The organism is Pseudomonas sp. 8209 (genome assembly GCF_028682105.1).
GTDB classification, from domain to species: domain Bacteria; phylum Pseudomonadota; class Gammaproteobacteria; order Pseudomonadales; family Pseudomonadaceae; genus Aquipseudomonas; species Aquipseudomonas palmensis.
The window spans coordinates 168,124-394,978 of sequence record NZ_JANIAH010000005.1 but is presented as its reverse complement, the minus strand read 5'-3'; the positions used below and the strand labels follow the sequence as shown (position 1 = coordinate 394,978).

The window sequence follows — 226,855 nt, the reverse complement described above, 5'->3', positions numbered from 1 at the left end:
ATTGGACGAGAACACCATCCCGATCTCTCCTTGTCGTTATCCACAATCGGGGCAGCAGCCCCCCAAACCCCCCGCTGAAATTGCGGGGGAACCAGATCAAACGCATCGCGGGTCAAGCCCGCTCCCACAGGGATTGCGGTCGTTGCTACTTCTTCTGTTCTGCCTGCGGGTCGTAGACGCGCGTCAGGTCGCCGCCCAGGCGGAAACTCTTGAACGGCTGCATCGCGTGCTTGCGCTTGAGCGCATCGGCGTCGCACTGGTACAGGCTGCACCACGGCTCAAGCCAGGCGTATTTGCTGTCGATCTTCAGATCGTCCATGTCCTGCTTCTGGCCATTGCGCGCCTTGAACGCACTCGGGTCTCTGGCCCCGGACAACACCCGCTCGCCCAGGCGCTTGAGCGCGCCGTTGTTTTCCGGGCGCAGGTCCACGCCGTTGGCCTGGGCGAAGCTGGCGATCATCGACAGCGGCGGCAGTGCGTAGTTGTGGTACGCCAGGGCGCGCTGCTTGCGCTTCATCTCGTTGGGCAGAAAGCCCTGCGCATCGACCTGGTTGGCACCCACGCGGTACTCCTTCACGGCCCAGTCGAACAGGTCGCGGCGATCGGTCGCCACCGCCGTGGCCATCACCGACCAGGCGGCCCAGTACGAGTGGTTGTTGATCTTTTCCAGCGGCAGGTCGCTCCAGTCCTTGACCGTCTGCTCGGCCAGGCGCGCGAACCATTTCTCGATCTGTTCGGCCTGGGCCTGGTGCGCCGCCAGTGGCTGTGCGTTGGAGAACTTCAGGCGCAGGTATGCCGAGCTCAGGCTGCCCAGCGCCCATTTGCGCATCGACTTGCCGGTGTGGTTGTAGTCGGTGGACATCAGCGCATCGGCCTGCGCCCAGGTGCCCAGCCACTGCAGGGTGCAGTCCAGCTGCTGCGGGCGGCCGTCGCGCATGTACTGCATCACCTGCTTGCTGACCCCGCGCTCCAGCGTGGTGATGCTGGCGGTGGAGTCGCGAAAGGCCTGTTCGGATGCCTTGTTCAGCGTCGCGCGGGCCTTGTCCGAGCCTTCGTACTTGCTGCGAAACTGCAGCGCGCCGGTGTAGGGCTTGGGCACGGCCTCACAGGTGAAGTCGTTGGGGCTGGTCTTGGGTTTCTCGATGCCGGCGTAGTAGCCCTGCGGCGGGACCAGCCCGCCGGCCTGCACCGCCGGGCCGAACAGGGCCAGGGCGAGCAGGGCGGGGGTGGCAAGGGTGCGGATGGATGTCATGTGCGCCTCACAGGCCGGCCTGGGCAGCATGCTGCCCGGCGCCGGCGATCGGGTTGCGTGTACACAGCCTGGCCTGGACCTTCTGGCTGCCGCTTTCGGGACCCTGCACTTCCACCGCGAGCAAGGTCTGGTTGGCCCAGTCCTCGTCCTCGCGCAGTTGGAAGGCGAAGCGTCCGTCGGTGTCGGAGGTTTCGGGTTTTTCGATCTTCAGGTCCTCGTGACGACCATTGAGGTACCACAGGGTGGCCTGCAAGGTCTTGACCGACTTGTCTTCGAACTGGATGTCCAGTTGATGACGGCCGTTGACCAGGTTCTTGATCACGCCGTTCTTGCCATTGACCAGCAGCTCGTTGGTGCCCGGCTTGAGCGAGGTGCTGACGCTCATCTGCGCAGGCTTGCCTTCGCAGCCGTTGTCGAGCAGGGCGAGCATCTGGCGCCAGATGGTTTCCTGGTCCAGGCGGTACAGCGGCGAGAACTCCCACACCAGGATCTTGGGCGGGTTGTTCTGGAACTCTTCGCTGCCCAGGTACTGGATCATCGAACCTTCCAGGCCGCCACCGGGGAACGCGACGTTGAGCACGTCGGCGCCGATGTACTGCTGCAGAAAACCCGAGAAGTTGTAGTTCTTGCCGCTGTGGCTGGTGCCCACCAGGGTGATCTGCGGGTTGCCCGAGTCGCCGAACAGGTCGTCGCCGCCACTCTCGCCCTTGGGCTCGGTGACGAACTGGTCCATGTACTGCACCGCGTAGCTGGTGCCGCACAGTTGGCCGGCGACGTTGTGCAGGGTGCCGGTCTTGCCCATGCGGCCGGACGGGTGGCTTTCGAATTCACGCCGCGGGATGTCGGCGAAGGCCGGCATGCTGTGCACGGTGTCGGCCACGATTTTTGCCGCACGCTCGGCGCCATAGGGCGTCCAGTGCTGGTCGCCGCGGAAGTAGAAGTCCTTGCCCTGCTGCGCGGCCGGCAACTGTTCGTTGGTCAGCGGCGACAGGTCGGGCACGTTGTAGCCCATTTGGGCGAAGCGCTTGAGCATGGCCTGGTAGTTGCGCAGGGCCTTCTCGTAGTTGAACGCGGCCTTGTCGGCCGGGTTGAGCATGTTGCGGTTCACCAGGCCACGGGTGGGCTGGTACACCACCACCAGTTCCACGCCGCGCGCCTTGAAGGCATCGTGCACCTGCTGCAGGCGTTTGTAGCCGGCCGGGGTGGTGGTGAACTCGGTGCGCAGGTCTTCGCGGGTACGGAACAGCCAGTCGCCCTGGGCTTGCACCAGGGTGGTGAAGTTCTGCTGGTAGCGGGTGGTGTAGCGGCTGGCATCGTGGGCTTCGGGGCACAGTTGGCAGCACGGCTGGGCGGTGAAGCTGGGCGCCTGCACCTCGTCGGCACGCACGCCGTTGCTGATCGCCAGCAGCGCCGCACTCAGGCCAAGCAGTTTCATCAGATGTGGGGTCATGTCAGGTTTCCTCAATCCGCCATGTCGGTCTGGCGTTCGACCGGGTCGATCAGTACGGCTTTGCCCTGGCGCACCATCAGGTCGAGAATCTCGTCCTGGCGATCGCCCAGCACCCCGGAGAAACTGATGCCGCTGGACTTGCTCGGGGCCAGCATCGACACCCGGTACAGCTCCACGCTCAGGGGCGAGTCGATCGACAGCGGGCCGCTGCCGTTGGCCGCCAGTTCACCGCCCACCACGATCAGCGACACCTTGGTGTCGAATGGGTCCAGGTCGATGTCGCGGTCGGTATCGGACAGGTCCTTGATGTGCCCGTACACACCCACCAGGCCGTTGGCCATGGCGAGGTTTTCGTACAGGCGGATGTTCACGCTGTTGCGCACGCGGATGCCGTGGCGACGGTTGCTGATGACCTTGTTGCCCCAGATCAGGTTGTCGCCGCTTTCGTACAGGGTGATGCCGTCGGTGTGGTTGCGGTAGATCTCGTTGTAGGCGATCAGGTTGTTGACGCTGTTGCGGTCGATCACCACGCCCGAGAGCTTGTTGTCGTAGCTCTTGTTGTTGATGATCCAGCTGTCGTTGACCTCGCGCGAGACGATGATGCCGTGCTTCTTCTTGGTGCCATGCACGGTGTTGCCGGCGATGATCAGGCGGTGCGAACGGTCGTGGGGGTCGATGCCGTACACGATGTTGTCGCGGTAGGTGTTGTCCTTGACCACGAAGTCGCTGGTCTCGTAGCAGTAGAAGCCGTACCACATGTCGCTGAACTCGGAGCCGATGATCCAGCCGGTGGGTTCGGGGCGGCCCATCTGCTTGGCCATGTTGGGCGTGTACTGCGAAATGCTCACGCCGTAGGACTTGCTCTGGGCATAGCCGAAGCTGGCCATGCGGGTGTTGACGATGTAGGTCTCGGTGCCGCCCCACGAGAGCAGGAACGGGCGAAATTCCTTGGGTGTGCGGAAGGTCGCCGGGCCGTTGTCCTTTTCGCGCCAGCCGGTGACGCGGGTGTCGCTGACGAACAGCTTGCCGTCGTTGACGATGAACGCACCGCCTTCCTGGGACAGGCGCAGTTCCTTGACCTTGGCATCGATCTCGAGCACGCCCTTTTGCCCCACCACGATCGGCAGGCGCGACAGGTATACCCCCGGCGCGGTTTCACGCAGGTACTGGGCCGGCACGTGCTTGCTCAGCTCGGTGAAGTCGACATGCCCGTCATCGACGAAGATCGCCTGCGGGATGCCGTGCTGGCGGGCTACCCATTCGGCCATCTTGTTGTCGCCGCCGATGAACTCCTTGAGGGCGTCTTCCTGCAGCATGCGGCGTACCGTGACCTTGCCCTTGCGTGCACGCTGGATCTTGGCCTGCACCGCTTCGGCGGTGTAGCCGCTGAGGTCGGGCAGGGTCGGCGCCGGGATCTGCAACGGCTCGATCGGCGCGCTGCTGACGGTGTAGGTCTTGGCGTGCTGCAGCTCTTTGGCCGGGCTGGCCACGGGCAGGCCGTTGGCCAGGGCGATGCTGCTGGCCAGCAGCAGGCTGCCGGCGATCAGCGTGTTGAGCGGGTAAAGGTTCATGTCAATGCACTCCAGGCATCAGAAACGCCAGATCACGTCGATGAAGGCGCGGTGCATGTACGAGTCCGCTTCCTTGCCATAGGCGTCGCCTGGCTTGAACACCCCACCGCGAAAGCGCACCAGTGCCGACGGTTCGTCGATCGACTGGCTCAGCGCGGCCGGCAGCAGGCCCTGCTTGAAGTACTTGGTGACCACCAGGTCCATCTCCTGGCCGAGGTCTTTTTCGCCCTGGATCAGCGGGCGGTTGATGCCGTCATCATCGACCACTGCGTTGATGCCGCTGCTGCCGATGTTCTGCTTGCCGTCGACGCGCCAGAACTTGTGGTACACCAGGCTTGCGTCGTAGTCGTCGCGCAGTTGCCAGGAGGTGAACAGGGTGGCGGCCTGCAGGTTGCCCAGCTCGCCACGGAAGGCCTCGCCGAAGCGGTGTACACGCGAGCGGGTGCCGGTGAAGTTGGAGCGGTTGCTCTCAAGGCCCGTCTGTTCGAAGTTGCCCGAGCCGTCGCTGCCACCGCCGCCGCTGCCGCGGGCATAGGCCGCGCCGACCTGCCAGTTGGGGTCCAGGCGCAGGCGGATGCCCAGGTCGGTGGCCCAGGCGTTGACATCGCCGCTCTGCTTTTGCGTGGCCAGCTGGTCGCCGTTGGCCAGGGTGGTGGCGCTCAGGCGATCACGGTCGCCGGTGAGCCAGGTGACGCTGCCCCAGTAGTTGACGGTGTTCTGGTTGCGCCAGTTGTAGGCGTCGCTGTTGGCCTCAAGGCCCAGCCAGGTGAGGTCGCCGTTGCGGGTCTTGTCCAGCGGGTCGAGGGTCTCGCCCGGGTTCTTCAGCTTGCCGTCGTCGTGGGTGTGGTGCGCGCGCAGGCCGACCCAGTGGCCGGGGGTCCATTGCGCGGCCACGTCGCCGTAGACGTGCAGGCGGTCCTTGTCTTCGGGGGCCAGGTCGGTGAGGTCGGTGCGGTACTCGCTGAAACGCTGGGCCACGCCGGCGTTGGCGCGCAGCAGGGTGGTGTCGAAGGTCCAGTTCAGCGCCTCGATGTTGGTGTCGCGCCACATGCCGTCGTCGCTGCGCAGGCGCTGGCGGCCCAGGCGCAGCTGCTCGCCGGGGTAGGCGGTCAGGCCGCTGTAGCCGACCCAGAACTCGCGCATGGCCAGGTAGCTCTTGTCCTGCTCGCGGCCGCTGGCGCGGCGGGTTTCGACCTGGCTGTCGTCGTCGGCCTGGCGCAGGGTGTCGGTGTCGATGGTGTCGGTGGCGGTGACCGCCTGGCCCATGGCGTAGGCGCTCCAGTTGCCGCGTTCGCCATACACCCAGGGGCGCAGGTCCAGGCCCAGGCCGTTGACGTCGCCGCCGGAGCGGGTGCCCAGGTCGCGGTCATCCTCGGACTGGCCGGTGACTTTCACTTCCAGGCCGAAGTTCTTCTCGGCGGTCATCGCGGCCAGGGTCGGGCACGACCAGAGCAGGGCACAGCCCAGGCCCAGGCCGGCCTTCATCCACGGGTTGAGTGTCATAGGGATTCCTCGCCGTCTTGTTCGGTGGTGTCCTGCAGGGCCTGCATGGCCTGGGCGCCGGGGCCCTGGCCCATGGCGCCACGGGCCTGGCGCTCCTGTTGCAACAGGCGCTGGGCCTGGGCCTTCTGCGGGGCGGATAGCTGCTGGTCGAGCTCGCCGGCCATCGCCGTCGATTGCTCGCTGGGGTTGGCCTGCGCCAGTTGCGCGAACACCCAGGCGTTGACCAGGTCCTGGCGAATGCCGCGACCTTCGCTGAACAGCTGGGCCAGCGCGTAGTCGGCGCTGAGCTGGCCGCCACGGGCGGCGCGCAGCAGGTGATCGACGGCTTTCTGCGGTTCGACCTGGCCCAGATAGCCACGGCGGTAGAGCTGGCCGAGGTAGTAGTGGGCGCTGATTTCGCCGGCATCGGCGGCGGACTGCAGGTGCGTCTCGGCTTTTTTCGCGTCGGCCGGCACGGCCTTGCCTTCGTAGTAGAGGCGGCCCAGCAGCAGCTCGGCGCGCGGTTGTGCGGCCTCGCGGCCCTTGTCGATGTAGGCCAGCAACTGGTCGCTGTCGCCCAGCTCGGGGAAGCTGTAGAGCAGTTGCGCCAGGCTGACCCAGGACGCGGGGTTGCTCGGTGCGACCTGTTCGAGCAGGGCCTGGGCGGTTTTCTCGTCGGTCTGGCCCAGGCTGGGGTCGGCCAGTACGCGGGCCACGCTGTCGACCCGGCTGGCCGGTACCGCACCGCGGGCATAGGCGGCCTTGAGCTGGTCGATCAGCGCGGCCTGTTGTTCGGGCTGGGCACGCTTCTGGTACACGCTGGCCAGTTCCACATAGCAGATGTCGGTGCTGGCCAGTGCGGCCTTGCAGATACGTTCCACCTCGTCCAGGTGCTGGTCGTAGGTGTTCTGGGTACGGTACAGCAGCACCTGGGCCAGGCCCGCCTCGGGGTAGCCGGCGGCGCGCCATTGGTCGATCTGCTGCTGGGCATCGACGTCGGGGAAACTCTGCGGGTATTGCAGGTAGAGCATGGCCAGCGGGATCAGGGTGTTGCTTTCGCCGGCGGCGAAGGCCTGCTTGAGCAGGCCCTGGGCCTCGTGGCGCTCGGCCTCGCTGCTGTCGGGCTTGGCCACCAGCAGACGGCCGAGGCGGGCCTGAGCGCGGGGCGAGGTGCGGGCGGCGGCGCGGTAGGTGGCCTCGGCCTGCCTGAGCTTGGCCGGGTCACCGGTTTCGACCTGGATATCGGCCAGGCCTACCTGGGCCTCGCTGTAGCCCAGGTCGGCGAGTTGCTGGTAGTTGCGCTCGGCCAGGGCGGTGTCGCCGCGCTTGAGGGCTTCGTTGGCCAGGCGCTGGTCGGGCAGGCCGGCGCAACCGGCCAGGCTGATGGCCAGGGCCAGTGCACCCATCGGTAGGAGCCGGCCTTGCCGGCGAAGGGGGCTGCACGATTCGCCGGCAAGGCCGGCTCCTACAGGGATCGCGGTGTGTTGGGTAGTCACCGGCATGTCCTCTTCAAAGCCCACGGGCCACGGCCTTGTCGATCAGCCAGTCCATCGACGGGCCCCGGTCGCTGTTGACCGACACCGGGCGCCCGGCCAGCTCGCTGGGCATCGGCGCATCCGGCTTGATCTGCACGCGAATGTCCGAAGACAGGTCGTCGCTGTTCTGGCTGGTGCTGCTGACGATGCGACCCTGGCGCACGTCGTCTTCGCCGGCCACCTGGAAGTTGACGCGGGTGCCGGGTTGCACTTCGTCGAACTGGCGGTAGCTGAAACGGGCCTCGATGATCGGGTTGGTGGTGCGCGGGATCAGCTGGAAGATCACTGCGCCCTTGCTCGCGTATTGCCCGTCATCCACCAGTTGCCTGGCCACCACGCAGTCGCACGGGCTGGTGAGGGTGCCGCTGAGCTGCTTGCCGAACAGTTCCTCGACCCGCGCCGGCTCCAGTTGCTGGTCGTCCAGGTGGCCCTTGAGCAGGTCGAGCATGCTGGTGTTGAACGAGGCCAGCGGCGCGCCCTTGACCACCGGGCCGTCCGCCTTCACCAGGCTCTGCACGGTGCCGTCGCGCGGCATGGTGACGTTGGTGGTGGGGACGCTGACCACCCCGGCCTCGGCATGGCTGACGAAGTACAGGCCGTACACCGACTTGGCGATGAACCCGAACGCGGCCACGCCGACCACGAACACGCCGAGGCTGAAGGTGACCGCACGCAGGCGGCCGAAGGCGCTCAAGCCGCCGCCGGTGTCCTTCTGCTTGCGCGCCTTGGTGAAGTTGTCGCGTTGCAGGGTGCTGAGCACGTCGCCGATGCTGATCAGCTCGCCCGACAGGTGCGAGGTGATGATGTGGCGCAGGGTGGCGATGTCGCGCTGTTCCAGGTTCTGGAACTGCACGCCGGTACGACCGTCGGCGACGTTGTGCGAGCGCACCTGGAACTCGATGTCGATGGCCAGGCCCAGGTTGTCGACCACGAACTGCAGGCGGCCGCGCACCACTTCGCCGACCTTCAGCGGGTGGCGGGTGTAGAAGCTCAGGCCACCGGCCGAGAGGTCCTCGACCTTGACTTCGAGGGTCTCGCGGTTGGCCCCCAGGTAGCGCAGCTTGGCGGGGATCTTTACCCGGGCGTGCTGACGCTGGGCTTCGGACTCATGCACGACATTGGCATTCACGGCGGTATTCATGGCGATATGTTCCTGTTTTATTCCGTAGGGCGGCGGCTCACACGACCATGAACAGCACAGCGACGAAGATGCTGGCTGCCGAGAAGGTCATGGTCCGCGAAGACCAGGTGTTGAACCATTGTTGAAAGCTCGCGAGGTCGCGTTTGAGCGCAGTGGGCTGGCGGGTCCAGGACTGCTTGTCGAGGCGGAAGAACACGTAGATCTTCATGATTGCGCCGACGATCTGGTTGTAATAGAGAATCAGCGGGTAGGCCGGGCCGATGGCATGCCCCGAGCACATCAGCATCAGGGTCAGGATCAGGCGGGTGATGCCGATCCACAGCAGGTACACCAGCAGGAAGGCAGGGCCGAACTTGAGGCTGGCGATCAGCGCCACGGTGAGCCCGAGCAGGCTGGTCCACATCGACACGCGCTGGTCGAACAGCACCACGCTGGTGAACAGGCCGAGGCGGCGAACGCCCAGGCCCAGGGCGCGGGAGTTCTGGCGCAGGTTGTTGCCGTACCAGCGGTACATCAGCTTGCGGCTGGCCTTGATGAAGCTCTTTTCCGGCGGGTGCTCAACCGTGTTGATCGCCGCATCCGGCACGTAGAACGTGTCGTAGCCCAGGCGCATGAGGCTGAACCAGCTGGACTTGTCGTCGCCGGTGAGGAACTTGAAGCGGCCCAGGCGCCAGTGCTGCAGCGAGTCGTTCTCGACGTCCTTGATGAACTCGGGGTTGGTCACCACGGCGGCGCGGAACACCGACATGCGCCCGGTCATGGTCAGCACGCGCTTGGACAGGGCCATCGAGCACATGTTGATGTGGCGCTGGGCAAAGCGCAGCTTGTGCCACTCGCTCATGATGTAGCCGCCGCGCACTTCGCAGAATTCGTTGGTGGTCAGGCCACCGACATTCGGGTAGAGCTTGAACCAGGGCACGGTCTTGGCTACCACGCCTTCGCCGAGCACGGTGTCGCCGTCGATCACCGCGACCACTGCGTTCTCGTCGGGCAGGTGGCGCGAGATGGCGCGAAAGCCGTAGGCCAGGCCGTCACGCTTGCCGGTGCCGGCGATGCGCACGAAGTCCAGGGCCACGCGGTCGGGCGGGTTGAACTTGGCCCACAGGCTTTTCACCAGCAGTTCGTCGCTCATTTCCACCAGCGAGCAGACCACGGTGGTGGGGTAGCCGCAGTCGATTGCCTCGCGGATCACCGAGCTGTACACCTGCGCGGTGGTCAGGGCGTCGATGCGAAAGCTGGTGACCATCAGGTACACGTGCGACGGGTCGGCCGCGCTGCCCAGTTTGCGCACCTTGCGTCGCAGCATCGGGTAGACGATGTAGAGGAACAGCATGCCCCGCACGAAGTGCGTGGCACCCATGGAATAACGCCAGATTCCGACAGCGCCGATAAGGAAGATGAAGTCCTTGGAGTCGGGGTCGAAAACGGTCTTGGGCAAGGCCAGGGCGATCAGCATGAGCAGGCTCACGTAGAACAGCCATCCGGCGACCTGTAGCAGGCCGTGCTTGAGCCTTTGCATGGTGTGCATCCGTAGCGAATGAATGGGAAGGAACTGCACGGGGCTGGGGCGACCCCGTGCAGTGGCTGCTGTTACCAGCAGATGCCTTCGGTGCGGCTGGTGGGGCAGGTCGGCTTGCCCATGAAGCCGACCAGGTCGATGACCTGCTTGCCGGCCGGGGCCTGTTGCGCCAGCGCACGGAACTTCTCGTCGCGGTTACCCAGCACGATCACGTCGGCGTGGTTGATCACCTGCTCGAAGTCGGCGTTGAGCAGGGACGAGACGTGGGGGATCTTCGACTCGATGTAGTCCTTGTTGGCGCCGTGCACGCGGGCGTACTCGACGTTGCTGTCGTAGATGTTGAGCTCGTAGCCCTTGCCGATCAGGCGTTCGGCCAGTTCCACCAGCGGGCTCTCGCGCAGGTCGTCGGTGCCGGCCTTGAAGCTCAGGCCCAGCAGGGCAACCTTGCGCTTGTCGTGGCTTTCGATGATGTCGAAGGCGTTCTGCACCTGGGACTCGTTGCTGGTCATCAGCGAGTTGAGCAGCGGCGCCTTCACGTCCAGGCTGCCGGCCCGGTAGGTGAGGGCGCGCACGTCCTTGGGCAGGCACGAGCCGCCGAAGGCGAAGCCTGGGCGCATGTAGTACTGCGACAGGTTCAGGGCCTTGTCCTGGCACACCACTTCCATCACTTCGCGGCCATCGACGCCGCAGGCCTTGGCGATGTTGCCGATCTCGTTGGCGAAGGTGACCTTGGTGGCGTGCCACACGTTGCAGGTGTACTTGATCATCTCGGCCACTTCGATGTCCTTGCGGATGATCGGGGCGTCGAGCTCTTCGTAGAGGGCCTGCAGCACGTCGCCGCTGGCGCGGTCGAGTTCGCCGATGACAGTCATCGGCGGCTGGTCGTAGTCCTTGATCGCGGTGCTTTCGCGCAGGAACTCGGGGTTGACCGCCACGCCGAAGTCGACGCCGGCCTTCTTGCCCGAGCAGTCTTCGAGAATCGGGATCACCACGTTCTTGACGGTGCCCGGCAGTACGGTGCTGCGCACCACGATGGTGTGGCGGCTGCTCTTGTCGCGCAGTACCAGACCGATTTCGCGGCACACCGACTCGATGTATTCCAGGCCCAGGTCACCGTTCTTCTTGCTCGGCGTACCGACGCAGATCATCGACACGTCGCTGTCGCGAATGGCCTGGGCAAAATCGGTGGTGCCCCGCAGGCGCTGGTTGGCAATGCCTTGCTGCAACAGGGCTTCGAGGCCCGGTTCCACGATGGGGGATTTGCCCTGGTTGATCAGGTCGATCTTGGTCGCCGATACATCCACGCCGATCACTTCATGGCCCCGGGCGGACAGGCAGCCCGCACAGACCGCACCTACATAACCCAAACCAAAGATGCTGATACGCATCGCATTCACCTCATGTGTTTATCATGTCGGCGCACAACTAAGCGCCAGACCGGGTTGGTTGACCAGCAAATTCAGGGTGCACGGAAGTATCACGGTTAAACCGCTAACTGCCGGCAGGCAAATTAAATTGGAGTGCGAAAAATAAACGGCACTCAAGTTGGCGGCTAATGGCCATTTACATTAGGGGGTGAGCCCTGGACGGTATCCGTCTTTATTGCAGTACCCACTGCGCGTACTGCTGTGCTTGTTATTTCAAGTGGATTAAATCCTTTGAAATCAACCACTAGGACGATTTTTAAGGGTGCTCTCTCCTGGCTTGGACGCGTAATCTTGTCGAACAATTGCGCGGACAAAAAAGTGCTTTCAAAACTTCCTGATACTGTCCATTTGTCATGTACGTCATCTCTCACATACGTCACGAGATAATCCGTACCGGTGGTATGAGCGAGCCTCAAGGGGATAAGTTCCAGGCTCGCCCGAGTCGCCGTGAAGGATTTTTTAATATTTCAACAGTTGACGATACTTTCACTTTGATAGCACACGGCAGTTTCGTCCCGTGTCTGTAGGGCAAACTTGGAGGGGGATGTTTTTATGCCAGCATGAAAAAAAATTTCAGGATATTTCGTCAGAAAACTACGAACGGTCTTATGACGTTTGGCGATAGGGCTAGAGGGGGTGGTTTTTTGGCGCCACGGGATTGGCGCCTGGCAGGCTGTGAGGACGCCATCGCGAGTCAAGCCCGCGCCCGCAAGGATTCAGGTGATCCCGGGGGGAGCGGGGGGACCCGCGATGCTTTCTACTCGGCCGGGTGGTCGCGCAGGAACACCAGGTTGTCCGGTTTGGACTGCTCGGCACTGTAGTAGTAGCCCTGCACGTCGAACTGCTTGAGCCGCTCGGGGTCGTCGATGCGCTCCTGGGTCACGAACCGGGTCATCATGCCCCGCGCCTTCTTGGCATAGAAGCTGATGATCTTGTACTGGCCATTCTTGAAGTCGCGAAACTCGGTGTTGATCACCCGCGCCTTCAACGCGCTGCGCTTGACCGCCGAGAAGTACTCGTTGCTGGCCAGGTTCAGCAGCAGGTCGTCGCCTTGTTCGGCCAGCGCCTGGTTCAGCCACTCGCTGATGCGCGTGCCCCAGAAGGCGTAGAGGTCCTTGCCGCGGGCGTTGGCCAGCTTGGTGCCCATCTCCAGCCGGTAGGGCTGCATCAGGTCCAGCGGACGCAGCAGGCCGTACAGCCCCGACAGCATGCGCAGGTGCTGCTGGGCATAGGTGAAGTCGTCTTCGCTCAGGCTCTGTGCATCCAGGCCGGTGTACACGTCGCCCTTGAACGCCAGCAGCGCCTGCTTGGCGTTGGCCGGGGTGAAGTTCGGGGTCCAGCTGCCGAAGCGCGCGGCATTGAGGCCGGCCAGCTTGTCCGAGAGGTACATCAGGTCGCTGATCTGCTGCGGCGAAAGTTCGCGCAGTTGCAGGATCAGTTCCTGGGAGTCGTCCAGGTATTGCGGCAGGGTGTGCCGCTGGGTAACGGGCGGGGTGTCGTAATCGAGGGTCTTGGCGGGTGAGATCACCGTCAGCATGAGGTCGGCTCCTTGAATCGTGGCGTCGATTCTACGGGCGGGGGGCGCCGATCTCCAGCTATCGCGCCAATAGCCAAGACCCTGGCGGCGCTTGGCGCTATAGTGCGCGGCGAGAAAATGGAGAGTGTGATCGTGCGCATAGCCCTTCTTTTACTGGCCGGCCTGCTGAGCACGCTGGTGCACGCTGCCCCGATCGAGCTGGCCCGGTTCGACCGCAGCGTGTGGCCCGAACAACTCGACAGCCCGGCCCTGTTCGATGTGGCCTCGCGTGCCGAAATCCTCAGCTTTGCCCGCGTGCTGTATGACAGCGAGGCCCTGAGCGAGGCGCAGCTGGCCGAGCGCCTGAACCTTCGCCAGGTCAACCTGGTGACGCTGAATGCCTTGCGTCAGCGCCTGTGGCAGCGGCTGTGGCGCAACTATGACCTGGCCCAGCAGAGCTGCGAGCAGGACGCCTCGTTCTGCTACGCCATCGACAGCCTGCCGGACCTGCGCCAGCAGGCGGGCAAGTTCAGTGTTGCAGACGATTCGTTCTACGCCGGTTGGGCGCAGCCAAGCCGGCGTTTTCACGAGTACTACCTGAACGAGCAATTGCGCAAGGCGGCGCTGTTTACCCAGACCTCCAGCGAGGTGGAGCGGTTTTCCGACCAGGAGCGCGATGGCCAGGCACTCAACGACCGGCTGTTCGTGATCAGCTTCGATGGCGGCCCGGGGCCGGCTACCGAGGCGCTGACCGACTACCTGCGCCGGCAGAAGCTTGGCGGGCTGTTCTTCGTGGTGGGCAAGAACCTGCAGGCGCGCCGCGACCAGACCTCGGCCGCAGCGCTGCAGCAACTGTATGCCGGGCAGTGCGTGGGGCTGCAGGGCTGGCAGTACAGCTCGCATGCGCAGTGGACCGGCTGGCAGGACTCGGTGGTCTCCAGCCGGGCACTGGTGCAGAGCAGCCTGCCCGAGGCATTCGTGCCGCTGTTTCGCCCGCCCTACGGGCAGCGCCGCGCCGACAGTGCGGCGTTTTTCGCCGGCCAGCAGCTGCAGGTGATGTTGTGGGATATCGACGCCCAGGACCAGGCCGGGTTGAATGCCGAGCAGTCGGCGCAGCGGGTGCTGAGCCTGATGCTGCTGTGGCGCCGCGGGGTGATCCAGTTTCATGACGGCCAGCCCAGGGCCCAGGCGGCGATCGACTGGTTGCTGCAGCACACGGCCCAGAGCGGGATTGGCTGGGGCAACTGCCGGGAATTTGCCGAAACCCCGTAATCGCTGGGCGCGGCGGCACCCGGCGGAAAAAATCGCCAGGCGTTCATCGGGGTTTGATCATTAACTGTAGTGGTGCTTGCGGCTCACGCCAAGGGCTTGACCGCACAACGAAAAATAAACTTCAAAAAAACGTAAAAACGCTTTTTATCGTCACGGGTTTTGCGGTATCAAGAAGTCAGACCGCCGAACCCTGCAGCACAGGTGGCGTACTAATGGCCCCTCCTTTGTTCGCAGCTTCCCTACCGTAACGACGCGGCCAGGGGGAGACCGGCGGTCACTTCGCGGCGCAGCACCGCCCAGGTATTGCGTCGTCTGGCCCCTACAAAGGTGACCGAGTATGGATGATCAAGGACGTAACGTTTCTTCCAACCAGCCAATCCTTTACGTGCTCGATACCAATGTTCTGATTCACGATCCGAACGCCTTGCTGAATTTCGAGGAACACCACGTCGCGCTGCCGATGACCGTGCTCGAGGAGCTCGACAAACTCAAGACCGGCAAACACACGATCGCCGCCGAATGCCGCCAGGCCATTCGTCTGATCGACCAGACCCTGGGCGATGCCACGCCCGAGGATGTCGAGCAGGGCGTACCGATCCAGCGCGGCAAGAGCGGCCCCAAGGGCTTCCTGTCGATCCTGATGACCCCACGCGCCGAACCCAACCGGCTGCTGCCCGAACACCTCAACGACAACATCATCATCAACCAGTTGCTCGAGCTGCGTAGCCGGCGCAAGGAACTGGACGTGGTGCTGGTGACCAAAGACATCAACATGCGCCTCAAGGCCCGCGCCTGCGGTATCGCCGCCGAGGACTACAGTACCGATCAGCTGGTCGACGACGTTTCGTTGCTGCCCAAGGGCTACCATTCGGTCAGCGGCTCGTTCTGGGACCGCGTCAACAAGGTCGAGACCCGCCAGGAGCGCGGGCGCACCTGGCACCGCGTGCAGCTGGCCGACAACCTGCCGGCGGTTCACATCAACGAGTTCATCATCGACGAGCAGGGCTTCGTCGGCTGGGTCAAGGGCATCCGTGACAGCGAGTTGCTGCTGCTCGACCTGCATCAGGAGCCACTGCTGCACCAGGAAGCCTGGGGCCTGAAACCGCGTGACATCCATCAGGGCCTGGCGCTGTTCGCCCTGCTCGACCCCGACATCCACCTGGTCAACCTCACCGGTGCCGCAGGTTCGGGCAAGACCATCCTGGCACTGGCCGCAGCCATCGAGCAGACCATGGTCAGCAAGCGCTATCGGCGCATCATCGCCACCCGCAGCGTGCAGGGGCTGGACCAGGAAATCGGCTTCCTGCCGGGCACCGAAGCGGAAAAAATGGAGCCCTGGCTGGGGGCGATCACCGACAACCTCGAAGCCTTGCACATGGACGACGAGAACACCCATGGCAGCGTCGAGTACATCCTCGAGCGTGTGCCGTTGCAGTTCAAGTCGCTCAACTACATCCGCGGTCGCAGCTTCCAGCAGAGCCTGATCCTGATCGACGAATGCCAGAACCTCACCCCGCACCAGATGAAGACCATCATCACCCGTGCCGGGGCCGGTTCCAAGGTGATCTGCCTGGGCAACCTGGCGCAGATCGACACCCCTTACCTGTCCGCCACCAGCTCGGGCCTGACCTACCTGACCGAGCGCTTCAAGGACTTCCCCAACGGCGTGCACATCACCCTGCAGGGCGTGCCGCGTTCGGTCCTGGCCGAATACGCCGAATCCCACCTGTAACCCCTGCCACCGGGCGGCCTTGTGCCGCCCGGTTTTTTCCGCTGCCTAATGTTGACCCCTGGGTTTACAATCGGTGCTCCTGATCAGGAGTAACCCTGTGCTGACTCATCTCGATTCCCAAGGTCGGGCCAACATGGTCGACGTCACCGACAAAGCCGTCACCTCGCGCGAGGCGGTGGCCGAAGCGCGGGTGCGCATGCTCCCGCAAACCTTGCAGATGATCGTGGCTGGCGGCCACCCCAAGGGCGACGTGTTTGCCGTGGCGCGCATTGCCGGCATCCAGGCGGCGAAGAAGACCAGCGATCTGATCCCGCTGTGCCACCCGTTGATGCTCACCAGCGTCAAGCTCGAGCTGACTGGCGAAGGCGACGACACGGTGCATATCGTGGCGCGCTGCAAGCTGGCCGGGCAGACCGGCGTCGAGATGGAGGCCCTGACGGCCGCCAGTGTGGCGGCGCTGACGATCTACGACATGTGCAAGGCGGTGGACCGGGGCATGACCATCCACAGCGTGCGTGTGCTGGAAAAACTGGGCGGCAAGAGCGGGCACTACCAGGTGGAGGCGCCATGAACATCGACGTGGTGTATTTCGCGCGGTATCGCGAGGCGCTGGGCAGCGACGGCGAACGCCTCGACGGGCTGTTCGACAGCGTCGACGATGTGCGCAAGGCCCTGCTGGCACGCGGGGAGGGGTACGCGATGCTGGGCGAGCAGAACCTGATGTGCGCGCGCAACCAGGAGTTGTGCAGGCTCGAGGAGCCGGTGGCCGACGGCGACGAAGTGGCGTTCTTTCCGCCCGTGACCGGGGGCTGAGGTGGGCGTTCGAGTGCAGGCCGGCGCGTTCGACCCCGGCGCCGAGACCAATGCGATGCACGCGGCCAACGTCGGGGTGGGCGCGGTGGTGTCGTTTGTCGGCTATGTGCGCGACTTCAACGACGGTCGCGAGGTGGCGGGGATGTTCCTGGAGCATTACCCGGGCATGACCGAAAAGGCCCTGGCCAAGATCGTGCTGGAGGCCGAGCAGCGCTGGCCTTTGCTCAAGGTCGAAGTGCTGCACCGTATCGGCGCATTGCAGCCGGGTGAGCCGATCGTGTTCGTGGGGGTAGCCAGTGCGCACCGGCAGGCGGCGTTCCAGGCGTGCGACTTCGTAATGGACTATCTCAAGACCCGCGCGCCGTTCTGGAAGAAGGAGCAGACCGGCGAGGGGCCGCGCTGGGTCGAGGGGCGCCAGAGTGATGCGGACGCGGCGGGGCGTTGGTAGACGCCCCGCCGGCAAGGCTGGCTCCTGCAACGGTGCGGTGCCGCGAATCGGTTGAAAATTAATACACAAAAGTCCAGTATGGAATTATAAGTACAAAATAGTTCCAGGCTGCCTTGTGCCCGCCGCTTTTTCCTCTGTCTTGCAACACACCCCAACAACGAGCGAGAGAGACCGCTGATGAAAACCCCATCCCTGTTGGCTGCGCTGGCGTTGAGCCTGTTTGCCGCCGCCCCGTCGTTCGCCGCTGAAAAGACCCTGCGCATCGGTATCGAAGCTGCCTACCCACCGTTCGCGTTCAAGACCGCCGACGGCGCTATCAGTGGCTTCGACTACGACATCGGCAACGCCCTGTGCGCGCAGATGCAGGTCAAGTGCCAGTGGACCGAACAGGAATACGACGGCCTGATCCCGTCGCTCAAGGTCAAGAAGATCGACGCCGCCCTGTCGTCGATCACCATCACCGAAGACCGCAAGAAGTCGGTGGACTTCACCCACAAGTACTACTTCACCTCCGCACGCCTGGCCATGAAGGCCGGCAGCCAGGTCGATGACGACTTCGCCAACCTCAAGGGCAAGCGCATCGGCGTGCAGCGCGCGACCACCACCGACCGCTATGTGACTGCGGAACTGGTGCCCAAGGGCATCGAGATCGTGCGCTACACCAGCAACGAGGAAATCTTCATGGACCTGGTGGCCGGTCGCCTGGACGGTGTGTTCGCCGACACCATCCCGCTTGAACAGGGCTTCCTGGAGACGCCCAAGGGCAAGGGTTACGGGTTTGTCGGGCCAGAGCTGAAAGACCCCAAGTACGTGGGTGAGGGCGCCGGGATCGCGGTGCGCAAGGGCAACGCCGAACTGGTGGCCCAGCTGAACGCGGCCATCGACGCCATTCGCGCCAATGGCGAGTACCAGAAGATCCAGGCCAAGTACTTCAAGTCCGACATCTACGGCGACTGACCGTCGCCTGCCCGAGGCCTGAGTTCGTTCAGGCCTTGAGCTCCTTGAGGTGCTTGTACACCGTGGCCCGGCCCATGTTCAACACGTTGGCCACGTAGTTGGCGGCGCTCTTGCCGCGAAACGCACCCTCGGCATGCAGGGCCAGCACCAGTTCGCGCTTGTGGTCGCGATTCAGGTTGCTCAGTGCCAGCTGGCGCTCGCGCAGCCAGCTGTTGAGAAACGTGTTGATGCGCTCCTGCCAGTCATCGCGAAACAGCGCGTCGGGCTGGGCGATCAGCCGGGTGGGCGAGAGAAACAGGTCCAGCGCCGCCTTGGCGTTTTCGAACATCGAGATGTTCAGGTTGATGCACAGCACGGCCTGCGGCTTGCCCTGGCCGTCGCGCAGCACGGTGCTGAGCGAGCGGATCTTCTGCCCGTCCCAATTGAGCTTTTCGTAGGGGCCGATGTTGGTTTCGTCGGTACCTGCCTCGAACATGTCTTCCAGGGCCGCATCGTCGCCGATCTCGCGCTTGGACAGGTTGTTGGCGATGTAGTCGATTTTCTGGCTGCGCAGGTCGTGCAGCACCACCTCGGCGTGGGGGAAGAACAGCGTGGCGATGGCGTCGGCAATCGCGCGAAAGTTGCTCAGGGCGGGGTCGTGGGGCGGTATCGGCATGCAGGCGGGCTCCAGGCGGTGTCAGCGCCCTAGGCGAAGGGCGCTGGGAGTGTGCCGCAAACGCGGGCGGGCGTCACCCGTGCAGGCGGTACAGGGCGTTGGCCAGGGCGATGTCTTCCAGGCCCAGGCCGATGGAGCGGAAGAAGGCATGGCGCTGGTAGGTCGGGCGCGGCGCCTGCTCGCTGAGCAACTGGGCCAGGTCGCCGATGATGGCGTCGGCCTGCCAGCCGTGCTGCTCGCTGGCGATGCGCATCTCGCCGGCCGAGCCGGGGGTGGTCAGGCGGTAGTCGCAGTACACGTCCATGTCGGTCAGGCACTCGGGCGGCACTTCGTGGGCGCGTACCGCGTTGGTGCTGATCGAGGTGATCAGGGCCGGCTTGCTCAGCTGGCGCGGGTCGATCACAGGCTTTGCCGACGAGGTGCACAGCATGATCACGTCGGCGTCGTGCAGTGCTGATTGCAGGTCGTCCACCAGGCTCAGGCGCGGGTCGAGTGCACCGAGGGCTTCGCGCTGCTCGGCGCTTTTATCCTTGAGGCCTGGCGAGTGCAGGCGGATGTCCTGCCAGTCGCGCACGCCGCGTACATAGTGCAGGTGGGCCTGGGCGATGGGGCCGCTGCCGATCACGGTCAGGCGCCTGGCGCTGGTGGGGGCCAGGGCGTCGACCGCGACGGCGGTGGTGGCAGCGGTGCGTGCGGTGGTCAGTTCACCGGCGTCGCACAATAGCAGTGGCTGGCCGCTGTCCATGGACATCAGCAATGTCCAGGCGGTGATCAGCGGCGCGCCTTCGCGCACGATGTAGGGCGAGGTCTTGACGCCGTAGACGCGGTCTTCGGCGAGCACCCCGCCGTAGTTGATGAAGTCGCCCCTGCCGGCCGGGAACTCCACCAGCTGTTGCGGCGGCTGCACGGCCTGGCCGGCGGCCAGGTCACGGAACAGCTTGCGCAGGATCTGCGGCACGTCCACCTGCGCGAGCAGTTGGCGGGCCAGGGGCTGGTCGATCACGCGTGGGGTAGACATGCGGCGCTCCATTTGAACTATTTTGTCTATTATGGACAAATAGTTTAATTGCGCCAACCCTATCGCGGGTCGAGCCCGCCCCCACAATCATTACTGTTGTCGCTGTGGGAGCGGGCTTGACCCGCGATGAGCCAGCCCGGTCAACGCAAAAAAAAACGCAGCCGGCGAGGGCTGCGTTTTCTGTCCATCAATCGACTCAGTGATGCTTGCGCGCCACCGGCTTGAGCAGCTCGGTCGGCGGGGTCTCGCAACTGATCTTGCGCCCCAGCAATGCCTCGATACCCGGCAACTGGTACGAATCGTCCTCACCGGCGAAGCTGATCGACACGCCACTGGTACCCGCACGGCCGGTACGGCCGATACGGTGCACGTAGTCGTCCGGGTCTTCGGGCAGGGTGAAGTTGATCACGTGGCTGATGCCGTCGATGTGGATCCCGCGACCGGCCACATCGGTGGCCACCAGCACGGTGACCCGGCCTTCGCGGAAATTCTCCAGGGTCTTGATGCGCTTGTGCTGCGGCACATCGCCCGACAATTGCGCGGCATTCACGCCGTCACGCACCAGGCGCTCCTCGATACGGCGCACCTCGTCCTTGCGGTTGGCGAACACGATGACCCGCTCCCACTTGTTCTCGGTCACCAGGTTGTACAGCAGCTTGTACTTGTCGGCACCGGCTACCGCATACACATGCTGCTCGACGGTTTCGCTGGCAACGTTCTCCGGCTCGATCTCGACGATGGCCGGGTCGGTGGTCCACTGTTGCGCCAGGTTCATCACGTCTTCGGTGAAGGTGGCCGAGAACAGCAGCGTCTGGCGCTCGCTCTTGGGCGGGGTCTGGCGGATGATCTGGCGAACCTGCGGGATGAAGCCCATGTCGAGCATGCGGTCGGCTTCGTCCAGCACCAGCACCTCGACCATGTCCAGGTGCGCTTCACCGCGCTGGTTGAAGTCCAGCAGGCGACCCGGGGTGGCCACCAGGATGTCGCAGTGGCGTGCCTCAAGGGCCTTGAGCTGCTTGTCGAAGTCCATGCCACCGACGAACGTCATCACGTTCAGGCCGGTGTACTTGGTCAGCTCGGCGGCGTCCTTGGCGATCTGCACCACCAGTTCGCGGGTAGGGGCAATGATCAGCGCCCGCGGCTCGCCCATGTAGCGCTCTTTGGGCGGCGGGGTCTGTTGCAGCTGGCTGATGATCGAGATCAGGAACGCGGCGGTCTTGCCGGTGCCGGTCTGGGCCCGGCCGATCGCATCCTTGCCACGCAGGGTGAAGCCCAGTACTTCGGCCTGGATCGGCGTGCAGTACGGGAAACCCAGGTCGTGGATGGCATGCATCAGCTCGGGCGAGAGCTTGAAGTCGTGGAAGCGGGTCTTGCCCTCTTGCGGTTCCACCACAAAGTCTTCCAGTTTCCAGGTGCTGGCCTGGGGTTTTGGCTTGCGCTCGCGGCGCGGCTTGGCCTCGACCGGTTTGCTCGCCGGTTGCTCCAGGGGTTTTTCCACCGGCTTTTCGGCGCGCGCTGGCGCGGCGGCTTCGGTCTGAGCCTTGAGCGGCGCGGCGGGAGCCGGGGCCTTGGGTGCTGCGGGCGGCTGCACGGTAGCAACGCTTTCGGTGGCGAGTTGCTCAACCTCGCTCTTTCCGAACATCTTCTTGAGTGCTTTGAGCACGGTCATCTCATCAATTGGTTAAGGAATGTACGCCGGCCAGTGTAATGCAAGATTCGGGCGCGGCGTAGTGGATTGCTCCGACAACTACAGGCAAGGCGTTTTTTAGCGCAGACGCTCGATCAGCCAGGCGCCGATGTCCTGGATTTCCTCGGGCAGCACGGCGTGTTCCATCGGGTATTCCTTCCACTGCACGGTGACGCCCCAGCTGTTCAGGTACTCGAAGGCGGCACGCCCCATGGACGGGATGACCACCGGGTCGTACACGCCGTGCAGGCACAGCGCGGGAATGCGCTGCTGGCTGGCGCTGAGCACGGTGCTGTCGGTGAAGGTCGGGGCGTAGGTGGAAAGGGCCATTACCCCGCCCAGCGTCTCCTGCCACTTTACATAGGCGGTGTGCAGAACCACTGCACCGCCCTGGGAGAAGCCGGCCAGGATGATGCGCGACAGGGCGACGCCCTTGGCCTGTTCCTGCTTGATCAGGTCGATGACTGCCTGTGCCGAGGCGTCGAGTTGCGCTTCGTCGATGGCGCGTGCACCCGGCGTCAGCGCCTTGATGTCGTACCAGCTGGGCATGGCGTAGCCATTGTTGATGGTGACTGGCTGGGTGGGTGCCTGCGGCATCACGAAGCGCGTGCTCAGCAGCACTTCCTGCAGGGCTTCGGCCACCGGCATGAAGTCATAGCGGTCGGCGCCCAGGCCATGCAGCCAGATGACACAGGCGTCGGCGGTTTTCTGGGGTTCGAGAATCAGGGGATTGGTCATGACTGCTCCGAAAAAGTGCACGCAGGCCGGGGTGCGTGCTTGAAGAAAGGCATCGCTGGCGTTGCGTGCAAGGCTGTCACAGAACAGTCGGTTGTGCCAATCACCCGCCGCACGCAGTGCTGCGCCGATGCGGCGTCAGGCCGGCGCGGCCAGGGGTCAGTCCTCTTCCTTGGGCGCGGGTGCAGGCGGTGGACGCAGGCCGATCTCGGCGATCAGCTTCAGCGGCTTGCCGTTGCGCACCACTTCGATGGCCACCTTGTCGTTGGGCTTGATCCGCGCCACCTGGTTCATCGAGCGCCGGCCATCGCCGGCCGGTTCGCCATTGATGCTCAGAATCACGTCACCCAGCTGCAGGCCGGCCTTCTGCGCCGGCCCGTCGCGGAAGATGCCCGCCACCACGATGCCTGGCCGGCCCTGCATGCCGAACGACTCGGCCAGCTCCTGGCTCAGCGGTTGCACCTCGATACCCAGCCAGCCGCGAATCACCTGGCCATGCTCGATGATCGACTTCATCACCTCCAGCGCCAGCTTGGTGGGGATGGCGAAGCCGATGCCCTGCGAGCCGCCGGACTTGGAGAAGATCGCGGTGTTGATGCCGGTCAGGTTGCCATTGGCATCCACCAGCGCGCCACCGGAGTTGCCCGGGTTGATGGCCGCGTCGGTCTGGATGAAGTCTTCGTAGTTGTTCAGGCCCAGCTGGTTGCGCCCGGTGGCGCTGATGATGCCCATGGTCACGGTCTGGCCGACGCCGAACGGGTTGCCGATGGCCAGCGCCACATCACCGATGTGGATGTTGTCCGAGCGCCCGATGGTGATCGAGGGCAGGTTCTTGAGGTCGATCTTGAGCACGGCCAGGTCGGTTTCCGGGTCGCTGCCGATCACCCGTGCCAGGGTCTCGCGGCCGTCCTTGAGCGCCACCACGATCTGGTCGGCGCCGGAGGTCACGTGGTTGTTGGTCAGCAGGTAGCCCTCCGGGCTCATGATCACCGCCGAGCCCAGGCTCGATTCCCAGCGCCGCTGCTTGGGCAGGTTGTCACCGAAGAAGCGGCGGAACTGTGGGTCTTCGAACAGCGGGTGCGCGGTCTTGTTGACCACCTTGGTGGTGTACAGGTTGGCCACTGCGGGGGCCGCATTGCTCACCGCATCGGCATACGACACGGGGCCCTGCATCAGCCGCGTGGTCTGCGGCGCCTGCTGCAGGTTGACGTCCTGGCTGGGCAGGCCGACCCATTGGGGAAATTGCTGGATGACCAGCAGGGCGATCAGTACGCCGGTGACCAGTGGCCAGGCAAAGTAACGCAGAGCCTTGAACATGAGATGGATCCTGGGAGGTGGCCAGAGCCGATGCCGCAGTGGGGAGTAGATGAACGCGCGCGATCATACTGCGGCAAGGCCCGTGCAGGAACTGCTAAATCACGTCGAGCCATGACGGTCATGGCGCCGCGCCCCCGGGCAGTTGCCGTCGGTTTCCCCAAAAACGGTCGACGGCTCATAATGGCGGCCATTATACGAGGCCTTGTGCCACGCTGAACCGCTGAATTGAGGAGTCTTTGCATGGCTGTTGCCCTGAGCACCCTGGTCGAGGAAGCCGATCGCTACCTTGGCAGCGCAAAAATCCAGGACTACTGCCCCAACGGCCTGCAGGTCGAGGGCAACCCGCAGGTGTCGCGCATCGTCACCGGCGTCACCGCCAGCCAGGCATTGCTGGACGCTGCGGTCGAGGCGGGCGCCGACCTGGTGCTGGTGCACCACGGCTATTTCTGGAAGGGTGAGAACCCCTGCATCACCGGCATGAAGCAGCGCCGCCTCAAGACCCTGCTCAAACACGACCTGAGCCTGCTGGCCTACCACCTGCCGCTGGACCTGCACCCCGAGGTGGGCAACAACGTGCAGCTGGCGCGCCAGCTGGACATCACCGTCGAGGGCCCGCTGGACCCGGCCAACCCGCGGGTGGTGGGCCTGGTGGGCTCACTGGCCGAACCGATGTCGGCGCGGGATTTCGCGCGCAAGGTCAGCGACGTGATGGGCCGCGAGCCGCTGCTGATCGAAGGCGACGAGGTCATTCGCCGGGTGGGCTGGTGCACCGGCGGCGGCCAGGGCTACATCGACCAGGCGATTGCCGCAGGGGTCGACCTGTACTTGAGCGGCGAGGCGTCGGAACAGACTTTCCACAGTGCTCGCGAGAACGGCATCAGCTTCATCGCCGCCGGCCACCACGCCACCGAGCGTTACGGGGTGCAGGCGCTGGGCGATTACCTGGCACGTCGATTCGCTCTGGAACACCTGTTCATCGACTGCCCGAACCCGATCTGAGGCTAAAACGCCAAGGCATATTCTTATACTGTTTCGTTCTAGTAGCCTGCCTAAATAGAATCGGGTGCTGTGATAAAGTGGCCCGCTCGAACACGGCCCGCTGGCCGTCCATAAGATTGATTTTCCGTGAGTAGCCATGGTCGACAAGCTGACGCATTTGAAACAGTTGGAGGCGGAGAGCATCCACATCATTCGTGAGGTGGCCGCCGAGTTCGACAACCCGGTGATGCTGTACTCGATCGGCAAGGATTCGGCCGTGATGCTGCACCTGGCACGCAAGGCCTTCTTCCCGGGCAAGCTGCCGTTTCCGGTGATGCACGTCGACACCCAGTGGAAATTCCAGGAGATGTACAGCTTCCGCGACAAGATGGTCGAGGAAATGGGCCTGGAGCTGATCACCCACGTCAACCCCGATGGCGTTGCCCAGGGCATCAATCCGTTCACCCACGGCAGTGCCAAGCACACCGACATCATGAAGACCGAGGGCCTCAAGCAGGCGCTCGACAAGCACGGCTTCGACGCCGCCTTCGGTGGCGCGCGGCGCGACGAAGAGAAGTCGCGGGCCAAGGAGCGCGTGTACTCGTTCCGTGACAGCAAGCACCGCTGGGACCCGAAGAACCAGCGCCCAGAGCTGTGGAACGTGTACAACGGCAAGGTCAACAAGGGCGAGTCGATTCGCGTGTTCCCGCTGTCGAACTGGACCGAGCTGGATATCTGGCAGTACATCTACCTCGAAGGCATCCCGATCGTGCCGCTGTACTTTGCAGCCGAGCGCGAAGTGATCGAGAAGAACGGCACCCTGATCATGATCGATGACGAGCGCATCCTGGAGCACCTCTCGGATGAAGAGAAGGCTCGCATCGTCAAGAAGAAAGTGCGTTTCCGTACCCTTGGCTGCTACCCGTTGACGGGCGCGGTGGAGTCGGAGGCCGAGAGCCTGACCGACATCATTCAGGAAATGCTCCTGACGCGCACTTCCGAGCGCCAGGGCCGCGTCATCGACCACGATGGCGCAGGTTCCATGGAAGACAAGAAACGTCAGGGCTATTTCTAAGTTAGGGTCAGACCATGTCGCACCAATCCGAATTGATCAGCGAGGACATCCTCGCCTACCTGGCCCAGCACGAACGCAAGGAACTGCTGCGCTTCTTGACCTGCGGTAACGTCGACGACGGCAAGAGCACCCTGATCGGGCGCCTGCTGCACGACTCCAAGATGATCTACGAAGACCATCTGGAAGCCATTACCCGCGATTCGAAGAAAGTCGGCACCACCGGTGACGACATCGACCTGGCATTGCTGGTCGACGGCCTGCAGGCCGAGCGCGAGCAGGGCATCACCATCGATGTGGCCTACCGCTATTTCTCCACGGCCAAGCGCAAGTTCATCATCGCCGATACCCCGGGCCACGAGCAGTACACCCGCAACATGGCCACCGGTGCGTCCACCTGCGACCTGGCGATCATCCTGGTGGACGCGCGCTACGGCGTGCAGACCCAGACCCGCCGGCACAGCTACATCGCTTCGCTGCTGGGCATCAAGCACATCGTCGTGGCCGTGAACAAGATGGACCTCAAGGGCTTCGACCAGGACGTGTTCGAAGGCATCAAGGCCGACTACCTGAAGTTTGCCGAAGCCATCAACATGACCCCCAGCAGCCTGCACTTCGTGCCGATGTCGGCGCTCAAGGGCGACAACGTGGTCAACCGCAGCGAGCGTTCGCCGTGGTACACCGGCCCTGCGCTGATGGAAATCCTCGAAACCGTGGAAGTGGCGGCCGACCGCAACTTCACCGACCTGCGTTTTCCGGTGCAGTACGTCAACCGTCCCAACCTGAACTTCCGTGGCTTTGCCGGCACCCTGGCCAGCGGCGTGGTACACAAGGGCGACGAGATCGTGGTGCTGCCGTCGGGCAAGAGCAGCCGCGTGAAGTCCATCGTCACCTACGAAGGTGAGCTGGAGCAGGCCGGCCCGGGCCAGGCCGTGACCCTGACCATGGAAGACGAGATCGACATCTCCCGTGGCGACCTGCTGGTGCATGCCGACAACGTCCCGCCGGTGACCGACCAGTTCGACGCCATGCTGGTGTGGATGGCCGAAGAGCCGATGCTGCCGGGCAAGAAATACGACATCAAGCGCGCCACCAGCTACGTGCCGGGCTCGATTGCCAGCATCGCCCACAAGGTCGATGTGAACACCCTGGAACAGGGCGCTGCGAGTGCGTTGCAGCTCAACGAGATCGGCAAGGTCAAGGTGAGCCTGGACGCTCCGATCGCGCTGGACGGCTACGACAGCAACCGCACCACCGGCGCGTTCATCATCATCGACCGCCTGACCAACGGCACCGTGGGCGCGGGCATGATCATCGCGCCACCGGTACTGCCTCACGGCAGCACCGGCCAGCATGGCAGGCAGGCCCACGTGACCACCGAGGAGCGTGCCTTGCGCTTCGGCCAGCAGCCGGCCACCGTGCTGTTCAGCGGCCTGTCGGGCGCGGGCAAGAGCACCCTGGCGTATGCCGTTGAGCGCAAGCTGTTCGACATGGGCCGTGCGGTGTACGTGCTCGATGGGCAGAACCTGCGCCATGACCTGAACAAAGGCCTGCCGCAGGACCGTGCCGGGCGTACCGAGAACTGGCGTCGTGCTGCGCATGTGGCGCGTCAGTTCAACGAAGCGGGCTTGCTGACCCTGGCCGCGTTCGTGGCACCGGATGCCGAAGGCCGTGAACAGGCCAAGGCGCTGATCGGCAAGGAGCGCTTGCTGACCGTTTACGTCCAGGCTTCGCCGTTGGTGTGCCGTGAGCGTGATCCGCAGGGGCTGTACGCGGCCGGTGGCGACAACATCCCGGGCGAGAGCTTCCCGTATGACGTGCCGCAGGATGCGGACCTGGTGATCGACACCCAGAGCGTTGGCGTGGAAGAGGGCGTCAAGCAGGTACTGGAACTGCTGCGCAAGCGTGGCGCGATCTAAGCGCTGCTGCTGAATGAAAAGCCCGCGATGGTGAAGGCCATCGCGGGCTTTTTTGTGGCGGCTGGCCGCTTCGCCGGCAAGACCGGCTCCTACGGTGAGCGCAAGGCCATGCAGGAGCAGGCCTTGCCGGGGAAGTGCCCAGCGGACACGCCGCTTCAAATATGCTTCTGTGCCACCGGAATCACCCGCTTCTCCTTCACCGCCTTGAACGAGAAGCTCGAATAGATCTCCTTCACCCCCGGCAGCCGCTGCAGTACCTCGCGGGTGAACTCGCCGAACGACTCCAGATCCCGCGCCAGAATCTCCAGCAGGAAGTCATAGCGCCCGGAGATGTTGTGGCACGCCACGATTTCGGGGATATCCATCAGCCGCTGCTCGAATGCCCGGGCCATCTCCTTGCTGTGCGAATCCATCATGATGCTGACGAAGGCGGTCACTCCGAAGCCCAGTGCCTTGGGTGACAGGATGGCCTGATAGCCGGTGATGTAGCCCGACTCCTCCAGCAGCTTGACCCGCCGCCAGCACGGCGAGGTGGTCAGGGCGACGCTGTCGGCGAGCTCGGCCACGGTCAGTCGGGCATTGTCTTGCAGCGCGGCCAGCAGTGCGCGGTCGGTACGGTCGATGGCGCTAGGCATGTCTTGCCCTCCATAGCCTGTTCTTGTTGTTTTTATGTCAGTGAGCGGCGCTTTTCGTAGGCGTATTTGGAAAAATTTAAGCCGGTCTGTGGAATAAGCTTATAACAAACCACAAGAGGCGGTTGCCATGCACGGCTCCAACAAGCTCCCAGGATTTGCCACCCGCGCCATTCACCATGGCTACGACCCCCAGGACCACGGCGGCGCACTGGTGCCACCGGTCTACCAGACCGCGACGTTCACCTTCCCCACCGTGGAATACGGCGCTGCGTGCTTTGCCGGCGAGCAGGCCGGGCATTTCTACAGCCGCATCTCCAACCCCACCCTCAACCTGCTGGAAGCACGCATGGCCTCGCTGGAAGGCGGCGAGGCCGGGCTGGCGCTGGCCTCGGGCATGGGGGCGATCACGTCCACGCTATGGACACTGCTGCGCCCCGGTGACGAGGTGCTGCTGGGCAACACCCTGTACGGCTGCACCTTTGCCTTCCTGCACCACGGCATCGGCGAGTTCGGGGTCAAGCTGCGCCATGTGGACATGGCCGACCTGCAGGCACTGGAGGCGGCCATGACGCCGGCCACCCGGGTGATCTATTTCGAGTCGCCGGCCAACCCCAACATGCACATGGCCGATATCGCCGGCGTGGCGAAGATTGCACGCAAGCACGGCGCGACCGTGGTGGTCGACAACACCTACTGCACGCCGTACCTGCAACGGCCACTGGAGCTGGGCGCCGACCTGGTGGTGCATTCGGCCACCAAGTACCTGAGCGGCCATGGCGACATCACTGCTGGCATTGTGGTGGGCAGCCAGGCACTGGTGGACCGTATACGTCTGCAGGGCCTCAAGGACATGACCGGTGCGGTGCTCTCGCCCCATGACGCCGCACTGTTGATGCGCGGCATCAAGACCCTCAACCTGCGCATGGACCGCCACTGCGCCAACGCTCAGGTGCTGGCCGAGTTCCTCGCCCGGCAGCCGCAGGTGGAGCTGATCCATTACCCGGGCCTGGCGAGCTTCCCGCAGTACACCCTGGCCCGCCAGCAGATGAGCCAGCCGGGCGGCATGATCGCCTTCGAACTCAAGGGCGGCATCGGTGCCGGGCGGCGGTTCATGAACGCCCTGCAACTGTTCAGCCGCGCGGTGAGCCTGGGCGATGCCGAGTCGCTGGCGCAGCACCCGGCAAGCATGACTCATTCCAGCTATACCCCAGAGGAGCGTGCGCATTACGGCATCTCCGAGGGGCTGGTGCGGTTGTCGGTGGGGCTGGAAGACATCGACGACCTGCTGGCCGATGTGCAACAGGCACTCAAGGCGAGTGCCTGAACCCGTCACGGATGAGGTCAATGCAATGGTGGCAATGATGAACCTTGTGCCTGGCGACGGCGTGCCCGGTGACAGCGACCCTGGCGAAACTGCAGAGTGGCTGGAGGCGCTGGAGTCGACCCTGGCGCACTGCGGCCCGGCCCGCGCGCGGTTTCTGCTCGAACAGTTGGAGGCGCATGCCCGCGAACTGGGCCTGGAGCGTGGTGCCCAGCCGTACTCGGCGTACCGCAACACCCTGTCGCTCGAACATCAGGGCGCCTACCCGGGCGATCTGGAACTGGACGAGCGCATCACCAGCATCCTGCGCTGGAATGCCCTGGCGATGGTGGTGCGTGCCAACCATGCCTACGGTGACCTGGGCGGGCACATCGCCAGTTACGCTTCGGCCGCAGAGATCTTCGAGGTGGGGTTTCAGCATTTTTTTCGCGGCGAGGAGGGCGGCGAGCAGCGCACGGCCGACCTGGTGTTCTTCCAGCCGCACTCGGCGCCCGGCATCTATGCCCGGGCCTTTCTTGAAGGGCGCCTGAGCGAGGCTCAGCTGGCCAGCTATCGGCAGGAGGTCGCAGGCGATGGCCTGTGCTCCTACCCGCACCCGTGGCTGATGCCCGACTTCTGGCAGTTTCCCACCGGGTCGATGGGCATCGGCCCGCTAAACGCCGTGTACCAGGCGCGCTTCATGCGCTACCTGCAGCACCGCGGCCTGGCCGATACCGCGCAGCGCCATGTGTGGGGCGTGTTCGGCGATGGCGAGATGGACGAGCCCGAATCCATCGCCGGGCTGACGCTGGCGGCCCGTGAGCAACTCGACAACCTGACCTTCATCGTCAACTGCAACCTGCAGCGCCTGGATGGTCCGGTGCGTGGCAATGGCCAGATCATCCAGGAGCTGGAGTCGCTGTTCAGCGGCGCCGGCTGGAACGTGATCAAGGTGTTGTGGGGCTCGGAATGGGATGCGCTGTTTGCCCGCGACAGCGAGCACGTGCTGCTGCGCCAGCTGGCGGCAACCCCCGACGGCCAGTTCCAGACCCTGGGGGCCAATGACGGCGCCTACAACCTCGAACACTTCTTCAACCAGCACCCGGCCTTGCAGCGCCTGGTCGAGCACATGAGCTCGGCCGAGATCAACGCGCTCAAGCGCGGTGGCCATGATTTTCGCAAGCTGTATGCCGCCTTTGCCGCCGCCAAGGCGTGCAAGGGCCGGCCGACGGTGATCCTGGCCAAGACCAAGAAGGGCTACGGCATGAGTGCGGCCGGCGAGTCGCGCATGACCGCGCACCAGGCCAAGAAGCTCGACGTGCAGGCGCTGCTGGCCTTCCGTGACCGCTTCCACCTGCCCTTGAGCGATGCGCAGGTGGAGCAGTTGCAGTTCTACCGGCCGGACGAAAACAGCCGGGAGATGCGCTACCTGCGCGAGCGGCGCAATGCCCTGGGCGGCAGCCTGCCGTCGCGGCGGCCCCAGGCGCGCACGCTGCCGGTACCGGCGCTGGAGGTGATGGGCGGTTTTGCGCTGCACGCCGAGGGCAAGGAGATGTCCACCACCATGGCTGCGGTGCGCATGCTCGGTGCCTGGCTCAAGGCCCCGGAACTGGGGCCGCGGGTGGTGCCGATTGTCGCCGATGAAGCGCGCACCTTCGGCATGGCCAGCCTGTTCCGGCAGATCGGCATCTACTCGCCCCATGGGCAGCGTTACGAACCCGAAGATGCCAGTTCGCTGCTCTCCTACAGGGAGTCGCGCGATGGTCAGTTGCTGGAGGAGGGCATCACCGAGGCCGGGGCCCTGTCGTCCTGGGTAGCGGCGGCCACCTCCTATGCGGTGCATGGCGAGCCGATGTTGCCGGTGTACATCTATTACTCGATGTTCGGCTTCCAGCGGGTCGGCGACCTGATATGGGCGGCGGCCGACCAGCGTGCACGTGGCCTGCTGCTGGGGGCCACGGCAGGGCGCACCACCCTGGGCGGCGAAGGCTTGCAGCACCAGGATGGCTCGAGCCTGGTGATGGCGGCCATGGTGCCCAACTGCCGCGCCTGGGAGCCGTGCTTTGCCGGCGAACTGGCGGTGATTCTGGAACACGCGGCGCGGCGCATGTTGGTGGAGCAGTGCGACGAGTTTCACTATGTGGCGGTGATGAATGAAAGTTATCCACACCCCTCCCTGCCACCTGAGGCACATGCGGCAGTGTTGCGCGGGATGTACCGGTTTGCCGAACAGCCGGTGGAGCATGCCCTGGGGCGGGTTCGCCTGCTGGGCTCCGGGGCGATCCTGCGCGAGGTGATCGCCGCGAGCGAGCTGCTGGCGGCGGACTGGGGCATCGCCAGCGAGGTGTTCAGTGTGACCAGCTTCAGCGAACTGGCGCGTGATGCACGGGATGTGCAGCGCGGGCAGCGTCTGGGGCTGGGTGGCAGCAGCCATCTGGCGCAATGCCTGGTGGGAGATGCGCCGGTGATTGCCGCAACTGACTATGTACGTGCCTGGCCGCAATTGATTGCCGAGTACGTGCCGGCGCCGTACGTGACGCTGGGCACCGACGGCTTCGGGCGCAGCGATACGCGCCAGCGGTTGCGCCAGTTCTTCGAGGTGGACCGCTTCAGTGTGGTGCTGGCCAGCTTGCAGGCGCTGGTGGATGACGGGCTGCTGGAGGTCGATGTGATGGCGCAGGCACGGGCCAGGTATCCGGCGCTGGATGCGGCGGGGCCCTGGTATCGTTGATGTGAGGGGATGAAAAAAGGGGCCGGTGATCGGCCCCTTTTTTCTTTGTGTAAGATGGTTGGGTGTGGCATTCGCCGGCAAGGCCGGCTCCAGCAGGAGCGCGCCATGCCAGTGACGGGGCCGCTGCGATCAGCGCTTGAGCCCGTAATGCTCATCCAGCATGCCCGGGGTGTTCGGTGCCTTGGGCGCGTAGTCGCGTGGCACTTCGGTGTCCTTGGGCGGGGTCAGACGGTCACGCGGGCCCTGCGCCTCGGAGTGCAGTGCGGCCAGCAGGCGCTGACGGGTCTGTTCGTCCAGGGCCAGACGGTTGGCGCCTTCGGCCAGGTGGTCCTGCACTTCCTGGTAGCTCTGGGTCAGCTTCTTGACCAGCGCCGCGGTGCTGTTGAAATGGGTCACCACTTCACTCTGATAACTGTCAAAACGTTCCTGGATATCGTCCAGCTGCCGCTGGGTGCTGCTCGGGGCGGCATTGGGCAAGAGGCGGGCGACCAGGAAACCAACGACTACACCCACTACCAGGGCCAGGGTCGGCAACAACCAAACTAAGAGCGAGAGTTCCACGAGTCCTTCCTCTATAAACGGCTTTGCTTTACGTTAACGGCTCGGACCTGCGCTGTATACCGCGAGCGATCGCAAATATCTCAGACAGAATCATCAGCTAGACGAGTCGACCCCTCCAGAGGTCACGGAGTTCACCCTTGCTTATCCGCGAAACCCCCGTATTCATCGATGGCCCGGCTGGCCAGCTGGAAGCCCTGTACCTGGACGTGGCAGACCCTCGCGGCATCGTCCTGCTGTGCCACCCCAACCCCGTGCAGGGCGGCACCATGACCAACAAGGTGGTGTCGATGCTGCAGCGCACCGCACGCGATGCCGGCTACATCACCCTGCGCTTCAACTACCGCGGTGTAGGCCAGAGCGCTGGCAGCCATGACATGGGCAGCGGCGAAGTCGACGATGCACAGGCCGCTGCAACCTGGCTGCGCGAAAAACATCCCGAATTACCTTTGACGCTGATGGGCTTCTCCTTCGGCGGCTTCGTCGCGGCCAGCCTCGGCGGCCGGCTCGAAGCCCAGGGCGTCACGCTCAAGCACCTGTTCATGGTAGCCCCGGCGGTGATGCGCCTTGGCGGTACCGACGGCCTGCCGCAGGCCGGTGCCTTGAGCGTGATCCAGCCCGAAACCGACGAGGTGATCGATCCGCAGATCGTCTACGCCTGGTCCGATGCACTGGCGCGCCCCCATGAGCTGCTGAAAGTGGCAGAATGCGGTCACTTTTTTCACGGCAAGCTGACCGACCTCAAGGATCTGGTGCTGCCACGCCTTTCGAACTGATACAAGCCTGATAAGCGATTACCCATGACCACTCGTATCCTTACCGGTATCACCACCACGGGCACGCCGCACCTTGGCAACTATGCCGGTGCCATCCGCCCGGCGGTCCTCGCCAGCCAGCAGCCGGGCGTCGACTCGTTCTACTTCCTGGCCGACTACCATGCGCTGATCAAGTGCGACGACCCGCAGCGCATCCAGCGCTCGCGCCTGGAAATCGCCGCCACCTGGCTGGCCGGCGGCCTGGACCCGGAACGCGTGACCTTCTACCGCCAGTCCGACATTCCCGAGATCCCCGAGCTGACCTGGCTGCTGACCTGCGTGGCGGCCAAGGGCCTGCTCAATCGCGCGCATGCCTACAAGGCCTCGGTGGACAAGAACCTGGAAAGCGGCGAAGACCCGGATGCGGGCGTGAGCATGGGCCTGTACAGCTATCCGGTGCTGATGGCGGCGGACATCCTGATGTTCAATGCCAACAAGGTGCCGGTGGGGCGCGACCAGATCCAGCACGTGGAAATGGCCCGTGATATCGGGCAGCGCTTCAACCACCTGTTCGGCCAGGGCAAGGACTTCTTCGCCATGCCCGAGGCGCTGATCGAGGAAAGCGTGGCCACCTTGCCGGGCCTGGACGGTCGCAAGATGTCCAAGAGCTACGACAACACCATCCCGCTGTTCACCAGTGCCAAGGAGATGAAGGACGCGATCTCGCGCATCGTCACCGACTCGCGCGCGCCGGGCGAGGCCAAGGACCCGGACAACTCGCACCTGTTCACCCTGTTCCAGGCCTTTGCCACCGCCGAGCAAGCCGAAGCCTTCCGCAGCGAGCTGCTGCAGGGGCTGGGTTGGGGCGAAGCCAAGCAGCGCCTGTTCCAGCTGGTCGACGGCCAGTTGAGCGCGCCGCGCGAGCATTACCACCAGCTGATTTCCCGCCCGGCGGACCTGGAGGATATTCTTCTGGCCGGCGCGCAGAAGGCCCGCAGGATCGCCACGCCGTTTCTTGAGCAACTGCGCGAAGCAGTGGGCCTGCGCTCGTTCCGCAGCACGGTTCAGGTCAGCGGTGAAACCAGGAAGAAGGCGGTCAAGGCGGCACGCTTCGTGAGCTTCCGTGAAGAGGACGGCAGCTTCCGCTTCCGCCTGCTGGCAGCCGACGGCGAGCAGTTGCTGCTGTCGCGCAGCTTTGCCGATGGCAAGGCGGCCGGCGCGGTGAGCAAGCAGTTGCAACTGGGCCAGCCGCTGGATGTACGTGACGAAGGCCTGGGCTTCAGCCTGTGGCTGGAAGGCGAGTGCGTGGCCGACGGCCCGCAGTTCGCCGATGCCACGGCGCGCGATGCCGCCATCGAGAGCCTGCGCGCTGCCTTGCAGCCCCAGCAGGACTGACCGTCAATCGCAAGTCTGATTGCCATTACCCGGGGCCGTCGCTACAGTGACGGCCCGCTTTTGTTGCCTTGCTAACGAATTATGACGCCCCTAGAACGATATCAAGCAGATCTGAAACGTCCCGAATTCTTCCATGACGCGGCGCAGGAAACAGCGGTGCGTCACTTGCAGCGCCTGTACGACGACCTGGTCGCGGCGCACAACAGCAAGCCGGGTGTGTTCGGCAAGCTGTTCGGCAGGAAAGAGCAGGCGCCCGTCAAGGGCCTGTATTTCTGGGGTGGGGTAGGGCGCGGCAAGACCTACCTGGTCGATACGTTCTATGAGGCGCTGCCTTTCCCGCAGAAGGTGCGTACGCACTTCCACCGCTTCATGAAGCGCGTGCACGAGGAAATGAAGACCCTCAAGGGCGAGAAGAACCCGCTGACCATCATTGCCAAGCGGTTCTCCGACGAGGCGCGGGTGATCTGCTTCGACGAGTTCTTCGTGTCCGATATCACCGACGCGATGATCCTTGGCACCCTGATGGAGGAGCTGTTCAAGAACGGCGTGACCCTGGTGGCCACCTCCAACATCGTGCCGGACGGCCTGTACAAGGACGGCCTGCAGCGTGCGCGCTTCCTGCCGGCAATTGCCCTGATCAAGCAGAACACCGACATCGTCAACGTCGACAGCGGCGTGGACTATCGCCTGCGTCACCTGGAGCAGGCCGAGCTGTTCCACTTCCCGCTGAATGAAGCGGCCCACGAGAGCCTGCGCAAGAGCTTTCGCGCATTGACGCCGGAATGCACCCAGGCGGTGGAAAACGACGTGCTGATGATCGAGAACCGCGAGATCCGTGCGCTGCGTACCTGCGACGACGTGGCCTGGTTCGACTTCCGCGAACTGTGCGACGGCCCGCGCAGCCAGAACGACTACATCGAACTGGGCAAGATCTTCCATGCGGTGCTGCTCAGCGGCGTGGAGCAGATGGGCGTGGCCACCGACGATCTGGCGCGTCGCTTCATCAACATGGTCGACGAGTTCTACGACCGCAACGTCAAGCTGATCATCTCGGCTGAAGTGGAGCTCAAGGACCTGTACACCGGCGGGCGCCTGAGCTTCGAGTTCCAGCGTACCCTGAGCCGCCTGCTGGAGATGCAGTCCCACGAGTTCCTGTCGCGGGCACACAAGCCTTAAATCGCGTCACTGCTGTCGCGGCTCACGCCCGTTCCCACAGAGGTTTGCAGCGAACCTGTGGGGGCGGGCGTGACCCGCGATAGGCCCTCAGGCCTCCTGCATGAATTGCTGCCGATACTGGTTAGGCGACAGCTCCGTGTGCTGTCTGAACAATCGCGCAAAAAAGCTGGCGTCGTCATAGCCCACCTCGTAGCTGATGGTCTTGATGCTCTTGCGCGTCCCCGACAGCAAGCCCTTCGCCGTCTCGATCCGCAGCCGTTGCAGATAATGCAGCGGCTTGTCCCCCGTCGCACTCTGGAACCTGCGCATGAAGTTGCGGATGCTCATGCCATGGTTGCGTGCCACGTCCTCGAAACGGAACTTGTCGGCGAAGTGTTCCTCCAGCCACTGCTGGATCTGCAGGATGATCAGGTCCTGGTGCAGCTTCTGTCCGCCAAAGCCCATACGCCCCGGGGTGTAGTTGCGTTGCACCTCGTAGAGGATGTCGCGGGCCACGGCCTGGGCCACGTTGGCCCCGCAGAAGCGCTCGATCAGGTAGATGTACAGGTCGCAGGCCGAGGTGGCGCCGCCGGCGCAATAGAGGTTGTCGGCATCGGTGAGGTGCTTGTCCTGGTTCAGCGACACCTTCGGGAAGCGTTCGGCGAACTGGCCGAAGAAGCGCCAGTAGGTGGTGGCCTCCTTGCCATCGAGCAGGCCGGCCTCGGCCAGCCAGAACACGCCGCTGGCCTCGCCGCACAGCACCGCGCCTCGGGCATGCTGCTCGCGCAGCCAGGGCAGTACCTGGGGGTAGCGCTGGCACAGGGCATCGAAGTCGTCCCAGAACGCCGGCAGGATGATCACGTCGGCCTGCTCGAGGCCGCTGTCCACCGGTAGCTGCACGCCGCTGAAGCTCTGCACGGGCAGCCCGTCGGGGCTCACGAGGCGGGTTTCGAACATCGGTTGCAGGCCCAGGCCCAGTTGCTTGCCATAGCGCAGGCTGGCCAGGTGGAAGAAATCCTTGGCCTGCATCAGGGTCGATGCGAATACCTTGTCGATGGCCAGGATGCTGACGCGCCGCAGCGATGCGGTAGGTTGGGTAAACATCATTGTCGTTATTCTTATAGGGTAGAGTGGTCAATCACCGGCTGGATCGTCTTATTTTTTGGCGATTGTGTCTACCCTCGGTTCCCGCAGCGGGCTGCGGGAACCGTTGCAGCGCTTTACGGGGCGGGGTTGGGCTGGTCCTGGTGGATCGCATCGATGGCGGCCAGCAGCTCGTCACCGAGCTTCAGGCTGGCGCTTGCCAGGTTGCTGTCCAGTTGCGCCAGCGAGGTGGCGCCGATGATGTTGCTGGTCACGAACGGCTGCTGGGTCACGAAGGCCAGGGCCATCTGCGCCGGGTCCAGGCCGTGCTCGCGGGCCAGGGCCACATAACGGCTGCACGCGGCGACGGTCTGCGGGTTGGAATAGCGCGAGAAGCGGTTGAACAGGGTCAGGCGGCCGTTTTCCGGGCGCGCGCCGTTCTCGTACTTGCCCGACAGCATGCCGAAGGCCAGCGGCGAGTAGGCCAGCAGGCCGCACTGCTCGCGGATGGCGATTTCCGCCAGGCCCACTTCGAAGCTGCGGTTGAGCAGGTTGTACGGGTTCTGGATCGAGACCGCACGGGGCCAGCCGCGGCTTTCGGCCAGTTGCAGGAACTTCATGGTGCCCCACGGGGTTTCGTTGGACAGGCCGATGTGGCGGATCTTGCCTGCCTTGACCTGCTCGTCGAGCACTTCGAGGGTTTCTTCCAGCGGCGTGAAGTGGTCCTGGGGCAGGTGCTGGTAGCCCAGCTTGCCGAAGAAGTTGGTGCTGCGCTCGGGCCAGTGCAGCTGGTACAGGTCGATCCAGTCGGTCTGCAGGCGCTTGAGGCTGGCGTCCAGGGCCGCCACGATGTGCTGGCGGTTGTGCTTGAGCTGGCCGTCGCGAATGTGGCTGATGCCGTTGCCGGGGCCGGCCACCTTGCTGGCCAGGATCCAGTCGGCGCGATCGCCGCGCTGGCTGAACCAGTTGCCGATGATCTGCTCGGTGGCCGAGTAGGTTTCCGGGCGCGGTGGCACCGGGTACATCTCCGCGGTATCGATGAAATTGATCCCGGCCGCCTTGGCCCGTTCGATCTGGGCGAAGCCCTCGGCCTGGTCGTTCTGCTCGCCCCAGGTCATGCTGCCCAGGCACAATGCACTCACGTTGAGGTCGGTGCGACCCAGCTGGCGATACTCCATGACGATCTCCACGGCAAAAGAAGCATAAAAGCAGGTTGATATTTTTTCTGCAATCTGGATAATTCTGCACCTCTCTCAGCAGTGGAAGTGATGCCCCGCCGCCGAAGAATCTTGCCGAGTATTGGACGTGCTGACCCGAGCCCCCGATAGCGTCCGTATCCGGCTGCCTTTGACCTTGTCAAAGTACGCACTATTCAGTAAGATCTGCCGTCTTAAAATTGCGGGACGGCCCCTGAGGCTATAAAGAATGAAAACTTTTACTGCTAAACCGGAAACAGTAAAACGCGACTGGTTCGTCGTTGACGCTGCTGGCAAGACCCTGGGTCGTCTGGCCACTGAGATCGCGAGCCGTCTGCGTGGCAAGCACAAGCCAGAATACACCCCTCACGTTGACACCGGCGACTACATCGTCGTGATCAATGCCGAGCAGGTACGTGTTACTGGTGCCAAGACTTCGGACAAAATGTACTACTCCCACTCCGGTTTCCCGGGCGGCATCAAGGAAATCAACTTCGAGAAGTTGATCGCCAAAGCGCCTGAGCGCGTGATCGAGACCGCGGTAAAGGGCATGCTGCCTAAAAACCCGCTGGGTCGCGACATGTACCGTAAGCTGAAAGTCTATGCGGGCGCTGTACACCCTCATACTGCTCAGCAGCCCCAAGAACTGAAGATTTAACGGAATAGTTCATTATGTCGGCGACTCAAAATTACGGCACTGGCCGTCGCAAGACTGCAACCGCACGCGTTTTCCTGCGTCCGGGTACTGGCAGCATCTCCATCAACAACCGCTCCCTCGAGACCTTCTTCGGTCGTGAAACCGCGCGCATGGTAGTTCGCCAGCCGCTGGAACTCACCGAAACCACCGAGAAGTTCGACATCTACGTCACCGTCATCGGTGGTGGTGTCAGCGGTCAAGCGGGCGCTATCCGTCACGGTATCACCCGTGCACTGATGGACTACGACGAAACCCTGCGTGGCGCTCTGCGCAAAGCTGGCTTCGTTACCCGTGACGCTCGTGAAGTCGAGCGTAAGAAAGTGGGTCTGCGTAAAGCACGTAAGCGTCCTCAGTACTCCAAGCGTTAATTCGCTTCGGCGTTCAAAAAAAGCCCGGTTCCTGGTGGAACCGGGCTTTTTTTATGTCTTGAATAAAAGGGGCTGCCGACCCTGTGTGACAACTTGCCGCATAGACGCAGGTCAAGTGCTATAAGGGATACAGCCTTTATGCCGGGTAATAACCTTGTCTTCGATGGGTCTTTTCATTACCATGCGGCAAATTTTTAGCAGTTCGAAATTTATTTTTAGCAGTTCGAAATTTACTTAGTAGATGCCTGTTGCAACAGGCCACAAAGCTGATGGGAGAGGACTGAATGAGCAATGACGGCGTCAATGCAGGCCGGCGTCGCTTCCTGGTAGCAGCCACGTCCGTGGTGGGTGCTGCAGGAGCGGTGGGGGCTGCGGTCCCGTTCGTAGGGTCATGGTTTCCCAGTGCCAAGGCGAAAGCTGCCGGTGCACCGGTCAAGGTCAACATCGCCAAGGTGGAGCCCGGCCAGCAGATGATTGCTGAATGGCGCGGCCAACCCGTGTTCATCGTCCGCCGCACCGAGGAGATCCTGGGCAACCTGAAGAAGATCACCGGTGAGCTCTCCGACCCCGAGTCCAAGGCGTCGGAGCAGCCGGCCTACGTCGACCCGTCGAACCGCTCGATCAAGCCGGAAATCCTCGTGCTCGTCGGCCTGTGCACCCACCTGGGCTGCTCGCCGACCTTCCGTCCCGAAGTGGCGCCTGTCGACCTGGGTCCCAAGTGGGTGGGTGGCTATTTCTGCCCATGCCACGGCTCCCACTACGACCTCGCCGGCCGCGTCTACAAGTCCCAGCCAGCGCCGCTCAATCTGCCAGTGCCACCGCACTCGTACGAGTCGGATGACATCATCGTCGTCGGCGTCGATCAGGAGAACGCGTGATGAGTAAGTTCATGGACTGGGTTGACGCCCGCTTCCCCGCCACCAAGATGTGGGAAGATCACCTGAGCAAGTACTACGCACCGAAGAACTTCAACTTCTTCTATTTCTTCGGCTCCCTGGCCCTGCTGGTCCTGGTCAACCAGATCGTGACCGGCGTGTGGCTGACCATGAGCTTCACCCCTTCGGCCGAAGAGGCGTTCGCCTCGGTCGAATACATCATGCGTGACGTCGAATACGGCTGGATCCTGCGCTACCTGCACTCCACGGGTGCGTCGGCGTTCTTCATCGTGGTCTACCTGCACATGTTCCGTGGCCTGCTCTACGGCTCGTACCAGAAGCCACGCGAGCTGGTATGGCTGTTCGGCATGCTGATCTACCTGGCGCTGATGGCAGAGGCCTTCATGGGCTACCTGCTGCCCTGGGGCCAGATGTCGTACTGGGGTGCCCAGGTGATCATCTCGCTGTTCGGCGCCATCCCGGTCATCGGCGGCGACCTGACCCAGTGGATCCGTGGCGACTACCTGATCTCCGGCATTACCCTGAACCGCTTCTTCGCCCTGCACGTGGTGGCCCTGCCGATCGTGATTCTCGGCCTGGTGGTGCTGCACATCCTGGCGCTGCACGAAGTGGGTTCGAACAACCCGGATGGCGTGGACATCAAGAAGAAAAAGGACGAGAACGGCATTCCGCTGGACGGCATCCCGTTCCACCCGTACTACACCGTCAAGGATATCGTCGGCGTGGTGGTGTTCCTGTTCGTCTTCTGCATGATCGTGTTCTTCTTCCCGGAAATGGGCGGCTACTTCCTGGAGAAACCCAACTTCGAACAGGCCAACGCGTTCAAGACCCCGGAGCACATCGCCCCTGTGTGGTACTTCACGCCGTTCTACGCGATCCTGCGTGCGGTACCCGACAAGCTGCTGGGCGTGATCGCCATGGGTGCTGCGATCGCGGTGCTGTTCGTGTTGCCATGGCTGGACCGTAGCCCGGTCAAGTCGATGCGCTACAAGGGCTGGATGAGCAAGGCCTGGCTGTGGGTGTTCTGCATCTCCTTCGTGATCCTGGGCGTGCTCGGCGTGCTGGCGCCAACCCCGGGCCGCACCTTGCTGTCGCAGGTATGTACCTTCCTGTATTTCGCCTACTTCATTCTGATGCCGTTCTACACCAGGCTCGAGAAGACCAAACCGGTTCCGGAAAGGGTGACTGGCTGATGAAAAAGCTATTTGCAGTATTGCTCCTGGCAGTGATGCCTTCGCTGACCTTCGCCGCCGAACACGGCGTGGAACTGGACAAGGTCGACATCGACCTGACCGACAAGGCCGCCATGCAGGACGGCGCACGGACCTTTGCCAACTATTGCATGGGTTGCCACAGCGCCAAGTTCCAGCGTTACGAGCGTGTCGCCGATGACCTGGGCATCCCGCACGAGCTGATGCTCGAGAAGCTGGTGTTCACCGGCGCCAAGATCGGCGACCACATGAACATCGGCATGCAGCCGGCCGACGCCAAGGCCTGGTTCGGTGCGGCGCCGCCCGACCTGACCCTGGTGGCGCGGGTGCGCGGCACCGATTGGCTGTACAGCTACCTGCGGGCCTTCTACGAGGACCCGTCACGCCCTTGGGGTGTGAACAACAAGGTCTTCCCCAACGTTGGCATGCCAAACGTGCTGGTGGGCCTGCAGGGGCGTCAGGTGGTCGGTTGCAAGCAGATCCAGACCGTGGTCGAGGGCAAGAAGCAGTTTGACCCGCTCACCGGTGCCCCGCTGACCCACGAAGCGTGCGATCAGCTGACCATCGTGCCGAAATCCGGTACCCTGACCGACGAGCAGTTCGACGAGAAGGTCAAGAACCTGGTGACCTTCCTGGCCTACTCGGCCAACCCGGTCAAGCTGCAGAGCCAGCGCATCGGCACCTACGTGCTGCTGTACCTGGCCTTCTTCTTCGTGTTCGCCTACCTGCTCAAGCGCGAATACTGGAAGGACGTGCACTGATCACAGGGTAAAATCTGTTAGTTTAACGCGCGCCCTGGGGTCCCTCTGCAGTATGGAGGGCCCCCAGGGCGCGTTTGCATTTGTAATTTCATAAGTTCAACACGCGAGGAGGACCCCCATGGGCGTGACCAATCGGTTAGCCTGCTACTCCGACCCCGCTGATCATTATTCTCATCGGGTGCGCATCGTTCTCGCCGAGAAAGGTGTCGGCGTCGAGATCATCAGTGTCGAAGCCGGGCGCCAGCCGCCCAAGCTGCTGGAAGCCAACCCGTATGGCAGCGTACCGACCCTGGTTGATCGTGACCTGGCGTTGTATGAGTCGACCGTGGTGATGGAATACCTCGACGAGCGCTACCCGCACCCGCCGCTGTTGCCGGTCTACCCGGTGGCGCGTGCCAACAGCCGCCTGCTGATCCACCGTATCCAGCGTGACTGGTGTTCGCTGGTGGACCTGATTCTCGACCCGCGCAGCAAGGAGCCTGCCCGCGTGCAGGCGCGCAAGGAGCTGCGCGAGAGCCTTACCGGCGTTTCGCCGTTGTTCGCCGACAAGCCTTGTTTCCTGAGTGAGGAGCAAAGCCTGGTGGATTGTTGTCTATTGCCCATACTGTGGCGTTTGCCGGTATTGGGTATCGAACTGCCGCGGCCAGCCAAGCCGCTGCTCGATTACATGGAGCGTCAGTTTGCGCGGGAAGCCTTCAAGGCCAGCCTGTCCGCCGCTGAACGCGATATGCGTTAGGTTTTAAGGAGCCGTTGATGAACTCCAGTCGTCCGTATCTGGTGCGAGCCTTGTATGAGTGGATCGTGGACAACGATTGCACGCCGCACATGCTGGTCAATGCCGAGTACCCTGCGGTGCAGGTGCCTCAGGGCTTCGCCAGCGATGGCCAGATCGTTTTGAACGTGTCGCCCAATGCTGTGCGTCACTTGCACATGGATAACGAAGCCGTGAGCTTCGAGGGGCGTTTCGGTGGGGTTGCCCACACGCTGTACGTGCCTGCCGGCGCCATCCTGGGTATCTATGCCCGTGAGAATGGCCAGGGCATGGTGTTCGAACTCGAGCCGCCACTGATGGAGGATGACGACCTCGAGGACGAGGGCGTCGAGCCGGATGATGACGGCCCGCCGAGTGGCGGGCAGCCGCCGCGGCCAAGTGGGCGGCCGAGCCTGAAAGTGGTGAAATGAAAAAAGGCGACCTTGCGGGGTCGCCTTTTTTTGGGCCTGTGTGCTTACAGGTCGGTGATGGTGCGCACCTGATCCTTGTTCACACGGGTGCGTTTGCCGTCGAGCTGCTGGAACTCGTAGAAGCCGGAGCTGCGTTCGAGTTTCGGCGCGTCGACCGCCTGGAACTCACGGCCGTCATTGAGGGTGATCAGGCTTGGGGTGGAGCAGCCGGCCAGGGTGGCGAAGGTAGCGATCAGCAGGGTGGCGAACAGGCCGTTCTTCATGGGTATTCCTGTGGGGTGTCGGTGGGGGTTGCGGTGCGCCGGCGGCTTCACGCCCTTCACCGGCGAGGCCGGCGAAGGGTGTGAAGCCGCGGTCAGTCGATGTATTCGAACAGCTTGACGATCTTCTGCACACCCGACACGCCTTGCACCAGGTTGGTGGCCTGATTGGCTTCCTGCTGGGTCAGCAGGCCCAGCAGGTAGACGATGCCGTTCTCGGTCACCACCTTGATGCGCGAGCCGGGGATGTTGCTGTCGGTCAGCATCTGGGCCTTGATCTTGGTGGTCAGCCAGGCGTCATTGTTGCGTGCCAGCAGCGAGGAGGGCGGCAGCACCTGAAGTTCGTTGTGCACCTTCTTGACCCGCTGCACCTGACCGGCGGTCTGCTCGGCCAGGCTCTTGAGGTCGGCGCGCGGGGTCTGCCCGGCCAGCAGCACGATGCCGTTGAAGCTGGTGACGACGATGTGCGAGTTCTTGTCCAGGTCCGGGCTGGCCTTGGCCACGTTTACCGCTACCTTGGTTTCGATCAGCGAGTCGTCGATCTTGCTGCCGAATGTGCGGGTGCCGCGATCGTCCTCGATCGGGTTTTCGCGGCTGGCAGTAATCACCGAACTGCAGCCGGTGATGCTCAGGCACAGGGTCAGGGCCATCAGGCCAAGGCGATTAGGGGTCATTCTTCACTCCCGAACAATTGGCTGTCGATCAAGTCGCAAAGGCAGTGGATCGCCAGCAGGTGGACTTCCTGGATGCGTGCGGTGACGGTGGCCGGTACGCGAATCTCCACATCTTCGGGCAGCAGCAGCGAGGCCATGCCGCCGCCATCGCGTCCGGTCAGAGCTACGACAATCATTTCGCGATCATGTGCGGCCTGGATCGCCTGAATGATGTTCGCCGAGTTGCCGCTGGTGGAAATCGCCAGCAGCACGTCGCCCGGTTGGCCCAGGGCGCGGATCTGCTTGGAGAAGATCTCGTTGTAGCTGTAGTCGTTGGCGATCGAGGTAATGGTCGAGCTGTCGGTGGTCAGCGCGATGGCCGGCAGGCTCGGGCGCTCGCGCTCGAAGCGGTTGAGCAGTTCGGACGAGAAGTGCTGGGCATCGCCCGCCGAGCCGCCGTTGCCGCAGGCGAGCATCTTGCCCTCGTTGAGCAGCGCGTTGACCATCACCTGACTGGCTTGCTCGATGTGTGGTGCAAGGACTTCCATCGCCTGTTGCTTGGTGTTGATGCTGGCCTGGAATAGCTGGCGAATTCGGGATTGCATGTCCATCTGTGTGACCTTAAGTGGGGCGGCTGGTCGGGCGTGTCGCAACGTCTTGAAGACCCTGCGGCACATGACTGTGCAGCCCGCGAAACAAAGAGCAAAAAAGTTGAGTGGGTAACGGATGCATCAAGCGGGGCGGGTTCAACTGTCGAAAGCGTTCTTCAGCCAGTCGAGCGGTGTGCCCGAGTGGCCGCGGCCCTGCAGGGCAATCACGTCGAAACGACAGGGCTGGTTGGCCCAGCGCGCCTCCTGCTGCAGAAAATACTGGGCCGCTAGCACCAGTTTTTGCTGTTTGCGGGTATCGACGCTGGCCAGTGCTCCGCCAAAGCCCGCGTGCAGCCGGTAGCGGACTTCGACGAATACTACTGTATCGCCGTCAAGCATGACCAGATCAAGCTCGCCGCGTTTGCATCGCCAGTTCTGCGCCAGCAACTGCAGGCCCTGCGCCTGAAGGTAATGCAGGGCCTGCAGTTCGGCCACGATACCTGCGGCCTGGCGAGAACCGTCGGGCATCAGCGCGGGGTGTCCGGCAGGCGCTTGACCTGACCGCCGGTGAACTCGGCCCATGGCAACTGGCGTTCGATGCGTTGGTTGGCGTTCATGCTCAGGCTGCCGGACAGGCCTTCGATACGGTTGTCCGGCAGTGCCTTGAGCTGGCCCAGGCGCGGCGCGAGGCTGTAGGCATCGGCACCCATCGCGTACAGGCGGCCGATGCTGCCAGCCGCTTGCGGCCACTGGCGTACCACCTGCTGGCGCAGGCTGTTGCCGGTGTCGAGCAGCCACGGCGTTTCGCAGAAGCGAATGCCGTTCATGTCGTTGTACTCGTTGACGTTGCCGCTGGCGCTGTACACGTTGGAGGTGGCGTACACCGGTACGTCACCGGCGTACTGGAAGTTCAGTGTCGGCTTGATCTGCTGGGCCTGGGTCGGGGTTGCGGCCAGGAAGATGAAATCGATGTCCTGGCGACGCGATGGCTGTGCCGAGACACTGCCGCCCACGGTGCTCTGCAGGCTCTTGGCGCGGCCTTCGCTCTGGCGCAGCTGGAACAGGTCGGCGATCTGCTGGGCCAGGGCTACCGGCTGCGACACGTGGGCAGCGGCAATCAGGGTGCCGCCCTTGGCTTCCCAGTCCTGGCGGAAGGCCTTGAGTACGCGATCGCCCCATTCGCCGCTCGGCACCAGGGCCACGGCACGACGCATGCCGTCGGCCTGGGCGCGGCGCGAGACTTCGCGGGCTTCGTCTTCGGCGGCCAGGCCGAACTGGAACAGTTGCGCCGGGCCGGTCTGGCCGGCGTCGCTGTAGTTCAGTGCCAGGGTGGTGATCGGCAGTTGCGGGTAGGCGCTCAACTGCTTGACCAGGTTCTTCTCGAGCGGGCCTACCACCAGCTGGACGCCGCTGGCCTGGGCCTTGCGGTAGAAGTCATCGAGCGAGGTCAGGCGCGAGCTGTCGAAGACTTCGACCGAAGGCGGCTTCTGGCCGGCCTGCTGGGCCTGGAAGTGCGCCGCCATGAAGCCGTCGCGCAGGGCGCGGGCGACACCTGCCAGCGGGCCTTCCTGGGGCAGCAGCAGGGCGATCTTGGTCAGCGGCTGGCTGGCCAGTTCCTTGAGTTTGAGCAGGGGCTGTGGCAGTTGCACGGCGGCAGGGTGGCCGGCGTGCTGGTTGCGCCAGCTTTCGATGGCGGCCTGCTGCTGTTCGAGGGTGCCGGCGCTCTTGACGGCCAGGGCCAGGCTGGTCCAGCCGGCCATCACGTCGGTGCCGGTGCCTTGCAGTTGTTCGGTGGGCAGGGCGGCAACCAGGTTCCAGATGGCCTCGTGGTTGGCACTGGCGGCGGCGCCGCTGAGCAGGGGAGCCATGGCGACGCGCTGTTGCGCGGCAGCCAGGGTCTGGCCATCGGCTTCCAGGGCGGCGGCGTGCACGCTGCGGGTGCGCACCTGAAGCTCGGGCGGCAGTTCGTCCAACCGGGCCAGGCTCGGGTGGCTCAGGGCGGTGAGGGCGGCCTTGGGCTGGTTGCGGCTCATCGCCAGCTCGGCGCCAAGGGTGCTGGCGAACACTTGCTGGGCCGGCTTGAGGGTATCTAGCGGCACCTGCTCGAGGATCCGCGAGGCCCGTGCGAAGTCTTTCTGGTGGTAGGCCAGGTCAGCGGCGCTCAGGCGCAGCAGTGCAGCCTTTTCAGGTGTCTTGCTGGTGGCGGCCTGGTCGAGCAGTTGCTCGATGCTGGCATCCGGAGTGCGCGGCAGCTCACCCAGGCTGGACGAGGGCGAACTGGCGCAGGCTGCCAGCAGGGCAGCGAGGCAGAGGGCTGAGAGCAGCCGCAGGCAAGCGATCATGTAAAAATCCTGTTACTCGATCAAATTAACCTGCAATTGTACCCAAGCGCTGGCCGGGGCGCGATCTTGCTGGCGTTAATCCTTCAATATAGGTCGCCCTGCGCAGGCGTGCCGCCGCTGTGGGTAACGCATTGTTGCCGCCTTACGGGCTACAATGGCGCTTTGTTCTCTATTTACAGGTGTGTGCTGTGACCGATGCTCCAGGTGCTTCCAATTCCACTGCCGGCAAGCTTTTCGTGGTGGCTACGCCCATTGGCAACCTGGATGACATGAGCGCCCGGGCCTTGAAGGTGCTGCGCGAGGCGGCGCTGATCGCGGCCGAGGACACGCGCCACTCGGTCCGCCTGCTGCAGCACTTCGGCATCAACACGCCGCTGGCCGCCTGTCACGAGCACAACGAGCGCGACGAGGGCAGCCGCTTCATCACGCGCCTGCTGGCCGGCGACGATGTGGCGTTGATCTCCGATGCCGGTACGCCGCTGATCTCTGACCCGGGCTACCATCTGGTGCGCCAGGCGCGAGCGGCGGGCATCGATGTGGTGCCGGTACCGGGCGCCTGCGCACTGATCGCGGCGTTGTCGGCGGCGGGCCTGCCGTCCGACCGGTTCATCTTCGAGGGTTTTCTGCCGGCCAAGGCGGTAGGTCGCCGCGCGCGCCTGAGCCAGGTCAAGGAAGAACCCCGTACGCTGATTTTCTATGAGGCGCCGCACCGCATTCTGGAGTGTCTGCAGGACATGGAGGCGGTGTTTGGCGGCGAACGGCCGGCGTTGCTGGCTCGTGAGCTGACCAAGACCTTCGAGACCCTGAAGGGGCTGCCCCTGGCCGAGCTGCGCGCGTTTGTCGAAAACGACAGAAATCAGCAGCGTGGGGAGTGCGTGGTGCTGGTGGCGGGCTGGACCGCCCCGGACAACGAAGAGGCCGTGAGCAGCGAAGTGATGCGCGTGCTTGATCTTCTGCTGGCAGAGATGCCGCTCAAGCGTGCGGCAGCCCTGGCGGCTGAAATTACCGGGGTGCGGAAGAATGTTTTGTATCAAATAGCGTTGGAAAAACAGAAAGACCACTAATGTCATAGTGATATTATTTGTTTTATCGCTTGTTCTCGGGCCCCGCTGCCGTTAACCTTTGCGGCGGAGAGTCGATTGGACAGTCGCTGCCTTCTTTTGTTCCGCAAAAGAGGGGGGAGGAAAGTCCGGGCTCCATAGGGCGGAGTGCCAGGTAATGCCTGGGGGGCGTGAGCCTACGGAAAGTGCCACAGAAAATAACCGCCTAAGCACTTCGGTGCCGGTAAGGGTGAAAAGGTGCGGTAAGAGCGCACCGCACGGCTGGCAACAGTCCGTGGCTAGGTAAACCCCACTCGGAGCAAGACCAAATAGGGTTCCATATGGCGCGGCCCGCGTTGGAACCGGGTAGGTTGCTAAAGGCGTCCAGTGATGGCCGTCGTAGAGGAATGACTGTCCTCGACAGAACCCGGCTTACAGATCGACTCTCCACCTTTTCCCTTCCTGCTTGATTCGATAGCAGATGTGTTCTGGTAATACCAAAAAAATCTTACTCTTCATAAATCACTTTAACTTTGCACTCTATCCGTTTGAGTGAATTTGCCTTTCCCCGTCAAAACCCCTCTCGTTTCTCCTCTTTGTATCGCCTTGTTGCTCTAAATCGCCGATCTGTAAGGGTTTTCCTTATAAGCGCGCCTTGACGGTGTGGTGGGCGGATTCCTATAGTGTGCGCAAGTGGCGGAAAGTGGCATGAAGTGGGTTTTCAGACACAAAAAAGCTAACATTTAGGGAAGTGCAGCCGTGTTTCGCGGAGCCAACGCAATCAACCTCGACGCAAAAGGCCGTCTCGCAATGCCGAGCCGGTACCGTGACGAGCTCGATTCGCGCAGTTCCGGGCAGTTGATCGTGACGATCGACGCGGTTGATCCCTGCTTGTGCGTGTATCCGCTGGATGAGTGGGAACTGATCGAAGCCAAGCTGCGTGCCTTGCCGTCGTTACGCGAAGAGAACCGTCGCCTGCAGCGTCTGCTGATCGGCAATGCGGTGGATCTGGAGCTCGACGGCAGTGGGCGTTTCCTGGTGCCACCGCGTCTGCGCGAGTACGCCAAGCTGGACAAGCGGGCGATGCTGGTGGGGCAACTGAACAAATTCCAACTGTGGGACGAGGACGCCTGGAACGCTGTTGCTGCAGCTGACCTGGTGGCCATTCAACAACCGGGCGCGATGCCTGATGAACTGCGTGATCTGATCCTGTGACTATAGATAGTGGCTTCAAACACATCACCGTACTGCTTGACGAAGCCGTCGAGGCTCTCGCCGTACGCGCCGATGGCTGCTATCTGGATGGCACCTTCGGGCGTGGCGGGCACAGTCGGCTGATTCTCCAGCACCTGGGGCCGCAGGGTCGGCTGCTGGGGTTCGACAAGGACCCACAAGCGATTGCCACCGGGCAAGCGCTGGCGGCCGAAGACGGCCGCTTTGTCATTGTGCAGCGCAGTTTCGCCGAGCTGGGCGCCGAAGTCGCCGAGCGGGGCCTGTCCGGCAAGGTCAATGGCATCCTGCTCGACCTGGGCGTGTCTTCGCCGCAGCTCGATGACCCCGAGCGCGGCTTCAGTTTCATGAACGACGGCCCGCTGGACATGCGCATGGACCCGAGTCGTGGCGTCAGCGCCGCCGAGTTCATCGCCACCGCGCCGGCCGAAGAAATCGCCCGCGTGTTCAAGGAGTACGGCGAAGAGCGTTTCGCCAAGCGCATGGCCAACGCGGTGGTCGCCCGTCGCGAGCAGCAACCCTTTACCCGTACCGCCGACCTCGCCGAAGTGCTCAAGGTCGCCAACCCCGCGTGGGAAAAGGGCAAGAACCCCGCCACCCGTGCTTTCCAGGGGCTGCGCATTCACGTCAACAACGAGCTGGGCGACCTCGAAGCCGGGCTCGAGGCTGCCCTCGACACGCTCGAGATCGGTGGCCGTCTGGTGGTCATCAGCTTCCATTCGCTGGAAGACCGCATCGTCAAGCTGTTCATGCGCAAGCTGGCCAAGGGAGAGGCCGACAACCTGCCGCGCAACCTGCCGGTACAACACAAGCCCTTCGAGCCCAAGATCAAGGTCTATGGCAAGGCGCAGTTCGCCTCCGAGGCCGAGCTCAAGGCCAACCCGCGCTCGCGTAGCGCGGTCATGCGTGTGGCGGAGAAGCTGCGTTGAGCAGGCTTTTTGCCAAGCCTTTGCCAGGCGGCAGCTTCCTGATGCTGCTGCTGTTCATTGGCGTGCTCGTTTCGTCGGTGGCGGTGTCCTACAGTGCGCACTGGAACCGCCAGTTGCTCAATACCCTGTACGGCGAGCTCAACGAACGCGACAAGGCGCAGGCCGAGTGGGGCCGGTTGATTCTGGAGCAGAGCACCTGGACCGCCCACAGCCGCATCGAGAACCTGGCCAGCGAACAGCTGCACATGCGCATTCCCGCCGCTGACGAAGTACGGATGGTGGCGCCATGATGAAACTTGAAGGCGCACTCTACCCGTGGCGGTTCCGCGTTGTGGTCGGCCTGCTGGTGATCATGGTGGGGGCCATTGCCTGGCGTATCGTCGACCTGCAGGTGGTCGACCGCGACTTCCTCAAGGGGCAGGGCGATGCCCGCAGCCTGCGTCACATTCCGATTCCTGCGCACCGCGGGCTGATCACCGACCGCAACGGCGAGCCGCTGGCCGTGAGTACGCCGGTCACCACCCTGTGGGCCAACCCCAAGGAAATGCAGGCTGCCAAGGACCGCTGGCCGGCGCTTGCCGCCGCGCTCAAGCAGAACCCGCAGCAACTGGCCGAGCGCCTCGAACAGCAGGCCAACAAGGAATTCATCTACCTGGTCTGCGGCCTTACCCCGGAGCAGGGCCAGGTGGTGCTCGACCTCAAGGTGCCCGGCGTGTACGGCATTGAAGAGTTCCGCCGCTTCTATCCCGCCGGCGATGTCGCTGCGCACATGGTCGGGTTCACCGACCTCGACGATCACGGTCGCGAGGGGGTGGAGCTCGCCTACGACGAGTGGCTGGCCGGGGTGCCCGGCAAGCGGCAGGTGATCAAGGACCGGCGCGGCCGGCTGATCAAGGACGTACAGGTCACCAAGAACGCCAAGGCCGGCAAGACCTTGGCGTTGTCCATCGACCTGCGTCTGCAGTACCTGGCCACCCGCGAACTGCGTAACGCGATTGCCGAACAGGAAGCCAAGGCCGGTAGCCTGGTGATCATGGATGTGAAGACCGGCGAAGTGCTGGCCATGGTCAACCAGCCCACCTACAACCCCAACAACCGCCGCAGCATGTTCCCGGCGGCGATGCGCAACCGCGCCATCATCGACGTGTTCGAGCCGGGCTCCACGGTCAAGCCTTTCTCCATGAGCGCCGCCCTGCAAAGTGGGCGCTGGAAGCCGACCGACAAGGTCGAGGTCTATCCGGGCACCCTGCAGCTGGGCCGCTACACCATTCGTGACGTGTCCAGGAGCGAAGGCCCGATCCTCGACCTGACCGGCATCCTGATCAACTCCAGTAACGTGGGCATGAGCAAGATCGCCTTCGATATCGGTGGCGAATCCATCTACCGCGTGATGTCGCAACTGGGCCTGGGCCAGTACACCGGCCTGGGCTTCCCAGGCGAGCGTGTCGGCAACCTGCCCAACCACCGCGAGTGGCGCAAGGCCGAGACCGCGACCCTGTCGTACGGCTACGGCCTGTCGGTGACCGCGTTGCAGCTGGTGCATGCCTACGCCGCGCTGGCCAACAACGGCAAGATGGTACCGCTGAGCATTCTCAAGGTGGACAAGACCCCGGAAGCCACCCAGGTGGTGCCCGAGGATACCGCCAAGACCATCCAGGGCATGCTGCAGCAGGTCATCGAAGCGCCACGTGGCGTGTTCCGTGCGCAGGTGCCTTCCTATCACGTGGGCGGCAAGTCGGGTACGGCCCGTAAGGCCACCGTCGGTTCCAAGGGCTACACCGAGAACGCCTACCGCTCGCTGTTCACCGGCTTCGGCCCGATGAGCGATCCGCGCTATGCCATCGTGGTGGTGATCGACGAGCCGAGCAAGGGTGGCTACTTCGGCGGCCTGGTATCGGCGCCGGTATTCAGCAAGGTCATGTCCGGCACCCTGCGACTGATGAACGTGCCGCCAGACAACCTGCCGGCTCCTACTCCACAGCAGCAGGCCGGTGCTGCGCCCGCCAAGGGAGGGCGCGGTTGATGTCGATGCCATTGAGTAAGCTGTTTGCCCTGAGCGGCAACAACGACCCGTTGATCCGTGAACTGACCCTGGACAGCCGCAAGGTCCGCGCCGGGGACTTGTTCCTGGCGGTGCCGGGTGCGCGTGTCGACGGCCGCGAGCATATTGCCGATGCGCTCAAGCGCGGCGCGGCAGCCGTGGCCTATGAAGTGCAGAACACCACCGTGCTGCCGATCACCGATGTGCCGATGATTCCGGTCAAGGGCCTGATTGCCCAGCTGTCGGATATCGCGGGGCGCTTCTATGGCGAGCCGAGCCGCCAGCTCGAGCTGATCGGCGTGACCGGCACCAACGGCAAGACCAGCGTCACCCAGCTGGTGGCCCAGGCGCTCGACCTGCTGGGCCAGCACTGCGGCCTGATCGGCACCCTGGGTACCGGCTTCTATGGCCAGCTGCAAAGTGGCCGGCTGACCACGCCAGATCCGATTGCCGTGCAGTCGACCCTGGGCGACCTGAAGAAGGCTGGCGCCAAGGCCGTGGCCATGGAAGTGTCCTCCCATGCGCTGGAACAGGGCCGGGTAGCGGCACTGGCCTTCGACATCGTGGTAATGACCAACCTGTCACGCGATCACCTGGACTACCACGGCAGCATGGAGGCCTACCAGGCCGCCAAGGCGCGCCTGTTCGCCTGGCCCGACCTGCGTTCGCGGGTGGTCAATCTGGACGATGCCTTCGGGCGTGAGCTGGCGGCGCAGAAGGGTGATTCGCGTCTGATCAGCTACAGCCTCGTCGACCCTGCCGCCTCGCTGTACTGCCGCGAAGCGAAGTTCGACGACGATGGCGTGCGTGCGGTGCTGGTGACGGCACAGGGCGAGCATATGCTGCGCAGTCGCCTGCTCGGGCGCTTCAACCTCAGCAACATGCTGGCCGCGGTCGGCACGCTGATGGCGATGGATCATCCGCTGGACGAAATTCTCAAGGTCACGCCGCAGCTCGAAGGCCCCGTAGGGCGCATGCAGCGCCTGGGCGGTGGCAGCAAGCCGTTGGTGGTGGTCGATTACGCCCACACCCCCGATGCCCTGGAAAAGGTCCTCGAAGCCCTGCGTCCCCATGCGCAAGGCAAGCTGCTGTGCCTGTTCGGCTGCGGCGGCGACCGCGATCGCGGCAAGCGCCCGCTGATGGCCGAAGTGGCCGAGCGCCTGGCCGACCGCGTGCTGGTCACCGACGACAACCCGCGCAGCGAGGCGCCCCAGCAGATTTTCGACGATATCCGCCCAGGCTTCGCCCGGGGTGAAAGCGTCGAGTTCATCGCCGGCCGTGGCCCGGCGATTGCGCACCTGATTGCCACCGCCGCTGCCGACGACGTCATCGTGCTGGCGGGCAAGGGGCACGAGGATTACCAGGAGATCAACGGCGAGCGCCATGACTTCTCCGACCTGGTCGAGGCCGAAAGAGCCCTGGCAGCCTGGGAGGCCCCGAATGCTTGAGTCAATGTCCCTCAGCCAGTTGGTAGCGCCGCTGCAGGGCCGCCTGCATGGCCAGGATGCAACCTTCGATGGCGTCAGCATCGACAGCCGCGCGATCACCCCTGGCCAGTTGTTCGTCGCCCTGGCCGGGCCGCGTTTCGACGGTCACGATTACCTGGACGAAGTGGCAGCCAAGGGCGCCGTCGCGGCGCTGGTGCAGCACGAAGTGCCGGGCAGCAACCTGCCGCAACTGGTGGTTGCCGATACCCGCCTGGGCCTGGGCCAGTTGGGGGCGCTCAATCGCGCCGCCTTCGACAAGCCGGTTGCTGCAATCACCGGCTCCAGTGGCAAGACCACGGTCAAGGAGATGCTGGCCAGCATCCTGCGCACCCGCGGGCCGGTACTGGCCACCCGTGGCAACCTCAACAACGACTTCGGCGCACCGCTTACCCTGCTGGAGCTGGCCCCGCACCATACGGCCGCGGTCATCGAGCTGGGCGCCTCGCGCATCGGCGAAATCGCCTACACCGTCGGCCTGACCCGGCCGCAGGTGGTGATCATCAACAACGCCGGTACTGCTCATGTGGGTGAGTTCGGCGGGCCGGAGAAAATCGTCGAAGCCAAGGGCGAGATCCTCGAAGGCCTGGGCCAGGATGGCGTGGCGGTATTGAACCTGGATGACAAGGCGTTCGGCATCTGGAAACAGCGCGCCGGCCATCACCCTGTGATCACTTTCGCCCTGGCCAATGCCGACGCAGATTTTCATGCCACCGACATTCGTCACGACGAACGCGGCTGCCCCGGTTTCGAATTGCGCAGCCCGCTGGGCAACGCCCGCGTCCAGCTCAACCTGCTGGGCACTCACAATGTCAGCAACGCCCTGGCCGCCGCGGCTGCCGCACAGGCTTTCGGCGTGACACTGGAAGGCATCGTCGAGGGTCTTGACGCGGTGCAGCCGGTCAAGGGCCGCACCGTGGTGCACATGGCGCCCACCGGTGTGCGCGTGATCGACGACAGTTACAACGCAAACCCCACCTCCATGTGCGCTGCCGTTGATATACTCGCCGGCTTTTCCGGGCGTACCGTCCTGGTGCTCGGGGATATCGGCGAATTGGGCCAGTGGGCCGAGGAAGGGCATCGGCAGGTCGGCGCATACGCCAGGGGCAAGGTTGCAGCACTTTATGCCGTGGGCCCGATGATGGCCGAAGCGGTCAAGGCATTTGGCACCGGGGCCCATCATTTCGCCACTCAAGCTGACTTGATCGACGCCGTTCGCGTCGAGCAGGCCAACAACACCACCATTTTGATCAAGGGTTCGCGCAGCGCTGCGATGGAAAACGTCGTGGCGGCCTTGTGCGGTTCCAGCGGGGAGAAACATTAATGCTGCTGCTGCTGGCTGAGTATCTGCAACAGTTCTACAAAGGCTTCGCGGTCTTTCAGTACCTGACCCTGCGCGGGATTCTGGGTGTACTGACCGCGTTGTCGCTGGCCCTGTGGTTGGGCCCCTGGATGATTCGTACCCTGCAGATTCGCCAGATCGGTCAAGCCGTGCGCAATGACGGCCCGCAATCGCACCTCTCCAAGTCCGGCACCCCGACCATGGGCGGTGCGCTGATTCTGTCCGCCATCGGCGTGAGCACGCTGCTGTGGGCCGACCTGACCAACCGTTATGTGTGGGTGGTGCTGATCGTCACCCTGCTGTTCGGCGCCATCGGCTGGGTCGACGACTACCGCAAGGTGATCGAGAAGAACTCGCGTGGCCTGCCAAGCCGCTGGAAGTACTTCTGGCAATCGGTGTTCGGCCTGGGCGCGGCGATCTTCCTGTACATGACCGCGCCCACCAGCGTGGAAACCACCCTGATCGTGCCGATGCTCAAGGATGTCACCATCCCGCTGGGCATCGGCTTCGTGGTGCTGACCTATTTCGTCATCGTGGGCTCGAGCAACGCAGTCAACCTGACCGACGGCCTGGACGGCCTGGCGATCATGCCGACGGTGATGGTCGGTGGTGCGCTGGGTATCTTCTGCTACCTGTCGGGCAACGTGAAGTTCGCCGAATACCTGCTGATCCCCTACGTGCCGGGTGCCGGCGAGCTGATCGTGTTCTGCGGCGCGCTGATCGGCGCGGGCCTGGGCTTTCTGTGGTTCAACACCTACCCGGCGCAGGTGTTCATGGGTGACGTCGGCGCCCTGGCACTGGGTGCCGCGTTGGGCACCATTGCCGTGATCGTGCGTCAGGAGATCGTGCTGTTCATCATGGGCGGCGTGTTCGTGATGGAGACCCTGTCGGTGGTGATCCAGGTGGCCTCCTTCAAGCTGACCGGCAAGCGCGTGTTTCGCATGGCACCGATCCACCACCACTTTGAACTCAAGGGTTGGCCCGAGCCTCGGGTGATCGTCCGCTTCTGGATCATCACCGTGATTCTCGTGCTGTTCGGCCTTGCCACCCTGAAACTGAGGTAGAAACGAGTGTCCCTGATCGCGTCTGACCACTTCCGCATCGTTGTCGGCCTCGGCAAGAGCGGCATGTCCCTGGTTCGCTTCCTGGCGAACCGGGGCATTGCGTTTGCGGTGGCCGACACCCGCGAGAACCCGCCGGAGCTGGCGACCTTGCGTCGCGACTACCCGCAGGTGGAAGTGCGTTGTGGCGAGCTGGATGTGGAGTTCCTGTGCCGTGCCGACGAGCTGTACGTCAGCCCCGGCCTGGCCCTTGCGACCCCGGCCCTGCAGCAGGCGGCCGCGCGCGGCGTGAAGCTGTCGGGCGACATCGAGTTGTTCGCGCGCAATGCCAAGGCGCCGATCATTGCCATCAGCGGTTCCAATGCCAAGAGCACCGTCACCACCCTGGTCGGGGAGATGGCCGTTGCGGCAGGCAAACGTGTGGCAGTGGGCGGCAACCTCGGTACCCCGGCACTGGACCTGCTGGACGACGCCATCGAGCTGTACGTGATGGAGCTGTCGAGCTTCCAGCTGGAGACCACCGATCAGCTGAATGCCGAAGTGGCCACCGTGCTCAACGTCAGCGAAGACCACATGGACCGCTACAGCGGCCTGCCGGCCTATCACCTGGCCAAGCACCGGATCTTCCGGGGAGCACGGCAGGTGGTGGTCAACCGCCAGGATGCCCTGAGCCGTCCGCTGCCGATGGAAAACGTGCCGTGCTGGACGTTCGGCCTGAATGTGCCCGACTTCAAGGGCTTCGGGCTGCGCGAAGAGAACGGCGAGAAGTACCTGGCGTTCGAGTTCCAGACCCTGATGCCGGTGCGCGAGCTGAAGATCCGTGGTGCGCACAACCAGTCCAACGCCCTCGCGGCGCTGGCCCTGGGGCATGCTGCAGGCCTGCCGTTCGACGCCATGCTGGCCAGCCTGCGCACCTTTACCGGCCTGGCCCACCGTTGCCAGTGGCTGCGCGAGCGTGACGGCGTGAGCTGGTACGACGACTCCAAGGCCACCAACGTCGGTGCCGCGCTGGCGGCCATCGAGGGCCTGGGTGCGGATATCGACGGCAAGCTGGTGCTGGTGGCCGGCGGCGACGGCAAGGGCGCGGACTTCTCGGCGCTGCGTGCCCCGGTGGCGGCGCACTGCCGCGCCGTGGTGCTGCTGGGCCGTGATGCCGAGCGCCTGGCCCAGGCGTTGGGCGACAGCGTGCCGCTGATTCGCGTCGGCAGCCTCGACGAAGCCGTGCAGCAGGGCGCCGCGCTGGCCCAGCCAGGCGACGCCGTGCTGCTGTCGCCTGCCTGCGCAAGCCTGGACATGTTCAAGAACTTCGAAGAGCGTGGGCGCCTGTTCGCCCAGGCCGTGGAGGGGCTGGCATGATCTTCGGCATCATCAAGCCTTATCCGTCCCCCCTGGTCACCGGTCGCGGCATCGATCTCGATTTCGCCATGCTCGCTGGCTGCCTGGCGCTGCTGGGCCTTGGCCTGGTGATGATCACCTCGGCCTCCTCGGAAGTGGCCGCGTTGCAGTCGGGCAACCCGCTTTACCACATGATCCGTCACCTGGTGTACGTGGCCATCGGCCTGGTCGCCTGCGTCGTCACCATGATGGTGCCGATCGCCACCTGGCAGCGCATGGGCTTCATGATGCTGGTCGGTGCCTTCGGGTTGCTGGTGCTGGTACTGGTGCCGGGCATCGGCCGCGAAGTGAACGGCTCGATGCGCTGGATCGGCTTCAGCTTCTTCAACGTGCAGCCTTCCGAGATCGCCAAGGTGTTCGTGGTGATCTACCTGGCGGGCTACCTGGTGCGCCGCCAGACCGAGGTGCGCGAGAGCTGGATGGGCTTCTTCAAGCCGTTCATCGTGCTGCTGCCGATGGCCGGCCTGCTGCTGATGGAACCGGACTTCGGCGCCACGGTGGTGATGATGGGCGCCGCCGCGGCGATGCTGTTCCTGGGCGGGGTGGGGCTGTTCCGCTTCAGCCTGATGGTGGTGCTGGCGGTGGCGGCGGTGTTCATTCTGGTACAGGCGCAACCCTACCGGATGGCGCGCCTGATCACCTTCACCGACCCCTGGTCGGATCAATTCGGTTCCGGCTATCAGCTGACCCAGGCCCTGATTGCCTTCGGCCGCGGCGAGTGGCTGGGCGTGGGCCTGGGCAACAGCGTGCAGAAGCAGTTCTACCTGCCCGAAGCACACACCGACTTCGTGTTCTCGGTACTGGCCGAAGAGCTGGGCGTGGTCGGTTCGCTGCTGACCGTTGCGCTGTTCGTGTTCGTCAGCCTGCGCGCGATGTACATCGGTCTGTGGGCCGAGAAAGCCAAGCAGTTCTTTGCCGCCTACATGGCCTACGGCCTGGCCTTCCTGTGGATCGGCCAGTTCCTGATCAACATCGGAGTGAACGTCGGCCTGCTGCCGACCAAGGGCCTGACCCTGCCGTTCCTCAGCTACGGCGGCAGCTCGCTGGTGATCTGCTGCGTGTGCATGGGCCTGCTGCTGCGCATCGAGTGGGAGAGCCGCACGCACCTGGGCAGCGAAGAACATGAATTCGATGAGAGCGATTTTGCCGAGGAGCCAAGACATGGCCGTTGAAGGCAAAAACGTATTGATCATGGCAGGCGGCACCGGGGGCCACGTGTTCCCGGCCCTGGCCTGCGCCCGTGAGTTCCAGGCACGCGGTTACACCGTGCACTGGTTGGGCACCCCACGCGGTATCGAAAACGAGCTGGTGCCCCAGGCCGGGTTGCAACTGCACCTGATCCAGGTCACCGGCTTGCGTGGCAAGGGCAAGCTGTCGCTGCTCAAGGCGCCGTTCACCCTGTTCAAGGCGGTGCTGCAGGCGCGGCGCATCATCCGTCGGCTCAAGCCGGTGTGTGTGGTCGGCTTTGGCGGCTATGTGACCGGCCCGGGCGGTGTGGCGGCGAAGCTGGCTGGCGTGCCCGTGGTGATCCACGAGCAGAACGCCAAGGCCGGTACCGCCAATCGGCTGCTGGTGCCGCTGGCAGGCCGAGTCTGCGAAGCTTTCCCGAACACCTTCGAGGCCAGCGACAAACTGCGCACCACCGGCAACCCGGTGCGCGGCGAGCTGTTCCTGGAGCCTGTGCGCGAGCCACTGGCCGGTCGCCGCGCGCGCCTGCTGGTGCTGGGCGGCAGCCTGGGCGCGGAGCCGTTGAACAAACTGTTGCCGCAGGCCCTGGCCCTGGTACCCGAGGCCCTGCGCCCCGAGGTGTTCCACCAGGCCGGCAAGCAGCATGACCAGATTACCGCCGAGCGCTATCGCGAGGCCGGGATCGAGGCTCAGGTAGAGCCGTTCATCAAAGACATGGCCCACGCCTATGGCTGGGCCGACCTGGTGATCTGCCGGGCCGGTGCGCTGACCGTCAGCGAACTGGCTGCGGCCGGTCTGCCCTCGATGCTGGTGCCGCTGCCCCATGCCATCGACGATCACCAGACCCACAACGCCCACTATCTGGCACGTGAAGGCGCCGCCTTCCTGATGCCGCAAGCGACAACTGGCGCAGCGCAGCTCGCTGAACGCCTGAACGAGGTACTGATGCAACCGCAAAAACTCGACACCATGGCCAGCACCGCACGACGCCTGGCCAAACCCGCGGCTACCAGCACCGTGGTCGATATCTGCCTGGAGGTGGCCCATGGTTGAAAGCCAGAAAGCCATCCCGCAACCTGAAATGCGCCGTATCCGCCGCATTCACTTCGTCGGTATCGGCGGCGTGGGCATGTGCGGTATTGCCGAGGTATTGCTCAACCTGGGTTACCAGGTTTCCGGCTCGGACCTCAAGGCCTCGCCGGTCACCGAGCGCCTGGAGTCCTTTGGTGCCGAAATCTTCCTTGGCCACCGCGCCGAGAACGCCGCCAGTGCCGATGTACTGGTGGTGTCCAGCGCCATCAATACGGCCAACCCGGAAGTGGCGACGGCCCTTGAGCGGCGTATCCCCGTGGTACCGCGTGCCGAGATGCTCGCCGAACTGATGCGCTATCGCCACGGCATCGCGGTAGCCGGTACCCACGGCAAGACCACCACCACCAGCCTGCTGGCCTCGGTGTTCGCCGCCGGCGGCCTGGACCCGACCTTCGTGATCGGTGGCCGGCTGAATGCAGCAGGTACCAATGCACAACTGGGTACCAGCCGCTACCTGATTGCCGAAGCCGACGAAAGCGACGCCAGCTTCCTGCACCTGCAGCCGCTGGTGGCCGTGGTCACCAACATCGACGCCGACCACATGGCGACCTATGAAGGCGACTTCAACAAGCTGAAGAAGACCTTCGTCGAGTTCCTCCACAACCTGCCGTTCTACGGCCTGGCCGTGGTATGCCTGGATGATCCGGTGGTGCGCGAGATCCTGCCGCTGGTCAAGCGCCCGGCAGTGACCTACGGCTTTGCCGAGGAAGCCGACGTGCGCGCGATCAATGTGCGCCAGTCGGGCATGCAGACCCACTTCACCGTGCTGCGCCGTGACCGCGAGCCGCTGGACGTGTCGGTGAACATGCCGGGCAACCACAATGTGCTCAATGCACTGGCCACCATTGCCATCGCCACCGACGAGGGCATCAGCGACGAGGCCATCGTGCAGGGGCTTTCGGGCTTCCAGGGCGTGGGCCGACGTTTCCAGGTGTACGGCGAACTGCCGGTCGACGGTGGCAGCGTGATGCTGGTGGACGACTACGGTCACCACCCCACCGAAGTGGCGGCCGTGATCAAGGCCGTGCGCGGTGGCTGGCCGGAGCGCCGCCTGGTGATGGTCTACCAGCCGCACCGCTACAGCCGTACCCGCGACCTGTACGACGACTTCGTGCAGGTGCTGGCCGATGCCAACGTGCTGCTGCTGATGGAGGTCTACCCGGCCGGCGAAGAGCCGATCCCGGGGGCCGACAGCCGCCAGCTGTGCCACAGCATCCGTCAGCGTGGCCAGCTGGACCCGATCTACATCGAGCGCGGCATCGAGCTGGCGCCACTGGTCAAGCCGCTGCTGCGTGCCGGTGACATCCTGCTGTGCCAGGGTGCCGGCGACATCGGTGGCCTGGCCCCGCAATTGTTGAAAAGCCCATTGTTCGCGGGCGCGGTTGCCACCGCAGGGAAGGCCAAATGACTGCTCAATACTCCAAGCTGCACTCGACCATCGACCCGAAGGCCTTCGGCCGTGTCGGCGTGCTGTACGGCGGCAAGAGCGCCGAGCGCGAGGTGTCGCTCAAGTCCGGCGCCGCAGTGATCGAGGCGCTCACCAGAGCCGGCGTCGAGGTGATCGCCATCGATGTGGGTGACGATCTGCTCGACCGTCTGCAGCGCGAGAAGCTCGACCGCGCCTTCATCATTCTCCACGGCCGTGGCGGTGAAGACGGCAGCATGCAGGGCCTGCTCGAGTGCCTGGGTATCCCCTACACCGGCAGCGGCATCCTGGCGTCGGCCCTGGCGATGGACAAGTTGCGCACCAAACAGGTGTGGAAAAGCCTGGGTATTCCAACCCCGCACCACGCGGTGCTGGCCAGCGAGCAAGACTGTATTTCTGCGGGCGCGGAACTGGGCTTCCCTTTGATCGTCAAACCGGCCCATGAAGGCTCCAGTATCGGTATGGCGAAAGTGAGCAGCGTCGAAGAATTGATCGTTGCCTGGAAGGACGCCGCCACCTACGACTCGCAAGTATTGGTTGAACAATGGATTCACGGTCCGGAGTTCACCATTGCCGTGCTGCGCGGCCAGGTGCTGCCGCCGATTGCGCTGGGCACCCCGCACACGTTCTACGACTACGACGCCAAGTACGTCGCCAACGATACCCAGTACCGCATTCCGTGCGGCCTGGACGCTGCCAAGGAACAGGAACTGATCGAACTGACCGCACGTGCGTGCGACGCCATCGGCATTGCCGGCTGGGGTCGTCTGGACGTGATGCAGGACGAGCAGGGCAACTTCTGGCCTCTGGAAGTCAACACCGCACCAGGCATGACCGATCACAGCCTGGTCCCAATGGCGGCACGCGCGGCCGGCCTGGACTTCCAGCAGTTGGTGCTGGCGATCCTGGCGGCCAGCGTCGAGGCGCGAGGTTAAGCCCATGCAAGGCGCGATGGTACGTCATCAGCAACCCGCCACCGGCCGCAAGCCGGTGCCGCGCGGTGCCAGCCGGATGGTGGCCAAGGAGCCACTGTCGGCGCGCCTGCCCAAGGCCAATTTCAGCGTGTTCAAGCGTCTGCTGTGGCCGGTTCTGCTGGTAGCGGCCGGGTTCGGTGCCTACGAGGGCGCACAGCGCCTGATGCCGTATGCCGACCGGCCGATCACCAAGATCGCCGTGCAGGGCGACCTGAGCTACATCAGCCAGCAGGCCGTGCAGCAGCGTATCGCGCCCTATGTGGCCGCCAGCTTCTTCACCGTCGACCTGGCCAGCATGCGCACCGAGCTCGAGCAGATGCCGTGGATCGCGCATGCCGAAGTGCGCCGCGTGTGGCCGGACGAAGTGGTGATCCGCCTCGAGGAACAGCTGCCGGTGGCGCGCTGGGGCGACGAGGCCCTGCTCAACAACCAGGGCCAGGCCTTCACCCCGCGCGAGCTGGCCAACTACGAGCACCTGCCGCAGCTGTTCGGGCCGCAGCGGGCGCAGCAGCAAGTGATGCAGCAATATCAGGTACTGAGCCAGATGTTGCGGCCCATGGGCTTCTCGATCGCCCGGCTGGAACTGCGCGAGCGGGGCAGCTGGTTCCTGACCACCGGTGCCGGCAGCGCCGGGCCGGGTATCGAGTTGCTGCTGGGGCGCGACCATCTGGTGGAAAAGATGCGCCGCTTCATTGCCATTTACGACAAGACGCTCAAAGAACAGATCACGAACATCGCCCGCATCGATCTGCGTTACGCCAATGGCCTGGCCGTTGGCTGGCGGGAACCGAATGCACCGACGACAGCCCAACCCGCTGTTGCGAAGAATTAGAGAGAGGCAGGACCCATGGCAAATGCGCATAGCGGCAAAATGATCGTCGGGCTGGATATCGGTACGTCCAAGGTGGTTGCACTGGTGGGCGAAGTGGCCGCCGATGGCACCCTGGAAATCGTCGGTATCGGCACCCATCCATCGCGCGGGCTGAAGAAGGGCGTGGTGGTCAATATCGAATCCACCGTGCAGTCGATCCAGCGCGCCGTCGAAGAGGCCCAGCTGATGGCTGGCTGCCGGATTCACTCGGCGTTCGTCGGCGTGGCGGGCAATCACATCCGCAGCCTGAACTCCCACGGTATCGTCGCCATCCGCGATCGCGAAGTCAGCGCGGCGGACCTGGAGCGGGTGCTGGACGCGGCCCAGGCCGTGGCCATCCCGGCCGACCAGCGGGTGCTGCACACCCTGCCGCAGGACTACGTGATCGACAACCAGGAAGGCGTGCGCGAGCCGCTGGGCATGTCCGGCGTGCGCCTGGAAGCCAAGGTGCACGTGGTCACCTGTGCGGTCAATGCAGCACAGAACATCGAAAAATGCGTGCGCCGCTGCGGCCTTGAAATCGACGACATCATCCTCGAGCAACTGGCCTCGGCCTACTCGGTGCTGACCGATGACGAAAAAGAGCTGGGCGTGTGCCTGGTGGACATCGGCGGCGGTACCACCGACATCGCGATCTTCACCGAGGGCGCCATCCGCCACACGGCGGTGATTCCGATTGCCGGCGACCAGGTGACCAACGACATCGCCATGGCGCTGCGTACCCCCACCCAGTACGCCGAAGAGATCAAGATCCGCTACGCCTGTGCCCTGGCCAAACTGGCCGGTGCCGGCGAAACCATCAAGGTGCCGAGCGTGGGCGATCGTCCGCCGCGCGAACTGTCGCGCCAGGCCCTGGCCGAAGTGGTCGAGCCACGCTACGACGAACTGTTCACCCTGATCCAGGCCGAACTGCGTCGCAGTGGCTACGAAGACCTGGTGCCGGCCGGCATTGTGCTCACCGGCGGTACCGCCAAGATGGAAGGCGCGGTGGAACTGGCCGAAGAGATTTTCCACATGCCGGTACGCCTGGGCGTGCCTTACACCGTGCGGGGCCTGAGCGACGTGGTGCGCAACCCCATCTATTCCACCGGCGTGGGCCTTCTGACCTATGGCCTGCAGAAGCAGTCCGAAGGCGTGACCCTGACCGGTATCAGCAGCAACAGCTATGGCGATGAACCGAAGGCCCCGGTGCTTGAGCGACTCAAGCGCTGGGTCCAGGGCAACTTTTAAGTTTCAAAGCAGTAGTAGTAGGCGCAAAAAACTAGAGAACTGAAAGGAGAGGGAAAATGTTCGAGCTCGTAGACAACGTCCCGCAAAGCCCGGTCATCAAAGTGATCGGCGTCGGTGGCGGCGGTGGCAACGCCGTCAATCACATGGTCAAGAGCAACATCGAAGGCGTCGAATTCATCTGCGCCAACACCGATGCTCAAGCGCTGAAAAACATCGGCGCGCGCACCATCCTGCAACTGGGTACCGGCGTGACCAAGGGCCTGGGTGCAGGTGCCAATCCGGAAGTCGGTCGTCAGGCCGCGCTGGAAGACCGTGAGCGCATCGCCGAAGTGCTGCAAGGCACCAACATGGTGTTCATCACCACCGGCATGGGCGGCGGTACCGGTACCGGTGCTGCTCCGATCATCGCCGAAGTGGCCAAGGAAATGGGCATCCTCACCGTTGCGGTGGTGACCCGTCCGTTCCCGTTCGAAGGTCGCAAGCGCATGCAGATCGCCGACGAGGGCATCCGTGCCCTGGCCGACAGCGTCGATTCGCTGATCACCATTCCGAACGAGAAGCTGCTGACCATCCTGGGCAAGGATGCCAGCCTGCTGTCGGCCTTCGCCAAGGCTGACGACGTGCTCGCCGGTGCCGTTCGCGGTATCTCCGACATCATCAAGCGCCCGGGCATGATCAACGTCGACTTCGCCGACGTGCGTACCGTGATGAGCGAGATGGGCATGGCCATGATGGGTACCGGCTGCGCCAGCGGTCCGAACCGTGCGCGTGAAGCGACCGAGGCGGCCATCCGCAACCCGCTGCTCGAAGACGTCAACCTGCAGGGCGCCCGCGGCATTCTGGTGAACATCACCGCAGGTCCTGACCTGTCGCTGGGTGAATACTCCGATGTGGGCAGCATCATCGAGGCATTCGCCTCCGACCACGCCATGGTCAAGGTCGGTACCGTCATCGACCCGGACATGCGCGACGAGCTGCACGTCACCGTGGTAGCCACCGGCCTGGGTGCCAAGATCGAGAAACCGGTCAAGGTCATCGACAACACCCTGCAAGCGTCCGCTGTACAGACCCCAGCCCCTGCACCGGCCCGTCCGGAGCAACCTTCGGTCAACTACCGCGATCTGGAGCGTCCGACCGTCATGCGCAACCAGGCTCACGCCGGGGCCGCTGCGGCACAGAAGCTGAACCCGCAGGACGACCTGGATTATCTGGATATCCCGGCTTTCCTGCGTCGTCAGGCCGATTAATGGAATTTATCAGGGCTATGAAGGTGATTGGTGTTCAGCAAAGGCCGGGTCTGCTATTATCCTCAGCCTTTGTTGATACCAGTTCGCAATTTGCGCTGAAGCGGCCAATGCCATGATTAAACAACGCACCCTGAAAAATATCATCCGTGCCACAGGTGTCGGTCTGCACTCCGGGGAAAAGGTTTACCTGACCCTCAAGCCCGCCCCTGTGGATACCGGCATCGTATTTTGCCGTGCCGACCTCGACCCTGTGGTGCAGATCCCTGCCCGTGCGGAAAACGTCGGCGAGACGACCATGTCCACGACACTGGTCAATGGCGATACCAAGGTAGACACGGTAGAGCACCTGCTCTCGGCCATGGCTGGCCTGGGCATCGATAACGCCTACGTCGAGCTCTCCGCGTCCGAAGTGCCAATTATGGACGGCAGCGCCGGGCCCTTTGTATTCCTGATTCAATCTGCCGGCCTGGAAGAACAGGACGCAGCCAAGAAGTTCATCCGCATCCTGCGTGAAGTGACAGTGGAAGACGGCGACAAGCGCGCCACTTTCCTGCCTTTCGAAGGGTTCAAGGTGAGTTTCGAGATCGATTTCGACCACCCGGTGTTCCACAACCGGACCCAGAGTGCCAGCGTGGACTTTTCCAGCACCTCGTTCGTGAAGGAAGTCAGCCGCGCCCGTACCTTCGGGTTCATGAGTGACATCGAGTACCTGCGCAAGCACAACCTCGCCCTCGGCGGCAGCGTGGAAAACGCCATCGTCGTGGACAAGGATGGCGTGCTCAACGAAGACGGCCTTCGCTACGAAGACGAATTCGTCAAGCACAAGATCCTCGATGCGATTGGCGACCTCTACCTGCTGGGCAACAGCCTGATCGGCGAGTTCAAGGGCTACAAGTCCGGACACGCGCTGAACAATCAGCTGCTGCGCAAGCTGATCGAGGAAACCGATGCGTGGGAAGTGGTGACGTTCGAAGATGCCAGCACGGCACCGATCTCTTACATGCGTCCGGTTGCGGCAGTGTAAGTACGAACTCTCTCTTCTTTAGTTATTTTTTGGGGCTGCCTTCGGGTGGCCCTTTTTTATTGCCGCGCACTCGCAGGTTTGCGAGCGCTGTGCGCTCGTCTATCCCTTGCCGTGCCTGGCCAGGCGCTCCAGCGCCGCCTTGAGCTTGGGGTCGGTGATCCCTTCGGCCGTAGCGTGGATGTTCTGCGCCGAACGTGTCGAGATGTCCATCGGGTGCCCCGCCGCGGGTGCCACACCGGCCACCGGCTGCACCCTGAAATTGATGCGGGTCAGGCTGCTGAAGGCCTCCATCATCTGCAACTGGCGCAGCAGGCGTTTCTGCTGGTAGCGCAGGCGCGTGGCCCAGTGCCCGTCGGTGACGATCAGCAGCAGCGTACCCTCGCGCCAGGAGGCCACATGGCAATGCTCGCGCGCTGCCGGCTGCAACTGGCTCTCCACCAGGCGCTGCAGCTGGGCCAGGCGCTGGGCCTGGCTGAACAGGGCCTTGAGCGGTCGCGCTTCACGCAAAAGCACGGCGGGTGCACGGGCGGGCAGGGGGCGAAAAGCCATGGGCAGGGTCCGAAAAATACAGTGGCGCCATCTTAACAGATCGCCCCGCCGGTAATTCTTCATGTGACGATGGGTTGAAGTTGGCGAAAAAGGCCTTATTGTAAAAAAGCCCCGTCAAAAGCGCTGTGCCAGCATCGTGGAAATCCGCCACTTTCCTCACCATCGTTTCCGGGTAGAATGCTCGTTCGCATGCGGCCATAAGGGCTGCACGGGCGACTCACGGGGCCGCCCTCCATCCCTATGTGTGGAAGATCCTGCCAATATGTTTGCGCCTTTGTTAAAAAAACTTTTTGGAAGCAAGAACGAGCGTGAAGTCAAACGCATGCTCAAGACGGTACAGATCGTCAATGCCTTCGAAGAGCAGATGGTCGCCCTGACGGACGAGCAGTTGCGGGCCAAGACCGCAGCGTTCAAAGAGCGCCTGGCCAAAGGCGAGACCCTTGACCAACTGTTGCCCGAAGCCTTCGCCGTTGCGCGCGAGGCCGGCAAGCGGGTCATGGGCATGCGTCACTTCGATGTACAGCTGATCGGTGGCATGACCTTGCACGAGGGCATGATCGCAGAGATGCGTACCGGTGAAGGCAAGACCCTGGTGGCGACCCTGGGCGTGTACCTCAACGCGCTGTCCGGCAAGGGCGTGCACGTGGTCACGGTCAACGACTACCTGGCCCGCCGCGACGCCAACTGGATGCGCCCTCTGTATGAATACCTGGGCCTCACCGTGGGTGTGGTCACCCCGTTCCAGCCGCCGGAAGAAAAGCGCATCGCCTATGCCGCCGACATCACCTACGGCACCAACAACGAATTCGGTTTCGACTACCTGCGCGACAACATGGCGTTCAGCATGGAAGAGAAATTCCAGCGCGAGCTGAATTTCGCCGTGATCGACGAAGTCGACTCCATCCTGATCGACGAAGCCCGTACCCCGCTGATCATCTCCGGCCAGGCCGAAGACAGCTCCAAGCTGTACATCGAGATCAACAAGCTGATCCCGCAGCTCAAGCAGCACATCGAAGAGGTCGAAGGCCAGGTCACCCAGGAAGGCCACTACAGCATCGACGAGAAGACCCGCCAGGTCGAACTCAACGAAGCCGGCCACCAGTACATCGAAGAGATGCTCACCCAGGTCGGCATGCTGGCCGAGGGCGAGAGCCTCTACTCGGCGCACAACCTGGGCCTGCTGACCCACGTGTATGCCGGCCTGCGTGCCCACAAGCTGTTCCACCGCAACGTCGAGTACATCGTGCAGGACGGCCAGATCCTGCTGATCGACGAGCACACCGGCCGCACCATGCCGGGCCGTCGCCTGTCCGAGGGCCTGCACCAGGCCATCGAGGCCAAGGAAAACCTGAACATCCAGCCCGAGAGCCAGACCCTGGCCTCGACCACGTTCCAGAACTACTTCCGCCTGTACAACAAGCTGTCCGGCATGACCGGTACCGCTGACACCGAAGCGTTCGAATTCGCCCAGATCTACCAGCTCAACGTGATGGTGATCCCGCCGAACAAGCCGCTGGCGCGCAAGGACTTCAACGACCTGGTCTACCTGACCGCCGAAGAGAAGTACACCGCGATCATCGCCGACATCAAGGAGAGCATGGCTTCCGGGCGACCGGTGCTGGTGGGTACCGCCACCATCGAAACCTCCGAGCACATGTCCAACCTGCTGATCAAGGAAGGCATCGATCACAAGGTCCTGAACGCCAAGTTCCACGAGAAGGAAGCCGAGATCATCGCCCAGGCCGGTCGCCCGGGTGCACTGACCATCGCCACCAACATGGCCGGTCGTGGTACCGACATCCTGCTGGGCGGCAACTGGGAAGTCGAAGTGGCTGCCATGGACAACCCGACGCCCGAGCAGGTTGCCCAGGTCAAGGCCGACTGGCAGAAGCGTCACCAGCAGGTGATCGAGTCCGGTGGTCTGCACGTGATCGCCTCCGAGCGCCACGAATCGCGCCGTATCGACAACCAGTTGCGTGGCCGTTCCGGCCGTCAGGGCGACCCGGGCTCGAGCCGCTTCTACCTGTCGCTGGAAGACAGCCTGATGCGCATCTTCGCCTCCGACCGGGTCAAGAACTTCATGAAGGCCCTGGGCATGCAGTCCGGCGAGGCCATCGAGCACCGCATGGTCACCAACGCCATCGAGAAGGCCCAGCGCAAGGTCGAAGGTCGCAACTTCGACATCCGCAAGCAACTGCTCGAATTCGACGACGTGGCCAACGAGCAGCGTAAGGTCATCTACCACATGCGCAACAGCCTGCTGGCGGCGACCAACATCGGCGACACCATCGCCGAGTTCCGCCAGGAAGTGCTCGATGCCACCGTGGCCCAGCACATCCCGCCACAGTCGCTGCCCGAGCAGTGGGACGTGCCGGGCCTGGAAGCGGCACTGGCCAGCGATTTCGGGGTCAAGCTGCCGATCCAGCAGTGGCTGGACGAAGACGACCACCTGTACGAAGAGACCCTGCGCGAGAAGTTGATGGCCGAGCTGATGGCGGCCTACAACGAGAAGGAAGAGCAGGCCAGCGCCGATGCCCTGCGTACCTTCGAGAAGCAGATCCTGCTGCGTGTGATCGACGACCTGTGGAAAGACCACCTGTCGACCATGGATCACCTGCGCCACGGTATCCACCTGCGTGGCTACGCCCAGAAGAACCCGAAGCAGGAATACAAGCGCGAGTCGTTTGCCCTGTTCCAGGAACTGCTGGACTCGATCAAGCGCGACACCATCCGCGTGCTCTCGCACGTTCAGGTTCGCCGCGAAGACCCGATCGAAGAGGAAGCACGCCTGCGCCGCGAAGCCGAAGAGCTGGCCCAGCGCATGCAGTTCCAGCACGCCGAGGCCCCTGGCCTGGAGGCGGGCGAGCTGCTTGAGGAGGGTGCCGACGTCGCCGTGGCCGCAGCGCCGGTGCGCAACGAGCAGAAGCTGGGCCGCAACGAACCCTGCTGGTGCGGTTCGGGCAAGAAGTTCAAGCAGTGCCACGGCAAGATCGACTGATCGCACCGCCGTTGCCCCCTGCTGATATCTGAACACCGCGCCGCGACGGGCCCAACCGTCGCGGCGTTGTTCCATCTCAAGCGCCGGTATCTCGAGCCGGCGCCTTTTTTCTAGGAGCGCTTTCATGGCTGTCGGTCTTGGTCCTTTGCCAACGTTGCACCCGGTTCCAGGTTTTGAACTCGGTATTGCCTCTGCGGGCATCAAGCGCCCCGGGCGCAAGGACGTTGTGGTAATGCGCTGCGCCGAAGGCTCCAGCGTTGCCGGCGTGTTCACCCTCAATGCGTTCTGCGCTGCCCCGGTGATCCTGGCCAAGCAGCGCGTGCAGGGCAGTGTGCGTTACCTGCTGACCAACACCGGCAACGCCAACGCCGGTACCGGCGCCCCCGGCCTGGCCGCTGCCGAGCGCACCTGCGCCAGGCTGGCCGAGCTGGCGGGTGTCGACGCCGATGCGGTGCTGCCGTTCTCCACCGGTGTGATCGGTGAGCCACTGCCGGTCGAGAAGATCGAAGGCGCGCTGCAGGCCGCCCTGGACGACCTGTCGGAAAACAACTGGGCCGAGGCCGCCACCGGCATCATGACCACCGACACCCTGCCCAAGGGTGCCAGCCGCCAGTTCCAGCATGACGGCGTGACCATCACCGTGACCGGCATCAGCAAGGGCGCCGGGATGATCCGCCCGAACATGGCGACCATGCTCGGCTACATCGCCACCGACGCCAAGGTGGCGCCGGCCGTGCTCAAGGACCTGCTGCTGGACGGCGCCAACAAGTCGTTCAACCGCATCACCATCGACGGCGATACCTCGACCAACGATTGCTGCATGCTGATCGCCACCGGCAAGGCCGACGTGGCTGAAGTGACCGAAGCCCGCGGCCCGCTGTTCGACGCGCTGAAAAAGGCGGTGTTCGAGGTGTGCATGGAAGTGGCCCAGGCCATCGTGCGTGACGGTGAAGGCGCGACCAAGTTCGTGACCGTTCAGGTCAACGGTGGTGGCAATCATCAGGAATGCCTGGACGTCGGCTATGCCGTGGCGCATTCGCCGCTGATCAAGACCGCGCTGTTCGCCTCCGACCCGAACTGGGGCCGGATCCTGGCAGCTGTGGGCCGTGCTGGCGTGCCGAACCTGGACGTGAGCCTGATCGACGTGTACCTGGACGATGTGTGCATCGCCAGCAAAGGCGGCCGCAACGCCACCTACACCGAGGCCCAGGGCTCGGCCGTGATGGCCCAGGAAGAGATCACCATCCGCATCGACCTGGGGCGTGGCGACTGCAGCGAGACGATCTGGACCACCGACCTGTCCCATGAGTATGTGAAGATCAACGCCGAATACCGTACCTGACCGTATTGCGGGTCAAGCCCGCTCCCTCAAGGATTGCAGTAACCCTGTGGGAGCGGGCTTGACCCGCGATAGGCCCCCGCACATCCCGATGGAGCCCACCCATGAGCTACCAACTGATCATCGGCGACAAGCTGTATTCCTCCTGGTCGCTGCGCGCCGCCCTGGCCCTCGAGCTGGCCAGGGTGCCCTACACCGAACTGCTGATCACCCTCAACCAGCCCGATACCCGCCAGCGCATCCTGGCGCACTCCGCCACCGGCAAGGTGCCCCTGCTCAAGTCCGAACACGGCACCATCGCCGATTCTCTGGCAATCGCCGAATACCTGGCCGAGCGCCACCCTGAAGCCAACCTGTGGCCCAGCGACATCGCTGCCCGGGCCCAGGCGCGTTCGGCCTGCGCGCAGATGCACAGTGGCTTCTTCGCCCTGCGCAGCACCATGCCGATGAACCTGGACCACGATCAGGCCCTTGAGAGCATTCCACTCGAGGTGCAGATCGACATCGATCGCATCGTCGCGCTGTGGTCCGAGTGCCGCCTGGTGGCCAAGACCCCGGGCCCGTACCTGTTCGGCGAACTGAGCCTGGCCGACGCCTTCTTCGCCCCGGTGGCGGTGCGCCTGCGCAGCTACCGTGTCGAACTGCCAGCGGCAGCCGCCGCCTACGTCGAGGCCATCTACCAGTGGCCGGCCTTCCAGGCCTGGCAGCAGGCTGCGCTGGCGGAGCGTGCGTCGTGAAGCGGGTGCATGTTGCCGCTGCGGTGATCCGTGGCACCGACGGGCGCATCCTGATTGCGCGCCGTGCCGACAGCCAGCATCAGGGCGGCCTGTGGGAGTTTCCCGGCGGCAAGGTGGAGGCGGGGGAGGCGGTCGAGATCGCCCTGGCCCGCGAGCTGCACGAGGAACTGGGCATCGTCGTGACCCGTGCGCGGCCCTTGATCAAGGTGCGTCACGACTACCCCGACAAGCAGGTGCTGCTGGACGTGTGGGAGGTCGACGGCTTTACCGGGGAGCCCCATGGCGCCGAAGGCCAGCCACTGGCCTGGGTGTCGCCACGCGAACTGCCGCAATACGACTTCCCTGAAGCCAACCAGCCCATCGTGGCGGCCGCGCGGTTGCCTGGCCACTACCTGATCACCCCGGGCGAACTGGAAGCCCCGCAGTTGCTGCGCGGCATCCAGAAGGCGATTGCCGGCGGGATCAAGCTGGTGCAGTTGCGTGCGCCCAACGGCTACGACCCCAAGTACCGCGATGTGGCGGTGGATGCGGTGGGGCTGTGTGCCGGCAAGGCGCAGTTGATGCTCAAGGGGCCGCTGGAGTGGCTGGGCGATTTCCCGGCGGCAGGGTGGCACCTTACGGCCGAGCAGTTGCGCAAATACGCTCCCAAGGGCCGACCGTTCCCCAGGGAGCGCTGGCTGGCCGCGTCATGTCACAACGCCGAAGAACTGGCGCTGGCCGAGCAGATGGGGGTGGATTTCGTCACCCTGTCGCCGGTGCAGGCGACCCAGACGCATCCCGAGGCGGTACCGTTGGGCTGGGAGCAGGCCAGCGAGCTGATCGAAGGCTTCAACCGGCCGGTGTATGTGCTGGGTGGCGTGGGGCCGGCTGATTGCGAGCGGGCCTGGCAGTTCGGCGCCCAAGGCGTGGCCGGAATTCGGGCATTCTGGCCTGAGGCCTGAGTGAAGCCTCGCCGGCAAGGCCGGCTCCTACAGACGGCGCTGACCTTTGTAGGAGCCGGCCTTGCCGGCGAAGCGGCGTCATGGCCTGGCCGCAGCCTGCCACAACACCTCCGCCACCCCCTGGCGCCGCGCAATCACCCGCGCCGCCACGAACAGCAAGTCCGACAGCCGATTGATGTACGCCAGCCCCACCCCCGCCAGCGGCTCTGCCGCATTCAACTGCTGACACCGCCGCTCCGCACTGCGGGCCAGGCTGCGGCATACATGGGCCTGGGCAATCAGCGCCGAACCGCCCGGCAGAATGAAGTTCTCCAGAGGCCCCAGCTCTTCGTTCCAGTGGTCGATCGCCGCTTCCAGGCGCTGCACCTCGGCCTCGTTCAAGGCCTGGTAACTGGGCATCGCCAGCTCACCACCCAGGTCGAACAGCCGATGCTGACACGGCGCCAGCACTTCGACCACCTCGTCCAGGTGTTGCTCGGCCAGGCCTGCCAGCAACACGCCCAGCTGGCTGTTGAGCGTGTCCACCTCGCCGATGGCCTCGATGCGCGGATGGTCCTTGGCGACGCGACGGCCGTCGCCCAGGCCGGTTTCGCCCTTGTCGCCGGTGCGGGTGTAAATCTTCGACAAGCGAAAACCCATGCTCATGACTCCATCGTTGGCGGGCCGGGGGGTGGCATCGGCAGGTTGCTCAGCGGCAGGCGCAAGGTGAAGCACGTGCCCTGACCTGGCGCCGACTGCACCTCCATCTGGCCCTTGTGGTTGTTGGTGATGATGAAATACGACACTGACAGGCCCAGGCCAGTGCCCTGGCCGATTTCCTTGGTGGTGAAGAACGGCTCGAAGGTGCGCTTGCGCACCGCCTCGGGCATGCCCACGCCGTTGTCTTCGACCTGGATCTCGGCCCACGGCGGGTTGAGCCGGGTACGCAGGATGATACGCCCCGGTTCGCTGTCGTCTTCGCGCTGGTGAATCGCCTGGGCGGCGTTCTTGAGCAGGTTGAGCAGCACCTGTTCCAGCTCGTTGGCGGTGCCGGGCACCGGGCCCAGGGCCGGGTCGAACTGGCGCACGATGGCCTGGCCCTTGAAGTCGAAGCCTTCGGTCAGGTCGAAGTCGTTGCCGGCGATCTCCACCGCCTGGTCGATCAGTGCCGGCAGGTCGCACGGTGCCATCTGGCGGTTGCTGCGGCGGCTGAAGCTGAGCATGTGGGTGACGATCTTGGCCGCCCGTGCGCCGGCCTGCTGGATGCCATCGAGCAACTGGGGTACCTGGCGGTTTTCCAGGTACTGGTTGACCGTACCCAGGTCGATGCCGGTTTCGCTGGCCTGCTCCAGGTTCTTCGGCAGGTCGGGGGACAGGCGTCGACGGATGTTCTGCACGTTGTGCAGGATCGCCCCCAGCGGGTTGTTGATCTCGTGGGCCATGCCAGCAGCCAGGCCACCGACCGAGAGCATCTTCTCCGACTGCACCATCATCTCTTCGAGCGACAGGCGCTGGGTGATGTCGTCGATGCGAATCACCACGCCGCGCCCGCCACCGCCCATCAGCGGGTAGAAGGTCAGGGCGTAGTGGCGCGCATCGTCGCCCCTGGTCCAGGTGACCCGCTCGATCTTGGCCACGCGGTGCTTCTCGACGCTTTCCTTGAGCTGCGGCAGGAACGGCTTGAGCGGCTCGAACGCGAGGAAGATCGGCTGGTTCAGCGCCTCGTCCAGCGGCGTGCCGGAAAGCGCGCTGGCCTCCTGGTTCCACTGGGTCACGTAGAGCTGTTCGTCCAGGGCGATCAGTGCCGAGGGCATGGAGTCGATGATGCTGTTGAGGTAGTTCTGAAAGCCGGTGAGCTTGCGCTCGATCTTGCTGCGCACCTGTACTTCGAGTTCCAGTTTGCGGTTGGTGTGACGGGTTTCCTCGGCCAGGCCCTGGGCCTGGTCATAGGCGGTCTGGAATTCATCGCGGGCGCGCTTGAGTTGCTGTTCGCGGGCTTCGATGCGCGACAGCATGGTGTTGAACGCCTCGGCCAGGCTGCCGATTTCGTCGCGGTTGCCGGGGCGCGCGCGCAGGGCATAGTTCTCTTCGCGGGTTACCTGGCGCGAGAGCTGTTCGAGCTGGTAGATCGGCTGGGTGATCAGGCGCTTGATCTGCCGCGCAATCAGCATCCATAGCAGGATGCTGAACACCAGGATGCCCAGGCTGGCGGTCAGTGTGCCGGTATAGAAGGCCATCGGCAGCTCGCTGCTGGCCACCAGCAGCAGATGCCCGGGCGGGTTGCCGGGGCGCGGCAGGGTTACCAGCTGGGTGCTGCGAAACTCGGTCAGGCGCCAGCTCTCGATGTTGCGGTAGCGCTTGGGCACTGCCAGGGGTTCGCCGTGCTGCAACTGCGCCAGCAGCTTGCCGTCGCTGCCATACAGCGCGGCGGCGCGCAGCGGGGTGTAGCTGTCCAGTTCCTTGAGCAGGTCGTTGGCCGCCTCTGGCGAGTCGGCGGCGCGCTGTGCCAGCTCCGGGTGCGATACCAGGCGGCCGATGGTCTGCAGGGCCTGGGGCGCCATGGCCTCCTGGGAGATCCAGTAGGCGGCGCTGATGAAGGTCAGGTTGGCCACCAGCAGAATGGTGATCAGCAGCACCAGCAGGGCGGCCAGCAGCTTCTGGCCGACCGGCAGGTTTTCCAGGCGTTCGCGCAAGGGCATGGTGACGGCGTGATCCTGTGGGTGGAGGGGCAGGGTAGCGTTGCCCTCAGTCGCTGGGCAACCCGCGTGCGTTCAGGTGTTCGACCAGGCGCCGGTGCAGCCGTTCAAGGTGCGCCAGATGGCGGCCGTGGCGGGCGGCAACGCGGCAGGCGTGGCCGAGCAGGTAGTGGATCTCGGTGCGTCGGCCCTGGCGCACGTCCTGGTACATGGAAGAGTAGTTCGCCGCCGTGGCCTGGATGACCCGTTCGACCTCGACCTGCAGGTCGGAGGCGGCTTTGGGCTGGCCGCAGTGCTGCAGCAGCTCGGCCAGCTCCGCGCACAGCGTGGCCACCTCGCAGTGATGCTCGGCCAGGCCGCCGTTGCGGCACGCATGCAGCACGGTCAGTGGGTTGATGGCGCAGTTGAGCGCCAGCTTGCGCCACAGCCGGGTGAGGATGTCCGGGGTCCACTGGTGCGGGATGCCGGCGTCGGTCAGGTCGTCGAGCCAATCGGGCGGCAGCGGGTTGGCCGGGTCGCCCAGCCAGTTGAAGCCATGCCCGGCAAAGTTCACCTGCCAGTCGGCTTCGCGAAACGCGCCCTCGGTGCTGGAGGCGAAGATGCAGCGTGCGTGGGGGACCTGGCTGGCGACTTCGTCCTGGCTGCCCAGGCCGTTCTGCAGCAGCACCAACTCGGCATTGCGCGCCAGTCGCGGCGCCAGCTGCGCCACTGCCGCGGGCGCGTCGTAGGCCTTGCAGGCCACCAGCAGCCGGTGGATAGGCGTGCCTGCATCGGCGGTTTCGGCGGGGATCGCGTGGCGCTGCGCCTGGCCGTTGTGTACCAGGCTCAGGCCGCCCGCCGCCTCGTAGGCGTGCAGGCGCGCAGGGTCGCGCAGGATCAGGCGGACCGCCTTGCCGGCCTGTGCCAGGCGGCAGGCCCAGAGGCTGCCCAGGCTGCCGGCGCCGAGAATATGCCAGGTGCTGCTCATCTGCGTTTCGCAACCGTTATAATGAACCCGCATTTTAACCGTCAAACCCGGCACGCTCCATCATGCTCTGCGACCAGGGGCCCATGAGCGTGCGTTTATTTTTTTGGAGAATGGATATGCCGTCGTTCGACGTGGTATCGGAACTGGACAAGCACGAAGTCACCAACGCCGTGGAAAACGCGGTCAAGGAGCTCGACCGCCGCTACGACCTCAAGGGCAAGGGCAGCTTCGAGTTCAAGGAAAAGGAACTGACCGTCAATCTCACCGCCGAGGCCGAGTTCCAGCTCGAGGCGATGATCGACATCCTCAAGCTGGCGCTGGTCAAGCGCAAGATCGACGTGCAGTGCCTGGAGGTCAAGGATGCCTTCGCATCGGGCAAGGTGATGAAGCAGGAAGCGACGCTGAAGGAAGGCATCGACAAGGAACTGGCCAAGAAGATCGTCGCCCACATCAAGGATGCCAAGCTCAAGGTCCAGGCCGCCATCCAGGGCGAGCAGGTACGTGTCACCGGCAAGAAACGCGACGACCTGCAGGAGGCCATCGCGGCCCTGCGTGCCAAGGAGTTCGGCATGCCGCTGCAGTTCAACAACTTCCGCGACTGATCCCCGTGTACCCGGAACCTTGGCGCCGTTTCGGCGTCCGAGGTTTCTGCGGCCGCTGAAACGATTGCGGCGCCACGCTTTCCCCGTTTTTTGCCGCCCGGCATCAGGAGACAACCTATGGATTTGAACGCTGAAGTGGATCAGCTGGTCAGGACTTCGCAGACCTGGATCCCGATGATCATGGAATATGGCAGTCGCCTGTTGCTGGCGCTGCTGACCCTGGCCATCGGCTGGTGGGTGATCAACAAGGTCACCTACCGCCTGGGCAAGCTGCTGGCCCTGCGCAACGCCGACCTGGCGCTGCAAGGCTTCATCAGCAGCCTGGCGAACATCATTCTGAAGATCCTGCTGGTGGTCAGCGTGGCCTCGATGATCGGCATCGAGACCACCTCGTTCGTGGCCGCCATCGGTGCCGCCGGCCTGGCCATCGGCCTGGCCTTGCAGGGCAGCCTGGCGAACTTCGCCGGCGGGGTGCTGATCCTGCTGTTCCGTCCGTTCCGCCTGGGCGACTGGATCGAGGCCCAGGGGGTCAGCGGTACCGTGGACAGCATCCAGATCTTCCACACGGTGCTGCGTACCGGTGACAACAAGACGGTGATCCTGCCCAACGGCAGCCTGTCCAACGGCATCATCACCAACACCAACCGCCAGCCGACCCGCAAGGTGGTGTTCGATGTGGGCGTGGACTACGAGGCCGATCTGCAGGTAGCGCGCAAGGTGCTGCTGGACCTGGCCAATGACCCGCGGGTGCTGCAGGAACCGGGCGCGCCCCAGGCGGTGATTTCGGCACTGGGCGACAGCTCGATCACCGTGTCGCTGCGAGCCTGGGTGAAGACGGCTGACTACTGGGACGTGATGTTCATGCTCAACGAGCATGCGCGCGACCGGTTGAAGGCCGAGGGCATCGACATCCCGTTTCCGCAGCGGGTAATCCGTGTGGTGCAGGAAGCGGCCGTGCAGTAACAACGCCTCGAGCTCATCGCGGGTCAAGCCCGCTCCCACAGGTACATCATGTGTCTGGAGACAGTGATGACCGCGTGGGAGCGCGGCTTGCCCCGCGATGCGGGTGTACCGATTACACTTGTTCACTTCTTGTTACTGTTCGACCTTTGCCTTTTCTGGCATACAGGCTGGCTGATTTTCCCTGCCAGGCCTTGCCATGCTTACCCCGCTGATAAACATCACCCCGTTCCGGGCATTCTGTTTCGCCATGACCCTGGCGTTGTTCGAATTGCTGACCTACCTGGCCAGCGACGTGGTGATGCCTGCCATGCCCACGGTGGTGGGCGACCTGAATGCCAGCCCCGAATTCATCCCCCATGCGCTGAACCTCTACCTGCTTGGCGGTGTGCTGCTGCAGTGGCTGATCGGCCCGCTGGCCGACCGCTACGGGCGGCGTCCGCTGCTGCTGTGGGGGTGCGCCATCTTCTGCCTGGCCTGCCTGGCCACCTACTGGGTCGAGGGCATCGAGCTGTTCAACCTGCTGCGCCTGTTGCAGGGTATCGGCCTGGGCTTTGTGGTCACGGTCAGCTACCCGGCCCTGAACGAAGCCTTCAGCGAGGCGGATGCGGTGCGCATGATGGCCCTGCTGGCCAACATCGCGCTGCTTTCGCCGCTGCTCGGCCCACTGGTAGGCACCGTGCTGCTGGAATGGGTCTCGTGGCGCTGGCTGTTCGTACTGTTCGCAGGGTTCGCCGTGCTGACCTGGTGCGCGCTGTACCGCTTCATGCCTGAAACCCTGGGGGTGGAGCGGCGCGACGGTACGCGCCTGGCCTTCCAGCCCATCCACCTGCTGCCCTTGCTGGCCGGTTACGGGCAACTGCTGGGCAACCGCCGCTTCGTTGCCGGCAGCGCTGCCCTGGGCCTGGTGGGCCTGCCGCTGATCGGCTGGATCGGTCTGTCGCCGGTGCTGCTGATTCATGACGAGGGCTTGAGCACCCTGGACTATGCGCTGTGGCAATTGCCGGTGTTCGGCGGCCTGATTGCGGGCAACCTGATCATCAACCGTATTGCCGAGCGCTACAGCCTGCGCGCGCTGATCCGCAAGGCCCTGTGGCCGTATCTGATCGGCCTGGGCGCGGCCATGCTGGGCACCTGGCTGTACCCTTCGGTGTTCAGCCTGGTGGCGGGCATGTCGCTGTACGCATTGGGCCTGGGCATCGCCAACGCGGTGCTGTACCGCATGACGCTGTTCTCCAGCGAGCAGAGCAAGGGCCTGGTGTCGGCGATGCTGGGCATGATCACCATCGCCTTGCTGGGCCTGGGCGGCGCCTTGCTGGCGATGCTGGGGGCAGGGGCGAGCCTGTTGAGCTTCGCCCTGGCGGCAGGTTGCGCCGGGTTGCTGGCGCTGTGGCCATTGCGCACGGTGCTGCAGGACGACGCGGAACTGGCGTCGCTGGCCTAGGCTCCGGGGCGCTCGGTGGTCTCGGGCTCCACGGGGGCCAGCTTGCCGCGCCGCAGTTCCTGGTGCCAGTGCAAGGCAATCAGGATCAGCGTTGGCACCCCGAGCATCGCGGTGATCAGGAAGAAGTCGTGATAGCCGTACTTCTCGACCATCACGCCTGAGTAGCCACCGATCAGGCGCGGCAACAGCAGCATGATCGAGCTGAGCAGGGCGTACTGGGTGGCCGAGAACTTCAGGTTGGTCAGGCTCGACAGGTAGGCCACGAAGGCCGAGGTCGCCAGACCCGAGCTGAAGTTGTCGAGCGAGATGGTCACCACCAGCATCTGCAGGTTCGGCCCCATGTCGGCGAGCATCAGGAACAGCAGGTTGGTCGCCGCAGAGGTCACACCGCCGATGAACAGGATCGGCAGGATGCCGAAGCGCACGATCAGCAGGCCGCCCATGCCGGCCCCGAACAGGGTCATGAACAGGCCGAAGATCTTGCTGACGCTGGCGATCTGGTCCTTGGTGAAGCCCTGGTCGATGTAGAACACGTTGGCCATCACGCCCATCACCGTGTCCGACATGCGGTAGGTGGCGATCAGCCCCAGCAGCAGCAGCGCCTGCCAGCGGTAGCGCACGATGAAGTCGTTGACCGGAGTCAGCACCGGGGCCAGCCCGCGTCGCCCCATGGACGACAGGCACAGCGTGGTGAGGGTGATGTAGAGGATCGCGCGCAGGAAGGCGCGGTCTTCAAGCAGCAGGTCGAGCAGGCTGGCGCCTTCGAACAGCACGCTGGCGAAATCGGTGTTGTACAGCTGGGTGAACATCGCCGGTACCGACACCAGCAGAATGATCAGCACGAAGACCGAGGCCAGCTGGTGGCCGAAGCCGTAGCGCGCCGCCGACAGCTGGGTACGCAGGGGTACGGGCGGCTCGCGCATCAGCAGGCTGGTGATCAGGGCGGGCACCATCAGCACGCCGAACAGCACATAGGTGCCGGTCCAGGCGCTGTGCTTGTAGCTGAAGCCGGTGGAGCCGAACCCTTCGGCAAAGAACAGCGCGCCCGCGGTGGCCAGCAGGGCGGCGACCCGGTAGCCGGCCATGTAGCTGGCGGCCAGGGCGGCCTGGCGCTGGTCGCCGGCGATCTCGAGGCGGTAGGCATCCACGGCGATGTCCTGGGTGGCCGAGGCGAAGGCCACCAGCACCGCCAGCGCGATCAGCCACGACAGGTGCTTCTGCGGGTCGCAAAAGCCCATGCCGACCAGGCCGATGACCACCAGGATCTGTGACAGCACCAGCCAGGAACGGCGTCGGCCAAGCTTGCCCAGCAATGGCAGGCGCCATTGGTCCAGCAGTGGCGACCATACCCACTTGAAGGCGTAGGCCAGGCCGATCAGGCTGGCATAACCGATGGTTTCACGGGCAACCCCGGCTTCGCGCAGCCATACCGACAGGGTCGAGAACACCAACATATAGGGCAGGCCGGCGGCAAAGCCGAGCAGCAACAGCACCAGGGTCGACGGGCTGGCATAGGCAGCGAGCGCAGCGCGCCAGGTTTTACGGGGCATGGGCCAACATCTGCCTCAAGTTTGCGAAAACAAAGCGCGCACTCTAACCGCTGTGCTCCATCGGGCGCCAGCCATGGCGCAACATATCCACACGATTGTTCCGGACGGTCACCCCTTCGGCCCGCAGGCGGGCCCGCTGCTCATCCCCGGAGGGCGTGCCAAGGGCCAGGCTCAGGCGTCCGCCGGCGCCCAGCACGCGGTGCCAGGGCAGGCGAGTGTCGCTCGGCAACTGGCTGAGGGTGCGCCCCACCCAGCGCGCCGCGCGGCCCAGGCCGGCGATGGCCGCCAGTTCACCATAGCTGACCACCTTGCCTGGCGGCAGTTGGCCCAGCACCAGGTAGAGCGCCGTCCGTCGGTCTTCTGCGCGCTGCTGCGCGTCGGTCAAGGCCGCGCTCATCGGGGCGTTGCGGGGCAGTGAAGGGGGCAGGGCGCACAAATACGAATTGAACTCATCGGCATTGGCTGGGTCAGTCCTTGTTCTGCTGGCGGGTATCTGGATAATGCCCGATTTTTCTGCGAACCCGAGTTTCTGTACTGCCTATGTATTCTAGAGCCTTGTTGTGCCTTGTGATGACCGGTGTCTGCGCCCCTGCGGTGGCCGATACCGTATGGATGAAGAACGGCGACCGGCTCAGCGGCAAGATCAAGGTCTTCGACGGTGGCAAGCTGGTGCTGCAGACCGAATACGGTGGCTCCATCGCGCTGGACTGGAAGAAGGTCAAGACCCTGGAGAGCGACCAGGAACTGCTGGTCAAGCAGGACGCCTACACCGGCGAGAAGGCCAAGTCGCTGCAGGCCGGTGAAGACGGCCAGGTGATCCTGGCCAATGGCGAGGCGCCCAAGGCGGTTGAACTGGCCAGCATCCAGCAGATCATGAAGCCCAAGCCGCTGGTCGAAGACATGCTGTGGAAGGGCAACATCGACCTGGCACTGGACTACAAGCGCGCCGAAACCGACAGTGACGACTACGACGTCGACTTCAAGACCACTGCCCGTCACGGTCGCTGGCGGCATAACGCCGAGGGCGAGTACAACCGCGAGACCAAGAACGACACGACCACCACCAACAACTGGAGCGCCGAATACGCGCTGGACCGCTTCATTACCGAGCAGTGGTTCTGGCAGGGGCGTCTGAACTACAAGCGCGACCACATCGAAGACCTGACCCGCCAGCGCACGGTCGGTACCGGCCCGGGCTACCAGTTCTGGGACGACGAGCTGGGCGCGTTCTCGCTGGGTTCGCTGCTCAACCGCACCGACTACGAGTACAGCGACGGCGGCAAGGACAACTTCTATTCGCTGGGCGTGAAGTGGGACTACAACCGCTACCTGATCGGCAAGTCGGTCGAGCTGTTCACCAACGGCGAGGTTGGCAAGCCGCTGGGCGGCGTGGCGGACTACAGCCTGGATGCCGAGGTGGGCCTGCGCTACAAGGTCACCGAATGGGCATCGCTGAACCTGAAGGCCGAGAAGGACATCATCAGCGGCACCAGCGACAGCGACCTGGACAAGACGCGCTACACCGTCGGCTTCGGCGTGGCCTGGTAAACCGCTTTCGCATTCAGGGGCCGGCGCCTGCAGGCCCCTTGGCAATCGCCACTGATAATGATTAGCTTGTCGCGATCACACCTTTCCCAGGAGCACCCCCGTGAGCGCGAAGGCTGCAAGGCAGGCAAGAGAGCTGCTGCTCAAGGAGTACCGTGGCGTACTCTCGACCCATTCCAAATCGATGCCCGGCTTCCCCTTCGGTTCCGTGGTGCCGTATTGCCTGGACGCCGACGGTAACCCGCTGATCCTGATCAGTCGCATTGCCCAGCACACCCACAACCTGCAAAAAGACCCCAAGTGTTCGCTGCTGGTAGGCGAGCGCGATGCCGAGGACGTGCAGGCGGTGGGTCGTCTTACCGTGATGGCCGAGGCCCACAAGCTGGCCGACCCCGAGGCCATCGAGGCCGCCGCCGGGCGCTATTACCGCTACTTCCCCGAATCGAGCCAGTACCACAGCGCCCACGACTTCGACTTCTGGGGGCTCAGGCCGGTGCGCCATCGCTATATCGGCGGCTTCGGCGCGATTCACTGGCTGGACGACGTGACCCTGGCCAACCCGTTCGCCGGCAAGGCCGAGGTGAGCATGGTCGAGCACATGAACGACGACCATGCCAACGCCATCGCGCACTACGTTGAGCTCAGCGGCCTGCCTGCCAGCGCACCGGCCTCGCTGGTAGGGATCGATACCGAGGGCATGCACCTGCGCATCGGCCAGGGCCTGCACTGGCTGGCGTTTCCAAGGTCTTGCAATACACCGATACAAGTACGCGAAGCCCTGGTTTTGCTGGCCCGCGCCGAACAGTGGCCTGACCGCGAGGCGGTCGAGGGTTGAAATTGCAACGGCCAGCAACCATTTAAGGTCGTACCTGCAAGGACATCTTGCGTAGAGGAACCCTTGATGCGTGCTTTTCTACTGCTGTTTCTGCTTTTCCCGGTGCTCGAGCTGTATGTGTTTTTCAAGGTCAGCACCGCGATCGGATTTTTCCCGGCGCTGCTGCTGATCATCGCGGGCTCGGCCCTTGGTGTGCTGGTGGTGCGGGTCGCAGGCCTTGCCACCGCGCTGCGTGCGCGGGCGAGCCTGCAGCGCGGCGAATTGCCGGCCGAAGACATGTTCCACGGCCTGATGCTGGCCCTGGGTGGCGGTCTGCTGTTGCTCCCCGGCTTCATCAGCGACGTGATCGGCCTGATCGTGCTGTTGCCGTTCAGCCGCCGGTTGCTGGCCAACAAGCTGCGCCAGCGCGCCGAAGCCCAGGCCATGCGTCAGCGCGCCTTCGGCGACGACCCGTTCAATGCGCCGCCAGGTGCACCGCGTCAGCCCAATGTGATCGAAGGCGAATACGAAAAGCGTGACCCGTGACGCGAGCGCTCGCCCGCGTAGCATGAAACGGCCCTTCGGGGCCGTTTTTCATTTGGCGCGCCGGCCTGCAAAAATTTTCATCGGCAAGCCTTGTAATCGCCTTGGCCGACCTCATGTATGGGTCACCGCAAGGTTTCTGGGCATTTGCCCCAGACAATACATGCGTGGCCCGCCCCGCGGTCCACGATCGGCTACGCCGAAAGCATCAACACGCCGGTAACGATACCGGCCGATGAAAACCACTATCAGGAGAGATCGACAATGAAGCTTCGTCCTCTGCATGACCGCGTCGTCATCCGTCGCAGCGAAGAAGAATCGAAAACCGCTGGCGGTATCGTTCTGCCAGGCTCGGCCGCTGAAAAACCCAACCGTGGCGAAATCGTCGCCGTGGGTACCGGCCGCATCCTGGACAACGGCGAAGTGCGCGCGCTGGCCGTGAAAGTGGGTGACAAGGTGGTTTTCGGCCCGTACTCGGGCAGCAACACTGTGAAAGTTGACGGCGAAGACCTGCTGGTAATGGCTGAGAACGAGATTCTCGCCGTTATCGAAGGCTGATCCGCTGGTTTCCCGTTACTCCAAAGTATTCAAGGATTAAACGATCATGGCTGCTAAAGACGTAAAATTCGGCGATTCCGCCCGTAAGAAAATGCTGGTTGGCGTCAACGTTCTGGCTGACGCGGTAAAAGCGACCCTGGGCCCGAAAGGCCGCAACGTGGTTCTGGCCAAGAGCTTCGGCGCGCCAACCATCACCAAAGACGGTGTTTCGGTTGCCAAGGAAATCGAACTCAAGGACGCCTTCGAGAACATGGGCGCCCAACTGCTGAAAGACGTGGCCTCCAAGGCTAACGACGAAGCGGGCGACGGCACCACCACCGCTACCGTTCTGGCTCAGGCCATCGTCAGCGAAGGCCTCAAGGCCGTTGCTGCCGGCATGAACCCGATGGACCTCAAGCGCGGTATCGACAAGGCCACCATCGCCATCGTCAAAGAGCTGAAGAACCTGTCCAAGCCATGCGCCGATTCCAAGGCCATCGCTCAGGTCGGTACCATCTCGGCCAACTCCGACACCTCCATCGGTGAAATCATTGCCGAAGCCATGGAAAAAGTCGGTAAAGAAGGCGTGATCACCGTCGAAGAAGGCTCGGGCCTGGAAAACGAACTGTCGGTTGTAGAAGGCATGCAGTTCGACCGTGGCTACCTGTCCCCTTACTTCGTCAACAAGCCGGACACCATGGTTGCCGAGCTCGACGGCCCGCTGCTGCTGCTGGTCGACAAGAAGATCTCCAACATCCGCGAACTGCTGCCAGTACTGGAAGCCGTTGCCAAGGCCGGTCGTCCGCTGCTGATCGTGGCTGAAGACGTCGAAGGCGAAGCGCTGGCTACCCTGGTGGTCAACAACATGCGCGGCATCGTGAAAGTGGCTGCGGTCAAGGCACCTGGCTTCGGCGACCGCCGCAAGGCCATGCTGCAGGACATCGCCGTCCTGACCGGCGGTACCGTGATCTCCGAAGAAATCGGCCTGAGCCTGGAGTCGACCACCCTGGAGCACCTGGGCAACGCCAAGCGCGTGACCCTGTCCAAGGAAAACACCACCATCATCGACGGTGCTGGCGTTGAAGCCGACATCGAAGCACGCGTCAAGCAGATCCGTGCCCAGATCGAAGAGACTTCCTCGGACTACGACCGTGAAAAACTGCAAGAGCGTCTGGCCAAGCTGGCTGGCGGTGTTGCCGTGATCAAGGTCGGTGCCGGCACCGAAGTTGAAATGAAAGAGAAGAAAGCCCGCATTGAAGACGCCCTGCACGCTACCCGCGCAGCCGTCGAAGAAGGCGTGGTACCTGGCGGTGGCGTGGCGCTGGTTCGCTCGCTGCAGGCCATTGCCGAGCTCAAGGGCGACAACGAAGACCAGAACGTGGGTATCCAGTTGCTGCGTCGCGCCGTCGAGTCCCCACTGCGCCAGATCGTTGCCAACGCCGGCGACGAGCCAAGCGTGGTAGTCGACAAGGTCAAGCAAGGTTCGGGCAACTTCGGTTACAACGCTGCTACCGGCGAGTACGGCGACATGATCGAAATGGGCATCCTGGACCCTGCCAAGGTGACCCGTTCGGCTCTGCAGGCCGCGGCCTCGATCGGTGGTCTGATGATCACTACCGAAGCCATGGTTGCCGATGCGCCTGAAGACAAGGCTGCCGGTGGCATGCCTGACATGGGCGGCATGGGTGGCATGGGCGGCATGGGCGGCATGATGTAAGCCAGCCTTACCCGCTTGAAGAAGAGCCCCGCCTTGTGCGGGGCTTTTTTATGTCTGGCAGAAACCCTTCGCCAGCAAAGCTGGCTCCTACAGACGTTCAGCGAATCCTGTAGGTGCCAGCCTGGCTGGCGAAGCGGCCAGTGACGGCTTGCGATACAACACCAGCCAGTAGCACCCCAACCCGATCAGCCAGCAGAACACCGCTGTCCACACATTGTGCGAAAAGAAGTGGGCGCCCTGCAGCATCCTGCCCACCGAAAACACCACCCCCAGGCCAAAGGCGAACACCAGCGCAGCCTTGGCCAGGCGTGGCTTGCGATCACGCAGGACAAAAAACAGCGCAAACAGGGTAAACCCCGTGGCCGCATGCCCGCCCGGCCAGCAGCGCCCTGGCTTGTCGGTGGCGGGGCGGGCCTCTAACAGCTTGCTGTAGGTTTCCTGGCCGCCGAATTCGCTCAGGCTCCAGGGGCACTGCACCGCCGTCGCGGCCTTGAGCGGCGTCACGAAGCCGGTCGACAGGCCCATCGCCAGCACCAGGCAACCCAGTTCCCGGCGCCAGCTCTTGAGGGGCTGCAGCACAAAGCTGGCGGCAAAGCCGACGATGGCCAGCACCGCGAACAGGATCACCAGCTCCTTGGCGCGGTCATGCAGGATGTCTTCGAGAAAATAGCTGTGACGACCGATGAACTGGCCCGCCTGCGGGTCGAACGCGAGGTTGGCCAGGGCCATGTCCAGGTCGGTCAGCTCCAGCAGGATCAGGCACACGGCGGTCAGCAGCGGAATGCCCAGGGCAATCCACAGGTTCAGCGGGCGGGACGCGGGCAAAGGGGGAGTGGCAGGCATGGCAGGGTCCAGGCAGGCAATGGAAACTGCCGATTGTGTGCCGGCGCGCCTACGCTATGTGTGAAGCTGGGGTGAAAAAAATGTCAGTTGCGATTAAATCCATGCGGCGCTGGCGGGGCCTGGGCGATGGCCTTAAGCTGCGCCTGCCAAGCAGGCAAACGAGGACGGGGAGAGGTACCGATGCGAATTCTACTGGTTGAAGACAACCGCGATATCCTGGCCAACCTGGCCGATTACCTGGGCCTCAAGGGCTACACCGTCGACTGCGCCCAGGACGGCCTGTCGGGCCTGCACCTGGCTGCCACCGAGCACTACGACCTGATCGTGCTCGACATCATGCTGCCCGGCATCGACGGCTACACGCTGTGCAAGCGCCTGCGCGAGGATGCCCGGCGCGATACCCCGGTGATCATGCTGACCGCCCGCGACCAGCTCGACGACCGCCTGCAGGGCTTTCGCTCCGGCGCCGACGACTACCTGCTCAAGCCGTTCGCCCTGTCGGAACTGGCCGCGCGCATCGAAGCGGTGCTGCGCCGGGCCCAGGGCGGTGGCCGGCGCAGCCTGAACGTCGGCGACCTGAGCTACGACCTCGACACTCTGGAGGTCACCCGCCAGGGCAAGTTCCTCAAGCTCAACCCGGTCGGCCTCAAGCTGCTTGCAGTGCTGATGCAGAAGAGCCCCCACGTGCTGCGCCGCGAGGTACTGGAAGAAGCCCTGTGGGGCGACGACTGCCCCGACAGCGACAGCCTGCGCAGCCACGTCCACCAGTTGCGCCAGGTGATCGACAAGCCATTCGACAAGCCCCTGCTGCATACCGTGCACGGTGTTGGCTATCGACTGGCCGAGGGTCGTGATGGAGTTTAAGCAAAGCCTTGCCCAGCGCATCATCATCGCCTTCGCGCTGATGAGCGCGCTGGTGGCCGGGGCCTTCGCCTTCGGCATCGTGGCCACCGTGCACCTGGTGGAGGAGCGCCTGATCTCCTCGGTACTGGGGGGCGACCTCAAGCGCATGCTGCTGATGGACAGCGTATCGGAGTGGAGCCACCGTCCGCGGCCCGACCAGTTGTTCTACTACAGTGGCGGGCGCGACGACTTCGACCTGCCCAAGGACCTGCGCCACCTCACCCCGGGGTTTCACGAAGTGTTTCGCGAGCACCTGTCGTACCACGCCATGGTCGAGGTGGTGGACGGGCGGCACTACGTGCTGCTGCAGGACCAGAGCGATTTCGAAGAACGCGAGCGCGTGCTGTTCGCCGTGGTGGTGGTGGGCTTCGTGCTCAGCCTGGCACTGGCGGTATTCCTCGGCTGGGTGCTGGCACGGCGGGTGATGGCCCCGGTGATCCGGCTGGCGCGCCAGGTGCGCCACCGCGACCAGTTGCTGGGCCTGGCGCCGCCCCTGGCGCCGGACTACGCGGCCGACGAAGTGGGGCAACTGGCGGTGGCCTTCGACGCCACCCTGGGGCGCCTGCGCGATGCACTGACCCGCGAGCGGCTGTTCACCAGCGATGTCAGCCATGAACTGCGCACGCCCCTGATGGTGCTGGCCAGCTCGTGCGAGCTGCTGCTGGAGAACCCGGCCATCGACAATCGCGCCCGCGCCCAGGTCGAACGCATTTCGCGGGCCACCGAAGAAATGCGCGAGCTGGTGCAGACCTTCCTCATGCTCGCCCGCGCCCAGCGCGACGAGGGTGCCGTCGCTTCGCGGGCAAGCCTGCGCGAGGTGGGCAACGAACTGATCGGCGTCTGGCGCGACACCATCGAGCAGAAGGGGCTGACCCTCACCTACCACGACACCGGCGCGCTGCCGACCCTGTACAACGCCACGTTCCTGCAATCGGTGATGGGCAACCTGCTGCGCAATGCGGCGCACTACACCGACCAGGGGTACATCCGCCTCACCCTGGAGCCCGATGGCTTCACCGTCGAGGACAGCGGCGTGGGAATTCCCGAGGAGCATCGCGAGGCCATGTTTCAGCCGTTCGTGCGCGGCGGCGAAAAACGCGGGGAAGGGCTCGGGCTGGGCCTGTCTCTGGTGCAGCGGATCTGCGAGGACCAGGGCTGGAGCGTCAGCCTGAGCGCCGCCGAACCCCATGGTTGCCGGTTCCATGTGAAATTGGGCACGGCTGGGTCGCAGGCCTCCGGAAACACCTTGTAACTTAGCGACGCAACCTGACATTTTTTTCACGTTCGCATGACCTGACGCCAACGTCGCCCTGCTTAAGGTAGGCGGCATTGGAGTCAGGAGATGCACCATGCGCAGTCCCATCAAGCTCAAGTTTTCCGAAAAGTACGACGAGCAGCACGCTCAACAGTACCTGCACAAGCACCAGGACGGCATTGCCCGCCGCTTGTCCCACCAGCGTGACGAGCAATTGGCCCGGCGTGCCCTGGCGCTGGCCGGCGAGCCTGGCCTGGTGCTGGACCTGCCCAGCGGTGCCGGCCGTTTCTGGCCGCTGCTGGCCGAAAAGGCCAACCGCGTGATCATCGGCGCCGACAATTCCGCCGCCATGCTGCAGATCGCCTGCGGGTCGCAACCGGCAGAAGTGGTCAAACGGGTACGGCCCTTGCAGACATCAGCCTTCGCCATCGATCTGCCGGACAACGCGGTAGACAGCATTTTCTGCATGCGGCTGTTCCACCACATTGGCGAAGCGGCCCATCGCAAGGCGATTCTTTCGGAGTTTCAACGGGTTAGCCGCGACAGCGTGATCATCTCGTTGTGGGTGGACGGCAACATCAAGGCCTGGCGGCGTAAGCGCCTGGAAGCACGCCGTAACAACGGGCAGGCCGATGGCAGTTACCAGAACCGTTTTGTGTTACCAGCTGCTACGGTTGAACAGGAGTTCGAGGCCGCAGGTTTCCGTATTCAGGAACGAATGGACTTTTTGCCGTTCTATGCGATGTGGCGAGTTTACGTATTGCGCAAGGGGTGAAGGAATGGCTGTGGAAGGAACGGGCGGTACGGCGGTCTCGGATCAATTCGATTACTTCTGGCAGCGCCAGGGCGAATGGGTGGAGGCACCCAACCAGCGGCGTGGCGGCGAAAGCGGCGTGCAGCGCCTGAGCGACGAGACGGGCCATCTGCTGTATGCCAAGCGCCAGGTCGGGCATATCTACCGCAGCCTGCTGCACCCCTTCGGTCGCCCCACGGTATTGCGTGAGTTCGCTGCCCTGAGCAGTTTCGAGCAGTTGGGCGTGCGGGTGCCGCATATCGTCTATTGCGGCGTGGAGCGCGATGCCCAGCACCAGTGGCGGGCGCTGCTGGTCAGCGAGGCGCTGGATGGTTTCGAGGAGATCGACCTGTGGTACGCCGGCGGCGGGCGCGAGCAGCACGGCGAGGCGCTGCACGACCGGGTGCTCGAGGACCTGGCCGGCAACCTGGCGCGCATGCACCGCGGGCACTGGCAGCATGGCTGCCTGTACAGCAAGCATATTTTCGTGAAGGTGACCGGCGAGGGCGCGGATGCGCGTGCCGAGGTCGCCTTGCTGGACCTGGAGAAGTGCCGCCGGCGCATCAGCTGCCAGCGTGCGGCCGCCAATGACCTGAAGCAACTGCGCCGCCATTCGTCGTGGAACGATGCGGACTGGAAGAAGTTGCTCTACTTTTACGAAGTGGCGTTTGGCAGCGCTGTCAAAGGTTTAGAGCAATGAAACTAGAAATAGCACGAGGTTTGTTTCTGCTTGTGGCGTTGGCGGTGGCTTCGGTGGCTTTCGCCGCGTGGGAGGAGCCGCGTCCGCAGGTGCTCAGTTCCATCGACCTGGGCGCGCAGTGTCCGCTGCCGCGGACGGCCAAGCCGGTCGTCACGGCGCAACCGGACCATGACCTGCTGTTGTTCCTGTTCGGCATGAGCCGGGGGCTGCGCTCCAACGGGTGATGAAATGTATCGACCCATCGCGGGTCAAGCCCGCTCCCACAGGGTTGCAGTGATCCTTGCGGGAGCGGGCTTGACCCGCGATGCGTTCAACTCGATTCCAGCGCCGTACTCGGCATTTCCTTCCTGGCCAGCAACGTATACACGCACGGCAACACGAACAACGTGAACAGCGTGCCCACCGACATCCCGGTGGCGATCACCATGCCGATGTCGAACCGACTCACCGCCCCGGCGCCCGTCGCCAGTATCAGCGGCACCATGCCGAATACCATCGCCGCCGTGGTCATCAGCACCGGCCGCAGGCGTATCGCTGCCGCTTCCTCTACGGCATCCCGCGCAGTCAGCCCCTTGTGCAGGCGCAACTGGTTGGCGAACTCGACGATCAGGATGCCGTGCTTGCTGATCAGCCCGATCAGCGTCACCAGCCCCACCTGGGTGTAGATGTTCATGCTCGACCACCCCAGAAACAGCGGGATCAATGCTCCACAGATCGACAGGGGCACCGTCACCAGGATCACCAGCGGGTCGCGGAAACTCTCGAACTGCGCCGCCAGCACCAGAAAGATGATCGCCAGTGCCAGGCCGAAGGTCACCCACAGCGCACTGCCTTCCTGCACGAACTGACGTGCCTGCCCGCTGTAGTCGAAGGCGAAGCCTGCCGGTGCCTCCTGCTGGGCGATGCTGCGCACCGTCTCCAGGGCCTCGCCCATGCTCACCAGCGGGAAGCCCTGGATGATCGCCGAGTTCAGCTGCTGGAACTGGTTGAGCTGGCGCGGCCGCGCGCGGTCGCTGACGCTGATCAGGGTCGACAGGGGCAGCATCCGGCCCTGCTCGTTCTTCACGTAGTAGTTGTTCAGCCAGCCGGGGTTGTCGCGGTAGGCCTGCTCGACCTGGGCGATCACCTTGTAGCTGCGCCCCTCGATGGTGAAGCGGTTGATCTCGGCCTCGCCCAGCAGCGTGGCCAGGGTGCCGCCCAGGGCATCCATCGACACCCCCATCTGCGCCGCCTTGGCCCGGTCGATATCCACCACCACCTCCGGCTTGTCGAATGCCAGGTCGATGTCCAGGAAGGCGAACTTGCCCGAGGCCTGGGCGCGGTCCTTGACCCGCTGCGCCACTTCCAGCAACGACACGTAGTCATTCGGCGTGTTGATCACGAAGGCAAATGGCAGGCCTTCGCCGGTGCCCGGCAGGGAGGGCAGGTTGAAGCCGAAGATCTGCAGGCCGCTGATGGTCGCCAGCTTGGCCTGCACCTCGGGCAGCAACTCCATCTGGGTGCGGCTGCGCTGGTTCCACGGCTTGAGCAGAAAGCCGCCGATGCCCGATTGCACGCCGTTGAAGCCGTTGATCTGGAACGAGGAGTAGTACTCGGGGAATGACTTGAAGATCGTGATGAACTCGTCGGTGTAGGCGTTCAGGTAATCGAGGTTGGCCGGTTGCGGGGCGGTGGCCATCATGAAGATGATGCCCTGGTCTTCGTCCGGGGCCAGCTCGTTCTTGCTGAACATCAGAAACACCGGGATCAGGCACAGCACGATCAGGGCGAACACGATCACCACCGGCCGGGTCTCGAGGGTGCCGTGCAAAAGCGTCTGGTAGCGGCGCTTGAGCCGCTCGAACAGTTGGTCGAGACGATGGGCCAGGCCGCTGGGGTTCTGCTCCGGGCGCAGCAGCAGGGCACACATCATCGGCGACAGGGTCAGCGCGACGATGCCGGAAATCACCACGGCCCCGGCCAGGGTCAGGGCGAACTCCTTGAACAGGGCCCCGGTGAGGCCCTCCAGGAAACCGATGGGGGCGTACACCGCCGCCAGGGTGATGGTCATCGAGACCACCGGCATGGCGATCTCCCGGGCGCCTTCCAGCGCGGCGTCGAACGGCGTCTTGCCCTCCTCGATATGGCGGTGGATGTTCTCCACCACCACGATCGCATCGTCCACCACCAGGCCGATGGCCAGCACCATCGCCAGCAGCGTCAACAGGTTCAGCGAGTAGCCCATCAATTGCATGAAGAACAGCACGCCGATCATCGACAGCGGGATGGTGATCACCGGGATCAGCACCGAGCGCAGCGCGCCGAGAAACAGGAACACCACCACGATCACGATCAGCACCGCCTCGACCAGGGTCTTGACCACCTCGTCGATGGAGGCCTGGATGAACAGCGTGGCGTCATAGGCGATGGAGGCCTTGAGGTTGGGCGGCAACTGCGCTTCCAGCTCCGGCATCAGCTTGCGCACCTCCTTGATCACGTCCAGCGGGTTGGCGGCCGGGGTGGCCTTGATGCCGATGTACACCGACGGCGTGCCGTCGAACGAGCTGACCGTGTCGTAGTTCTCCGCGCCCATCTCCACCCGTGCCACATCGCCCAGCAGCACGCGGCTGTCGCCCTTGGTCTTGAGCGGGATGGCGGCGAAGGCTTCGGCCGACTTGAGTTCGGTGGTGGCGTTGATGCTGGTGACCACGTACTGGCCCTTGACCTCGCCGGCGGCGGACAGGAAGTTGTAGCGGCGCACCGCGGCAGTCACATCGCCGGCGCTCAGGCCGTAGCCGGCCAGCTTCACCGGGTCGATCCACAGGCGCATGGCGAACACCTGGTTGCCGAGAATCTCGGCTTCGGCCATGCCGGGCAGGGTAGCGAGCTTGGGCTGGATCACCCGCGACAGGTAGTCGGTGATCTGCGGGTTGCTCAGCTCCTTGCTGTAGAAGCTGATGTACATCAGCGCCGAGGCATCGGCGGCTTCCTTGCTCAGCACCGGGTCCTCGGCGTCCTGGGGCAGCTTGTTCTTGACCTCGTTGGCCTTGGCCAGCAGCTCGGTGAACAGCCGGTCGCTGTCGGAGCCGATGCGCGCGTAGATCGAAATCACCGAAAAATTCTGCCGGCTCACCGAGGTCATGTAGTCGATGCCTTCGGCACTGGCCAGGCTCTGCTGCAGGGGCTGGGTGATGTAGCCCTGGATGGTTTCGGCGTTGGCCCCTGGGTAGGCGGTGGTCACCGTGATCAGGGCGTTTTCCATCTGCGGGTACTGGCGGATCGGCAGCTTGCTCCAGGCCTGGAACCCCAGCAGCACGATCAGCAGGCTGACCACGCTGGCCAGCACCGGGCGACGGATGAACGGGTCGGTAAAGGCCATGGCGGTTCCTTGGTCAGTCGGCGCCGGGCTGGCTGGTCGGTTCTGCTTGCAGGGTCTTGTCGGCGCTCAGGGTGACGGCAGCGCCCTGGGTCAGCTTCAACTGGCCGGCGGTGACCACCGTTTCGCCGGGCGTGAGGCCCTTGGCGATCACCACCAGGCCGTCGCGGCGCTCGCCGGTCTCGACGAAGCGCCGCTCGGCGATCAGTTGCGGCTGGCCATCGGCCGTGGTCTGCACCTTGCCGTCTTCGGACTTTTGCGGCACGGCGACATACACCGAGTTGCCATAGAGGGTGTAGGTGACGGCGCTCTGCGGCACCACCACCGCGTTGTGCGGGTTGGGCAGCAACACCTGCAGGCTGGCGAACATGCCCGGCAGCAACGTGCCGTCGGGGTTGGCCAGGGTGGCGCGCACCTGCAGGTTGCGGGTGGTGTCGTCGACCTTGGGGTTGATCGCGCTGAGGGTGGCGGTGAAGCTGCGGTGCGGGTAGGCGGCCACCGAGACCAGCGCCTGCTGGCCGAGGCTGAGGTTGGGCAGCGCCTGTTCCGGCACGAAGAAGTCGACATACAGGCTGCTCAGGTCCTGCAGGGTGGCGATCACCGTGCCGCTGGCCAGGTAGCTGCCCAGGTCGACCTGGCGGATACCGATGGTGCCGGTGAACGGCGCGTTGATGCTCTTTTTCGCCAGGGATGCCTTGAGTTGCGCCACTACCGCCTGGTTGCGCAGCAGTTGGGCGCGCAGGCGGTCGAATTCGCCCTTGGAGATGGCCTGGCTGCCGACCAGCTGGCTGCCTCGCTGATAATCCACCTGGGCCAGCCCGAGGTCGGCCTGGGCGGTGCCGAGCAGGGCAGTCTCGACGTCGCTGTCCAGCTGCAGCAGCAGTTGCCCGGCCTTGACCTGCTGGCCGGATTCGAAGTGCAGGGCCTTGACCGTGCCGGCGATCTCCAGGCTCAGGTCCACCCCTTGCAGGGCCTTGAGGCTGCCCACGGCGGGCAGGCGGCTTTGCCAGGGCTGCTCGCGCGCCTCGGCGGCGGCGACGCTGACCGGCGGCTTGGGCGCGGAGAACTGCTGGATCTGGCGGTAGATGGACAAGCCCTTGTAGCCGCCGAGGGCCAGCACCAGCAGCAGGACGATACCCAGCATGATGAGCATGCGACGGCGCAGCATGGACCAGCTCCCTGGAAGCGTTGTTGCGCAAGTCTAGTCGGTCGCGGCGCAGGGGGCGGTGTGCTGGTTCGGTATATTTTATGTTGTCTGTACCGACGTCATCGCGGGTCAAGCCCGCTCCCACAAGGTTCCAGGTGTTCCCTGTGGGAGCGGGCTTGACCCGCGATTGCTATATCAGATCAGGTGCAGATGGTTGTCCCACAACCCCGAAGGCAGTTGCAGCGGTTGCCCCACCAGCGCTGCCTTGCGGCAGTCGTACAGCCGGCAACGCCCTTGCCCGGAGGTCACCACAAAACCATCGGCCACTGCGCCCACGCCCGCGCAGTCCGGCATCGGCGCATCCAGCTTCACCTCGGCGCTGTCCAGGTCCCAGATGAACAGGCGGTTGGCCCGTGGCGCGGTCATCGCCACCAGTCGCAGCTCGCTGTGCACCGCCACGCTGGCGGTGTACTGGGCCATGGACTGCAACTGGCGCTCCGGCACCGGGAAGGCCACGAACGGCTGCCCCGGACGCTTGATCGCCAGCAATTCGGCGGTTTCTTCCGAGCCGCCCATGAACTGCTGGCACGCCAGCACGGTGCCGTCGTCGGCAATCGCCAGGTGGCGCACGCTGTTCATCTGCTGGCTCAGGGTTTCCTTGCTCAGCAGGGTGCCGTCGCGCTGCATCAGCACCAGGCTGGGCTGCATCGCATCCAGGTTCATCTCCACCCGGCTCTCGGCTTCGGTGCGGATCCCGCCATTGGCCACCACCAGGGTCTCGCCGTCAGGCAGCCACGACACCTGGTGCGGGCCGATACCGTGGGTCGGGATTTCCGAATGATGGGCCAGGCGTTCGCCTTCGAAGCGGTACACACCCAGCACGCCACGGCCCGGGTCGGTGGTGTCGTTCTCGGTGGCGTACAGCCATTCGCCGCCCTTGTGGATCACCGCGTGGCCATAGAAGTGCCGGTTAGGCTGCGAGGCCAGGGTCTGCAGCAGGCGCCCGTCGCGCAGGTCGATCAGGTAGCTCTCGGTGCCGGGGCGGCGCGCCACGAACAGCGCGATCGGCCGCTCGGGGTGGTTGATGATGTCGTGGCAGCGCAGGCCGACCTGGGTGGCGAACACCTGGGTGCCGTCCAGGCGATAGCCCACGGCATAGTGCTTGCCGTCGGCATCGTCACGGGCCGACAGCAGCAGCGGCTGCTGGCCCTTGCTGCGCCACAGGGTCCAGCCACCCAGGGTCAGGGCGCTGAGCAGCACGCTACCGAGTTTGAGGGCCTGGCGTCGCAACATGATCAGTCACCGTCGTTGGCATTGAAGCCCAGCTGGATGTTCAGCGCCTTGGCCAGTTCACCTTCATGCAGGCGGTGAACCACGTTCAGGCTGTCGTAGAAGGCGTTCAGTTGCTCGCGGCCAGCATCGTCCTGAAGCATTTCGCCCAGAGGCCGATCGATTGCCTTCAGTTGCTTGAGGGCATCAGCATAGGCCGCGTCGATCTTGTCGGCCAGGGCCTTCTGGTCCTTGCCCAGCAGGCCGCGCAGGCCCTGGTTGTCGACCCCGACCCATACGGTCTGGGCGGCGATCAGGCTGGCTTCCAGGCTCTTGAGCGAGGAGTGGCTGCGCCAGGCTTCAGCCTGCAGCGGCTGCGGGATGCCCTTGCTCAGGCGACCCATCGGCGTGCCGAGCTTCTTCTTCAAGGTGTCCAGCGCGGTGACCTGGGCGCGCAGCAGGTCGGCGATCGCCTCATGGGAGTCGGCGTAGCGCTGGTTGGGGAACTTGGTCATCTGCGCCAGCATGCCGTCGGTGCTGTTCCAGCCCTTGAGGATCTCTTCGGCGAGGTTCTTCTGGTGTTCGCCGATGGCCACCAGCAGCGGGCAATAACGGGCCTTCTGTTCGGCGGTGGCGACGTCCGGCTTGCTGTCGAACAGGATGTACTCGTAGGCCGACAGGCCGCGCACCACGACGCTGGACTTGGCCACGGTCTCGGCATCCACCGGCTTGTCGCCGTTGACCAGTTGCTCGACCTGACGGCCCACCAGGTTCTTCTTGTCGGGCCAGAACTGCACCTGCCAGGCGCGGTTGCCCTCGGCCAGCGGGCCGATCAGCAGCGGTTGCAACTCGGCCCAGGCTTTTTGTGCGTGCAGGAAGTCGGCGCGTGCGGTGGCCAGGTCGGCCTTGCCTTCGCAGAAGGCCAGGGCGCTGACGGCCAGCTGGCGGTCGGCTTCGACCCAGCGGCTGTAGGTCGGCAGGATCACCTGCTTGGCGATCGCGGCAGAGGTCACGGCCTGCGGGTCCTGCGGCGAGCAGGCGCCCAGGGCGATGGCGGCGAGGCTGGTGAACAACAGCTTGGGACGGAACATGTCCGGCTCCTTCTCTAGAGTGAGTTCAGGAACGCCAGCAACGCGTCGCGTTGCTCGGCATTGAAGGTCAAGACGTGCTGGCGCGCAGGCTCGGCTTCGCCGCCGTGCCAGAGCACGGCCTCGAGCAGGTTGCGGGCGCGCCCGTCATGCAGAAACTGGGTATGGCCACTGACGGTCTGGTTCAGGCCGATGCCCCACAGCGGCGCGGTGCGCCAGTCCTGGCCACCGGCGGCGAATTCGCTGCGGTTGTCGGCCAGCCCCGGGCCCATGTCGTGCAGCAACAGGTCGCTGTAGGGGCGGATGGTCTGGTTGGCCAGCTCCGGCTCGGCGGCATTGGCCGAGGTGGTGAATGTGGGGGTGTGGCAGCCCTGGCAGCCGGCCTGGAAGAACAGGTTCTTGCCAGCCAGCACCTGGGGCGAATCGACGTCCTTGCGTACCGGCACCGCCAGGTTGCGGGTGTAGAACAGCACCAGGCGCAGGATATTGTCGCTGACCTCCTGCTCGCCATCGGCGCCGTTGCCATTGGGCTGGGCCAGGCAATCGAGCTGCGCCGGGGTGCAGTCGTCGCGCGGCACCAGGCTGCTGGTCAGGCCCATGTCGCTGGAGAACGCATGGGCGTTCTGCTGGTTGAGGTTGGGTTGCCCGGCCTTCCAGCCGAAGCGGCCAAGTACCTGCTTGCCCTGGGCGTCGTCCCATACCAGGTTGGGCCGGCCACGAATGCCGGTGCCGTTGCGCCCCTCGGGGTCGGCGTTGGCCAGGATGGCCTCATCAGGGATGGCCTCGAGCAGGCCCAGGCCGATCATCGGCGGCGCGACGCGTGCCGAGAAGCGTGTGTCGGGGTGCATCGGGCCGTAGCCAAGCTGGGTGATCTGCAGCTGCGGCTTGCGCAGTTCGACCTGGGTGCCGTCCTTGAAGGTGACGTTCACCGGGGTGTAGCTGACCCGCACCTTGCCCTCGGGGGCCACGCCGGGCACGGCCATGTCCTGCAACTGCCCGCCATAGACCGGCTCGGGCACGATGCCCAGTTGCTCGATCACCTTGGCGTATTCGGGCTGGTCGGGGATCGACAGGCGCACCAGCATCGATACCGCGTTTTTGGCGCCCTCTGCGGGCGGGTGCCCGCGCCCGTCGCGAATATGGCAGTTCTGGCAGGCGTTGGTGTTGAACAGCGGGCCCAGGCCATCGCGTGCGGTGGTGGTGGACGGGGCGATCACCCACGGGCTGCGGAAGAAGCTGTTGCCCACGCTGAAGTCCAGGCGCTGGCTCGGGGTGAGGTTGGCCGAGGGCATGGAGTAGGCGTTGCGGTCGCGCTTGTTCACGGTGGTGCTGCCACCGGCACGCGCCTCGCCAGGTTCGGCCTTGGTGAAACGCGGGGCGTCGTCACAGGCGCTCAGGGCCAGGGCCAATAGCAGGGGAAGGGCGCGGTGAAGCGGAGCGGGCATCGAGAATCCTGAATGGCTAGCGTAAAACCGGCGTGCAAGCTTAGCAGGCGCGGGGGATATGAATAAGAGGGATTTGCGTTTGCTGGATGAAATCTGCTTCAGCTTCCAGCGAAGAGGTCCCACAAAAAAAAGGCGACCCGAAGGCCGCCTCTGTTTCAGCACGCTACCACTCAGAACTCGTGGTCAGCGGTGTCCGGGTTCAGGTCGGTGATGCCCAGTTTGCCCGCAGCCTGTTCGATGGCACCGGTCTGCTTGACCAGCGCGGCGATGGCGTCACGCACGATCTGGTTGCCCGCAGCGTTGTCGGCAGCGATCAACTGGTCGTAGTGCTCACCCTTGAGGGCGTGGTCGACCATCACCTGGATCTTCGCCTCGGTGGCTTCCAGATCGGCCTTCAGGGTGTTGTCGGTGGCCGGATCGACCTTGGCCACCAGCGACGACAGGCTCGGGCCGCTCAGCTTGGTGCCGTCGGTGCGGGTGTACTCGCCCAGGTAGACGTTGCGGATACCCTTGGCGTCGTAGAAGTGCGAGTAGTGGGTGTTGTCGCTGAAGCAGTCCTGCTCGTCCTCAGGCGAGTTGGCTTCCAGCGAGACCTTCATGCGCTCGCCCGCCAGTTCGCCCAGCGACAGGCTGCCCATGCCGAACAGCATCTTGCGCAGGCCGTTGGCGACAGGTTCTGCCTCCAGGGTGGCGCGATAGTTGTCGGCCACTGCCGGCTTCCAGTTGCCGACCATTTCTTCCAGGTCGTTGACCAGCAGCTGGGTCACGGCCTTGAGGTAGGCACGACGACGCTCGTTGTGACCGCCGGTGGCGCCTTCGCCTTGCAGGTAGTCCGAGGCAGGGCGGTTGCCGGCGCCCGGGCCGGTGCCGTTGAGGTCCTGGCCCCACAGCAGGAATTCGATGGCGTGGTAGCCGGTGGCGACGTTGGCTTCCGAACCGCCCAGCTCGTTCAGGCTGGCCAGCTTCTCGGGGGTCAGGTCCTTGACGTCGACCTTGTCTTCGCCCACCTGGATCTCGGTGTTGGCGATGATGTTGGCGGTGGCGGCCGGGTTGCCCAGGGCGTGTTCATAGCTCTTGTCGACGTAGTCGATCAGGCCTTCGTCCAGCGGCCAGGCGTTCACCTGACCTTCCCAGTCGTCGATGATGGTGTTGCCGAAGCGGAACACTTCGCTCTGCAGGTACGGTACACGGGCGGCTACCCAGGCAGTCCTGGCGGCGGCCAGGGTGTCGGCGTCGGGCTTGGCAAGGAAGGCATCGACTGCGGTCTGCAGGGTCTTGGCGGTGCTCAGCGAGTCGCTGTACACGGCATACACCATCTCGGCGTAGTGCTTGACCACCGCCTGGGCGGCGGCTTCGTCGACGGCCCCGGACGCCTGGGTGGTGCTGGCGGCAGCAGGTGCGGCGGCCTGTGGTGCGGCGGCCTTGTCCTTGTCATCGCCGCAGCCGGCGAGGGAGATGGCAATGGCCAGCAGACTGGCGGTGGCCAGAGGCATACGAATCATGGGCTATTCCTGCGTCGAGAGGTTGAACAGGCGTGCAGCCGCACGCAAAGGTGCAACATAATGCGAAAGATATGCATTTTCTGTAAAGAGGTTGCCACGTAAAAATTCAAATGCTGTTCACGCTGCCCTTGGCGGCAGCGTCACTCACAGAATCGATACCTGGTTGCGTTGCGCTGCTTTGAGGAAGGCGGTCAGCTCGCGTGCTGGCAGCGGCTTGCTGTAGTGGTAGCCCTGACCTTCATGACAGCCCTGGGCAATGATGTAGGCTTCCTGCTCGGCGGTTTCCACGCCCTCGGCGATCACCTGCATGCCCAGGCTCTTGCCCAGCTGGATTATCGCGCGAACGATGGTGGCGTCGTCGTCATCGTCGAGCAGGTCCTGCACGAAGCTCTTGTCGATCTTGATCTTGTCCAGCGGCAGCGACTTGAGGTAGCTGAGCGAGGAGTAGCCGGTGCCGAAGTCGTCGATCGCAATCAGCGCGCCGGAGCGGCGCAGGCTCAGCAGGTGCTGGGCGGCAGTGCTGATGTCTTCCATCAGGCCGGTCTCGGTCACTTCCAGTTCCAGGCTGCGCGGCGGCAGGCGGTAGATCTGCAGCAGGTTGTTGACCACCCGGGGCAGCTCGCTGTGGTGCAGCTGCACGGTCGACAGGTTGACTGCCATGCGCAGGTCGCTGAAGCCCTGGTCGTGCCATTCGCGCAGTTGCCGGCAGGCCTGGTCGAGCACCCATTCGCCGATCACGATGATGTTGCCGTTCTGTTCGGCCAGCGGTATGAACTGATCGGGCGGAACCATGCCCAGCTCCGGGTGCTGCCAGCGCAGCAGCGCCTCGACGCCCACCACGCGGTGGTCGCGGTAGCTGATCTGCGGTTGGTAAACCAGGTACAGCTGATTGCGCGGCAGGGCTTCGCGCAGGTCCTTTTCCAGCTCGCGGCGCCGGCGCATCTCGCTGTCGACGCTGGCGATGTAGAACTGATAGCGGTTGCGCGAACGGCTCTTGGCCAGGGTCATGGTCTGTTCGGCCTTTTGCAGCAGCTTCTCGGTGCTGTCGCCGTCTTCGGGGAACAGGGTGATGCCGATGGTGGCGCGCAGGCGGATCTCCTGATGGTCCAGGGCGAACGGCGCTTCCAGGTCATCGAGAATGCTCTGGGCCAGCTCGGCGGCCTCGTAGGGTTGTTCGATGTCGGCCTGCACCAGCGCGAACTGGTCGCCGCCCAGGCGGGCGAGGGCACCCAGGCGACCGCTGTGGGCACGCAGGCGGTCGGCCAGGGCCAGCAGCAACTGGTCGCCAGCCTGGTAGCTGAATTGTTCGTTGATGCCCTTGAAGTCGTCCAGGCCTACGCACAGCACCGCAACCCGGCGCTGCAGGCGCCCGGCATCGACCAGGATCTTGTCCAGTTGCTGTTGCAGTTGCTGGCGGTTGGGCAGGCCGGTGAGAAAGTCGTACTGGGCCATGCGCAGCAGGCTGTTCTCGGCCTCGTGGCGCAGGTGGGTGTTGCGTTCGATGGACGCCAGCAGTTGGTTGGCGGTGTTCACCCACAGGCCCAGTTCGTTCTTCTCGTGGCCCTTGAGCAGCGGCAGCTGATGCTGGCTGGGGCGGTCGGGGTTGATCTGGGTGAGGTTCTCGATGAGCTTGGACAGTGGCTTGGTCAGCAGCCAGTGGTAGACCAGGTACAGCACCAGCCCCATGGCCAGGGCGCGGAGCACGCCGGCAATGAAGATGATCACCGAATTGACCACGAAGCCCTGGCCGTAGGCGCCGGTATCGAGGGTGATGCTCAGGTCGCCGTAGTATTCGCTGTAGGGCGCGCGGCCGACGAGCTGGGTGGTGTAGGTGCGTTCCTGGCCGAGGATCAGGTCGGTGAGCCAGCGGGTCGGCAGTTCCTGCAGAGGGCGCGACTTTTCTGCCAGCATGGTTTCGTTGGGGTGGCCGATGGAGGCCATGCGCACGGACTCATCCTGGAACAGCCCCTCGATGACCTGCATGCCCATTTCGCGGTCCAGGCTGTATACGGCCTGGGTGGAAGGGTCGCGGAACATGTCGAGGATTCGCTGGGCGTCGTTGGCGACAGCCTGGCGGGTCTTGTAGGCATCGAAGACGATCTGCGCACAGCTGAGTACCACGCCCACGGCCAGTGCCGAGAGCAGGACCACTCTGAGCAACTTGACCGACAAGCTGTTTTTGAGTTCCAGCTTCAATGGGGTTTCCTTAATCCATGCGCATGGCATCATTTTGCCATCATCTGTGGCAATCCACTATCGGCCGTTGGCAGGATTCATGATCCAGCGGTCACTGTATCGGTTGCCCGGCCTTGCGACTTGAGCGATGTACGACAAGTTTCCCAACGATTGATGTTAGCGCGGTATGGGGGGGCAGCAAGAGAGGGTGTTGGTGAAATTGGTTAAAAAAGGTTGGTGGGTGGGGTTTTGCTCTTTGCCGCTTTTTCGGCATAAAAAAACCCGGCCTGAGCCGGGTTTTTTCAGAAGCAGCACTTATGCAGTGAAGGTCTTGCCTTCGAACTGCTCAGCCACGAACTTCCAGTTGACCAGGTTCCAGAACGCCTCGACATACTTCGGACGCACGTTACGGTAGTCGATGTAGTAGGCATGCTCCCACACGTCGCAGGTCAGCAGCGGGGTGTCACCGCTGGTCAGCGGGTTGCCGGCACCGATGGTGCTGGCCAGCGCCAGGGAGCCGTCAGCTTTCTTGACCAGCCAGCCCCAACCGGAACCGAAGGTGCCAACCGACGTCTTGGTGAACTCTTCCTTGAACTTGTCGAACGAACCGAACGCGGCGTTGATGGCTTCAGCCAGCGAACCGGTAGGCTGGCCACCAGCGTTTGGCGCCAGGCAGTTCCAGTAGAAGGTGTGGTTCCAGACCTGAGCGGCGTTGTTGAAGATACCGCCCGAAGAAGTCTTGACGATCTCTTCCAGGGTCTTGCCTTCGAACTCGGTGCCTGGCACCAGGTTGTTCAGGTTCACGACGTAGGTGTTGTGGTGCTTGTCGTGGTGGTATTCCAGGGTTTCCTTGGAAATGTGCGGCTGCAGGGCATCGTGTGCGTAAGGCAGCGGCGGCAATTCAAAAGCCATGGTGATTCTCCTAATCAGGTCTGTTGCGGTGAGCGCAAGGCCGATCACGGGCGGCCGGAATGCATCGGCGAGTTTTTACTCTTTGCGACGCAGATTCGGGATCATAGCACCGGGCCCTGACCTAAACCACGCAACAAGTGTATGGAATAGAGGTTCCAGAGCCTTTGCCGACACCTGACGAACGGGTCAGCCCAGCGCCAGTTGCAACGCCACCGCAAACATCATCACCGCCACCATCAGGTCCAGCAGGCGCCAGGTGCCAGGCCGGGCCAGCCACGGCGCCAACCAGGCCGCACCCAGCGCCAGGGTGAAGAACCACAGCAGCGAGGCACTGGCCGCACCCGCCACGTAGGCACCCGGCACGCTTTGCTGCGCACCCAGCGAGCCGATCAGCAACACGGTATCCAGGTACACGTGGGGGTTGAGCAGGGTCACCGCCAGGGCGCTGAGCAACACCGCGCGACGCGAACGCTGACCCAGGCCCTCGCCCTGCTCCAGGCTCTGGCTGGAGCAGGCGCGGATCAGCGCCTTGCTGCCATACCACAGCAGAAACACCACCCCACCCCAGCGCGCGACCGCCAGCAGGGTCGGGTTCTGCGCCAGCACCGTGGCCAGACCGAACACGCCAAGCGCCACCAGCACCGCATCACAGAACACGCACAGTGCCGCCACCGGCAGGTGGTGCTCACGGCGCAGGCTCTGCGCCAGCACGAAGGCGTTCTGGGTGCCGATGGCCATGATCAGCCCGAAGGCGACCAGCAGGCCGTTGAGGTAGCTTTGCCACATGGGAGGTGCTCCGCGAAGCAGCCACACGGGCTGCCGAAAATACAGGGGGGATCGCTGGCTATTGTGCGGGCAGTGGGCGTATAAGAAAAACCAATAAACCTCATCCGGCATTAGGGAAACTGATGTTCGACTACAAGTTGCTTTCCGCCCTGGCGGCGGTGATCGAGCAGGGCGGTTTCGAGCGGGGCGCACAGTTGCTCGGGCTGTCGCAATCGGCCATTTCGCAACGCATCAAGCTGCTGGAGGCGCGCGTTGGCCAGCCGGTGCTGGTACGCGCCGCGCCGCCAGCGCCCACCGAGATCGGCAAGCGCCTGCTCAACCATGTACAGCAGGTGCGCCTGCTCGAGCGCGACCTGCAGCATCAGGTGCCGGCGCTGGACGATGGCGGCCAGCCCGAGCGTCTGCGGGTAGCGCTCAACGCCGACAGCCTGGCCACCTGGTGGGCGGCGGCGGTCGGGGCGTTCTGTGCGCAGGAGCGGGTGCTGCTGGAGCTGGTGGTGGAAGACCAGGAGGTGGGCCTCAAGCGCATGCGCGCCGGCGAAGTGGCGGCCTGCCTGTGCGCCAGCGAGCGACCGGTTGCCGGGGCGCGCAGCGAGCTGCTCGGCGCCATGCGCTACCGTGCGCTGGCCAGCCCCGACTTCATGGCGCGCCACTTTCCCCAGGGGGTAGAGGTGGCGCGTCTGGCCCGCACCCCGGCCGTGGTGTTCGGCCCGGACGATTTTCTGCAGCATCGCTACCTGGCGTCGCTGGGTATCGATGGTGCATTCCTGCATCACCTGTGCCCGTCTTCGGAGGGCTTTCTGCGCATGACCGAGGCCGGCGTGGGTTGGGGCCTGGTGCCCGAATTGCAGGCCCAGGCGCAACTGGCCAGCGGGCAACTGGTGGAAATTCTGGCGGATAAGCCGATCGATGTGCCGCTGTACTGGCATCATTGGCGCAATGGCGGGCAATTGCTCGGCCAACTCACCGACCACCTGCGGCGCAGCGCCAGCAGCTGGTTGGTGCCGTGGTCGGGTTTGCCGGCGTCTGCATCATCTGCAAACAAGTAGGCGGAGTGCTTCATGCGAATTCTGGTCACCGGCGCAAGCGGCTTCATTGGCGGGCGCTTTGCACGCTTTGCCCTGGAGCAGGGCATGGAGGTACGGGTCAATGGCCGGCGGGCCGAAGGCGTCGAGCACCTGGTGCGCCGCGGCGCCCAGTTCATTCCGGGGGACCTGGGCGACCCGGAGCTGGCCCGGCGGGTCTGCCAAGGCGTCGAAACCGTGGTGCACTGCGCCGGTGCGGTGGGCAACTGGGGACGCTACCAGGACTTTCACCAGGGCAACGTGGTGGTCACCGAGAACGTGGTGGAGGCGTGCCTGAAGGAACACGTTCGTCGCCTGGTGCACCTGTCCTCGCCGTCGATCTACTGGAACGGGCGCTCGCGCCTGGGGGTGACCGAAGAGCAGGTGCCGCGGCGCCTGCACGATGCCTACGCGACCACCAAGTACCTGGCCGAGCAGAAGGTTTTCGGTGCCCAGGAGTTCGGCCTGGAAGTGCTGGCCCTGCGCCCGCGCTTCGTCACCGGGGCAGGGGATGTGAGCATCTTCCCGCGCCTGCTCAAGATGCAGCAGAAACGCCGTCTGGCGATCATCGGCAACGGCTTGAACAAGGTCGACTTCACCAGCGTGCAGAACCTCAACGAGGCGCTGATCAACGCGGTGCTGGCCGGCAACGACGCGCTCGGGCAGGCCTACAACATCAGCAACGGCCACCCGCTGCCGCTGTGGGACGTGATCAATTACGTGATGCGGCGCATGGACCTGCCCCAGGTCACGCGCTACCGCTCCAGTGGCCTGGCCTACAGCCTGGGCGCGCTGAACGAGGGGGCCTGCCTGCTGTGGCCGGGCCGTCCGCAACCGACCCTGTCGCGCCTGGCGGTGCAGGTGATGAACAAGGATTTCACCCTGGACATCAGCCGCGCCCGCCAGCAACTGGACTACCGCCCGCAGGTCAGCCTGTGGGCGGCGCTGGATGAATTCTGCGGCTGGTGGAAGGCCCAGCACGGCGGCCACTGACTTATACTGGCGCTCATTTGCACTCACGGCGGTTGATCCATGCGCAACGATGCTCACGACGATTTCGATGATGTACCCAGCCTCAAGGCCGGCGGTCGCGATGATGACGACTTTGCCCCGGCGCCAGGTGCACGGGTGGCCGCCGTGCGCGGCAAACCGCGCAAGCCGGCGGCCACCGGGCCGTTGTGGGCGCTGGTGGGCGCTTCGTTCATCGCCCTGGCCGGGCTTGGCTGGTGGAGCTTCCAGCAGATTTCGCTGATGGAGCAGCAACTGGTGGCCACCCAGGAAAGCTTTGCGCGCATCAGTGAAGAAGCTGCCGGGCGCCTGCAGGACATCAGCGGCAAGGTGGCGGCCAGCGAGTCGAGCGTCAGCACCGGCAGCGAGGCACTGAAGCTGCAGATAAAGCAGTTGCAGGCCAGCCTCGCCGAGCAGAGCAAGCAGCAGCAGGGCGTAGCCGGGCAGCAGGGTGACCTGGGCAAGCGGCTGGAGCAGGCCCTGGCGCAGGTTGGCGAGCAGCAGGCGACCAATGCCCAGTTGCAGGCGCAACTCAAGGCCGTGGCCACGGAGCTGGCGGCGGTGAAGGCGGCGCAGGCTGATACCGGCAAGGTCGATGCGCAGCTCAAGAGCCTGTCGACGGAGATTGCCGCATTGAAGAAGCAGGGGGATCCGGGGGCGGCGATCCAGCGCCTGGAACAGGACCTGATCGTGCTCAAGAGCGAGCAGGAGAATCGCCCGGCGGCGGCTGCCGGGGCGGGTGCCTCGACGGCGGAGTTCGATGCGTTTCGCGGGCAGGTGACCCGCAACATCACCACCTTGCAGAGCCAGGTGCAGAACCTGCAACGGCAGATCAACGCCAAGCCCTGATCCGCTGTGAAGCTATCGCGGGTCAAGCCCGCTCCCACCGGTACAGTGGCTGTCTGCACACAACCGATACCCTTGTGGGAGCGGGCTTGACCCGCGAAAGAGCCGACGCTTACATCACCGGGTAATCGATGTACCCGACCGGGCCCTTGGAGTAGAACGTGTCAGGCCGTGGCTCGTTCAGCGGTGCATCCGCTTGCAGCCGTGCCGGCAGGTCGGGGTTGGCAATGAACGGCACGCCGAAGGCCACCGCATCGGCCGTGCCGTTGGCAATGGCAGCATTCGCACTGGCCTTGTCGAAGCGTTCGTTGGCGATGTACGGCCCGCCAAACGCCTCTTTGAGCAACGGCCCGATGCTGTCTTCGGCCACTCGCTCACGCGCACAGATGAAGGCGATGCCACGTTTGCCGAGCTCCCGCGCCACGTAGGTGAACGTCTCGGTCAGGTTGGCATCGCCCATGTCGTGCAGGTCGGCCCGTGGCGACAGGTGCACGCCTACGCGTTGCGCGCCCCACACGTCGATGAGCGCATCGGTCGCTTCCAGCAGCAGCCGTGCACGGTTCTCCAGCGAGCCACCGTACTCGTCGGTGCGCTGGTTGGTGCTGCTCTGCAGGAACTGGTCGATCAGGTAGCCGTTGGCCGCATGCAGCTCCACACCGTCGAAGCCGGCCGCCTTGGCGTTCTCGGCACCGACGCGGTAGGCCTCGATGATGTCGGCGATTTCCTCGGTTTCCAGCGCGCGCGGGGTGACGAATTCGGTGATCGGGCGCACCAGGCTCACATGCCCCTTGGGCTGCACCGCGCTCGGCGCAACCGGCGTTTCGCCGTTCAGGTACAGCGGGTGCGAAATGCGTCCCACGTGCCACAGTTGCAGGAAGATGCGCCCGCCAGCACCGTGCAGCGCTTTGGTCACGTTGGTCCAGCCACGCACCTGGTCGTTGCTCCAGATGCCCGGTGTGTCGGGGTAGCCCACGCCCAGCGGGGTCACCGAGGTGGCCTCGCTGAGAATCAGCCCGGCGCTGGCGCGCTGTACGTAGTACTCGGCCATCAGCGCGTTGGGTACGCGGCCTTCGTCGGCCCGGCAGCGGGTCAGCGGGGCCATGATGATGCGGTTGGGCAACTCGAGGTCGCCAAGGGTGATCGGGTCGAATAGCGTTGTCATGTGCGTGAACCTCGTGGCAATCAGTGAGTGGCAGGTGCCAGGTCGGCGTTGTTGCCGCCCTGGCTGAATGTGATAAGGGTGACAATCAGGGCCAGCACGGCCAGCGCCGCTGCCGCCAGGGGCACGCGGGTCAGGCCCAGGCCCTGGTCGATCACGGTGCCGCCGACCCAGGCGCCCAGCGCATTGCCCAGGTTGAAGGCACCGATGTTCAGGGTCGACACCAGGTTCGGTGCCGCCCTGCCGAAGCTCACCACGTTGACCTGCAGGGCCGGCACGGCGGCGAACGCGGCGGTGGCCCAGAGGAACAGGGTGATCTCGGCCGGAATCAGCGCGGTACTGGTCCAGCTCAGCGCGGTGGAGATGACCGCCATGGCGGCGAACACGCCCATCAGGGTGGCGGCCAGGCGACGATCGGCCAGCTTGCCGCCCAGGATGTTGCCCAGGGTCAGGCCCAGGCCGATCAACAGCAGGGTCCAGGTCACGCCGCGCGGCGACACGCCGGTGACATCACCCAGCAACGGCGCCACATAGGTGAACAGGGCGAACATCGAGGCCGAGAACAGCACGGTCATCGACAGCGACAGCCAGATGCCGGCGCCCTTGAGCGCAGCCAGCTCGGCACGCATGTCGAGTTTCTCTTCGTCGCGCTTGATCGGCAGGAAGCGGATCAGGCCGATCAGCGCGATCACGCCGATCACGGTCACTGCCCAGAACGTCGAGCGCCAGCCGTACACCTGGCCCAGCGCGGTACCCAGTGGCACGCCCAGCACGTTGGCCAGGGTCAGGCCGGTGAACATCAGCGCCACGGCTGAAGCGCGGCGGTTGGCCGGAACCAGGTTGGCCGCCACCACCGAACCGATGCCGAAGAAGGCGCCGTGGCACAGCGCGGTGATCACGCGGGCAAACATCAGCACGTTGTAGTCGGTGGCCAGGGCGCACAGCAGGTTGCCGATGATGAATACCCCCATCAGCGCCACCAGTGCTGCCTTGCGCGGCAGCCGGGCGGTGGCCAGGGCCATGAACGGCGCGCCGATGGCCACGCCCAGCGCGTAGCCGGTCACCAGCCAGCCGGCACCGGGGATCGACACACCCAGGTCGCTTGCCACATCCGGCAGCAGGCCCATGATGACGAACTCGGTGGTACCGATGGCGAAGGCGCTCAGCGCCAGGATCAACAGCGAAAGGGGCATTGCAAGGTCCTTGTCAGAGCTCTTGGCTCATCTGCTGGAGGAAGGCCTGGATGGTTTCCTCGTTGCGTTTGAAGAAGTGCCACTGGCCAATCTTCTGGCTGCTGATCAGCCCCGCGCGCTGCAAGGTGGCCAGGTGGGCCGAGACCGTGGACTGCGACAGGCCGCAGCGTTGGTCGATCTGCCCGGCGCACACACCGTGTTCGGTGCTGTGGTGCTGGTCAGGGAAGCAGGCTTGCGGGTCTTTCAACCAGTTCAGGATTTCTCGCCGTACTGGGTGGGCCAGGGCTTTTATTATTTCGTCGAGATCAAGAGGCATGGGTGGGCTCGTGGTGGGTATAGCGTTATATCGCGATGGGGCGAAATATAAATCGGTATTTCGCGATATACAAATATGATTTGGTTCTGTCGTGCGCATGAATCGCTATATCGGGTTATAACGATATTCAAGCGGGCAAGCGGTGCTAGACTGCGGCCTATGAACTACCTCGCACACCTTCACCTGGGCGGCCAGCAGCCCGAACAACTGCTCGGCAGCCTGTACGGCGACTTCGTCAAGGGGCCGTTGCAGGGGCGCTTTGCCCAGCCGCTGGAAGCCGCCATCCGCCTGCACCGCCAGATCGACGTGTACACCGACAGCCACCCGCGGGTACTGGCGGCGCTGGCGCGTTTTCCGCGTGAGCGGCGCCGTTATGCCGGGATCATCCTCGATGTGTTTTTCGACCACTGCCTGGCGCTGCACTGGCACGACTATGCCCGGCAGCCGCTGAGCCAGTTCACCGGGCGCGTGTACCAGGTGCTGGCGGCCGAGCCCGAGCTGCCCGGGCGCCTGGCGCAGATTGCGCCGTACATGGCGGCGGACGACTGGTTGGGCTCGTACCGCGAGTTCGCGGTGCTTGAACAGGTGTTCAACGGTATCGCCCGGCGCCTGTCACGCCCCGAGGGTATGGCAGGCGCGATGCAGGAGGTACAGGCGCTGTACGGCCCGCTGATGGAAGACTTTCGCCACTTCTACCCCGAACTGCAGGGCTTTGCGGCCGACGCTCAGGCCGCCTTGGCGCGGCGCTGAGGCTGGGCCACCGGCTGGGCGCCGAACAACGCCGTGTGGATCGCCAACTGGGCATTGAACGCCAGTGACGCACGTTCCTGGCCGGCGCTCTGGATGGGTGCCAGCAGGTGGATCTGCACCTCGCCACAGTCGTGGGCAAACAGGCGCAGCAGGTGCGAGAGCAGGTCGTCATCGCCCACGAACGGCGCGATGGGGTCGGGCTTGCCGCCCCGCAGGTAGCGCACGGCCACCGGTTGCACGGGCGTGGCGGTGTCGATTGCGCTGGCCAGCAGGCGCCCGTGGAAGGTGCGCAGGCTGCGCCCGTCGGTAGTGGTGCCTTCGGGGAAGATCAGCACCGGGCAGGCCTGTTGCAGGTGCCGCGCGATCTGCTGGCGCAGCAACTGGCTGTCGCCGCCACCGCGGCGGATGAACAGGGTGCCGGCCTTGAGCGCGAGCCAGCCGGCTACCGGCCACTGGCGCACCTCGGCCTTGGACAGGAACGACATCGGCGCGAGCATGCCCAGCAGCGGAATGTCGGTCCACGACACGTGGTTGCTGACCCACAGCATCGGTTGCTGCGGGCGGTTGCCGATCACCGTGACCTTGAACGGCAAGGCCCGGGCAAGCCGGGCCATGAACAGTTGCGACCAGCGCTGGCGGCGGTCGTCGGGAGTACTCAGGTGCAGGCGCTCGTACAGGCTGAACAGGCTGGCCATGCCCAGCCCGAACAGCACCACCAGCAGCACCCGGACGATTCGCGCATACACGCGCAGGCGTTGCATCACACCGCCGCCTTGAAGTGGCGGGCGTAGCGTGGGCACAGCTCGTCGCGCTTGAGCAGGATGAACACGTCGGCCACCTGGAAGTCTTCGTCCCAGCACGGCTCGCCGCAGATCTTGGCGCCCAGGCGCATGTAGGCCTTGAGCAGCGGCGGCATCTCGGCGATGACGTTGCCGGGCAGTGCCAGGCTGGGCAGCGGGTTCTTCGGTTCGGCGCGCAGGTGCTCGGTGCACAGGTAGCGCTCGCGCAGGCGTTGCATGATCGCGTGGGCCTGCACGCCGCCGTCCTGCATGGGGATGCTGGCGCACCCCATCAGGTAGCTGTAGCGGCCCTCGTTGAGTACCTCGGCAAGCTCGCCCCACAGCACCGCGATGGTGCCGCCGTTGCGGTAGGCCGGGTCGACGCAGGTGCGCCCCAGTTCAAGGATGGGACCCTGCAGATGGCCCAGGCCATGCAGGCTGAACTCCTCTTCGCTGTAGAAGCGCCCCAGGCTGCTGGCGGCCTGGTGGTCGAGCAGGCGGGTGGTGGCCACCAGGTGCCCGCTGTTGAGGTCGCGTACGCCGATGTGCTGGCAGTGGATGTCGTAGTCGTCCATGTCCAGCCCGTGTTCGGCGCCTTTGAGCCTGGCCTTGAATTCGCTGCTGAACACGCGAAAGCGCAATGCCTGGGCTTCGTGCAGCGCGGCGGGGCCGACCAGGCGCTCGGCCTGCAGACGGCGTTCGTTACGGGTGTCGCCAGGGCATGCAGTCAGGGTCATTGCGAGTCTCCATAAGCCAGCCATGGGGTTGCGGCCGGTCGACTATGTTGTGCAAGCTCAGCCTAGGTAGACGCGGTGTCACCCCCATGAAGCTTTGGTGATGCTTGTATGACAGCCCTCAAGGAGCACGCCGATGGCCTGGCTGCAGCGACTCAACGACCCCATTCCGCCCTTGGCAACCGATAACCTGGGCGACACCTACGCCAGCCTGCTGGAGCAGCTCGGCACGGTCAGCCCGTTCGAGCTGGCAGTGCTGGGCGGGCAAGCCATGCCGACCCCGGGGCTGGCGTTTCTGGTGGGCTACCAGGCCGCCTTGCGCGTGCTGTGGCCCAGCGCCCCGGCGGGCCTCGGCGCCCTGTGTGCGAGTGAGCGGCGCAGCGTGCGCGCCGCCGACATGGGCATGCGCCTGGCGCTCGACACGCTGCGCCTGAGCGGCAGCAAGGACTTCGTCACCGCCGGGCCGGACGCCGACTGGCTGCTGGTGGCGGCGCGCTGCGAAGCACCGGGCCAGGCGCCTCGGCTGAGCCTGGCGGTGGTGTACCCGGGGGAGCCCGGTGTGCGCGTGGAGCCCTTGCCGAGCCTGCCGTTGATGCCTGAGGTCGGGCATGCCCGCCTGCACCTTGAACAGGCCCTGTGCGAACGCCTGGCCGGTGACGGCTGGGACGCCTACGTCAAGCCGTTCCGCTCGCTGGAAGACCTGTACGTGCTGAGCGCCCTGAGCGCCTGGCTGTACGGGGTAGGCCGCGCCAATGCCTGGCCGCAGGGGCTTTTGCTGCGCCTGATCGGGCTGCTGGCCGGGTGTGCCGAAGGCAGCCGGCAATGCGCCGATTCGGCGGCGTTCCACCTGTTGCTGGGCGGCCTGTTCGCGCAGTTCTCGCAACTGAGCGGCGAGCTCGACCAGGCGCTGACGAGCACGCCGGGGCCCTGGGCCGAGCTGTGGCAGCGCGACCAGGGCATTCTGCAGATCGCCAGCGCGGCGCGGGCCAGGCGCCTGGCCAAGGCATGGGCCGGCAGCGGGCTGGCCTGAGGTTGCCGGGCTGCCCGCATGGCCACAGGCTGTCGCTTGCTGCCGTGCGGGCAGGCGGGTAATGTTGGCGGCTTTACGCTTTCAGGAACCTGCATGTTCAGCCTGCCCCGAATCGCTCTCGCCCTGCTGGCCCTGGCGAGCCTGCCTGCCCAGGCCAACTGGCACCTGGACGGCGAATCGTCGCGCCTGTCGTTCATCACCAGCAAGAACGGCAACGTGTCCGAGGTGCATCGCTTTCTGGTGCTGCATGGCAAGGTCGATCGCAAGGGTGCGGCCGAGCTGCAGATCGAGATGGACTCGGTCAGCAGCGGCATCCCGCTGCGTGACGAGCGCATGCGCAACGACCTGTTCGAGGTGGCCAAATACCCCGACGCGACCATCCAGGCGCAGATCGACCTGCGTCCGATCAACGACCTGGCCAATGGTGCCCAGGTCGAACTGCGCCTGCCGGTGACCGTCAACCTGCACGGCAAGACCCACAGCTACAACGCGCAGCTGCTCGCCACCCGGCTCGACGAGCGGCGTTTCCAGGTGGTGACCCTGGAGCCGCTGGTACTGAGCGCCGATCACTTCGACCTGCTGCCCGGCCTCAAGACGTTGCAGAAGCTCGCCGGGCTGCAGTCGATCAACCTGTCGGTGCCGGTGGGTGCGGTACTGATCTTCACGGCGCGCTGAAATGGCCGGGCCGGTGTTTCCATGGCGTGCCGGCAACCAGTTCGAACTGCTGATCGACGGCCCGCAGTTCTTCCCGCGCATGCTGCAGACGATCATGGGTGCCGAGCACCAGGTCGACCTGGAGCTGTACCTGGTCGAGGCCGGGGCGTGTGCCGAGGCCATGGTGCAGGCGCTGGTGCAGGCCGCCGAGCGCGGCGTGCGGGTACGCTGCCTGTTCGATGACTACGGCTCGCTGGCCTTTACCTTGAGCCTGCGTCAGCGCCTGCTGGGCGCCGGCGTTGAGTTGCGCTGGTACAACCGCCTGCGTTGGCGCCGGGGGCTGCGCAACCTGTACCGCGACCACCGCAAGCTGCTGCTGGTGGACCAGGCCTGGGCGGTGGTCGGCGGCACCGGGGTCACCGACCAGTTCTGGACACCGGGCGAGCCGGTCAGCGAATGGCACGAGGTGATGGTGCAGATGCAGGGGCCGCTGGTGGCCGACTGGCAGATGCTGTTCGATCGCCAGTGGCGTTCCAACCTGCGCCGCACCGCGTGGCGCCCACCCACCCATTTCGGCCTGGCGCACCTGCCGCGGGTGCCGGTTGCAGGCCCGGGCCTGGGCCGGGTGGCCTATGCCGACGCCCGCCAGCACCGCGACATCCTGCAGTCGCTGGTGCGCGCGCTGATCAGCGGCAAGCGTCGTATCTGGCTGGCCACGCCGTATTTTCTGCCCACCTGGAAGGTGCGCCGGGCTTTGCGCCGCGCGGCCGCGCTGGGCATCGATGTGCGCCTGCTGCTGACCGGCCCGCGTACCGACCATCCTTCGGTACGCTATGCCGGTCATCGCTATTACCCGCGCCTGCTGCGGGCAGGGGTGAAGATATTCGAATACCAGCCATGCTTCCTGCACCTGAAGATGGTGCTGGTGGACGACTGGGTGAGCATTGGCTCATGCAATTTCGACCACTGGAACCTGCGTTTCAACCTTGAGGCCAACGTCGAGGCCATCGACCCGCAACTGACCGCCGACGTGGTGGCGAGCTTCGAGCGCGACTTTGCCCTGAGCCGCCAGGTCGACCTGGACGACTGGCAGGCGCGGCCGCTGTGGCGGCGTGTGAAACAGCGTATCTGGGGCTGGCTGGACCGGGTAGTGGTCAACCTGCTGGACCGGCGCGACTGAGGTTCTTTTGATTTTCCCCCGCATCAGAAGGAGTTGACGAAATGGCAGCGAAAAAGATTCTCATGCTGGTCGGCGATTACGTCGAAGACTATGAAGTGATGGTGCCGTTCCAGGCGCTGCAGATGGTTGGCCACACGGTCCATGCGGTGTGCCCGGGCAAGTCGGCCGGGCAGTCGGTACGTACCGCCATCCATGACTTCGAGGGCGACCAGACCTACAGCGAGAAGCCGGGGCACAACTTTGGCCTGAACTTCGATTTCGCCCAGGTGCGTGCCGAAGACTACGACGCGCTGGTGATTCCGGGCGGGCGTGCGCCGGAGTACCTGCGCCTGAATGAAGAGGTGCTGCAACTGGTGCGCGCCATCGACCAGGCGGGCAAGCCGATTGCGGCGGTGTGCCATGGAGCGCAACTGCTGGCGGCGGCCGGGGTGCTGGAGGGGCGCGAGTGCAGTGCGTACCCGGCGTGTGCGCCGGAGGTGCGCCTGGCGGGTGGGCGTTACGTCGAGATCGAGGTGACGGCGGCGCATGTGCAGGGCAACCTGGCCAGTGCGCCGGCCTGGCCTGCGCACCCGGCGTGGCTGGCGGGGTTCCTGGGGTTGCTGGGTACGCGCATTACCCTCTGAAAGCCTTCGCTGGCGTGCCGGCGAAGAGGCCGGTACAGGCAACAAAAAAGCGGCAAGGGATCACTCCCTTGCCGCTTTCAGCTTTCAGCTTTCAGCTTTCAGCTTTCAGCTTGTAGCGCTGGCGCTTACTTCACTTCCACTGCCAGGCTTTGCGCGATCTTGCTCTGCCACAGCGCAGGCCCGGTGATGTGCACCGACTCGCCATTGCTGTCGACCGCAACGGTCACCGGCATGTCTTTCACGTCGAACTCGTAGATCGCTTCCATCCCCAGTTCGGCAAATGCCAGCACCTTGGATTTCTTGATCGCCTGAGCCACCAGGTAGGCAGCGCCACCCACGGCCATCAGGTACACGGCCTTGTTGTCCTTGATCGCGTCGATGGCGGTCGGGCCGCGCTCGGACTTGCCGATCATGCCCAGCAGGCCGGTCTGCTCGAGGATCTGACGGGTGAACTTGTCCATCCGCGTTGCGGTGGTCGGGCCTGCCGGGCCAACCACTTCTTCGCGCACCGGATCAACCGGGCCGACGTAGTAGATGAAGCGGCCCTTGAGGTCCACCGGCAGCTCTTCGCCACGGTTGAGCATCTCGACCATGCGCTTGTGCGCGGCGTCGCGGCCGGTCAGCATCTTGCCGTTGAGCAGGATGGTCTCGCCCGGCTTCCAGCTCTGCACGTCTTCCGGGGTCAGGGTGTCGAGGTTGACGCGACGGGCCGACGGGCCGGCTTCCCAGACGATTTCCGGGTAGGCGTCCAGCGACGGTGCTTCCAGCTCTGCAGGGCCGGAACCATCGAGCACGAAGTGCGCGTGACGGGTGGCTGCGCAGTTGGGGATCATGCACACCGGCAACGAGGCCGCGTGGGTCGGGTAGTCCATGATCTTGACGTCGAGCACGGTGGTCAGGCCGCCCAGGCCCTGGGCGCCGATGCCCAGCTGGTTGACCTTCTCGAACAGTTCCAGGCGGATCTCTTCGATGCGGTTCTGCGGGCCACGGGCCTTGAGCTCGTGGATGTCGATGGACTCCATCAACACTTCCTTGGCCATCACCGCGGCCTTCTCGGCAGTACCGCCGATACCGATGCCGAGCATGCCCGGCGGGCACCAGCCGGCGCCCATGGTCGGAACGGTCTTGAGCACCCAGTCGACGATCGAGTCGGACGGGTTGAGCATGGCCATCTTCGACTTGTTTTCCGAACCGCCGCCCTTGGCCGCGACATCCACCTCGACCTTGTCGCCAGGGACGATCGAGTAGTGGATCACGGCCGGGGTGTTGTCCTTGGTGTTCTTGCGGGCACCTGCCGGGTCGGCCAGGATCGAGGCGCGCAGCACGTTCTCGGGCAGGTTGTAGGCGCGACGCACGCCTTCGTTGATCATGTCGTCCAGGCTCATGGTCGCGCCATCCCAGCGCACGTCCATGCCGACGCGCACGAACACGGTGACGATACCGGTGTCCTGGCAGATCGGCCGGTGGCCGGTGGCGCACATGCGCGAGTTGATCAGGATCTGCGCGATGGAGTCGCGCGCAGCCGGCGACTCTTCACGCAGGTAGGCCTCGTGCATGGCCTGGATGAAATCGACGGGGTGGTAGTACGAAATGAACTGCAGGGCGTCGGCAACGCTCTGAATCAGGTCGTCTTGCTTGATCACGGTCATGCAGCGCGCTCCTCTTAAAGACGGGAACATTCATTAAGGTATCGCGACGTTCACGGGCCGAGGCGTCGCAATGACCTTTCAAGGCGCGCCGACACGCAGTGGCCGACGCAAAAAGGCGCGGCAGTATAGCGCGCATCGCCTGCCGGTACACGCGCCAGTGCGGCCAACCATGGTCGCCTGCTGCCAGGCACTGTTTTTGCGTGGCAATTATTTCGAACACGTCCTACAGTACCGACTGCCCCCCGTCACAACCGCTGCCGCTCGGCTGCCTGGTGAGTCACCCGTGACCGAAACCGCTCTGCAAAAGCTTCTTCTCAAGCGTTTCCTGCTGGCTGCCGGCAGTTACCTGCTGGTGCTGCTGCTGGCCTGGGTCGCCGTGCTGGGCGGGCATGTGCAGGCGCCGGTGCCGGTCATCGGCGCGAGCAGTGTGCTGCTGGTGCTCAACCTGGCGTGGCTGGGCTGGGTGTTTGCCAGTGGCGTCAACCTGCGCTGGCGCGACCCCAGCCTCACGGAGTTCCAGGTGCTGCTGGCAGCGGCCTGGCAAACCTGGCTGCTGGCCAACCTGGACCAGGCCCGTGGCACCTTCCTGGTGCTGTACCCGTTGATCCTGATGTTCGGCCTGTTCCACCTCAACGGCCGTTCGTTCACCCGCTGCGCGCTGGTGGTGTTGTGCAGCTTTCTCGGCCTGAACCTGTGGGAGTGGGGCAACGGGCGCCTGTCGGACCCGGCGCTGGCGGCGTTGCAGGTATGCACGCTGTTCGTGGTGCTGTGCTGGTTGTGCCTGTATGCCCGCTACGTGCAGGCCTCGCGCCAGCGCATGCGCCAGCGCCGCATCGCCCTGCAGGCGCACCAGGACACCCTGCGCGGCATGATGGGGCAACTGGAGGAACTGGTGGCCACCGACGAGCTGACCGGCCTGTTCAACCGCCGGCATTTTCTGCGCCTGGCCAGCGATGCCCTGGCCAGCATGCCCATGGGGAGCCGGCATGGCCTGGCGCTGATCGACCTGGACCATTTCAAGCGCATCAACGACGCCCACGGGCATGCGGTCGGCGACCGGGTACTGCAGGCCTTTGCCCAGGTTGCCAGCGAGCACCTGTGCGACGCCGCGGTGCTGGCCCGCTATGGCGGCGAGGAGTTCGTGCTGCTGTTGCCCGATTGCACGGCCCAGGCCCTGGAACATTGCTGCGAGCGTCTGCGTCAGGCCTTCGGTGCGTTGCCCTCGGCGGCGATGCAGGGGCAGGTGGGGCCCTTGAGCCTGTCGGTCGGCATGACCCTGCTGACAGCCGAGGATGACCTGGACAATGCATTGCACCGTGCCGACCAGGCGCTGTACCGCGCCAAGCGCAGTGGCCGAAATCGCTGTGTGCCGGCCTGGGAGGTGGTGGATGCCTGAGTTGTGCGTAGGTGAGCGCAGTTGGCAGGTGGCCGAGGGCAGCAACCTGCTGGATGCGCTGAACGAGGCTGGCGTGGGCGTGCCCTACAGCTGCCGGGCGGGGAGCTGCCATGCTTGCCTGGTGCGCTGTCTGGCGGGTGTGCCGGGCGATGCCAGGCCCGATGCGCTGAGCGAAGGCAAGCGCCTGGAGGGCTGGCGGCTGGCCTGCCAGTGTCGGGTCGAGAGTGACCTGCAGGTAGCGGTGTTCGACCCGGTGCGCGATGGGGCGCCGGCGCGGGTCGTCGCGCTGGACTGGCTGGGCGCGCAGGTGCTGCGCCTGCGCCTGCAACCGGACAGGCCGTTGCGGTATCAGGCGGGGCAGCATCTGGTGCTGTGGAGCGCGCAAGGTGTTGCGCGACCGTATTCGCTGGCCAGCGTGCCGGGCGAGGATGAATGGCTTGAATTTCACCTGGATTGCCGGCATGCCGGGGCGTTCTGCAGCGCGGCGCGGGGGTTGCAGGTGGGCGACCTGGTGCGCCTGGGGGAGTTGCGCGGTGGCGCGCTGCATTACGATCCGGACTGGCAGGCCCGGCCGTTGTGGCTGCTGGCGGCGGGTTCCGGGCTGGCGCCACTGTGGGGGATTGTGCGCGAGGCGCTGCGTCAGGAGCATCAGGGGGCGATCAGGGTGGTGCATGTGGCGAGCGAGGCGGGTGGGCATTACCTGCAGCGGGAGCTGGATGAACTGGCGCGGCGGCACCCGCAGATGGAGGTGCAGTTGCTGATACCGGAGGAGTTGGGGCCGATGCGTCTGGCATCGCGTCAGACGATTGCGCTGGCTTGTGGCTCTGCGTCGAGTGTGGAGCGGTTTGCGCGTGGGATGTTTCTGGCGGGGTTGCCGCGTAATCAGCTGTTTGCGGATGTGTTCGTGGGGCATGCCTGAGCTTCTGTTCCCACAAGGAGGTACTGCAGGCTCCTGCGGCGTTTGCGCTGGCCTTGGCTCTGGCTCTTGATCTTGATCTGCTTTTGATTTTGATCTTCCGTCCCCCAGAAGGCCGAGTGGAGGTGTCGTGCAGGGGGCGGGGCGAAGCCCCTTCGGCGTTAGCCGAAGCGAGCGACTGTTAGAGTTGCTTGCAACTCGGGTCGCGTGCCCCCGGAGCGGCGCCGGAGGGAGGGGCCCCGTAGCGAAGCGTAGGGCCTGATGATGGACGGAGCGGTTTTGCTTACTTTTTCCAAGAAAAAAGTAAGCCGCTGTAAGAGCGGAAGGGGCCCTCGGCGTCTGTATTCATGTTGGATATGCTCGCTGTCATTGGAACCACTGATCCAGAGTTGAGAGATTATCCATCCTGGATGGCGACTCCACTCGGCCTTCTGAAGGGCCGGCAGATCAAAGCCAGCTCAAGATCACCGGCACCGGCGTATCGGCACCCATAAAAAAGCCCCGCCATCAAGGCGGGGCTCTAGTGACAACCGGTCAACTTCAGACCAACGGATCCCCGACATGCAGAATCTTCATGCCATTGGTGCCACCGATGGTGTGGTAGCTGTCACCCTTGGTCAGGATGACCCAGTCACCTTGCTCGACCACGCCACGCTTGAGCAGCTCGTCCACCGCCGCCTGGCTGACTTGCTCCGGCGCCAGCGCCGCAGGGTCGAACGGTACGGTGTACACGCCACGGAACATCGCAACCCGCGCCTGGGTCTCGCGGTGCGGCGAGAAGGCGAAGATCGGGATCGACGAACGAATACGCGACATGATCAGCGGGGTGTAGCCACTCTCGGTCAAGGCAATGATCGCCTTCACGCCCGGGAAGTGGTTGGCGGTGTACATGGCCGCCAGCGCGATGCTCTCGTCGCAACGGCTGAACTGCGTGCCCATGCGGTGGCTGGAGGTCTTGCTGGTAGGGTGCTTCTCGGCGCCCAGGCAGATCCGCGCCATGGCCTGTACCGCCTCGAGCGGGTAGGCACCGGCAGCACTCTCAGCCGACAGCATTACCGCGTCGGTGTAGTCGAGCACGGCGTTGGCCACGTCGGACACTTCGGCACGGGTCGGCATCGGGTTCTGGATCATCGACTCCATCATCTGGGTCGCGGTGATCACCGCCTTGTTGTGGCGGCGTGCATGCAGAATGATCTTCTTCTGTATGCCCACCAGCTCGGCGTCGCCGATTTCCACACCCAGGTCACCACGGGCCACCATCACTGCATCACTGGCGCGAATCAGGCCGTCGAGGGTCTCGTCGTCGGCCACGGCTTCGGCACGTTCGATCTTGGCCACCAGCCAGGCAGTACCACCGGACTCGTCACGCAGGCGACGGGCGTATTCCATGTCGCTGGCATCACGCGGGAACGACACGGCCAGGTAGTCCAGGTCCATCTCGGCCGCCAGCTTGATATCGGCCTTGTCTTTCTCGGTCAGGGCCGGGGCGGTCAGGCCGCCGCCGCGACGGTTGATGCCCTTGTGGTCCGACAGCGGGCCGCCGATCAGCACCACGCAGTGCAGGGCGTCGGCGCTGGCGGTTTCGACGCGCATGACCACGCGGCCGTCGTCGAGCAGCAGTTCGTCACCCACGCCGCAGTCCTTGACCAGGTCCGGGTAGTCGATGCCGACGATATCCTGGGTGCCTTCGGTGAGCGGGTGAGCCGTGGAGAAGGTGAAGCGGTCGCCGACCTTGAGTTCGATTCGCTTGTTGGCAAACTTGGCAATGCGGATCTTCGGCCCTTGCAGGTCGCCCAGCAGCGCGACGTGGCGGCCATGCTTGGCGGCGATGTCACGGATCATGCGGGCGCGAGCCTTGTGCTCGTCCGGGGTGCCGTGCGAGAAGTTCAAGCGAGCGACGTCCAGACCCGCAAGGATCAGTTGCTCGATAACTTCCGGCGAGTTGCTGGCGGGGCCAAGGGTGGCGACAATTTTGGTGCGGCGGATGGTCATGCACAGACTCCTGTAGTGAAGCGCAGCGAAAGGCTACTCCGGAAAATCGCTGTAGTCATTGTTCCTTTGCACTACCTTGGTGGGAGGAGGAGGGGCGGTTGAACGAGTGGCAAGCGCCAAGCGCAATGCAGTCCGCTTGCCGCTGTTCCTCCTATAGCTTTCAAGGAAAGCGCCGATACACTGCTCAGTAGAGGAGACCCCCCATGCGAGCCTTGATCGTTTTAGCCCTGGCGACCAGTGTCGTCGGTTGCACCCGCTGGTCGATGGACCATCACCTGAACAATGCCTACCGCGCCTATGATCGCGGCAACTGCGAGCAGGTCATGCTCGAGCTGTCGCAGGTCGACCGCACCAGCCGTGCGCGCCCGTTCATCCACCCCGAGGCGTCGATGCTGCGCGGTCAGTGCCTGGAGCGCCAGAAGCTCTATGTGGATGCGGCGCAGACCTACCAGTACATCATCACCCAGTACCCGCGCAACGAGTACGCCTACCGTGCCCGCGCCCGCCTGCAGACCCTCGAGCAGCTTGGCCACTATCGCCCCAATGGCGAGCCGGCCATCGCCCGTCCGGCCAGCAGCACCCCCTGGCGTTGATGGCCGCGCAACGACGTCGATACTGACGTTAATACTAAAGTGCGCGGGTCCGAATGTGACGGGGCAGTCAGGTTGCGCTAGGCTTGTGAGGTACATGCGGTACACCAGAACGATCCAGCGCGACCCTGCTCAAGGGTCTTCGACAGCGACTCCTATCATGTTTACCGAACGTCGAATCGAGCGTCACCTGCTCCCGTATTACCTCAAGGTCTTCAACCGGTTTACCGGGTTGCCCATCGGTTATCTGGGCAATGTGTCCGAAGACGGCCTGATGCTGATCAGCGACCTGCCACTGCTGGTGGGCCCCGATTTCGAACTGCAGCTCAAGGTGCCCGGGCGCGCCGGTGCGCTGCACGTGATCAACCTCACCGCCAGCTGCCTGTGGTGCCACGAAGACGAGAACCCGGGGCACTACGATTCCGGCTTCATGCTGCTGCAGGCCCCTCGCGAATACGACGAGCTGGTGTCGTCGCTGCGCAACTATTTCAGCTTCCACCCGTTGAGTGCGTCGGCCTGAGGTAGACTCCCGGCAGATTTTCTGTTCAGGACGACGCCGTGAGCTCCAGCATTTTCTGGCACGACTATGAAACCACCGGTATCAACCCGCGCAGCGACCGGCCCCTGCAGGTGGCAGGGGTGCGCACCGATCTGGACCTCAACGAGATCGAGCCGCCGGTCAACCTCTTCTGCCAACCCGCCGACGATATTCTGCCGCACCCTGCGGCGTGCCTGATAACCGGTATTACCCCGGCGCAGTTGGCCACCCAGGGTCTGTGCGAAGCCGAGTTCATGACCCGGGTGCACGCCGAGCTGGCGCGCCCGGGTACTTGCGGGGCCGGCTACAACTCGCTGCGTTTCGACGACGAAGTGACGCGTTACAGCCTGTATCGCAACTTTTTCGACCCCTATGCCCGCGAGTGGCAGGGCGGCAACAGCCGCTGGGACCTTATCGATGTGGTGCGCACTGCCTACGCCTTGCGCCCCGATGGCATCCAGTGGCCGCAGCGCGACGGCCAGGTGAGCCTGAAGCTGGAGTTGCTGACGGCGGCCAATGGCATCGATCACGGGCAGGCGCACGAGGCGCTTGCGGATGTGCGTGCCACGTTGGCAATGGCACGCTTGATCCGCGAGAAGCAACCCAGGCTGTATGCATGGTTGTTCCAGTTGCGCAGCAAGCAGAAAGTCCTCGATCAAGTGCGTTTGTTGCAACCGCTTGTGCATATTTCCGGACGCTTTTCTGCGGCACGTAATTATCTTGGCGTGGTGCTGCCCCTGGCCTGGCATCCACGCAATCGCAATGCGCTGATTGTGTGCGACTTGCATCAGGACATCGCCCCATTGCTGACGGAAGATGCCGAAGTGTTGCGTCAGCGTCTGTACACCCGACGCGAGGAAATGTCCGAGGGACAATTGCCGGTACCGTTGAAATTAATTCAGATCAATCGCTGCCCGGTGGTCGCGCCCTTGAGTGTATTGCGCGGTGAAGATCAGCAACGCCTTGGCCTGGATATGACGTTGTATCAACAGCGCGCCGAGCAGTTGAGTGCCGCCCAGGCCGTGTGGCAGAACAAGTTGAGCGCTATTTATGACAGTCAGGAATTCGCCCCGAGCGAAGACCCCGAGCAACAGCTGTATGACGGGTTTATCGGTGATCGCGACCGACGCCTGTGTGAACAAGTAAGAACCGTGGAGCCCGAGCAATTAGCCACGGGTCAGTGGATGTTCGACGATGCACGATTGCCGGAGTTGCTGTTTCGCTACCGTGCGCGCAATTTTCCGCAGACCTTGGATGCACAGGAGCGCCAGCGTTGGCTCGGGTTCTGCCAGCAGCGCCTGAGCGACCCGGCAATGGGCGCTCCGAATACCCTTGAAGGCTTCGAGCAGGCATTGCAGAGCGCCTGGCTGGATGCCGATGCCACGCAGCGCGAGTTGCTGGCGCAATGGCGAGCCCATGCCATGAACTTGCGCGAACGGTTTGCCCTGCAGTAATTGCAGGCAATAAAAAACGCCAGCATGCTGGCGTTTTGGGCTGACCTGTAACCGGGTTACAGTGTCCAGCGATTAACCGAGCAGGGTCGCCCAGCCTTCTACTACGTCACCACCCCACTTGGCTTTCCACTCTTTGAGTGTCTTGTGGTTGCCACCTTTGGTTTCGATGACTTCGCCATTGTGCGGGTTCTTGTATTGCTTGACCTTGCGTGCACGCTTGGTGCCGGTGGTTTTAACCGGGCCGCGAGGGGCCTTGTTCAGTTTGGCCTCAGGGTCCAGCAGAGCAATAATGTCGCGCAGCGACTTGGAGTACTCGCCCATCAGCTCGCGCAGTTTGGCTTCAAACTCCAGCTCGGTTTTCAGCTTGTTGTCTTCGGACAGGTTCTTCAGGCGGGCTTGCAGTTCTTTGATGGCTTCTTCGGTAGCGCGGTATTCGTTGATCAGGGACATGAGGTATTCCTTGGAGGGAAGGGACGCAGGACAGCGGTGCAGCAATAATAGTCAGACACTTAATACAAGTAAACATTAAACCGCCGTCATTGCGGAATACCTTCATAATTGAAAGGGTATTGTGACGAGATACTCCCAATTATCCGCTTCAATTGTTAAATAACTTTAATGTGCCCTTGACGAGGTGCAAGCCCAGGCTGGCTGCGGTGTGAGGTTGTGATACACGGTATGCAATCACTACTGCAGTTTTTCCGGGCAGTCGTTAGAATACGCGCCTTTGCGAACTCTGGAGCCCCTCTCATGCGCACCTATCGGCTGGTGATCGCTTGCCCCGACCGTGTCGGCATCGTCGCCAAAGTCAGTAATTTTCTGGCGTCCCATAACGGCTGGATCACCGAAGCGAGCCATCATTCCGATGACCTGAGCGGCTGGTTCTTCATGCGTCACGAAATCCGTGCCGATACCCTGCCTTTCGGCATCGAGGCGCTGCGCGAAGCGTTCGCGCCGATTGCCGAAGAGTTTTCGATGGTGTGGCGCATTACCGACACCGACCAGAAGAAACGCGTGGTGCTGATGGCCAGCCGCGAGTCCCATTGCCTGGCCGACCTGCTGCACCGCTGGCACAGCAACGAGCTGGACTGCGATATCCCGTGCGTGATCTCCAACCACAACGACCTGCGTAGCATGGTCGAGTGGCACGGCATTCCGTTCTACCACGTACCGGTCGACCCGCAGAACAAGCAGCCGGCATTTGCCGAGGTGTCGCGTCTGGTCAAGGAGCATGCCGCCGACGTGGTGGTGCTGGCGCGCTACATGCAGATCCTGCCGCCACAGCTGTGCCAGGAATACGCCCAGCAGGTGATCAACATTCACCACAGCTTCCTGCCGTCGTTCGTGGGGGCCAAGCCGTATCACCAGGCGTCGATGCGAGGCGTGAAGCTGATCGGCGCCACCTGCCACTACGTGACCGAAGAGCTGGATGCCGGCCCGATCATCGAGCAGGACGTGGTGCGTGTGAGCCACAGCGACAGCATCGAGGACATGGTGCGTTTCGGTCGCGACGTCGAGAAGATGGTGCTGGCCCGCGGCCTGCGCTATCACCTGGAAGATCGCGTGCTGGTGCACGGCAACAAGACGGTGGTGTTCTAGGACCGCACCGGCCCTTCGCCAGCCTTGCTGGCGAAGGGCACAACGCGTGTCTACCGCCGTGCCAGGCGCAACCGCTCCAGCAGCGGCTTGCCCAGCAGGCAGACGAACACCGGGCCGCCCACCACCAGATAGAAGTAGTACGTCACCACCCGCCATATCAGAATCGCCGCTGCCGCGGTCGACTTGCCCACCATGGGCGTCAGCAGCGTCGCCGAGGTCAACTCCGCCGCGCCAGCCCCGCCGGGCAACAGGCTGAACTGGCCGGCACTCAGGGCGAGCATCTGCACCAGAAAGCTCGACACCCACTGCAGGTCTGTCCCCAGCCCGCGCAACACTAGGTACAGCACGCTGTAGCGCAGCGCCCAGTGCAGGCAGGTGAGCCCGAACACCAGCGCCAGTACCCGCTTGGGCAGGCGCCAGGTGGCGGCAAACGCGCGAAAGAAATGCAGCACCTTGCGCGCCCAGCGTCGGCACGTGGCGTCACGCACCTTCAACCGCCGCAGCAGCCGGCCCATCGCACGCATCAACCCGCGGCGCCAGCGCAGTATCGCCAGCCCCGCCAGCAGGGCGGCGAACATCATCAGCGCACTGGCCAGCAGCATGCCCTGCATGCTTGCGCTGAAGCGGTGGAACAGCATGTAGATGACAATCCCGAACATCGCGCACAGGAAGAACACCAGGTCATTGAGCTGGTCCATGGCGAACACCGCGCTGCTCTGGGCCGGGCGCACCCGGTGCCTGGCCAGCAGGGCCACCAGCGCCAATGGCCCGCCGCTGCCGCCGGGGGTGGAGCAGATGGCGAACTCGGTGGCCATGATCACCCCCAGGCTGCGCACCCGCCCCAGCGCCGCCCCCTGGGTGCCGAGCAGCAGACGCAGGCGCAGGGCGTTGATGCACCAGCACAGCACGATCATGCCGAACAACCCCATCAGCAGCGCCAGCGGGAACCGCTGCAGGCGCGGCAGCAGGTCGCTGCCGCCCAGCAGCGTCGGTACCAGCAGCGCCAGCAGCAGGGCCAGCGTGAGCCAGCCCAGGCGAGTCATGCGCCGGGCCTGCTGGCCAGCCAGGCCATCTTGGTCATGGGGGTACGGCCCTGCTGCAGCAGTTGCTGCAGGGTGTCGAGCCAGTAGCGGCGCGAGTAGGCATGGCGCATGTCCACCGGGTGCAGCCCGAGGCGGATCGTGGCCGCCTGCTGCAGGCGTGCCCGGCGCGCCTCGCTGAGCACTTTCGACAGCCCGCGGCGCCAGGCACTGCGGGCGCTCCACACCAGCCCCGGGGCGTCGATGCGGCTGAAATCGGGCAGGCGGAACAGGTGCTGCGGGTCGCTGGTGTAGTGCAGCGGGGTTTCGCGCAGGGCCTGGCGAGTGCCTTCGCTCATCAGCCAGGCCGGGGCAACGAAGCCGGTCAGCGGCCAATCGCAGGCCTGGAACAGCTCGATCCCGGCATTCAGGCGATGCAGCGCCTGGGCCTGGCCCAGGGCGTAGAACTCACCCTCCCAGGTATAGATGCGGCGCATGAAGTACTCGCGCGGCGAACGTGGCGGCGGGCCGTCGTCGGCATGGTAGTAGCCATGCAGGGCCAGTTCGTCGCCCCGGCTCAGTCGCCGCTCCAGCACCTGGCGAAAGGCCGGGGCCTGCTGCACAGGGTTGCGCCGGTGGAAGTCGGGTACCACCAGCAGGGTCATGGGGATGTCGCCCAGGGCGTCCACGGCTTCGACGAAGGGCTGGTAGTCGGGCCAGGTTTCCGGGGCCACGTCGTGCAGCACCAGCAGCACGCTGGGGCGCTGGTTGTGCAGGTCAGGCTGTTCAGGCATGGGCGCGCACCGGTTGCTCGTGATGACCCAGCACGGCCCGATAGTGTTCGAGCAGGCCGCCGACCACCGTGTCCCAGGCGTAGTGCTGTTCGGCATGCCGGCGTGCCTGCTGCCCCAGTTGCGGTGCGCCGGCCTCGAACAGCTCGCGCACGGCGGCGGCCATCGCCTGGCCGTCGTTGGGCGTGCACAGCCGGCCGTAGCCCGGTTCGACGATTTCGGTAAAGGCCCCGGCCGCTACCGCCACCACCGGGATGCCGCTGGCCATGGCCTCGAGTATCACCAGCCCGAAGGTCTCCTGGTCGCCGGCGTGCAGCAGCGCATCGGCACTGGCCAAAAGGCGGGCGACCTGGGTGGCCGGGCAGAAGTGGTTGATGATGGTGACGTTGGCCGGCACGTTGCTGGGCATGTGCGAACCCACCAGCAGCAGGTGGTAGTGCTTGCCCAGGCGTTTCATGCAGTCCAGCAGCACGGGCAGGTTCTTCTCCCGGGAGCCGCGCCCGGCGAACACCAGCAGGCGCGTGGTGTCGGCCAGCCCCAGTTCGGCGCGCAGGCCGGGGTCGCGATGATCGGGGTGGAAGGTCTGCAGGTCCACCCCGAGGCGCTGTACATGCACATTGCCGATGCCCAGCCCGCGCAGCTTGTCGGCCATCACCTGGCTGGGCGCCAGCACCCGGTCGAAGTTGCCGTACAGCTTGCTGACATAGGCTTCGACATTGGGCGTGAACCAGTGGCCCATGCGGTTGCCGACCAGCAGCGGCAGGTCGGAATGATAGAACCCGATCACCGGCACATCGAGCTGGCGCCGTGCATCGAGCGCGGCCCAGGCGGTGAGGTAGGGGTCGCCCACTTCGATCAGGTCCGGTTGCAGGTCATGCAGCACGTTGCGCCAGGGCGCCAGACGCAGCGGGAAGCGGTAGCCATTGCCGAAGGGCAGGGCGGGGGCAGGCACCTGATAGATGCCATTGGCATGGCTGGCGCTGGCGCCGGGGATCAGCAGGCTGTGGCGAACGCCGGGGTTCAGGCCCAGGCGGCGGTGTTTGGCATCAAGATAGGTACGCACACCGCCACTGGCGGGGGCGTAGAACATGGTGATGTCAGCGATGTGCACGATCAGCATCCCTCCGAGACCGTCTTCAGGTTGTCATCGCGCATGGATATGCGGTGGATGACGCGCCCTAGGGTGGACCTCAGTGAAGGATAGTTTGTTCGATCATGTTGCGCGCCCGGCGAGCAAGCCGCCGGGCGCGCGCGGTCAGATGCGGAAGGTACCGACCAGGTGCTTGAGGCGGCCGGCCTGCTGTTCCAGGTCGGAACAGGCACGCAGGGTGGCCTGCAGGTTCTCCACGCCTTCCTGGTTGAGCATGTTGATTTCGTTGATGTCCATGTTGATCGACTCGACCACCGAGGTCTGCTCTTCGGTGGCGGTGGCCACCGACTGGTTCATGCCGTCGATCTCGCCGATACGCAGGGTGACGCTGCCCAGGCGTTCGCCGGCCTGGTTGGCGATCGAGACGCTGTCCTGGCTGTGGCGCTGGCTCTGGCTCATGGTGTCGACCGACTCGCGGGCGCCGACCTGCAGCTCTTCGATCATGCTCTGCACCTGTTGTGCCGACTCCTGGGTACGGTGGGCCAGGTTGCGCACTTCATCGGCCACCACGGCAAACCCGCGCCCGGCTTCACCGGCACGGGCCGCCTCGATGGCCGCGTTGAGGGCCAGCAGGTTGGTCTGTTGCGAGATGCTGGTGATCACTTCGAGGATCTGACCGATGTTCACGGTCTTGCTGTTGAGCGTCTCGATGTGCGAGCTGGAGGTGGAGATAAGGTCCGACAGACGGTTCATCGCCTGGATGCTGCGGTCTACCACCTGCTGGCCCTCTTCGGCCAGGTGGCGTGCAGAGCTGGCCTGCTGCGAGGCTTGCGCGGCGTTATGGGCGATTTCCTGGGCAGCGGCGCCCAGCTCGTTGATCGCGGCGGCCACGCTGTTGGTGCGGTTGGCCTGCTCGTCGGAGTTGACCATCGAGGAGTTGGAGGCGCTGACCACGCGCAGTGCCACTTCGTTGACCTGCTGGGTGGCCGAGGACACTTCGCGGATCGAGCTGTGGATACGCTCGACGAAGTGGTTGAAGGCGCGGCCCAGGGTGCCGAATTCGTCGTTGCTGTGGATGCTCAGACGCTTGGTCAGGTCGCCTTCGCCCTGGGCGATGTCTTCCATGGCGCGGGTCATGATGTGCAGCGGTTGCAGCAGCACGCGGATGAGCATGCCGAGCAGGGCGATGATGATGGCCACCGCAATCACGGTGACGATCACCGCCGAGGTGCGGAACTTGCTCAGCATCGCGTAGGCTTTTTCTTTATCGATCGAGAGACCGATGTGCCAGTTGGCCGATGGCAGGCCTTTGACCGGTGCGAAACTGAGGATACGGGTCTGGCCGTTGTTCTCGACCTCGGTCAGTTCCTTGGTCAGGCGCGGGGTGTTGTTCGGGTACAGGTCCGACAGCGACTTCATCACCAGGTCCTTGTCCGGGTGCACCAGGATCTTGCCTTGGTCGTTCACCAGAAACGCGTAACCCATGCCGCCGAAATTCAGGGAGTTGATGATCTTGACCAGGGCGTCCAGCTCCATGTCGCCACCGACCACGCCCAGTTCGCGCGACACTGTGGCGTTCATGCCGATCACCATCTTGCCGGTACTGATGTCCAGGTAGGGTTCGGTCAGGGTCGGGCCGTTGGCCGCCATGCTGTCCTTGTACCAGTCGCGGATGCGCGGATCGTAGCCGTCAGGCATCTGGATCACCGGGCGCACGGTGAAGCCGCCGTCGGTCTTGCCCATGTACACCGTGATGAAGCTCGACGCCAGCACCTTCTGGTCCAGCAGCGAATCGAGGTTGCCGGGAGCTGCCGCGATGTTCTGTGCCAGGTTCTCTACCAGCAGCAGGCGTCCTTCGAAGAGGTTCTTGATGTTGGTCGAGGCGGCATCGCCCATTTCGCCGACATAGTTTTCCAGATCTTCGTGAATCGCATTACGCTGCAGGTAATCGTTGTAGAGAGTAAAGAGGGTGAAGGCCACAAGGACGATCAGGGAAGCAGCCAGCAAGATCTTATGGCTGAAACGGAAGCTTTTATTCATGGCGTATTGGGTCCGCTAAGGTCTTTATATCCGGGTCATTCGCACAAAGGCATCTTGAAAGCAGTGCAGTTCCCATGTCCTTGTCGGGCTTTTCCTGACTTTCTGGGTGAAACATCAACACTTGGTATCGGCCGAGTACTACTAAAGCTTGAACAGAGGGTGAAAAAACATGCCTGACTCTTCGCAGTTCATTCTCGGTGCGGACCTGGCGGGGCAGCCGGTGTGCCAGGCCATGCGCCTGGCCAACCGTCACGGACTGGTTGCCGGGGCCACCGGCACCGGCAAGACCGTGACCTTGCAGCACCTGGCCGAGGCCTTCAGCGATGCCGGCGTGGCGGTGTTCGCTGCCGACGTCAAAGGCGACCTGTGCGGCCTGGGTGCGGTGGGCAGCCCGCAGGGCAAGGTGGCCGAGCGGATTGCCGGCATGCCCTGGCTCGAGCATCGGCCGCAGGCGTATCCGGTGACCCTGTGGGATGTGCACGGCAAGTCCGGGCACCCGTTGCGCACGACCTTGAGCGAAATGGGCCCGTTGCTGCTGGGCAACCTGCTCGAACTCAACGACAGCCAGCAGGCGGCGCTGTATGCGGCGTTCAAGGTGGCCGATCGCGAGGGCCTGTTGCTGCTGGACATCAAGGACCTCAAGGCGCTGCTCGGCCACCTCAAGGACAACCCGCAGGTGCTCGGCGAAGACAGTGCGCTGATGACCAGCGGTTCCAGCCAGGCCCTGTTGCGGCGCCTGGCGACCCTGGAGCAGCAAGGGGCCGAGGCTCTGTTCGGTGAGCCGGCGTTGCAGTTGCCAGACCTGCTGCAGCCTGCTGCCGACGGGCGCGGGCGCATCCACCTGCTCGATGCCAGCCGCCTGGTGCACGAGGCGCCGAAGGTGTATGCGACCTTCCTGCTGTGGTTGCTGGCGGAGCTGTTCGAGCAGTTGCCCGAGCGTGGCGATGCGGACAAGCCTCTGCTGGCGCTGTTTTTCGATGAGGCGCACCTGTTGTTCAGCGGCACGCCCAAGGCCTTGCAGGATCGTCTGGAACAGGTGGTGCGGTTGATTCGTTCCAAGGGGGTGGGGGTGTATTTCGTGACTCAGTCGCCGGGCGACCTGCCGGACGATGTGCTCGCCCAGCTCGGCCTGCGTATCCAGCATGGCTTGCGTGCGTTCACGGCCAAGGAGCAGAAGTCGCTGCGGGCGGTGGCCGATGGGTTTCGGCCGAACCCGGCGTTCGACACCCTGGCGGTGCTGACCGAGCTTGGCATTGGCGAGGCGTTGGTGGGCACCCTGCAGGACAAGGGCACGCCGGGCATGGTCGAGCGGGTACTGATCGCGCCGCCGCAATCGCGCATCGGGCCGTTGAGCGAGGCCGAGCGGGCGGCGCTGATTGCGGCGTCGCCGTTGCAGGGGCGCTATGACAAGCCGATCGATCGGGAGTCGGCGTACGAGATATTGATGGCGCGCAAGGGGCAGGTGCCATCGGCGCAGCAGGCGCCGGCTGAGGAAAGCCTGGCCGACAAGGCCGGGGAGTTCTTGCAGAGCGCGGCGGGGCAGGCGATCAAGTCGGCGGTGCGCCAGGCGGCCAATCAGTTCGGACGGCAACTGGTGCGGGGCTTGATGGGCTCACTGCTGGGGGGCAGCAAGCGCCGCTGACAAGGCGTCGAGGCAGTGGAGTTGCCGGTTCGCCGGCAAGTTCTCAAGCGGGCCCGAAGGCACCGAGCCGGTACCCTGCGCAGGCTCGGCAGGTTGTGCCAAGGGGCCGCAGCAGTGCTCGCAGCTTCGTGTATAGGCCGTGTCGGGTGTGAGCAGTTGGCCTGCGCACAGCAGCACGCCCTGACCGTCGGGCAGCAACGTGGCGCTGTGGGAGAAACGCGGTTCGTTCAGCTCGCTGCCCAGCACCCATGCATCCTGGCGTGGGTCGTACAGCTCGGTGCTGGGGCGGTAGGGCAGTCTGGTATGGCCGGCCACCAGCAGCCGACCATCGGGCAGCAACGTGGCGGTGTGCCCCTGGTGTCCACGCTGCATGGGCGGGCCACTTCGCCAGGTATTGGTTAGCGGATCGTACAGAAACGATTCCAGTGCACTTTCACCAAACGGCATGCAGGTGCCGCCCGCCACCATCACCTGGCCATTGTTCAGCAGCGTGGCCGTATGCTGCATGCGGGGGGCAGGCAATGGCCTGGTCGGCTCGAACCGCCCGGTCTGCGGGTCGAAGAGTTCACAGTGGGTCAGTGCCTGGTCGGGGGCATAGCCGCCGATAATCAGCACCTTGCCGGAATCGAGCAACGTGGCGCTGTGGGTCATGCGTGCCTGACTGCGCTCACCGAGCTGATACCACTCGTCGCTGGCGACGTCGTACAGCTCGACGATGTCGAGCACTTTACCGGTATCGCCCTTGAGGTGGTTGCCGCCGATGACAAGCACCTTGTTCGTGCCGCCCCACAATGACGTAGCGGTGTGGCTGAAGCGGGCAACCTGGAGGCTGCGCAGCGTTGTCCAGCATGAGCGGATGGGGTCGAAACGCTCGACGTGGTCGCTGGCTTCCCCGGTTTGCGAGCCGCCCACCAGCAGAAAGGACCTGTCGTCGAGAGTGACCGTGAGTTGCGAGAATGCCGCCTTCTGCTTGGGGGGCTGATGCGTCCATTCGCGCTGCTCAAAGCTGAAGCGTTCCACGCTGTCGGTGGCAAGCCCGCCATTGGTGATGCCGCCGGCAACCAGCACATCGCCATTGGGCAAACGCATGGCGCTGTGCAGGGCCCGGGCGATGAGCATGGCGCCAGCGCAAGCGTGGATATGGCCGTCCTTCGACATGTGCATTCTCCTTGTCGGCGTGAAAAGGAGGGTGCGCTGCAGGTGGCCCATCGTCTACTGACATAAATGACAGTGCGTTTGCGCAGGGCCATGAAAAAAGGGCCAGCCAAATGAATGGCTGACCCTTCTGCGGTGCAGCGTTATTTCAACCGATGGCTTTGGACGCCAACCAGAACAACCCCGCCGACAAGGCGATCGTCGCCGGCAGGGTCAGCACCCAGGCCAGCAGAATGGTGCGCACGGTGCCGCCTTGCAGGCCGCTCTTGTTCGCCACCATGGTCCCGGCCACACCCGACGACAGCACGTGGGTGGTCGACACCGGCAGGCTGAAGATGTTGGCCGCGCCAATCGCGCAGGCTGCGGTGATCTGCGCCGACATGCCCTGGGCATAGGTCATGCCCTGCTTGCCGATCTTCTCGCCAATGGTCAGTACCACACGCTTCCAGCCCACCATGGTCCCCAGGCCCAGGGCCAGGGCCACCGCCAGGATCACCCAGAACGGCGCGTACTCGGTGGTCGCGGTCAGGTCACGACGCAGTTTGTCCAGGTCGGCCTTTTCACGTGCTTCCAGGCCTGGCAACTTGCTGACCTTTTTCGCCGTGTCATCCAGGCACAGCAGGTAACGCCGCACTTCCACGCGCTTCTCGGCAGTCAGCGAATGGTAGTCCGCCACGCCGTTGAGCGACTGCTGCAGCGCGGTGATGGTCGGCTCGGTCTGTTGCGGATTGCAGCTGAACTGCTCCGGCAGGTCACCGGCCTTGGCCTTGCCCAGTGCCAGGAATTCGCCCAGGGTTTCGCTGTTGCGCTGGTAGAACTGGCTCAGGTGCAGGGTCGCGTCACGGGTACGTTCGATCTGGTAGGTAGTGCTGTTCAGGTCCAGCACGAACTGCGCCGGTACGATGCCGATCAGCACCAGCATGATCAGGCCGATACCTTTCTGACCATCGTTGGAACCGTGTACGAAGCTGACGGCCATGGCCGAAATGACCAGTACCAGGCGGTTCCAGAACGGCGGGTGCTTCTTGTCGTCGAGCTTGCGGCGCTGTTCAGGCGTCTTGTGCATCTTCGACAGCGGACGCCACCACTTCAGGCCGATCAGCACCAGCGCGGCCACGGCAAAGCCGGCCATGGGCGAGAGCACCAGCGACATGCCGATGTCGATTGCCTTCTGCCAGTTGACCCCGTCACCCAGTGGAATGTCGTTGAGCAGCGCGTTGGCCAGGCCCACGCCCAGGATCGAGCCGATCAGGGTGTGCGAGCTGGACGCCGGGATGCCGAAGTACCAGGTACCCAGGTTCCACGCGATGGCCGCGGCCAGCAGCGAGAAGACCATGGCCAGGCCATGCCCGGTGTTCACATTGATCAGCAGCTCCACCGGCAGCAGGTGCACGATGGCATACGCCACCCCGACTCCGCCCAGCAGGACGCCAAGAAAATTGAACACGCCGGAAAAGAACACGGCCAGGTGCGGCGGCATGGCTTTGGTATAGATGACAGTCGCTACCGCATTGGCGGTGTCATGAAAGCCATTGATGAACTCGAAGGCGAGCACGAAGGTCAAGGCGAGCAACAGGCTCACCAGTACCCAGGCATCAAGTCCGCTGAATAAATCGATCATGAAGGAATTCTGACCCGGTCATAAGGGGGCGCGATTATGCCAGAAATCCTGGGTAATCGATGCACTAGGTGCTGACCGGTCGGGGCGCTTTTGCGGGGGGGCAGGGCACTGCAGGAGGGGAGGGTAATCGAGAAAGATCGGCAAAAATCAGAAAAAATAACGCGAACGGTCAAGAAAAAACCGATGTTTTCCACGGCTGAATAATTCAAACGACCGTATTAAATTTGTGAGATTACGTAACGGTTTCATCTTCGACGCCGCAAGGGTCGCCCAAGGCACCGTCTTCGTGCCGGTGCCGTGCCCAGGGGCGGGCGCTTTATCCGAGGGTCAGGGCTCCTGTGGGCTGAGCTCCTTTTCGATCTTTTGCAGTTCCACGGCAAATGCCTGGTCCAGCAGGCTGGCACGTTTGCGCCAGGGTTTGCGTTCGGGGTCTGGTTGGGCGGCGTATGTGGTGACTTCTCCGCCATAAACGTCCTTGTAACGTTGTTCCTGGCGCTCGAGTTCAGCGCGCAGTTCATCTTTCGTCACAGTGTTTCCTGAAGTTGGAGTTGATGCCGATTTCAACACAAGCACGTTTAACCCGACGACAGCGGCACAGGCCATTGTGTCGAGCGTCTATATAAGACGAGGGTGATTGCAGTTGAATGGCTGTTTTACACCTTCTGTCGGGGCCTGTCAGCCCGGCAGAAGCAAAAACGGCCTTGCTGGTGGGCAAGGCCGTGCCTGGGACTTCTACGGTGGGTACCTGACCAGTCTCTCCAAGAAGCCACATGTGGCAGGCGAAAGGTATAAGCAATTGTAGGTATCGGTCAATTGCGATTATCGGCCGATGGTTCGATAATCGCCCAAGTGAAGTTTGCCGAGGTGAGTCATGAGTGAAGAAACAGGGGGCAAAGGCCCAGGCCTGAACGACAACGTGCGCAGCTCTTTCGCTTCGTTGGCGCCGCCCATCGTGGCCTCGCCGGCCAAGCGCATCCAGGCGTTCACCGGCGACCCGGATTTCATGACGTCGCTGGCGCGGGGCCTGGCGGTGGTGCAGGCGTTCCAGGAGCGCAAGCGGCACCTGACCATCGCCCAGATCAGCCACCGCACCGAGATCCCGCGGGCGGCGGTTCGCCGTTGCCTGCACACGCTGATCAAGCTCGGCTATGCCACCACCGACGGGCGCACCTATTCATTGCTGCCCAAGGTGCTGACCCTGGGTCATGCCTACCTGTCCTCGACGCCATTGGCGGTATCGGCGCAGCCGTACCTGGACCGCATGAGCGACCAGCTGCACGAGGCCTGCAACATGGCCACCCTCGAAGGTGACGACATTCTCTACATCGCCCGCTCGGCGACGGTGCAGCGCCTTATTTCGGTGGACCTGTCGGTGGGCGGGCGCCTGCCGGCCTATTGCACCTCGATGGGGCGCATCCTGCTGGCGGCGCTGGACGACGCCACCTTGCACGAATACCTGGAGCACGCCGACCTGCAGGCCAAGACCAGCCGTACCGTGCACGACCCGGCAGCCTTGCTGGAAATCCTCCAGCAGGTGCGCGAGCAGGGCTGGTGCGTGGTCGACCAGGAGCTGGAGCAGGGCCTGCGTTCGATCGCGGTGCCGGTGTACGACGCCTCCGGCCAGGTGCTGGCGGCGCTGAACATCAGCACCCACGCCGGGCGGGTGAGTCGCAGCGAGCTGGAACAGAAGTTCCTGCCGATCATGGTGGCGGCCAGCCGCGACCTGAGTACCCAGCTGTTCAGTTGAATGCGTCGAGCGGTTCCTGTTCGATAAACGCACAGTCTTGCGTTTATCGAATTGCGCCGCGTCGCGCGCCTTATTAATGTCCCTCGCATCAAGTGGCCCCTGACGGCCTCCAATAATAATGAGCGAGAGAACACCCCATGACCTGCACCCTGTCCTGCTTCAGCCTGTACCTGCCCGCCTGCCGGCTGCACGGTAGCTGACCCTTTCCAAAAGACCCGTACCCGACCGTCTGTGCCGTTCACGCGCGCACCCGCACACTCGCGCGCATCTTCTGGATAAAAACAATGAATAGTCCCCAAGCTGCTGTTGGAAACTGCCTGGATGTGCAGTCGTTCATCAATGCCCAGCCGTTGTCGCGTTACCAATGGCGGGTGGTCATCCTGTGCTTTCTGATCGTGTTCCTCGACGGCCTGGACACCGCCGCAATGGGGTTCATTGCCCCGGCACTGTCCCAGGACTGGGGCATCGACCGCGCCAGCCTGGGCCCGGTGATGAGCGCCGCGCTGATCGGCATGGTGTTCGGTGCGCTGGGCTCGGGGCCGCTGGCCGACCGTTTCGGGCGCAAGGTGGTGCTGGTGGGCGCGGTGTTGCTGTTCGGCGCGTTCAGCCTGGCCTCGGCCTATGCCACCAACGTCGACCAGTTGCTGGTGCTGCGCTTTCTGACCGGCCTGGGCCTTGGCGCCGGCATGCCGAACGCCACCACGCTGCTGTCCGAATACACCCCCGAGCGGCACAAGTCGTTGCTGGTCACCAGCATGTTCTGCGGCTTCAACCTGGGCATGGCCGGTGGCGGGTTCATTTCCGCCAAGCTGATCCCGATGTTCGGCTGGCACAGCCTGCTGCTGATCGGCGGCATCCTGCCGCTGCTGCTGGTGGTGGTACTGATGGTGTGGCTGCCGGAGTCGGCGCGTTACCTGGTGGTGCGCAACAAGGGCACCGACCGGGTACGCCGCACATTGGCGCCGATCGAGCCGGGCATCGTCAACCAGGCTGCCAGCTTCAGCGTGCCGGAACAGAAGACGGTCAAGGCGCGCAACGTGTTCGCGGTGATCTTCTCGGGCACCTACAGCTTCGGCACGCTGCTGTTGTGGCTGACCTATTTCATGGGCCTGGTGATCGTCTACCTGCTGACCAGCTGGCTGCCCACGCTGATGCGTGACAGCGGCGCGAGCATGGAGCAGGCGGCGTTCATCGGTGCGCTGTTCCAGTTCGGCGGCGTGCTCAGCGCGGTGGCGGTAGGCTGGGCGATGGACCGCTACAACCCGCACAAGGTGATCGGCACCTTCTACCTGCTGGCCGGGGTGTTCGCCTACGCGGTGGGCCAGAGCCTGGGCAACATCACGCTGCTGGCGACCCTGGTGCTGATTGCCGGCATGTGCGTGAACGGGGCGCAGTCGGCGATGCCGTCGCTGGCGGCGCGCTTCTACCCCACCCAGGGCCGCGCCACCGGCGTGTCGTGGATGCTGGGCATCGGCCGGTTTGGCGCGATTCTCGGGGCCTGGATGGGCGCCACGTTGCTGGGCCTGGGCTGGAACTTCGAACAGGTGCTGACGGCCCTGGTGATCCCGGCCGCGATCGCGACGGTGGCGGTGGTGATCAAGGGTGTGGTGAGCCACGCTGACGCGACCTGACCGGCTGGCAGTAGCGCCCCTATCGCGGGTCAAGCCCGCTCCCACATGGATCTCCACCGTACCTGTGGGAGCGGGCTTGACCCGCGATGGTTTGTGGATCCTTAGCACAACAACAATACGTTCGATAATCGAACGCTATGGCGATTATCGGATTGTACGGCCCAATGCGCCGCCTTAATCTGAGCTCATGCCGGTGCCGCCCAGAGGCACCTCTGAAACCGCTCTCCAGGAGTCTGCAATGGCTGAAATCCTCTCGCTCCACGACGCCGTGAAGCAGTTCGTCAACGACGGCGACAGCGTCGCCCTCGAAGGCTTCACGCATTTGATCCCGACCGCCGCCGGGCACGAAATCATTCGTCAGGGCAAGAAGGATCTGACCCTGGTGCGCATGACCCCCGACCTGATCTACGACCAGCTGATCGGCGCCGGCTGTGCCCGCAAGCTGATCTTCTCGTGGGGCGGCAACCCGGGTGTCGGTTCGCTGCACCGCCTGCGTGACGCGGTCGAGAAGCAGTGGCCGCACGCCATGGAAATCGAAGAACACAGCCACGCCGACCTCGCCAACGCCTACGTTGCCGGTGCCTCGGGCCTGCCGTTCGCGGTGCTGCGCGCCTACGCCGGCTCCGACCTGCCCAAGGTCAACCCGCTGATCAAGAGCGTGACCTGCCCGTTCACCGGTGAGGTGCTGGCCGCCGTGCCGTCGGTTCGCCCGGACGTCACCGTGATCCACGCGCAGAAGGCCGACCGCAAGGGCAACGTGCTGCTGTGGGGCATCCTGGGTGTGCAGAAGGAGGCCGCCCTGGCCGCCAAGCGCTGCATCGTCACCGTGGAAGAGATCGTCGACGACCTCAACGCGCCAATGAATGCCTGCGTGCTGCCCACCTGGGCACTGTCGGCCGTGTGCCTGGTACCGGGCGGGGCGCACCCGTCCTACGCGCACGGCTACTCCGAGCGTGACAACCGCTTCTACCAGGCCTGGGACCCGATTGCCCGCAGCCGTGAGACCTTCACCGCCTGGATCGACGAATACATTCGCGGCACCGCCGACTTCCCTGCCTTCAAGGCAAAACTGGCCAGCGCTTCGGAGGCTGCACAATGAGCTACTCCACCAATGAAATGATGACCGTTGCCGCTGCCCGCCGCCTGCGCAACGGCGCCGTGTGCTTCGTCGGCATCGGCCTGCCGTCCAAGGCCGCCAACCTGGCACGCCTGACCTCTTCGCCCGACGTGGTATTGATCTACGAATCGGGCCCTATCGGCGCCAAGCCAACGGTACTGCCGCTGTCCATCGGTGACGGCGAGCTGGCCGAAACCGCCGATACCGTGGTGCCCACCGGCGAGATCTTCCGCTACTGGCTGCAGGGCGGGCGCATCGACGTGGGCTTTCTGGGCGCCGCCCAGGTCGACCGTTTCGGCAACATCAACACCACCGTGGTCGGCGACTACCACCAGCCCAAGGTACGCCTGCCGGGTGCCGGTGGCGCACCGGAAATCGCCGGCTCCGCCAAGACCGTGCTGATCATCCTCAAGCAGTCCTCGCGCGCCTTCGTCGACAAGCTCGACTTCATCACCTCGGTCGGCCACGGCGAAGGCGGCGACTCGCGCAAACGCCTGGGCCTGCCCGGTGCTGGCCCGGTGGGCATCATCACCGACCTGTGCATCATGGAACCTGAAGCCGGTAGCAACGAATTCGTGGTCACCTCGATTCACCCGGGTGTGACCCGCGAGCAGATCGTCGCCGCCACCGGCTGGGCGATCCGCTTTGCCGACAGCGTCGAAACCACCGTGGCGCCGAGCGAAGTCGAGCTGACTGCGCTGCGCGACCTCGAAGCGCGCACGGCGGCCGCCCACGGCCAAGCGCCGGGAGAAGCCTGATGCGTGACGTATTCATCTGCGACGCGATTCGCACCCCCATCGGCCGCTTCGGCGGCGCCCTGGCCGGCGTGCGCGCCGACGACCTGGCGGCGGTACCGCTCAAGGCGCTGATCGAGCGCAACCCCACGGTGCAATGGGACCAGCTCGACGAAGTGTTCTTCGGCTGCGCCAACCAGGCCGGTGAAGACAACCGCAACGTGGCGCGCATGGCCCTGCTGCTGGCCGGGCTGCCCGACAGCGTGCCGGGTGTGACCCTCAACCGCCTGTGCGCCTCGGGCATGGACGCCATCGGCACGGCGTTTCGCGCCATTGCCAGCGGCGAGATGGAGCTGGCGATTGCCGGCGGCGTCGAGTCGATGTCCCGTGCACCGTTCGTGATGGGCAAGGCCGAAAGCGCCTACTCGCGCAACATGAAGCTGGAAGACACCACCATCGGCTGGCGCTTCATCAACCCGCTGATGAAGGCCCAGTACGGCGTGGACGCGATGCCGCAGACCGCCGACAACGTGGCCGACGACTATCAGGTATCGCGCGCCGACCAGGATGCCTTCGCCCTGCGCAGCCAGCAGCGCACCGCCAAGGCCCAGGCCGCTGGCTACTTCGCCGAAGAGATCGTGCCGGTGCGCATCGCGCACAAGAAGGGCGAGACCGTGGTCGAGCACGACGAACACCCGCGCGCCGACACCACCCTCGAAGCCCTGGCCAGGCTCAAGCCGGTCAACGGCGCGGACAAGACGGTCACCGCCGGCAACGCTTCGGGCGTCAACGACGGCGCCGCGGCGCTGATACTGGCGTCGGCCGAGGCGGTGCAAAAGCATGGCCTGACCCCGCGCGCGCGCGTGCTCGGCATGGCCAGTGCCGGCGTTGCCCCCCGGGTAATGGGCATCGGCCCGGTGCCGGCGGTGCGCAAGCTGATCGAGCGCCTGGGCGTGGCGGTCACCGATTTCGACGTGATCGAGCTCAACGAAGCGTTCGCCAGCCAAGGCCTGGCCGTGCTGCGCGAACTCGGCATTGCCGACGACGCGCCGCAGGTCAACCCCAACGGCGGCGCCATTGCCCTGGGGCACCCGTTGGGCATGAGCGGCGCACGCCTGGTGCTGACAGCGCTGCACCAGCTGGAGAAATCCGGCGGGCGCAAAGGCCTGGCGACCATGTGCGTGGGTGTCGGGCAGGGCCTGGCCCTGGCCATCGAGCGCGTGTAATCAATGACCCCGCTGCTGCGACCTCCACGCAAGGTCGGGGCAGCGGGGTGATTGTTCTGTGGAACGTGAGTGTTACCGAGTGTGTCTAGACTTCAGACATCCTCCCAGAGTGAATTGCCATGACTTCAATCCATTACACCGGCGAAGAACGCAGCAAACGCATTTTCGCCATCGTCGGTGCCTCCTCGGGCAACCTCGTGGAATGGTTCGACTTCTACGTCTATGCCTTCTGCGCGATCTACTTTGCCCCGGCTTTCTTCCCCTCTGACGACCCGACGGTGCAGCTGCTCAACACCGCCGGCGTGTTCGCCGCCGGGTTCCTGATGCGGCCCATCGGCGGCTGGCTGTTCGGCCGTGTGGCCGACCGCCACGGGCGCAAGAATTCGATGATGATCTCGGTGCTGATGATGTGCGCCGGCTCGCTGGTGATTGCCTGCCTGCCGACCTACGCCAGCATCGGTGCCTGGGCACCGGCGCTGCTGTTGCTGGCGCGGCTGTTCCAGGGCCTGTCGGTGGGCGGCGAATACGGCACCACCGCCACCTACATGAGCGAGGTGGCCCTGCGCGGCCAGCGCGGTTTCTTTGCTTCGTTCCAGTACGTGACCCTGATCGGCGGGCAACTGCTGGCGGTGCTGGTGGTGGTGATCCTGCAGCAACTGCTCACCGAAGATGAGCTGCGCGCCTGGGGCTGGCGCATCCCGTTCGTGGTGGGTGCCATCGCGGCGGTGATCTCGCTGTTCCTGCGTCGCTCGCTGGAAGAGACCAGCAGCGCCGAAACCCGCAACGACAAGGATGCCGGCAGCCTAGGCGGCCTGTTCCGCAACCACAAGGCGGCGTTCATCACCGTGCTTGGCTACACCGCCGGCGGCTCGCTGATCTTCTACACCTTCACCACCTACATGCAGAAGTACCTGGTGAACACTGCGGGCATGAGCGCCAAGACCGCCAGCTTCATCATGACCGGTGCACTGTTCCTGTACATGTGCATGCAGCCGCTGTTCGGCATGCTCTCGGACCGCATCGGCCGGCGCAATTCGATGCTCTGGTTCGGCGCCCTGGGCACCCTGTGCACGGTGCCGATCCTGCTTACCCTGAAAACCGTCACCAGCCCGTTCCTGGCCTTTGTGCTGATCACCCTGGCGCTGGCCATCGTGAGCTTCTACACCTCGATCAGCGGGCTGGTCAAAGCCGAGATGTTCCCGCCGCAGGTACGTGCGCTGGGCGTGGGCCTGGCCTACGCGGTGGCCAACGCGATCTTCGGCGGCTCGGCCGAATATGTGGCACTGGGGCTCAAGTCGCTGAACATGGAAAACGCCTTTTACTGGTACGTTACGGTGATGATGGCGATTGCCTTCCTGTTCAGCCTGCGCCTGCCCAAGCAGGCGGCATACCTGCACCACGATCATTGAGAAGGACCACCGATGAACCAACGTCCGGGCAATCAGCTGTTCGATGCCTACTTCACCGCGCCGGCCATGCGCGCCGTGTTTTCCGACCGTGGCCGGGTGCAGGGCATGCTCGATTTCGAAGCCGCGTTGGCCCGCGCCGAAGCGGCGGTGGGGCTGATCCCGCAGGTGGCGGTGGCACCGATCGAAGCGGCCTGCCAGGCCGAGCGCTATGACTTCGCGGCCCTGACCGAGGCCATCGCGGTGGCCGGCAACTCGGCCATCCCGCTGGTCAAGGCGCTGGGCAAGGTGATTGCCAGCGGCGTGCCCGAAGCCGAGCGCTTCGTGCACCTGGGCGCTACCAGCCAGGATGCGATGGACACCGGGCTGGTGCTGCAATTGCGCGATGCCCTGGGCCTGATCGAAGCCGACCTGGCGCGCCTGGCCGACAGCCTGGCGCACCAGGCGCTGCAGCATGCCGACACGCCGCTGGCCGGGCGCACCTGGCTGCAACATGCAACGCCCGTGACCCTGGGCATGAAGATCGCCGGCTGGCTCGGTGCACTCACCCGTCACCGTCAGCGCCTGCAGGAGCTCAAGCCGCGCCTGCTGAGCCTGCAGTTCGGCGGCGCCTCCGGCACCCTGGCGGCGCTGGGCAACAAGGCATTGCCGGTGGCCGAGGCGCTGGCCGGGCAGCTCAGGCTGAGCCTGCCCGAGCAGCCCTGGCATACCCAGCGTGACCGCCTGGTGGAGTTCGCCTCGGTGCTGGGCATGATCGCCGGCAGCCTGGGCAAGCTGGGACGCGATGTGAGCCTGCTGATGCAGACCGAGGCGGCGGAGGTGTTCGAGCCTGCTGCGCCGGGCAAGGGCGGCTCGTCGACCATGCCGCACAAGCGCAACCCGGTGGGCGCGGCGGTGCTGATCGGCGCCGCTACCCGTGTACCGGGGCTGGTGTCCACGCTGTTCGCGGCCATGCCCCAGGAGCACGAGCGCAGCCTGGGCCTGTGGCATGCCGAATGGGAAACCCTGCCCGAGATCTGCTGCCTGGTGTCCGGCGCCCTGCGCCAGGCCCAGGTGATTGCCGAGGGCCTGGAGGTGGATGCTGCGCGCATGCGCCGCAACCTCGACCTGACCCAGGGCCTGGTGCTGGCCGAGGCGGTCAGCATCGTGCTGGCCCAGCGACTGGGCCGGGACACCGCACACCACCTGCTGGAAACCTGCTGCAAGCGTGCGGTGGCCGAACAGCGTCAGCTGCGCGACGTGCTGGGCGACGATCCGCAGGTGACTGCCGAGCTGTCGGCGGACGAACTCGACCGCCTGCTCGACCCTGCTCATTACCTGGGCCAGGCCCGCGTGTGGGTGGCGCGGGCGGTGGCTGAACACCAACAATTCAAGCGTTGAAGGAGGCCGTTGTGGCTAGCGTACAACTCGCTGATGGCGTACTGAACTACCGGCTCGACGGGCCCGAGGGCGCACCGGTGCTGGTGCTGTCCAACTCGCTGGGCACCGACCACACCATGTGGGACCCGCAACTGCCGGCATTTGCCGCGCATTTTCGGGTACTGCGCTACGACACCCGCGGGCATGGCCAGTCGCTGGTGACCGAGGGGCCGTACAGCATCGAGCAACTGGGGCGTGACGTGCTGGCACTGCTGGACGCGCTGAAGATCGAGCGGGCGCATTTCTGCGGCCTGTCCATGGGCGGGCTGATCGGGCAGTGGCTGGGCATCCATGCCGGCGAGCGCCTGAACCGCCTGATCGTGTGCAACACCGCAGCCAAGATCGGCAACGACGAGGTATGGAACCCGCGCATCGACATGGTGCTGCGCGACCGCGAGGCGGCGATGGTGGGGCTGCGCGACGCCTCCATCGAGCGCTGGTTCACCAAGGCCTATGCGCAGGCCAACCCGGACCAGGCCAAGCGCATCACCGACATGCTGGCGGGCACTTCGCCCGATGGCTATGCGGCCAACTGCGGCGCGGTGCGCGATGCGGACTTCCGGGACCAGTTGGGTGAGATCAAGGTGCCGCTGCTGGTGATTTCCGGCAGTGCCGATGCGGTCACGCCGCCGGCTGGCGGGCGCTTCATCCAGGAGCATGTGGTGGGTGCCGAGTATGCCGAGTTCCAGGCGGCGCACCTGTCCAACGTTGAAGTCGGCGCGCCGTTCAGCCGCCGCGTGATCGATTTTCTGCTGGCCCGCTGAGGAGTAGCTTGTGGACGAAAAAGAACGTTACGAGGCCGGCATGCAGGTGCGGCGTGCGGTACTGGGCGATGCCCATGTGGACCGCAGCCTGAGCAACCTCACCGAGTTCAACGGCGAGTTCCAGGAAATGATCACCCGGCACGCGTGGGGCGATATCTGGACGCGGCCGGGGTTGCCACGCCATACCCGCAGCCTGATCACCATCGCGATGCTGATCGGCATGAACCGCAATGAAGAGCTGAAGCTGCACTTGCGGGCGGCGGCGAACAACGGCGTGACCCGCGAAGAGATCAAGGAAGTGCTGATGCAGAGCGCGATCTATTGCGGGATCCCGGCGGCCAATGCCACGTTCCACCTGGCGGAGTCGGTGTGGGATGAACTGGGCGTCGAATCCCGCGCCTGATCTTCAGGGCCTCTTCGCCAGCAAGGCTGGCTCCTACAGTGTGTGCGTGCCGTTGTAGGAGCCGGCCTTGCCGGCGAACGGGCCTTCAGATTGCCGCCTTTTTCGAGCGACTACCCACCGGCCCCGCATTCGCCTCGATCGACCGCTTCAACTCCCCGCGCAACCCCAGCACGAACGCCATCTCCGCCACCACGAACAACGGCCCCACGATCAGCCCGCTGATGTCGTCCACAAACGCCGGCTTGCGCCCCTCGTAATAGTGGCCGACGAACTGGATCACCCAGCCCACCACGAACAGCCCCAGCCCCGCACTCAGCCACACCAGCGTGCTTTGAACCGCCAGTACCTGCCCGGCCCACAGGCACAAGCCCAGCAACACGCTCATCAGCAACCCGAAGCGGGTGTCCAGGCGCAGGTAGAACCACGCCGACCACAGCGCCACCAGCAATGCAGGCGACAGCCACACCCCGCCCAATGCCATGCCCGGACGCGACAGCAGCACCGTGACCGCCACCACGATCAGCGGGATACCCACGAAGTGCGTGGCGATGTTGCGTGGGTCGCGGTGGTAGGTCGCGTATTGACTCAGGTGCTCGACGAGGCTTTTCATTGTTGTTCCTCCTGTAGGATTGCCCGAGCTTGCCCTGCGCAGGCACCGTCGTCTGTCGGCTAGCCGACAGTGTCACCACGAGGCCCCCGATGAACGCTTCAACCTTGCGCCAGGGTCACTGGTTCAAACAGTTGCCCGTTACCCTGCAGGATAGCCTGCTGCACCTGGCCCGGCCCGTGAGCCTGGAGGCCGGCGCCTGCCTGTTCCAGCGCGGCGACCCGCCTTGCGGACTGTACGCGGTGCTCGATGGCGCCATCCGCATCGGTGCGGTCAGCGCCCAGGGCAAGGAGGCGGTGCTGACCCTGATCGAGGCCCCGCACTGGTTCGGCGAGATCTGCCTGTTCGACGACCAGCCACGTACCCACGACGCCTATGCAGAAGGTGCCACCCACCTGCTGCGGGTGCCCCAGGGCGCGCTGGTGAAATTGCTGGATGCGCAACCGCATTACTGGCGTGAATTCGCCTTGCTGATGAGCCACAAGCTGCGCCTGGCCTTTGTCGCGCTGGAGCAGCAGAGCCTGATGAGTGCCGCGCCGCGGGTGGCCTACCGGCTGCTGCAGATCGCCGCCGGTTACGGCGAAGTAGAGGGGGCCAGGAGGGTGTTGCAATTGTCCCAGGAGCAACTGGCGCTGATGCTCGCGCTGTCGCGCCAGACCACCAACCAGATTCTCAAGGCGCTGGAGCAGGATGGCGTGCTGCGCCTGAGCTACGGCGAGATCGAGATTCTCGACCCCGCGCGCCTGGCACTGATGGCTAATCCGGCTGGAACGGCGACTGGCTGAGGATCACCCCGGTTTCCTCGACGTACTTCTGCCATTCGCCGAGCAGGGCCTGCAGCTTTGCCGGCTGCGCCTGCGCCAGGTCGTGGACCTCGCCGGGGTCGATGCTCAGGTCGTACAGCTGCCAGGTGGCCGGCCCCACCGGGCCTGGAATGTACACCGCCTTCCAGTGCCCCTGGCGAATAGCCCGGCGCCCGAACAGCTCCCAGCCGGTGACGGTGTGCTCGTCGTGTACCTGCTCGGTCTCGCCCGACAGGTAGCCCAGCCACGACTTGCCGCGCAGCGGCGCCACGTCGCGCCCGCGCCAGCGTTTGCCCGGGTGGCGGATGCCGGCCAGGTCCAGCAGGGTCGGGGTGATGTCCATCACGGTGCTGAACTGATGGCTGATCTGCCCCTGGCGCGCCAGTGCCGGGTAGTGCAGCAGGGCCGGCACGCGAATGCCGCCCTCGGTGGTGAAGGCCTTGAACAGCCGCGACGGTGCGGTGGCCGCCTGGGCCCAGTGCGGGCCGTACCACACGTAGGAGTTGGCGCGGCCGATGTTGTCCAGGCTGTTGTCGTAGTGCTGGTCCAGGTAGCTGGCCAGGTGCGGGCCGAACTTGGGGAAGGCTTCGAGCAGCGCGCCCTCGGCACCGTTGTCGGACATGAACAGCACCAGGGTGTTGTCCAGCAGGCCCTGGTTGCGCAGGTAGCCGAGCACCCGGCCGATGTTCCAGTCCATGCGCTCGACCATCGCCGCGTACACCTCCATGGCGCGTGCCGAGCGCTGGCGCTGTTCGTCGCTCAGCGCCTGCCATTGTTCATCCACCGGGTGCGCCTGCACCTCGGCGCCGATCAGACCCAGGGCGCGCAGTTTTTCCAGGCGCTCCTGGCGCAGCACCTCGGGCCCGGCGTCGTAGCGCCCCTTGTAGCGCGCCACCACCTCGGCCGGCGCCTGCAACGGCCAGTGCGGCGCGGAGAACGGCAGGTAGGCGAAGAACGGCCGGCTCTGGTCGCGCTCCTTGAGGTACTGCAGCAACTTGTCGCCGAAGGCGTCGGAGGAATAGAAGCCTTCGGGTAGCGCTTCGACGAAGGTGTCGTCCTCGATGTACAGCGCCGGGGTCGACTTGAGCAGGCCGGGGGTGTGTTCGTCGTAGGTGGGTTCGAAGCCATAGTGGTTGGCCGCGCCCGGCAGCAGCGCGAACGAACGTTCGAAGCCACGCGCATGTGGCGCCAGCTCGGCCTTCAGGCCCAGGTGCCACTTGCCGCTCATCAGTGTCTGGTAGCCGGCCTCGCGCAGCAGCTCGGGCAGCGCCACCACGCGGTCATTGAGGTAACCCTCGTAGCCCGGCTTGCCGATCAGCTCCGGGGTCAGCGCCTCGGCCATGGTGCCGATGCCGGCGATGTGGTGGTCGGTACCGGTCAGCAGCATCGAGCGGGTCGGCGAGCAGGTGGGCGCGGTATGGAAGTCGGTCAGGCGCAGGCCGGCAGTGGCCAGGGCATCCAGGTGCGGCGTGGCAATTTCGCCGCCGAAGGCACCCAGGTCGGAATAGCCCAGGTCGTCGGCAACGATGATCAGGAAGTTGGGGCGTTGGCTCATGGTCGGCACTCAGCAGGCAAGGTAGGTCAGGGGCAGGTCGCGGATCTGCTCCACGGCGGGCGGCAGGTAGCGCTCATCGTGGGTCAGTTCGTGCAGCAGGGTTTCGCGCAGGCGGTGGAACGCCAGGCTGGCGCGCTGGCGCGGGTGCGGCAGGTCGACCTCGACGATGCGCTTGATCCGCCCCGGGCGCGGTTCGAGCACCACCACGCGGTCGGCCAGGAATATCGCTTCCTCGACATCGTGGGTTACCAGCAGGGTGGTGATGCGCGCCCGTTCTCGAATGGCCAGCAGTTCATCCTGCATCTGCTGGCGGGTAAGGGCGTCGAGGGCGCCGAAGGGTTCGTCCAGCAGCAGTATGCGCGGGCTGGCCACCAGCCCGCGGGCAATCGCCACGCGTTGGGCCATGCCGCCCGAGAGCTGGTGCGGGTAGGCCTGGGCAAAGTCTTCGAGGCCCACCAGGCTGATGAAGTCGGCCACCCGCCGGGCGCGCCGGGTGCGCTCCAGGCCCTCGTTGACCAGGCCCAGGTCGATGTTCTCGGCCACTGTCAGCCAGGGGAACAGGCGGTGCTCCTGGAACACGATGCCGCGCTCGCTGCCGATGCCGTGCACCGGCTGGCCGTCGATCAGGATCTGCCCCTGGTACTCGGCGTCCAGGCCCACCAGCAGGCGCAGCAGGGTGGACTTGCCGCAGCCGCTGGCGCCGACGATGGCGACGAATTCGCCGTCGGCGATCTGCAGGTTGAAATCGCGGATCGCTTCCAGTTCGCCGTCGGCCACGCTGAAGCGCTTGCCGACCTGGTTGAAGCTGACCCGTGGGTGAGCGAGTGCGTTCATGCCCGTCTCCAGCGCGTGGCGCGCAGTTCGATGTGTTGTCCGACGGCGCCGAGCAGGGCGCCGGTGAGGCCGACCAGCAGCATGCCGGCCATGATCAGGTCCATGCGCAGCAGTTGCTGGGCGCCGATCATCAGGCTGCCGATGCCACCGCCGGAGGGCATGAAGTACTCGGCGCCGATGGTGCCGAGCCAGGCGTAGATCAGGCCGACCCGCAACCCGGCGAAGATGCCCGGCGCGGCGCCCGGTAGCACCAGCCTGCGCAGGCGCTGGGCACCGCTCAGGCGCAGCACGCGGGCGGCTTCGTCGAGCTGCGCAGGCAGGCTGGCAACCGCGCGCTGGGTGGCGATGAACAGCGGGAAGAATGCCGCCAGGCCGACGAATACCCATTTGGCCAGTTCGCCCAGGCCGAACCAGGCGGTCAGCAGCGGTACCCAGGCGAAGATCGCGATCTGGCGCAGCCCGGCCAGGCTCGGGCCCAGCAGGCGCTCGGCGCGGCGCGACAGGCCCAGCAGCAGGCCGAAGGCAAAGCCCAGGCTGCCGCCCAGCAGCAGGCCGCCCAGCGCTCGCCCGACGCTGACGGCCAGCGCGCCGCTCAAGGTGCCGTCGAGCACGCCGGCCCAGGTGCTGTGCACCACCTCCAGCGGCGCCACCAGAATGTTCGCATCGACCCAACCGTACTGGCTTGCCAGTTGCCACAGCACCAGCAGCGCCAGCGGCAGGCCCAGGGCATGCAGGCGCTGCCAGCCACGCAGCGGGCGCACCCGCAGTTGTGCGGTGGCCGGGTGCGGCCAGTGCAGCAGGCGCCGGTCGAGCCAGCCCAGGCCGCGGTCCATCAGCAGCCCGAGCACGCCGATCACGGCGATGCACACGAACACGATGTCGAGCATGAACAGTTGCCGTGCCCACACCATCAGGTAGCCCAGGCCTTCGCTGGAGGCCAGCAGCTCGACCGCCAGCAGCGAGGTCCAGCCGGCCGCCAGGGCCAGGCGCACACCGGCCAGAAACGCCGGCAGCGCAGCGGGCAGGATCAGCCGGCGAACCAGCAGGTGCGTGGGCAGGCGCAGTACCGCCGCCGCTTCGCGCAGGCGCGGTTGGGCATCGCGCACGCCCACCAGGGTGTGCAGGGTCACCGGCACGATCACCGCCTTGACCAGCACCACCAGCTTGAGCACTTCGCCGATGCCGAACAGCACCATGAACAGTGGCACCCAGGCCAGCGTGGGGATCTGCGCCAGGGCGTTGAAAGTCGGCAGTACCAGGCGTTCGGCGCGCTGGCTGAAGCCCAGCCAGGCGCCGAGCACCGCACCGGCCCCGACCCCGGCCACCAGCCCCAGCAGCAGGCGTTGCAGGCTGATGGCCAGGTGCGCCCACACCTCGCCGCGACCCAGTTCCACGGCGCTGTCCCATACCAGCGCAGGCGGTGGCAGTATCTGCTCGCTCATCCAGTGGTTGCGGCTGGCCAGCCACCACACCGCCGCCAGCAGCAGGGGCAGATACCAGGCTTGCAGGCGCTGCCAGGGCAGGCTGCGCAGATGCGGCAGGCCAGGGGCGGGGGCCAGTGAAGAAAGGGCGGTACGGGTCATGCAGGCCTCGCTATTTGTATATTTCTTATGGGTATATGCAGAAGAAATTACATTCGATTGAGCGATAAGAACTGCATTTAAAGCCGCTGACTCGCCGCGCAGCCAATGCATTCGAAGCATATTTTGGTTGTGTGCAATGCATACCCCGCAGGGCCGGGCCTGACAGGGCTTATATGTAATATGGTTATTAAAATGTAATTTAATAGTATTTAAAGATTGGCATCCGCTATGGGTAGCGTGGCCGCACCATTACAAGGAGCTGTGTGCCATGAACCTGTCGATCAATCGTGTTTTCAGCCTGTTCGCCATCCCCGCACTGGCCGCCGTGATCGGCTGGATGCCGACACTGGCGCAGGGCGCCGAGCTCAAGCAGATCCGCATCGCGGTGCCCGACCTGAGTGCCGGCACCCAGCATTCGGGCGGTGGTATCACCGACGTGCTGCAACAGCAACAGCTGCTGGAGAAAGCCTTCGCCGCCGACGGCATCAGCATCCAGTGGAACTACTTCAAGGGTGCGGGGCCGGTCATCAACGAGGCGTTCGCCAATGGCCAGGTGGACTTCGCCTACCTGGGCGACCTGGCGGCGATCATCGGCAAGGCCAATGGCGTCGACACCCGCCTGGTGGCCGCCACCGCGCGCGGGGTCAAACACTACCTTGGGGTGGTGCCGGGCAGCGGCATCAAGACCCTGCAGGACCTCAAGGGCAAGCGCGTGGCGGTGTTCCGTGGCACCGCCACGCAGCTTTCGTTCGATGCCGCGCTGGCCAGCCAGGGCCTGAGCGAGAAGGACCTCAAGGTCATCAACCTGGATTTCAGCGCGGCCATCGCCGCCCTGGCGGCCAGGCAGATCGACGCCACCTGGGGTTCCACCGGCATCAGTGCGCTGGCCGATCGCGGCCTGGCCGAACTGCCGCTCAATACCCGCGATCTGGGCGGGGCGGGCAATGTGCAGGCGGTGCTGGTGGCCGCCGGCGCCTTCGTCGATGCGTACCCGGCAGTGGTCGAGAAGTTCGTCGCCGCGCAGCAGCCGGCGGTGCAATGGCTGACCGACGATGCCAACAAGGACGCCTACATCCAGCTGGTGTCGGAGCGTGCCAGCTACCCGCCGGCGATCCTGCAGCGTGACCTCAGCCAGGAGCGCCTGAGCGCGGTGTTCGACTCGACCCTGGACCCCGACTTTCTCGCCCGCCTGCAAGCCTCGGTGGACCTCGCCGCGCAGCAGCGCCTGATTCGCAAACCGTTCAAGGTCGACCAGTGGCTGGCGCCGCAGGCTACCCGACCAGCGCCTGTGGCGCAGGCTGGCGGTCAAGGTTGATCAGGGTCTCGATCATCGCCCGCGCCGCAGGGGACAGGCGGTAGCCGCTGCGGCTGACGATGCCGCAGCGGGCATTGAAGCTGTCGAGGTTGGCCGGCAGGTTGCGCCAGTGCAGACGCACCAGTTCGCCGGCCTGCACCGCCGCGCCGTAGGCCTCTTCGCTGCCGATGCCGATGGCATTGGTGCCGAGCACGATCTTGAGCAGGGTGGGTTGATGCTCGCTCTGGATCTGCGGCGAAAAGTCGGTCTTGCCGCTGAGGTTGGCCAGCAGCTTGCGCACCCCCGGCGGAATCAGCGAACAGGCCAGCGGGTAGTCGAACATGTCGTTGGTCGACAGGCTGTCCTTGGCCAGCAGCGGGTGCCCGGGGCGGCAGAAGAACAGGCCGCGGCGCGGGGTCAGGGCCAGGGTCTGGAAGTTGGGGTCGGCTTCGAAGTGGCGGATGTCGGCGACGAAGAACTCGATCTCTTCGCGGCTCAGCGCCCGGCTGAGCTTTTCCCAGTTTGAAACCTCGAAATGCGTGCGCACCTTGGGGTGGGCGTTGATGAACTGCGCCACCGCCTGCGGCACCAGGTTCACCGCTGGCGCGGGGCCGCAGCCAAAGCGCAGCTCGCCGGCATCGAGCTTGGTCATCTGCTGCACCTCGCTGCTCAACTGCGCCGCGCCCTGCACCAGGCGCAGGGCGTGCTGCAGCACCACCTGGCCTTCGGGCGTGGGGCGCAGATCCTTGTTGGCGCGGTCCACCAGCACACAGCCGAACTCCTGCTCCAGGCCCTGGATACTGCGGCTGAAGGCGGGCTGGGTGATGCCCATGGCGTCGGCGGCGCGCACGAAACTGCGGTGTTCGGTGAGGGCGATGAAGTAGCGCAGTTGGCGAAGATCCATATGCTTTTCCGGCATTCCAAAAATAGGGCGAAGGTATTTGCCGCCCCGGGAGTCTGGGTTTTAAATGCAAGCTCTTATTCCGTCAATGAAGCACTTGCATATCTGTTAGAGCTTATTTGCATATAGATAGCGCCAGAGTTTCATCGGCACTTACCGTGACGCAACCGATGAGGGACGAACCATGAGCAACGCCGCATTTGCCGCAGCACCTGTCAGCCATGCGCTGGAGATTCATCCGGTGGCCGGGCGCATCGGTGCCGAAATTCGTGGGGTGACACTGGGCGCCGACCTGGCCCCGGCGGTGGTGGAGGCGATCCAGGCCGCGCTGGTGCAGCACAAGGTGATCTTCTTCAGGGGCCAGACGCAGCTGGACGACCAGACCCAGGAGGCCTTCGCGCACCTGCTGGGCGAGCCTATCGCGCACCCGACCGTGCCGGTGCGCGATGGCACCCGCTACCTGCTGGAACTCGATGGCGGGCAAGGGCGTCGGGCCAACTCCTGGCACACCGACGTGACCTTCGTCGAGGCGTACCCCAAGGCGTCGATCCTGCGTTCGGTGGTGGCGCCGGCGTCGGGGGGCGATACGGTGTGGGCCAATACCGCCAGCGCGTACGATGACCTGTCACCGGCCTTGCAGGCACTGGCCGAGCAGTTGTGGGCGGTGCACAGCAACGAGTACGACTATGCCGCGACCAAGCCGAACGTGAGCCTCGAGCAGTTGGAGAACTACCGCAAGGTGTTCACTTCGACGGTGTACGAGACCGAACATCCGGTGGTGCGGGTGCACCCGGTGAGCGGTGAGAAGCACCTGCTGCTGGGGCATTTCGTGAAGCGCATCAAGGGCTATTCGAAGGCCGATTCGGATCACCTGTTCAACCTGCTGCAGAGCCATGTGACGCGCCTGGAGAACACCGTGCGCTGGCGCTGGCAGGCCGGGGACGTGGCGATCTGGGACAACCGCGCGACCCAGCATTATGCGGTGGATGACTACGGTACCCAGGGGCGCGTGGTGCGCCGGGTGACGCTGCAGGGGGATGTGCCGGTGGGGGTGCAGGGGCAGCGTAGCCGCACCATCAAGGGGCAGGATGTGGGCTGATGGGGTTGGCCCCATCGCGGGTCAAGCCCGCTCCCACAGGAGTTCGGTGATCCTTGTGGGAGCGGGCTTGACCCGCGATGGGCTGCAACGCAGGCCCGAAGGTCAGAGAAAGCTGATCGGGTAGCTGACGATCAGGCGGTTCTCGTCGAATGCATTGGTGCTGAAGTCGCGGCGCATGGTCGAGTTGCGCCATTTGAACGACAGGTTCTTCAGGCTGCCGGACTGGATCACGTACGCCAGCTCCGATTCCCGCGCCCATTCCTTGCCGTCGCTGACCACGGCGGTGTGCACGTTGTCGCCCTTGATGTAGCGGTTCATCAGGGTCAGCCCCGGCACGCCAAGCCCGGCGAAGTTGAAGTCGTGACGCAGCTGCCAGGAGCGCTCCTTGGCATTGTCGAAGCTGGCGTTGTAGCTGTCGTTGGCCAGGGTGCCGCCACTGGTGCCGTTGACCCGCATCCACAGGTCGTCGCCGCTGACCTTCTGCAGCCCCACGTAGAAGGTGTTGCTGCCATAGCGTGCCGAAAGCAGCGCCGAGGCGGTGCGGTTGTCGAGCTTGCCGGCACGCTCGGCGCCGTCTTCCTTGCCGATGAAGTAGCCCAGGTTGGCGCCCAGGGTCCAGTCGCCCAGCGGCTGGCTGTGCACCAGGTTGATGTATTGCTGGTTGTAGATGTCCTTGAGCTGGGCGTTCCACACCCCGACCAGGGTGCGCTTGTTATTGAAGGTGTACTCGCCACCGGCAAAGTTGAAGCGGTCGGAGGTGATACCGGCGCGGCCGTTCATGGACATGTCGTCCATGCTCGCGTCGTTGCGCGGGCTGTTGCCGCGAAATTGCCCGGCATACAGGGTCAGCCCGTCGATTTCCTGTGAGGTCAGCTGGCCGCCGCGAAAGGTCTGCGGCAGCGAGCGGCCGTCGTCCGAACGCAGGATCGGCAGTACCGGCATCCATTCGCCGACCTTCAGCTCGGTCTTGGAGACCTTGGCCTTGAGCGCCACGCCCAGGCGTCCGAAGTCATCGGCCGGGCGGCCGTCATCGTGTACCGGCAACAGGTGCGTGCCGGCGGTACCCTTGCCGCCGTCGAGTTTGACCGAGTACAGGCCCAACACGTCGACGCCGAAGCCGACGGTGCCCTGGGTGAAGCCGGACTTGGCGTCGAGGATGAAACTCTGGGTCCATTCCTCGCCCTTGCCCTGGGGGTTGGCCGGGTCGACGAAATTGCGGTTGATGTAGAAGTTGCGCAGGTTGAGGCCAACCTTGGCGTCTTCGACAAAGCCCCCTTCGTCGGCCAGGGCGGGCAGGGCGCAGCTCATGGCAAGCAGGCCGGGGAACAGGTGACGTGCGGGCTGGAAAGTGTTCATCGTTAGGGCGTCTCTTGTTTTTATGTTGGGGCGATGGCGGATGGATGGTGCTGTGGCGGGCAGGGGGGAATCAATTCGTTACAGGCGGAATTGGGCGGTAACCGAACACTAACTGTCTGGTTACTTTTGGTGGGGGCAGGCTTGCAGGCACAAAAAAGCCCACCGCGAAGGGTGGGCTGTTGTGTCGCCACGCTATCGAATCAACCCTTGGGCGACTCGATCGACGCTTGCTGGCGGGCATCACCGGTGCGCTCGTACCAGCCGCCACCCAGGGCCTTGTACAGGTTGACCTCGCTGACCAGCTGCGACAGCCGGTCGCTGATCAGGGCCTGTTGGGCACTGAACAGGTTGCGCTGGGCATCCAGGAACGTCAGGTTGCTGTCGATACCGATACGGTAGCGACGCTCGGCCAGGCGGTAGTAGTCCTGGTTGGCTTCGACCAGATCACGCTGGGCCTGCAACTGCTCGTTGAAGGTCTGACGCGCCGCCAGCCCATCGGAGACTTCCTGGAAGGCAGTCTGGATGGTCTTTTCGTACTTGGCGACGTTGATGTCCTTCTGGATCTTCGAGTAGTCCAGGCTTGCACGCAGGCTGCCGGCGTTGAAGATCGGCAGGTTGATCTGCGGCTGGAACAGCCAGGTGCCCGAGCCGCCCTTGAACAGCCCGCCCATGTCGGGGCTCAGGGTCCCGGCGTTGGCGGTCAGGCTGATGCTCGGGAAGAACGCTGCGCGCGCCGCGCCGATGTTGGCGTTGGCGGCCTTGAGCAGGTGCTCGGCCTCCTGGATGTCGGGACGACGCTGCAGCACGTCCGACGGCAGGCCGGCCGGCACGTCGGCCAGCATGTCGCTGTCGAGTTTCATGCCGTTGGGCAGGTTCGCCGGCACGCCGGTGCCGACCAGCACGGCCAGGCTGTTCAGGTCCTGCGCCACCAGGCGCTGGTACTGGGCCAGCTTGACCCGTGCGCCCTCGACCGAGGTACGCGCCTGGCTCAGGTCCAGGGCCGAGGCCACGCCGACTTCGCTGCTGCGACGGGTCAGGGCATAGCTCTGCTCGTAGGTCTTGAGCGTGTCTTCGGTGAGCGTCAGCAGCTCCTTGTCGGCCTGCCAGGTGAAGTAGGCGTTGGCCACGCTGGCCACCAGGCTGATCTGCGTGGAACGACGCGCCTGTTCACTCGACAGGTAGGTTTCCAGGGCCTGCTCGCTGAGGCTGCGCACCCGACCGAACAGGTCGAGTTCGTAGGCACTCACGCCCAGGGTGGCCGAGTACTGGCTGTTGATGCTCGACTCGCCGGTCTGCGAAACGTTGGCCGGCACCCGCTGGCGGCTGCCGCTGCCGGTGGCCGAGACCGCCGGGAACAGGTCGGCCCGCTGGATGCGGTACTGCGCCCGGTAGGCATCGATGTTCAGCGCGGCGACCCGCAGGTCGCGGTTGTTGACCAGCGAGGTCTGGATCAGTTGCTGCAGCGCCGGGTCATGGAAGAACTGGCGCCAGCCCTGTTCGGCCGCAGCCACGTCGGCCGACTGGGTCGGCGAGTAGGCCGGCCCTTGCGGCCACTGGGCCGCCACCGGCGACTCGGGGGTCTGGTAATCAGGGATCAGCGAGCAGCCACCGAGAATGAAGGCGGTGACTGCCAGGGACAACAGGGACTTACTCATTGCCCGGCCTCATAGCGTGGGGTTTCAGGTTTGGCGTCCTCTTCTTCGGGCTTCTTGCTACCGAACAGCGACGACACGCTTACGAAGAACAGTGGTACCCAGAAGATCGCCAGTACCGTTGCGGTGATCATGCCGCCGATCACACCGGTACCGATGGCGTGCTGGCTGCCGGAGCCTGCGCCGGTGGCGATGGTCAGCGGCACCACGCCCAGGATGAACGCAAGCGAGGTCATGATGATCGGACGCAGACGCATGCGGCACGCCTCGATCGCCGCATCGACCAGGCTGCGGCCCTGCTCGTGCAGTTCCTTGGCGAACTCGACGATCAGGATCGCGTTCTTCGCCGCCAGGCCGATGGTGGTCAGCAGCCCCACCAGGAAGTACACGTCGTTGGACAGCCCGCGCATGCTGGCCGCCATCAGTGCACCGATGATACCCAGCGGCACTACCAGCACTACCGCGATCGGGATCGACCAGCTCTCGTACAGTGCCGCCAGGCACAGGAACACCATCAGCAGCGACAGCGCGAACAGTGCCGGCATCTGCGAGCCCGACAGCTTCTCTTCGTACGACATGCCGGTCCAGGCGAAGCCGACACCGGCTGGCAGTTGCGCCGCCAGGCGCTCGACCTCGGCCATGGCCTCACCGGTACTGTAGCCAGGGGCTGGCGCACCGAGTACTTCCATTGCCTCGACACCGTTGTAACGCGACAGCTTGGGTGCACCGTAGCTCCACTCGCCGCTGGCGAAGGAAGAGAACGGCACCATCTCGCCGGCGGCGTTGCGCACGTACCACTTCTGCAGGTCTTCAGGGCTCATGCGCGAATCGGCAGTGCCTTGCAGGTAGACCTTCTTGACCCGACCACGGTCGATGAAGTCGTTCACATAGCTGGCACCCAGGGCGATCGACAGGGTGTTGTTGATATCGGCGATGGTCACGCCCAGGGCACTGGCGCGTTCGTCGTCGATGGTCAGCTGGTATTGCGGCTCATCGTTCAGGCCGTTCGGACGTACCTGGGTGAGGATCTTGCTCTGCGCGGCCATGCCCAGGAACTGGTTGCGCGCTTCCATCAGCTTGTCGTGGCCGACGCCGGCGCGGTCCTGCAGGAACACGTCGAAACCGGTGGCGTTACCCAGCTCCAGTACGGCCGGCGGGGCGAAGGCGAACACCATCGCGTCGCGGAAGCTGAAGAAGTGCTGTTGGGCACGGGTTGCCAGGTTGAACACGCTGTTTTCGGCAGAACGTTCACCCCACGGCTTGAGCATGATGAAGGCCATGCCCGAGCTCTGGCCGCGGCCGGCGAAGTTGAAGCCGTTCACGGTGAACACCGAGGCCACTGTGTCGGACTCCTTGTCCAGCAGGTAGGCGCGCATTTCGTCGACCACCGCTTGGGTGCGTTCGGCACTGGAGCCGGCCGGGGTCTGCACCTGGGCGAACAGTACGCCCTGGTCTTCCTCGGGCAGGAACGCGGTAGGGATACGCATGAACAGCCACACCATGCCCACCACGATCAGGATGTAGGCCAGGAAGTACGGGGCCTTGTGACGCAGGATGTTGCCCACGCCGCGCTCGTAGCTCTGCACGCTGCGGTCGAAGTTGCGGTTGAACCAGCCGAAGAAGCCACGCTTGGCGGTGTGGTGCTCGCCTTTCTTGACCGGCTTGAGCATGGTGGCGCACAGCGCCGGGGTGAAGATCAGCGCGACCAGTACCGACAGGCCCATGGCCGACACGATGGTGATCGAGAACTGCCGGTAGATCACGCCCGTGGAGCCGCCGAAGAACGCCATCGGCAGCAGTACCGCCGACAGTACCAGGGCGATACCGACCAGGGCGCCCTGGATCTGGCCCATGGACTTCTTGGTCGCCTCCTTGGGTGACAACCCCTCTTCGGACATCACCCGCTCGACGTTTTCCACCACCACGATGGCGTCGTCCACCAGCAGGCCGATGGCCAGGACCATGGCGAACATGGTCAGGGTGTTGATGCTGAAGCCTGCCGCGGCAAGGATGCCGAAGGTGCCGAGCAATACCACCGGTACGGTCATGGTGGTGATCACGGTGGCGCGGAAGTTCTGCAGGAACAGGTACATCACCAGGAACACCAGCACGATCGCCTCGATCAGGGTGTGGATCACCCCACTGATCGATTCGGTGACCACAGGCGTGGTGTCATACGGGAACACCGCCTTCATGCCAGGCGGGAAGAACGGCTCCAGCTCGGCGATGGTGTTGCGCAGTGCCTTGGCGGTGTCCAGGGCGTTGGCCCCGGTTGCCAGCTTGATCGCAAGGCCGGAGGCCGGCTTGCCATTGAACTGTGCGCTGACGCTGTAGTTCTCGCCCCCCAGGCTGACGTCGGCGACATCGCCCAGGCGGACCTGGGAGCCGTCGCGGTTGACCTTGAGCAGGATCTTCTCGAACTGCTCGGCGGTCTGCAGGCGGGTCTTGCCGATGATGGTGGCGTTGAGCTGCGTGCCGGGCAGGGCAGGCAGGCCGCCCAGCTGACCGGAGGACACCTGCACGTTCTGCGCGGCCACGGCGGTCTTGACGTCCACCGGGGTCAGCTGGAACTTGTTCAGCTTGGCCGGATCGAGCCAGATACGCATGGCGTACTGGGCACCGAACACCTGGAAGTCACCCACACCGGCGGTACGCGAGATCGGGTCCTGCATGTTGGAGACGATGTAGTTCGACAGGTCGTCCTTGGTCATGCTGCCGTCTTCGGACACCAGGCCGATCACCAGCAGGAAGTTCTTCACTGCCTTGGTCACGCGGATACCCTGCTGCTGCACTTCTTGCGGCAACAGCGGGGTGGCCAGGTTCAGCTTGTTCTGCACCTGGACCTGCGCGGTGTCAGGGTTGGTACCCTGCTCGAAGGTGGCGGTAATGGTCATGCTGCCGTCCGAGTTGCTCTCGGACTGCACATAACGCAGGTTGTCGATACCGTTGAGCTGCTGCTCGATCACCTGGACCACGGTGTCCTGCACGGTCTGCGCCGAGGCGCCCGGGTAGGTCACGGCGATGGCGATGGCCGGCGGCGCGATGCTCGGGTACTGGTTGATCGGCAACTTGACGATCGACAAGGCCCCGACCAGCATGATCACCAGGGCGATTACCCAGGCAAAGATGGGGCGATCGATAAAGAATCTCGACATGGTTTATTCCCCTTTGGCCCCTGCTGACGCTGCATTGGCCTGGGACGGTTGGGCAGGCTTGACGTTGGTGGCTTCGCTGACCTTGACCTCGACGCCCGGCTTGACGAACTGCAGGCCTTCGGTGATCAGGCGGTCGCCCGGCTTCAGGCCTTCCTCGATCAGCCAGTCGCTGCCAACGGTACGGCTGGCCTTGAGCTGGCGCAGTTCGACCTTGTTGTCCTTGTCCACGATCAACGCGGTGGGCTGGCCCTTGAGGTCACGGGTCACGCCTTGTTGCGGGGCGAGGATCGCGTTGGCGTTCACGCCGGCGGCCAGGCGTGCATGCACGAACATCCCTGGCAGCAGGTTGTGCTCGGGGTTGGGGAACACGGCGCGCAGGGTTACCGAGCCGGTGGTCTGGTCGACCGAGACTTCGGAGAACTCCAGGCGGCCTTCGTGGGTGTAGGTGGTGCCGTCTTCCAGGTTCAGCGAGACCTTGGCGGCGTTGGCCCCGGCCTTCTGCAGTTGCCCGCTTTCGAGCTCGCGGCGCAGCTTGAGCAGCTCGGCCGAAGACTGGGTGACGTCGACGTAGATCGGGTCCAGCTGCTGGATCACCGCCATGGCATCGGCCTGGCCGTTGTTGACCAGTGCACCTTCGGTGAACATCGAGCGTCCGATACGGCCGCTCAGTGGCGCCAGCACCTTGGTGTAGCGCAGGTCGATCTGCGCGCTGCGCAGCGAGGCTTCAGCCTGCAAACGTTTGGCTTGTGCGTCGTCGTATTCCTGACGGCTCACCGCCTGCTCGGCCACCAGTTGCTTGTAGCGGTCCGACAGCGAGCGGGTCGATTGCAGGTTGGCCTGGGCGCTGGCCAGGGTCGCCTCGTACACCGACGGGTCGATCTGGTACAGCTGCTGGCCTTCCTTGACCTCGCTGCCTTCCTTGAACAGACGCTTGAGAATGATGCCGTTGACCTGTGGGCGCACTTCGGCCACGCGGTAGGCGATGGTGCGCCCCGGCAGGTCGGAAGTCAGGGTATAGGCCTGGGATTGGAGGGTCACGACGCCGACCTGAGGAGCTTGCGCCGCAGGCGCCGCTTCTTCCTTTTTACAGCCGCTGAGCAGTGTTGCCAGGGCGACGGCGGAAACCAGAGCGGAAACAGCTGGCTTGAATTGCATGAAGATCCTCGGGTCGAAAGAGCTGAAGACGCTCAAGAGTAATGGAAACGGGATGAAGGGAAAATTAATTCCGGGTGGATAAGTAGGATGCTAAGGAATATACTTACATTCATGCTTGTTTGTAAATACCCGTGGTGCACCTTGTCGAGGTGACCACAGGCTTGATTAAGACACCCGGTAGAGGGCCCGACAGTGGCCATGCCGGCTCAGAACCCGGACGCCCGCAGCGCGCGTCCGGCTCCTTGATGAGGTTGTACTGCCATGGTCCGTCGCACCAAAGAGGAAGCTCAGGAAACCCGCCAACAGATACTCGAGGCCGCCGAAAAAGCTTTCCATGCCCGTGGGGTGGCGCGTACCACCCTGGCGGATATCGCCAAGCTGGCCGGGGTGACCCGGGGTGCCATCTACTGGCACTTTCAGGACAAGGGCGAACTGGTGCAGGCCCTGCTCGACAGCTTGCGTGAGCCGATCGAGGCGCTGGCCCAGGCCGGCGAGAGCGAAGACGAGCCGGACCCGCTGGGCTGCATGCGCAAGTTGCTGATTCAACTGATGCAGCAGATGCTGCACGAGCCGCGTACCCGGCGCATCAATGAGATCCTGCATCATAAGTGTGAATTCACCGATGACATGTGTGAGATCCGTCAGCAGCGCCAGGCCACGACCCGCGACTGCTACGAGCGTATAGCGCTGACGTTGACCAATGCAGTCAGGCGTGGGCAATTGCCTGCGGACATGGACCCGCAGCGTGCCGCTATTGCAATATTCGCTTACATCGACGGCATCATTGGCAGCTGGCTGCTGCTGCCGGACAGTTTCGATATTGCCGGGGATGCCGAGCGGTGGGTGGATACCGGGCTGGATATGCTGCGCTTGAGCCCGTCGCTGCGCAATTGAGCATTTGTGAGCATTTGTGAAGGTTGGCATAGGACGTTTCCCTGTCGTGCCCCGTGCCCGGTCAACAAAAAACACCGGCGCTGCTTGGAACGGTAGTCGGTGACCGGGTAGTCTGCCCCCAAGGACCATCAACTTTTCGTAGAGCCCTGGCATGAGTGCGCACAACCCGACCCTCAAAGGTGCCGAGCAGCCGCTCAAGGCAATCGCCCTGATGTGCATGGCGGTGCTGTTGTTCGCCAGCCACGATGCCCTGTCCAAATACCTTTCCGGCTTCTATGCCATCGTCATGGTGGTGTGGGCGCGCTATGTGGTGCACACCCTGCTGATGCTGGTGGTGTTCGTGCCGCGCAGCGGCTTCTCGGCGGTGGTGCGTACACGCCGCCCCGGCCTGCAACTGGCCAGGGCGCTGTGCCTGATCGGCACCAGCCTGTTCTTCACCACCGGCCTGCGTTACATCCCCCTGGCCGAAGCCACCGCCGTGAACTTCCTCGCGCCCCTGCTGGTAACCGCATTGTCGGTACCGCTGCTGGGTGAACGGGTCAGCCGCGCCCAGTGGCTGGCGGTGCTGGCCGGGTTTGTCGGCGTGCTGATCGTGGTGCGCCCGGGCGGGGCGCTGTTCACCCCCGCAATCCTGCTGCCGTTGTGTTCGGCCTTCTGCTTCGGCTGCTACCAGTTGCTCACGCGCAAGCTCAGCGGCATCGACAGCCCGACCACCAGCAACTTTCTCACCGGCATCTTCAACAGCCTGATCATGACCGCGCTGGTGCCATTCTTCTGGAGCATGCCGACCCTGGGGCATGGCCTGTTCATGATCGGCCTGGGCACCTGCGGGATGCTCGGGCACATGCTGCTGACCCAGGCCTTCCGGCATGCCGCGCCGGCCATGCTGGCGCCCTTCAGCTACGGGCAGATCCTGTTCGCCGGCCTGTACGGCTACCTCATTTTCAATCACACCCCGGACGCCTACGGCGTGGTCGGCATTGCGGTCATTTGCCTGAGCGGCCTGGCGGTGGCCTGGGCGCAGCGGCGCAACTGACTACTGCCGGCCGCGCAGCTCGCGGTTGGGCAATGCCAGCGCCGCCGACAATCCCAGCAGGGAGACGGCGGCGCTACCCAGCAACAGGTTGCGAAAGGTCTGCAGCAACTGCGCCTGCACCGCCGCACTGGCCTGGCCGTCCTTGAGGCTGCCGATCAACGCCTCGCCGGCCAGGCTGAAGCCGCTGTCGTGCAGCAGGCTGAGCAGCAGTGCCGACATGCAGGCCACGCCCATCGCCCCGCCCAGCGAGCGGAACAGGTTGGTGGTGCTGGTCGCCACGCCGATGTCCCGCGGCTCCACTGCGCTCTGGGTTGCCACCAGCGAGGTGGGGAACTGCAGGCCCGAGGCGATGCCGGTCAGCAGCATGAACGCGCCACTGAGCAGCACGCCGTCGATCGGGCTCAGGGCCATGCCGATGATCGCCACCGGCATCAACAGTGCACCGCCCAGAATCTGCGGCTTGTAGCGCCCGGTCAGGCTGGTCAGGCGGCCGCCGCAATAGGCGCCGATCGGCAGGCCCATGGCCAGGGGCAGCAGGTGCAGGGCGGCGCTGTCGGCGCCCGCCCCGGTGATGCTCTGAAAGCGCAGCGGCATCAGCATGGTCAGCGAGATGGCCTGGAAACTGGTGAAGAAGATCGTGCACCAGCACAGCACTGCCACCCGGTTGCCGAACAGCTGCAACGGCAGCAGTGGCTCGACGGCGCGGCGTTCGTGCAGCACGAATACGCCCAGCCCGAACAGGGCTGCCAGCAGCAGGCCGGCAACCGGGCCGGACCCGATGGGCTGGCCCTGGCCGATCAGGGTGATGCCCAGCAGCAGGGCCGTCAGGCCCAAGATCAACAGCACCGCGCCGGGGTAGTCCACCTGCGCCTTGCGTTGCGGCGTGGCCAGCCCGCGCAGGGTACGCTCGGTGACCCACCAGGCGGTCAGCCCCAGCGGCAGGTTCAGCCAGAACACCCAGCGCCACGACAGGTACTCGGTCAGCAGCCCGCCCAGCACCGGGCCGGCGACGCTGGCCAGGGCATACATGCTGCTGAAATAACCCTGGTAGCGACCGCGCTCGCGGGGCGGCACGAAGTCGCCGATGATCGCCTGGCTGACCGACACCATGCCGCCCGCGCCGATGCCCTGCAGCACCCGCGCCAGCACCAGTTGCTCCATGTTCTGTGCCAGCGCGCAGAACAGCGAGGCCAGGGTGAAAAGCCCGGTACCGGTCAGGATCATGCGCCGTCGGCCGTACAGATCGCCGAGCTTGCCGTAGATCGGCACCGCCACGGTCATGGCCACCATGTAGCCGGAAATCACCCAGGCCAGCAGGGTCACGTCGTTGAATTGCGCGGAGATCGCCGGCATCGAGACCGCGACGATGGTCTGGTCCAGCGCGCCGAGGAAGATCGCCAGCATCAGCGCGACGAGCACGCTGCGCAGGGCGGGTTGCGGAGTGTTCAATTGCGTCACGGGGCAGCTCTGGACAAGTGGACCGGGGTGCTGCCCAGTGTACTCGATAGCCTGCTAAGCGTCTTCGATGGGCTCGTAGGGCAGGCCCACGTAGTTTTCTGCCAGGGTCCTGCGCCCAGCCTCGGAGCCCACGAAGTAGTCCAGCTCGGTGTGCTGGATACGCTGGCTGAAGGCGTCGCTGTCGGGGAAGCGGTGCAGCATCGAGGTCATCCACCACGAGAAGCGTTCGGCCTTCCAGATGCGCCGCAGGCAGATCGCCGAGTAGCGTTCCAGCAGGTCGGTGCGGCCTTCGGCGTAGACCTTGCGCAGGATGTTGTACAGCGTGCTGACGTCGCTGGCGGCCAGGTTCAGGCCCTTGGCCCCGGTGGGTGGCACGATGTGCGCGGCGTCGCCGACCAGGAACAGGCGCCCGTACTGCATCGGCTCCACCACGAAGCTGCGCAGCGGGGCGATGCTTTTCTCGATCGACGGGCCGGTGACCAGGCGCTCGGCCAAATCGTCGGGCAGGCGCGACTTGAGTTCCTCCCAGAAGCGCTCATCCGACCAGTCCTCGACCTTCTCTTCGGCCGGCACCTGCACGTAGTAGCGGGTGCGGGTGGGCGAGCGCATGCTGCACAGGGCGAAGCCGCGTTCGTGGCGCGCGTACACCAGCTCGTCGCTGACCGGCGGGGTATCGGCCAGGATGCCCAGCCAGCCGAACGGGTAGACCCGCTCGAACACCTGCAGCGCCTCGCTTGGAATCGACTGGCGTGCCACCCCGTGATAACCGTCGCAGCCGGCAATGTAGTCGCAGTCCAGGCGATGCTGCTGGCCGTCCTTTTCGTAGGTGACGTAGGGCTGCCCAGTCTTCATGTCGTGCGGGCGCACGTTCTCGGCATGGTAGACCGTGGTCGCACCGCTGTCGGCGCGGGCGGCCATCAGGTCGCGGGTGACTTCGGTCTGGCCGTAGATCATCACGCCCTGGCCGCCGGTCAGGCCCTTGAGGTCGATGTGCTCGCGGCGCCCGTCGAAGGCCAGCTCGAAGCCGGCATGGGGCAGCCCTTCGGCGTCCATGCGCTGACCGACCCCGGCTTCGCGCAGCAGCTCGACCATGCCCTGTTCGAGCACGCCGGCGCGGATACGCCCCAGTACATAGTCGGGGCCCTGGCGTTCGAGGATGACGTTGGAGATGCCGGCGTTGTGCAGCAACTGGCCGAGCAGCAGGCCGGACGGGCCCGCACCGATGATCGCGACTTGGGTTTTCATGGTTGTTGGACTTTTTATGATTGGAGTACCTGCATTTTTCGCTTGCCGGCTGGCCTTCTGAAGGGACAAACCGAGCACAAAGCGGTACTTTTCGCTAATGGGTGCGTTTATCGGACAGTGGTCGGGAAGCGAGGGTGTGATGAACAGGGTGTCGATTCCGGTATTCAAGCTGTACGGCGAGACGCTGGGCTGGCCGACGCCCGACCTGCTGCACAGCGAGTCGATCCCGGCGCGCAGCCGCCTGCACCAGTGGGAGATCGAGCCGCACCGGCATGCCGACCTGTGGCAGCTGCTGTTTCTGTACAGGGGCCAGGCCGAGATCGAGCTGGAGGGGCAGGTGTGTCGCCTGGAGCAGGCGGCGATCCAGGTGGTGCCGGCGCTGTGCGTGCACGGCTTTCGCTTTTCCGAAGACGTCGACGGTTATGTGGTGACCCTGGCGGCGCCGCTGGTGGAGGTGCTGCAGCGGCAACTGACGGGCGTGCCAGCCGCCCTGCAGCGCGGCGCCAGTTACCTGGCCGGGGCCGACGCCGATTACCTCAACAGCCTGTTCAGCACCCTGCAGGCCGAGTACCAGCAGGACCTGCCCGGGCGCGAGTTGCAGCTGCATTCGCTGATCAACCTGATGGTGGTGTGGGTCAGCCGCCAACAGTTGCGCCGCAGTGCCGGTGCCCAGGTGCCGGAACGTGGGCGCGAGTATCTGCAGCGTTTCAACGGGCTGGTGGAGCAGCAGTTTCGCCAGCAGCCGAGCGTGGAGCAGCTGGCGCATCAGGTGGGGGTATCGGTGGCAACGCTCAATACCTTGTGCCGGGCATTGGCCGGGCAGTCGGCGCTGCAGATCGTGCACCAGCGCATCGTGCTGGAAGCCAAGCGCGACCTGATCTACACCAGCCTCACGATCAATCAGCTGGCTGACAGCCTGGGTTTTGCCGACCCGGCGTACTTCTCGCGCTTCTTCCGGCGCATGACCGGCCTCTCGCCCCGCGACTTTCGTCGTCGTGAACCTTCGCTGGCTACCTGACCACGCTCAGTGTGCCGGCATGGGGCAGGCAGTGGGCGGAGCTGCAGCTGGACGCCGCATAGGGTTGCTGGCGCAGCAGCTCCACCCGATACGCCGCTGCCCCGTACACCCCGAGCACGGCAGTGATGGCCAACAGGGCAGCGCACTTTCTGGATTTCAGGGTCATGGCACCAACCTCCTGTATCCCGCACACAGATGCTTCTACAAGCATAGGCCAGCATTGCGCCAGGTGCCTGCCGGTCAGTCCAGGCCGTGGTCCCAGTGGGGCGGGTCGGTGAAGCGTGCCGCCAGAAAGTCGAGCATGCTGCGCAGGGTTGCGGGCATGTGCTTGCGCGAGGTGTACACCGCGTTCAGGCCCAGTTCGCGGGGCCTGGCCTCGGGCAGCAGGCGTACCAGCGTGCCGCTGCGCAGGGCTTGCCATACCAGGTAGGTGGGCAGCATGGCGATACCGGTGCCGGCCAGGGTGGCGCGCTCCAGGGTCAGGGCCTCGTTGGCGCTGATGTTGCCTTGCACCGGCACCGACACCTGTTCGCCGTCGACCTCGAAATGCCAGAGGCTGTGGCCGAAGTACGAATGGGTCAGGCAGTTGTGCTGGCTCAGGTCCTGCACCTGGCGCGGTATGGGGTGCTCGCGCAGGTAGGCTGGCGAGGCGCACACCACCGAGCGGCACACACTCAGGCGGCGGGCGATGAGGTTGGGGTCCAGGTCGTTGCTGACGCGGATGGCCAGGTCGATGCGTTCGTCCACCAGGTTGACCGTGCGGTCGAGCATCTGCAGGTCGACCTTCACCAGCGGGTAGCGCTTGACGTAGTCCGCTACCGCTTCCACCAGTTGCGCATGCCCGAACGAGGTACTGACGCTGATGCGCAGTTCACCCCGCGGCGCGTCATCCGGGGCGCCCACTGCAGCGTGCAGGTCGCCCACCAGTTCCAGCATCTGCCGGCAGCGCGGCAGGGTTTCCAGACCGGCGGCAGTCAGGCTCAGCTTGCGCGTGGTGCGCTGCATCAGACGCGCGCCCACCCAGTCTTCAAGTTCGGCCAGGTAACGCGAAACCACCGGGCGCGACAGGTCCAGTTGGTCGGCGGCGGCCGACTGGCTGCCCAGGTCGACTACGCTGACGAACACCTTCATTGCGGTGAGACGGTCCATGATCTGCCCGATTTCAGAAACAAACTATGTTGGAGCATCGCATTTTTTGTGATGGTTCGTGCAACTAAGCTGTGCCTCATCGATGACTTGAACAGGTATTGCTTGATGGCTGCTTTCTTTTCCCTGCGTCGCCTGCTGCTGGCGTGTGCCGCTTTAGGTGCGATCACCCAGGCCGTTGCCGGCAACGCACCGCTGAAACTGGACGTGTACAACCCCGGCAGCGAGGCGCTGTTTCCGGTCAGCTCGGTGATCGTCAGTGGCCAGCACGAGGCGATTCTGGTGGATGCACAGTTCGGCAAGGGCCAGGCCGAGCAGGTGCTGAAGAAGCTTCGCGATAGCGGCAAGCAACTCACCACCATCTACATCAGCCATGGCGACCCGGACTATTACTTCGGCCTCGACACCCTGACCCGTGCCTACCCCAAGGCCAAGGTGCTGGCGTCGCAGGCGACGGTCGCGCACATCAAGCAGACCATGGCTGCCAAGCTTGCCTACTGGGGCCCGCAGATGGGGGCCGACAAGCCCGCCCGGCTCATCGTGCCTGACGTGCTGCCCGGCAACGTGCTCACCATTGAAGGGCAGCGTCTTGAAGTGATCGGCCTGGACGGCCCGCAGCCCGACCGCAGCTTTGTATGGGTCCCGTCGATCAAGGCGGTGGTCGGCGGGGTAGTGGTGGCCGAGAACCTGCACGTGTGGATGGCCGACACCCAGTCGGCGCAGTCGCACAAGGACTGGCTCGCGACCCTGGCGCGCATCGAGCAGCTGGCGCCGCAGACGGTGGTGCCGGGGCATTACCTGGGGCAGAGCAAGGGGTCGCTCGAGGCGGTGCGCTTCACCGCCGATTACATCCGCGCCTTCGATGCCGAAACCGCCAGGGCGGCCAACTCGGCCGAGCTGGTCGCTGCAATGAAAAAACGTTACCCCGGCCTGGGCGAGGAGAGCTCGCTGGAGCTCGGCGCCAAGGTCGCCAAGGGCGAAATGAAGTGGTAAGTGTCGTTCAATCCTGATCGGAGGTTTCCATGAGCAAGATCGCAATCATCGGTGCTACCGGACGTGCCGGCAGCCAGTTGCTGGAAGAGGCCCTGCGCCGTGGCCACAGCGTCACCGCCATAGCCCGCGACCCGTCGCGCCTGCAGGGGCGCGAAGGGGTGAGCACGGTAGCCCTGGACGTGACCCGGGGCGAGGGGCTGGAGCAGGCCGTTGCCGGGCATGACGTGGTGCTCAGCGCCGCGCACTTTGCCACGGTGCCGGCGCAGGCGATCATCGGGCCGGTCAAGAAGGCTGGGGTCAAGCGCCTGCTGGTGGTGGGCGGAGCGGGCAGCCTGCTGCTGCCGTCAGGGGAGCGCGTGATCGACGCGCCGGACTTCCCCGAGGCCTACAAGGCCGAGGCGAGCGCAGGTGGCGATTTTCTGCAGGCCTTGCGTCAGGAGCAGCAACTGGACTGGACCTTCCTGTCGCCGTCGGCGGAGTTCGTCGAAGGCGAGCGCACCGGTAGCTACAGGGTGGGCAAGGATCACCTGCTGGTCGACGCGAAGGGCAGGAGCTGGATCACCTTTGCCGACTATGCGATTGCGTTGCTCGATGAGGTAGAGAAGCCAGCGCATTCGCGTCAGCGCTTTACTGTGGGGTACTAGGGGCTGTATGAAAAGTCTTGAGACGAAGGTCAGGCAAGGCGAAAACAGCCGAGGAAGCGGAGTTTACGGGTTGTAAATGAGCATTCCGAGGCTGTTTTCAACGCAGCATCACCGAGTATCAAGGCTTTTCGTACAGAGCCTAGAAAGCATTCGCCGGCAAGGCCGGCTCCTACAGGTATAGGAGCCGGCCTTGCCGGCGAATGCATCAACGCGGTGCCCCTGCCTGCCCGCCCAACCACTCCAGCAAGGCCATCAACCCCGGCGCCGCCACCTGCGCGGGCCGCACCAGGTAATAGCCCTTGCCGGTCTTGACCCGCAGGTCGAACGGCATCACCAGCCGTCCGCTGGCCAGGTCATCGCCGATCAACGCCCAATCCCCTATCGCCACCCCGGTGCCCTGGGACGCCATCGACATGGCCATATCCAACGTTTCGAAATGCTGGCGCCGGCCTTGCCTGGGCAGTTGCACGCCGGCTGCGCCAAGCCAGGTCGCCCAGTCCTTCTCGTCCCGCGCCGGATGCAGCAGCATGTGCTGCTGCAGATCATCCAGCGTGCGCAACGGCAACTGCGGCGCGCACACCGGTGTCAGTTGTTCATCGAACAGCTTCAGTACCTGCAGGGCCGGATCAGGCTCGGCGCCATACACCACCGCCGCATCGAACGTTTCCCGGCGAAAATCCACCCCGTGCTGCACCGTGGTGGTCAGCTCCACCGGTACTTCGGGGTGCAGCGCCTGCCATTCCATCAGGCGCGGCAGCAACCAGCGCATCACGCAGGTCGGCGCCTTCAGTTGCAGGGTGGTGCGCTGCGCTCCCACCTGCTGCACGCCTTCCTCGATCAGCCCGAATACCTGCTGCACCCGCGGCAGCCAGTCCTGGCCCTCGCGGGTCAGGCTCAGGCCGCGTGCCTGGCGCACGAACAGCGCGTAGCCCAGGTGTGCTTCCAGGCCGGCGATCTGGCGGCTCACCGCGCCCTGGGTCAGGTGCAGTTGCTGCGCCGCACGGGTGAAGTTGCAGCATTGCGCAGTGATCAGGAAGGTGTGCAGGGCAGGCAAGGGAGGCAGGCGTTTCATCGGGGTAAGCCATGAGCTGTAGACATGGCTAGTATGAGGATTTTTGCATTGTGCCGGTAGCGCCTGGCGGGTCCAATCAGGCCTTGTTCCAGAATGATTCCAGGTAGACCACCATGGCGACTTGCGGCGAAGTATTGGTAAAACTCCTCGAAAACTATGGCGTCGACCATGTTTTCGGCATTCCCGGCGTGCACACGGTCGAGCTGTACCGCGGCCTTGCCGGCTCGACCATCCGTCATATCACCCCGCGCCACGAGCAAGGCGCAGGCTTCATGGCTGACGGCTTTGCCCGTACCCGTGGCAAGCCTGGGGTGTGCTTCATCATCACCGGCCCGGGCATGACCAACATCACCACCGCCATGGGCCAGGCCTATGCCGACTCGATCCCGATGCTGGTGATCTCCAGCGTGCAGTCGCGCAATGCCCTGGGCGGCGGTCGCGGCAAGCTGCACGAGCTGCCCAACCAGGGCGCGCTGGTCAGCGGTGTGGCGGCGTTCTCGCACACACTGATGAGCGCCGATGACCTGCCGGCCGTGCTGGCCCGCGCCTTTGCGGTATTCGAGGGCGCGCGCCCGCGCCCGGTGCATATCGAGATCCCGCTGGACGTGCTGGTCGAAGACGCCGATCACCTGCTTGGCTGCGAGCCGGTACACATCGCCCGCGCCGGTGCCGCGCCAGGGCCGGTGGCGAGCATGGCGGCGCTGCTGGCCGCTGCCCGCCGCCCGTTGATCCTGGCCGGTGGCGGTGCCATCGACGCAGGCCCTGCACTCGCCCGGTTGGCCGAGCACCTGCAGGCGCCCGTTGCACTCACCATCAATGCCAAGGGCGTGCTGGCCTCCGGGCACCCGCTGCTGATCGGCTCGACCCAGTCGCTGGTGGCGACCCGTGCACTGGTGCGCGAGGCCGACGTGGTGCTGGCGATCGGCACCGAGCTGGCCGAAACCGACTATGACGTCACCTTCAAGGGCGGCTTCGAGATCCCCGGCACCCTGCTGCGCATCGACATCGACCCGGACCAGTGCGTGCGCAACTACCCGCCCAGGGTGGCACTGGTGGCTGATGCAGAGCAGGCGGCGCAGGCCCTGTTGCTGGCCCTGGCCGAGCAGCCGGCGCCACCGCGCGAAGGCGAGTGGGGCGCGGCGCGGGCAGCGCGCCTGCGCGATACCCTGGCCAGCGAATGGGACGCGGCCACGCGGGCGCAGACGCTGTTCCTCGACAGCGTGCTGCAGACGTTGCCCGATGCCGTGCTGGTCGGTGATTCGACCCAGCCGGTGTACACCGGCAACCTGACCCTGGACCTCGACCAGCCGCGCCGCTGGTTCAACGCCTCGACCGGCTACGGCACCCTCGGCTACGCCTTGCCGGCGGCCATGGGCGCGTGGCTGGGCAGTGCGGAGCAGGCGGATCGGCGCTTGCCTGCGGTGTGCCTGATCGGCGACGGCGGCTTGCAGTTCACCCTGCCGGAGCTGGCCAGTGCGGTGGAGGCTCAGGTGCCGCTGATCGTGTTGCTGTGGAACAACCAGGGGTACGAGGAGATCAAGAAGTACATGCTCAACCGCGCCATCGAACCGGTGGGCGTGGATATCCACACCCCCGATTTCATTGGCGTGGCCAAGGCCCTCGGTTGCGCCGCCGAAGCGGCGAGCGGGGTGGCGCAACTGCGCGAGGCGTTGTTGCGTGCCCGCCAACGCAGTGGCCCGAGCCTGATCGAGGTCGACCAGGCAGCGTGGATGCAGGCGGTGCAATCATGCTGAACCTGCCCGGTATCTACATCGAGGGCGCGTGGCATCACGGCGCGCAGCCGCTCACGGTAATCAACCCGAGCACCGGGCAGTCCCTGGCCGAGGTGGCCGGGGGCGATGGCGATGCAGTCGCCTGTGCCGCCACGGCGGCGCAGGCCGCCTTTGCCGGCTGGTCGCGTACCACCGGGGCACACCGTGGCGAGCTGCTGCACAGGATCGCGCGGGGTGTGGAGGCCCGCCGCGAGCGGCTGATCGAACTGCAATCGCGCAACAACGGCAAGCCCCTGGCCGAGTCGGCGATGGACGTCGACGATGTGGTGGCAACGTTCGAGTACTACGCGGGCCTGGCGCAGGCCCTGGACAGGCAGCAGGACCAGCCGCTGGCCTTGCCCAGCGAGGATTTCAGTGCCCGCCTGCGCCGCGAGCCGTGCGGTGTGGTCGGCCTGATCGTGCCGTGGAACTTCCCGATGGTGACCACCGCCTGGAAGCTGGCCCCGGCGTTGGCGGCAGGGTGCTGCGTGGTGCTCAAGCCGTCGGAGGTCACGCCCCTGGCCGAGCTGGAACTGGCCCGGATCATCGCCGAATGCGGCCTGCCGGATGGGGTGTTCAATCTGGTGTGCGGCACCGGGCTGGCGGTGGGGGCGCCGCTGACGAGCGACCCGCGTATCGCCAAGGTGTCGTTCACCGGCAGCAATGCGGTCGGCGTGCAGGTGATGCAGCGCGCGGCCGAGACGGTCAAGGGGGTGAGCCTGGAGCTGGGCGGCAAGTCGTCATTGCTGGTGCTGGAGTCGGCCGAGCTGGAGCTGGCGCTCGAGCTGGCCTGCGCCGGCGGCTTCTTCAATGCCGGGCAGATGTGCTCGGCCACCAGCCGCGTGCTGGTGGCCGATGCGCTGTACGACGCCTTTGTCGACGGGGTGAAGGCACGGGCTGCGGCGATCCGGGTGGGTGACCCGTTTGCCGGCGACAGCGACATGGGGCCGCTGGTCAACCAGGCCCAGTACCAGCGCGTGCTGGGGCACATCGAGCGTGGCATGCACAGCGGCGCGCGCTTGCTGTGCGGTGGCAAGCCGCTCGAACACGCCGCTGGGTACTTCATCGAGCCTACGGTGTTTGCCGAGGTACCGCTGGACAGTGCGCTGTGGCGCGAGGAAATCTTCGGCCCGGTGCTGTGCGTGCGTCGGGTGGCCAGCGAAGCCGAGGCGGTGGCGTTGGCCAACGACAGCGAGTTCGGGCTGGTGGCCAGCGTGGTAGGTGCAGACCAGGCGGCCGCCGAACGGGTGGCCGACCAGCTGCAGGCCGGGCTGGTGTGGATCAACGCACCGCAGGTGATCTTCCCGCAGGCAGCGTGGGGTGGCTACAAGCAGAGCAGCCTGGGGCGTGAGCTGGGGCCTTGGGGGCTGGCGGCGTTTCAGGAGGTCAAGCATGTGGTGAGGGCGGTGTAGCGTTCTTCGCCGGCAAGGCCGGCTCCTACAGGCGACCGCGCACTGCCTGTAGGAGCCGGCCTTGCCGGCGAAAGCGATCTAGAGCGCGCTACGCAACCTTGCCATGTCCCGCAGCGGTGGCGCGCCATACAGCCGGCTGTACTCGCGGCTGAACTGCGACGGGCTCTCATAGCCCACCCGATACCCCGCCACCGACGCCTCCAACCCATCGTTGAGCATCAGCCGCCGCGCTTCCTGCAAGCGCAGTTGCTTCTGATACTGCAACGGGCTCATCGAGGTCACCGCCTTGAACCGGTGGTGCAGCGTCGAGGCACTCAGGTTTACCTCCCGTGCCAGGTCGTCGATGCGCAGCGGGCGCTGAAAATGATCATTGAGCCACTGGATGGCCTGGCACACGCGGTGGGTCTGGGTGTTGGCCATGGCGATCTCGTACAGCCGCGCACCCTGCTGCCCACGCAGCAGCCGATAGAGAATCTCGCGACGGATCAGCGGCGCCAGCACGGCAATGTCCTTGGGCGTATCCAGCAGGCGGATCAGGCGCAGCAATGCATCGAGCATCTGGGTGTCCAGGCGTTCGATGAACACCCCCCGCGACGACGGCTGCGACGGCACGCCCATCGGCCCGGCCTCGGCGATCAGGCTGTTGATCTCGGCCGGGTCGATGTCCAGGCGAATGCCCAGGCTGGGGTTCTGCGGGCTGGCCTCCAGCAGTGCACCGCTGATCGGCATCGCCACCGACACCACCATGTAGTGCAGCGGGTCGTACACATAGGTCTCGTCGCCCAGGCAGATCTCCTTGCGGCCCTGGGCCAGGATGCACAGCGCCGGCTGCGCCAGGGTCGGCATCGAGCGGGTGCTCTGCTCGTAGCGGCTCAGGTGCAGGTCGGCGATGGCCGAAGGCACCGTGCCGCTGGGGCAGTGGCGAACGACCAGCCCGGCCAGTTCCTGGCGCAGAAGCTCCAGGGCCGGGTCCAGCAACGGTGGGGTGGGTTCTGGGGCTGACATGTGCGGGTTCCTCTGCCGATGGGCGCAGCATAGGTTCGCGCACGCCGGGGCGCTAGCCGAATGCTGCGCGGTTCTTGCCTGATCCTGCGACGGGTGCAGAATCAGGCAAGCCGTCGACAGGAATCGCCTAACGCCGCGCGTGGCCTGGGCCGTAGCCTTGGCAGCCTGGGTTTTCTTCCCTGGCCGCTTCAAGGAGCACCGCACATGACGTCATCACAACCGGTCAGCCATCTTTCCTTCGTGCGCGCCAGCGTCGGCCGTTCGGCCGAGCTGGGCGTGCGCCTGCAGCAACTGCTCGAACCGTCGCGGCAAACCCCGGGGTGTCTGCATTTCAGCGTGCAGCGTTCCACCTGCGATGCCGACCTGTGGTTGCTCAACGGGGTGTGGGCCGATACTTCGGCGCTGCACGACTACTTTGCCTCGCCCAGCCTGCAGCTGTTTGGTGAACTGGTGCAGGCGCGGGTGGTGGACAGCCTCGACCTGCAGACGTTCACCGAGCAGCCGGCGAGTTAGAATGGCGCCTTTCCGGCAACCGATGTGGATGTGAGAGGCAATGGCACGTAAAGAATTCGACGTATTCGAGGCTGTTTCGGCGGTGGTGCCGGGCGAGGGTGGCTACAGCGCCGCGATCGCGGTCAAGGCCCTGGGCGCTGGCGGCGCACCGCGTTTTCACAAGGTGCTGCCAGGGCAGGTATTCAAGACCGCACTGGAGGCCGATGACGCTGCAGTGGTCGAACTGCAGCGCCTGAACGGCGTCAGTGACGACGCCGAACTGATCTGGTGATCAGGCCTGCGGGCGGGCCATCTTGAACAGGTTGCCCAGCTCGAAGTAATCCGCCGGGCCGCCGCCGCGCAGAATCGGCTCGGCGGCCGCGGTGTCGTAGATCCCTTCCTTGAGCAGGTGCTCGGCAATGTGCACCGCTACCACTTCGCCCAGAATCAGCCAGCTTGGCACCAGCGCCTGGTCGGCACGTTGCAGTTGCACGATCTGGGTCACCTTGCATTCGAACGACACCGGGCTTTCCTGCACCCGGGGTACCGCAATCACCCTGGAGGCTGCCGGGGTCAGCTGGCTCAGGGCGAACTCGTCGACCTCTGGCGCCACGGCGGCGCAGCTCTGGTTCATGGCGTCGGCCAGCTGGCGTGTGGCCAGGTTCCAGGCGAACTCGCCGGTCTGTTCGATGTTGTTCAGGCTGTCTTTGCGCCCGACGCTGCAGAACCCGATGATCGGCGGAATGTAGTTGAAGGCGTTGAAAAAACTGTAGGGCGCAAGGTTCAGGCGGCCGTCGCGGTCCTGGGAGGAGATCCAGCCGATCGGGCGCGGGCCGACGATGGCGTTGAACGGGTCGTGGGGCAGGCCGTGGCCTTTTGCGGGTTCGTAGTAGTACATCATCGGGCCTTGTGGGCGGAGGGTGCGCCTAGTGTGCCAACAGTTGCCGGCCCTGAAAATGACTAAGCCCGGCCGAAGCCGGGCTGTGGCGCTGCATCGGCTGTCAGCTGATGCGGTGGGCCTGGGTGCGGTCGAAGCCATCTTCGACGAAGCGATGCGCGTTGGTGTGATCGAAACCGTCTTCTGCCACGGTGGCGGGCTGGGCGTGTTCCACGGCGAAGTTGTGCGCGTTGGTGCGGTCGAAGCCGTCTTCGGCGAAAGCGTTGGCGGCCAGGACAGAGAAGGTGAGGGCCAGCATCAGTTTGGTTTTCATGGGGGTTGCTCCGGTGGTGAGGGGTTGTCTGTTGCTATGGGTTTGATTTTACGCCTGTTAATTTGATTAAAAAGCGCAAAATATTGCCTATATAAATCTATTAAATCGATACATCAGAAAGCGGCTGGCCTCTGCTGGCAAGCCAGTGCCCGCAGTGTTTTGCGAGCGCCGAAGCACCCAGGGGCGCTGGCTTGCCAGCCAGGAGGACGACTCGGTTCTGAGTGGGCCCAGCATCGCGCACCCGCATTAATGCCGAATTAAGCCCACAAAAAAGGGGCCTCCATCGCTGGAGGCCCCTTGTCTACCGCAGTAAACCGATCAGTCGGTCTCGATCCGCGAGTTGTTGCGGGTGTCCTTCATGAACACGTACACCAGCAGCGAGACGGCAATGCACGCCGTGACGTACCAGTAGTAGCCGGTCTCCATGTTGATGCTCTTGAACCACAGTGCCACGTACTCGGCCGTGCCACCGAAGATCGACACGGTCAGCGCATACGGCAGGCCCACGCCCAGCGCACGGATTTCGGTGGGGAACAGCTCTGCCTTGACCACCGCGTTGATCGAGGTGTAGCCGCTGACGATTATCAGTGCTGCCATGATCAGGAAGAACGCACCCCACCAGGTCTCGATGGTGTGCAGCGTGGTCAGGATCGGAACGGTGAAAAGGGTGCCCAGCACACCGAAGGCGATCAGGATCGGGCGACGGCCGATCTTGTCCGACAGGCCGCCGATCACCGGCTGCAGGCACATGAACAGGAACAGGGTGGCCGCCGAGATCATGGTCGAGTCACTGATGCTCATGCCCACCGTGTTCACCAGGTACTTCTGCATGTAGGTGGTGTAGGTGTAGAACGCCAGGGTGCCGCCCATGGTCAGGCCGACCACGGTCGCCAGTTCCTTGGGGTGGCGCAGCAGGGTGCGCATCGAGCTTTCCTTGGCCTTTTCCTTCTTGGTGAACGAGGCCGTCTCTTCCATGCCGCGACGCAGGTACAACGCCACCACCGCGCACAGCGCGCCGATCACGAAGGGTACGCGCCAGCCCCACGAGTACAGCTGCTCGGTGGTCAGGGTCTGCTGCAGGATGATCAGCACCGCCAGCGCGATGAGCTGGCCGGAGATCAGCGTGACGTACTGGAAGCTGGAGAAGAAACCGCGACGCTCCTTGGTTGCCATCTCGCTGAGGTAGGTGGCCGAGGTGCCGTATTCACCCCCCACCGACAGGCCCTGCATCAGGCGTGCGATCACCAGCAGCACCGGCGCGGCGACGCCGATGGTTTCGTAGCTGGGTGTCAGGGCGATGACCAGGGAGCCGGCGCACATCAGCAGTACCGAGGCCATCAGCGCGGCCTTGCGGCCCTTGCGGTCGGCATAGATACCCATCAGCCAGCCACCGATCGGGCGCATCAGGAAGCCCACGGCGAAGATCGCGGCGGTGTTGAGCAGTTGGGTGGTGGTGTTGCCGGCCGGGAAGAAGGCCTTGGCGAAATACAGCGAGAACGCCGCGTAGACGTACCAGTCGTACCATTCGACCATGTTGCCGATGGAGCCGGAGAAAATCGACTTGAGGCGGCTGGAGGTGGTTTTTTCAGCGGGTGCGGCCGCTGCCCCAGCAGGCAGAGAGGTGGAGTTATCCATTGAAGCAACCTTCTAGTTGTTTTTGTGGTGCGCGTGTAAACGCGGCCTGACAGGGCCATAGCAGGACCCGTGCCAGCCAGCGAAGGCCCGGTTTAGAAGGGTTTGGCAGGTCGAATGAGCGGAAATCCGCTCATTGGTGGCGCAGCGATAGGCAAGAATCCGCCTATGAGCCGGGGCGTTCGAGGAAGTCTTCGCGCACCAGTGCGTGGCGTTGCATCTTCTCGTTCAGGGTGCGTCGGGGCAGTTGCAGCTCCTCGAGCACCGCCTTGATGTCGCCCTGATGACGGCTCAGGGCGGCGCGCAGGCACTGGGCCTCGAAGGCTTCCTGCTGGGCAGCCAGCGATTGCCCGGTATGCGCCACTGCCGCCGATTGCGCATCGTCCAGCCCCAGGGCGTGGCGCTCGGCGGCGTTGGCCAGTTCGCGCACGTTGCCCGGCCAGTCGTGGCTGAGTAGCCGGCCCAGTTGTGCGCCACTGGGGTCGGCGGCGCTGCGGCCCAGGCGCTCGGCGGCGGCGCGGGCAAAATGGGCAAACAGCAGGGGGATGTCTTCGCGCCGCTCGCGCAACGGCGCCAGGCGCAGTTCGGCCACGTTCAGACGGTACGCCAGGTCTTCGCGAAAGCGCCCGGCGCGGGCTTCGAGCAGCAGGTCGGGCTTGGTGGCGGCAATGATGCGCAGGTCCACGCTGATGCTCTGGTTGGCGCCCAGGCGCTCGAGCTTGTGCTCCTGGATCACCCGCAGCAGCTTGGCCTGTTGGGCCAGCGGCATGCTCTCGATCTCGTCGAGGAACAGCGTGCCACCGTTGGCATATTCGAGCTTGCCGATGCGCTTGCCCTGGGCGCCGGTGAAGGCGCCGCTCTCGTGTCCGAACAACTCGGCCTCGAACAATTGCTCGGGGATCGCCGCGCAGTTGAGCGCCACGAACGGCTTGTCGGCCCGCGGGCCGAAATCATGCAGGCACCGCGCGACGCGCTCCTTGCCGCTGCCGGTTTCGCCGCGTATCAGCACATTGACCGGCAGCCCGGCCAGGTCCAGCACCTGGCGACGCAGTTGCTGCAGGCCAGGCGACATGCCCAGCAGGGTGTTTTCCAGGCGCACCTTGAGGTCGGCCTGTTCATGCAGTCGGCGGTTCTCCAGCACCAGCTGGCGTTTCTCCAGGGCGCGGCGCAGGCTGCCGAGCAGGCTGTCGGGGCTGAAGGGCTTTTCCAGAAAATCGTAGGCGCCATTGCGCATGGCTTCGACCGCCATCGGCACGTCGCCATGCCCGGTAAGCAGAATCACCGGCAGGTCGGCATCACGCCCCTGCAGTTGCTCCAGCAGTTGCAGGCCACCCATGCCGGGCATGCGCACATCGCTCAGGATCACCCCGGGAAAATGCTCGGGCAGCTGTGCCAGACACGCCTCGGCACGTTCGAACAGCTGCACCTCGAAGCCGGCCAGGCTCAGCCACTGCTGCACCGCGGTACGGATGCTGGCCTCGTCGTCGACGACAATCACCGCATTCAGCATGCCGGCTCCGGGTCGCAGGGCAGGGTCAGGCTGAAACGCGCACCGCCTGGCTGGTTGTCGACCTGCAGGCGCCCGCCGGCTTCATGGATGATGCCGTAGGAAATCGCCAGCCCAAGGCCCAGCCCTTCGCCCACCGGCTTGGTGGTGAAGAATGGGTCGAACACGCAGCCCAGGTGCTCCTGCTTGATGCCGCCGCCGCTGTCGAGCACGCTCAGGTGCCAGTGGTCATGCTGCTTTTCGATACGGATCTCCAGGTGTTTCCAGGTTTTGTCGGCCATGGCGTCCAGGGCGTTGCGCAACAGGTTGATCAGCACCTGTTCCAGGCGGATGGCGTCGCCGCGTACCCAGGCCGGACGCGCCAGGTATAGCGCGGTGCTGACGCCCTCGGCGCGGATGCGCGGGTCGAGCAACTGTAGCGCCTGGTCGACCACGGTGGCCAGGTCCAGACGTTCGCGCAGGCCGCTGGGGCTGTTGCGGGCAAAGGTTTTCAGGTGTCCGGTAAGGGCCGCCATGCGCGTGAGCATCTGGTCCAGCGGCTGCAGGGCCTGGCGTGCTTCGTCCAGGCGCTCGCTGTCGAGCAGCAGGCGCAGGGTGGCCAGCTGCATGCGCTGGGTGGTCAGCGGCTGGTTGAGCTCGTGGGCCAGCGCGGCGGACATCTGCCCCAGCGCCGCCAGCTTGGTCGACTGCACCAGGCCCTCCTGAGCCATACGCAGTTCATGGGTGCGTTCCTCCACCAGGCGCTTGAGCTCGTCGCGGCTGCGCTGGCGCAGGCGGGCCAGGCGCAGGCGCTGGCTGATGAACAGCACCGCGAACACCAGGGTCAGCCAGACGGCGGCGGCCGTCAGCCCGGCGTTGCGCTCGTCATCCCCGGTGCGCGGTGTGCGCAGCAGGTGCAGGGTCCAACCCTCGGCTTCCAGCGGCAGGCTTTCCCACAGGTAGTCGGTGTCGCCTTCGGGGCGCTGCACGCGCACCAGGTGGCTGTTGTCGTCAAAGCGGGTCAGCACCTGGCGCTGCAGTGGCAAGAGCGACTTCTTGTCGTACTGGCGGGTGGCGTCCAGCTCATTGAAATCGGCCGCCGATAGCGGGTTCAGCTCGCGGTAGCGCCAGCCGTCCTGGTTGGCCAGGAAGATGATCCCGCGGGCGTCGCTGACCAGCAGCACGTCGCTGCCCTGGCGCCATTCGCGCTCAAGCTCGGGAAACTCCAGCTTGACCACCATGGCCCCGAGAAACCGCCCCTGGTCGCCCAGCACCGCGCTGGACAGAAAGTAGCCGGGAATGCCGCTGGTCACCCCCACCGCATAGAAGCGCCCGCTGCCCTGGGTGCGGGTCTGCTTGAAGTACGGTCGAAAGCCGTAGTTCTGCCCCACGTAGGTGGTAGGCAGGCGCCAGTTGCTGGCCGCCACGGCCAGGCCGGTGTGGTCGAGCAGTTCGAGGGTGGACGACCTGGCGGCGCCGTTGATGCGTTCGAGCTTGCGGTTCAACGCGTCCTGGGTCGCTTCGCCCACCGGGCCGCCGAGGGCTGCGATGAGTTCGGAGTCCAGCGCCAGCACAGCGGGCAGGGCGCGGTAGCGTTCGATCAGGGTGTGCAGCGAGTTGGCGTACAGCGCCAGTTGCTGGCTGGCCCGCTGGGTATCGTCGAGCATGGCTTGACGCTTGGCCTGATTCATCGCCCAGCCGGCGGCCAGCAGGGTGCCGGCGGTGATCAGCAGCAGAATCAGGCCCAGTCGCACGGCGCGGTAAGTGAACGGCATGGCAAGCAGTACCCTGGCAGGGGGGAAGGCTGCCAGGCACTTCCCCGTGAACGTCACAGCGACTTACAGCAGCTCGAAGCGTTGCTGTTGCACGGTTTCGGAGTCCAGGCCGACCTGGACGTTGAACTCGCCAGGTTCGGCAACCCACTGCAACTGGCTGTTGTAGAACTTCAGGTCGTCCGGCTGCACGGTGAAGTGCAGGGTGCGCTCCTCGCCGGCCTTGAGCATGAGCTTCTGGAAGTTCTTCAGTTCCTTGATCGGGCGGCTCATCGAGGCGGCCACATCCTGCAGGTACAGCTGCACCACAGTTTCGCCGTCACGCTGGCCGGTGTTCTTCACGCGCACACTGACCTCCAGGCTCTGGCCCTGTTTCAGTGTCGTGCTCGACAGGCTCGGTGCCGACACACTGAAGGTGCTGTAGCTCAGGCCGTAGCCGAAGGGGTACAGCGGGCCGTTGGGTTCCTCGAAGTACTGCGAGGTGTAGTTGCCGGGCTTGCCGGGGGTGAACGGGCGGCCGATGCGCAGGTGGTTGTAGTACATCGGGATCTGCCCCACCGAGCGCGGGAAGGTGATGGCCAGCTTGCCCGAGGGGTTGTAGTCGCCCAGCAGCACGTCGGCGATGGCGTTGCCGCCCTCGGTGCCGCTGAACCAGGTTTCCAGGATGGCGTCGGCCTGCTCGCGCTCCCACGCCAGCGACAGCGGGCGACCGTTCATCAGCACCAGCACCAGCGGTTTGCCGGTGGCCTTGAGGGCCTTGATCAGCTCGCGCTGCACCGCCGGGATCTCCAGGGTGGTGCGGCTGGACGATTCGTGGGACATGCCCCGCGATTCGCCGACCACGGCCACCACCACGTCCGACTGCCTGGCGGCCTTGACCGCTTCATCGATCAGCACGGCAGCCGGGCGCGGGTCATCGACGATTTCCGGGGCGTCGAAGTTGAGGAAGTTGAGGTAGTCGAGCACGGCCTTGTCGCCGGTCACGTTCGAGCCTTTGGCGTAGAGCACCCTGGCCTTGTCGCCCAGGGCACGGCGCAGGCCCTCGCGCACGGTCACCGACTGGTGCGGGCGACCAGCGGCGGCCCAGCTGCCCATCATGTCGATCGGGGCATCGGCCAGCGGGCCGACCAGGGCGATGGTGCCGGACTTTTTCAGCGGCAGGGTCTGCTGGCGGTTCTCCAGCAGCACCAGGCTGCGACGCGCCACGTCCCGTGCGATGTCGCGGTGCAGGCGGCTGTCGGCATAGGTGTCGGCCGGGTCGTCCTTGGCCTGGCCGATGCGCCGGTACGGGTCGGCGAACAGGCCCATGTCGTACTTGGCGCCGAGAATCTCGCGCACCGCGTTGTCCAGCTCGGCCGGGCTGACCGCGCCGGACTTGAGCAGCCCCGGCAGTTCCTGGCCATACAGCGTGTCGTTCATGCTCATGTCGATGCCGGCCTTGATCGCCAGCTGCGCCGCCTGCTTGCCATCGGCGGCCACGCCGTGGCGCACCAGCTCGGTGATCGCCCCATGGTCGCTGACGGTCACGCCCTTGAAGCCCCAGTCGCGGCGCAGCAGGTCGTTCATCAGCCAGGTGTTGGAGGTGGCGGGCACGCCGTTGATCGAGTTCAGCGCCACCATCACGCCGCCGGCACCGGCATCGATGGCGGCGCGGTAGGGCGGCAGGTACTCGTTGTACATGCGCGTGGGGCTCATATCGACCGTGTTGTAGTCGCGCCCGCCTTCCACCGCGCCGTACAGGGCAAAGTGCTTGACGCTGGCCATGATGCTGTCGGCGTTGGCCGGGCTGTGGCCCTGGAACGATTCGACCATCACCCTGGAGATACGCGACACCAGGTAGGTGTCTTCGCCAAAGCCTTCGCTGGTACGGCCCCAGCGCGGGTCGCGGGCAATGTCGACCATGGGCGCGAAGGTCATGTCGATGCCGTCGGCGGCCGCTTCCAGGGCCGAGGTACGGCCGACCTGGGCGATGGCCTGCATGTCCCAGCTGGCGGCCAGGCCCAGGCTGATCGGGAAGATGGTGCGGTGGCCGTGGATCACGTCATAGGCGAAGAACATCGGGATCTTCAGGCGCCCGCGCATGGCGGCGTCCTGCATGGGCCGGTTCTCGTCACGGGTGATCGAGTTGAAGGTGCCGCCGATGCGTCCGGCGGCGATTTCCTCGCGGATTTTCTCGCGCGGCATTTCCGGGCCGATGCTGATCAGGCGCAACTGGCCGATCTTTTCCTCGACGCTCATCTGCTTGAGCAGGTTGGCGATGAACGCCTGTTTGTCTTGCAATGGCGCGGCGGCAGGCGAGTCAGCGAAGGCCGACTGGCTGGCCAGGCTGACGAGCAGGCCCAGCAAACACAGCTTGTTCATGAATTCTGTTCTCAAGGCTGCGGCAGTCGTCACGGTGCAGACTGGCAAGCCGAAGTTGGGGAAGCGGCTATTGTTGTAGTTTGCTGGGGCATCTTTTAGCCGATTGGGCCATCACGATCCAGCGGCGGCGTCGGATTATGCCTCAAGTCCGGCGCATTTCGAGCACTCACGGAGCGTAGCGACAATGCAGGTATCGAACAGAGCACGGTTGTGGCTGGTGCTGGCACTGGCCAGCCTGCTGGCCGGTTGCGGCATCAACAACATTCCCCAATACGACGAACAGGTCAAGGCGGCCTGGGCCCAGGTGCAGAACCAGTACCAGCGCCGTGCCGACCTGATTCCCAACCTGGTCGAAACGGTCAAAGGCTACGCCAGGCAGGAGCAGGCCACCTTGACCGCGGTCATCGAAGCGCGGGCCAAGGCCACCTCGATCAAGGTCGATGCCAGCACCCTGGACGATCCTGAAAAACTGCGCCAGTTCCAGGCCGCACAGGCCCAGCTGGGCGGTGCGCTGGGGCGCCTGATGGTGGTCTCGGAGCGTTACCCGGACCTGAAGTCGAACCAGAACTTCCTGGCCCTGCAGTCCCAGCTCGAGGGTACGGAAAACCGTATCGCGGTGGCGCGCAAGGACTTCATCGCCGCCGTGCAGCGCTACAACACCGAGATCCGTACCTTCCCCGGGCGCCTGTGGCACAGCGTGATGTACAGCGACATGCCGCTGCGCGAGAACTTCGAGGCCACCAGCGCCGATGCCGACAAAGCGCCTGAAGTGAAATTCTGATGCGTGTGCTCAAGGCGGCGCTGCTGCTGGTGCTGCTGGCGGCGAGCGGCTGGCTGTGGGCCGCGCCCCAGTTCCCGGCGCTCAGTGCACGGGTGGTGGACCAGGCCGGGCTGCTAGACGGCGCCACCCGCAGCCAGCTTGAGCAGATGCTCAAGGCCCACGAGCAGGCCACCGGCGAGCAGGTCGTGGTGGTGACCCTGGCCAGCCTGCACGGGCAGGCCATCGAGGACTATGGCTACCAGCTGGGGCGCCACTGGGGCATCGGCCAGCAGGGCAAGGACAACGGTGCGCTGTTGATCGTCGCCCCCCAGGAGCGCAAGCTGCGCATCGAAGTCGGCTATGGCCTGGAGGGCCGCCTGACCGATGCCCAGGCCTCGGTCATCATCAACAGCGTGATCACCCCGGCGTTTCGCCGTGGCGACTTCAGCCAGGGCATCGTGCTTGGCACGGCGGCCATCCTTCAGGTGCTGGGCGGCGCACCGCTGGACGAGCCGGCGCGGCCTCTGGCAGACGAGGCGCAGCAGCAAGGTGCGCCGGTCTGGGCGGTGGGCCTGTTCATCCTGATGATCATCATCGTGTTCGCCCTGCAGGGTCTTGGCGGGGGTGGCCGCGGTGGGCGCGGGGGCTTTGGCGGTGGTCTTGGCGGCGGTTTCGGGGGCGGCCTGGGCGGTGGCGGCGGTGGCTTCAGTGGCGGCGGCGGCAGTTTCGGCGGGGGCGGGTCCTCCGGCGGCTGGTAACTACACGACAAGAGACACACACGTACATGGCATTGCTCAGTGAATACGAACAGCGTCAGGTGGCCCAGGCCATCGCCCAGGTAGAACAGCGTACCGATGCCGAGCTGGTGACGGTGCTGGCGGCGCGTGCCGACGACTATGCCTATATCCCGTTGCTGTGGGCCAGCCTGCTGGCGCTGGTGGTGCCGGGCGTCCTCTATTACCTGAGCGGCTGGCTGAGCGTGCATGGCCTGCTGTTGGCGCAGTGGCTGACCTTCATCGTGCTGTGCCTGGTGTTCCGCCTGCCGCGCCTGACCAGTTGGCTGGTGCCGCGCAGGGTGCGCCACTGGCGTGCGTCGAACCTGGCGCGGCGCCAGTTTCTGGAGCAGAACCTGCATCACACCGTGGGCCGCACCGGGGTGCTGATCTTCGTCAGCGAGGCCGAGCGGTATGTGGAGATCCTGGTGGACGAGGGCATCTCCAGTCGCCTCGACAACCAGGCCTGGGACGCCATCGTGCGCACCTTCACCGCCCAGGTGCAGCAGGGCCAGACCCTGCAGGGCTTTGTCACCTGCATCGAGGCCTGTGGCGAGCTGCTGGCGGCCCATGTGCCGGTGACCCAGGCGCGCAACGAGCTGCCCAACCGGCTGGTGCTGCTGGGCTGAGGCATGCGCGCTGATCGACAAGTGCTGTGCCTGGGGCGGTCATCCACGTAAAATGCGCGCCATTGCGCGCCTGCGGGCGCCCCCCGCAACCCGAGGCACCCACTCCCCATGTCCGCAACCCCCACCGCCCAGGCCGCGCCGGATGCGCGTGCGCAGTTTCTGGCGCTGCTCGCCACCAGCCTGCACCAGCACACCTTCATCAAACTGGTGCTGGCGCGCCATGTCGGCGCCGAGGTCGACCTGCAGCGGGTAACGGCCAAGCCGCTGACGATCAAGGGGCAGGCCAGCCTGTCGTTCGTGTACCGCTACAAGACCCGCGACATCACCCGCAACCTGGCGCTGGACGAGGCGCTGACGTTGATCGGTGAGCTGTTGCCGGCTTCGTTTCGCAACGCGCACCTGCTCAGCCTGAACGACGAGGTGCAGCTGGAGTTCACCAAGAAGGGCAAGCCGATGCTGCATCGCAACGCCGTGCAGCAGGCGCGCGAGGTGGTGACCGGCGAGCATGATCGCGAGAAGAAGCGCTACCTGGAGCTGAGCCGGCCGTTTCTGCACGATCTGGGCGTGACCGACAAGCAGCAGGCGCTGATTCCGGCGATGTCGCGCAAATGGAAGCAGATCAACAAGTTCATCGAGGTGTTCTCCCATGCGCTGAGCAGCGCGCCACTGGCGGCAGATCAGCCGGTGCGGGTGGCGGACTTCGGCTCGGGCAAGGGCTACCTGACCTTCGCGATCCATGACTACCTGCGCAACACCCTGCAGCGCGAGGCGCAGGTGACGGGCGTGGAGTTGCGCCCGGACATGGTCGAGCTGTGCAATGCCGCCGCCGCGCGCCTGGAGCATCCGGGGCTGAAGTTCGAGTGTGGCGATGTGCGCAGCGTGGTGCCCAGCGCCATCGAGGTGATGATCGCCCTGCATGCCTGTGACATTGCCACCGACTACGCGATTCATACCGGTATTCGCTGTGGCGCGGCGATCATCATGTGCTCGCCGTGCTGCCACAAGCAGATTCGCCCGCAGATGCACAGCCCGGGGTTGCTCAAGCCGATGCTGCAGTACGGCCTGCACCTGGGGCAGCAGGCCGAGATGCTCACCGACAGCCTGCGTGCGTTGTACCTGGAGGCCTGTGGCTACGAGACCAAGGTGTTCGAGTTCATCTCGCTGGAGCACACCAACAAGAACAAGATGATCCTGGCCACCCGGCGGCGCGAGCCGGTGGCGGCGCAGGCGTTGCTGGAGAAGATCCAGGCGCTCAAGGCGTTCTATGGGGTCAAGGAGCATTGTCTGGAGACGCTGCTGCGGGCCGATGGCTTGATTCCTGTCTGAACCTCACCACCGTCATCGCGGGTCAAGCCCGCTCCCACAAGGATCACCCTTACCTGTGGGAGCGGGCTTGACCCGCGATGGCGGCACCTCAGGCCTTGACCGGTGCCGGATGCACCCGCGCCTTGCGCCCCAGCACCACCGTTAGAATCACCCCGCCGGCAAACACCCAGGTGATCGGCGCCACCTGCTCGCCAAAGAACAGCGCCGACAGCGCGATGGTGAAGAAGATCTGCAGCAGCTGCACCTGGCTCACCCGTGAGATTCCGCCCAGCGCCAGCCCGGCGTACCAGGCAAAAAAGCCGATGAACTGCGAAAACAGTGACACATAGCCGAACGCCCACCAGGCCCGCGGGCTGATTGCGCCTTCATGCTGCAGCGCCAGGTACACCACCGGCCCCAGCAGCAGCGGGCTGGACAGCACCAGCGCCCAGCAGATCACCTGCCAACCGCCCATCTCCCGCGCCAGGCGGCCGCCTTCGGCATAGCCCAGCCCGCCCACAGCAATCGCCGCCAGCATCAGCAGGTCACCGGCCTGGATGTGTCCGGCGCCCATGATCATCGCGTAGGCCACCACCAGTGCGCTGCCCAGCGCCGCCCATGCCCAGAACGCCGTGGAAGGTCGCTCGTGGGACAGCCACGCCGCATACACCACCACGCACAAGGGTTGCAGGCCGTTGACCAGTGCGCCGTGGGAGGCCGGCACGCTCTGCATGGCCCAGGCCGACAGCACCGGGAAACCGAGAATCACCCCCAGCGCCACCAGGCTCAGGCCCTTGACCTGCTGCCAGGTGGGCCACTTTTCACGGCGCCACAGCAACAGCGCCGCTGCCGGGATCGCGGCCACCAGGGCCCGGCCCAGGCCGTTGAGCAGCGGGTGCATCTCCTGCACCACGATGCGGGTCATGGGCAGGGTCAGGCTGAAGATGATGACGCCGAGCAGGCCGAGGGCCAGGCCGGTGTTTTCGCGGGTAGACATGAGCGCGCCTGAGGGCTGGAGGGGCCGCTCATTGAGCCACAGGTGGGGTGGGGAATCTGGTTACAGTTGGCAACAAAGGTGTCCGTACAGTTGGGCGTCGCGCCGGCCTTTTCGCCGGCAAGGCCGGCTCCTACAGGCTTCGCGCCCTCCTGTGGAGGCCGGCCTAGCGCCGACGCCGCCCCACTGCCTTGGGCGGCGGCGCGGGCACATTCGCCAGCGCGCCCAGCGGGTGCGTGGTGGCATCGAAAAAATGCAGTTCGATGCCCGGGCACGCTTCGAACACCCGCGCGTAATGCTGCTTCTGGCTCACGATGGCCGCCTCGTTCACCGGCAGGATCGAAATGGCCAGGTGTGTCGGCTGCGCCTGCCTGATCGCCTCCACCAGGTGCCGGTCGGCACGGTCCAGGTGATGCCCGAACACGCACAGCCCCTCGCGCTGCGACGCCAGCGCGGCGTAGCACCAGGTCAGGTAATCGGACCCGCGAATCGCCCGCAGCTTGTTGTCGCTGCTGTCTTCATTGATGAACAGTGGCACATCGCCCGGGGTGTTGATGGCAAAGCCGTCGAGCAACTGGCTGCCGCTGGCCGCCCGCTGGCGCGTGGTGCCGTGCTGGGTGCGCAGCAGGTGCAGGCCGCCATGCAGGTAGTGCATCCGCGTGCCCGGCCCCTGAGCCCGGCTGACGTCGAAATCGCCTTCCTCGTCGAACAGCTCGGCAAAGCCGTGCGGCGCCTGGTTCACGGCCCAGTGACAGAGCAGGTCGTAGTTGCTGGAAAACACGCGCTGGTAGGTGCGCAGCTCGGCGTTGATCGCGGCCAGGTGGGCAGTGGGCAGCAGCTTCCAGGGAATGTGCACGCTGCGCACCGCGTGGATCAGCGCCTCCTTGATCGCGTAGTAGCGGTTGAGCGGTGCCGACGAACTGATCGCCAGCGCGGCATTAACCTGCACGGCGGTGTTCAGGGCACTGAGCACCGGCGCGAACAGCTCGCTGTTCATCGATTTGAACAGTGCCTGGTCGGTGAGGCCGAGGGGCTTGTGGCGCACGCGCTGGGCCAGCTCGAACAACGAAAAGTAGGCGAACGGGCGCCAGATGGCGCGGCTGGCACCGTTGCCCAGCAGCAGGCTGGTGCACGGGTGGGCGGTATTGAGGTGCGGCCAGGCCGCCAGGGTTGCGTCGACGTCGGCGAGGGGCATGTGGATCTCGTAGGGATTTGTTGCACGTTGGCAGGGCGCGACTGTAGCACGCCGACGCGTTGTCATCAGCGCTCCGGAACCTGCGGTGTCTGCCACCGGGTACTGAGGGCTGGCCGAAGGCAGAGGGAGTGTGTGAGAATGATACGAATTCCCATTAATGTTTTGTCTGCCTTATCACGCGCCGGACGCCCATGACCTCGCTTTCAACCCCCTGGACGGCCGGCGCGCCGTCGTTTGCGGCTGTCGCCGACGAGCTGCTCGCGCACTACACCGACCTGCGCCGCTACCTCGGCAGCCGACTGCGCAACCCCGATGATGCGGCCGATATTGCCCAGTCGAGCTTTGCCCAGGCCTACGCGCATGCCCTCAATGCCCCGGTGATCAATGCCCGTGCGCTGCTGTTCCAGGCGGCGCGCAACCTGTGCATCGACCAGTTTCGCCGGCGCAGTCGCGAGCTGGCGGCGCTGGAGGACTGGCTGACACGGGCCGATGGGCTCACCCCCAGCGTGGAAGAGATCCTGATTGCCCGCGAGCAGTTGCAGCAACTGATTGCGCGTATCGAGCGCATGCCGCGCCTGCGCCGCGAGGTGTTCGTGCGAGTGCGCCTGCATGGCCAGAGCCATCGCCAGGTGTGTGACGAGCTGCAGCTGTCGGCCAAGGCCGTGGAGCTGCACATCGGCCGCGCGGTGTTCGACCTGTCCGAACTGAGCCAGGCCTGCCGTCATGTCTGAGGCGCGGCCGGTTTCGCCACGCAAGGTACAGCAGGCGCTGGGCTACCTGGCGGGGCTGCACAGTGACGACCCCTCCCGTGTGCGCGAGGTGAGCGGGCAGTTGCAGCGCTGGCGCAACAAAAGCAGCGAGCATGAGCGTGCCTGGCTGGAGGCCGAGCAGCGTTGGCAGATGATCCATCGACTGACCCCGCAGTTGCGCGGCTCGCTGGCCCCCGAGCCGGTCAACCTCGGCCGGCGTCGCCTGCTGCGCCAGGGTGCCGGCCTGCTGGCGGTGGTCGGGTGCAGTGCATGGCTGGGTTGGCTGTGGCAGCGCCGACCACAGTTCGACCAGGTGCTGCTGACCGAACATGCAGCGCCCGCACGCAATGTACTGCTGCCCGACGGCAGCCAGATGGTGCTGGCGGCCGAAAGCAACGTGCAGGTGAAGTACAGCAACGGCCAGCGCGAGGTCATGCTGGCCCACGGCAATGTGTTTTTCGACGTGGCCCACGAGCGCCTGCGCAGCTTCCTGGTCAGCACCCGGCTGGGGCAGGTGCAGGTGCTGGGCACCGCCTTCAGCGTCAGCGACCGTGGCGGCGATATCCAGGTGGCGGTGACCCGCGGTCATGTGAAGGTGCGCGGCCTGGATGGCGAAACCCGCGAACTGCTGGCCGGCGACCGGGTGCGCCTGGGCGAACCCGGTGTGCCGGGGCCGGTGGAGCATCACCCGCAGGCGGCCCCGAACGCCGAGCACTGGCGCCAGGGCTGGTGGTCGTTCACCGATGCACCGCTGGCCGAGGTGATCGACGAATTCAATGCCTACAGCAACCGTCAGGTGCGGCTTGGCGAGGGAGCAGCCGGGCTGCGCCTGACCGGCAGCTTCCCCAGCGACCGCCCCGACATATTGCTGAACGCCTTGCCCAGGGTGCTGCCGCTGAGCCTGATGCAGAAGGGTGAGTACACCTGGCTGCAGCTACGTTGAAATTTTTTTGAGGGGTAGTGGCCAGCTAGCGCGTCTTCCTGGCAACTCCCTAGCTCAAAGGACAGATCATGTCGTTTTTCCTCGCCCGGACCACGCGTTCGTCGCCTTCTTCGGTTATCCCCAGCACCCTTCGCCACCTGGTGCTGGCCTGTGCTCTTGGCGCGGCCAGCCTGTCGGCCGTGTCGGCCGAGCTGAGCGCAGGCACCCGCGTGCTGGCGCTCGACCTGCCCAGCCAGCCGCTGGATAGCGCGGTGCAGGCGCTGTCCCGCGAGGCGGGGGTGGCGATTGCCGCCGACAGCCAGTGGCTGGCCGGGCGCAATGCCCCGGCGCTGCAGGGCCGCTTCACCCTGCAACAGGCGCTGCAACGCCTGCTGGACAACAGCGGCCTGGTGGCCAGCGAAGAAAACGGCGTGATCATCCTGCGTCGCCCCGAGAGCGACGGCGCGCTGACCCTGGGTGCCACCACGGTCAATGCGCAGGTGGGCAACAGCAGCAACCCGCCCGAGCTCTACAGCGGTGGCCAGGTGGCACGCGGTGCGAAGGTGGGCATGCTGGGCAATCGCGACATCATGGAAACCCCTTTCAACATCACCGCCTACACCGCCCAGCACATGGAAAACCAGCAGAGCGGCACGGTGGGCGCGGTGCTGCGCAACGACCCGTCGGTGCGCTTCAGCACCGGTGAAGGCCACACCTACGAAAACTTCATGATCCGCGGCTACTCCATCGACTCCACCGAGCTTGCGGTCAACGGTCTGTATGGCCTGGCGCCCGATGGGCATGTGCCCACCGAGTTCCTGGAGCGCGTCGAGGTGCTCAAGGGCCCTGGTGCACTGCTCACCGGCATGGCCCCCAACGGCGGTGTGGGCGGGGTGATCAACCTGGTGCCCAAGCGGGCCGGGGATGCGCCACTGAAGCGCCTGACCACCAGCTACGTATCCGACGGCTACTGGGCCGAGCACCTGGACCTGAGCCGGCGCCTGGGTGAGGAGAACCGCCTGGGCATCCGCTTCAACGGCGTGTACGGCAGCGGTGACACCGGGGTCGACGACCAGTCCAAGGACCGCACCCTGGCGTCCCTGGGCATGGATTACCGTGGCGATGGCTGGAAGCTGGAACTCGATGCCTACGAAAGCCACGAAAAGATGCAGAACGGCAGCCCGATGATGGCCGGCTTCAGCAAACTGGGCTACGTGACCAAGGCGCCCAAGCCGGATTCCAACATCCTCGACGGTATTTCGGCCAAGCAGATCAGCAAGGCGGTGATCCTGCGCGGCGAATACGAGCTGTCGGACGACTGGACGGCCTACGCCAGCGTCGGCGGTGCGCGTACCCGCTACAAGGGCTTCCTCAACGGCACGCGCTCGATCATCACCTCCGGCAACGGCGACGCCACCGCCGAAACCTACAACCAGGGCGGCTATACCCATAGCCTGTCCACCGAAGCGGGTGTGCGCGGCAACTTCAGTACCGGTCCGGTGACCCACCAGCTGGTGCTCAGCACCACCCTGCTGCACCAGGACATCGGTCGCGCCGCCACCGTCACCGGGGCAAAGTACACGACCAACATCTATCACCCCGGCAAGCCGATCATTGCCGGCAACATCGGCTCCAGCGACAAGACCGGCGACAACACCCTGTCGAGCTTTGCCGTGGCCGATACCCTGGGCTTCGTCGACGACAAGCTGTTGCTGACCCTGGGCGTGCGCTCGCAGCGGGTGCGCCAGAAGATGAGTTCGCCTTCGTATGACGAGCATGCGCTGACCCCGGCACTGGGCGTGGTGCTCAGGCCGTGGGAGGCGGATGTCTCGCTGTACGCCAACTACATCGAGGGCCTGACCCAGGGCGGCATGGTCAGCGACCTGTCGGCTGCCAACTATGGCGAGCAGTTCGCCCCGTACAAGTCCAAGCAGGTGGAAGCCGGGGTCAAGTGGGACCTGGGCGACTTCACCCACACCGTCAGCGTGTTCCAGATCGAGAAGCCGAGCATGATGCTCGACACCGCCAGCAACCGTTACACCGACGATGGTCAGCAGCGCAATCGCGGGGTGGAGTGGAACCTGTTCGGTTCGTTGACGCCGAGCGTACGCCTGCTGGGTGGGGTGACCTATACCCGTGCCGAGCTGACCAAGACCGCTGGCGGCAAGCTCGATGGCAACGCCGCGCGCGGGGTGCCGCAGTGGTCGGCCAACCTGGGCGGCGAGTGGGACACGCCCTGGGTCGAGGGCCTGACCCTGACCGCGCTGGCCATCCACAGCAGCTCGCAGTACCTGGATTCGGCCAACGAGCTGAAGATTCCGCAGTGGACCCGCTATGACCTGGGCGGTCGCTACAGCACGCGCATCCTGAGCAAGGACGTGGTGCTGCGCGCCAGCCTGGAGAACGTCGAGAACCGTGCCTACTGGGCCGGTGTGTTCAACGACGGCTACGCCACGGTCAGCGAGCCGCGCACGCTGAAACTTTCGGCCAGCATCGACTTTTGAGGTGTACATGCAACGACTCAAGACATTTTGCGCCGGCCTTGCGCTGGCCAGCCTGACCGGAGGCGCCGCAATGGCGGCCTCGCTGGTGCCCGGGCACAGCGTCAGCGGCGCCATCGGCCAGGGCCGGCAGCCGGTATGGACCGTGCCGCTCAAGGCCGGTGACTTCGTGCAGGGGCGCGTGGAGGGCGACGTCAGCGTGCGCCTGCTCGATGCCGACGGCCAGCCGGTGCGGTTGCTGGTGGACGGGCTGGACATGGTGCGCGACTTCATGTTCATCGCCCCCCACGACGGCCTGTATGGCGTGCGCGCAGAAGCCATCGCCACCCGCCCGCAGGCTGCCTATTCGCTCAAGCTGACCGGTGTCACCAGCGTGGCCGAGCAGCAGGCCCAGCAGACGCGCCTGCAAAGCCCGGTGATGCGCGAGCTGGCGGCGCATGTGGCCAAGGGGGGCGATACCCAGGCCTTCTGGAAGGCCCGCGAGCAGCAGGGTACGCCCCTGGTCGAAGCGCTGGCAGAGCAGCCCGGGCAATCGCTGGTGACCTTCCTGTGGCGAGGTGCCCGGCACAACGTTCGGGTGTTCGGCGCGCCGTCGGGCAACCATGATGAGCTGCAGCGCCTGGGCGACAGCGATGTGTGGTTTCGTAGCTACGTGGTGCCTTCCAGCACCCGGATGAGCTACCAGATGGCACCGGACGTACCGCCCTCCACTGACCGCCGGGTGATTCTGGCCAGCTCCCGGCAAGACCCGCTCAACCCCAACGGCTTTGCCGATGGCAGTGGCGATCGCTGGCTGTCGCGCTCGCGCCTGGAGCTTGCCGACGCGCCTGCGCAGCCCTGGGTGGCGCAGCGCCCCGGGGTAGCCCGGGGCACGCTGGAGCGCCAGGTGCTGACCAGCAAGGTGCTGGGCAACCAGCGTGACGTGTACCTGTACCGGCCGCCGGGCTGGACGCCGGGGGCGGCGGGGCAGGGGCTGCTGGTGCTGTTCGATGCGCATGCCTACACCCGGCAGGTGCCCACCCCGACGCTGCTCGACAACCTGCTCGCCGATGGCCTGATCGGCCCCACTGCTGCGCTGATCATCGCCAACCCGACCGACCTGTCGCGCCAGGTCGAGCTGCCACCCAACCCGCAGTTTGCGCGGTTCATGGCCGAGGAACTGATGCCCTGGGCGAAGGCGCGCGGGCTGTCGGCCCCGGCCGACCGCACGGTGGTGGCAGGTTCCAGCTACGGCGGGCTGGCCTCGGCCTACCTGGGGCTGCAGCATCCGGAGCTGTTCGGCAATGTGCTGAGCCTGTCGGGGTCGTACTGGTGGGCGCCGGAAGGAATGGAGCCTGGTTGGCTGACCCGCGAGTACGTGCGTGCACCGCGTGCGCCGCTGCGCTTCTACCTGCAGTCGGGGTTGTTCGAGGGGCCGAAGATTCTCGACACCAATCGCCAGTTGCGCGACGTGCTGCAGGCCAAGGGGTATCCGGTGGTGCAGGTGGAATACCCGGCCGGGCATGACTACCTGCAATGGCGTGGGTCATTGCCGTGTGGGTTGATCGCCCTGATCGGTAGCGGGCAGGGGACGCCGCAGGCCTGTGAGCCGCGCTGACCCTGCCGCTTCGCCGGCAAGGCGGGCTCCTGCAACATCGCCAGGAGCCGGCCTTGCCGGCGAAAGGTTTACTGTGCGACAGCCGCCTCGCGCCTGACCTTGTTGCGCCACAGTCGGTAGGCGCGAATGCCTGCCCGCACCGAGCCGTACAGCAGCTCGCTGCCCATCTCCCGCGCCAGCCCCGAGCGCACCAGCATCCGCAGGAAGCTGCCGCGGGCCCGGGCGATGCCCATCACGATGCCCTGGGCCATCAGGGTTTCACGCACTTCGCGCAGCGCCGCGATGCCGCTCACGTCGATCGAGCTGACCGCCTCGGCGTCGAACAGCACGGCGCGGGCTTCCACCTCCTTCTGCACCGCGTCGAGCAGGCGCATCTTGAAGTAGTCGGCGTTGAAGAACAGGATCGCGTCGTCGAAGCGGTACACCACCAACCCTGGCACCGTGCGCGCGTCCTTGTGGCGGCGGATGTCCACCTGGCCCTCGATGCCGGGCGCCCAGCCCAGCACTGCATCGGTGGGCTGGTAGATGGTGTAGAGCAGGCGCAGGATCGCCAGGGTCACCGCGATGATGATGCCCGGCAGCACGCCCACGCCCAGCACGCCGACCGTGGTCAGGATGCACAGCCAGAACTCGAAGCGGCTGAGGGTGTAGATCTTGCTCAGCGACTTGACGTCGATCAGGCCCCAGCCGGCCATCAGCAGCACGGCGCCCAGGGCTGCCTGCGGGATCCACGCCATGGGCACGGTGAACAGCAGCAGGCACAGCGCGATCACCAGCGCCGCGATGATGCCCACCAGCTGGCTCTTGCCACCCACCATGTCGTTGACTGCGGTACGCGAGTCGGCGCCGCTGATGGCAAACCCCTGCGAGGCGCCGGCGGCCAGGTTCGACACGCCCAGGGCGAGGAATTCATGGTTGGCGTTGATCGCATAGCCATGGCGTGCGGCAAAGCTGCGTGCGGTCAGCATGGCGCTGCAGAAACTGACCGTAGCGATACCCAGGGCGTCACGCAGCAGGCTTTTCATCTCTTCGAGGTTGGTCTGCGGCCAGGCGAGGGTGGGCATGCCCGAGGGCACGTGACCGAGGACTGCCACGCCGAAGCGGTCCAGGCCGAACAGGCCGGCCACCAGGGTGGCGATGGCCACGGTCACCAGCGCTGCCGGCAGCTTGGGGTAGCGCCGAGGCAGCCAGATCAGCAGAGCCAGGCCGGCCAGGCCGATGAACAGCGTCAGCCAATGGATTTCGTTCAGGCGTTCGAGCAGGTTGATCAGGCTGAGCACGAAGCCGTTGCCCTCGATCTTGAACCCCAGCACCTTGCCCAGCTGGCCGGCCAGCAGGCTCAGGCCGATACCGTTGAGGTAGCCGATCAGAATCGGTCGGGAGAAGAAACTGGCAATGAAGCCGGCCCGTGCCAGGCCTGCGGCGATCAGCATCAGCCCCACCAGCACCGTGACGATCACCGACAACTGTGCCACGCGCGCCGGGTCGCCCATGGCCAGCGGCGCCACGGCACCGGCGACCATGGCGCAGGTGGCAGCGTCGGGCCCGACCATCAACTGGCGCGAGCTGCCCACCAGGGCGTACACCATCATGGGCAGGATGCACGCGTACAGCCCGACCTGCGGCGGCAGGCCGACGATCTGCGCGTAAGCGATGGCGATGGGGATCTGGATGGCGGCAACCGACAGGCCGGCCTGGAGGTCAGGGCGAAACCATTCGGCACGGTAACGCAGCAGGTTGGCGAGGCCGGGGAGCCAGCGGGAGAGAAACATGGACCGATCCTTGTGATGTTTCGGAGCAGCGGTGGGTTTTACCAAGGTCTTTGGGGGCGGTGTTGATCTGAATCAGGCGCAGGCAGGTTTCTACTGCAATGGTGCGATCATCGCCAGGCGTCCCCACGGCACGGCTTCAAAAATTCAGTCGGAACAGCGTTCTCCAGAAGTTCTTGATCGGTGAGCGCTTGTGGCGGTCCCAGTTTCGCTCCCACCACTCATCCTCATCTTTTGACGCTCCCTCGATATCACTACCAGTCTCATACGCTGCATGTTGTCGAAACAGCATGGGGAAAGCGCAGTACTGCTTGATGTGATTCCTGAACAGCCTGTCGAGCGGTGTACCATCGTATCGAGCCTCGGTCACGGCACGACAGCCTTCACGGGAGAGAATGTAGGCGTGCAGCGCTACCACGCGCCCTCGGGCGATGAAAGGGAACCAGGTCAGCCATGTCCGGCCCATGCTGTAGCCGAGATGCAGGGCTTTGAAAGGGCGGGTACGGATGAAGCGGTTTGTCCAGCCGATCTGCGCAGGTTTCAGTTGATAGGGTTTTACATCATCTTCGAATATCAGAATTCGCTGAAAACCGTTGGCCAACGCCATCTTTGCCAGCGCCTGGTGAGACTCGAAGCACCCTCGCACAGGGTCGTCATTTCGCTCGACAATATAAAAGGTAACTGGATTCTCAAGCAGGCAACCGACGGCCTTCTCGAACAGATCACGCCGGTCCTGCCTTTCCTTTATGGATATGCAGTAAACAGTGTCGACATCAAATTTGATCTTTTCCAAAAGTGAGCCCTTTCATCTTCAACGCTATCCGTAGCGTATTCACGCTAGCGGCAACAAAAGAAGTAGGCAACAAAAGAAGTGGAGCGTTGTGGCTTAGAAACGAGAAGGTAGGGAGGCAGAGGGGATTTGAAGAGGCTGAATTCGGATCAGGTACCGGTCAACCAAACGGTCATCCATTCTGTCGAGCCGCCTGGTGTGGCGCTGGAGGAGCTGAAGTGACTGGAGCGGGTGAAGGGAATCGAACCCTCGTTATCAGCTTGGGAAGCTGGAGTAATGCCATTATACGACACCCGCTTTCAGGCGCACTTTGTACCAGAACTGCGAGACGATTTGAAGCCCTTATTGCAATCGGCGGCTCGCGAGCCGCAGCGCCGGTCTGCCGCAGACCGGCGCTACACTGGCCGCGACCACTCAGATGGCCTGCGCATGCTGGCCGTTCACGAAGTGATACGCGGAGCGCGTTTCACGCGGTTGCGGGCCGAGAAACTCCAGCAGCACCTCGCGGGTGTCGCGGCAGGCCGCCTTGTGCTCCATGTCCAGGAAATGGCCGGCGCTGCGAATCGGCCTGAAGTGGCTGTGGCGCACGTGCCGGGAAAACTGCCGGGCATCGTGGGCAGTGGTGTATTCGTCCCATTCACCGTTCATGAACAGCACCGGAATGTCGATGGCCTGTGCGGCCCGCAGGGCCCGCCCAAGGTCGTGATCCAGCACCTGATGGATGTGGAAGTGCATCTGCGCATACTCATGCTCGGCCAGGCTGCTGACGTGGCGATGATTGAAACGCTTGAACAGCGAGGGCAGGTGCTTGCCGATGGTGTCGTTGACCAGTTTGCCCATCTGCTGGCGGTCGCAGGTGCGCAGGTAGTGCGAGCCGCGCTCCAGGTAGTCGCGCATCGGTTCGTTGATCACCGGCGAGAACGAGCTGACCACGGCCTTGCGAATGCGCCGCGGCTTGCTGGCCAGTGCCAGCAGGGTGCAGGCACCGCCCCATGAAAACGACATCAGGTGGTCGGCGGCGAAGTGGTCGATCAGCTCCAGCAGGATCCGGCCTTCGGTTTCCTTGGTCAGCAGGTGGTCGTTGCGGTTGTGTGCCCGGGACTTGCCCGAGTAGGGCTGGTCGTACAGCACGACGTTGAACTGCGGATGCAGGTTGCGCACCGTCTGGGCGAAAGAAGCTGTGGTGGCGAGCGAGCCGTTGATCAGGATGATCGTCTTCTCTGCGGCGTCCGCGCGATAGAACTCCGTGTAAACCCGGTACTGACCCTGTATATCCAGCACAGCAATTTCTGGCCTCATGTCATCGACTCCTGGCGCAAAAAGGGTATCCGTACAAGCAAGCTTGCCCGGTCTTCATGACAGGTAGGCATACGCCTTGAAATGAAACGAGGGGCCCTGTGTCGATCCGTTGCCGGCTGGTCGACGGGTATTGTTGTTAGGTGGGCAATCTGCCGGACGCCAGCGCTTCGGGGCGCCGGTCACCTGCAGAAAGGTGCCTTGGACTGCGTTCGTGACCGATTGGTCACATGCAGACTGACGGTTGGATTCAAGCAGGCGCCCGGCCAACCCGCAAGTGCCGTTGGCGCAATCGATGATTTTTTTGCCGAGCGGTCGTGGCGTCAGATGGCCAGGATTTCATCCTGGCTCAGCGCACGGTATTGCCCCGGGGCCAGTTGCGGGTCCAGGTACAGCGGGCCCATGCGCTCGCGGTGCAGGCGCGTGACCTTGTTGTCGAAGAAGCCGAACATGCGTTTGACCTGGTGATAGCGCCCCTCGACGATGCTCAGGCGCGCGCTGTGGCTGCCCAGCAGGGTGAGCTCGGCGGGGAGGGTGGTGAGGTTTTCGAAGGCGAAGTAGATGCCCTGGCCAAAGGTTGGCGCATAGGCGTCGGTGATCGGCTGCTCGGTCTCGACGTAGTAGGTTTTCGCCAGCCCGGTCTTGGGCTGGGTCAGGCGACGTGACCACTGGCCATCGTTGGTCAGCAGCAGCAACCCGGTGGTGTTGAAGTCCAGGCGCCCGGCGATGTGCAGGTCGTTCCGGTCGGGTTCGTCGAGCAGGTCGAGCACGGTGCGGTGCTGCGGGTCGACGGTGGCGCTGACGCAGCCCATCGGCTTGTGCAGCATCAGGTAGCGCGGTGCACGCCCGGCTTGCAGCACCTGCTGGTCGACCTCGACGCGGCTGAACTCGCGTACCTCATGGTGCGGGTCGGCGATGGCCACGCCATCCACCCGCACCCGTCGTTGCACCAGCAGCAGGCGCACCTGCTGGCGGTTGAAACATGGCAGGTTGCTGAGAAAACGGTCGAGGCGCATGGCGGTTGGGCGTACAGACGTGGGCGCGCAGTCTAACGGTTCGGCGCAGGCTTGGCTGCCTGCAATCGGGCATCGACCAGGGCGCATTGCGGGCACAGGCAGGCACTGTTGCGCAAATGCGCCGGCAGCGCTTCGAGCACGCGGGGATCGATCTGCACGCTGTAGCACCAGCAGGCCTGGGTGGCGCTACGCGGGTCGGCGAGGCTGCACTGGTTGCTGGCGCCGCAGGCGGGGCACAGGCGGGTATCGTTCATGGTGGTGGCTACCGGGGGCGACGTTTTACAGTTCCGAGCAGACGCGATTGCGTCCACCCTGTTTGGCGCGGTACAGCGCATCATCGGCGCGGGCGATCAGGGTGTGCAAGGTATCGTCGGACCGATGGGCGCTCAAGCCGATGCTCACGGTCAGGTCGAGCACCTTGTCGGCATAGCCGAAGGCCAGTTGCTCGGTGCGCAGGCGAATCTTTTCGGCAACCGCCCGTGCGGCGTCGGCGTCGGTGTTCTTGAGCAGCACGAGAAACTCCTCGCCGCCCCAACGACAGATGATGTCGGTATGGCGCAGGCAGCTTTCCAGGATGCGCGCGAACTGACGCAGCACTTCGTCGCCGGCCAGATGGCCGTGGGTATCGTTGAGGACCTTGAAGTGGTCCAGGTCGAGCAGCAGTGCCACCAGCGGCATGGGCTCGCGCTCGGTGTCGAGCAGGGCCTGTGCCGCCAGCAGGTCGAAGGCGCGTCGGTTGGGCAGGCCGGTCAGGCTGTCGATTGTTGCCAGGGTCTGGATGTTGTCCTGATGGCGACGGATCATCGCATTGAGCAGCGACAGCACCACCAGGGTGATCATCGCGCAGATCACCAGGTTCATGTACAGCGACTGGCGTGCACTGTCCAGGGCCGTGCCGTCGCGCTTGTCGACGAACAGGTACCAGTCGAGCTCGGGGATCAGGCGCACATTGAGAAAGTGGCTGTGCCCATCATGGTTGTATTCGCGGTTGCCCTCCACCGGCACGGGCATTTTCTGCTGCAGGTCGGCCAGCGCTGGCACCTCGCGCAGCGTGAGCCCGCTGTGTACGCCTTCGGGGCCGCCGGCAGACCCGGTGAGCACGATGCGACCGCTGGCATCGACGAAATACACCGTACGCTGATAGCGCAACTGGTAGTCGCTCAGGCGCCTGATCACTGCTTCGACCGTCAGCCCGACGCCAGCCGCGCCGATGAACCTGCCCTGGTAGTCGAACACCTTGTAGTTGATGAAGACGGTGGGCTTGTCCTGGTTGGCCATGTCCAGGTCGACGTTGATCTCGTAGGGCGTGTCCATCGCCTTGACGCGTGCGTACCAGCGGTCACGCTCGGTGCGCGGGTCGACATGCTTGAGTACGCCCTTGGCCTGGTAGTAGATGCCGCTGGCCTCGGAGACAAAAAACGCCGTGTAGGCATTCTGATGCGCCATCACTTCATTGAGGTAGCGGGTGATGGGCATCGGGTCCTGTTCGCCGGCCAGGGCCCAGTCACGCAGGAAGGTGTTCTGGGCCATCATCGAGGCGATCACCACCGGGCGCACCAGGTCCCGCTGGATTTCGGAGTAGACGGTATCGGAGGTCAGCGGCAGCTCGGTGTTGATGATGTTGTCGCGGATCTCGCTGCGCGAGGCAAAGTAGCTGAGCAGCGACGTGGCCAGAAAGCCGCAGCCAAGCAACAAAAGCAATGCCAGCATCAACGAGCGTTGCGAGAACAGGGCGTAACGAAGCGGCATGGCAGATCCGTGGCGGGTACCGATGCGTCTTATTCTAGAGGGGCGCGCAGAAAATAACTGGACGATTTTCAGGGGTATCGGCCTTGTCACAATTTATTTCGAAAAACGCACGGCACGTCGATTCGGTGGTCTTAGCCTATGTCGATGAACGCTTGCCGATCGACGCCGACCAGCGCCGCTGGGATGTGCAGTTCAGCGGTCCGGGAGGCCGCCATGTATCGCCGACTTTTGCTGATTGTTGTGCTGGGTGTGCTGACCACCGCCTGTGCTCCGTATTACGGTGGCCAGGGCTACTACCGCAGTGATGTGTACACCGTGGACCGCTATGAATACCGTGGTTACGACCGTGGTTATCCCTATAACAGGGGGTACTACGTGGTGCCGCAGCCTCGCTATTACGCCCCCGTGCCGCGTTACTACCGCCCGGCGCCCGTGCCTCAGTACCGCCCGGTACCGGGGCATGGCTACTACAATGTGCGCCCCGCCCCAGGGCGTTACTACCAGAACCCGCGCTATGGTCAGGGGCAGCAGTGGCATCAGGGGCGGGACAATGACCGTGGGCGCGATCATGGGCGTGACCGGGGTCGCAGCGACAACGGCTGGGGCGATCGCAACTCGCACCGGTGAACATCGCATTCGCTGGCTTCACACAAGGTCAGCCAGCGGATGCCGCCCCTCCCATGCCTTGCTGAAGTGCGCCTGCACCACTGCCTGGGGGACCTGAGCAACTTCCTGCCAATGCCAATGCGGCGTCTGGTCCTTGTCCACCAGGCGCGCGCGTACCCCTTCGCTGAACTCCGGATGCCGGCAGCAGTTCAGGCTCATCGCATATTCCATCTGCAGCACCTGCCCCAGCGACAGGTAGCGCGCCCGCGCGATCTGCTGCCACACCAGGTGCGCGGTCAGCGGGCAGCCTTCGGTGAGGGTGCGTGCCGCCTTGGCCAGGACCTCGTCGTCGTGCATGCGCCACTGTGCGATCGCCCGCCAGGCACAGGCCGGGTCGCTGACATCGAGCAGCGCGTCGATCTGCGCCCGGCGTGGCAGCCATCGGGCCGGCGGCAACTCGGCCAGCGCCTGCTGCTGCAACGCCTTGAGCAGGCTGTTGAGCTGCATCGCGGTCTGCTCCTGCCAGTTCAGTTGCAACAGCCCTTCAATCAGCTCGTCCTGCTGGTTTTCGCCCATGAAGCGGTCCGCCAGGCCCAGGTCCAGTGCATCGCGTGCATTGATCGGCGCGCCAGTCAGCCCAAGGAACAGGCCAAGCCGCCCTGGCAGCCGGTTCAGGAACCAGCTGGCGCCCACGTCCGGGTACAGGCCGATACTGATTTCCGGCATCGCCAGGCGGCTGCTCGGGGTCACGATGCGTACCGTGCTGGCCTGCAGCAGGCCCATGCCGCCGCCCAGCACATGCCCGTGCCCCCAGCACAGCAGAGGCTTGGGGTAATGGTGCAGGTCATAGTCGAGCCGGTACTCGGCGGCGAAGAAACGCGCCGCCAGCGGCGGCACTTCACCAGGCTGTGCGCGGCACGCCTCCACAAGACTGCGGACATCGCCCCCCGCGCAGAACGCCCGGTCACCCAGCCCGCGCAGCAGCACGCAGACGATGCCGTCATCCTTGGCCCAGCTTTGCAGGTGGGTGCTCAACTGCTCGATCATCGGCAACGACAGGGCGTTGAGCGACTGGGGCGCATCCAGGCTGGCAACGCCGATGCGGGCGCCATCGACGCCGGTGAGTACTTCGAACGCTACGGCCATGGGCCACCTCACTGCGGTTATCCCGACAAGTATGGCTACTGTCAGCGATCATGCCGGTCGCCGGTCGGATCGATTGACAAGCGCTGGCAGCTTTCCTAGTGTCCGCCCCCATTGCCTACGGGAGTGCCCATGACCAACGATGACCGCATCAAACTCGAACCGAGCTGGAAAGACGCTCTGCGCGGCGAATTCGAACAGCCCTACATGCAGCAACTGCGTGAGTTCCTGCGTCAGGAATATGCGGCCGGCAAGGAGATCTATCCCCCGGGGCCGCTGATCTTCAATGCGCTCAACTCCACACCGCTGGACCAGGTCAAAGTGGTGATTCTGGGGCAGGACCCCTACCACGGCCCGGGCCAGGCACACGGCCTGTGCTTCTCGGTGCAGCCTGGGGTGCCCGCGCCGCCGTCGCTGGTGAACATCTACAAGGAGTTGCAGCGCGACCTGAACATCCCGATCCCGAACCACGGCTACCTGCAGAGCTGGGCCGAACAGGGCGTGCTGCTGCTCAATACCACCATGACCGTGGAGCGCTCGATTGCCGCGTCGCATGCCAAAAAAGGCTGGGAGTCGTTCACCGACCGCATCATCCAGCTGGTCAGTGAGCGCCAGCCCGCCACCGTGTTCCTGTTGTGGGGCAAGCATGCCCAGAGCAAGTCTGCGCTGATCGACGGTACCAAGCATCTGGTGCTCAAGTCGGTGCATCCTTCACCGTTGTCGGCCTACCGTGGCTTCATCGGCTGCGGGCATTTCAGCCGGGCCAACAAGTTTCTGGAACAGCACGGGCTGGCGCCGGTGCAGTGGGCGCTACCGGCGTTGTAAGCGCACCTACCTGGTATTTCTGTCAGTTTCGCGAAGCGTATTCCGCCATTACATTTGCGCCATGGCTGTGAGTCGAGCAGCGCCCTGAAATGGTTTTGACCACCAGGCCCGAGGAATACGCAGATGACCAAACTGAGCATGATGGGGTCAGGCCGCAGCGGCCAATCGATCGGTATTTTGATTCTGCCTACATTGCGGGTTCCTGCTGCACTGCCTCTGCTGGCCGACGAGGCAGGGGTGTATACAATTCCACTGGCCAATCAGACCCGGCCGCTGGCAGTTCTCATCGAGAGTGCCTGGCCAGGTTACGAACAAGACTATTTTGATGGCGCAATACTGCATTTTGATCTGATATGGGGCAGCGCCGTATCGAGTGGGGCTGAAATCGGTGTAGTGGTTGGAAGCTGGGAAGTGCCAATGACGGCCGATCCCGCAGACCTTTTTCCGCTGGATGCGGCTATACCTGAACCCTACCTGCGCACTCAAGGAATCTTCTACGTTTCCTACCGGGTATGGATCACAGAGGTACTCAACCCGGAGACCTCCCAGCCCGCCGCAGTGTTTCTTGACAAGACCGCCCCCAACAACGGCCAGGCCGGTAATCCCCCCGCATTGAATGAAAACACGCGCACCATCGATCAAGCTTACCTGGTACGCAACAACGACAGGGTTATTGTCAGGGTCGAGCTGTGGCCGGACGTGCGGTTGGAGGATGTGATCGAAGTCTTCCTTGAACCGTCGAAAGGCCCCCTGTTCGACCCCCTGGCGAGGCTGCAGATCCAGCAGTCGCACAAGGATCAGGGCTTTGTCGAGTTGACGATCAGGGGCGACGATGTTCGCAGGAAAGCCAACGGTTCGCGAGTGCTCTACTACTGGCTGATGGATCGCGCTAGCAATCGGGGAGCCATCTCCTTGTCCTTGCCCCTGACCGTGAATGTGGCGCAGCCAATGGTGCTGCCTGCGCCTCAGGTGCCGCTGGCTGAAGATGGTTTGGTCGACCTTGAGGACGCCCGTCGCGGTGTGCAGGTGCATATTCCACGTATCGTAGACGCGCGTACTGGGGACACCCTGCAAGCCTATTGGAATGGACGCACATTGGCACCTTACACCGTACCGTCCACCGCCACCTGGCCCGTTAGGTTGCCTGTGGCGTGGGAAATCCTGGCCGCCGATGGCTTTTCGGGGCGCACTGCTTGCAAGGTGTACTACACGCTGACTCGGGAAATCACCTCAACCTCCTCAACAGTTGCATTCGAGGTAGACCTGAGTGTCGCAGGCCCCGACCCTGAAGGCCCCGATCCTATTCACCGATTGCTAAAGCCGGTAGTGGTGAAAGGCAGAACAGGTGACAACATCCTGACCCGCCAGGACATGAACCTGCCAGTCACTGTCGAGGTGACGCTGTATACAGTGCCTGAGCCAGGCGAAATACTTGAATTGTATTGGGGTAATAACGCCGACGTGGTCGCTACCTACACCGTGAAGGCAGGCGATACCGCAGGCAGCGTCGTCAGGTTTTCCCCCGTGCCCTATGCCGCAGTGCTGGCTGCGGGAGATGGGCCCGCGATTGCGGTGTTCTACTGGACGTTCAATGGCGTCAACCGCCATCGTGCCCGTGATACGCATGTGCGGGTTGCTGTCCAGCCAATCGTTGGCTTCAAACCGGTAAAATTTCCTGATGTCACGCTCTGGGGGTGGATCAACTGCCAGAAAAAACCCTGGAACGGTATACGTATCAGCGTGCCAGGCAACCCTGGATTGTGGGGCGTAGGGGACAACGTCGAAGTGTCCTGGCAACTGTTTCGCACTCTTGAGGGGGCTTCATCAACGCCCCCCACGGGATCACTGACTGATGTTGTTTATTTCGATCCCATCAAGCTGTCTACCCCGGCGCAGGTTAATAACGGCTTTATGTTTACGATGACACGCTTTGCCGATTTGGTCCTACAACCCCTTAAGCGTGCCAATGAGGCAGATGGCAAGGATGTCGAGGGGGTTGCAGTAGTGAATTACAGAGTGGCCAGAGCGGATGGACAGGGTGGTGAATCCGATCGGGAGATGACTTTCATATCGCTACAACTTCCGAATGGCTCGGTATGTGATGGTAGCAACGTTTAGCCGCGGTTAAATCGGCCAGGTACTTCGCACCTGACGTAGGAACGTGGTAGCGGCATTAGCAAGTATCGAACGTATGAAGCAATCAGCGGCGCACAGGCTGATTGAGGAAGCGTCACGTGCCTGTTGTGTGTTTAGCAAATCTACCTGAAATGGAGAGTCAAGATGACTATTTTAGAAAAGGCAAATACCGGTGAAGCCGCCAAGGCAAAAAATCCCGCGATTGCAGAGTACCGGGCCAAGCGTGATCAGGATAATAAAACTGCATTGGAAGAGGGTCTTCAAGCAGTTGTTACGCACAGTAATGAACTTAAAGCCGCCAAGGCGCCCACGGGGTTCGGGGTGATGAGCGTCGGCGGGGTGAATGCAGTTGAAGATTTTGTGATGGATAATGTATTGCCTGCTGCAGACGATGGTAAGGTCAATCTTTTTCACCGAGACCAGTTCAAGTCGGGGCTAATGTTGGAGATTCCATTGTGGGTGCCTTCGGGGGGGGATGATGGCAGTTTCGATTATGTAACTCTGCATGTAAATGGTGTTCCGGTTGTCAACGGCGTAGAAGACGGTGTGCAGTATACCTACAAGTTTGAAGTGCCTGTTGCTGCCACCGATCTTCCTGGTCGTTTTGTCATCCCTTTCAACAGTTTGAAAGTGGGCGGGGATGGTATCAAATTGATTGGGTACTCGGTATATAGTAATGAGACGGGCAACAAAGAAGAATCTGAAATTCAACTGCTGACACTGGATTTGCTGGACCCCGCGTTGAACGATAACCCCGCGCCAATCGAGTACCCTGCCGACGTGACTGATGGCGTCGTTACCCTGAAATACCTTGCTGAGCACAGCGGTACATTGACGCTTCATGTTCCTCCTTATTTTGATTATTACCCGGGCGACAAATATCAGTTGTACATCGCTGGTAACCCGGTACCTGTTCGCAGTGGCGACGTTCCCCCAGAGGCAGAGGACGATGGCTTCGACATCGAACTCGATGAGGACACTATCAAAGCGATTGGCGAAGGTGTTTCGGTGCTCCAGTACAAGCTTGAGGACCGGGCTGGGAATCGCTCGGACTTTTCCATCCCGGTTCACCTGACGGTGCGTCTGACCCCCGAACCCGAGGACCTGCTGAAGCCGCTGGTACCCGCTGCACCGATTAGTCGGGAGGACGCCCGCACTGGCGTGGAAGCTATCGTGCCGGCTTTTAAAAACGCTCAGGCAGGCGATGAAATTCGGGTGTATTACCGTGATGAGGACACTGTAAAAGTCATTATCTGGCCGAATGATCGGGTCACCTTTAACTGGGATGAGATTGCTTTGCCCAATGACCAGGTGAAAGACCCAGCGGTACGGGTATGGTATGACGTCATTCGTGGCAAGAACACCTGGACATCGCCCGACACCGAGGTGGCGGTTGACTTGACCACCATAGGCCCCGACCCTGTCGGGCCTGGACCGATCAACGCCACGCTGGTACCGGTTCGCGCTCAAGGCAACAGTTCGAAACAACCTGGTTTTATTCGCCCAGCGGATGTCGGCTCAGGTGCGGTTCTGCTCTTTACCGTGTACGAGAATGCGAAAGTGGGTGAGTTCGTCCGGTTGTTCTATGGTCGAAAAGACAATGCAGTTACACACACCATCGCCGCAGGCGAAACACCGGGGACTGTCATCTCTATCCCGATTCCCTGGAATTTCGTCGAGAGCCTGGGCAATGGCACCATCGCGATCGGTTACGAAATCCAGGAAACCGAAACCACCGGCAACCCGCAACAGGCGGTCGATGGCAGCGTAGAGGTCAGTATTGCCACCGTGACGGTAACTGCAAAAGTGACATTCCCGGATCGCATTGGCGGTAGCAGCGATGTACCGGGTACAACGCCAGTGACCGCTTTGGGTATATTGAATTGTGAACGTCCTCGTCCTTTGCCAGACGGTATCAGGTTGGCGATCGCAGAGCGTGCGGGAGTGTTATCCAAAGATGATCTTGTATTTATTACACTCAGCGTGTGCAGCGATAAGGCCGGTTCAATAGTTGTCACTGACAGGACGCGGGAAATACCGGTGGTTGTCAGTGATCAAGAGGCTACTTCAAATCGAATCGAGCGTGTGTTGCCACTGCTCAAGTCTTACTTCGAAATCGCTGACCAGCCTGGCAAGTACTATGAATTGGGGTCGTTCCGCGCCAGTTGGCGGATCGTAAAGGCCGGTAATATTCCGGGTAGCTCTCAGGCATCGGCCGTGCGTTATGCCCTGCGTAAGCCAGGTGGCGGTTTGTGTCTGCCTCAGAGCTGACAGTCGCGTGCTGGGGGAAACCCCAGCACGCTGCGTTGGTGAGGAATTAAATGCAAGCTACCTAGGAAATTTCCTACATATCTCACTATTCAATACCCCTAGGCTATGTACCTTTGAAGTTACGAGTCGAGGCAGTCGCCTCAATTCAACTGATTATTTTTCAAGGGGTCCATGCATGCGAACTACAATCGATAAAACAAGCGCAAAAAAGCCGCTATTTGTATTTGTGAATATGTTGATGCTATTGCCATGGGCGCTTGCAAGTGAGCAGGCATTGGCCATTCTAGTTGATAACCAGACGCTGACACTTACCGCTGCAGATGCACCGGATACTTATGATCTCGTCAATGGTGCAGTGCTGACTACCCAGGATGCTTCCACGTTGTCCATTCGTGTTACCGCGTCGACCGTGCAGCTCAATGGCGGCACTATCTCGGGCGGCAGTTCCAACGGCTTGCACCTGTTTGGCAGCAACGCGACCGTGAATGGGGCAGTTGTTTCCTCAACGGGCGCTGTCGGGATGGCCATAGCACGGGTAGGGGCCGCACCGTCCACCGCCACTGTCAGCAACAGCACTATTACCGGCGCTAGGCTGGGGGCCCAGGTGTCCGCCAGGAGCACATTGAACATCAGCGGGACCACGGTCACTGGCAGCAATGCCGACGGCATCGGCCTAGCGATCCTTGGCGGCACTGTCACCGCTACTTCCGGTACGCAATTCAACGGTACAGCGGCCGGAGTTCGCATCGGGCGCGAGTCAGCCATCAATTCGCAAGCGCCGACACTCACCTTGGATAACTCCAGTGCCACTGGCGGTACGGGCCCTGCAGTTCTGGTGCGCACTGATACGGTCGCTGAAATCAATGTTAGAAATGGTTCGACCTTGAACGGTGGTAACGGCGTCATTCTTGAGGTCCAGGGCCCTGCCACGGCCAACCTGAACGTGGCAGCTTCTTCGTTGCGCGGCAATGTGCAAATTGCTGATACCGCCACCGCTAACCTGAAACTTGATCAGGCGTCTCTGGTGGGGGATGTAGTTGTTACACCTGGTGCCAACGCGTCGTTGGCGCTTGACAACCGCTCGCAACTCACCGGCAACTTGAACGGTGTGCAGCAGGTAAACATCAACAGCAACTCCAACTGGAACCTGAACGCCAACAACACCATCGGCGACCTGGCCATGACCGGGGGCCGCATCACCTTCGGCGACGAAAACTCGTTCTATGAACTGAATGTGCAGAGCCTGTCGGGCAATGGCGAGTTCTACATGGCGTCCAACTTCGCCAGCGGCGCCACCGATTTCCTGAACGTCACCGGCAACGCCAGCGGCACCCATGGGCTGATGGTCGGCACCAGCGGTACCGACCCCGCCAGCGTGGAGCGCCTGCAGCTGGTTCATACGGGCTCGGGCGATGCGCAGTTCAGCCTGCTCAACGATCGCCAGGAAGTAGACTTGGGTGCCTACTCCTACAAGCTGGTGAAGGACGGCCAGGATTGGTACCTGGACAGGGAAACCCGCACCATCAGCCCGATGACCCGCACGGTCATGGCCCTGTTCAACACCCCGATCACCATCGCCTACGGCGAAATGACCTCGCTGCGCAGCCGCATGGGGGAACTGCGTTACAATCAGGGCAAGAACGCCGGGGTGTGGATGCGTGCCTACGGCAACCAGCACAACATTGCCGACGCCTCGTCGGGCGTAGGGTACCAGCAGAACCAGCGCGGGCTGACCTTCGGGGCCGATGCGCAACTGGGCGAAAGCAACTGGACCCTGGGCCTGCTGGCCGGCCACAGCCGCTCGGACCTGAACCTGAGCTACGGCAGTTCGGGCAGCATCGACAGCTACTATGTGGGCGGCTACGCCACCTGGATGGACCCTGAGAGCGGCTATTACGTCGACAGCGTGCTCAAGTACAACCGCTACCAGAATGACGCCAAGGTCGGCCTGAGCGATGGCACCCGCACCAAGGGCGACTACGACACCCACGGCATGAGCGCCTCGGTCGAAGTCGGCAAGCACATCAAGCTCGACGATGGCTACTTCATCGAACCCTTCGCCCAGGTGGCCGCTGCGGCGGTGGCCGGCAAGGACTTCACCCTGGACAACGGTTTCGACGCCAATGGCGATGTCAGCCGCTCGCTGCTGGGCAAGGTCGGTACCACGCTCGGCAAGACCATCTCGCTGGGCGGCGACAGCATGATCCAGCCCTATGTGAAGGCCGCGTTTGCCCATGAGTTCGCACAGCGCAACCAGGTGCAGGTGAACAACAACGTGTTCAACAACGACCTGTCCGGTTCGCGCGCCGAGCTGGGCGCAGGGGTTGCCTGGACCGTCGCCAAGGACTTCCAGGTGTACGGCGAGGCTGGCTACATGAACGGCAAGAACATCGAGATGCCGTACAGCTTCAGCCTCGGCGCAAGCTATCGCTTCTGATCAGGCGAGCAGTAGAAAAGAAAAGGAAACCTCGGCTTCCTTTTCTCGTTTCAGGGGTTGGCGGATGTTCGTTCGCCCGCCCAGTGCCGGAACAACGGCTCGGCCAGAAACAGCACGAACAGCAGGCGCATCACCTGCAGCGCGGTCACCAGCGGTACCGACAGTTGCAGGGTTTCGGCGGTCAGGCTCATTTCGGCGATACCGCCGGGCATCATGCCCAGGGTCAGCGAGCGCAGGTCCAGCGCCGTCAACGCGCTCAAGGCCCAGGCCGCGAGGCCCGCCAGCAGCATGGTCAGTGCCGTGGCGACCAGGGTACGGCCCAGAAATGACGGCGCGCGACGAAAGAACGCGCGGTTGAAGTGACAGCCCAGGCCGCTGCCGATCAGCCACTGGCCGAGCTGGCTGGCGCCGTCGGGCAGGCCGGTGTGCAGGTTGGCGCCGATGCTGATGCTCGAGGCCACCAGCAGCGGGCCGAACAGCCACGGGTTGGGCTGGCGCAGGCGCTGCCAGAGCAGTGCGGCCAGCACCCCGAGCGGCGCGATCAACGCCAGCCAGTAACCATCCACCGTACCGGCATGGCTCAACGGTACGCCGTCGCCGAGCAGGAACTTGAACGCTGCGGGCACGCACAGCACGACCGCCAGTACCCGCAGGCTCTGCCCGGCGGCGACGCGGCTGAGCACTGCGCCGTTGCGTGCACCCAGGTTGACCATCTCGCCCGAGCCGCCCGGCATGCTGGAAAAGAACGCCGTGGCCCGGTCTTCACCGGTGCGCAGCAACAGCCATACGCCGATCAGGCTGGATACGCTGGTGATCAGCGCGCCGAAGAAGATCAAGCCGAAATGGCTGGCCACCTGTTCGACCACCTGGGGGGTGAAGTGCAGGCCGATGCCGACGCCGATGATCCACTGGCCGCACTTGCGCCCGTTGGGTATTTCACCGATCTGCCAGGGCGTCAGGCAGCGCACCAGAATCACCGCCAGCAGCGAGCCGACCATCCATGGCAGCGGCCAGCCGACCAGGCTGGCGAGATATCCGCCGGCCAGGCCGACCAGTGGAGTGGCCCACCAGGTGCGCAAGGTGGATTCAGACATCGGCCAGGGCACGACGCTGGGCGCTGCGGCGGCGCCATATACGCAGCAGCGGCAGGGTCAGCATCAACGCGACCATCGCCCACACCCCCAGGCTGATCGGGCTGGCCCACAGAATCTCCAGTTCACCGTTGGAGATCGACAGCGCCCGGCGCAGGTTCTGCTCCATCAGCCCGCCGAGAATGAAGCCCAGCAGCAGCGGCGACAGCGGGAAGTCCAGCTTGCGCAGGATGTAGCCGAAGATGCCGATGCCGATCATCAGGAACAGGTCGAAGGTGGTGGCATGCACCGCATACACGCCGATCGCGGTGATGATCGCGATCACCGGCACCAGCGCCCAGTTGGGCACCGACAGGATGCGGGTGAACAGGCGCACCATGGGGATGTTGAGGATCACCAGCATGATGTTGGCGATGAACAGCGAGGCGATCAGGCCCCAGACGATATCCGGTTGCTGTTCGAACAGCAGCGGGCCGGGGGTGATGTTGTACAGGCTCAAGGCACCGATCATCACCGCCGTGGTACCCGAGCCCGGTACGCCCAGGGTCAGCATCGGCACCAGGGCGCCGCAGCAGGAGGCGCCGATGGCGGTTTCCGGAGCGGCCAGGCCGCGCTTGTCACCCTTGCCGAAGGTGCCGCTGGCACCGGCCAGGCGTTTTTCGGTCATGTACGCCACGGCACTGGCCAGGGTCGCACCGGCCCCGGGCAGCACGCCCATGAAGAAGCCGAGCAGGCCGCAGCGGATGTTCACCACGAACACCGAGGCGGCTTCCTTGAGGTTGAACAGCATGCGTCCGGTGGCTTCCACGGCCTTGTGCCCGTGGTGGGTCTTTTCCAGCAGCAACAGGATCTCGCTGATGGAGAACAGGCCCAGCACCAGCACCACGAACTGGATGCCGTCGGTGAGGTGGATGCTGTCGCCGGTGAAGCGGTACACACCGCTGTTGGCGTCGATGCCCACGGCCGAAAGGAACAGCCCGATCAGGGCGGCGATGAAGGTCTTGAGCGGCTTGTCGCCGGCCATGCCGCCCAGTGCCACGATGGCGAACACCATCAGCACGAAATACTCCGCCGGACCGAAGGCGATCGCCCACTTGGCCAGCAGCGGGGCGAACAGCACCATGCCGCAGGTGGCGATGAACGCACCGATGAACGAGCTCCAGGCCGACAGCGACAGCGCCACCCCGGCCAGGCCCTGGCGAGCCATGGGGTAGCCGTCCAGGGTGGTCATCACGGTGGAGGCTTCACCGGGGATATTGAGCAGGATCGAGCTGATGCGCCCGCCGTATTCGCAGCCCAGGTACACCGCGGCCAGCAGGATCAGCGCCGATTCCGGCGGCAGGCCCAGGGCGAACGCGATGGGGATCAGCAGCGCCACGCCGTTGATCGGGCCCAGGCCCGGCAGCAGGCCGACCACCGTACCGATCAGGGTGCCGCACAGTGCAGTCACCAGGTTGTAGGGGCTCAGGGCGACGCCGAAGCCCTGGCCGAGGTAGCTGAAAGTATCCATGTCAATTCTCCAGAACGTCGAGCAGGCCCAGGGGCAGGGGCACATCCATGGCGCGGTCGAACAGCAGGTACAGGGCGATGCTCATCAATCCGACGATGACCGCACTGGGCAGCCAGCGTCCGCCGTACAGGCGCGCCATGGGGATGCCGATCAGCGTGCTGCTGAGGATGAAGCCCAGGGATTCGAAGGTGGCGGCGAACACCAGCAGCAGGCCGGTGCACAGGCCGATCTTGATCAGGCTGGCGCGGTCCAGCTCTGGTTCGTCGTCCTTGCGCACGATGGGCGTGGGACGGATCGCCAGGTAGAGCAGAGCGATGGCCATCAGGCCGAGCATCAGCAACGGATAGGCGCGCGGGCCGACCGGTTCGTAGGAGAAGGCGGCCTGGTAGGGCCAGGCCATGACGGCCAGTGCGGCGCAGGCGGCCAGCAGGGTCAGGGCGAAAAGGCGTTGCAGGATCATGGGGGAATCCTCGAAGGGCAAACCTGCACCCGTAGGAGCCGGCCTTGCCGGCGAATGACGCGCCACCGACCTGGCGGGACCGCGGTGATTCGCCGGCAAGGCCGGCTCCTACAGGTGAAGCGATGGGTTACTGGATCAGTCCGAATTCCTGGGCCAGTGCCTTGTAGTCCGCTACCTGCTGCTTCACATACACGTCCAGCGCTTCACCGGTCATGGCGAACGGGAACAGCTCGCGCTGGTCACGCAGCTTGTCGAATTCATCCGAGGCCAGCAGCGTGTCGAACGATGCCTTCCACCAGGCGTAGTCCTCGTCGCTCACCTTCGGCCCCAGGTAGAACCCGCGTACTACTGGCCAGACGATGTCGTAGCCCTGTTCCTTGGCGGTAGGGATGTCCTTCATCTCGGGCTCGTCCAGGCGTTCGGGGGAGAACACCGCCAGCAGGCGCATGTCGCCGCTCTGGATGTGCGGCATCGAGTCGGAGATGTCCGTGCTGCCCACCTGGATGTGCCCGCCCAGCAATGCGGTGGCAATCTCGCCACCGCCTTCCAGTGCCACATAGCGCAGGTCGCGCGGGTTGATGCCGGCGGCCTTGGCAATCAGTGCGGTCTGCATCCAGTCCTGGCTGCCAACGGTGCCGCCCGAGCCGATCACCACCTTGCCAGGGTCTTTTTTCAGTGCCGCCACCAGGTCATCGAGGGTCTTGTAGGGCGAGTCCTTTTTCACCGCGATGGCGCCGTAGCTGGTGCCTACCGCTGCCAGCCAGCGCACTGCGTTCTCGTCGAAGCGGCCGAACTTGCCCTGGGCCAGGTTCAGCAGCGAGCCGCTGGACCACGCCACCAGCGTGCCGGCGTCGGCCGGGCGCTGGGCCACCACCGCGTTGTAGGCCACTGCGCCGACTCCGCCGGGCATGTAGGTGACGCGCATCGGCTTGCTCAGGATCTTCTCGTTGAGCAGCGCGCTCTGCACCAGCTTGCAGGTCAGGTCAAAGCCGCCGCCGGGCGAGGCCGGGGCAATGCACTCGGGGCGTTTGGGTTCGGCGGCCAGCACGTTGCCGGCCAGCAGCAGGCAGCCGGTGGCCAGGGCGATCTTGCGCAGTGAAAAAGTCATCGTCAGTCTCCGTGAACATTGTTGTTATGGGCGGATTACCAAAGCGCCACGCTGTAGCTCACCAGCAGCCGCACTTCGTCGGCGTCGCGGGAGAAGTTGGAACGGAAGGTGGCGTTACGCAGGCGCACGGCGACGTTCTTCAGGGCGCCGCTCTGTACCACGTACTTGAATTCGGTATTGCGCTCCCACTCCTTGCCTTCGCCACCGCCGGCGCGGCTGACGTTGTCGCCACTGAGGTAGCGGCTCATGAAGCTCAGGCCGGGTACGCCGAGCTTGGCGAAGTCGTAGTCGTAGCGCACTTGCCAGGAGCGCTCGTCGGCCTGGGCGAAGTCGTTGATCTGCACGAAGTTGACCAGGTAGGGGTCGGCGCCATCGACGTAGGGGAAGGCGCTGTCGCCCGACATGCGCTGGTAGCCGGTGCTCAGCTTGTGGCCGCCGAGGGCATAGCTGAACAGGCTGCCGAAGGCGGTGTTGTCGATTCTGCCGCCGCGGGCCTGGCCCTGGTCGCCGCTGAACGCCACACGCACATCGGCGCCGAAGGTGCCCGGGCCGAACGGCTGGGTCGCGAGCAGGCCGACGAAGTGCTGGCGGTACACGTCGTCGAGCTGGGCGAAGTGATAGCTGCCGGTGATGCGGTCGGTGAGCTTGTAGTCCACTCCGGCCATGTCGAAATGGTTGCCCTCGGCCGTGCCCAGGAAGCGACCGTTCTTGTTGTTGAGGGCGATGTCTTCCTTGTTGGTGTCGTTGCGGTCCTTGACCTTTTCAAGGCGGCCACCGGTGAAGGTCAGGTGCCTGATTTCCTGGGAGGTCAGCAGCCCGCCCTCGAATGTCTGCGGCAGGATGCGCCCGTCGTTGGGGCGCAGGGTGGGCGTTTGCGGGATCAGCGTACCGACCTTCAGCTCGGTGGCCGACACCTTGACCTTGCCGGTCAGGCCGAGCTTGGAGTACTCGTCGGCGGCGCGCCCGTCGTCATGGGTCGGCAGCAGGCCGGTGCCGGTGCGGCCCTTGCCGGAGTCGAGCTTGACCCCGAGCATGCCCAGGGCGTCGACGCCGAAGCCGACGGTGCCTTCGGTGTAGCCCGATTCCAGGTTGAGCATGAAGCCCTGGGCCCATTCCTCGCGCTTGGATTGTGTGGTGCTGGGCTCGTTGTGGAAATCGCGGTTGAAGTACATGGTGCGTGTTTCGAAGGTGGCGGTGCTGTCTTCGACGAACGCGGCCTGGCTCAGCGGGGCGACGCCGACAAAGGCGAGGGCACTGGCGATGGCAGAGGGACGAGGGTGCAGGCGACGGGCAGGCGCAGGCGCCTGAGGCTGGGTGGACAGCATCGTGGGGTGACTCCGTTATTGTTCTTATTCGGGTCGAACGCTTCGGTTCGATCTACGGCCTGTACAACGGGCCGTCAGGCGATGCTAGGGGCTCAACCTTTCGCTAACCTTTCAGTGGCCTTTCAATGTTTCGATGGCTTCACAGGCGCCCGCCGCGCTGTAAACTCCGCGCCATTGAACGCGACACGACCAGGAGAAATCGATGCGTGTACTGCTCGTCGAAGACCATCTGCAACTGGCTGAGAGCGTGGCCCAGGCCCTCAAGAGCACCGGCCTGACGGTGGATGTGCTGCACGATGGGGTTGCTGCCGACCTGGCCCTTGCCAGCGAGGAATATGCCGTGGCGGTGCTCGATGTGGGCCTGCCGCGCATGGACGGCTTCGAGGTGCTGGCGCGCCTGCGGGCCCGCGGCAAGACCGTGCCGGTGCTGATGCTGACCGCCCGCAGCGACGTCAAGGACCGGGTGCACGGCCTGAACCTGGGGGCTGACGACTACCTGGCCAAGCCGTTCGAACTGACCGAGCTGGAGGCGCGAGTCAAGGCCCTGCTGCGCCGCAGCGTGCTCGGTGGCGAGCGCCAGCAGACCTGCGGCCCGCTGGTCTACGACCTGGATACCCGGCGCTTCACCCTGGGGGGCGAGCTGTTGGCCCTGACCTCCCGCGAACAGGCCGTGCTCGAGGCGCTGATCGCCCGCCCCGGCAGGGTGATGAGCAAGGAGCAACTGGCGGCGCAGGTGTTCGGCCTGGACGAGGAGGCCAGCCCCGACGCCATCGAGATCTACGTGCACCGCCTGCGCAAGAAGCTCGACGGTCATGCCGTGGCGATCGTCACCTTCCGTGGGCTGGGCTATCTGCTCGAGCACCGTGATGCGTGACGCCGGCAGCCTGCGCGGGCGCCTGCTGTGGAACCTCGCCCTGCTGCTGGTGGTGCTGATGGTGGCCAGCGGGCTGAGTGCCTACTGGAACGGTCGCGAGGCCGCCGACACCGCCTATGACCGTACCCTGCTGGCCTCGGCGCGCACCATCGCCGCAGGGCTCTCGCAACGCGACGGCACCCTCAGCGCCGATGTGCCCTACGTGGCATTGGACACCTTTGCCTACGACAGCGCGGGGCGGATCTACTACCAGGTCAACGACATCCATCAACGCCTGATTTCCGGCTACGAAAACCTGCCCGCACCGCCGCCCGATACCCCGCGTACCGATGACTATCCGGCCCTGGCGCGCTTCTACGATGCGCGCTACCTGGGCCAGGACGTGCGGGTAGTCAGCCTGCTCAAGGCGGTGAGCGAGCCGAACATGAACGGCATGGCGGAGATCCGCGTGGCCGAAACCGAAGAGGCGCGCGTGAGCATGGCCCGCAGCCTGATGGCCGATACCCTGCTGCGCCTGGGCATGCTGGCGATGGGGGCGTTGCTGCTGGTGTGGTTTGCGGTCAGCGCCGCATTGCGCCCGCTGGAGCGCCTGCGCAGCGCCGTGGAAGAACGCCAGCCCGACGACCTGCGCGCCCTGCCGGTGGTTCAGGTTCAGCGCGAACTGGGGCCGCTGGTGCGTGCACTGAATCACTTCACCGAGCGCCTGCGGGGCCAGTTCGAGCGCCAGGCGCAGTTCATCGCCGACGCCGCGCACGAGTTGCGCACCCCCCTGGCGGCGCTCAAGGCGCGGGTGGAACTGGGCCTGCGCGCCAAGGACCCGCAGGAATGGCGCACCACGCTCGAACTGGCGGCCCAGGGCACCGACAAGCTGACCCACCTGGCCAACCAGCTGCTGTCGCTGGCACGGGTGGAGAACGGTGCGCGCGCCATTGCCGAGGGTGGTGCACAGTTGCTCGACCTCAGCCAGCTGGCCCGCGAGCTGGGCATGGCCATGGCGCCGCTGGCGCATGCACGGGGTGTGGCATTGGCACTGGAAGCACAGGCGCCGGTGTGGATACGCGGCGAGCCGACGCTGCTCAACGAATTGCTGAGCAACCTGGTGGACAACGCCCTGGCGCACACCCCGGCCAATGGCAACGTGATTCTGCGGGTGACGGCCCCGGCGGTGCTGGAGGTGGAGGACGACGGGCCGGGGATTCCCCCGCAGGAGCGCGAGCGGGTATTCGAACGCTTCTATCGGCGCAGTGCGCAGGGCACCGGCCTGGGGCTGGCCATCGTCGGTGAGATCTGCCGCGCACACCTGGCGCAGATCAGCCTGCACGATGGCGAGCGCGGCGGGCTCAAGGTTCGGGTCAGCTTCAACCCGGGCGACTGATCAGGCGCGAAACATGTGCTTGGCGCCGATCAGCTCGCTGACCTGCAGGTGGCTGTTGGGTGGCAGCTTCAGGTGACGCATCGCCGGCAGGCGCGCCAGGGCATGTTCGTTGCCATCGCTGAGGGTGCGCGCGATCTGCACGATGTCGACATAGTCGAGCTTGTCGGTGCTGCGCTCCAGGTTCTGCGACAGGCTCGGCAGCCCGGCCAGTTGCTCGGGAAATTCCCACACGCTGAGGATCTTGTCGCCCAGTACCGGGTGGATCAGGTCGATCACATGGTTCAGGCAGACCGGGTCGGAGAGCAGTTCGTTGTGTTCTTCGGCATAGGTCAGGATCGGCAATGCGCCGATCTGGTGGACCAGCCCGGCGAGGGCGCCCTGGTCGGGCTTGAGCTGGGTGAAGCGCAGGCACAGCTCATAGCTGATGCCGGCCACTTCCAGGCTCTTGGCCCATATTTCACGCATTTTCTGTTCGACCACTGGTGAGCGCGCATGGAAGATCTGCTCGATCACCAGGCCGATGGCCAGGTTGCAGCTGTAGTTGATACCCATGCGGGTGATGGCGGTCTGCAGGTCGGTGACTTCGGTGGCCGCACGCAGCAGGGGGCTGTTGACCACCTTGATCAGGCGTGCCGACAACGCGGCGTCGCGGCCGATCACCTTGCTCAGGGTGCTGACGCTGATCTCGCTGTCTTCAGCCGCTTCGCGGATGCTCAGGGCCACTTCCGGCAAGGTCGGCAGCACCAGGTCATCGTTGTCGATGGCGCTGAGCAATTGTGCTTCAACGATCTGGGCCAGCGTGTTCATCGTGGATTCTCTAGCGCATTCAGGGGCCCCACCGCCACACGCGGCGGGGCAGGTGGGCTCAGCGCTGGATTTCGCGATCGCGGTCCAGTTCGTAAGGCAGGCTCAGCAGTTCCAGGCGCGGGCCCTCGGGGCTGCCCAGGTGCAGGTTGTCGTCTGCTACCGCATCGGCAGTCAGCACCGCCAGCAGCTCGCTGCCCTGCGCGCTCGTGGCGGCCAGCACCACCTCACCCACCGAGGAGGCATGGGTAGGGGAGAACACCTCGGTGCCAGGGGCCGGAGCAGTACCCTCGGCCAGGGCCAGGCGATACAGGCGACGCTTGAGCTTGCCCAGGTACTGCATGCGCGCGACGATTTCCTGCCCGGTATAGCAACCTTTCTTGAAGCTGACGCCCCCCACGGCCTGCAGGTTGATCATCTGCGGGATGAACAGCTCGCGGGTCTGGGCCATCACCTGGCCGATACCGGCGCGGATCTGCCCCAGCAGCCAGTCGTCCAACGGGCCTTCGTCGAGGTGCTGGGCCAGTTGCTCGCGTACGGCTGCGGCCTGTTCGGCCGGTACCCACAGTTCGGTGCGGCCCGGCGATACGGCAATCGCGAACAGGGGGGCGTGCCGGCTGATGGCGCCATCTTGCGTCGGCGGCTCGATGCCCAGCGCCTGCAACGCCTTGTCGCCATGCTGCAGGCCGAAGCGCGCCCAGGCACTGCTCTCGTCGGTGAGCTTGGCCTTGGAGAACACGGCGTACTTCTTCAGGTCGGCCAGTTGCGGCTCGAGCAGTTCGTGGGTCATTGCCAGCACGAAGCCGTCGGCGTGGGGCACGATGCGAAAGCTCGACTGCATGCGCCCTTTGACCATGCAGCGCGCGCCGAGGCTGGAGGTGTGCTCGTCGAGGTAATTGATGTTGCAGGTCAGTTGACCTTGCAGAAACTTGCCGGCGTCAGAGCCGCGGACGGCGAGGACGCCCTCGTGGGACAGGGGGCAGAAAAAAGCGGAGTCGGCCATGGGTCTTCGCAGGTAATCAGGACTGGGGGTCATCATAGAGTGCTGTCGGCAAAATAGGTAGCCGACCTAGACCAACGCCTTGTGCCGTTCACAGGCTCGGCCTGTATACTGGCGGCCAATTTGAGGAGGGCTCCATGGTCGTCGAACAATCTGAACTCAACCGGCTCTTCTGGCATAGCCGCCGCGGCATGCTGGAGCTGGACGTGCTGCTGGTGCCGTTTACCCAGGAGGTCTACAGCACCTTGAACGACGTCGACCGCGCGCTCTATGTCCGGCTGCTGACCTGTGAAGACCAGGACATGTTCGGCTGGTTCATGGAACGCAGCGAGTCCGACGACCCTGAGCTGCAGCGCATGGTGCGCATGATCCTGGACCGTGTCCAGCCCAAGTGACCGCTTCGAGTGTCGCTGGCAGGGCTCGCGGGCCCTGCTGGCGGCCTACCTCGCATGCCAGTTGCTGGCGCTGGTCGCGCTGTGCCTGCTGGCCATTTCGCTATACATGACCCTGCTTGGCCTGGGGCTTTGCCTGGCACACGCAGCCTGGGTCGTGCCCCGGCATATCCTGCTCACCCACCCGCGTGCCGTCACCGGCCTGCGCCGTGATCCTTCTGGCTGGCACCTGTTCAGCGCGGCCACGGGCTGGCAGCAGGTGCAACTGCGCCGCGACAGCCTCGCCTTGCCCGCCCTGGTAGTGCTGCGTTATCGCCGGCCGGGGCGGCTGTTCAGCCAGAGCCAGTGCATCGCCCCCGATGCGCTGGAACCGGTGCTGCACCGGCGCCTGCGCTTGCGGTTGAAGTTCAGTCGGCGTAGGTGGGCGGCCGTAGAATAGTGTCCAGCGCTTCGGGCAGCATGTCCGGGTAGTCCAGGGTGTAGTGCAGGCCCCGGCTTTCCTTGCGCTGCATGGCCGAGCGGATCATCAGCTCCGCTACCTGGGCAAGGTTCCTCAGCTCGATCAGGTCGCGGCTGACCTTGTAGTTGCTGTAGAACTCGTCGATTTCGTCCAGCAGCAGACGTACCCGGTGCTGGGCGCGCTGCAGGCGCTTGCTGGTGCGCACGATGCCGACGTAGTCCCACATGAACCGGCGCAGCTCGTCCCAGTTGTGCGCAATGATCACATCTTCGTCCGAATCGGTGACCTGGCTGGCATCCCAGCAGGGCAGGGCCTGGGGCATGGCCACGCTGTCGAGCCTGGCGAGGATGTCGGCTGCCGCCGAGCGGCCGTAGACGAAACATTCGAGCAGCGAGTTGCTGGCCATGCGGTTGGCACCGTGCAGGCCGGTGAAGCTGGTTTCGCCAATGGCATAGAGCCCCGGTACGTCGGTCTGGCCGTGGTCGTCGACCATCACGCCGCCACAGGTGTAGTGCGCCGCCGGTACCACCGGGATCGGCTGGGTGGTGATGTCGATACCGAAGGTGAGGCAGCGTTCGTACACGGTCGGGAAGTGGCTTTTGACGAACTCCGCAGGCTTGTGGCTGATGTCCAGGTACACGCAGTCGACGCCCAGGCGCTTCATCTCATGGTCGATGGCGCGGGCCACGATGTCGCGCGGGGCGAGTTCGGCGCGCGGGTCGAAGCGCGGCATGAAGCGCTCGCCGTTGGGCAGCTTGAGCAGGGCGCCTTCGCCGCGCAGTGCTTCTGTGATCAGGAAGCTCTTGGCCTGCGGGTGGTAAAGGCAGGTGGGGTGGAACTGGTTGAACTCCAGGTTCGCCACCCGGCAGCCGGCGCGCCAGGCCATGGCGATCCCGTCGCCGCAGGCGCCGTCCGGGTTGCTGGTATAGAGGTAGACCTTGGCCGCCCCGCCGGTGGCCAGCGCGGTGAAGCGGGCGCCAAAGGTGTCGACCTCGCCGCTGGCACGGTTGAGCACATAGGCCCCCAGGCAGCGCTCGCCGGCCTGGCCCAGGCGCCGCTCGGTGATCAGGTCGACCGCCACGCGCTGTTCCAGAAGCTCGATGTTCGGGCGCTGGCGGGCCTGCTCCAGCAACGTGGTGAAAATCGCCGCGCCAGTGGCGTCGGCCGCGTGGATGATGCGCCGGTGGCTGTGGCCGCCCTCGCGGGTCAGGTGGAACTCGAAGCCGCGTTCATCGACGCCGGCCTGTTCGTCACGGGTAAACGGCACGCCCTGGTCGATCAGCCACTGGATCGCCTCGCGGCTGTGCTCGACCGTATAGCGCACCGCGTCTTCATGACACAGCCCGCCGCCGGCATTGAGCGTATCCTCCACGTGGGACTGTACCGTGTCGGTGTCGTCGAGCACGGCGGCAACACCGCCCTGTGCCCAGAAGGTCGAGCCGTTGGCCAGCTCGCCTTTGCTCAGTACGGCGATGCGCAGGTGCGCCGGCAGGTTCAGGGCCAGGCTCAGGCCGGCGGCACCGCTGCCGATCACCAGAACGTCATGTTGGAATTGTTGGCTCATGTCAGGGATATCCGAGCGAGGCGACCACTAGTATAAGGACGGGGGTATCGGCACAATAGTCAGGTGTTTATGGCATTGTGAAACTATCGTGAAACGGGCTGGGTTGCCTTTATAACAGCCTCGAGGGCCTGATTTCCATGACGTGCGGTGCGACCTGATGCTTGCATGTGGGAACTTTCCTGGAACCCTGCCTATCCATAGAAGGTTGCCTGCATGCCAGGACGCGGCGGCGACGGGAGGCCTGGGGCTGATATCGGCTCTGCCTGCGTACACGAGACCAGAATATTGACGCAGCCGGCCGTGACCGTGCTGCGTTTTTCGTGCGAGCCGTTCAAGGGCCGCAGGAAACTTGCTTGGAGGGGAGAACTTTTGCGAAAAGCCCGAGTCTATGGTTGCAAGCCTGAACGATGGCCGCTGCAGCACTCCTCCAGGTCCACCGAGGAGTGTTCATGCTAACCCAGGAAGAGGATCAGCAGCTTGTCGAGCGCGTGCAGCGTGGCGACAGGCGAGCGTTTGATCTGTTGGTGCTGAAGTATCAGCACAAGATTCTCGGGTTGATCGTGCGTTTTGTGCACGACACCCATGAAGCCCAGGATGTGGCACAGGAAGCGTTCATCAAGGCTTACCGTGCGCTTGGCAATTTCCGTGGCGACAGTGCGTTTTATACCTGGCTGTACCGCATTGCGATCAACACGGCAAAAAACTATCTGGTATCCCGCGGTCGACGGCCGCCAGACAGTGATGTCAGTTCCGAGGATGCGGAATTTTACGATGGCGATCATGGTCTCAAGGATCTCGAGTCACCAGAGCGCGCGCTGTTACGAGATGAAATCGAGGGCACCGTCCACCGAACCATCCAGCAGCTGCCAGAAGATTTGCGTACGGCGTTAACTTTACGTGAATTCGATGGTCTGAGTTACGAGGACATTGCGAGCGTCATGCAGTGTCCGGTGGGTACCGTGCGCTCTCGAATTTTCCGCGCTCGGGAGGCCATAGATAAAGCCCTGCAGCCGTTGTTGCAGGAAACCTGAGACAGCGGCGACAGCCAAGAGAGGAACCGCCATGAGTCGTGAAGCTTTGCAGGAATCGCTGTCCGCGGTGATGGATAACGAAGCGGACGAACTGGAGTTGCGTCGGGTATTGAATGCCGTCGACGACAATGAAACCCGTGCCACCTGGTCGCGTTACCAGGTTGCCCGAGCAGCGATGCACAAGGAACTGCTGCTGCCAAAACTGGATATCGCCGCCGCGGTCAGTGCCGCACTGGCTGACGAAGCCACGCCGGTCAAGGTTGCCCGTGGTCCATGGCGCAGCCTGGGTCGTCTGGCTGTTGCAGCTTCGGTGACCGTTGCAGTACTGGCAGGTGTGCGCCTGTACAACCAGGACGACATCAGCGGTGCCCAGCTGGCTGCCCAGCAGCCTGTGCAGCAAGGCGTGACCGTACCTCAGGTGCAAGGCCCGGCAGTACTGGCAGGCTACACCGAGAGTGCCGAACAGCCGACCGGCCCAATGGCAAATGGCGTGCTGCAAGGTCAAAGCGGCTGGCAGGACGAACGTCTGCCGGGCTACCTGCGCCAGCATGCTCAGGAAGCCGCCGTGGAAGGGACTGAAAGTGCTCTGCCTTATGCCCGTGCGGCCAGCCTGGAAAATCGCTGAGTAAGGAGGATCATGCGCGCGCCAACTCTACTACCGCTCTTGCTCGGAGGATGTCTGTCGGTGCCGGCCCTGGCCGCCAACTCCTCCACTGATGCCGCAGACTGGCTCAACCGTCTGGCCAAGGCCGAGCAGCAGCAGAGTTATCAGGGTACTTTCGTCTACGAGCGTAACGGCAGCTTTTCCACCCATGACATCTGGCATCGGGTGCAGGAGGGCAAGGTTCGTGAACGCTTGTTGCAACTCGATGGCCCAGCCCTTGAGGTTGTGCGGGTAGATGGACGTACCCAGTGCGTGAGCGGCGCCCTGGCCCGCGGAGTGGGCAATGCGGCGCAGTCTTCGCCCCGTGTACTGGACCCCTTGAAGCTGATGAACTGGTACGACCTGAGTGTGGCAGGGCGCTCCCGGGTGGCCGGTCGCGAGGTCGAGATCATCACCCTCAGGCCGCGCGATCAGCATCGTTATGCCTTCGAGCTGCACCTGGATCGACAGTCGGGTTTGCCCCTCAAGTCGTTGCTGCTCAACGACAAGGAGCAACTGCTGGAGCGCTTCCAGTTCACCCGGTTGGAGACCGACAAGGCGCCGGACGATGCCCAACTGCAGCCCAGCAGCAACTGCAAGCCGGTGGCCCAGGCCACTCAGCAGGTTGCCGAGGCCGCATCGGGATGGCGTTCCGACTGGTTGCCACCGGGCTTCGAGTTGGTCAACAGCGCGGTACGCAAGGATCCGGAGCACAAGAGCATCGTCAGCAGCCTGATGTACGATGATGGCCTGGCACGCTTCTCGGTGTTTCTGGAGCCGGTTGCAGGCAATTCGGGCATCGACGCCCGTACCCAGCTTGGCCCGACGGTCGCGGTTTCGCGCCGGCTGACCACGCCCAAGGGGGATGTGGTGGTCACCGTGGTAGGGGAGATCCCCATCGGTACCGC

Annotated in this window: 203 protein-coding genes, 1 tRNA gene, 1 other RNA gene and 2 pseudogenes (2 of these 207 running past the window's edge); 112 read left to right on the top strand and 95 right to left on the bottom strand. The window is 64.5% G+C overall.

The genetic code is table 11. The annotated features are described in order from the left end of the window. The 10 genes from NP552_RS13405 to yaaA all read right to left on the bottom strand — a co-directional run. A protein-coding gene (locus NP552_RS13405) for an MBOAT family O-acyltransferase (protein WP_054914852.1) crosses the window boundary here: on the bottom strand, window positions 1–18 show its 5' end (the start). Its footprint begins 1,440 nt before the window's first position; 18 of the gene's 1,458 nt are visible here — the first part of the coding sequence; the start codon lies at window positions 16–18; its stop codon lies off the left edge, out of view. A 127-nt stretch (window positions 19–145) separates the two neighbouring features. Then, window positions 146–1,252, bottom strand: coding sequence for a mannuronate-specific alginate lyase (locus NP552_RS13400; protein ID WP_058541092.1), 1,107 nt, complete (start codon window positions 1,250–1,252; stop codon window positions 146–148). Between the two features lie 7 nt (window positions 1,253–1,259). Then, a complete protein-coding gene (locus tag NP552_RS13395) occupies window positions 1,260–2,702 on the bottom strand; it encodes an alginate O-acetyltransferase (RefSeq protein ID WP_043861001.1) in 1,443 nt (480 codons plus the stop codon). A gap of 11 nt (window positions 2,703–2,713) precedes the next feature. Beyond that, complete coding sequence (gene algG, locus NP552_RS13390; RefSeq protein ID WP_043861002.1) at window positions 2,714–4,273, bottom strand: mannuronan 5-epimerase AlgG; 1,560 nt, start codon at window positions 4,271–4,273, stop codon at window positions 2,714–2,716. An 18-nt stretch (window positions 4,274–4,291) separates the two neighbouring features. Further along, window positions 4,292–5,776, bottom strand: a complete 1,485-nt coding sequence (locus NP552_RS13385) for an alginate export family protein (RefSeq protein WP_058540863.1) — start codon at window positions 5,774–5,776, stop codon at window positions 4,292–4,294. Beyond that, entirely contained in the window at window positions 5,773–7,161 is a 1,389-nt protein-coding gene (gene algK / locus NP552_RS13380; RefSeq protein ID WP_274096808.1) for an alginate biosynthesis TPR repeat lipoprotein AlgK, read from the bottom strand. The genes NP552_RS13385 and algK overlap by 4 nt, the downstream gene beginning before the upstream one ends. 103 nt (window positions 7,162–7,264) lie before the next feature. Next, window positions 7,265–8,431: an alginate biosynthesis protein Alg44 gene (locus NP552_RS13375; protein WP_043861005.1), complete on the bottom strand. Its 1,167-nt coding sequence runs from the start codon at window positions 8,429–8,431 to the stop codon at window positions 7,265–7,267. A gap of 37 nt (window positions 8,432–8,468) precedes the next feature. Continuing rightward, window positions 8,469–9,959 (bottom strand): mannuronan synthase, encoded by a 1,491-nt coding sequence (alg8, locus tag NP552_RS13370; RefSeq protein WP_370409113.1) that lies wholly within the window; start codon window positions 9,957–9,959, stop codon window positions 8,469–8,471. Between the two features lie 62 nt (window positions 9,960–10,021). Continuing rightward, window positions 10,022–11,338, bottom strand: coding sequence for a nucleotide sugar dehydrogenase (locus NP552_RS13365; protein ID WP_043861007.1), 1,317 nt, complete (start codon window positions 11,336–11,338; stop codon window positions 10,022–10,024). Window positions 11,339–12,134: 796 nt separating this feature from the next. Beyond that, a complete protein-coding gene (gene yaaA / locus NP552_RS13360) occupies window positions 12,135–12,914 on the bottom strand; it encodes a peroxide stress protein YaaA (protein WP_274096807.1) in 780 nt (259 codons plus the stop codon). Between the two features lie 132 nt (window positions 12,915–13,046). Between yaaA and NP552_RS13355 the strand changes: the two genes are divergently transcribed. From NP552_RS13355 to NP552_RS13330, 6 genes are all read left to right on the top strand, one after another. Next, complete coding sequence (locus NP552_RS13355; protein ID WP_274096806.1) at window positions 13,047–14,165, top strand: polysaccharide deacetylase family protein; 1,119 nt, start codon at window positions 13,047–13,049, stop codon at window positions 14,163–14,165. A gap of 337 nt (window positions 14,166–14,502) precedes the next feature. Beyond that, on the top strand, window positions 14,503–15,897 hold the full coding sequence (locus tag NP552_RS13350; RefSeq protein ID WP_043861009.1) for a PhoH family protein: 1,395 nt from the start codon (window positions 14,503–14,505) through the stop codon (window positions 15,895–15,897). 97 nt (window positions 15,898–15,994) lie between these two features. Further along, window positions 15,995–16,468, top strand: coding sequence for a cyclic pyranopterin monophosphate synthase MoaC (gene moaC / locus NP552_RS13345; RefSeq protein WP_058540865.1), 474 nt, complete (start codon window positions 15,995–15,997; stop codon window positions 16,466–16,468). Further along, on the top strand, window positions 16,465–16,710 hold the full coding sequence (locus NP552_RS13340; RefSeq protein ID WP_078479511.1) for a MoaD/ThiS family protein: 246 nt from the start codon (window positions 16,465–16,467) through the stop codon (window positions 16,708–16,710). The genes moaC and NP552_RS13340 overlap by 4 nt, the downstream gene beginning before the upstream one ends. 1 nt (window position 16,711) lies before the next feature. After that, complete coding sequence (moaE, locus tag NP552_RS13335; RefSeq protein ID WP_043861012.1) at window positions 16,712–17,158, top strand: molybdopterin synthase catalytic subunit MoaE; 447 nt, start codon at window positions 16,712–16,714, stop codon at window positions 17,156–17,158. A 177-nt stretch (window positions 17,159–17,335) separates the two neighbouring features. Beyond that, entirely contained in the window at window positions 17,336–18,115 is a 780-nt protein-coding gene (locus tag NP552_RS13330) for an ABC transporter substrate-binding protein (RefSeq protein WP_043861013.1), read from the top strand. Between the two features lie 28 nt (window positions 18,116–18,143). Here NP552_RS13330 and NP552_RS13325 read toward each other — a convergent pair whose 3' ends face one another. The 5 genes from NP552_RS13325 to algW form a co-directional block, all read right to left on the bottom strand. Beyond that, window positions 18,144–18,770: a helix-turn-helix transcriptional regulator gene (locus NP552_RS13325; RefSeq protein WP_254996648.1), complete on the bottom strand. Its 627-nt coding sequence runs from the start codon at window positions 18,768–18,770 to the stop codon at window positions 18,144–18,146. A 73-nt stretch (window positions 18,771–18,843) separates the two neighbouring features. Next, a complete protein-coding gene (locus tag NP552_RS13320; RefSeq protein WP_043861015.1) occupies window positions 18,844–19,788 on the bottom strand; it encodes an ornithine cyclodeaminase family protein in 945 nt (314 codons plus the stop codon). A gap of 196 nt (window positions 19,789–19,984) precedes the next feature. After that, the gene (rhlB, locus tag NP552_RS13315; protein WP_043861027.1) at window positions 19,985–21,451 is read right to left on the bottom strand and encodes an ATP-dependent RNA helicase RhlB; all 1,467 of its coding nucleotides are present in this window, start codon (window positions 21,449–21,451) and stop codon (window positions 19,985–19,987) included. A 102-nt stretch (window positions 21,452–21,553) separates the two neighbouring features. After that, window positions 21,554–22,213 (bottom strand): alpha/beta hydrolase, encoded by a 660-nt coding sequence (locus NP552_RS13310; RefSeq protein ID WP_043861016.1) that lies wholly within the window; start codon window positions 22,211–22,213, stop codon window positions 21,554–21,556. A gap of 156 nt (window positions 22,214–22,369) precedes the next feature. Then, window positions 22,370–23,527, bottom strand: a complete 1,158-nt coding sequence (gene algW / locus NP552_RS13305; protein WP_043861017.1) for a Do family serine endopeptidase AlgW — start codon at window positions 23,525–23,527, stop codon at window positions 22,370–22,372. A gap of 240 nt (window positions 23,528–23,767) precedes the next feature. Here algW and NP552_RS13300 point away from each other — a divergent pair, with 240 nt between their 5' ends. The 3 genes from NP552_RS13300 (at window position 23,768) to cysN (ending at window position 27,496) form a co-directional block, all read left to right on the top strand. Further along, window positions 23,768–24,526 (top strand): Nif3-like dinuclear metal center hexameric protein, encoded by a 759-nt coding sequence (locus NP552_RS13300; RefSeq protein ID WP_043861018.1) that lies wholly within the window; start codon window positions 23,768–23,770, stop codon window positions 24,524–24,526. 136 nt (window positions 24,527–24,662) lie between these two features. Next, window positions 24,663–25,580, top strand: coding sequence for a sulfate adenylyltransferase subunit CysD (gene cysD, locus NP552_RS13295; RefSeq protein WP_058540870.1), 918 nt, complete (start codon window positions 24,663–24,665; stop codon window positions 25,578–25,580). Window positions 25,581–25,594: 14 nt separating this feature from the next. Then, a complete protein-coding gene (cysN, locus tag NP552_RS13290; protein WP_088515546.1) occupies window positions 25,595–27,496 on the top strand; it encodes a sulfate adenylyltransferase subunit CysN in 1,902 nt (633 codons plus the stop codon). Between the two features lie 155 nt (window positions 27,497–27,651). Here the strand turns inward: cysN and NP552_RS13285 are convergent, their stop codons facing one another. Continuing rightward, the gene (locus NP552_RS13285) at window positions 27,652–28,131 is read right to left on the bottom strand and encodes an Lrp/AsnC family transcriptional regulator (RefSeq protein WP_043861021.1); all 480 of its coding nucleotides are present in this window, start codon (window positions 28,129–28,131) and stop codon (window positions 27,652–27,654) included. A 127-nt stretch (window positions 28,132–28,258) separates the two neighbouring features. Between NP552_RS13285 and NP552_RS13280 the strand changes: the two genes are divergently transcribed. Both NP552_RS13280 and mdeB read left to right on the top strand, forming a co-directional pair. Further along, window positions 28,259–29,455, top strand: a complete 1,197-nt coding sequence (locus NP552_RS13280; RefSeq protein ID WP_274096805.1) for a methionine gamma-lyase — start codon at window positions 28,259–28,261, stop codon at window positions 29,453–29,455. 25 nt (window positions 29,456–29,480) lie between these two features. Beyond that, window positions 29,481–32,162: an alpha-ketoglutarate dehydrogenase gene (gene mdeB, locus NP552_RS13275; RefSeq protein ID WP_123752847.1), complete on the top strand. Its 2,682-nt coding sequence runs from the start codon at window positions 29,481–29,483 to the stop codon at window positions 32,160–32,162. 129 nt (window positions 32,163–32,291) lie between these two features. On the opposite strand, the gene NP552_RS13270 is transcribed toward mdeB, so the two are convergent. After that, window positions 32,292–32,723 (bottom strand): YhcB family protein, encoded by a 432-nt coding sequence (locus NP552_RS13270; RefSeq protein WP_043862040.1) that lies wholly within the window; start codon window positions 32,721–32,723, stop codon window positions 32,292–32,294. A 137-nt stretch (window positions 32,724–32,860) separates the two neighbouring features. Here NP552_RS13270 and NP552_RS13265 point away from each other — a divergent pair, with 137 nt between their 5' ends. The 3 genes from NP552_RS13265 to zapE all read left to right on the top strand — a co-directional run bounded on the left by NP552_RS13265 (window position 32,861) and on the right by zapE (window position 36,046). After that, on the top strand, window positions 32,861–33,496 hold the full coding sequence (locus NP552_RS13265; protein WP_058540873.1) for an alpha/beta hydrolase: 636 nt from the start codon (window positions 32,861–32,863) through the stop codon (window positions 33,494–33,496). A 24-nt stretch (window positions 33,497–33,520) separates the two neighbouring features. Next, complete coding sequence (locus tag NP552_RS13260) at window positions 33,521–34,870, top strand: tryptophan--tRNA ligase (RefSeq protein WP_043862042.1); 1,350 nt, start codon at window positions 33,521–33,523, stop codon at window positions 34,868–34,870. Between the two features lie 81 nt (window positions 34,871–34,951). Next, window positions 34,952–36,046: a cell division protein ZapE gene (gene zapE / locus NP552_RS13255; RefSeq protein WP_043862043.1), complete on the top strand. Its 1,095-nt coding sequence runs from the start codon at window positions 34,952–34,954 to the stop codon at window positions 36,044–36,046. An 87-nt stretch (window positions 36,047–36,133) separates the two neighbouring features. Here zapE and NP552_RS13250 read toward each other — a convergent pair whose 3' ends face one another. Together NP552_RS13250 and NP552_RS13245 are read right to left on the bottom strand one after the other, a co-directional pair. Further along, on the bottom strand, window positions 36,134–37,030 hold the full coding sequence (locus tag NP552_RS13250; protein ID WP_167400212.1) for a GlxA family transcriptional regulator: 897 nt from the start codon (window positions 37,028–37,030) through the stop codon (window positions 36,134–36,136). Between the two features lie 215 nt (window positions 37,031–37,245). Then, window positions 37,246–38,286 carry an NADP(H)-dependent aldo-keto reductase gene (locus NP552_RS13245; protein WP_043862044.1) on the bottom strand — a complete coding sequence of 347 codons (1,041 nt, stop codon included), beginning with the start codon at window positions 38,284–38,286 and terminating at the stop codon, window positions 37,246–37,248. A 247-nt stretch (window positions 38,287–38,533) separates the two neighbouring features. On the opposite strand from NP552_RS13245, the gene rplM reads away from it, so the two are divergent. The 7 genes from rplM (at window position 38,534) to NP552_RS13210 (ending at window position 43,419) form a co-directional block, all read left to right on the top strand. Beyond that, window positions 38,534–38,962, top strand: a complete 429-nt coding sequence (gene rplM / locus NP552_RS13240) for a 50S ribosomal protein L13 (RefSeq protein ID WP_043862045.1) — start codon at window positions 38,534–38,536, stop codon at window positions 38,960–38,962. A 14-nt stretch (window positions 38,963–38,976) separates the two neighbouring features. Next, window positions 38,977–39,369 carry a 30S ribosomal protein S9 gene (rpsI, locus tag NP552_RS13235; protein WP_043862046.1) on the top strand — a complete coding sequence of 131 codons (393 nt, stop codon included), beginning with the start codon at window positions 38,977–38,979 and terminating at the stop codon, window positions 39,367–39,369. 284 nt (window positions 39,370–39,653) lie between these two features. Beyond that, window positions 39,654–40,247, top strand: coding sequence for a ubiquinol-cytochrome c reductase iron-sulfur subunit (gene petA, locus NP552_RS13230; RefSeq protein WP_043862047.1), 594 nt, complete (start codon window positions 39,654–39,656; stop codon window positions 40,245–40,247). Continuing rightward, window positions 40,247–41,458, top strand: coding sequence for a cytochrome b (locus tag NP552_RS13225; RefSeq protein WP_043862048.1), 1,212 nt, complete (start codon window positions 40,247–40,249; stop codon window positions 41,456–41,458). Before petA ends, NP552_RS13225 begins: the two co-directional genes overlap by 1 nt. Next, the gene (locus NP552_RS13220; RefSeq protein WP_043862049.1) at window positions 41,458–42,237 is read left to right on the top strand and encodes a cytochrome c1; all 780 of its coding nucleotides are present in this window, start codon (window positions 41,458–41,460) and stop codon (window positions 42,235–42,237) included. The genes NP552_RS13225 and NP552_RS13220 overlap by 1 nt, the downstream gene beginning before the upstream one ends. Window positions 42,238–42,355: 118 nt before the next feature. Then, window positions 42,356–42,973, top strand: coding sequence for a glutathione S-transferase N-terminal domain-containing protein (locus tag NP552_RS13215; protein ID WP_043862050.1), 618 nt, complete (start codon window positions 42,356–42,358; stop codon window positions 42,971–42,973). Window positions 42,974–42,990: 17 nt separating this feature from the next. After that, the gene (locus NP552_RS13210; RefSeq protein WP_043862051.1) at window positions 42,991–43,419 is read left to right on the top strand and encodes a ClpXP protease specificity-enhancing factor; all 429 of its coding nucleotides are present in this window, start codon (window positions 42,991–42,993) and stop codon (window positions 43,417–43,419) included. Between the two features lie 44 nt (window positions 43,420–43,463). Here the strand turns inward: NP552_RS13210 and NP552_RS13205 are convergent, their stop codons facing one another. From NP552_RS13205 to NP552_RS13185, 5 genes are all read right to left on the bottom strand, one after another. After that, window positions 43,464–43,682, bottom strand: a complete 219-nt coding sequence (locus NP552_RS13205; RefSeq protein ID WP_043862052.1) for a YgdI/YgdR family lipoprotein — start codon at window positions 43,680–43,682, stop codon at window positions 43,464–43,466. A gap of 92 nt (window positions 43,683–43,774) precedes the next feature. After that, on the bottom strand, window positions 43,775–44,353 hold the full coding sequence (locus tag NP552_RS13200; RefSeq protein WP_043862053.1) for a BON domain-containing protein: 579 nt from the start codon (window positions 44,351–44,353) through the stop codon (window positions 43,775–43,777). Further along, a complete protein-coding gene (locus NP552_RS13195) occupies window positions 44,350–44,943 on the bottom strand; it encodes a phosphoheptose isomerase (RefSeq protein WP_043862054.1) in 594 nt (197 codons plus the stop codon). Before NP552_RS13195 ends, NP552_RS13200 begins: the two co-directional genes overlap by 4 nt. A gap of 135 nt (window positions 44,944–45,078) precedes the next feature. Next, window positions 45,079–45,450 (bottom strand): YraN family protein, encoded by a 372-nt coding sequence (locus tag NP552_RS13190; RefSeq protein WP_274096803.1) that lies wholly within the window; start codon window positions 45,448–45,450, stop codon window positions 45,079–45,081. Further along, window positions 45,450–47,264 carry a penicillin-binding protein activator gene (locus NP552_RS13185; protein WP_058540875.1) on the bottom strand — a complete coding sequence of 605 codons (1,815 nt, stop codon included), beginning with the start codon at window positions 47,262–47,264 and terminating at the stop codon, window positions 45,450–45,452. The genes NP552_RS13190 and NP552_RS13185 overlap by 1 nt, the downstream gene beginning before the upstream one ends. Window positions 47,265–47,452: 188 nt before the next feature. Between NP552_RS13185 and rsmI the strand changes: the two genes are divergently transcribed. From rsmI to lpxC, 18 genes are all read left to right on the top strand, one after another. Beyond that, window positions 47,453–48,328, top strand: a complete 876-nt coding sequence (gene rsmI, locus NP552_RS13180) for a 16S rRNA (cytidine(1402)-2'-O)-methyltransferase (protein WP_274096802.1) — start codon at window positions 47,453–47,455, stop codon at window positions 48,326–48,328. Between the two features lie 67 nt (window positions 48,329–48,395). Then, an RNA gene (gene rnpB, locus NP552_RS13175) (RNase P RNA component class A) lies at window positions 48,396–48,755 on the top strand. A 308-nt stretch (window positions 48,756–49,063) separates the two neighbouring features. Beyond that, a complete protein-coding gene (gene mraZ / locus NP552_RS13170; RefSeq protein ID WP_043862058.1) occupies window positions 49,064–49,519 on the top strand; it encodes a division/cell wall cluster transcriptional repressor MraZ in 456 nt (151 codons plus the stop codon). After that, window positions 49,516–50,463, top strand: coding sequence for a 16S rRNA (cytosine(1402)-N(4))-methyltransferase RsmH (gene rsmH / locus NP552_RS13165; protein ID WP_443201035.1), 948 nt, complete (start codon window positions 49,516–49,518; stop codon window positions 50,461–50,463). The genes mraZ and rsmH overlap by 4 nt, the downstream gene beginning before the upstream one ends. After that, window positions 50,460–50,753: a cell division protein FtsL gene (gene ftsL / locus NP552_RS13160; RefSeq protein WP_043862060.1), complete on the top strand. Its 294-nt coding sequence runs from the start codon at window positions 50,460–50,462 to the stop codon at window positions 50,751–50,753. The genes rsmH and ftsL overlap by 4 nt, the downstream gene beginning before the upstream one ends. After that, complete coding sequence (locus NP552_RS13155) at window positions 50,753–52,486, top strand: peptidoglycan D,D-transpeptidase FtsI family protein (RefSeq protein ID WP_274096836.1); 1,734 nt, start codon at window positions 50,753–50,755, stop codon at window positions 52,484–52,486. Before ftsL ends, NP552_RS13155 begins: the two co-directional genes overlap by 1 nt. Next, on the top strand, window positions 52,486–53,952 hold the full coding sequence (locus tag NP552_RS13150; protein ID WP_043862062.1) for a UDP-N-acetylmuramoyl-L-alanyl-D-glutamate--2,6-diaminopimelate ligase: 1,467 nt from the start codon (window positions 52,486–52,488) through the stop codon (window positions 53,950–53,952). The genes NP552_RS13155 and NP552_RS13150 overlap by 1 nt, the downstream gene beginning before the upstream one ends. Next, window positions 53,945–55,312, top strand: coding sequence for a UDP-N-acetylmuramoyl-tripeptide--D-alanyl-D-alanine ligase (locus NP552_RS13145; protein ID WP_210014200.1), 1,368 nt, complete (start codon window positions 53,945–53,947; stop codon window positions 55,310–55,312). Before NP552_RS13150 ends, NP552_RS13145 begins: the two co-directional genes overlap by 8 nt. Next, window positions 55,312–56,394, top strand: coding sequence for a phospho-N-acetylmuramoyl-pentapeptide-transferase (gene mraY / locus NP552_RS13140; RefSeq protein ID WP_043862064.1), 1,083 nt, complete (start codon window positions 55,312–55,314; stop codon window positions 56,392–56,394). Before NP552_RS13145 ends, mraY begins: the two co-directional genes overlap by 1 nt. A gap of 6 nt (window positions 56,395–56,400) precedes the next feature. Beyond that, window positions 56,401–57,747, top strand: a complete 1,347-nt coding sequence (murD, locus tag NP552_RS13135; RefSeq protein ID WP_274096801.1) for a UDP-N-acetylmuramoyl-L-alanine--D-glutamate ligase — start codon at window positions 56,401–56,403, stop codon at window positions 57,745–57,747. Next, window positions 57,744–58,958, top strand: coding sequence for a putative lipid II flippase FtsW (gene ftsW, locus NP552_RS13130; RefSeq protein WP_054914837.1), 1,215 nt, complete (start codon window positions 57,744–57,746; stop codon window positions 58,956–58,958). The genes murD and ftsW overlap by 4 nt, the downstream gene beginning before the upstream one ends. Then, a complete protein-coding gene (gene murG, locus NP552_RS13125) occupies window positions 58,948–60,027 on the top strand; it encodes an undecaprenyldiphospho-muramoylpentapeptide beta-N-acetylglucosaminyltransferase (RefSeq protein WP_104571975.1) in 1,080 nt (359 codons plus the stop codon). The genes ftsW and murG overlap by 11 nt, the downstream gene beginning before the upstream one ends. Next, window positions 60,020–61,474, top strand: a complete 1,455-nt coding sequence (gene murC / locus NP552_RS13120) for a UDP-N-acetylmuramate--L-alanine ligase (protein ID WP_043862068.1) — start codon at window positions 60,020–60,022, stop codon at window positions 61,472–61,474. The genes murG and murC overlap by 8 nt, the downstream gene beginning before the upstream one ends. Further along, entirely contained in the window at window positions 61,471–62,427 is a 957-nt protein-coding gene (locus NP552_RS13115) for a D-alanine--D-alanine ligase (RefSeq protein WP_274096800.1), read from the top strand. The genes murC and NP552_RS13115 overlap by 4 nt, the downstream gene beginning before the upstream one ends. Before the next feature lie 4 nt (window positions 62,428–62,431). Continuing rightward, the gene (locus NP552_RS13110; RefSeq protein ID WP_058540880.1) at window positions 62,432–63,298 is read left to right on the top strand and encodes a cell division protein FtsQ/DivIB; all 867 of its coding nucleotides are present in this window, start codon (window positions 62,432–62,434) and stop codon (window positions 63,296–63,298) included. Window positions 63,299–63,313: 15 nt separating this feature from the next. Then, window positions 63,314–64,567: a cell division protein FtsA gene (ftsA, locus tag NP552_RS13105; RefSeq protein WP_043862071.1), complete on the top strand. Its 1,254-nt coding sequence runs from the start codon at window positions 63,314–63,316 to the stop codon at window positions 64,565–64,567. Between the two features lie 56 nt (window positions 64,568–64,623). After that, a complete protein-coding gene (gene ftsZ / locus NP552_RS13100) occupies window positions 64,624–65,814 on the top strand; it encodes a cell division protein FtsZ (protein ID WP_043862072.1) in 1,191 nt (396 codons plus the stop codon). A gap of 112 nt (window positions 65,815–65,926) precedes the next feature. After that, window positions 65,927–66,838 carry a UDP-3-O-acyl-N-acetylglucosamine deacetylase gene (gene lpxC, locus NP552_RS13095; protein ID WP_043862073.1) on the top strand — a complete coding sequence of 304 codons (912 nt, stop codon included), beginning with the start codon at window positions 65,927–65,929 and terminating at the stop codon, window positions 66,836–66,838. Between the two features lie 99 nt (window positions 66,839–66,937). Here lpxC and NP552_RS13090 read toward each other — a convergent pair whose 3' ends face one another. Further along, a complete protein-coding gene (locus tag NP552_RS13090) occupies window positions 66,938–67,387 on the bottom strand; it encodes a DUF721 domain-containing protein (RefSeq protein WP_054914835.1) in 450 nt (149 codons plus the stop codon). 262 nt (window positions 67,388–67,649) lie between these two features. Here NP552_RS13090 and secA point away from each other — a divergent pair, with 262 nt between their 5' ends. The 4 genes from secA (at window position 67,650) to NP552_RS13070 (ending at window position 73,402) form a co-directional block, all read left to right on the top strand. Continuing rightward, complete coding sequence (gene secA, locus NP552_RS13085) at window positions 67,650–70,385, top strand: preprotein translocase subunit SecA (RefSeq protein ID WP_054914834.1); 2,736 nt, start codon at window positions 67,650–67,652, stop codon at window positions 70,383–70,385. 124 nt (window positions 70,386–70,509) lie between these two features. Then, the gene (argJ, locus tag NP552_RS13080; protein ID WP_078479527.1) at window positions 70,510–71,727 is read left to right on the top strand and encodes a bifunctional glutamate N-acetyltransferase/amino-acid acetyltransferase ArgJ; all 1,218 of its coding nucleotides are present in this window, start codon (window positions 70,510–70,512) and stop codon (window positions 71,725–71,727) included. Window positions 71,728–71,828: 101 nt separating this feature from the next. Further along, a complete protein-coding gene (locus tag NP552_RS13075; RefSeq protein ID WP_088515537.1) occupies window positions 71,829–72,461 on the top strand; it encodes a glutathione S-transferase in 633 nt (210 codons plus the stop codon). Next, window positions 72,458–73,402, top strand: a complete 945-nt coding sequence (locus NP552_RS13070; protein WP_043862078.1) for a Nudix family hydrolase — start codon at window positions 72,458–72,460, stop codon at window positions 73,400–73,402. Before NP552_RS13075 ends, NP552_RS13070 begins: the two co-directional genes overlap by 4 nt. A gap of 78 nt (window positions 73,403–73,480) precedes the next feature. Here the strand turns inward: NP552_RS13070 and NP552_RS13065 are convergent, their stop codons facing one another. Genes NP552_RS13065 through NP552_RS13055 form a run of 3 tightly spaced genes read right to left on the bottom strand, consistent with a single transcriptional unit; the run spans window position 73,481 to window position 77,044 of the window. Further along, window positions 73,481–74,041: a cob(I)yrinic acid a,c-diamide adenosyltransferase gene (locus NP552_RS13065; RefSeq protein ID WP_043862079.1), complete on the bottom strand. Its 561-nt coding sequence runs from the start codon at window positions 74,039–74,041 to the stop codon at window positions 73,481–73,483. A 2-nt stretch (window positions 74,042–74,043) separates the two neighbouring features. After that, window positions 74,044–76,080, bottom strand: a complete 2,037-nt coding sequence (locus NP552_RS13060; RefSeq protein WP_054914831.1) for an ATP-binding protein — start codon at window positions 76,078–76,080, stop codon at window positions 74,044–74,046. A gap of 46 nt (window positions 76,081–76,126) precedes the next feature. Further along, window positions 76,127–77,044: a putative 2-dehydropantoate 2-reductase gene (locus tag NP552_RS13055; RefSeq protein ID WP_274096799.1), complete on the bottom strand. Its 918-nt coding sequence runs from the start codon at window positions 77,042–77,044 to the stop codon at window positions 76,127–76,129. A gap of 116 nt (window positions 77,045–77,160) precedes the next feature. Between NP552_RS13055 and NP552_RS13050 the strand changes: the two genes are divergently transcribed. The 3 genes from NP552_RS13050 (at window position 77,161) to NP552_RS13040 (ending at window position 80,050) form a co-directional block, all read left to right on the top strand. Beyond that, window positions 77,161–77,646 (top strand): YajQ family cyclic di-GMP-binding protein, encoded by a 486-nt coding sequence (locus NP552_RS13050; protein WP_043862082.1) that lies wholly within the window; start codon window positions 77,161–77,163, stop codon window positions 77,644–77,646. 117 nt (window positions 77,647–77,763) lie between these two features. Beyond that, window positions 77,764–78,609 (top strand): mechanosensitive ion channel family protein, encoded by an 846-nt coding sequence (locus NP552_RS13045; RefSeq protein ID WP_043862083.1) that lies wholly within the window; start codon window positions 77,764–77,766, stop codon window positions 78,607–78,609. A gap of 196 nt (window positions 78,610–78,805) precedes the next feature. Continuing rightward, window positions 78,806–80,050, top strand: coding sequence for an MFS transporter (locus tag NP552_RS13040; RefSeq protein WP_043862084.1), 1,245 nt, complete (start codon window positions 78,806–78,808; stop codon window positions 80,048–80,050). Here the strand turns inward: NP552_RS13040 and NP552_RS13035 are convergent. Together NP552_RS13035 and NP552_RS13030 are read right to left on the bottom strand one after the other, a co-directional pair. Then, a complete protein-coding gene (locus NP552_RS13035) occupies window positions 80,047–81,600 on the bottom strand; it encodes an AmpG family muropeptide MFS transporter (RefSeq protein ID WP_043862085.1) in 1,554 nt (517 codons plus the stop codon). The two genes, NP552_RS13040 and NP552_RS13035, sit on opposite strands and share 4 nt — an antisense overlap. A 43-nt stretch (window positions 81,601–81,643) precedes the next feature. Further along, complete coding sequence (locus tag NP552_RS13030; protein WP_043862086.1) at window positions 81,644–81,997, bottom strand: MGMT family protein; 354 nt, start codon at window positions 81,995–81,997, stop codon at window positions 81,644–81,646. A 143-nt stretch (window positions 81,998–82,140) separates the two neighbouring features. On the opposite strand from NP552_RS13030, the gene NP552_RS13025 reads away from it, so the two are divergent. The 5 genes from NP552_RS13025 (at window position 82,141) to groL (ending at window position 86,756) form a co-directional block, all read left to right on the top strand. Beyond that, complete coding sequence (locus tag NP552_RS13025) at window positions 82,141–83,148, top strand: DUF481 domain-containing protein (RefSeq protein ID WP_043862087.1); 1,008 nt, start codon at window positions 82,141–82,143, stop codon at window positions 83,146–83,148. Between the two features lie 100 nt (window positions 83,149–83,248). Next, the gene (locus NP552_RS13020) at window positions 83,249–83,980 is read left to right on the top strand and encodes a HugZ family pyridoxamine 5'-phosphate oxidase (protein WP_274096798.1); all 732 of its coding nucleotides are present in this window, start codon (window positions 83,249–83,251) and stop codon (window positions 83,978–83,980) included. Window positions 83,981–84,046: 66 nt separating this feature from the next. After that, window positions 84,047–84,505: an FxsA family protein gene (locus NP552_RS13015; RefSeq protein WP_054914827.1), complete on the top strand. Its 459-nt coding sequence runs from the start codon at window positions 84,047–84,049 to the stop codon at window positions 84,503–84,505. Between the two features lie 261 nt (window positions 84,506–84,766). Continuing rightward, the gene (locus NP552_RS13010; protein WP_009050540.1) at window positions 84,767–85,060 is read left to right on the top strand and encodes a co-chaperone GroES; all 294 of its coding nucleotides are present in this window, start codon (window positions 84,767–84,769) and stop codon (window positions 85,058–85,060) included. Between the two features lie 46 nt (window positions 85,061–85,106). Then, window positions 85,107–86,756 (top strand): chaperonin GroEL, encoded by a 1,650-nt coding sequence (groL, locus tag NP552_RS13005; RefSeq protein ID WP_274096797.1) that lies wholly within the window; start codon window positions 85,107–85,109, stop codon window positions 86,754–86,756. Between the two features lie 87 nt (window positions 86,757–86,843). On the opposite strand, the gene NP552_RS13000 is transcribed toward groL, so the two are convergent. Further along, window positions 86,844–87,599 carry a phosphatase PAP2 family protein gene (locus NP552_RS13000; RefSeq protein ID WP_078479532.1) on the bottom strand — a complete coding sequence of 252 codons (756 nt, stop codon included), beginning with the start codon at window positions 87,597–87,599 and terminating at the stop codon, window positions 86,844–86,846. A gap of 180 nt (window positions 87,600–87,779) precedes the next feature. Between NP552_RS13000 and colR the strand changes: the two genes are divergently transcribed. The 5 genes from colR to NP552_RS12975 all read left to right on the top strand — a co-directional run bounded on the left by colR (window position 87,780) and on the right by NP552_RS12975 (window position 91,474). Then, complete coding sequence (gene colR / locus NP552_RS12995) at window positions 87,780–88,463, top strand: two-component system response regulator ColR (protein WP_043862092.1); 684 nt, start codon at window positions 87,780–87,782, stop codon at window positions 88,461–88,463. Next, window positions 88,453–89,754: a sensor histidine kinase gene (locus tag NP552_RS12990; RefSeq protein ID WP_043862093.1), complete on the top strand. Its 1,302-nt coding sequence runs from the start codon at window positions 88,453–88,455 to the stop codon at window positions 89,752–89,754. Before colR ends, NP552_RS12990 begins: the two co-directional genes overlap by 11 nt. A 97-nt stretch (window positions 89,755–89,851) precedes the next feature. Beyond that, window positions 89,852–90,532, top strand: coding sequence for a class I SAM-dependent methyltransferase (locus NP552_RS12985; RefSeq protein WP_043862094.1), 681 nt, complete (start codon window positions 89,852–89,854; stop codon window positions 90,530–90,532). Between the two features lie 4 nt (window positions 90,533–90,536). Next, on the top strand, window positions 90,537–91,250 hold the full coding sequence (locus NP552_RS12980; RefSeq protein ID WP_043862095.1) for a lipopolysaccharide kinase InaA family protein: 714 nt from the start codon (window positions 90,537–90,539) through the stop codon (window positions 91,248–91,250). Then, a complete protein-coding gene (locus NP552_RS12975; RefSeq protein WP_043862096.1) occupies window positions 91,247–91,474 on the top strand; it encodes a hypothetical protein in 228 nt (75 codons plus the stop codon). Before NP552_RS12980 ends, NP552_RS12975 begins: the two co-directional genes overlap by 4 nt. 86 nt (window positions 91,475–91,560) lie before the next feature. Here NP552_RS12975 and NP552_RS12970 read toward each other — a convergent pair whose 3' ends face one another. From NP552_RS12970 to NP552_RS12930, 9 genes are all read right to left on the bottom strand, one after another. Continuing rightward, window positions 91,561–94,608, bottom strand: coding sequence for a multidrug efflux RND transporter permease subunit (locus NP552_RS12970; RefSeq protein ID WP_054914825.1), 3,048 nt, complete (start codon window positions 94,606–94,608; stop codon window positions 91,561–91,563). Window positions 94,609–94,621: 13 nt separating this feature from the next. Further along, window positions 94,622–95,773, bottom strand: coding sequence for an efflux RND transporter periplasmic adaptor subunit (locus tag NP552_RS12965; protein ID WP_116052216.1), 1,152 nt, complete (start codon window positions 95,771–95,773; stop codon window positions 94,622–94,624). A gap of 174 nt (window positions 95,774–95,947) precedes the next feature. Next, on the bottom strand, window positions 95,948–97,045 hold the full coding sequence (locus NP552_RS12960; protein ID WP_078479534.1) for a DUF1513 domain-containing protein: 1,098 nt from the start codon (window positions 97,043–97,045) through the stop codon (window positions 95,948–95,950). Between the two features lie 2 nt (window positions 97,046–97,047). Next, on the bottom strand, window positions 97,048–98,112 hold the full coding sequence (locus NP552_RS12955; protein ID WP_043862100.1) for an imelysin family protein: 1,065 nt from the start codon (window positions 98,110–98,112) through the stop codon (window positions 97,048–97,050). Between the two features lie 14 nt (window positions 98,113–98,126). After that, window positions 98,127–99,554 (bottom strand): di-heme oxidoreductase family protein, encoded by a 1,428-nt coding sequence (locus NP552_RS12950; protein WP_210014205.1) that lies wholly within the window; start codon window positions 99,552–99,554, stop codon window positions 98,127–98,129. A gap of 170 nt (window positions 99,555–99,724) precedes the next feature. After that, on the bottom strand, window positions 99,725–101,056 hold the full coding sequence (locus NP552_RS12945) for an imelysin family protein (protein WP_043862102.1): 1,332 nt from the start codon (window positions 101,054–101,056) through the stop codon (window positions 99,725–99,727). A 144-nt stretch (window positions 101,057–101,200) separates the two neighbouring features. Further along, window positions 101,201–103,282: a putative bifunctional diguanylate cyclase/phosphodiesterase gene (locus NP552_RS12940; RefSeq protein WP_370409116.1), complete on the bottom strand. Its 2,082-nt coding sequence runs from the start codon at window positions 103,280–103,282 to the stop codon at window positions 101,201–101,203. A gap of 264 nt (window positions 103,283–103,546) precedes the next feature. Further along, window positions 103,547–104,143, bottom strand: coding sequence for a superoxide dismutase (locus NP552_RS12935; protein WP_054914821.1), 597 nt, complete (start codon window positions 104,141–104,143; stop codon window positions 103,547–103,549). Between the two features lie 186 nt (window positions 104,144–104,329). Continuing rightward, on the bottom strand, window positions 104,330–104,929 hold the full coding sequence (locus tag NP552_RS12930; RefSeq protein ID WP_043862105.1) for a LysE/ArgO family amino acid transporter: 600 nt from the start codon (window positions 104,927–104,929) through the stop codon (window positions 104,330–104,332). Between the two features lie 122 nt (window positions 104,930–105,051). On the opposite strand from NP552_RS12930, the gene NP552_RS12925 reads away from it, so the two are divergent. The 3 genes from NP552_RS12925 to NP552_RS12915 are packed head-to-tail and all read left to right on the top strand — an operon-like array spanning window position 105,052 to window position 107,850. Further along, complete coding sequence (locus NP552_RS12925) at window positions 105,052–105,978, top strand: LysR family transcriptional regulator ArgP (RefSeq protein ID WP_058540891.1); 927 nt, start codon at window positions 105,052–105,054, stop codon at window positions 105,976–105,978. A gap of 12 nt (window positions 105,979–105,990) precedes the next feature. Continuing rightward, window positions 105,991–106,986 (top strand): NAD-dependent epimerase/dehydratase family protein, encoded by a 996-nt coding sequence (locus NP552_RS12920; protein ID WP_058540892.1) that lies wholly within the window; start codon window positions 105,991–105,993, stop codon window positions 106,984–106,986. Between the two features lie 39 nt (window positions 106,987–107,025). Next, a complete protein-coding gene (locus tag NP552_RS12915) occupies window positions 107,026–107,850 on the top strand; it encodes a hypothetical protein (RefSeq protein WP_058540893.1) in 825 nt (274 codons plus the stop codon). A 109-nt stretch (window positions 107,851–107,959) separates the two neighbouring features. Here the strand turns inward: NP552_RS12915 and NP552_RS12910 are convergent, their stop codons facing one another. The 3 genes from NP552_RS12910 to NP552_RS12900 are packed head-to-tail and all read right to left on the bottom strand — an operon-like array spanning window position 107,960 to window position 110,515. After that, the gene (locus NP552_RS12910; RefSeq protein WP_043862109.1) at window positions 107,960–109,009 is read right to left on the bottom strand and encodes an alkene reductase; all 1,050 of its coding nucleotides are present in this window, start codon (window positions 109,007–109,009) and stop codon (window positions 107,960–107,962) included. Between the two features lie 20 nt (window positions 109,010–109,029). Continuing rightward, a complete protein-coding gene (locus tag NP552_RS12905) occupies window positions 109,030–110,199 on the bottom strand; it encodes an MFS transporter (RefSeq protein ID WP_210014209.1) in 1,170 nt (389 codons plus the stop codon). Window positions 110,200–110,212: 13 nt separating this feature from the next. Then, entirely contained in the window at window positions 110,213–110,515 is a 303-nt protein-coding gene (locus tag NP552_RS12900) for an ArsR/SmtB family transcription factor (RefSeq protein ID WP_043862111.1), read from the bottom strand. A gap of 159 nt (window positions 110,516–110,674) precedes the next feature. Here NP552_RS12900 and NP552_RS12895 point away from each other — a divergent pair, with 159 nt between their 5' ends. Continuing rightward, the gene (locus NP552_RS12895; protein WP_043862112.1) at window positions 110,675–111,265 is read left to right on the top strand and encodes an acyl carrier protein phosphodiesterase; all 591 of its coding nucleotides are present in this window, start codon (window positions 110,675–110,677) and stop codon (window positions 111,263–111,265) included. Here NP552_RS12895 and NP552_RS12890 read toward each other — a convergent pair. Both NP552_RS12890 and olsB read right to left on the bottom strand, forming a co-directional pair. Beyond that, entirely contained in the window at window positions 111,241–112,026 is a 786-nt protein-coding gene (locus tag NP552_RS12890) for a lysophospholipid acyltransferase family protein (protein WP_196932593.1), read from the bottom strand. The two genes, NP552_RS12895 and NP552_RS12890, sit on opposite strands and share 25 nt — an antisense overlap. Then, window positions 112,026–112,781, bottom strand: coding sequence for an L-ornithine N(alpha)-acyltransferase (gene olsB, locus NP552_RS12885; RefSeq protein WP_043862114.1), 756 nt, complete (start codon window positions 112,779–112,781; stop codon window positions 112,026–112,028). The genes NP552_RS12890 and olsB overlap by 1 nt, the downstream gene beginning before the upstream one ends. Before the next feature lie 133 nt (window positions 112,782–112,914). Between olsB and NP552_RS12880 the strand changes: the two genes are divergently transcribed. The 4 genes from NP552_RS12880 to NP552_RS12865 all read left to right on the top strand — a co-directional run bounded on the left by NP552_RS12880 (window position 112,915) and on the right by NP552_RS12865 (window position 116,265). Further along, entirely contained in the window at window positions 112,915–113,808 is an 894-nt protein-coding gene (locus tag NP552_RS12880) for an acyl-CoA dehydrogenase family protein (RefSeq protein ID WP_210014210.1), read from the top strand. A gap of 93 nt (window positions 113,809–113,901) precedes the next feature. Further along, window positions 113,902–114,483 carry a YceI family protein gene (locus NP552_RS12875; protein ID WP_043862116.1) on the top strand — a complete coding sequence of 194 codons (582 nt, stop codon included), beginning with the start codon at window positions 113,902–113,904 and terminating at the stop codon, window positions 114,481–114,483. A 1-nt stretch (window position 114,484) separates the two neighbouring features. Further along, window positions 114,485–115,642, top strand: coding sequence for a phospholipase D-like domain-containing protein (locus tag NP552_RS12870; protein WP_054914815.1), 1,158 nt, complete (start codon window positions 114,485–114,487; stop codon window positions 115,640–115,642). Window positions 115,643–115,683: 41 nt separating this feature from the next. Continuing rightward, on the top strand, window positions 115,684–116,265 hold the full coding sequence (locus NP552_RS12865; protein ID WP_043862118.1) for a DJ-1/PfpI family protein: 582 nt from the start codon (window positions 115,684–115,686) through the stop codon (window positions 116,263–116,265). Window positions 116,266–116,390: 125 nt separating this feature from the next. Here NP552_RS12865 and NP552_RS12860 read toward each other — a convergent pair whose 3' ends face one another. After that, window positions 116,391–117,914, bottom strand: a complete 1,524-nt coding sequence (locus tag NP552_RS12860; protein ID WP_043862119.1) for a fumarate hydratase — start codon at window positions 117,912–117,914, stop codon at window positions 116,391–116,393. Window positions 117,915–118,197: 283 nt separating this feature from the next. Between NP552_RS12860 and NP552_RS12855 the strand changes: the two genes are divergently transcribed. Next, on the top strand, window positions 118,198–119,310 hold the full coding sequence (locus NP552_RS12855) for a GGDEF domain-containing protein (protein ID WP_054914813.1): 1,113 nt from the start codon (window positions 118,198–118,200) through the stop codon (window positions 119,308–119,310). Then, on the top strand, window positions 119,303–120,229 hold the full coding sequence (locus NP552_RS12850) for an iron-sulfur-binding ferredoxin reductase (RefSeq protein ID WP_274096796.1): 927 nt from the start codon (window positions 119,303–119,305) through the stop codon (window positions 120,227–120,229). The genes NP552_RS12855 and NP552_RS12850 overlap by 8 nt, the downstream gene beginning before the upstream one ends. 537 nt (window positions 120,230–120,766) lie before the next feature. Here NP552_RS12850 and pyk read toward each other — a convergent pair. Then, the gene (pyk, locus tag NP552_RS12845; protein WP_043862122.1) at window positions 120,767–122,218 is read right to left on the bottom strand and encodes a pyruvate kinase; all 1,452 of its coding nucleotides are present in this window, start codon (window positions 122,216–122,218) and stop codon (window positions 120,767–120,769) included. Between the two features lie 203 nt (window positions 122,219–122,421). Here pyk and NP552_RS12840 point away from each other — a divergent pair, with 203 nt between their 5' ends. The 3 genes from NP552_RS12840 to sbcB all read left to right on the top strand — a co-directional run bounded on the left by NP552_RS12840 (window position 122,422) and on the right by sbcB (window position 124,800). After that, window positions 122,422–122,811, top strand: a complete 390-nt coding sequence (locus tag NP552_RS12840; protein WP_043862123.1) for a tetratricopeptide repeat protein — start codon at window positions 122,422–122,424, stop codon at window positions 122,809–122,811. A gap of 157 nt (window positions 122,812–122,968) precedes the next feature. Further along, window positions 122,969–123,328, top strand: coding sequence for a PilZ domain-containing protein (locus NP552_RS12835; RefSeq protein ID WP_043862124.1), 360 nt, complete (start codon window positions 122,969–122,971; stop codon window positions 123,326–123,328). Window positions 123,329–123,366: 38 nt separating this feature from the next. Next, window positions 123,367–124,800, top strand: coding sequence for an exodeoxyribonuclease I (gene sbcB, locus NP552_RS12830; protein ID WP_043862125.1), 1,434 nt, complete (start codon window positions 123,367–123,369; stop codon window positions 124,798–124,800). Between the two features lie 72 nt (window positions 124,801–124,872). On the opposite strand, the gene mvaT is transcribed toward sbcB, so the two are convergent. Next, the gene (gene mvaT, locus NP552_RS12825; protein ID WP_043862126.1) at window positions 124,873–125,250 is read right to left on the bottom strand and encodes a histone-like nucleoid-structuring protein MvaT; all 378 of its coding nucleotides are present in this window, start codon (window positions 125,248–125,250) and stop codon (window positions 124,873–124,875) included. Between the two features lie 300 nt (window positions 125,251–125,550). On the opposite strand from mvaT, the gene purU reads away from it, so the two are divergent. Then, window positions 125,551–126,399 (top strand): formyltetrahydrofolate deformylase, encoded by an 849-nt coding sequence (purU, locus tag NP552_RS12820; protein ID WP_043862127.1) that lies wholly within the window; start codon window positions 125,551–125,553, stop codon window positions 126,397–126,399. Between the two features lie 50 nt (window positions 126,400–126,449). Here the strand turns inward: purU and NP552_RS12815 are convergent, their stop codons facing one another. The 5 genes and pseudogenes from NP552_RS12815 to NP552_RS26065 form a co-directional block, all read right to left on the bottom strand. Further along, entirely contained in the window at window positions 126,450–127,442 is a 993-nt protein-coding gene (locus NP552_RS12815; RefSeq protein ID WP_043862128.1) for a lysylphosphatidylglycerol synthase transmembrane domain-containing protein, read from the bottom strand. After that, window positions 127,439–128,212: a DUF2334 domain-containing protein gene (locus NP552_RS12810; protein ID WP_088515525.1), complete on the bottom strand. Its 774-nt coding sequence runs from the start codon at window positions 128,210–128,212 to the stop codon at window positions 127,439–127,441. The genes NP552_RS12815 and NP552_RS12810 overlap by 4 nt, the downstream gene beginning before the upstream one ends. Beyond that, window positions 128,205–129,329 (bottom strand): glycosyltransferase family 4 protein, encoded by a 1,125-nt coding sequence (locus NP552_RS12805; protein WP_054914809.1) that lies wholly within the window; start codon window positions 129,327–129,329, stop codon window positions 128,205–128,207. The genes NP552_RS12810 and NP552_RS12805 overlap by 8 nt, the downstream gene beginning before the upstream one ends. A gap of 135 nt (window positions 129,330–129,464) precedes the next feature. Beyond that, window positions 129,465–130,229 (bottom strand): methyl-accepting chemotaxis protein, encoded by a 765-nt coding sequence (locus NP552_RS26070; protein WP_370409115.1) that lies wholly within the window; start codon window positions 130,227–130,229, stop codon window positions 129,465–129,467. A 93-nt stretch (window positions 130,230–130,322) separates the two neighbouring features. Next, window positions 130,323–131,339 (bottom strand): annotated as a pseudogene (locus NP552_RS26065) (cache domain-containing protein); the annotation flags it as partial. Window positions 131,340–131,508: 169 nt separating this feature from the next. On the opposite strand from NP552_RS26065, the gene NP552_RS12795 reads away from it, so the two are divergent. Then, window positions 131,509–132,981 carry a helicase HerA-like domain-containing protein gene (locus NP552_RS12795; RefSeq protein WP_058540901.1) on the top strand — a complete coding sequence of 491 codons (1,473 nt, stop codon included), beginning with the start codon at window positions 131,509–131,511 and terminating at the stop codon, window positions 132,979–132,981. Here NP552_RS12795 and NP552_RS12790 read toward each other — a convergent pair. From NP552_RS12790 to NP552_RS12780, 3 genes are all read right to left on the bottom strand, one after another. Then, window positions 132,952–134,139: a Kelch repeat-containing protein gene (locus NP552_RS12790; RefSeq protein WP_274096795.1), complete on the bottom strand. Its 1,188-nt coding sequence runs from the start codon at window positions 134,137–134,139 to the stop codon at window positions 132,952–132,954. The genes NP552_RS12795 and NP552_RS12790 overlap by 30 nt on opposite strands. A 145-nt stretch (window positions 134,140–134,284) precedes the next feature. After that, window positions 134,285–135,757, bottom strand: coding sequence for an inorganic phosphate transporter (locus NP552_RS12785; protein WP_043862134.1), 1,473 nt, complete (start codon window positions 135,755–135,757; stop codon window positions 134,285–134,287). A 327-nt stretch (window positions 135,758–136,084) separates the two neighbouring features. Then, the gene (locus NP552_RS12780) at window positions 136,085–136,285 is read right to left on the bottom strand and encodes a hypothetical protein (RefSeq protein WP_043860747.1); all 201 of its coding nucleotides are present in this window, start codon (window positions 136,283–136,285) and stop codon (window positions 136,085–136,087) included. A gap of 343 nt (window positions 136,286–136,628) precedes the next feature. Here NP552_RS12780 and pcaR point away from each other — a divergent pair, with 343 nt between their 5' ends. The 9 genes from pcaR to pcaC all read left to right on the top strand — a co-directional run bounded on the left by pcaR (window position 136,629) and on the right by pcaC (window position 146,204). Further along, window positions 136,629–137,504: a pca regulon transcriptional regulator PcaR gene (pcaR, locus tag NP552_RS12775; protein WP_173925037.1), complete on the top strand. Its 876-nt coding sequence runs from the start codon at window positions 136,629–136,631 to the stop codon at window positions 137,502–137,504. Between the two features lie 284 nt (window positions 137,505–137,788). Beyond that, window positions 137,789–139,135 (top strand): MFS transporter, encoded by a 1,347-nt coding sequence (locus NP552_RS12770; protein WP_274096794.1) that lies wholly within the window; start codon window positions 137,789–137,791, stop codon window positions 139,133–139,135. 238 nt (window positions 139,136–139,373) lie between these two features. Further along, window positions 139,374–140,234 (top strand): CoA transferase subunit A, encoded by an 861-nt coding sequence (locus NP552_RS12765; RefSeq protein ID WP_043860749.1) that lies wholly within the window; start codon window positions 139,374–139,376, stop codon window positions 140,232–140,234. After that, entirely contained in the window at window positions 140,231–141,010 is a 780-nt protein-coding gene (locus NP552_RS12760; protein WP_043860750.1) for a CoA-transferase subunit beta, read from the top strand. Before NP552_RS12765 ends, NP552_RS12760 begins: the two co-directional genes overlap by 4 nt. After that, a complete protein-coding gene (gene pcaF, locus NP552_RS12755; RefSeq protein ID WP_173925075.1) occupies window positions 141,007–142,212 on the top strand; it encodes a 3-oxoadipyl-CoA thiolase in 1,206 nt (401 codons plus the stop codon). Before NP552_RS12760 ends, pcaF begins: the two co-directional genes overlap by 4 nt. 119 nt (window positions 142,213–142,331) lie before the next feature. After that, window positions 142,332–143,621, top strand: a complete 1,290-nt coding sequence (locus NP552_RS12750) for an MFS family transporter (protein WP_078479546.1) — start codon at window positions 142,332–142,334, stop codon at window positions 143,619–143,621. A 12-nt stretch (window positions 143,622–143,633) separates the two neighbouring features. Next, window positions 143,634–144,998, top strand: a complete 1,365-nt coding sequence (locus tag NP552_RS12745) for a 3-carboxy-cis,cis-muconate cycloisomerase (protein ID WP_274096793.1) — start codon at window positions 143,634–143,636, stop codon at window positions 144,996–144,998. Window positions 144,999–145,009: 11 nt separating this feature from the next. Continuing rightward, a complete protein-coding gene (gene pcaD / locus NP552_RS12740; RefSeq protein ID WP_054914805.1) occupies window positions 145,010–145,801 on the top strand; it encodes a 3-oxoadipate enol-lactonase in 792 nt (263 codons plus the stop codon). 10 nt (window positions 145,802–145,811) lie between these two features. Further along, window positions 145,812–146,204 carry a 4-carboxymuconolactone decarboxylase gene (pcaC, locus tag NP552_RS12735; RefSeq protein WP_043860755.1) on the top strand — a complete coding sequence of 131 codons (393 nt, stop codon included), beginning with the start codon at window positions 145,812–145,814 and terminating at the stop codon, window positions 146,202–146,204. Between the two features lie 85 nt (window positions 146,205–146,289). Here the strand turns inward: pcaC and NP552_RS12730 are convergent, their stop codons facing one another. Beyond that, entirely contained in the window at window positions 146,290–146,814 is a 525-nt protein-coding gene (locus tag NP552_RS12730) for an Mpo1 family 2-hydroxy fatty acid dioxygenase (RefSeq protein WP_274096792.1), read from the bottom strand. Between the two features lie 89 nt (window positions 146,815–146,903). Between NP552_RS12730 and NP552_RS12725 the strand changes: the two genes are divergently transcribed. Continuing rightward, a complete protein-coding gene (locus NP552_RS12725; protein WP_104571990.1) occupies window positions 146,904–147,596 on the top strand; it encodes a Crp/Fnr family transcriptional regulator in 693 nt (230 codons plus the stop codon). Here the strand turns inward: NP552_RS12725 and NP552_RS12720 are convergent. From NP552_RS12720 to NP552_RS12710, 3 genes are read right to left on the bottom strand one after another with little or no spacing between them, the layout of a single operon-like run. Beyond that, window positions 147,568–149,169, bottom strand: a complete 1,602-nt coding sequence (locus NP552_RS12720) for an arylsulfatase (protein ID WP_274096791.1) — start codon at window positions 149,167–149,169, stop codon at window positions 147,568–147,570. The two genes, NP552_RS12725 and NP552_RS12720, sit on opposite strands and share 29 nt — an antisense overlap. Before the next feature lie 9 nt (window positions 149,170–149,178). Continuing rightward, a complete protein-coding gene (locus NP552_RS12715) occupies window positions 149,179–150,003 on the bottom strand; it encodes an ABC transporter ATP-binding protein (RefSeq protein WP_043860759.1) in 825 nt (274 codons plus the stop codon). After that, window positions 150,000–151,586 (bottom strand): ABC transporter permease, encoded by a 1,587-nt coding sequence (locus NP552_RS12710; protein ID WP_274096790.1) that lies wholly within the window; start codon window positions 151,584–151,586, stop codon window positions 150,000–150,002. Before NP552_RS12710 ends, NP552_RS12715 begins: the two co-directional genes overlap by 4 nt. 268 nt (window positions 151,587–151,854) lie before the next feature. On the opposite strand from NP552_RS12710, the gene NP552_RS12705 reads away from it, so the two are divergent. Next, on the top strand, window positions 151,855–152,901 hold the full coding sequence (locus NP552_RS12705) for an ABC transporter substrate-binding protein (RefSeq protein ID WP_274096789.1): 1,047 nt from the start codon (window positions 151,855–151,857) through the stop codon (window positions 152,899–152,901). Here the strand turns inward: NP552_RS12705 and NP552_RS12700 are convergent. Beyond that, the gene (locus NP552_RS12700) at window positions 152,858–153,784 is read right to left on the bottom strand and encodes a LysR family transcriptional regulator (protein ID WP_043860762.1); all 927 of its coding nucleotides are present in this window, start codon (window positions 153,782–153,784) and stop codon (window positions 152,858–152,860) included. The two genes, NP552_RS12705 and NP552_RS12700, sit on opposite strands and share 44 nt — an antisense overlap. 181 nt (window positions 153,785–153,965) lie before the next feature. On the opposite strand from NP552_RS12700, the gene NP552_RS12695 reads away from it, so the two are divergent. Continuing rightward, window positions 153,966–154,880 carry a TauD/TfdA dioxygenase family protein gene (locus tag NP552_RS12695; protein ID WP_043860763.1) on the top strand — a complete coding sequence of 305 codons (915 nt, stop codon included), beginning with the start codon at window positions 153,966–153,968 and terminating at the stop codon, window positions 154,878–154,880. A 102-nt stretch (window positions 154,881–154,982) separates the two neighbouring features. Here NP552_RS12695 and NP552_RS12690 read toward each other — a convergent pair whose 3' ends face one another. The 4 genes from NP552_RS12690 to NP552_RS12675 form a co-directional block, all read right to left on the bottom strand. After that, on the bottom strand, window positions 154,983–156,236 hold the full coding sequence (locus NP552_RS12690) for an OprD family porin (RefSeq protein ID WP_058540912.1): 1,254 nt from the start codon (window positions 156,234–156,236) through the stop codon (window positions 154,983–154,985). Between the two features lie 200 nt (window positions 156,237–156,436). Beyond that, the gene (locus tag NP552_RS12685) at window positions 156,437–157,891 is read right to left on the bottom strand and encodes an AdeC/AdeK/OprM family multidrug efflux complex outer membrane factor (protein ID WP_274096788.1); all 1,455 of its coding nucleotides are present in this window, start codon (window positions 157,889–157,891) and stop codon (window positions 156,437–156,439) included. Further along, on the bottom strand, window positions 157,888–161,043 hold the full coding sequence (ttgB, locus tag NP552_RS12680) for a multidrug efflux RND transporter permease subunit TtgB (RefSeq protein WP_043860766.1): 3,156 nt from the start codon (window positions 161,041–161,043) through the stop codon (window positions 157,888–157,890). Before ttgB ends, NP552_RS12685 begins: the two co-directional genes overlap by 4 nt. A gap of 3 nt (window positions 161,044–161,046) precedes the next feature. Beyond that, window positions 161,047–162,198, bottom strand: coding sequence for an efflux RND transporter periplasmic adaptor subunit (locus NP552_RS12675; protein WP_054914799.1), 1,152 nt, complete (start codon window positions 162,196–162,198; stop codon window positions 161,047–161,049). 261 nt (window positions 162,199–162,459) lie between these two features. Here NP552_RS12675 and NP552_RS12670 point away from each other — a divergent pair, with 261 nt between their 5' ends. Both NP552_RS12670 and NP552_RS12665 read left to right on the top strand, forming a co-directional pair. Further along, entirely contained in the window at window positions 162,460–163,092 is a 633-nt protein-coding gene (locus NP552_RS12670; protein WP_043860768.1) for a TetR family transcriptional regulator, read from the top strand. Window positions 163,093–163,243: 151 nt separating this feature from the next. After that, window positions 163,244–164,128: a DMT family transporter gene (locus NP552_RS12665; protein WP_043860769.1), complete on the top strand. Its 885-nt coding sequence runs from the start codon at window positions 163,244–163,246 to the stop codon at window positions 164,126–164,128. Here NP552_RS12665 and NP552_RS12660 read toward each other — a convergent pair whose 3' ends face one another. Together NP552_RS12660 and pobA are read right to left on the bottom strand one after the other, a co-directional pair. Then, window positions 164,129–165,532 carry an MDR family MFS transporter gene (locus NP552_RS12660; protein WP_054914927.1) on the bottom strand — a complete coding sequence of 468 codons (1,404 nt, stop codon included), beginning with the start codon at window positions 165,530–165,532 and terminating at the stop codon, window positions 164,129–164,131. It abuts the gene before it with no gap. A 108-nt stretch (window positions 165,533–165,640) separates the two neighbouring features. Further along, window positions 165,641–166,831 (bottom strand): 4-hydroxybenzoate 3-monooxygenase, encoded by a 1,191-nt coding sequence (gene pobA, locus NP552_RS12655; protein ID WP_043860770.1) that lies wholly within the window; start codon window positions 166,829–166,831, stop codon window positions 165,641–165,643. Window positions 166,832–166,970: 139 nt separating this feature from the next. Here pobA and NP552_RS12650 point away from each other — a divergent pair, with 139 nt between their 5' ends. Next, window positions 166,971–167,849, top strand: coding sequence for a helix-turn-helix domain-containing protein (locus NP552_RS12650; RefSeq protein WP_054914798.1), 879 nt, complete (start codon window positions 166,971–166,973; stop codon window positions 167,847–167,849). Here the strand turns inward: NP552_RS12650 and NP552_RS12645 are convergent. Next, complete coding sequence (locus tag NP552_RS12645; RefSeq protein ID WP_167400210.1) at window positions 167,842–168,015, bottom strand: hypothetical protein; 174 nt, start codon at window positions 168,013–168,015, stop codon at window positions 167,842–167,844. The genes NP552_RS12650 and NP552_RS12645 overlap by 8 nt on opposite strands. Before the next feature lie 74 nt (window positions 168,016–168,089). Further along, window positions 168,090–168,998: a LysR family transcriptional regulator gene (locus NP552_RS12640; RefSeq protein WP_123752830.1), complete on the bottom strand. Its 909-nt coding sequence runs from the start codon at window positions 168,996–168,998 to the stop codon at window positions 168,090–168,092. A 105-nt stretch (window positions 168,999–169,103) separates the two neighbouring features. Here NP552_RS12640 and NP552_RS12635 point away from each other — a divergent pair, with 105 nt between their 5' ends. Next, entirely contained in the window at window positions 169,104–169,988 is an 885-nt protein-coding gene (locus tag NP552_RS12635) for an MBL fold metallo-hydrolase (RefSeq protein WP_054914796.1), read from the top strand. A 29-nt stretch (window positions 169,989–170,017) separates the two neighbouring features. Beyond that, complete coding sequence (locus NP552_RS12630; protein ID WP_043860774.1) at window positions 170,018–170,632, top strand: NAD(P)-dependent oxidoreductase; 615 nt, start codon at window positions 170,018–170,020, stop codon at window positions 170,630–170,632. A 205-nt stretch (window positions 170,633–170,837) separates the two neighbouring features. Here NP552_RS12630 and NP552_RS12625 read toward each other — a convergent pair whose 3' ends face one another. Beyond that, window positions 170,838–171,704, bottom strand: a complete 867-nt coding sequence (locus NP552_RS12625) for a LysR substrate-binding domain-containing protein (RefSeq protein WP_274096787.1) — start codon at window positions 171,702–171,704, stop codon at window positions 170,838–170,840. 113 nt (window positions 171,705–171,817) lie between these two features. Between NP552_RS12625 and NP552_RS12620 the strand changes: the two genes are divergently transcribed. Both NP552_RS12620 and NP552_RS12615 read left to right on the top strand, forming a co-directional pair. Then, window positions 171,818–173,458 (top strand): 5-guanidino-2-oxopentanoate decarboxylase, encoded by a 1,641-nt coding sequence (locus NP552_RS12620; RefSeq protein WP_274096786.1) that lies wholly within the window; start codon window positions 171,818–171,820, stop codon window positions 173,456–173,458. Beyond that, window positions 173,452–174,888: an aldehyde dehydrogenase family protein gene (locus tag NP552_RS12615; protein ID WP_274096785.1), complete on the top strand. Its 1,437-nt coding sequence runs from the start codon at window positions 173,452–173,454 to the stop codon at window positions 174,886–174,888. The genes NP552_RS12620 and NP552_RS12615 overlap by 7 nt, the downstream gene beginning before the upstream one ends. Window positions 174,889–174,966: 78 nt before the next feature. On the opposite strand, the gene NP552_RS12610 is transcribed toward NP552_RS12615, so the two are convergent. Beyond that, window positions 174,967–175,893 carry an AraC family transcriptional regulator gene (locus NP552_RS12610; RefSeq protein WP_043860778.1) on the bottom strand — a complete coding sequence of 309 codons (927 nt, stop codon included), beginning with the start codon at window positions 175,891–175,893 and terminating at the stop codon, window positions 174,967–174,969. A 204-nt stretch (window positions 175,894–176,097) separates the two neighbouring features. Here NP552_RS12610 and NP552_RS12605 point away from each other — a divergent pair, with 204 nt between their 5' ends. Beyond that, window positions 176,098–176,406: a putative quinol monooxygenase gene (locus tag NP552_RS12605; protein ID WP_043860779.1), complete on the top strand. Its 309-nt coding sequence runs from the start codon at window positions 176,098–176,100 to the stop codon at window positions 176,404–176,406. 40 nt (window positions 176,407–176,446) lie between these two features. After that, window positions 176,447–176,677 (top strand): hypothetical protein, encoded by a 231-nt coding sequence (locus NP552_RS12600; RefSeq protein ID WP_054914791.1) that lies wholly within the window; start codon window positions 176,447–176,449, stop codon window positions 176,675–176,677. Here the strand turns inward: NP552_RS12600 and NP552_RS12595 are convergent, their stop codons facing one another. The 6 genes and pseudogenes from NP552_RS12595 to bglX form a co-directional block, all read right to left on the bottom strand. Beyond that, window positions 176,678–177,283, bottom strand: a complete 606-nt coding sequence (locus NP552_RS12595) for a flavin reductase family protein (RefSeq protein ID WP_274096784.1) — start codon at window positions 177,281–177,283, stop codon at window positions 176,678–176,680. A 106-nt stretch (window positions 177,284–177,389) separates the two neighbouring features. Beyond that, window positions 177,390–177,596 (bottom strand): annotated as a pseudogene (locus NP552_RS12590) (hypothetical protein); the annotation flags it as partial. Window positions 177,597–177,914: 318 nt separating this feature from the next. Then, on the bottom strand, window positions 177,915–179,231 hold the full coding sequence (locus NP552_RS12585) for an MFS transporter (protein ID WP_043860783.1): 1,317 nt from the start codon (window positions 179,229–179,231) through the stop codon (window positions 177,915–177,917). Window positions 179,232–179,394: 163 nt separating this feature from the next. Continuing rightward, window positions 179,395–180,738: a sigma-54-dependent transcriptional regulator gene (locus NP552_RS12580; protein WP_078479560.1), complete on the bottom strand. Its 1,344-nt coding sequence runs from the start codon at window positions 180,736–180,738 to the stop codon at window positions 179,395–179,397. Then, complete coding sequence (locus NP552_RS12575; RefSeq protein ID WP_043860785.1) at window positions 180,732–182,489, bottom strand: sensor histidine kinase; 1,758 nt, start codon at window positions 182,487–182,489, stop codon at window positions 180,732–180,734. Before NP552_RS12575 ends, NP552_RS12580 begins: the two co-directional genes overlap by 7 nt. 63 nt (window positions 182,490–182,552) lie before the next feature. After that, the gene (gene bglX / locus NP552_RS12570; RefSeq protein ID WP_274096783.1) at window positions 182,553–184,847 is read right to left on the bottom strand and encodes a beta-glucosidase BglX; all 2,295 of its coding nucleotides are present in this window, start codon (window positions 184,845–184,847) and stop codon (window positions 182,553–182,555) included. Window positions 184,848–185,031: 184 nt separating this feature from the next. Between bglX and NP552_RS12565 the strand changes: the two genes are divergently transcribed. The 4 genes from NP552_RS12565 (at window position 185,032) to NP552_RS12550 (ending at window position 188,335) form a co-directional block, all read left to right on the top strand. Then, window positions 185,032–185,628 carry a LemA family protein gene (locus tag NP552_RS12565; protein WP_043860787.1) on the top strand — a complete coding sequence of 199 codons (597 nt, stop codon included), beginning with the start codon at window positions 185,032–185,034 and terminating at the stop codon, window positions 185,626–185,628. Beyond that, the gene (locus NP552_RS12560; RefSeq protein WP_100633562.1) at window positions 185,628–186,365 is read left to right on the top strand and encodes a TPM domain-containing protein; all 738 of its coding nucleotides are present in this window, start codon (window positions 185,628–185,630) and stop codon (window positions 186,363–186,365) included. The genes NP552_RS12565 and NP552_RS12560 overlap by 1 nt, the downstream gene beginning before the upstream one ends. A gap of 26 nt (window positions 186,366–186,391) precedes the next feature. Next, window positions 186,392–187,009, top strand: a complete 618-nt coding sequence (locus tag NP552_RS12555) for a TPM domain-containing protein (RefSeq protein ID WP_043859748.1) — start codon at window positions 186,392–186,394, stop codon at window positions 187,007–187,009. A 108-nt stretch (window positions 187,010–187,117) separates the two neighbouring features. Beyond that, on the top strand, window positions 187,118–188,335 hold the full coding sequence (locus NP552_RS12550; protein WP_274096782.1) for a class I SAM-dependent methyltransferase: 1,218 nt from the start codon (window positions 187,118–187,120) through the stop codon (window positions 188,333–188,335). An 88-nt stretch (window positions 188,336–188,423) separates the two neighbouring features. Here NP552_RS12550 and NP552_RS12545 read toward each other — a convergent pair whose 3' ends face one another. After that, complete coding sequence (locus tag NP552_RS12545; RefSeq protein ID WP_253086613.1) at window positions 188,424–189,311, bottom strand: DMT family transporter; 888 nt, start codon at window positions 189,309–189,311, stop codon at window positions 188,424–188,426. Between the two features lie 163 nt (window positions 189,312–189,474). Continuing rightward, window positions 189,475–190,503 carry a DUF4917 family protein gene (locus tag NP552_RS12540; protein WP_274096781.1) on the bottom strand — a complete coding sequence of 343 codons (1,029 nt, stop codon included), beginning with the start codon at window positions 190,501–190,503 and terminating at the stop codon, window positions 189,475–189,477. A gap of 191 nt (window positions 190,504–190,694) precedes the next feature. Here NP552_RS12540 and NP552_RS12535 point away from each other — a divergent pair, with 191 nt between their 5' ends. The 4 genes from NP552_RS12535 (at window position 190,695) to NP552_RS12520 (ending at window position 196,272) form a co-directional block, all read left to right on the top strand. Then, a complete protein-coding gene (locus NP552_RS12535; protein WP_043859744.1) occupies window positions 190,695–191,234 on the top strand; it encodes an RNA polymerase sigma factor in 540 nt (179 codons plus the stop codon). Next, window positions 191,227–192,195: a FecR family protein gene (locus NP552_RS12530; RefSeq protein ID WP_043859743.1), complete on the top strand. Its 969-nt coding sequence runs from the start codon at window positions 191,227–191,229 to the stop codon at window positions 192,193–192,195. Before NP552_RS12535 ends, NP552_RS12530 begins: the two co-directional genes overlap by 8 nt. Before the next feature lie 68 nt (window positions 192,196–192,263). Continuing rightward, window positions 192,264–194,678 carry a TonB-dependent receptor gene (locus NP552_RS12525; protein WP_274096780.1) on the top strand — a complete coding sequence of 805 codons (2,415 nt, stop codon included), beginning with the start codon at window positions 192,264–192,266 and terminating at the stop codon, window positions 194,676–194,678. Window positions 194,679–194,685: 7 nt separating this feature from the next. Then, window positions 194,686–196,272, top strand: coding sequence for an alpha/beta hydrolase-fold protein (locus tag NP552_RS12520; protein ID WP_253086616.1), 1,587 nt, complete (start codon window positions 194,686–194,688; stop codon window positions 196,270–196,272). Window positions 196,273–196,340: 68 nt separating this feature from the next. Here the strand turns inward: NP552_RS12520 and NP552_RS12515 are convergent, their stop codons facing one another. The 7 genes from NP552_RS12515 to NP552_RS12485 form a co-directional block, all read right to left on the bottom strand. Next, a complete protein-coding gene (locus NP552_RS12515; protein WP_043860081.1) occupies window positions 196,341–198,044 on the bottom strand; it encodes a SulP family inorganic anion transporter in 1,704 nt (567 codons plus the stop codon). Between the two features lie 136 nt (window positions 198,045–198,180). Next, a complete protein-coding gene (locus NP552_RS12510; RefSeq protein ID WP_258659860.1) occupies window positions 198,181–198,834 on the bottom strand; it encodes a hypothetical protein in 654 nt (217 codons plus the stop codon). Between the two features lie 220 nt (window positions 198,835–199,054). Further along, window positions 199,055–199,128: transfer RNA gene (locus tag NP552_RS12505), tRNA-Gly, on the bottom strand. Window positions 199,129–199,245: 117 nt separating this feature from the next. Next, window positions 199,246–200,130: an alpha/beta fold hydrolase gene (locus NP552_RS12500; protein WP_213606206.1), complete on the bottom strand. Its 885-nt coding sequence runs from the start codon at window positions 200,128–200,130 to the stop codon at window positions 199,246–199,248. 320 nt (window positions 200,131–200,450) lie between these two features. Then, entirely contained in the window at window positions 200,451–201,143 is a 693-nt protein-coding gene (locus NP552_RS12495; protein WP_274096779.1) for a pseudouridine synthase, read from the bottom strand. A gap of 32 nt (window positions 201,144–201,175) precedes the next feature. Next, window positions 201,176–201,397 (bottom strand): cysteine-rich CWC family protein, encoded by a 222-nt coding sequence (locus tag NP552_RS12490; protein ID WP_274096778.1) that lies wholly within the window; start codon window positions 201,395–201,397, stop codon window positions 201,176–201,178. Between the two features lie 25 nt (window positions 201,398–201,422). Then, window positions 201,423–202,892 carry a sensor domain-containing diguanylate cyclase gene (locus NP552_RS12485; protein ID WP_043860086.1) on the bottom strand — a complete coding sequence of 490 codons (1,470 nt, stop codon included), beginning with the start codon at window positions 202,890–202,892 and terminating at the stop codon, window positions 201,423–201,425. A 213-nt stretch (window positions 202,893–203,105) separates the two neighbouring features. Here NP552_RS12485 and NP552_RS12480 point away from each other — a divergent pair, with 213 nt between their 5' ends. Then, window positions 203,106–203,519, top strand: a complete 414-nt coding sequence (locus tag NP552_RS12480) for a hypothetical protein (protein WP_274096777.1) — start codon at window positions 203,106–203,108, stop codon at window positions 203,517–203,519. Between the two features lie 18 nt (window positions 203,520–203,537). Here the strand turns inward: NP552_RS12480 and NP552_RS12475 are convergent, their stop codons facing one another. Next, window positions 203,538–204,644, bottom strand: coding sequence for an enoyl-CoA hydratase/isomerase family protein (locus NP552_RS12475; RefSeq protein ID WP_043860088.1), 1,107 nt, complete (start codon window positions 204,642–204,644; stop codon window positions 203,538–203,540). A 129-nt stretch (window positions 204,645–204,773) separates the two neighbouring features. Between NP552_RS12475 and ung the strand changes: the two genes are divergently transcribed. From ung to NP552_RS12455, 4 genes are all read left to right on the top strand, one after another. After that, the gene (gene ung / locus NP552_RS12470; protein ID WP_104572008.1) at window positions 204,774–205,466 is read left to right on the top strand and encodes a uracil-DNA glycosylase; all 693 of its coding nucleotides are present in this window, start codon (window positions 204,774–204,776) and stop codon (window positions 205,464–205,466) included. A gap of 123 nt (window positions 205,467–205,589) precedes the next feature. Then, window positions 205,590–207,584 (top strand): hypothetical protein, encoded by a 1,995-nt coding sequence (locus NP552_RS12465; protein WP_274096776.1) that lies wholly within the window; start codon window positions 205,590–205,592, stop codon window positions 207,582–207,584. A 162-nt stretch (window positions 207,585–207,746) separates the two neighbouring features. Further along, complete coding sequence (locus tag NP552_RS12460; RefSeq protein ID WP_058540935.1) at window positions 207,747–209,873, top strand: hypothetical protein; 2,127 nt, start codon at window positions 207,747–207,749, stop codon at window positions 209,871–209,873. A gap of 1,063 nt (window positions 209,874–210,936) precedes the next feature. Continuing rightward, a complete protein-coding gene (locus NP552_RS12455; RefSeq protein WP_274096775.1) occupies window positions 210,937–212,310 on the top strand; it encodes an autotransporter outer membrane beta-barrel domain-containing protein in 1,374 nt (457 codons plus the stop codon). A gap of 50 nt (window positions 212,311–212,360) precedes the next feature. Here the strand turns inward: NP552_RS12455 and NP552_RS12450 are convergent, their stop codons facing one another. From NP552_RS12450 to NP552_RS12430, 5 genes are all read right to left on the bottom strand, one after another. Continuing rightward, window positions 212,361–213,404, bottom strand: coding sequence for an AbrB family transcriptional regulator (locus tag NP552_RS12450; protein ID WP_043860091.1), 1,044 nt, complete (start codon window positions 213,402–213,404; stop codon window positions 212,361–212,363). Beyond that, window positions 213,397–214,911 carry a tripartite tricarboxylate transporter permease gene (locus NP552_RS12445; RefSeq protein WP_043860092.1) on the bottom strand — a complete coding sequence of 505 codons (1,515 nt, stop codon included), beginning with the start codon at window positions 214,909–214,911 and terminating at the stop codon, window positions 213,397–213,399. The genes NP552_RS12450 and NP552_RS12445 overlap by 8 nt, the downstream gene beginning before the upstream one ends. A 1-nt stretch (window position 214,912) precedes the next feature. Beyond that, complete coding sequence (locus NP552_RS12440; protein WP_043860093.1) at window positions 214,913–215,371, bottom strand: tripartite tricarboxylate transporter TctB family protein; 459 nt, start codon at window positions 215,369–215,371, stop codon at window positions 214,913–214,915. Between the two features lie 127 nt (window positions 215,372–215,498). After that, a complete protein-coding gene (locus NP552_RS12435) occupies window positions 215,499–216,479 on the bottom strand; it encodes a Bug family tripartite tricarboxylate transporter substrate binding protein (RefSeq protein ID WP_043860094.1) in 981 nt (326 codons plus the stop codon). 35 nt (window positions 216,480–216,514) lie between these two features. Next, window positions 216,515–217,804 carry an OprD family porin gene (locus tag NP552_RS12430; protein WP_274096774.1) on the bottom strand — a complete coding sequence of 430 codons (1,290 nt, stop codon included), beginning with the start codon at window positions 217,802–217,804 and terminating at the stop codon, window positions 216,515–216,517. A 202-nt stretch (window positions 217,805–218,006) separates the two neighbouring features. Here NP552_RS12430 and NP552_RS12425 point away from each other — a divergent pair, with 202 nt between their 5' ends. Both NP552_RS12425 and NP552_RS12420 read left to right on the top strand, forming a co-directional pair. After that, entirely contained in the window at window positions 218,007–218,678 is a 672-nt protein-coding gene (locus NP552_RS12425) for a response regulator (protein WP_043860096.1), read from the top strand. After that, on the top strand, window positions 218,671–220,053 hold the full coding sequence (locus NP552_RS12420) for a sensor histidine kinase (RefSeq protein WP_043860097.1): 1,383 nt from the start codon (window positions 218,671–218,673) through the stop codon (window positions 220,051–220,053). Before NP552_RS12425 ends, NP552_RS12420 begins: the two co-directional genes overlap by 8 nt. Here NP552_RS12420 and NP552_RS12415 read toward each other — a convergent pair whose 3' ends face one another. Together NP552_RS12415 and ygfZ are read right to left on the bottom strand one after the other, a co-directional pair. Beyond that, the gene (locus NP552_RS12415; RefSeq protein ID WP_054914777.1) at window positions 220,054–220,860 is read right to left on the bottom strand and encodes an HDOD domain-containing protein; all 807 of its coding nucleotides are present in this window, start codon (window positions 220,858–220,860) and stop codon (window positions 220,054–220,056) included. A 58-nt stretch (window positions 220,861–220,918) separates the two neighbouring features. Beyond that, the gene (ygfZ, locus tag NP552_RS12410; protein WP_078480608.1) at window positions 220,919–221,860 is read right to left on the bottom strand and encodes a CAF17-like 4Fe-4S cluster assembly/insertion protein YgfZ; all 942 of its coding nucleotides are present in this window, start codon (window positions 221,858–221,860) and stop codon (window positions 220,919–220,921) included. Window positions 221,861–221,994: 134 nt separating this feature from the next. Here ygfZ and NP552_RS12405 point away from each other — a divergent pair, with 134 nt between their 5' ends. Next, complete coding sequence (locus NP552_RS12405) at window positions 221,995–222,252, top strand: FAD assembly factor SdhE (protein ID WP_043862035.1); 258 nt, start codon at window positions 221,995–221,997, stop codon at window positions 222,250–222,252. Next, the gene (locus NP552_RS12400; protein ID WP_078480606.1) at window positions 222,236–222,688 is read left to right on the top strand and encodes a protein YgfX; all 453 of its coding nucleotides are present in this window, start codon (window positions 222,236–222,238) and stop codon (window positions 222,686–222,688) included. The genes NP552_RS12405 and NP552_RS12400 overlap by 17 nt, the downstream gene beginning before the upstream one ends. On the opposite strand, the gene nadB is transcribed toward NP552_RS12400, so the two are convergent. Then, complete coding sequence (nadB, locus tag NP552_RS12395; RefSeq protein ID WP_054914774.1) at window positions 222,657–224,273, bottom strand: L-aspartate oxidase; 1,617 nt, start codon at window positions 224,271–224,273, stop codon at window positions 222,657–222,659. The genes NP552_RS12400 and nadB overlap by 32 nt on opposite strands. Window positions 224,274–224,722: 449 nt before the next feature. Here nadB and rpoE point away from each other — a divergent pair, with 449 nt between their 5' ends. The 3 genes in view from rpoE to NP552_RS12380 are tightly spaced (at most 31 nt apart) and all read left to right on the top strand, a layout consistent with a single transcriptional unit that may run on beyond the window. Then, the gene (gene rpoE, locus NP552_RS12390) at window positions 224,723–225,304 is read left to right on the top strand and encodes an RNA polymerase sigma factor RpoE (protein WP_010220971.1); all 582 of its coding nucleotides are present in this window, start codon (window positions 224,723–224,725) and stop codon (window positions 225,302–225,304) included. A 31-nt stretch (window positions 225,305–225,335) separates the two neighbouring features. Then, window positions 225,336–225,929, top strand: coding sequence for a sigma-E factor negative regulatory protein (locus NP552_RS12385; protein ID WP_043862032.1), 594 nt, complete (start codon window positions 225,336–225,338; stop codon window positions 225,927–225,929). 12 nt (window positions 225,930–225,941) lie between these two features. Beyond that, window positions 225,942–226,855 carry the 5' portion of a MucB/RseB C-terminal domain-containing protein gene (locus NP552_RS12380; RefSeq protein ID WP_043862031.1) on the top strand. Its footprint extends 52 nt past the window's final position, so only the first 914 of its 966 coding nucleotides appear in the window; it begins with the start codon at window positions 225,942–225,944; the stop codon falls past the right edge of the window.

Bases quoted from the DNA above. Each gene is read 5' to 3' on its own strand.
- NP552_RS12685 (WP_274096788.1), bottom strand. From the start codon at position 157,891: ATGAGTAAGTCCCTGTTGTCCCTGGCAGTCACCGCCTTCATTCTCGGT.
- NP552_RS12645 (WP_167400210.1), bottom strand. From the start codon at position 168,015: ATGACCCTGAAATCCAGAAAGTGCGCTGCCCTGTTGGCCATCACTGCC.
- NP552_RS12430 (WP_274096774.1), bottom strand. From the start codon at position 217,804: ATGCTGTCCACCCAGCCTCAGGCGCCTGCGCCTGCCCGTCGCCTGCAC.
- NP552_RS12975 (WP_043862096.1), top strand. From the start codon at position 91,247: ATGAAACTAGAAATAGCACGAGGTTTGTTTCTGCTTGTGGCGTTGGCG.
- NP552_RS13200 (WP_043862053.1), bottom strand. From the start codon at position 44,353: ATGACCCCTAATCGCCTTGGCCTGATGGCCCTGACCCTGTGCCTGAGC.
- NP552_RS12670 (WP_043860768.1), top strand. From the start codon at position 162,460: ATGGTCCGTCGCACCAAAGAGGAAGCTCAGGAAACCCGCCAACAGATA.
- mraY (WP_043862064.1), top strand. From the start codon at position 55,312: ATGCTGCTGCTGCTGGCTGAGTATCTGCAACAGTTCTACAAAGGCTTC.
- NP552_RS13045 (WP_043862083.1), top strand. From the start codon at position 77,764: ATGGATTTGAACGCTGAAGTGGATCAGCTGGTCAGGACTTCGCAGACC.
- NP552_RS13325 (WP_254996648.1), bottom strand. From the start codon at position 18,770: ATGCCGATACCGCCCCACGACCCCGCCCTGAGCAACTTTCGCGCGATT.
- NP552_RS12675 (WP_054914799.1), bottom strand. From the start codon at position 162,198: ATGCAATTCAAGCCAGCTGTTTCCGCTCTGGTTTCCGCCGTCGCCCTG.
- rpsI (WP_043862046.1), top strand. From the start codon at position 38,977: ATGTCGGCGACTCAAAATTACGGCACTGGCCGTCGCAAGACTGCAACC.
- NP552_RS13010 (WP_009050540.1), top strand. From the start codon at position 84,767: ATGAAGCTTCGTCCTCTGCATGACCGCGTCGTCATCCGTCGCAGCGAA.
- NP552_RS12705 (WP_274096789.1), top strand. From the start codon at position 151,855: ATGAACCTGTCGATCAATCGTGTTTTCAGCCTGTTCGCCATCCCCGCA.
- NP552_RS13340 (WP_078479511.1), top strand. From the start codon at position 16,465: ATGAACATCGACGTGGTGTATTTCGCGCGGTATCGCGAGGCGCTGGGC.
- petA (WP_043862047.1), top strand. From the start codon at position 39,654: ATGAGCAATGACGGCGTCAATGCAGGCCGGCGTCGCTTCCTGGTAGCA.
- pyk (WP_043862122.1), bottom strand. From the start codon at position 122,218: ATGACCATCCGCCGCACCAAAATTGTCGCCACCCTTGGCCCCGCCAGC.
- NP552_RS12585 (WP_043860783.1), bottom strand. From the start codon at position 179,231: ATGGATAACTCCACCTCTCTGCCTGCTGGGGCAGCGGCCGCACCCGCT.
- NP552_RS13075 (WP_088515537.1), top strand. From the start codon at position 71,829: ATGAGCTACCAACTGATCATCGGCGACAAGCTGTATTCCTCCTGGTCG.
- NP552_RS13115 (WP_274096800.1), top strand. From the start codon at position 61,471: ATGACTGCTCAATACTCCAAGCTGCACTCGACCATCGACCCGAAGGCC.
- NP552_RS12760 (WP_043860750.1), top strand. From the start codon at position 140,231: ATGAGCTACTCCACCAATGAAATGATGACCGTTGCCGCTGCCCGCCGC.
- alg8 (WP_370409113.1), bottom strand. From the start codon at position 9,959: ATGCACACCATGCAAAGGCTCAAGCACGGCCTGCTACAGGTCGCCGGA.
- NP552_RS12555 (WP_043859748.1), top strand. From the start codon at position 186,392: ATGGCATTGCTCAGTGAATACGAACAGCGTCAGGTGGCCCAGGCCATC.
- argJ (WP_078479527.1), top strand. From the start codon at position 70,510: ATGGCTGTCGGTCTTGGTCCTTTGCCAACGTTGCACCCGGTTCCAGGT.
- NP552_RS13225 (WP_043862048.1), top strand. From the start codon at position 40,247: ATGAGTAAGTTCATGGACTGGGTTGACGCCCGCTTCCCCGCCACCAAG.
- rplM (WP_043862045.1), top strand. From the start codon at position 38,534: ATGAAAACTTTTACTGCTAAACCGGAAACAGTAAAACGCGACTGGTTC.
- lpxC (WP_043862073.1), top strand. From the start codon at position 65,927: ATGATTAAACAACGCACCCTGAAAAATATCATCCGTGCCACAGGTGTC.
- NP552_RS12730 (WP_274096792.1), bottom strand. From the start codon at position 146,814: ATGAAAAGCCTCGTCGAGCACCTGAGTCAATACGCGACCTACCACCGC.
- NP552_RS12665 (WP_043860769.1), top strand. From the start codon at position 163,244: ATGAGTGCGCACAACCCGACCCTCAAAGGTGCCGAGCAGCCGCTCAAG.
- NP552_RS12540 (WP_274096781.1), bottom strand. From the start codon at position 190,503: ATGCCCCTCGCCGACGTCGACGCAACCCTGGCGGCCTGGCCGCACCTC.
- cysD (WP_058540870.1), top strand. From the start codon at position 24,663: ATGGTCGACAAGCTGACGCATTTGAAACAGTTGGAGGCGGAGAGCATC.
- NP552_RS12815 (WP_043862128.1), bottom strand. From the start codon at position 127,442: ATGACTCGCCTGGGCTGGCTCACGCTGGCCCTGCTGCTGGCGCTGCTG.
- NP552_RS12925 (WP_058540891.1), top strand. From the start codon at position 105,052: ATGTTCGACTACAAGTTGCTTTCCGCCCTGGCGGCGGTGATCGAGCAG.
- NP552_RS12500 (WP_213606206.1), bottom strand. From the start codon at position 200,130: ATGAGGCCAGAAATTGCTGTGCTGGATATACAGGGTCAGTACCGGGTT.
- olsB (WP_043862114.1), bottom strand. From the start codon at position 112,781: ATGACCCTGACTGCATGCCCTGGCGACACCCGTAACGAACGCCGTCTG.
- NP552_RS12690 (WP_058540912.1), bottom strand. From the start codon at position 156,236: ATGAACACTTTCCAGCCCGCACGTCACCTGTTCCCCGGCCTGCTTGCC.
- NP552_RS13015 (WP_054914827.1), top strand. From the start codon at position 84,047: ATGCGTGCTTTTCTACTGCTGTTTCTGCTTTTCCCGGTGCTCGAGCTG.
- NP552_RS12985 (WP_043862094.1), top strand. From the start codon at position 89,852: ATGCGCAGTCCCATCAAGCTCAAGTTTTCCGAAAAGTACGACGAGCAG.
- NP552_RS12405 (WP_043862035.1), top strand. From the start codon at position 221,995: ATGGTCGTCGAACAATCTGAACTCAACCGGCTCTTCTGGCATAGCCGC.
- ygfZ (WP_078480608.1), bottom strand. From the start codon at position 221,860: ATGGCCGACTCCGCTTTTTTCTGCCCCCTGTCCCACGAGGGCGTCCTC.
- NP552_RS12945 (WP_043862102.1), bottom strand. From the start codon at position 101,056: ATGATTCGTATGCCTCTGGCCACCGCCAGTCTGCTGGCCATTGCCATC.
- NP552_RS12950 (WP_210014205.1), bottom strand. From the start codon at position 99,554: ATGCCCGCTCCGCTTCACCGCGCCCTTCCCCTGCTATTGGCCCTGGCC.
- NP552_RS13210 (WP_043862051.1), top strand. From the start codon at position 42,991: ATGAACTCCAGTCGTCCGTATCTGGTGCGAGCCTTGTATGAGTGGATC.
- NP552_RS12465 (WP_274096776.1), top strand. From the start codon at position 205,590: ATGACCAAACTGAGCATGATGGGGTCAGGCCGCAGCGGCCAATCGATC.
- NP552_RS12795 (WP_058540901.1), top strand. From the start codon at position 131,509: ATGCCTGACTCTTCGCAGTTCATTCTCGGTGCGGACCTGGCGGGGCAG.
- ftsZ (WP_043862072.1), top strand. From the start codon at position 64,624: ATGTTCGAGCTCGTAGACAACGTCCCGCAAAGCCCGGTCATCAAAGTG.
- NP552_RS12550 (WP_274096782.1), top strand. From the start codon at position 187,118: ATGTCCGCAACCCCCACCGCCCAGGCCGCGCCGGATGCGCGTGCGCAG.
- NP552_RS12750 (WP_078479546.1), top strand. From the start codon at position 142,332: ATGACTTCAATCCATTACACCGGCGAAGAACGCAGCAAACGCATTTTC.
- NP552_RS12625 (WP_274096787.1), bottom strand. From the start codon at position 171,704: ATGAAACGCCTGCCTCCCTTGCCTGCCCTGCACACCTTCCTGATCACT.
- NP552_RS12970 (WP_054914825.1), bottom strand. From the start codon at position 94,608: ATGGCCTTTACCGACCCGTTCATCCGTCGCCCGGTGCTGGCCAGCGTG.
- NP552_RS12620 (WP_274096786.1), top strand. From the start codon at position 171,818: ATGGCGACTTGCGGCGAAGTATTGGTAAAACTCCTCGAAAACTATGGC.
- NP552_RS12515 (WP_043860081.1), bottom strand. From the start codon at position 198,044: ATGTTTCTCTCCCGCTGGCTCCCCGGCCTCGCCAACCTGCTGCGTTAC.
- purU (WP_043862127.1), top strand. From the start codon at position 125,551: ATGCGCACCTATCGGCTGGTGATCGCTTGCCCCGACCGTGTCGGCATC.
- NP552_RS13365 (WP_043861007.1), bottom strand. From the start codon at position 11,338: ATGCGTATCAGCATCTTTGGTTTGGGTTATGTAGGTGCGGTCTGTGCG.
- NP552_RS12630 (WP_043860774.1), top strand. From the start codon at position 170,018: ATGAGCAAGATCGCAATCATCGGTGCTACCGGACGTGCCGGCAGCCAG.
- NP552_RS12860 (WP_043862119.1), bottom strand. From the start codon at position 117,914: ATGACCGTGATCAAGCAAGACGACCTGATTCAGAGCGTTGCCGACGCC.
- NP552_RS12720 (WP_274096791.1), bottom strand. From the start codon at position 149,169: ATGAGCCAACGCCCCAACTTCCTGATCATCGTTGCCGACGACCTGGGC.
- NP552_RS12960 (WP_078479534.1), bottom strand. From the start codon at position 97,045: ATGTTGCGACGCCAGGCCCTCAAACTCGGTAGCGTGCTGCTCAGCGCC.
- NP552_RS12495 (WP_274096779.1), bottom strand. From the start codon at position 201,143: ATGCGCCTCGACCGTTTTCTCAGCAACCTGCCATGTTTCAACCGCCAG.
- NP552_RS12910 (WP_043862109.1), bottom strand. From the start codon at position 109,009: ATGACAACGCTATTCGACCCGATCACCCTTGGCGACCTCGAGTTGCCC.
- NP552_RS13030 (WP_043862086.1), bottom strand. From the start codon at position 81,997: ATGAGCGCGGCCTTGACCGACGCGCAGCAGCGCGCAGAAGACCGACGG.
- NP552_RS13215 (WP_043862050.1), top strand. From the start codon at position 42,356: ATGGGCGTGACCAATCGGTTAGCCTGCTACTCCGACCCCGCTGATCAT.
- NP552_RS12575 (WP_043860785.1), bottom strand. From the start codon at position 182,489: ATGCCGTTCACTTACCGCGCCGTGCGACTGGGCCTGATTCTGCTGCTG.
- pcaR (WP_173925037.1), top strand. From the start codon at position 136,629: ATGAGTGAAGAAACAGGGGGCAAAGGCCCAGGCCTGAACGACAACGTG.
- NP552_RS12485 (WP_043860086.1), bottom strand. From the start codon at position 202,892: ATGCCGCTTCGTTACGCCCTGTTCTCGCAACGCTCGTTGATGCTGGCA.
- NP552_RS13400 (WP_058541092.1), bottom strand. From the start codon at position 1,252: ATGACATCCATCCGCACCCTTGCCACCCCCGCCCTGCTCGCCCTGGCC.
- NP552_RS12880 (WP_210014210.1), top strand. From the start codon at position 112,915: ATGGCCTGGCTGCAGCGACTCAACGACCCCATTCCGCCCTTGGCAACC.
- NP552_RS12770 (WP_274096794.1), top strand. From the start codon at position 137,789: ATGAATAGTCCCCAAGCTGCTGTTGGAAACTGCCTGGATGTGCAGTCG.
- NP552_RS12725 (WP_104571990.1), top strand. From the start codon at position 146,904: ATGAACGCTTCAACCTTGCGCCAGGGTCACTGGTTCAAACAGTTGCCC.
- NP552_RS12710 (WP_274096790.1), bottom strand. From the start codon at position 151,586: ATGACCCGTACCGCCCTTTCTTCACTGGCCCCCGCCCCTGGCCTGCCG.
- NP552_RS12875 (WP_043862116.1), top strand. From the start codon at position 113,902: ATGTTCAGCCTGCCCCGAATCGCTCTCGCCCTGCTGGCCCTGGCGAGC.
- NP552_RS12745 (WP_274096793.1), top strand. From the start codon at position 143,634: ATGAACCAACGTCCGGGCAATCAGCTGTTCGATGCCTACTTCACCGCG.
- NP552_RS12420 (WP_043860097.1), top strand. From the start codon at position 218,671: ATGCGTGACGCCGGCAGCCTGCGCGGGCGCCTGCTGTGGAACCTCGCC.
- NP552_RS13185 (WP_058540875.1), bottom strand. From the start codon at position 47,264: ATGATCGCTTGCCTGCGGCTGCTCTCAGCCCTCTGCCTCGCTGCCCTG.
- NP552_RS13090 (WP_054914835.1), bottom strand. From the start codon at position 67,387: ATGGCTTTTCGCCCCCTGCCCGCCCGTGCACCCGCCGTGCTTTTGCGT.
- NP552_RS13280 (WP_274096805.1), top strand. From the start codon at position 28,259: ATGCACGGCTCCAACAAGCTCCCAGGATTTGCCACCCGCGCCATTCAC.
- murG (WP_104571975.1), top strand. From the start codon at position 58,948: ATGGCCGTTGAAGGCAAAAACGTATTGATCATGGCAGGCGGCACCGGG.
- NP552_RS12890 (WP_196932593.1), bottom strand. From the start codon at position 112,026: ATGCAACGCCTGCGCGTGTATGCGCGAATCGTCCGGGTGCTGCTGGTG.
- NP552_RS12980 (WP_043862095.1), top strand. From the start codon at position 90,537: ATGGCTGTGGAAGGAACGGGCGGTACGGCGGTCTCGGATCAATTCGAT.
- cysN (WP_088515546.1), top strand. From the start codon at position 25,595: ATGTCGCACCAATCCGAATTGATCAGCGAGGACATCCTCGCCTACCTG.
- NP552_RS13000 (WP_078479532.1), bottom strand. From the start codon at position 87,599: ATGCCTGCCACTCCCCCTTTGCCCGCGTCCCGCCCGCTGAACCTGTGG.
- NP552_RS12700 (WP_043860762.1), bottom strand. From the start codon at position 153,784: ATGGATCTTCGCCAACTGCGCTACTTCATCGCCCTCACCGAACACCGC.
- NP552_RS13040 (WP_043862084.1), top strand. From the start codon at position 78,806: ATGCTTACCCCGCTGATAAACATCACCCCGTTCCGGGCATTCTGTTTC.
- NP552_RS12520 (WP_253086616.1), top strand. From the start codon at position 194,686: ATGCAACGACTCAAGACATTTTGCGCCGGCCTTGCGCTGGCCAGCCTG.
- NP552_RS13320 (WP_043861015.1), bottom strand. From the start codon at position 19,788: ATGTCTACCCCACGCGTGATCGACCAGCCCCTGGCCCGCCAACTGCTC.
- mdeB (WP_123752847.1), top strand. From the start codon at position 29,481: ATGGTGGCAATGATGAACCTTGTGCCTGGCGACGGCGTGCCCGGTGAC.
- NP552_RS12930 (WP_043862105.1), bottom strand. From the start codon at position 104,929: ATGTGGCAAAGCTACCTCAACGGCCTGCTGGTCGCCTTCGGGCTGATC.
- NP552_RS12490 (WP_274096778.1), bottom strand. From the start codon at position 201,397: ATGAACGATACCCGCCTGTGCCCCGCCTGCGGCGCCAGCAACCAGTGC.
- NP552_RS12695 (WP_043860763.1), top strand. From the start codon at position 153,966: ATGAGCAACGCCGCATTTGCCGCAGCACCTGTCAGCCATGCGCTGGAG.
- NP552_RS12990 (WP_043862093.1), top strand. From the start codon at position 88,453: ATGGAGTTTAAGCAAAGCCTTGCCCAGCGCATCATCATCGCCTTCGCG.
- NP552_RS13385 (WP_058540863.1), bottom strand. From the start codon at position 5,776: ATGACACTCAACCCGTGGATGAAGGCCGGCCTGGGCCTGGGCTGTGCC.
- NP552_RS13110 (WP_058540880.1), top strand. From the start codon at position 62,432: ATGCAAGGCGCGATGGTACGTCATCAGCAACCCGCCACCGGCCGCAAG.
- NP552_RS12560 (WP_100633562.1), top strand. From the start codon at position 185,628: ATGCGTGTGCTCAAGGCGGCGCTGCTGCTGGTGCTGCTGGCGGCGAGC.
- NP552_RS12835 (WP_043862124.1), top strand. From the start codon at position 122,969: ATGTTTACCGAACGTCGAATCGAGCGTCACCTGCTCCCGTATTACCTC.
- NP552_RS12525 (WP_274096780.1), top strand. From the start codon at position 192,264: ATGTCGTTTTTCCTCGCCCGGACCACGCGTTCGTCGCCTTCTTCGGTT.
- NP552_RS13150 (WP_043862062.1), top strand. From the start codon at position 52,486: ATGTCGATGCCATTGAGTAAGCTGTTTGCCCTGAGCGGCAACAACGAC.
- NP552_RS13145 (WP_210014200.1), top strand. From the start codon at position 53,945: ATGCTTGAGTCAATGTCCCTCAGCCAGTTGGTAGCGCCGCTGCAGGGC.
- NP552_RS12530 (WP_043859743.1), top strand. From the start codon at position 191,227: ATGTCTGAGGCGCGGCCGGTTTCGCCACGCAAGGTACAGCAGGCGCTG.
- NP552_RS12650 (WP_054914798.1), top strand. From the start codon at position 166,971: ATGAACAGGGTGTCGATTCCGGTATTCAAGCTGTACGGCGAGACGCTG.
- NP552_RS12415 (WP_054914777.1), bottom strand. From the start codon at position 220,860: ATGAACACGCTGGCCCAGATCGTTGAAGCACAATTGCTCAGCGCCATC.
- colR (WP_043862092.1), top strand. From the start codon at position 87,780: ATGCGAATTCTACTGGTTGAAGACAACCGCGATATCCTGGCCAACCTG.
- ftsW (WP_054914837.1), top strand. From the start codon at position 57,744: ATGATCTTCGGCATCATCAAGCCTTATCCGTCCCCCCTGGTCACCGGT.
- murC (WP_043862068.1), top strand. From the start codon at position 60,020: ATGGTTGAAAGCCAGAAAGCCATCCCGCAACCTGAAATGCGCCGTATC.
- NP552_RS12635 (WP_054914796.1), top strand. From the start codon at position 169,104: ATGGCTGCTTTCTTTTCCCTGCGTCGCCTGCTGCTGGCGTGTGCCGCT.
- secA (WP_054914834.1), top strand. From the start codon at position 67,650: ATGTTTGCGCCTTTGTTAAAAAAACTTTTTGGAAGCAAGAACGAGCGT.
- NP552_RS12605 (WP_043860779.1), top strand. From the start codon at position 176,098: ATGACGTCATCACAACCGGTCAGCCATCTTTCCTTCGTGCGCGCCAGC.
- NP552_RS13350 (WP_043861009.1), top strand. From the start codon at position 14,503: ATGGATGATCAAGGACGTAACGTTTCTTCCAACCAGCCAATCCTTTAC.
- NP552_RS12955 (WP_043862100.1), bottom strand. From the start codon at position 98,112: ATGTTCCGTCCCAAGCTGTTGTTCACCAGCCTCGCCGCCATCGCCCTG.
- NP552_RS12615 (WP_274096785.1), top strand. From the start codon at position 173,452: ATGCTGAACCTGCCCGGTATCTACATCGAGGGCGCGTGGCATCACGGC.
- NP552_RS13300 (WP_043861018.1), top strand. From the start codon at position 23,768: ATGGCTGTTGCCCTGAGCACCCTGGTCGAGGAAGCCGATCGCTACCTT.
- ttgB (WP_043860766.1), bottom strand. From the start codon at position 161,043: ATGTCGAGATTCTTTATCGATCGCCCCATCTTTGCCTGGGTAATCGCC.
- NP552_RS12660 (WP_054914927.1), bottom strand. From the start codon at position 165,532: ATGCTGGCGATCTTCCTCGGCGCGCTGGACCAGACCATCGTCGCGGTC.
- NP552_RS12385 (WP_043862032.1), top strand. From the start codon at position 225,336: ATGAGTCGTGAAGCTTTGCAGGAATCGCTGTCCGCGGTGATGGATAAC.
- NP552_RS13050 (WP_043862082.1), top strand. From the start codon at position 77,161: ATGCCGTCGTTCGACGTGGTATCGGAACTGGACAAGCACGAAGTCACC.
- NP552_RS12545 (WP_253086613.1), bottom strand. From the start codon at position 189,311: ATGTCTACCCGCGAAAACACCGGCCTGGCCCTCGGCCTGCTCGGCGTC.
- NP552_RS12785 (WP_043862134.1), bottom strand. From the start codon at position 135,757: ATGATCGATTTATTCAGCGGACTTGATGCCTGGGTACTGGTGAGCCTG.
- NP552_RS12715 (WP_043860759.1), bottom strand. From the start codon at position 150,003: ATGAACGCACTCGCTCACCCACGGGTCAGCTTCAACCAGGTCGGCAAG.
- NP552_RS13025 (WP_043862087.1), top strand. From the start codon at position 82,141: ATGTATTCTAGAGCCTTGTTGTGCCTTGTGATGACCGGTGTCTGCGCC.
- NP552_RS12805 (WP_054914809.1), bottom strand. From the start codon at position 129,329: ATGCTGATCGTGCACATCGCTGACATCACCATGTTCTACGCCCCCGCC.
- groL (WP_274096797.1), top strand. From the start codon at position 85,107: ATGGCTGCTAAAGACGTAAAATTCGGCGATTCCGCCCGTAAGAAAATG.
- NP552_RS12765 (WP_043860749.1), top strand. From the start codon at position 139,374: ATGGCTGAAATCCTCTCGCTCCACGACGCCGTGAAGCAGTTCGTCAAC.
- NP552_RS13310 (WP_043861016.1), bottom strand. From the start codon at position 22,213: ATGACCAATCCCCTGATTCTCGAACCCCAGAAAACCGCCGACGCCTGT.
- NP552_RS12440 (WP_043860093.1), bottom strand. From the start codon at position 215,371: ATGATCCTGCAACGCCTTTTCGCCCTGACCCTGCTGGCCGCCTGCGCC.
- ung (WP_104572008.1), top strand. From the start codon at position 204,774: ATGACCAACGATGACCGCATCAAACTCGAACCGAGCTGGAAAGACGCT.
- NP552_RS12840 (WP_043862123.1), top strand. From the start codon at position 122,422: ATGCGAGCCTTGATCGTTTTAGCCCTGGCGACCAGTGTCGTCGGTTGC.
- NP552_RS26070 (WP_370409115.1), bottom strand. From the start codon at position 130,229: ATGGTCAACTCCGACGAGCAGGCCAACCGCACCAACAGCGTGGCCGCC.
- NP552_RS12425 (WP_043860096.1), top strand. From the start codon at position 218,007: ATGCGTGTACTGCTCGTCGAAGACCATCTGCAACTGGCTGAGAGCGTG.
- NP552_RS12475 (WP_043860088.1), bottom strand. From the start codon at position 204,644: ATGGCCGTAGCGTTCGAAGTACTCACCGGCGTCGATGGCGCCCGCATC.
- NP552_RS12595 (WP_274096784.1), bottom strand. From the start codon at position 177,283: ATGTACTACTACGAACCCGCAAAAGGCCACGGCCTGCCCCACGACCCG.
- NP552_RS13035 (WP_043862085.1), bottom strand. From the start codon at position 81,600: ATGCCCCGTAAAACCTGGCGCGCTGCGCTCGCTGCCTATGCCAGCCCG.
- NP552_RS12790 (WP_274096795.1), bottom strand. From the start codon at position 134,139: ATGTCGAAGGACGGCCATATCCACGCTTGCGCTGGCGCCATGCTCATC.
- NP552_RS12935 (WP_054914821.1), bottom strand. From the start codon at position 104,143: ATGGCTTTTGAATTGCCGCCGCTGCCTTACGCACACGATGCCCTGCAG.
- NP552_RS12965 (WP_116052216.1), bottom strand. From the start codon at position 95,773: ATGCTGCGCCGTCGCATGCTCATCATGCTGGGTATCGTCCTGCTGCTG.
- nadB (WP_054914774.1), bottom strand. From the start codon at position 224,273: ATGAGCCAACAATTCCAACATGACGTTCTGGTGATCGGCAGCGGTGCC.
- NP552_RS12920 (WP_058540892.1), top strand. From the start codon at position 105,991: ATGCGAATTCTGGTCACCGGCGCAAGCGGCTTCATTGGCGGGCGCTTT.
- NP552_RS13195 (WP_043862054.1), bottom strand. From the start codon at position 44,943: ATGGACATGCAATCCCGAATTCGCCAGCTATTCCAGGCCAGCATCAAC.
- NP552_RS12480 (WP_274096777.1), top strand. From the start codon at position 203,106: ATGTATCGCCGACTTTTGCTGATTGTTGTGCTGGGTGTGCTGACCACC.
- NP552_RS12850 (WP_274096796.1), top strand. From the start codon at position 119,303: ATGCCTGAGTTGTGCGTAGGTGAGCGCAGTTGGCAGGTGGCCGAGGGC.
- NP552_RS13220 (WP_043862049.1), top strand. From the start codon at position 41,458: ATGAAAAAGCTATTTGCAGTATTGCTCCTGGCAGTGATGCCTTCGCTG.
- NP552_RS13060 (WP_054914831.1), bottom strand. From the start codon at position 76,080: ATGCCCTTGCGCGAACGCCTGGAAAACCTGCCGGTCGGCCAGAAGCTG.
- NP552_RS12610 (WP_043860778.1), bottom strand. From the start codon at position 175,893: ATGTCAGCCCCAGAACCCACCCCACCGTTGCTGGACCCGGCCCTGGAG.
- NP552_RS12870 (WP_054914815.1), top strand. From the start codon at position 114,485: ATGGCCGGGCCGGTGTTTCCATGGCGTGCCGGCAACCAGTTCGAACTG.
- ftsA (WP_043862071.1), top strand. From the start codon at position 63,314: ATGGCAAATGCGCATAGCGGCAAAATGATCGTCGGGCTGGATATCGGT.
- rpoE (WP_010220971.1), top strand. From the start codon at position 224,723: ATGCTAACCCAGGAAGAGGATCAGCAGCTTGTCGAGCGCGTGCAGCGT.
- NP552_RS12895 (WP_043862112.1), top strand. From the start codon at position 110,675: ATGAACTACCTCGCACACCTTCACCTGGGCGGCCAGCAGCCCGAACAA.
- NP552_RS13260 (WP_043862042.1), top strand. From the start codon at position 33,521: ATGACCACTCGTATCCTTACCGGTATCACCACCACGGGCACGCCGCAC.
- NP552_RS13395 (WP_043861001.1), bottom strand. From the start codon at position 2,702: ATGACCCCACATCTGATGAAACTGCTTGGCCTGAGTGCGGCGCTGCTG.
- NP552_RS12865 (WP_043862118.1), top strand. From the start codon at position 115,684: ATGGCAGCGAAAAAGATTCTCATGCTGGTCGGCGATTACGTCGAAGAC.
- NP552_RS12905 (WP_210014209.1), bottom strand. From the start codon at position 110,199: ATGCCCCTTTCGCTGTTGATCCTGGCGCTGAGCGCCTTCGCCATCGGT.
- NP552_RS12460 (WP_058540935.1), top strand. From the start codon at position 207,747: ATGACTATTTTAGAAAAGGCAAATACCGGTGAAGCCGCCAAGGCAAAA.
- bglX (WP_274096783.1), bottom strand. From the start codon at position 184,847: ATGAACAAGCTGTGTTTGCTGGGCCTGCTCGTCAGCCTGGCCAGCCAG.
- NP552_RS13065 (WP_043862079.1), bottom strand. From the start codon at position 74,041: ATGGGTTTTCGCTTGTCGAAGATTTACACCCGCACCGGCGACAAGGGC.
- NP552_RS12640 (WP_123752830.1), bottom strand. From the start codon at position 168,998: ATGGACCGTCTCACCGCAATGAAGGTGTTCGTCAGCGTAGTCGACCTG.
- NP552_RS13190 (WP_274096803.1), bottom strand. From the start codon at position 45,450: ATGCCCGACGGTTCTCGCCAGGCCGCAGGTATCGTGGCCGAACTGCAG.
- NP552_RS13055 (WP_274096799.1), bottom strand. From the start codon at position 77,044: ATGAGCAGCACCTGGCATATTCTCGGCGCCGGCAGCCTGGGCAGCCTC.
- yaaA (WP_274096807.1), bottom strand. From the start codon at position 12,914: ATGCTGACGGTGATCTCACCCGCCAAGACCCTCGATTACGACACCCCG.
- NP552_RS12445 (WP_043860092.1), bottom strand. From the start codon at position 214,911: ATGGATACTTTCAGCTACCTCGGCCAGGGCTTCGGCGTCGCCCTGAGC.
- algW (WP_043861017.1), bottom strand. From the start codon at position 23,527: ATGTTCAAGGCTCTGCGTTACTTTGCCTGGCCACTGGTCACCGGCGTA.
- NP552_RS13375 (WP_043861005.1), bottom strand. From the start codon at position 8,431: ATGAATACCGCCGTGAATGCCAATGTCGTGCATGAGTCCGAAGCCCAG.
- NP552_RS13155 (WP_274096836.1), top strand. From the start codon at position 50,753: ATGAAACTTGAAGGCGCACTCTACCCGTGGCGGTTCCGCGTTGTGGTC.
- NP552_RS12940 (WP_370409116.1), bottom strand. From the start codon at position 103,282: ATGCCATGCGCATGGATTAAGGAAACCCCATTGAAGCTGGAACTCAAA.
- NP552_RS12435 (WP_043860094.1), bottom strand. From the start codon at position 216,479: ATGACTTTTTCACTGCGCAAGATCGCCCTGGCCACCGGCTGCCTGCTG.
- NP552_RS13330 (WP_043861013.1), top strand. From the start codon at position 17,336: ATGAAAACCCCATCCCTGTTGGCTGCGCTGGCGTTGAGCCTGTTTGCC.
- NP552_RS13205 (WP_043862052.1), bottom strand. From the start codon at position 43,682: ATGAAGAACGGCCTGTTCGCCACCCTGCTGATCGCTACCTTCGCCACC.
- pobA (WP_043860770.1), bottom strand. From the start codon at position 166,831: ATGAAAACCCAAGTCGCGATCATCGGTGCGGGCCCGTCCGGCCTGCTG.
- NP552_RS12450 (WP_043860091.1), bottom strand. From the start codon at position 213,404: ATGTCTGAATCCACCTTGCGCACCTGGTGGGCCACTCCACTGGTCGGC.
- NP552_RS13285 (WP_043861021.1), bottom strand. From the start codon at position 28,131: ATGCCTAGCGCCATCGACCGTACCGACCGCGCACTGCTGGCCGCGCTG.
- NP552_RS12915 (WP_058540893.1), top strand. From the start codon at position 107,026: ATGCGCAACGATGCTCACGACGATTTCGATGATGTACCCAGCCTCAAG.
- NP552_RS13245 (WP_043862044.1), bottom strand. From the start codon at position 38,286: ATGGAGTATCGCCAGCTGGGTCGCACCGACCTCAACGTGAGTGCATTG.
- NP552_RS12600 (WP_054914791.1), top strand. From the start codon at position 176,447: ATGGCACGTAAAGAATTCGACGTATTCGAGGCTGTTTCGGCGGTGGTG.
- NP552_RS12580 (WP_078479560.1), bottom strand. From the start codon at position 180,738: ATGCTGAATGCGGTGATTGTCGTCGACGACGAGGCCAGCATCCGTACC.
- mvaT (WP_043862126.1), bottom strand. From the start codon at position 125,250: ATGTCCCTGATCAACGAATACCGCGCTACCGAAGAAGCCATCAAAGAA.
- NP552_RS12900 (WP_043862111.1), bottom strand. From the start codon at position 110,515: ATGCCTCTTGATCTCGACGAAATAATAAAAGCCCTGGCCCACCCAGTA.
- NP552_RS12535 (WP_043859744.1), top strand. From the start codon at position 190,695: ATGACCTCGCTTTCAACCCCCTGGACGGCCGGCGCGCCGTCGTTTGCG.
- NP552_RS12810 (WP_088515525.1), bottom strand. From the start codon at position 128,212: ATGCCTGAACAGCCTGACCTGCACAACCAGCGCCCCAGCGTGCTGCTG.
- algK (WP_274096808.1), bottom strand. From the start codon at position 7,161: ATGGGTGCACTGGCCCTGGCCATCAGCCTGGCCGGTTGCGCCGGCCTG.
- NP552_RS12565 (WP_043860787.1), top strand. From the start codon at position 185,032: ATGCAGGTATCGAACAGAGCACGGTTGTGGCTGGTGCTGGCACTGGCC.
- zapE (WP_043862043.1), top strand. From the start codon at position 34,952: ATGACGCCCCTAGAACGATATCAAGCAGATCTGAAACGTCCCGAATTC.
- algG (WP_043861002.1), bottom strand. From the start codon at position 4,273: ATGAACCTTTACCCGCTCAACACGCTGATCGCCGGCAGCCTGCTGCTG.